Source organism: Methylobacterium sp. ap11 (assembly GCF_900110515.1).
GTDB lineage: Bacteria > Pseudomonadota > Alphaproteobacteria > Rhizobiales > Beijerinckiaceae > Methylobacterium > Methylobacterium ajmalii.
Genome location: NZ_FOEB01000001.1, coordinates 228,325 through 453,206 on the forward strand (window position 1 = coordinate 228,325; position 224,882 = coordinate 453,206).

A 224,882-nucleotide genomic window follows, 5' to 3' on the forward strand; every position below is an offset into this window, starting at 1 on the left:
TCGGCAAGACCAGCACGCTCGACGCGCTCCTGCGCATGCTCGACGCGGCGGGGGCCGGGGTGCTGCTCGCCGCCCCCACCGGCCGGGCGGCCAAGCGCATGACCGAGCAGACCGGGCGCGAGGCGAAGACCATCCACCGCCTGCTCGAGATCGATCCGCATCACGGCGGCTTCCAGAGGAACGAGCATTCCCCCCTCGCCTGCGACCTCCTGGTGCTGGACGAGGCGTCGATGATCGACGTGCCGCTGATGAACGCGCTGACCCGGGCCCTGCCGCGCCACGCCGCGCTCTGGCTCGTCGGCGACGTCGACCAGCTGCCCTCGGTCGGGCCGGGCCGGGTGCTCGCCGACGTGATCGATTCGGGCCGGGTCGCGGTGGCGCGCCTGACCGAGGTCTTCCGCCAGGCCGCCGAGAGCCGAATCGTCACGGGCGCCCACCGGATCAATGCCGGGCAGATGCCGGAGGGCGCCGATACACCCGACGGCGACTTCTTCGTCGTCAAGATCGACGATCCCGAGGCCGGGGCCGAGACGCTCGTCGAGATCGTCACCCGCCGCATCCCGCGCCGCTTCGGCCTCGATCCGGTCAAGGACGTGCAGGTGCTCTGCCCGATGACCCGCGGGGCGCTCGGGAGCCGCCACCTCAACCAGGCGCTCCAGCGGGTGCTGAACCCCGACCCCCCGGTCTCGGTCGAGCGCTTCGGCTGGGTCTTCGCCCCCGGCGACCGGGTGATGGTGGGCCAGAACGACTACGACCGCGAGGTCTTAAACGGCGATCTCGGGGTGGTGCTGCGGGTCGATCTCGAGGAGGAAATCCTGGTCGCGGGCTTCGAGGAGCGCGATGCGGCGTCGCGCGCCGTGGTTCTGCGCGAGGTGGCCTGGCCGTTCGGCGAGCTCGACGCCCTGAGCCCCGCCTACGCCGTCACGATCCACAAATCGCAGGGCTCGGAATACCCCGCCGTGGTGATCCCGGTGGCGATGCAGCACTACACGATGCTCGCCCGCAACCTGCTCTATACGGGCGTGACCCGGGGCAAGCGGCTGGTGGTGCTGGTGGCGCAACCGAAGGCCGTGGCGGTCGCGGTGCGGGGCGGGGTGAAGCCGCGGTTCACCAAGCTGGCGGAGTGGCTGCGCAAGCCGGCGAAGAAGAGAAAGTAAGGGCCTGTCTGCGATGAGATCCGACGAGATTGACACCCTCCATGTCATCCCGGGGCTCGTCGAAGACGAGAACCCGGGATCCATAACCGCCGACGCGGTCGAATGAGGCGGTCAGCGTTCCGTTTCATCCTGCACCATCAGCGGTCATGGATCCCGGGTTCCGCTGTGCGGCCCCAGGATGACATCGAGGGTTTCAAGCCGGTCGGCCAACTCAGGGCCTGTTTTTCTGATCGACATAATTTATCCCACCAGCAACCTCATCCTGAGGTGTCAGTCGATCTGTGATCGACTGACCTCGAAGGAGGGCTCCAGAAGCCTCCGAGATCACTGGATCTCTCCTTCGAGGCTCAGCGATCTTCGATCGCCCGCACCTCAGGATGAGGTGGAGAGCAGGATAGAAAATCCCCTCGCGATTGTGTCATCGCAAGTCAAACGGGCTCTCAAACTCTCAATATCCCTTCTTCACCTCGGCGAGCGCCCGCGTCAGCCCGTCGGCCACCACCTGGCGCTCGGTCGGGGAGGCGTCGCGGGCGACGAGCACCCGCTGGCCGCGCGAGACGAAGGCGAGCGACATGAGGCCGTACTCGTCGTCCTCGACCTTGTGCAGCCGGGTCCAGAGCGGGTTGAAGCGCCACTCGGCCCGCTCGCCGCGATGGCTGACCCGGGCGACCAGCACCTCGATCTGGCTGATCACCACCTCCTCGAAGGAGCGGCCGCGGCGGGCGTTGAGGGTGAGTGCCAGCCAGAGCGCCGCGATGTCGAGGCCGAAGAAGCCGGTGACCGGCCACATCCCCATCTGCAGGAACGCGATCCCCGTCACCAAGGCGACGCCGCCGCAAAAAATCATCACGACCCGGAAGCCGAGGCGCGACAAGGAGCAATGCGGCCGGATGGTGGCGGAATAGACCGGGCGCTCGATCGCGTCCGGGTCGCGCCCGTAGGGGTGCCGCGTCCTTGCGTCGTCGGGTGCCTTGCCGCTCGCCATGTGCCCCATATAAGGCACCCATGACTCGCCGAAAGCAGGCCGCCCCCGACCAAATCACCGCACCCGCCGGGGCGAGGCGCGCCGCGTCGGCAGGCGCCAAAGCAGCTCCCGCCAAAGGAGCCCCCGCGCAGGGAGCCTCCACGAAGGCGGCGCTCGTCAAACCGCTCACCGCCCGCGCGTCCACGCCGGAGCCGGTCGACGCGGCGACGCTCAGGGAGATCTTCGCCCGCTTGAGCGCCGCCAACCCCGAGCCGCGCTCCGACCTCGAATACCTCAACCCCTACACGCTGCTCGTCGCGGTGGTGCTCTCGGCCCAGGCGACCGACAAGAGCGTGAACATCGCCACCGCGCCGCTCTTCGCCCGCGCCGACAACCCGGCGGCGATGCTGGCGCTCGGCGAGGAGACGGTGCGCCACCACATCCGCACGATCGGCCTGTTCAACACCAAGGCCAAGAACGTCATCGCGCTCTCGCGCATCCTGATCGAGGAGCATGGCGGCGCGGTGCCGCGGGAGCGCGCGCACCTGGAGGTGCTGCCCGGCGTCGGCAAGAAGACCGCCAGCGTGGTGCTCAACGTCGCCTTCGGCGAACCGACCATCGCGGTCGACACCCACATCTTCCGGGTCTCGAACCGGGTGCCGCTCGCGCCCGGCTCCACCACCGACAAGGTGCAGGCCGGGCTGGAGGCGATCGTGCCCGAGCCCTACCGCCTCAACGCCCACCACTGGCTGATCCTGCACGGGCGCTACGTCTGCAAGGCCCGAAAGCCCGAATGCTGGCGCTGCCCGATCGCCGACCTGTGCCGTTATCCGGACAAGACGCCCGGGCCGGGCTGACAGACCAGAGCACTTCACGATCGCGTTGCAATCGCGAGGCTCTCTAGATCATTGATCTCGAAGCATTTTCTGCGACGAGCCGGCATCCAGGTCGTCGGAAAATGCTTCAGGCTTCGGCTTTCCAGCGCCCGGGAATCTGGTATCCTGGCGGCATGACCCTGTCCCGTCCCCTCGCGCGGCTGCTGGCCGCGGTGATCGTGATGATCGCCGCGTGCGTCAGCGCGTCCGTGGTCGGGGCGTCGGCGGCGCAGGCCCATCAGGGCCATGCGCATCAGGGTCACGCCCACCACGACAGGACCGTGGACGCGCCTGCCCCGACGGCGCTGACGCTCGCCGAGGCGCGCGTCGCCGCGCAGGGGCCGCGCCTGACCGCCGCCGACCCGGACGCGACGCCGGTCGCCCGGCCCTGCAACGGGCTGTGCTGCCTGATGGGCGCGTCCTGCTGCGTGCCGGGCCTGCTGCCCGACGCCCTGGCGGCCTTCCCGGCCCCCACCCCGGCCCGCCGGCTCACGGCCGCCGCGGAGGCGGTGCCGCCGGGCATCGTGCCGGATTCCCCCGCACGTCCCCCTCGATCCTTCGCCTGACGCCCGCGTCCCGCGCCGGCACGCCGCCCCGACGGGTGGATGCTCCCGCGGGCGCCTCTCGCCGTCCGTTCGCGAAGGTTCATCCCCCCATGGTTCCGTTCCGGTTGCCGGCCGCGCCGCGCGCGCTGGCCGCGGCGCTCGCCCTGCTGGCGCTGCCGTTCCTCCCCACCGTCGCCCATGCCCACGAGGGCCACGACCACGGCGCCCCGCAGGCGCCGGTCTCGAAGACCATCGCGCCGCGCGGCGAGGCGGCGTCCGCCGCCTTCGAGCTGGTGGCGATCCCCCGGGGCGACGCCCTGGTGCTCTGGCTCGACCGCTTCGCGACGGGCGAGCCGATCACCGACGCCACCCTGGAGGTCGAGACGCCGGCCGGCCCCGCCACGGCCGAGGCCGCCGCGGACGGCAGCTACCGCCTTCCCGCGCCCTGGCTGGCGACGCGCGACCCGGGCCGGGCCCATCTCGACCTCGTCGTCACGGTGACGGCCGGCGCCGATGTCGACGTGCTGTCGCTGGCGGTGGCCCTGGCCCCGGCCGAGGGCGGCAATGCCGCCGCGTCGGCGCAGGCCGGGCACCCTGCACAAGCCGGGCACCCGGCGCATGCCGGGCACGACGACGAGGGCTGGGTCCAGGTGCTCGGGGAGCGCCTGACCGAAAAACTCGCCGCCCGCGATCCGGGCGCCGGCCTCTTCGCGGCCGGCGGCTTCGTGCTCGGGCTCGCCGCCATGGCGCTGATGCGGGCCGGGCGCCGGGCGCCGGTCCTCGCCGTGCTGGTGCTGGCCGCCACCCTGGTGCTCGGCGCCACCGCCTTCGCGCATGACGGGGACCATCCCGAGACCCGGACGGCGCTCGTCCCGCCGCCCACCGACCTCGCCCAGCGCCTCGCCGACGGCGCGGTGTTCGTGCCGAAACCCACCCAGCGCCTGCTCTCCCTGCGCACCCAGGTCGCGGCCGAGGGCGCGTTCCGCCGCACCATCGCCCTCCCCGGCCGGATCATCCCGGACCCGAATGCCAGCGGCGTGGTGCAGTCCTCGGTCGGCGGGCGTCTGGCGCCGCCGCCATCGGGCACCTTCCCGCGGCTCGGCACCAGGGTCCGCGCGGGCGAGGTGCTGGCGCTGGTCACCCCGCCGGTGCAGCGGGTCGATTTGTCGGACATGCGCCAGCGCCAGGGCGAGCTCGACCAGCAGATCGCCATCGTGCAGCGCCGGGTCGACCGCTACCTCAAGCTCAGCCCGAGCGGCGCGGTCGCGCAGGTCCAGCTCGACGAGGCGCAGGACGAACTGAAGGGCCTCAAGGACCGCCGCACCGCCCTCGACCGCATCCGCCAGGAGCCCGAGGTGCTGGTCGCTCCCGTGGCCGGCGTGATCGCCGAGGCCGCGGCGGTCGCCGGACAGATGGCCGCGCCCGGCCAGATGGTGTTCCAGATCGTCGATCCGCAGAGGCTCTGGGTCGAGGCGCTCAGCTTCGATGCCTTGACGCCCGCGGCGGATGCCACCGCGCGGATGGCCGACGGGCGGACCCTGCCGCTCGCCTACCAGGGCGCGGGGCTCGCCGACCGCAACCAGGCGATCCCCGTGCAATTCGCGATCCAAGGCGGCTCGCAGGGCCTGCGGGTCGGCCAGTTCGTCACCGTGCTGGCCGCCACCGACGCCGAGCGGCACGGCCTCGCCCTGCCGCGGGCGAGCGTGGTGCGCACCGCCAACGGCCAGGACGTGGTCTACGCCCACAGTGGGGCCGAGCGCTACGAGGCGAAGCCGGTGCGCGTCGCGCCCCTCGACGGCACCCGGGTCCTGGTCGAGGCCGGAATCGTGCCCGGCACCCGCGTGGTGGTCCAGGGCGCCGAGCTCCTGGACCAGGTCCGGTAAGGGGAACGCGGCAGATGTTCTCGTTCCTCGTCACGCAGTCCCTGCGCAACCGCCTGCTCGTCCTGGCGCTGGCCCTCGTGCTGGTGCTCTACGGCGCGTTCAGCCTCACGCGTCTCCCGGTCGACGTCTTCCCCGACCTCAACCGGCCGACCGTCACCATCATGGTCGAGGCCGAGGGCTACGCGCCCCCGGAGGTCGAGCAGATGGTGACCTATCCCGTAGAGACCCGCCTCAACGGCCTGCCCGGGGTGACGCGGGTGCGCTCGGTCTCCGGCGTCGGCCTCGCGGTGGTCTACGTCGAGTTCGCCTGGGGCACCGACATCTACCGCAACCGCCAGCAAGTCGCCGAGCGCCTGGCCCTGGTCCAGGACCAGCTGCCCCGCGGGGTCACGCCCCAGATGGGCCCGGTCTCCTCGATCATGGGCCAGGTGCTCTTGATCGCGGTCACGGGCGAGTCGGTGAGCCCGATGGAGCTGCGCGAGACCGCCGATTTCGTGCTCCGGCCCCGCCTCCTCACCGTGCCGGGCGTGGCGCAGGTGATCCCGATCGGCGGCGAGGTGCGCCAGTTCCGCGTCGCCCCGAACCCGGCGGCGATGCGGGCGCTCGGGCTCACCAACGCCCAGCTCGACGCGGCGCTCCAGCAATTCGGCACCAATGCCGGCGGCGGCTTCACCGACCAGTATTCGCGCGAGTACCTGATCCGGAACATCGGCCGCACGATGAGCCTGGAGGACCTGGGCGACCTCGTGGTGGGGGCTGCCGGCAACGCCCCGGTGCGGCTGCGCCAGGTGGCGGACGTCTCCTTCGCGGCAAAAGCCAAGCGCGGCGAGGGCGGCTACCAGGGCAAGCCGGCGGTCATCGTCTCGGTCGAGAAGCAGCCCGACGTCGACACCGTGGCGCTGACCCGCTCGATCGAGGCGGCGCTCAAGGACCTCGCCCCCTCGCTGCCCGCCGGCATCTCCGCCGACAAGATCCTGTTTCGCCAGGCCGACTTCATCGAGACCTCGATCGGCAACGTCGAGCGGGTGCTGGTCGAGGCGATCGCCGTGGTGGCGCTGGTGCTGTTCGCCTTCCTGCTGAACGTCCGCACGACGCTCATCTCGCTCACCGCGATTCCCGTCTCGATCCTGACGACGGCGCTGGTGTTCCATCTGCTGGGTCTGTCGATCAACACGATGACGCTCGGCGGGCTCGCCATCGCGATCGGCGAGCTCGTCGACGACGCGGTGGTCGACGTCGAGAACATCTTCCGGAGACTTCGCGAGAACCGGGCCGCCGGCAACCCGCGCTCGGTCTTCGACGTGGTGGTGGCGGCCTCGAACGAGGTGCGGTCGGGCATCGTCTACGCCACGGCGATCATCGTGCTGGTCTTCGTGCCGCTCTTTGCCCTCTCGGGCATCGAGGGGCGGCTCTTCGCGCCGCTGGGACAGGCCTACATCGTGTCGATCCTGGCGAGCCTCGTCGTCTCGATCACCCTGACGCCGGTCCTCGCCTCCTGGCTGCTGCCGGGCCTCAAGAGCCTGGAGGAGCACGAGAGCCGGTTCATCCGGGCGCTCAAGCGCCTCAACGCGGCGGCCTTGGGGGTGGTGTTTCGCCACCAGCGGCTGCTCGTCGGCACGGTCGCAACCCTCGTCGTGGCGGCAGGGCTCGCCGCCTCGCAGCTGCCGCGGGCCTTCCTGCCGCCGTTCAACGAGGGCTCGTTCACCGTCACCATGGCGTTCACGCCGGGCATCTCGCTCACCGAGAGCAGCCGGGTCGGAGCGATCGCCGAGCGGCTGCTGATGGAGATCCCGGAGGTCGCGGCGGTCGGCCGGCGCACCGGCCGGGCCGAGCTCGACGAGCATGCCGAGGGCGTCCATTCCTCCGACTTGGAGGTGGCGCTCAAGGGCGGCGGCCGGCCGAAGGCCGAGCTGGTGGCGGAGATCCGCCGGCGGCTGGCGGTGCTGCCAGTCTCGGTCAATGTCGGCCAGCCGATCTCGCACCGGCTCGACCACATGCTGTCCGGCGTCCGGGCGGAGATCGCCCTGAAGATCTTCGGCGAGGACCTGGATTCCCTGCGGCGCGTCGCGGCCTCGCTGCAGGAGCGGATGCGGGCGATTCCCGCCCTCGCCGACCTGCAGATCGAGAAGCAGACCCGGATTCCGCAGCTCGAGATCCGGGTCGATTACGGCCGGGCGGCGCTCTACGGGGTGCAGCCGGCGGCGTTGGTCGAGCAGATCAGCCGGCTCTCCAACGGCCGCCTGGTCTCGACGGTGATCGACGGCTATCGCCGCTTCGACGTGGTGCTGCGCCTGGCGGACGCGCAGCGCACCACCGCGACCCTGAGCGACCTCCTGGTCGAGACGCCGTCCGGCTGGGTGCCGGCGCGCCAGGTCGCCGACATCCGCGAGACCGACGGCCCGAACCAGATCCTGCGCGAGAACGGCCGTCGGCGCCTCGTCGTGATGGCGAACACCGTGCCCGGGTCCGACATGGCCGACATCGTGCCGGCGATCCGCAAGGCCGTCGCCGCCGAGACCCTGCCGCCGGGCGCGTTCGCGAGCCTCGAGGGCACCTTTCAGGCGCAGGAAGAAGCGAGCCGCACCATCGGGGCCCTGTCGCTGGTCTCGCTGGGCCTGATCTTCGCGCTGCTCTACAGCCGCTACCGCTCGGCCGCGCTGGCGCTGATCATCCTCGGCAGCGTGCCGCTGGCGCTGGTCGGCTCGGTGGCGGCCCTGTGGCTCGCCGGCCAGCCGCTCTCGGTCGCCTCGATGATCGGCTTCATCACGCTCACCGGCATCGCGGCCCGCAACGGCATCCTCAAGGTCAGCCACACGCTGAACCTGGCGCTGCACGAGGGCGTGCCGTTCGGCCCCGGCCTCGTGGTGCGCGCGAGCCTGGAACGGCTGACCCCGGTGCTGATGACCGCGCTCTCGGCCGGCGTCGCCCTGGTGCCGCTCCTCTATGACGCGGCGAGCCCCGGCAAGGAGATCCTGCATCCGGTGGCGGTGACGATCTTCGGCGGGCTCGTCAGCGCCACCCTCCTCGACGCGCTGCTGACACCGGTGCTGATCCTGCGCTTCGGCCGCCGCCCCCTGGAGCGCCTGATGGCGGCGCGGGACGCCACGCCGGCGCATGCGCCGGCGGGCGCCGCGCCGGCCGACCTCTACTGATTCCCCCTCACCCGGAGAGAGACACGATGCTGATCCGCCGATTCCTCACCGCCGGCACCCTGGCCGTCGCCCTGCCCTTCTGCGCCCATCACGCCTGCGCCCACGAGGGCACCGGCCACAACGGCGGGCGCATCGCCGATGCGGGTCCCTATCACATCGAGCTCGTGACCAGGGACCGGCGGGTCGAGGTCACGATCTACGACGCGAAGGAGAAGGCCGTGGCCCCGGCCGGCTTCAAGGGCACGGCGATCCTGGTGGTCGGCGGCAAGCCCGCCCGCGTCGTCCTGGCCCCGTCCGGGGCCGGCCTCGCCGGAGAGGCCGAGGTGGCGCTCGGCGCAAACCCGAAGGGCGTCGTCCAGATCACTGGGCCGGACGGCGCGGCGGCGAGCGGCAAGTTCAACTGACGCGCCTGCTTCGCCCGGCGCGGGTTTCCCCCTCCCCCCGCGGGCGGGGAGAGGACTTCACCCCCCTTGTCGGGGGTGAAGTGAGCGCAGGCGAAAGCCGAAGCGAGGGTGAGGGGGTGTCACCGGAGGAGGCTCCCGCGGCACCACCCCCTCACCCTCGCGGCGAACCCGCGGTTCGCCGCTTCCCGGGCCCCTTCGGAGCTCGGGCCTCTCCCCGCTCGCGGGGAGAGGGGAAACCCGTACTAGTCTCGCCGCGAAAGCGGATCCCGGGGTCTTGAGCCGCGCAGGAGTGAGGAGATTATCGCCGAATGTCCGGCTTCCGGGCTCCGCGACGCGGCCCCTGAGTGACGGGGGCGTCGTGATCCGGCCGAGCCGGTCGAACAGGCTCTAAACGTAAGATCTTGTTCCGCGAGGCGAGTGCTGCCGCGGATGAAAGGGTGGCCGACGCAAGTCGACGCGAGATCACGCCGCCTTGCGCAGCACCTGCGACGACACAAGGTCCCGCAGCGAGCGGATCGTAGAGAAGACGTCGCGGTTCAGGAGGTCTTCCGGGAACTCGACTTCGAAATGCTCTTCCAGGTCCATCATCACCTGGACCGCCCCGAACGAGTCGAGGCCGTTGTCGAACAGGTCGTCGTCCTCGGAGAGACGGTCGAGGGTGATCCCGAGGGTGCCGTGGCGCGCCAGAATCGTCCGTATGTCCTGCGCAGAAACCATGACCCGTCCTCATCGACTGGTGTGGTAGACTAGAGCGTTACAGTCCGGAAATCAAATCCCTTATATCAATCTGGTTAAGCCGTTTCACCGGGCGGATGATCTCGCCGTCGGCACCGATCCTGCGGGTCCGGCGCGATGACCGTACCCGGATTCCCGGAATCGGTCGGGGTCGTGCGGAAACGGGACGGATGGCGGGCGATGCGCGGGCGTGACGGCTCAGATCGATTCGAGGCGCTGGATGGGGTACGGGGCGTCTGCGCGCTCGGCGTGGCGTTCTTCCACATGCCGCTCGCCCACCCGCTTCAGGGGCAGGCCTGGTTCCCGAACCTGCAGGTCTGCGTCGACATCTTCTTCGTGCTGTCGGGCTTCGTGCTGCTGCACGCCTACGGCGACCGTCTGGCGACGGGCCGCCAGGTGTGGCGCTTCGGGCTGATGCGCTTCGGCCGGCTCTGGCCGCTGCACGCCGCGACGCTCGCCCTGATGGTCGCGCTCGAGGGGGCGCGCCACGTCTACCTCTCGCACCATGCCGGCCTGCCGGTGGCGACGCCGCCCTTCGGGGCCGGGCACCGGCCGGTCGAGATCCTGACCCACCTGACCTTCCTGCACAACTTCCGCACCTTCGGCGATTACAGCTGGAACTTCCCGTCCTGGAGCATCGCGGTCGAGTTCTACGCCTCGCTGCTCCTCGCCCTGACGGTGCTGGCGGCCGGACCCCGGGCGCGTCTCGTCTTCGCGGCCCTGGCGGGCGCGAGCGCGCTGGCGCTGTGGTGGGTGAGCCCGCGCACGCTGTTCGTGATCCAGAACTGGGGCATCGTGCGCTGCCTGTTCGACATGTTCCTCGGCTGCCTCGCCTACACCCTGCGCGACGCCGTCCGGCTCCGCCGCCCCGCTGCGACGGCGGCCGAGGCGGGGGCCGTCCTCGCCGTGGCGCTCCTCGTGGCGACGATGCCGGCCGGCCCCCTCGCCTACGGGGTAAGCCTCGTCTTCGCCGCTTCCATCGCGCTGTTCTCGCACCAGCGCGGCGCGGTGTCGGGCCTCGCCCGCGCCGGGCTGCCCCAGCGCCTCGGCCTGTGGTCGTTCTCGGTCTACCTGCTGCACGTCCCGCTGATCCAGGTCTTCACCACCGCGATGCACGCCCTCGAGGCGCGCACCGGCCTGCCCCGGACGGTCGTCCTCGGGCACGACCGCTACCTCGATTTCGGCTCCGGGGCGGCGAACCTCGCGGTCGCGGCCGGCCTCGTCGCCGCCACGGTGCCGCTCGCGGCCCTGGCCCACCGCCTGATCGAGCGCCCGGCCCTCGCCTGGTTCCGGCGCAACGACGCGCGCCTCGCCGAGGCCGGGCCCGTCGGGCGCCTCGCGACGGGTGCGCCCGCGGCGCTGACGCCCTGACCGCCGGGATGTCTCAGATTGGCATGGTCCGGGCGCCGGAGCGGCGGCCGGATCGGTAACCGAACCGCGACTAAGTTGTCTGCCACACCCCACCGGGTGCGAAGCGGTCGAAGGAGGCCTCTTCGCCGGTGGACGGCCGGGGTGGGTCGGTGTTTGGCCGGTCAGGGGCAAGATATCGTCGATCCGGATACGCGCGGGATCGGGTCGCTCCGATCCGGCATCGGGATCGGACGAGGTCTCGACCGGTCCCGGAGTGATCGGGTCCGGCCTTTGATTCGGCGGGATCTCGGCAAGTGGGATCCCGGTAAGTGGGATCTCGGCAAGTCGGGGTCGGCGGCGATCGTCGCCCCGAGACGGAAACCGGTGTCGCGCGTCGCGGAGCCATCGATCGGACATCGCATGAGCCAGGGCTACGAGATGGCGACGGCAGAGCCCGCCGCGGCGCTCCCCCGCCGGACCGGCGGCACCCTCGCGGACCTGTGGGGCTCGGCGCGCCGGCGCGCGCTGTGGATCGTCGCGGGCGCCTGCGCGATGGGACTGCTCGGCGGCCTCTTCGCCCTGCGCCAGGTGCCGACCTACCGCGCCACCGTCGAGCTCCTGATCGACCCGCAGGCGCTGCAGATCGTCGGGCGCGGCCTGTCGCGCCAGGACGCTCCGGCCCAGCTCGATTTCGCCAACCTCGAGAGCCAGTCCCTGATCCTGCTCTCGACCAAGCTCCTCGACGCGGTCGTGGCGCAGCTCGGCCTCGACCACGATCCGGTCCTCACCCGCGGGGCGCCCCCCGGTGCCGATCCGGCGGTCGTGGCGCTGGAGGCGCTGCGCAAGCGCATCGTGGTGCGCCGGGTCGAGAACTCGTTCAACTTCCAGCTCACCGTCGGCTACCCGGATGCCCGGCGCGCCGCCGAGATCGCCAACACCATCGCGGCGCAGTTCTTCGAGATCGGCGCCCGCGACCGGGTCTCGGCGGTGCGCCGGGCCAACGAGGGGCTGCTGACCCAGGCCGCCGACCTGCGCGCCCAGCTCAACCGGGCCGACGTGGCGGTGGAGCGCTACCGGGCCGAGAAGGGCCTGATCGGCTCGGGCGATGCCGGCCTCCTGGTCTCGCAGCAGCTCAAGGACCTCTACACCCAGATCACCGCCGCCGAGACCAACCTCGCCCGGCTCTCGGCCCGGCGCGAGGTGGTGCGCCAGCTGCGCACCCCCGACGGGCAGGGCCAGGCGGTGCCGGAATCCGACACCTCCCAGGTGATGGTGTCCCTGCGCACCCAGTACGCCCAGACCCTCCAGGAGATCGCCCAGCTCTCCCGCAGCCTCGGGCCGAACCACCCGCAGATGATCGCGCTGTCGGCCCAGCGCGCCGCGACCGCCCGGCTGATCGCCGCCGAGGCCGACCGGATCCGCCGCACCATCGAGGAGGACCTGCGCCGCGGCGAGGAATCGCTGCGCCAGCTGCGCGCCCGGGCCGAGCGGCTGATCCAGACCCAGACCAGCAGCAACCAGGAGGGCATCCGCCTGCGCCAGCTCGAGAGCGAGGCGGAGGCGATCCGGCGCACCTACAACCTCGTCCTCGACCGGACGAAGGACCTCGAGCAGCAGCAATCGATCAACCCGAGCAACTCGCAGATCGTCTCGCGCGCCACCGTGCCGCTCAAGCCCTCGGACACGCCGGCGCCGATCGTCGTCGTGGCGGCCGGCCTGTTCGGGGCGGTCCTCGGGCTGATCCTCTGCTTCCTGTACGACCTGTGGCGCGGCAACATCACGACGGTCGCGGCCCTCGGCGCCGCCGGGGCGCCGGTCTGGGCCCGGCTGGCGCGGCCGGGCCGGGCCGGCCGGGGGGCCAGCGCCGAGGAGGCCCTCGTCACCGCCGCCCGCGAACTGCGCACGCGGCTGTCCGGCCGGGCCCAGGCGGTCGTCGTCACGGTGGTGTCCGAGGGGCTCGGCCCCGAGCGCCTGCACGCGGCCGAGGTGCTCACCGACCTCCTGCTCCGCCTCGGCGAGCCGGCCCTGCTGGTGCCCGAGCAGGCCCATGCCCGCCTCGGCTTCGGCGACGGCCCCTCCGGCGACGCGCCGGTGCGCGGCCGGCTAGCCGTGCTCGATCCCGCCCGCGGGGTCGAGCGGATGACCCGGCCGGAGATCATCGTGGCCGAGCGGGACGTCGGCCACGGCGACGGCTGGCTGTCGATCCCCGAGACCTCCGACGCGATCCTCCTCGTCGTCGCCCCCGGCCGGATGACGCGAAGCCGCCTCGAGCGCCTGCTCGCCACCCTCGACGGGGCCGGCCGCTTCCGGGCGCAGGGGCTCCTCGGCCTCGTGGCGGTCGAGGCGCGGCGGCGCCCCGCCGCGCGCCGCCGGGCGCCGGCGCTGCCCGGCCTCCAGCCCGGCCAGGGGCAAGGCCGGCCCGGCCGGGTCCGGGCGGCGTGAGCCGCATGGGACCCGCGCACCAGGGGGGCGCCGTCCTCGCGCTGCCCGCGGCGGACGGGCGGGCGCCCTACCAGGCCCGGGCCGCGCACGCCCTGCTGGTCGCCGCCCTCGTCTTCAACGCCGTCCTGTGCTTCCTCAACACCGCGGGCTTCCCGGTCTCCGGCGGCACGGTGATCGGCGCCGAGGTGGCGATCATCGCGCTCACCCTGGGCTTTGCCCTCGACGAGCGGGCCGGCCCGTGGCTGATCCTCGCCGGGCTCGTCACCTACGGGCTGCTGCTCCTGGCTTTGCGCGGCTCGACCGACGTGAAGGGCGTGCGCGACTTCCTGATCCCGGTCGTGTTCTACAATCTCGGGATGCGCAATCCCGACCTGCGCGACGCCGACCGGGCGGTGCTGACCTGCGGCGTGATCGTGGTGGCGATGGGCCTGTTCGAGTACGGCCTGTTCGACGTCTACCAGAAATACTTCAACATCGTGCGCTACTACGTGGCCCGCGGCAGCATGTCCCCGTCGGAGATCAACGAGCTGACCGGCTCGCTGTTCACCAGCGGCATCCGGCCGGATTCGCGCACCATCCTGCCCTTCCTCGGGCCGCACCGGGTCTCGTCGGTCTTCCTCGAGCCGGTCTCGGCCGGCAATTTCGGCGCCGTGCTGTTCGCCTGGGCGCTCTACCGCCGCACTATGCGGGGGCGGGCCTGGCTGTTCCTCTGCGCCGCCCTCACCGTCATCCTGGCCGATGCCCGCTTCGGCGCCTATGTCTGCGTCGCCATCACGGGAGCGATGTGGGTGGGCTGGCGCCTGCCGCGCCTGCTCTGGTTCGCCCTGCCCTTCGCCGTCCTGCTCGCGCTCGCCGTCTACGGCTTCGAGAGCATGCAGGTGACCTGGCAGAACGACATGGCCGGCCGCCTGCTCTGGGCCGCGCTGCTGATCACCTCCCTGCCGCCCGAGGGCGTGTTCGGCATCCTGCCCGACAAGCTCTTCCTGTCGGATTCCGGCTACGCCTACGCGCTGACCCAGGTCGGGGTGCCCGGCGCGCTCGTGGCCTGGGGCCTGTTCGTGCTGATGCCGGCGCGCAACCGGGATGCCTGGCGCCTGCGCTGCGCCATGGCGATCTATACCTGCCTGCTCCTGGTGATCAGCGACTCGCCGTTCTCGATCAAGACGGCGGCCGTGGTCTGGTTCATGCTCGGCGCCGCCGACGGCGCGCCGGAGGGGTCCCCCGGCGCACCGCGGTGAGCCGTGCCCTCACACGCTCTCGCCGCGCCGGCGCCGCTCGGCGTCGTCCCAGGCGGTGAGCGGCTGGTAGTCGGGCACGAAGCCGAGGCCCTTGCGGGCGTCCGACGACACCGCGACCTGCGAGGTCGTGACGTCGATGAGCGCCGGGGCGTTGGCGAGCGCCCGCGCGATCGCCGGGGCCAGGTCCTCCGGCCGCGTCACCCGCTCGCCGTGGGCGCCGAGCGCCCGGGCGAGCCCGGCATAGTCGGAATCGGCGAGCAGCGTGCCGACGACCCGGCCGCCGTAATTGAACTCCTGGTCGTAGCGCTCGATGTTCCAGGCGGCGTTGTTCGACACGATGATCACCGGCTTGGCGCCGTGGCGGACCGCGGTGTCGATCTCCATCGCGTTGATGCCGAACGCCCCGTCGCCGGTGACGCAGATCACCTGCCGGTCCGGATGGGCGAGCGAGGCCGCGGTGGCGTAGGGCACGCCGATCCCGAGGCAGCCGAAGGCGCCGGCATCGAGGTAGGTCCGCGCCTCGAGGCCGACCCGGGCGAAGCTCAGGAGGTCGCCGCCGTCGGCCACCGCGATGTAGTCGGGGCTTGCGACCTCGCGGATCGCCGCGAAGATCGCCGCCGGGTGGACGCGGCCGTCTCCCCCGGTCTGCGGGACCGCGGCGCCGGTCGAGCGCGCGACGTGGCGCGCGCGCAGCCCTTGCGCCCATTCCCTCTCAAGGGCGGGCGCCCGGTTGCCGGCGGCCTCGACGATCGCGGCCAGCGCCAGCGCGGGCGTCGCGAGCAGCTCCGGCTCGCCGCGGCGGTTGTCGACGAGCTCCCCGGCCGTGTCGGCGATGCGCACGAAGCGGGCGTTGGGAAACACCGCCGGCGAGCCGTAGCCGAGCTGGTAGTCGAGCTTGCGGCCGACCACCAGAACCACGTCGGCCTCGGTCATCGCCGCGGCCCGCATCGCGCCGACGGTCGCGGGATGGTCGGCCGGGACGAGGCCGCGGCTCTCCTGCGTGTCGAGGTAGACCGCGCCGAGCGCGTCGAGGAGGCGGATCAGCTCGGGCCCCGCCTGCTTGGCCCCGCGCCCGCTCACCACGAGCGGGCGCCGCGCCCCCCACAGCGCGTCGACGGCCTGCGCCACGCCCGCGGAATCCGGTGGCAGGACGCGCGGCGCCTTCGGCCGCATCCAGTCGTCGAGGACGAGCTGCGGCGGGACATTGGCGCGCAGCACGTCGGTGGGGATCTCGATGTAGACCGGGCCCGGCTCAGCCAGGTCGCCCATCGCGCGGGCCACCGCCTCGTCGAGCTCGCGGATCACCTGGTCGGCGACCCGGGCGGTGCGCGACTGGCGTGTCACGGGGCGCAGGATGTCGACGTGGGGGATGTCCTGGAGCGGGCCGAGATTGGCCTGGGCCCGCGAGGTGCAGCCGCCGATCAGCAGCACCGGCACGCGGGCGAGCGAGGCGTTGGCGATGCCGGTGACGCAGTTGGTGACGCCGGGCCCGGCGGTCGCCATGCAGACGCCGAGCTCCCCGGTCAGCTCGGCATGGGCGTGGGCCATGTGGACCGCGGCGCCCTCGTCGCGCACGTCGACGATGCGGATGCCGAGGCGGGCGCAATGGTCCCAGATCGGCTGGATGTGGCCGCCCTGGAGCCCGAACACCCGGTCGACGCCTCGCGCCTTCAGGAACCGGGCGATCCAGGCGGCGCAGGATTGCGCGTCGGCGTTGAGGTCCTGGACGGTGGCCTGCTGGCTCATGGTTTCCTCCCGTTACATCGTTGGTCGCGCCTTGGGCGCGTCGTGCTGGCCGAGGTATTCGTGCCGAATGAGGGGGCATCCTTGTAGAGCGGGTGCCGGAGCGACGGCCGAGAGCGTGACCCCTCCCCCGCAGAGGGGGGAGGGTTCATGCTCTCGGCCCTACCCCTCCCCCCGCACCAGCCGTTCCTTCAGCTTGCGGTGCAGGTTCTTGCCCGTCGCCGTGCGGGGCATCGCCGCGTCCTCCAGGAACGAGACCGTGCGCGGGCGCTTGAAGCCGGCGAGCCGATCCTTGCACCAGCCGAGGATCTCGGCCTCGGTCGCCAAGGCGCCGTCCCGCAGCACCACGACCGCGTGGACGCGCTCGCCCCAGGTCTCGTCGGGCAGTCCCACCACCGCGACGTCGTGCACCGCCGGGTGGCCGCCGAGCAGGGCCTCGACCTCGGAGGGATAGATGTTCTCGCCGCCCGAGATGATCATGTTGCTCTTGCGATCGACGAGATGGATGAAGCCGTCCGCGTCGCGCCGGGCCATGTCGCCGACGGTGCAGTACTCGCCGCGGAACGCTTCCCGGGTCTTCTCCGGCAGCTTCCAGTAGCCGTCGAACAGGTAGGGGTTGGAGCAGAACAGTTCGCCCGCCTCGCCGTCCGGCACCTCGCGGCCGGCCTCGTCGAGGAGCCTGATCGGCGCCGAGCCGACGCATTCGCGCCCGACCGAGCCGAGCTTGGTGAACTGCTCGGGCGGGTGCAGCATCGTCGCCCAGCCGACCTCGGTGGCGCCGTAGAGCTCGTAGAGCCCGGAATTGGGAAAGAACTCCATCACCGCCCGCTTGGTGTCGGGCCGGGCCGGCGCCGAGGAGATCATCAGGCGGGTGATGCGGGTGAGGTCGTAGCGCGCCTTGGCCTCCCGGCTCAGGCCCAGCATCATCGCGTAGTGGGTCGGCACCAGGGAGGTGAAGCTCGCACCCCCCTCGGCCAGCGCCCGCACGCAATGCTCCGGATCAAAGCTCTTGCGCGAGTAGACGCTGGTGACGCCGCCGCAATAGCTGAAGGCGCCGAAGAAGTAGAGCGAGTTGGCGTGGCAGAGCGGCATGACTAGCAGCGCCGAATCGCGCCGGTGGATGCCGAGCTCGATCTCGGTGATCAGCGACAGCATCGCGGCGCCGCGATGCGAGCGGATCGCCCCCTTCGGCTTGCCGGTGGTGCCCGAGGTGTACATCAGCATCCACGGATCGGCCGGATCGATGGCGATGCCGGGCTCGTCCTCGCGGGCCCGCGCGATCAGGTCCTCGTAAGCCGAGAAACCCGCCGGGCAGGGCGTGGCCCCGAACCACACCACGCGGGATTCCGCCACCGGCAGGTCGGCACGGATCTCCTCGATCGTGCCGGCGAGCTCGTCCTGCAGGATGAGGGCCGAGACCTCGGCATCCTCCAGGATGTAGCGCACCTCCTGCCCGACGAGCCGGAAGTTGATCGGCACCGCGACGAGGCCGGCCTTCGCCATCGCGGCGTAGATCTCCAGCCACTCGACGCAGTTGTAGGCCAGCACCGCTACCCGCTCGCCCTTCGCGAGGCCGAAGCCCAGGAGCGCGTTGGCCAGGCGGCAGGCGCGGGCGTTCCACTGCCGGAACGTCATCGCGCGCTCGAGGTCGCGCGCGCCGATCCGGTTGGGCTGCAGGCGCGCCTGGACGGCGAGCATCTGCCCGGGCGTGAGCACATCCCTCATCGTGGTCGTCCTCGTCTGGTCTCTCGGCGCGGGATGGGTTCGGTATTGTGGACGGCCGTGCCACCCTCCAGGTCATCCCGGGGCCGCGGAGCGGAACCCGGGATCCATAGCCACCGGCCTTTCAGAATTGGGCGGAGCGCCGGTCGCCTTGAGCAGGCATCGTCAGCGATGATGGATCCCGGGTTCTCGCCTACGGCGAGTCCCAGGATGACGCAGTGAAAATCAAGCCGGCGCATAGACTGCCGTAATCGTGCTCACCCGATGTCGCCGGCGTATTTCTGAACCAGTGCCCAGGCCTCGGGCCCGAACTTTTCCCGCCACTGGCCGTAGAACTTCGTCGCCTTGAGGGTGGACTGGAAGGCATTGGGGTCGGTGGTGTTGAACACGAGTCCCCGTCCCTCCAGCTCCTTCTGTACGTCCCGGTTGGCCTTCGCGATGTCGTCGCGCTCGCGCAAGGCCGCGGCGTTGAGGTGCTTCTCCATGATCGCCCGCACGTCGGCCGGCACGCCCTTCCAGATGCGGCCGCTCGCCATCATCCAGAACCCGTCCCAGGCGTGGTTGGTGAGCGAGCAGTATTTCTGCACCTCGTAGAACTTGGCGAAGTTGATCAGCGCCAGCGGGTTCTCCTGGCCGTCGGCGATCCGGGTCTGGAGCGCCGAATAGGCCTCGCTCAGCGGGATGCTCACCGGCGCGGCGCCGAGCGCGGAGAACATCGAGACCCAGAGCGGCACCACCGGCACGCGGATCTTGAAGTTCTTGAGGTCGTCGGGCGTGCGGATCGGCTTGGTGCTGGTGGTGATCTGGCGAAAGCCGTTGTCCCAGGTCGCCTCGAACGGCACCAGATTCGCCTTCTCGATCGCGCGGCGGATGTAGCCGCCGACCTCGCCGTCCATCGCCGCCCAGACCGTGTCGTAGCTCGTGAAGGCGAAGCCGATGCCGGTGAGCGAGGTCGCCGGCACCAGGGTCGAGACCACGGTGCCCGGGAAGGTCGCGAGTTCGAGCGCGCCAGAGCGGATCTGGGACAGCATGTCCGAGTCGCTCCCGAGCTGGTTCGATGGAAACAGGCTGATCTCGACCGCGCCGTTGGTCTCCTTGGCGATCGCCGCGATCGCCTCCTTGAGCCGGACGTTGACCGGATGCGGCACCGGCAGGTCGGTGCCGAGCTTGAAGGCGAGCGTCCGGCCTTGGGCCAGGGCGGGCCGGGGGAAACTGCCGGCCGCGAGGGCGACCGCTCCCAGCCCGGTGGCCAGCAGGCGGCGGCGGTGCAGGCCGGTCGGGTGCGGATCGGTCAGCCTCTTATTGGTCATGGCGTCTCTCCCTCGGGAATCCCGATGCTCGCGATGGCGTCGCGGCATTATTGAATTCGGAATTCGAATTTGGAATTCGGTATTGCACGGGCGCCCGGTTTGCGCAACACGGTTCGCGGAGCGTACCCGCGTGAGGAATCCGGCCATGGCCGTCGAGACGGATGCCCGCAGCCTGACGCGCCACCGGCTGGTCGAGCAGGTCTACGGGGCGATCTTCAGCGAGATCACCGAGGGGCGGCTGGCGCCCAACACCCGGCTGATCCAGGACGAGCTGGCGGAGGCCTACGGGGTGTCGCGCCAGCCGGTGCAGCAGGCGCTGCTGCTCCTGCGCAACCACGGCATCGTGCGCGACGCGCCGCGCCGCGGCCTCGTGGTGGCGCCCCTCGAGGCGTCGTTCGTGCAGAACCTCTACGAGGTCCGGGGTGTGCTGGAGGGTCTGACGGCCCGGCTCGCCGCCGAGCGCAATCCGGCCCGCGCCGCCCGGGAGGGCGCGCCGCTGGTCGCCGCCGGGCAGGCGGCGGCGAAGGGCGGCTCGGTCGCTGACCTCATCGCCGCCGACATCGCCTTCCACCGCTTCCTCGGCGAGATCGCCGAGAACCCGATCATCGTCGAGACGGCGGTGCCGCACTTCAACCACCTGAAGCGGATCATGGGCGAGGTGCTGCGCGAGGACGAGGCGATGCCGGCTCGCATCTGGGACGAGCACGCGGCGATCCTCTCCGCCATCGCGGCCGGCGACGGCGAGGCCGCCGACCGGCTCTCGCGCCAGCACATCGCCCGGGCCGCCACGGTCTTCGTCGACCGCCTGCGGGCGCAGGAGGTGGCGAGCGTCGAGGAGGCCCGCAACCGGCGGGTGGCGCGGTAGGCCCCGGTCCCGTCGGCTCGACCGTGCGAGGGGCCGCTTGCGGGCCGCAGCGTCGTCGGTGCGGCGTCCGGTGCGTGACGACGAGAGGGCGGCCGACGTGATCGAGACGCCTGTCCGGCGTTCGATGTCGCCGGCCGGGCGATCCAGGGTCCGGTCGGTCCGCGCCGCCACCGGCGCGCTCGGCGGCGGGAGCGGTGACCCGCGGGGCGGCCTTGGCCTTCACCGGCCGCGCAAGGCTTCGGGGCCGCCGCTCTGGACGGCACGGTATCACAGCCGCACCGTCTTCTCCGTCACCCCGAACGCGTCGGCGATCCGCGGGCTGCTCCGAGAGGATCAGCGCTGCTGGCGCTCGCTCATGCGGAAGCTGAAGCCGCGCATGCCGAGGCGGCGCCAGGATTCGGGAATCAGCGCGGCGCCCCGCGCCGCCGCGGCGAGCGCCGCCGGGAAGGCGATCACCGCCTCGTCGCGGGCGAGCCCCTTGGCGATGCGCCTGGCCGCGGCCTCGGCGCTCATCTCGAGCGGGCGCCAGCCCTCGTAATCGGCGCCCATCGCGGTCTTCACGTAGCCGGGGCAGACCACGTTCATCCGCACGCCCTGCGGCGCCAGCTTCTCGCGCAGGGCCAGGCCGTGGGCGAGCAGCGCCGCCTTGGTGCCGCTATAGGCCGGGGCGTCGGGAAGCGGCGCATAGGCGGCGAGCGAGGAGATGAGCGCGACCTGCCCCCTGCCCCGCTCCGCCATCCGGGCGACGGTGGGCAGCGCCACGTTGAGGGCGCCCATCAGGTTCACGTCGAGGACCAGGAAGGCGGTCTCCTCGGTCTCGAGGCCGCCCTGCGGATGGCCGCCATTGACCCCCGCATTGGCGATCACGAGATCGAGACCGCTGCGGGCGTCGACCTCGGCGATCCAGGTCCGCACGCCGTCCCGGTCGCGCACGTCGAGCGCCCGGGTCTCGACCGTCGCGCCCTTGCCCCGGCAGAGCGCCGCGACCGCCTCCAGCCGCTCGGCCCCGCGGGCGTTCAGGACCAGGGTGGTGCCGGGAGCGGCGTAATGCTGCGCCAGCGCCGCGCCGATGCCGCTCGAGGCGCCGGTGATCAGGATGACGGGCATGGCTTCTCTCCCGGACGATCGGAACGCGGCGGCATCGCGGCGCCCGCGGGCATAGTGCGCAGGCCCGCGGCGGCGTTGGGCACGGCCTGGGGGGCGCCTGTAGCATGCCGGCTTCGGCCGACGCGCGAAAAAATCCCCTGCGGCAAGGAAGAGGTCATCGGAATTCGTCTAAGGAGAGAGGGCGCGGGACCGCGGCCGCGGCGCCCGGCCCCGAGACGGCCGGCGCCGCCTCCGACGGGCGCGCCGTGCTTGACGGGGCCGGGGTGAGTGTGGAACGGCGCCTGCTCCGGGGCGCGAGCGCCTGGGCGGCACGGTCCGCAGTGAGTGAGAGGCGGATGGATCGCGGCAAGCTGAAGCGGTTGTGGCCCCGGATGCCGTCGGAGTCGGAAGGGCCCGGCCCGCGCCGCTCGCGGCGCCTGGGCAGCGAGCCGACCTCGCGGCGGGTACGCTTGAGCGACCGCTGGGACGAGGGCTTCCTGCGCCTCGGCGACGTCCGCGCCGAGCGCTCGCTGAGCTACATCATCGACGGGCTCGGCATCCACTACGACGCCACCGCGCCGAGCGAGCTCGAGGTCATGCTCGAGGAAGGCGGCTGGGAGGCGGACGAGCTCATGGCCCGGGCCCGCGCCGGCATCGCGCGCCTGCGCGAGCGGCGGCTCGGCCTCGACAACGATCCGCGCCGCCGCGACCTGCCGGAGCGGAAAGCGGGAGGCCGGCGCGTCGTGATCGTCGACCAGGCGGTCGGCGATCCGACGGTCGGCTTCGGTCTGGCCGGGGCGAGCGCCTTCCGGGCGATGCTGGAGGCGGCCGCCGCGGACGCGCCGGAGGCCGAGCGCCTGGTGGTGATGGATCCGGGGTCGGCGATCGGCCGGCGCGGCCACATCGACGAGGCCGCCGCGACCGCGGCCGGGGCGCGGCTGGTGCGCGATCCCGTTACCGCCTGGTCGGTCGCCGAGGAGTGCGACCGGGTCTACGTCGTCTCGGCCCATTCCGGCTTCGAGGCGGCGCTCGCCGGCACGCCGGTGACCTGCTTCGGCCTGCCGTTCTACGCCGGCTGGGGCTTCACCGACGACCGGCTGCACCTGCCCCGGCGCACCCGCCGGCGCAAGCCGGAGGAGGTCTTCGCCGCCGCCTACCTGGTCTGCTCGCGCTACTTCGACCCCTATACGGGCGCGCCGTCCCGGTTCGAGGATGCGGTGGAGGTGCTCGACCTCGTCGCGTCGCGCTGGCGCGAGAACGCGGTGCCGACTCTCTGCGTCGGCTTCTCGGCCTGGAAGCGGGACTGGATCACCAGGACCCTGTCGGCCCCCGGTCACCGCCCGGTGGTGCGCCGGGGCGACGCGCCGGTCGGCACCGGCGAGCTGGCGGGGATCGGCCGCGTCGTATCCTGGGCGAGCCGGATGCCGGCCGGTACCGAGGAGGCTTGTGCCCGGGCGGGCGTGCCGCTCCTGCGCATGGAGGACGGTTTCCTGCGCTCGATCGGCCTCGGGGTCGCCCTGCGGCCGGGCGCCTCGCACGTCCTCGACGCCACCGGCGTCTACTACGACGCTACGGGTCCGAGCGACCTTGAGCAGTTGCTCGAAACCGGCACCTTCCCGGACGACCTCCTCGCCCGGGCCGCCGCCTTGCGCGAGGCGGTGATCGCCGCGCGGGTGAGCAAGTACAATGTCGGCAGCGCCGCGATGCCGCCGATGCCGCGGCCGGGCCCGGTGGTGCTGGTCGCAGGCCAGGTCGAGAACGACGCCTCGATCCGCCTCGGCGGTGGGACGGTCTCGGGCAACGCCGCGCTCCTGCGGCTCGCCCGCGAGCGCAACCCCGACGCCGTGATCGCCTTCAAGCCGCATCCCGACGTCGAGGCCGGCCTGCGCCCGGGCTGGGTGCCGCCGGACGTGGTCGCGGCCCATGCCGACGTGGTGCTCCGCGACGTCTCGGCCATCGACGCCGTCGAGGCGGCGGACCGGGTCGAGACCGTGACCTCGCTCATCGGCTTCGAGGCGCTCCTGCGCGGCAAGGCCGTGACCACCCACGGCTTGCCGTTCTACGCCGGCTGGGGCCTGACCGACGATCCGGGCAGTCCGCGCCGCACCCGCCGCCTCACCCTCGACGAGCTGGTGGCCGGCGCGCTGATCCTCTACCCGCGCTACGTCGATCCGCGCACCGGCCTGCCCTGCCCGGCCGAGGTGCTGGTGCAGCGCCTCGCCGCCGGCGACCCGGAGCTGGCGCGGCGCGCCCGTACCCCCGAGGCGGTGCTCAAGCAGGTCTGGTCGGTGGTCTGGCGCCGCGTGCTGCGGCGGGGATGATCGGAGCTGGGTGGCCCTCGGGCATGAAAAAACGGGGCCGTTTCCGGCCCCGTCGGGTCTCTCGCTCGATGCGTGTCGGGGTCAGGCGTTCTGCAGCGCCTCGAGGCCCGGCATCTCGTCGCCGGCGTCGAGGGTGCGCGCCCGGGAGCGGGTCTCGAGCCAGGCGCCCTGGGTGAGGTCGAGGCGCGAGGCGGTGGCCTCGACCGCCGCCGCCATGCCCTCGCCCTTGTAGTAGACGCCGCGGATCTGGATGTTGGCGACGATCGCCTTGATGAAGGCGTCCCACAGCTCGCGCCGGGGCGGCTCGGCCTGCGTCCAGAACGTCTCCAGCGCGCCCTGGTAGGTCAGGCCCTGGATGTCGTAGATCGCCGCGCCCAGCGTCATGGTCGGCTTGGCCGCGCGCATCGACCACAGGCCGACGGTGCTGTTGACCGTGACGACGCCGCGGCAGCCGTCCAGCATCTTGCCGAGGTCGCCGCCGTCGGCGAAGTCGACCCGGTCGGTGACGCCCCACTTTTCCGCCGAGCGGCGCACGATGCGCGCCCAGTTGCGGATGCCGGGATCGAGCGGGTGGATCTTGACCAGCAGGCGCGATTCCGCGGGGGCATGCTCGGAGAACGAGCGGATGACCGCGTGGATCGGCGTCTTCAGGTCGAAGAACGGCGAGTAGGCGCGCAGCTGGAAGTCGTTCTCCATCTGCAGCGGCAGCACGTAGTAGGTCGTGCCGGCCTCGCGCAGGCGGCGCACCAGCGCGTCGACCCGCGGGCCGGTGCGCTTGGAGCGCAGCATGTGCAGGCCGGTGCCGAGATAGATCAGGGCGTTGTGGTGCACCTGATGCGACTTGTAGCCGGGATAGAGCCACCACAGCCAGTTGCTCATCAGGTGGTAGGCCATGTCCCAGACCGCCTGGAGCCAGAAGCTGTCGCGGTAGCGCGGCACCAGGTCGGGCTCGGGCGCCTTCGCGGCGAGCGCCATCACGGCCTCCGGATCCTTCGGGAAGCAGCTGTCGCCCGACATGCCGTCGCGCTCGAGCGTGATCCAGTCCGGCCGCAGATAGCCGAAATCCGTCACCGTGACGTTCAGGCCGCGGGCCTTGGCGGCGGCGACCGCGACCTTGTGGTAGTAGCGCTGCTCGCCGAGCAGCATCAGGTCGGTCACGCCCTCGCGGTCGATCAGGTCGGCGATGAAGGCCGGCCAGGTCTCGCGAGTGCCGCGGAAGTTCACCCCGCCGGCGCGGCGCCAGAACATCCAGTCGCCGAAGCAGAGGTTCACCCGCAGGCAGCGATGGCCCCGCGCCTCCAGGGCGTCGGCGACCCGGGCGAAGAACGGCGTGATCGGGCCCTGCAGGAACAGGAAGACCTGGCGCTGGCCCGGCTGCGGGGTGCGGGCGTCTTGAGAGTGGAAATCCTGAGAGCGGACGTCCTGGCGGGCCGGTTCGACGTTTCGCACGGGATCAGCACTCACGGGCACACCTCGGGTCTGGGCGGGGCCGGCGGCCGCAGACGACCTGCCGGCTGAGCCCTGGGACGGCGAAGGCCCGAGCGGGCCGCGGATGCAGCCTGCCCGGACGGACATTCGGGGCGCGCGAACCGCGCGCGAGCCGCTGACGAGGCGGACAGTACCGACGACCCCGGTGCGGACAATGGCCGGATTGCAACAGTCTCGAAAAATTCGCGGTGTTGCACGACGTCAATGCCCGGCGTCCCGGAGGGTCGGCCGTCCATCGGACGACGCCCGCCATTAGGCCTGTGATCTGGGCAGGAACATGGAGACGGCGGGCGTCATGCCCGTGATCCACACGGTTGGTGCATCCGCGTCACGGTCGGGCCGCCAACCGCCACGCTCGCGACGCATTTCCGGCCGACGGGCTCCCCGGCCGGGTCGCGGGCCGTGGGCGACGGGCCACACCGGCGAGACTTGTGCACACCGGGGGCCCCCGCAGCGGTCCGTCGATTCGATCGCAGCCGTTCGGAGTGCTAGAGGAAGGGTGGCGAAGCGTGGCCGCATGCGGCCGCGCCCGCCGGGAATTCGCGGGTCGGACCGGATGCCGGGCGGCTCGCGGCGGGCCCAGCGTCGAGCGAGAGAGACCGGAGCGGTCGTCGCGGACGGCCCCGCGTGGTTCGGAGGGTGATGCATGGTGCGCGTCGGAATGCCAGCGGTCCTGGCGGTTGCCTGCCTCATCGGGGGTTGCAGCGGCTTCCTGCCCGCTTCCGGCCCGACGGCGAGCGCGATCGCGGACGGGGCGGACGTCGCCACCGACCAGGGCCTGCTCGCCCGCTACGAGATCATCGACGTCGACGCCGCGGTGGTCGAGGCCCTGCGCGGCCGGCCCCTCGACAGCCTGCTCGCCTCCTTCGGCGACCGCCGCCCCTCGGTGCAGCCGGTGATCGGCGTCGGCGACGCCGTGACGGTGACGATCTGGGAGGCCGGCAGCGGCGGCCTGTTCTCCGCCCCGATGATGGGGGGCCTGTCCACCGGCTCGAAATCGTCCACCATCCCCGAGCAGATCGTGGCCCGCGACGGCACGATCTCGGTGCCGTATGCCGGCCGGATCAAGGTGGCGGGCAAGCGCGCCCCGGACGTGCAGGCCCAGATCGAGCAGGAACTCGCCGGCAAGGCGATCCAGCCGCAGGTGCTCCTGACGGTGAACTCGCCGCTCAGCACCAGCGTGACGGTGCTGGGCGAGGCGGCGGCGGCCGGTGGCGGCGGCGCCCGCCTGGCGGCGGCGAGCCGCGGCGGTCCGGTCTCCAACCTCGGCGGCGGCCGCGTGCCGCTGACCGAGAAGGGCGACCGCCTGCTCGACGTCATCGCCACGGCGGGCGGCGTCGCAGCGCCGGTGAACGAGACCTTCGTGCGGCTGTCGCGCGGCTCCACCACCGCGACGGTGCCGCTGACCGCCGTCGTCTCCAACCCGCGCGAGAACATCTTCCTGCGGCCGGGCGACACCCTCACCCTGGTGCGCGATCCCCAGACCTTCCTGGCGGTCGGCGCGACCGGGGCGAACTACGAGATCCCGTTCTCGGCCGAGGGCATCACGCTCGCCCAGGCGCTCGCCAAGTCCGGCGGCCTGCGCGACTTCCAGGCCGACCCGGCCGGCGTGTTCGTGTTCCGGTTCGAGCCGGCCTCGGTGGTGCGCCGCCTGCACCCGAACAGCCCGCTCGTCTCGTCGAACTTCGTGCCGGTGGTCTACCGGATCAACATGCGCGATCCCAACAGCCTGTTCGTCAGCCAGGCGTTCCGGATGCGCAACCGCGACCTCGTCTACGTCTCGAACGCCCCCTTCACCGAGGTCCAGAAGGTGCTCAGCGTCTTCTCCACTGTCACCTCGCCGATCGCCTCCGGCGCCTCGCTGTACTCGGCGGCGCGCTAGAGTATTCTTCGACGAAGCGGATAACGCTTCGTCGAAGAAAACGTGGCAAAATCGAAAATCTGGAGAGCTTCGCGATCGCGAAGCTCTCTCTATGCTGTGCCAGGCGGCATGGTCCAGCGTCACCACCGCCCGGCAGCGTCTGCCCGCTCCGACCTTGTTCGATCGGAACGGGCGTCAGCGCCCCGCCAGCACCGGCACCATCCGGCGCATCGCCTCGGTGAGATCCGCCGCCGAGCGGGCAAAGCACAGCCGCAGGAACCCCTCGCCGCCGGCGCCGAAGGCCGAGCCGGGGGCGAGGCCGACATTCGCCTGATCGACGATGCGCTTGGCGAAGCGGACGTCGTCCGGCTCGGCCGGCACCCGCGGAAAGGCGTAGAAGGCGCCGGGGGGCGCTGGCAGCTCGATACCCGGCACCGCCTGCAGCGCGTCGCAGACGATCGCCCGGCCGGCGCGGGCCTGGGCGACCTGCTCGGCCACCAGCGCCTCGCCGTCGCGGATCGCCGTGATCGCGGCGTGCTGCAGGAAGGTGGCGACGCCGGACGTGCCGTAGAGGACGAGGCCGTCGACGATCCGGCCGATCGAAGCCGGGCCTTCGAGCCAGCCGACGCGCCAGCCGGTCATCGCCCAGTTCTTGGAGAAGGTCTGGACGAACAGCACCCGGTCGCGGTCCTCCGGCTGCCAGACGTCGCGGATCGAGGGCGCCCGGCCAAGACCCTCGTGGGAATCGGCCTCGTGCGCCGGATCGAAGCAGAACCGGCCGTAGATCTCGTCGGCGACGATCCAGAGGTCGTGGCGGCGGGCGATCGCCAGCACCGCTTCGAGGTCGGCCCGGGTCGCGACCCAGCCGGTCGGGTTCGCCGGGGTGTTGAGGACGATGGCGCGGGTGCGGGGCGTGATCGCCGCGGCGATCCGGGCGATGTCGAGGCTCCAGCCCTCGTGCGCGTCGAACTGCATCGGCACTGGGACCGGCCGGGCGCCCTGCATCGCGATGGCGCCGAAGAAATTCGACCAGGTCGGGGTCGGCAGCACCACCTCGTCGCCGGGCTCGGCGGCGATGCGGATCGCGGTGTGGAAGGCGTGCATGCCGCCGACCGTCACGAAGAACCGCTCGGGTCCGACCGGATCGCCGTAGACCCGCGACACGTACTCGGCCAGGGCCTCGCGCAGCGGCGGAATGCCGAGCATGCGGGTGTAGAAGGTCGCGCCGTCACGCAGCGCCCGCTGGGCCGCCTCGGCGATGAAGGCCGGGGTCGGCCGGTCGCCCTCCCCGACCCAGAGCGGGATCAGGCCGGGCCGCTCGACGCCGTAGGCCACGAGTTCGCCGATGCCGCTCGGCCACACCCCGGCCGCCTCGCGGCTCACCGGCGGCATCGTGTCGGGCAGGGGCGTCACGGTCATGCTGGGACTCACCGGATGGGACGAGAGGCCCAGGCATCGCAAGCGGGACGCTCCGGCGCAAGCCGGGGCGCGAGCGCGTCAGATCCGCGTGGCGATGAAGAACCAGCGCGTGCCACCGAGCGAGCCGGTCTCGGCGAGCGGCAGGAACGGCCCCTCGTCCGAACGGCAGAAATGCCGCGCGAAGCGGTCGGCGGGGAAGAAGCCGAGCAGCCGCTCGACCAAGCCGCCGAACTTTTCCAGGCCCGCCCCGCCGTGGACCTCGATGAACCAGTTCGGAATCCGGTCGAGGGAGCCACCCGCGCCGTCGAGCACCGCGCATTCGAAGCCCTCGACGTCGACGTAGACGATGTCGGGGGTGCCGAATTCCCGGACCAGGCTGTCGATCGAGCGGCTCTCGACCCGGATCTTGCCGTGGGTGCCGGCGCCGCCGTCGACCTGGCCGTTCAGGCTCTCGTTGAACTCCAGCACGCCGTCCTCGCTCGCCGCGGCGGCGTGGAGGATCGTCAGGTTGCGGGCGCCGTTCTGCGCGACGTTCTCGCGGGCGACGCGGGCGTTGTGCGGGTTGGCCTCCAGCGCCACCACCCGGCCGGTCGGGCCGACATGGTGGGCGAGCTGCAGCGCCACCACCGCCTGATGCGCGCCGAGGTCGAACACCGTCGCCCCGTCCGTCAGTGCCCCGTTCTCCTTGAAGAACGCGATCTCGGCCAGCATTCCGGAATCGTGGTCGTACCATTCGGCGCCGACCGGATCGCACAGGCTGACCGTCAGATCGATCCCACCGAAGCGGTGCGTCACCACGCGCCGCTCGAAGGTTTTCAGCGAGCGCTCCAGCTTGGCCCGCCGCGCCATGGACTGCATCCATGGCGGCATCAATTGCTTCGACAATGCCGTCAACATGGAAGGAAGATCCCTCACCCCGATTGCTGCGACGGTCATAGCAGGTCGGGGTCGGGGGGCCGAAGCGGCTTCCGGTTTCTCGGTTAAGCGTCCCGGTGGCGGAGTGCCGAGATCCCGCCGACACTCGTCAATATTTGGGTGAGAGGTCGCCGTGTACCGCTCCGGGCCGGTCGTTCGGCCAGCCGAGATGCGCGGGGTCCCCGGTGGACGGGGACCCCGCGCGAGGCTTTACCGGGGGTTCCGCGTCCTCACCCCTGGCGCACCAGGATGACCGTCGCGAGCGGTGGCAGCGACAGGGTCAGCGAGTGGTCCTGGCCGTGCGAGGCCTCCGCCACCGCGTCGACACCGCCGTAATTGCCGACGTTGCTGCCACCATACTGCTCGGCGTCCGAGTTGAACGCCTCGCGGTAATGGCCGGCCGCCGGCACGCCGATGCGGTAGCCGTGGCGCACCACCGGGGTGAAGTTCGAGATCACGATCGCGATCTCGCCCTCCTTCCGGCCCTTGCGCGCCCAGGCGATGACGTTGTTCTCGGCGTCGTCCGAGATCAGCCACTGGAAGCCGGCGGCCTCGGTGTCGCGCGAGTAGAGCGCCGGGGTCGCCGCATAGAGGTGGTTGAGGTCGCGCACCACTGCCTTGACGCCGGCATGGAAGGGGTCTTCCAGCAGGTGCCAGTCCAGGCTCTGGTTGTGGTTCCACTCCTTCTCCTGGCCGAACTCGCCGCCCATGAACAGCAGCTTCTTGCCGGGATGGCCCCACATGAAACCGAAATAGGCGCGGAGGTTCGCGAACTTCTGCCAGCGGTCGCCCGGCATCTTGCCGAGCAGCGAGCCCTTCCCGTGCACCACCTCGTCGTGGGACAGCGGCAGGATGAAGTTCTCCGAGAAGGCGTAGAGCAGCCCGAAGGTCAGGTCGTGGTGGTGGTAGCGGCGGTGCACCGGCTCTTTCGATATGAACCGCAGGGTGTCGTGCATCCACCCCATGTTCCACTTGAAGCCGAAGCCGAGGCCCCCGGTATAGGTCGGGTGCGAGACGCCGGGCCAGGAGGTCGATTCCTCCGCCACCGTCATCGTGCCCGGCGCGTGGCTGTAGGTCGCCTCGTTGGTCTTGCGCAGGAAGTCGATGGCTTCCAGGTTCTCGTTGCCGCCGTACTGGTTCGGGATCCACTCCCCGGCCCGGCGCGAGTAGTCGAGGTAGAGCATCGACGCCACCGCATCGACCCGCAGGCCGTCGAGGTGGTAGTGCTCGAGCCAGAACCGGGCGTTGCAGGCGAGGAACGCCGAGACCTCGGTGCGCCCGAAATTGTAGATGTAGGTGCCCCAGTCCTGGTGGAAGCCCTGGCGCGGGTCGGCGTGCTCGTAGAGGTGGGTGCCGTCGAACTGGCCGAGGCCGTGGGCGTCGAGGGGGAAGTGGCCCGGCACCCAGTCGAGCAGGATGCCGATGCCGGCCTCGTGCGCCGCGTTGACGAACTCGGAGAAGTCGTCGGGCGAGCCGAAGCGGCTCGTCGGCGCGTAGAGCGAGACCGGCTGGTAGCCCCAGGACCCGTCGAACGGATGCTCGGTGATCGGCAACAGCTCGATGTGAGTGAAGCCCATCTCCTTGACATAGGGGATCAGGCGCGCGGCGAGCTCGCGGTAGGTGAGGTAGCGGTTGCCCTCCTCCGGTACCCGTGCCCACGAGCCCAGGTGGACCTCGTAGATCGAGATCGGGCTGTGGCGGTGGTCGATGGCGTTGCGGCTCTCCATCCAGGCGCCGTCGCGCCAGGCGAGCTTCGGCAGGCCTTCGAGCCGGGAGGCGGTCTCGGGCGGCTGCTGGGCCGCGAAGGCGACCGGGTCGGCCTTGAGCGGCAGGAGCGCGCCGTCGGGTCCGCGCATCTCGAACTTGTAGTGCCCGCCCCGCTTCAGTTCGGGGATGAACAATTCCCAGACGCCGCCATCCTGCCACAGCCGCATCGGGTGGCGGCGGCCGTCCCAGTCGTTGAAGTCGCCGACGACCGAGACGCGGCGGGCGTTCGGCGCCCAGACAGCGAAGCGGAAGCCCGGCGTGCCGCCGATCTCGACCTCCTGCGCGCCCAGCACCCGATGCACGGCGTCGTTGCCGACGTCGCGCAGGAGGCCGATCTCCTGCTGGTCCAGGGTGGCGCCGTACTCGTAGGGGTCGCGCCGCAGGCGCTCGGTGTTGTCCCAGCCCTCGACGGCGATCCGGTAATCCGGCCGCTGCGGATGCGTGACGCCGGCGACGAAGAAGCCGGCCGGGTGGCGGCGTTCCATCGGCACGCGGGTCTCGCCGATCACCACCGTGGCGGCGCGGGCCTCCGGCAGCACCGCGCGGATCTCCCACTGGCCCTCGGCCGTCTCGTGCGGGCCCAGCACCGAGAAGGGGTCGCCGTGCTCGGCCCGCATCATCGCCTCGACGGCGTCGGGAGGGACCGCGTAGGCGCGGCCGGGCACCGGGGGACGGGCGGGCCGGCCCGGGGCCGGGCCCGAGACGCGGGGCGAGGCCGCCGCCTGCATGGCGGCGACGCGCAGCGACACGGGCTTGCCGGAGGCCGCGCCCCGGCGCGTCGCCTCGGTGGTCTGGGCCTCTGCGGCCGTGTCGGTCGGTGCCGCGGGGGTCGTCACGGTCTCGGTCGCGCGCGGCTCAGGCGGGCGGGCGGTCGGGCGCCGGCGAGCGGCCGGCTTCCGGGCGCTGGTCTCGTCGTCCATGGGTCTCGCACCTCTCCAAGCGGGTTTTCGTCGACATGGTCGGGGGGCTCGCACCACCTCGCGACCACGGGAATCGACGCGGGCGACGCCTCGGCTGGGCGTCGCCCGCGCGGGGTCAGTCGGCCAGGATGGCCAGGACGCCGCGGGCCGGAATCTCGATCCAGTCCGGGCGGTTGTTGGCCTCGTAGTCGATCTCGTAGAGCGCCTTCTGCAGCAGGCAGAGCTGCAGCAGACGTTCCTGCGTCGCCGCATCGGTGACGGCCGCGCGGCTGCCCTGCACGGTGGCCGCGTAGGCGTCGAGGAACGCGCCGCTCACCATGCCGCGCCAGGCGTCGACGGCGGCCTTCGCCCGGTCGCCGGCCTCGGCGAAGCGCGAGGCGACCTCGCGGCTCACGGTCTCGCCGCCATAGGCGAACGAGCGCAGGATCCCGGCGACGTCGCGCAGGGGCGTCGACTTCGCCCGGCGCTCGTCCACCGGCCGCGACGGCTCGCCCTCGAAGTCGACGATGATGAGGTCGTCCTGCGAGGCCAGCACCTGGCCGAGATGGTAGTCGCCGTGGATGCGGGTCCGGTGGGCCCCGGCCGGGGCCTCGCGGCTCAGGGCCTCGATCAGCGCCTCGATCTTGCTCTTGGCGGACAGCACCGCTTCGGCCGCCTCGCGGGCGCCCTCCGAGGCCGCGGCACCCAGCCCGTTGCAGGCGCGCAGCGCCTTCTCGGCCTGGCGGCGCGTGTCGGCGGCCAGCATCGCGAGGTCGTCGGCCGTGAACGGCTCGGCGGCGAAGGCCGGGTCGTCGGTCTCGGTGGCGAGCGCCCGGTGCATCTCGGCGGTGCGCTGGCCGAGCAACGCGGCCCAGCGCAGATGCGTGGCGAAGGCGTCCTCGGGCGAGGGAGCCTCGCTCTCGGGCACCAGCACGAACGTGTCGAGGTCGCGCCGGAGATATTCGAGCATCAGGGTCCAGGCATCGCCCTGGTTGCGCACGAAGGCCTGGAGCAGGCCGAGCGCGGTGGCGGTGCCGTTGGGCCCGACATGCTCGACGACGCCGAGGAGCGCCGGGGTGTTCTTGAAGCCGGCCTGTTCGGTGAGGAAGCGGCCGACCTCGACCTCCGGGTGGTCGCCGGGCTGGAGCCGGCGCAGGAGCTTCAGCATCAGCCGCGAGCCGAAGGCGATCGAGGTGTTGCTCTGCTCCGCGGACAGACGGCGGATGTCCGCCGGGTCGAGTTCGACCTCCGGATCGAAGGCCGAGGTCGCCCGGAAGCGCAGGCTGCCCTTCTCCGAGGCGATGTCGCGGTTGTGGCGGATCGCGTCGACCATCGCGAGGGCGAAGTCGGTCGAGGAGGCCGCGCCGTAGAGGAGGCCCATCCGCGGGCCGCGGCGCACCCGGGCGACCGCGTGGTCCATCAGCGACTCGTCCTCGCGGCCCTCGTCGACCGCGAGCGGCACGAAGTAGTCCTGGGTGTCGCCGTTGCCGAGCGAGACGGCGATGCGCGGCAGCAGGAAGCCGCCGGTGCCGGTCGCGGAGGGCAGGATCGCGCTGTCGGCGACCTCGACCGAGCGGATGCGCGAGCCCTTGGCGCCGAACCAGCGCCGGGAGCCGATGAAGCGCGGCGCGACCGTGCGCTCGAAGGCCTGGCGCTCGCGGCCCCGCATCAGGGTCTCGACGCCGCCGGTGAGCACCAGGGTGAACAGCTCCGGCGCCTCGGGGCTCGGCCCCATCGTGCCGGCATTCGCCGTCGAGAGCGAGAACCAGTAGAAGCCGTAGGCCGGCATGGTGAGCAGGTACGGCAGGTCGCCGATCGGCGGGAACGAGGTGCCGCCGGTCAGCTCCACCGGCACCGCGGTGCGGAGATCCGACAGGTCGAGCTGCACCGCCTGCGGCGCCCGCGACAGGTTGGCGACGCACAGCACGCGCTCGTTGTCGTGCTCGCGAATCCAGGCCAGCACCTTGCGGTTGTCCGGGTAGAGGAACCGCAAGCCGCCGCGCCCGAGCGAGACGTGGTTGTTGCGGATCGCGATCATCCGCCGGGTCCAGTTGAGCAGGCTGGTCTGGGCACGGGCCTGCGCCTCGACGTTGACCGCGTCGAAGCCGTAGATCGGATCCTGGATCGTCGGCAGGAACAGCCGGGCCGGGTCGGAGCGGGAGAAGCCGCCGTTGCGGTCGGGCGACCATTGCATCGGCGTGCGCACACCGTCGCGGTCGCCGAGATAGATGTTGTCGCCCATGCCGATCTCGTCGCCGTAATACAGCACCGGGGTGCCGGGCATCGAGAGGACCAGGAACTTCATCAGCTCGATCTTGCGCCGGTCGTTCTCGAGCAGCGGCGCGAGGCGGCGGCGGATGCCGAGGTTGATGCGGGCGCGCCGGTCGGCGGCGTAGAAGCTCCAGAGGTAGTCGCGCTCCTTGTCGGTCACCATCTCGAGCGTCAGCTCGTCATGGTTGCGCAGGAAGATCGCCCATTGGCAGCCGTCCGGGATCTCCGGCGTCTGCCGCATGATGTCGGTGATCGGGTGCCGGTCCTCCTGCGCGATCGCCATGTACATCCGCGGCATCAGCGGGAAGTGGAACGCCATGTGGCATTCGTCGCCGTCGCCGAAATACTGCGCGGTCTCCTCCGGCCACTGGTTGGCCTCGGCGAGCAGCATCCGGTCGGGGTAGGATTCGTCCAGAGCGGCGCGGATCTTCTTGATGACCGTATGAGTCTCGGGCAGATTCTCGCAGTTGGTGCCGTCGCGCTCGATCAGGTAGGGGATCGCGTCGAGGCGCAACCCGTCCACCCCCATGTCGAGCCAGTAGCGCATCACCTCGATGACCGCGTCGAGAACCTTCGGGTTGTCGAAGTTCAGGTCGGGCTGGTGCGAGTAGAAACGGTGCCAGTAATACGCCTTGGCGACCGGGTCCCAGGTCCAGTTCGAGGCCTCGGTGTCGAGGAAGATGATGCGGGTGTCGGTGTACTTCTCGTCGGTGTCCGACCAGACGTAGAAGTTGCGCCACTCCGAATCCTTCGGGGCGTTGCGGGCCTGCTGGAACCACGGATGCTGGTCCGAGGTGTGGTTGATGACGAGCTCGGTGATGACCCGCAGGCCCCGGGCATGGGCCTCGTCCACGAAGGTCCGGAACTGGTCCATCGTGCCGTAGGACTGGTTGATGTCGCGGTAATCCGCGATGTCGTAGCCGTCGTCGCGCAGGGGCGAGGGGTAGAACGGCATCACCCAGATCGCGGTCACGCCGAGGTCGCGGATGTAGTCGAGCTTCGCGGTCAGGCCGTCGAAGTCGCCGATGCCGTCGTTGTTCGCGTCGAAGAAGGACTTGACGTGCACCTGGTAGATGATGGCGTCACGGTACCATTGCGGATCGGTACGATCGATCATCGCGTCAGAGCCTCATTCGATCGGGTCGTGGCGCCGGGCTGAGGGCCTTTGCGGCTGTCGCCATGCTCGGGCTCAACGCGGGGCGCCGGGGAGAGTTCGGAATGCCTGCCGGCGCGGACGGTCGCCCGCCCGCGCCTGATACGCACGTCGGCTAGGCCGAGCCGTGCTGCCACGCGCCGCCCGCCGCCGCAAGCCGCGCCGGGCGGCGCAGGCGCCAGATCACCACCGACCGCTCGGCCGGATCGAGGGCGATGCGGTGGGTCTTGCCGCGCAGCTCGAACTTGTAGCCGAGCAGCAGGTCCTCGACCTCGACGGCGCCGTCGTCGGGCAGCCCGAGCTGCCACAGCGGTACCTCGTAGGTGCATTCCTGGCGGTTGCGCGGGTCGAGGTTGACCATGCAGAACACCGCGTTGTCGCCCGACGGCGTCATCCGCAGGTAGGCAAGGATCTGCTCGTTCCAGGCCGGGGTGAAGACCACGTTGCGGAAGTCCCACAGCGCCGGGTTCTCGCGCCGGATGCGGTTCAATGCGATGATGTGGTCGCGGATGTTGCCGGGCTTGTAGTAGTCCCAGGCCCGCAGCTCGTACTTCTCGGAGTCGAGGTACTCTTCCTTGCCCGGTACCGGCGCGGCGTCGCAGAGCTCGAAGCCGTTGTAGATGCCGTAGACGCTCGACAGCGTCGCGGCGAGCGTGCCCCGGATGACGAAGCCCGGCCGGCCGCTGGTCTGGAGGAAGACCGGGTTGATGTCCGGCGTGTTGGCGAAGAAGTTCGGGCGGTAGTACTCGCCCATCTCGCCGGCGAGCTCGGTGGCGTAGGTCGCCAGCTCGTCCTTGGTGTTGCGCCAGGTGAAGTAGGTGTAGCTCTGCTGGAAGCCCGCCTTGGCGAGCTTCTTCATCATCTTGGGCCTAGTGAAGGCCTCGGCGAGAAAGAGCACGTCCGGGTAGCGGTCGTTGACGTCGCGGATCATCCATTCCCAGAACGGGATCGGCTTGGTGTGCGGGTTGTCGACCCGAAAGATCTTCACCCCCAGCTCGACCCAGCCGACGATGATGTCGCGCAGCTCGGTCCACAGCGACGGGAAGGCGCCGTCGCGGTAGAAATCGACGTTGACGATGTCCTCGTACTTCTTCGGCGGGTTCTCGGCGAACTTGATCGTGCCGTCGGGCCGCCAGTCGAACCATTCCGGGTGCTGCTTGATCCAGGGATGGTCCGGCGAGCACTGGATGGCTAAGTCGAGCGCCACCTCCATGCCGTGGGCATGGCTCGCCGCCACCAGGCGCCGGAAGTCGTCGAGGGTGCCGAGATCCGGGTGCACTGCCTCGTGGCCGCCCTCCAGTGCGCCGACGGCGTAGACCGAGCCGACGTCGCCCTCGCCCGCCTTCAGCGAGTTGTTCTTGCCCTTGCGGTTGGTGCGGCCGATCGGGTGGATCGGCGTGAAGTAGAGCACGTCGAAGCCGAGCTGGCGGATCTCCGGCAGCCGCGCAATCACGTCGTCGAAGGTGCCGTGGCGATTCGGGTCGCCGGATTGCGAGCGCGGAAAAATCTCGTACCAGGCCGAGAACCGGGCTGCCAGGCGGTCGGCGAAGACCTCCAGCACCACGGGATAGCGCGAGAGGTTCACGCGCTCGGAGTTGCGGTGGATCGGGGCCGTCTGCTCCAGCAGCCGGTGGAGCTGCGCCGCCGAGCCCGCCTCGTCGGCCTCGAGCGCCGCGACGAGGGCGCCGAGCGCCGCCGCGTCGCTGCCCTCGGCCAGGGCCGCCGCCCGCTTGACCAGGCCGACGCCCTCGATCGTCTCGAGCCGGACGTCGATGCCGGCCTTGCGCTTCTTCTCGAGGCCGCGCAGCCAGGACGAGAAGTCGTCGCGCCACGCCTCGACCGTGTACTCGTAGCGGGCGTTGCGGGTGAGCGGGAAGTGGCCGTGCCAGCGGTCGTTGTCGACGAACAGCATCGGGTCGCGGCGCCACTCGGTCTCGCCGGCCAGACGCGACAGGACCGCGGCGTTGATGACGTCGTGCCCGTCGGTGAAGATGTCGGCCTCGACGTGGACCTGGTCGCCGACGACCCGCTTGATCGCCGAGCGGCCGCCGTCGATCTCCGGGCTCACCGCCTCGATGATCACGCGCCCCTCCCCGTCCGGGGTGGTGCGGCGGGGCCGGCGCATCGCGCCGATGCGGCGGGCGGCCAGGATGCGCACCGCGCGGGGTTCGAGGCCGATCGACTGGTCGGCCCGGAAGGCGAGCGGTGCGGCCTCGGGCGTCAGGTCCTGGAACGGGCCGAACTCGCCGCCGGTGCCGGCGATGAGCGGCGCCGGATCGACGGCCACGGGGGCGTCGGTCGGGTTGTGCAGCACGATCACGGCGTTCTCGGCCGAGCCGGTATGGCCGGTATCGATCCGGATCAGCGCGACGTAGGGCGCGTCCGGCGCCGAGAGGCGCCATTGCGCGCCCTCGACATTGGCCGCCGGCAGGTCGGCGCGCAGGCGGTTCACCGCCGCGACGAAGCCCGAGATGTCGATGCCGGTGTGGTGCTCGCGGCTCTCCGGGGTGGTGTCCACGACGTGGAGCGGCTTGGCGTAGCCCCACTCGTAGCCGATCGGCATCAGCACGCCGGCCGAGAAGAAGGCGGCGAGCGCGTAGCGGCTCTTGAGCTCCGCCGCCACCGCCTCCGGCCCTCCCTCGAGCGAGGCGGCCAGCCGCGGCATGTCGTGGTTTTCCGGAAACGCGATCGAGGGCGCCAGGATGCGCAGGCGCTCGTACTGTTCCAGCGCCCAGGGCGCCTCGAGGTCCCACCAGGCGAAGGAGTTGAACAGGTAGTCGAACCCGGCTTCCGCCGTGGCCCGTGCCTCCTCGAAGGTGCAGCCCAGGGTCTCTGCGGCGAAGAGCGCGGCGTGGTCGCGCTGCTTGGCGGCGCCGATCAGGCTGCGCCAGACGTCCGGCGGCACCTTGTAGGCGGCGTCGCACCGGAAGCCGGCGACGCCGAGGGCCTGGAGCCGGGCGATGTAGCCGTCCCACAGCTCGGTCAGCGCGGTGCGGGGACCGGCCTCGACGTAGTCGAACTCGGCGAGGTCGCCCCAGACGGTGATCTTCGAGGGATCGTCGGGATCGACGGCGTGCGGGCTCACCGGCGCGCCGGATTCGTCGCGCACGAACAGGTCCGGGCGCTCGTGCGCCAGCCGGCCGTCGTTGGCGGCGTGGTTCACCACGAGGTCGGTCATGATCTTCAGGCCGTGCCCGGCGGCCGCCGCGCAGAAGCGGCGGACCTGCTCGTCGTCCGGCGTCCCGTCGAGGTCGCGCAGGCGCTCGTCGAGGCGGTCGGTGTCGGCCACGGCGTAGAGCGAGCGCGAGCCGCCGGCCTGATGGAACGGGTTGAGGTAGACCCAGTCGAAGCCGAGCGCGGCGATCCGGGGGAGTTCCGCGGTCCAGGCCGAGACCCGGCCGACCAGGAGGGGAAAGAGGTTGTAGATCCGCGGTCCGGCCGCCAGCGGCGCCAGGGTGGCCGGCAGCGGCGTCACCTCGCGGGTGCGCTTCGCCGGCTTGGTGCTGGTGCGGGGTACGTTCATCGGCCCGGTCCTGCCTGCTTCTCTCGAATCATCTCGGGCGGGCTCGCATGCCCCCTCGGGGCACGCGAGCCCGGGGTCTCAAGTGGCGGAGCGACGCAGAACCGCCAGGGGGAGACGCGCGAAGAGTCGGGCTACCGACAGATGCCCGCCCTCGGCCCGGACCTCGTCGCCGGTGACGAGGTCGCGCCAGGCGCTGCCCTCCGGCACCGGCAGGAGAACGTCCGCGAAGGCTCCGTCGAGGCGGGTGCCGTCCCCGTCCGGCGCCTCGCCGGCCGCGTCGTTCACCACCTGGCGCGGCACCGCGACCAAGAGGTCGCCGGCCTCCGCGCCCGCGGTCGCGTCCTGGCGCAGGAAGGCGACGACGCGCTCCGCCCCCTGCCCCTCGGCCGCGACCGGGGTGTAGTCGGCCTCGGCATAGAAGCCGGGATGCGCGGCGCGGTCGGCGAGCAGCCGGGCGAGCACCCGCTGCTTGATCCGCCCGTCCGGCCAGGCGGCGAGCAGATCCTCCAGGGCCGTCTCCTGCCCGAGCGCCGCCTCGCGCTCGGCGTAGTCGACCGGGCGGCGGTTGTCGGGATCGACGAAGGAGAAGTCCCAGAACTCCGTGCCCTGGTAGATGTCGGGCAGGCCCGGCAGGGTGCATTTGAGGACGGAGCGGGCGAGCCCCGACACCATCCCGACCCGGGCCAGCCGCTCGGCGAAGGGCCGGAACTCCCGCAGGAACTCCGAGCCCGGCGCCACCAGGGCGTCGAAGAGCTTCGCGACCGCGCCCTCGTAGGCCTCGTCGACGTTGACCCAGCTCGACCGGCGCTTGCCCTCGCGCATCGCCTTCTCGGCATAGGCGCCGAGCCGGGTGCGGAACGCCTCGACGTCCTTCGGGTCGGGGTTCTCGCCCAGCAGCTCCAGCGGCCAGGCGCCGAGGATCGCCTGCAGGAACATCCACTGGTCGTTGGCGTCGGGCGCCGGCTCGCCCTCGACCTCCGTGAGGTGCGGCTCGGCCAGCCGCCCCCACAGGTCCCAGGCCTGCGCCCACTCCCCCGGGATCTCGGAGAGCGCCAGCAGCCGCGTGCGGGCGTCCTCGCCGCGCTTGGTGTCGTGGGTGGCCGTGGTGATCATCGCGTTCGGCCAGTCGCGGGCCCGGGCGGCCTGGAGCCCGTGGAAATGCTCCGCGGTGAGGCCGTACTCGCCCGGATCGCCCCCGACCTCGTTGAGCGCCAGGAGCGCGACGAAGCGGTAGAACAGCGTGTCCTCCAGGCTCTTGGCCATCACCGGGCCGGTGAGCTGCTGGAAGCGGCGGCGGAAGCGCCGCACCACCTCGGGATCGGGTCGGCCCGGCCCCTCGGTATCGAGGCGTCCGAGCAGCACCCGTTCGGCGAAGTCGTGCACCGAGCGGTCGGGCAGCCTGGACCGGCGCTTGGCCTTGCGTACGGTGTCGCCGATGAGCTTCAGGTCCTCCGGCTCGATCTCGTTCTCGTCGAGCTCCTGGGGCAGGTAGCTGCGGTAGACCGGGAACCGGGCGACGATCTCGGAAAGCGCCTGGCGCAGGGCGTTGACCGAGAAGTCGCGGGTGCGACGGTCGGCGTCGGCCACCTGCTTGAGGTCCGAGGTGAGCACCTCCAGCTCGCTGGCGAAGCTGGTCTCCAGGATCTCGCCCTTCACGTTGCGCAGGAGCCAGGGATAGGGCTCGTCCATGCCGGTCGCCCCGGCATAGAGCCCGGCCACCGCCTCGCGCTTGCCCTGGTCGACGAACAGCCCGTCGATCTGGTTGAGCACGTCGTAGCCGGTGGTGCCGGCGATCGGCCACGGACGCAGCTTCTCGCCGGGCTCCAGGATCTTCTCCACGACGATGTAGAAGCCCGGGCCGAGCGCGGCCTGCAGCGCGCGGGCGTAGCCGGCCGGATCGGCCAGCCCATCGATGTGGTCGATGCGCAGCCCGTCGATCCGTCCCTCGCGGATCTGGCGGAACAGCATCGCGTGGGCGCCCTCGAACACCCGGCGATCCTCGACCTTGAGCCCGGCGAGCGAGTTCACGTCGAAGAAGCGGCGGTAGTTGATGTCGCTCGCCGCGACGCGCCAGTGGGCGAGCCGGTAGGCCTGCGCCTCCAGGATGCGGTGGAGCGCCCCGAAGCTGTCGGGATGGCCCTTGAAGCCGTTGACGAGCGTCACCGCCCGGTCGATCGCGGCCTTCAGATCGGGCGAAGACGCCACCGCGTGGGCGAGGCGCCGCTTCAGCCCCTCGGCCTCCTCCGGATAGCCGGCCTGACGCTCGACGTTGGCCTCGTCGGCCATCCGGCGCAGGCGCTCGGAGATCGACAGCACCTCGGCCGAGGCCTCGTCGCCGACCTCCGCCAGCGCGGCGAGCGTCCGGTCGAGAACGATCGGGTAGCTCAGCGGGTTGACCGGGAAGCGATGCTCGAAGTGCCAGACGCTGAGGGCGCCCTCCTCCGGGTCGAAGGCGAGCTTGAGGTCGCCCTTCTCCAGGGCTTCGCCGTAGCGGTCGCCGAGGAAGGGCACGACGAGCTTGTTGCGGGCGCCCAGCCGGCCCCAGTCGATGTCGAAGGCGTCCGCCGCCGGCGACAGCGCGCCCCATTCGAGCACCGAGAGCCACCACGGGTTGTCGGCCCCGCCGACGCCCATGTGGTTGGGCACGATGTCGAGCAGGAACTTGAGGCCGTGGCTCTTCAGCGTGTCGCTGAAGCGGACGAACGCCTCCTCGCCGCCGAGTTCCGGGTTGATCTCGCGGTGGTCGACGATGTCGTAGCCGTGCATCGAGCCGGGCCGCGCCTTGTGGATCGGCGAGGCGTAGACGTGGCTGATGCCGAGCTTGGCCAGGTACGGGACGATCCTGGCGGCGTGATCGAAGGTGAAGTCCTTGTGGAACTGCAGCCGGTAGGTCGCCCGCGGCGGCGGCGAGGCGAGGCGTGCGGCACCCGAGCGCGGACCCCGCGCCTCGGCCGAGAGCGAGGAGGCGAGCTTGGCGAGCGGCCCGCCGGGCGCTGCGATCGCGTCGAGGTCGCGGTCGAGCTTGCGGCGCCAGTTCGGGTAGCCCTCGGTGACGCCCGGCATGTTGGCCTGGCTCACCTCGCCCAAAATGTCCTCGTACTGCACTGCCGTCAGAACCGAAGGCGCGCGGGCAAGGAAGCGCACCGCCGCCTCGAAGGGCGGCTCGGTCGGCACCTCGCTCGTCGGGATCAGGCCCTCCTGGTTCAGCGCCTCGGCGAGGCGCCGGCGCTCGTGCACCCGCTCGTCGCGCTCGGCGCCCGCCCGATCGGCGTCGTAGAGGCCCAGCGACTGGCGCAGCTCCGTATCGACCCCGCGCCACCAGCCGACGAAGGTCGGCAGGTCGTGGGTGGTGATGGCGCAGAGCGCGTCGCGCGGGTACTCGGCCGGGCGCTTGAAGGTGCCGCCCTCCCCCCGCTCGAACGACAGGATGCGGTAGCTCAGGATGCCGGCCTGCATCAGCGCGTCGGAGAAGCCGGCCGGCGCGGTGCCGAGATCCTCCGCGATCACGAGGCATTTCGCCCGGTGGCTCTCGAGCCGCAGGACCGCCAGCATCGCCTCGAACGGCATCGCCACGTAGGCGCCGCCCTTGGCCCCGCCGCCGACCGGGATCAGGAACAGCCGGGCGAGCTGGAAGGCGTGGTCGATGCGGATCGCGCCGGCGTGGCGCATGTTGGCCTGCACGAGCGCCCGGAAGGCCGCGAGGCCGTCGCGTTCCAGCTCCAGCGGATCGAAGGGCGGCAGGCCCCAATCCTGGCCGTTCGGGGCGAGGATGTCCGGCGGCGCGCCGATCGACAGCCCGGCGGCGAAGCGCTCGGGATGCGACCAGACCTCCGAGCCGCCGCGGTCGGCGCCGACCGCGAGGTCGCGGTAGAGTCCGAGCCGCATGCCGGTGGCGAGGCCCCGCGCGGCGGCCTCGGCGAATTGCCGGTCGGCGAGGAACTGCAGCCAGGCGTGGTAGGCGACCCGCTCCTGGTGCTCGGCCGCGAAGGCCGCGACCTCCGGCGTACCGTTGCGGCGGTAGGCCTCCGGCCAGTCGCCGAGCCAGTGGGCGCCACCTTGCGCGAAATGCTCGGCCAGGGCCTCGAAGGTGGCGTGGGCCTCCAGGTTCTCGCCGCCCGCGGCGCGGAAGGCGAGGTACTCGGTGTCCCGCCCGGCCCGGGCCGGGGAATCCCGCCACAAAGCCTCCAGCACCGGGCCGAGCACCTGCCAGATGCCGGCATGGTCGACGAGCGAGGCGTCGCGCAGGCGCGCGATCTCGGAGTCGGACTGGCGCAGGAGCGCTTCCGCCCGGCTGCCGGGAAAGCCCGGCAGGGCGGCGGGGGCGATGAACAGCGTCTCGAGGAAGAGCCGCGACGACGGCGAGTAGGGCGAGACCTTCTGGCGGTCGGTCGAGAACAGGGCGTGGACCGGGCTGAGCCCCAGGAAGGCCGCGCCCTTCGCGCCGGCATCGGCGGCGGCCCGGCCGGCATCGGCGAAGGTGCCGATGCCGAGATTGTCGGCGGAGCGCAGGCCGTAGAGCTGGGCGGCGAGGCCCCAGTCCCGGGCGCCCTCCTCGGCCAGGGCCCGCGGGCGCCAGCAGCGCTGGGGCGCGGCGATCACGGTCGCCTCGGCGCGCCGCTCGCCGAGCGTCACGACGAGCCGGTGGTAGCCGGGGGTGAGCGGCGGCAGCTCGATCGCCTCGGTGCCGGGGGCGAGCACGACCCGCCCGTCGCGGGCGGTGCCGCGCTCGTCGACGACCCGCCAGCTCAGCGTGCCGGAGCCGCCCTCCGGCCGGACCGGCACCCGCGCGGCGCGCCTGGCCTCGACCGGCACCAGCGGCGGCACGAGGCCGTGGCGCAGGGCGCGGATGCGGCCGAGGCTCGCCCGCGCCTCCTCCTCGGTGCCCGCCGGCAGGCCGAGGGCGGCGAGCAGCCCCTGGCGCACGCCGAGCGGGGTCTCGACGCGCTGGCCGAAGGCGTCGGTGTAGTCGGCGGCGATGCCCGCCTCATCGGCGAGCCGCGCGACGACATCCTCGGTCACGGCCATCTCAACGCACCTCTTTCACGAACACGCCCGACCAGGCGGGCAGGACCAGGGAACCGCTCTCGTCCTGCGTCACGCCGGGCGAGCGCCAGACGACGCGCGCGGGCGCCTGCGGGAGGGCGAAGGGCTCGCCTCCGAACACCGCGACGAAGCGCAGATCGCCCCCGGCATAGGACCAGATGACGTCGACGACGTCGGGCCGCGGCAGGACGTAGCGCCCGCCCTGCCAGGCGGTCTTCGTCAGCGGCACGATCTCGCGCTGGCGCAGGGCCAGGAGCGCGGTCGTGTCGGCCAGAACCTCGCGGTGGGGCGAGCGGTCGCGCTCCGCCCAGTCGAGGGTCGAGCGCCGGAACGTCTCCTCCGCCGTGGGGTCGGGGATCGTCTTCGCCTTCTCCTCGTCGGCGAAGGCCGCGAAGCTCTTGAACTCGCGACGCCGGCCGTCGCGCACCGCCTTGTTCAACTCCTCGTCGGGGGCGAAATCGACGAAGAACAGGAACGGCGTCGAGGCCGACCATTCCTCGCCCATCCACAGCATCGGGATCTGCGGGCTGAGCAGCAGGCCGGCCCGGGCCAGCGCCAGCCTGTCGGGCTCGGCGAGATGGCTCAGGCGCTCGCCGAGCGCCCGGTTGCCGACCTGGTCGTGGTTCTGCAGGAAGGTGACGAACGCGGATGGCGGCAGGTGGCCGGAGGGCTCGCCGCGGGGGTGGCCGTCGAGGGTCTTGAACGGCTCGCCCTGGTAGGCGAAGCCCTCCGCCAGGCTGCGGGCGAGGTGGGCGGCCGGCTTGTCGGAGAAGCTCTCGTAGTAGCCGGCCTCCTCGCCGGTGAGCAGGATGTGCCAGCCGTGATGGGTGTCGTCGGCCCATTGCGCGCTGTGGAAGCGCGGCCGGCCGGCGGCCCCGCGTTCGAGCCAGGAGGCCTGGTTGGCCTCGTTCTCCAGCATCAGGTGGATCGGCCGGTCGGGGAACGCGGCCCGGATGCGCTCGGCGAGCTCACCGAGGAAGTGTTTCTCCGAATCGTCCTGGATCGCGTGGACGGCGTCGAAGCGCAGGCCGTCGACGTGGAACTCCTCCAGCCAGTACAGCGAGTTGTGGACGAAGTAGTCCCGAACCACCTGGCCGCTGGTCTTGCCGTCGAAGTTGATGCCCGCCCCCCAGGGCGTCTGGTGGCGCTCGGTGAAGAAGGTCTTGGCGTAGGCGTTGAGGTAGTTCCCGGCCGGACCGAAGTGGTTGTAGACCACGTCGAGGAAGACCATCAGGCCGAGGCCGTGCGCGCGGTCGACCAGGCGGCGCAGGTCGTCGGGCGTGCCGTATGCGGAATCCGGCGCGTAGGGCAGCACGCCGTCGTAGCCCCAGTTGCGGCTGCCCTTGAAGTCGGCGAGCGGCAGGAGCTCGATCGCGGTCACGCCGAGGTCGCGCAGGGCCTCGAGCCTGTCGGCGAGGGCCGCGTAGGTGCCCTGCGGCGTCGCGGTGCCGACATGGACCTCGTAGATCACCGTCTCCTCGAACGGACGGCTCTTCCAGGCGCCGTCGGTCCACGGGAAGGCGGCGGGGTCGATCACCTCGGACAGCCCCGAGACGTCCTCGGGCTGGAAGCGCGAGGCGGGGTCGGGCACGACGAGGTCGCCGTCGATCCGGTAGCCGTAGCGGGCCCCGGCGCGCACGCCCGGCACCGTCAGACGGCGCCAGCCCTCGCCCGCATCCGGCAGCGGATGCTCGCTCCCGTCGAGCACCAGGGCGACCTCCGTCGCGGTCGGCGCCCATAGGGCGAAACGCACACCCTCCGGTCCGATCTCCGCACCGAATGGCATGCTGTGGGCGCGCCGCATCGGGCCACCATCCTTCGAAAACGTGAGGGCAAAGAGCGAGGGCGAGCGGCGTGGGGTGCCGCCTCGCTCTGGGAAATTCAGCCGGCCTGCCCAGGTTCCGCACTGCGAAAGGCCAGGGCTGGAATGGCCGGGCTCGAATGGGTCGAGCCTGCCGCGGGAGCTAAGGCGGGCGATCCTCCCGGCAATGGCCGGCCGCCACGGACCCGAGGACTTTCGTCGAATCGCCGTGTGGGCGAGCCGAAGCGCGCCGGATCCGGTCGGGAGCGGCGTCCGGATCCCCGGAGATGGGAACGAGCGGCCCGACCCGCGGAGCGGGAAAACACGAAGACCCGCGGAACGGGCAAGCGTGAAGACCCGCGGCGTGGGCGAGCGCGAAGAGACGTGCGGGCGGCGGGCGCGCGCCGGCCTCAGAACGCCCAGGCCAGGGTCGCGGCGAGCGCGACCGCGAGGGCTGCCCCGGTCGCCGTCATCGCCATCCGGCCGAGGCCGACGGTCGCGGCGGCGACACCCTCCTCGGCGAAGCCGAAGGCCTGGCCGGCGGCCTGCTCGGCCCGGGCGAGGGTGAGGTGGCGGGTCCGGCTGTGGCGAACCTGGCGTCTGGCGGCTCTCATCGTCGGGTCGCTCCTGCGGCGCGGCCTGTCCGGCCGGCGATCGCGCGGCCGATTCGGCAACGGGCGGTCATGGCCGAGGTTCCGGCCGAGCCCGTGCGCGTCACCGGACCTTAAGGGAATTTGTTTACGTCTCGGTGACTCTGGTACGGGTTCTGCGGCGCGGCGGTCCCGGACCGGCCGCCCCACGCGACCATGCCACGCCCGAAGCCACCGGAAGCCCCTTTTTGTTCCGCGTTTGTTCCGGTATAGGGAGAGGATGACCTCGAATGCTGCCAGAGCCCTTCCCCCACCGCGAGGCCGTCGCGTGAGCGAGGCCGCGCGAGACCTGTTCGGCGCGGGCGGCAAGCCTCCCGAAGGAAAGCCGCCTGCGGATCCGCTGAAGGCGGACGCGCTCAAGCGCACGAAGCCGGTCGCCGTGCCCCCGCCCGCGGACGCCGCGGAGGCCGGCTACGACGCCTCGGCGATCGAGGTGCTGGAGGGGCTGGAGCCGGTGCGGCGCCGGCCCGGCATGTATATCGGCGGCACCGACGAGAAGGCCCTGCACCACCTCTTCGCCGAGGTGATCGACAACTCGATGGACGAGGCGGTGGCGGGGCATGCCAGCTTCATCGAGGTGGAGCTGCAGGAGGACGGCTGCCTCGTCGTGACCGACAACGGCCGCGGCATCCCGGTCGACCCGCACCCGAAATTCCCCGGCAAGTCGGCGCTCGAGGTCATCATGACCACGCTGCATGCCGGCGGCAAGTTCGACTCGAAGGTCTACGAGACCTCGGGCGGCCTGCACGGCGTCGGCATCTCGGTGGTGAACGCCCTCTCGGACGTGCTCGAGGTCGAGGTCGCCCGCAACCAGACGCTCTACCGCCAGACCTTCTCGCGCGGCCACGCGCAGGGGCCGATCGAGACGATCGGCCGGGTGCAGAACCGGCGCGGCACGAAGGTGCGCTTCCATCCCGACGCCGAGATCTTCGGCGAGCACAGGTTCGATCCGCGCCGCCTGTTCAAGATGGCGCGCTCGAAGGCCTACCTGTTCGGCGGGGTCGAGATCCGCTGGCGCTGCGCGCCCAGCCTGCTGGACGGCGTCGAGACCGTGCCGGCCGAGGCCGTGCACCGCTTCCCGGCCGGCCTGAAGGACTATCTCGCCCGCGAGATCGACGGCAAGGACCTGGTCGCCGACGGCGTCTTCGCCGGCAAGGTGACGAAGCCCGGCAGCCACGGCTCGCTCGAATGGGCGATGGTCTGGCTGTCGAACGACGACGGCTTCTCCTCGTCCTACTGCAACACCATCCCGACGCCGGAGGGCGGCACCCACGAGAGCGGGATGCGGGTGGCGCTGCTGCGGGGCCTGCGCGACCATGCCGAGCGGGTCGGCCAGGTCAAGCGGATGGCCTCGGTCACCGCCGACGACGTGATGGCGACCTGCGCGGCGATGCTGTCGGTCTTCATCCGCGAGCCCGAGTTCCAGGGCCAGACCAAGGACAAGCTCGCGACGCTGGAGGCCTCCCGCATCGTCGAGGCGGCGATCCGCGACGCCTTCGACCACTGGCTCGCCGCCTCCCCGGCCCAGGCCAACAAGCTCCTCGACTGGGTGATCGACCGGGCCGAGGAGCGCCTGCGCCGGCGCCAGGAGAAGGAGGTCGCCCGCAAGACCGCGACCCGCAAGCTGCGCCTGCCGGGCAAGCTCGCCGATTGCTCGAAGGCCGGGGCCGCCGGCTCCGAGATCTTCATCGTCGAGGGCGATTCGGCCGGCGGCTCGGCCAAGCAGGCGCGCGACCGCGCCACCCAGGCGATCCTGCCCCTGCGCGGCAAGATCCTCAACGTCGCCTCGGCGAGCCGGGACAAGCTCGGGGCCAACCAGCTCCTGTCCGACCTGACCCAGGCGCTGGGCTGCGGCCTCGGCAACCAGTACCGGCACGACGACCTTCGCTACGAGAAGGTCATCATCATGACCGACGCCGACGTCGACGGCGCCCACATCGCCTCGCTGCTCATCACCTTCTTCTACCGGCAGATGCCCAAGCTGATCGAGGGCGGGCACCTCTACCTCGCGGTCCCGCCCCTCTACCGGCTGACGCAGGGCGCGAAGAGCGCCTACGCCCGCGACGACCGCCACAAGGAGCAGCTGCTCAAGACCACCTTCAAGTCTGGCAAGGTCGAGATCGGGCGCTTCAAGGGCCTCGGCGAGATGATGCCCGGGCAGCTCAAGGAGACCACGATGGACCCCAAGAAGCGCACGCTCCTGCGGGTCGAGGTGGTGGAGGAGGCCCGCGAGGCCACCGGCGACACGGTCGAGCGGCTGATGGGCAACAAGCCCGAGGCCCGCTTCGCCTTCATCTCCGAGCGCGCGGTCTTCGCCGACGAGATCGAGCTCGACATCTGACACCCGGAGCGCCCGCGGGCCTGCCCGGCGTCGTCCGGCGCTCGCAGGCCCCGGCGAACCCGCGACCTGTCGGGGGCTTGCGCCCCCGTCTCCCTCGGCCTTACGCCGCGCCCGTTACGGCGCGCCGTCCCTCAGGCCGCCGGCCATCGCTTCGAGGCGGCCCAGGACGGCGGCGAGCACCGGCCGCAGCCGCGCGGCCTTGTCCGCGTCCAGGGCGAAGGGCGGCGCTTCCGTCGCCAGGTGCGAGACCTGCGCGAGCTCCATCTGGATCGCGTGGATCCCGGCCTCGGGGCGGGCGTAGTGGCGGGTCGTCCAGCCGCCGCGGAAACGGCCGTTGACGACGCTCGTGTAGCCGGCGGCGGCCGCGCAGGTCTCGGCCGCCGCGCGCTCGATCGCCGGGTCGCAGGTCCGCCCGCCATCGGTGCCGATGTTGAAATCCGGCAGCGTGCCGGGGAACAGGAACGGGATCCGCGAACGGATCGAGTGGCAATCGTACAGGATCGCGACCCCGTGCAGCGCCCGCACGCGCGCGACCTCGGCGGCGAGCGCGGCGTGGTAGGGCGCGTGGAACCGCGCGATCCGGTCGGCGACGTCGTCCTCGCCCGGGCCCGCGCCGTCCCGCCAGATCGGGGCACCGTCGAAATCGGTGGCCGGAACCAAGCCGGTGGTGTTCTGCCCCGGATAGAGGCTGGTGCCGGACGGGTCGCGGTTGGCGTCGACCACGTAGCGGTGGAACGTCGCCCGCACGGTCGTCGCGTCCGGGAGCAGCCCGTCGTAGAGCCGGTGGATGTGCCAGTCGGTGTCGCGCAGCCGGCGGCCCTCGTCGTTCAGCCGCGCGAGGATGTCGGGCGGAACGTCCGTGCCGGTATGGGGCAGGGCCAGGATGACCGGCGACGAGCCCCGGGCGACCTCGACCGGGCTTACGGAGACCGGGCTCATGCCGCCTCCAGGCCCGGCAGGATGCCGGGCGACGGGCTGGCGTCGATCGCGCCCTGCGCCACCAGGCCGGCGGCGATCCGCAGATCGTCCGCGAGGTAGCGGTCCTCGTCGAGCGGACGGATCGCGGCGCGGATCGCCGCGAGCGCCCGCTCCAGCTCCGGGCTCGTCCGCAGCGGGCCGCGCAGCTCGACGCCCTGGGCGCCCGCCAGGGCCTCGATGCCCAGGATGCCGAACAGGTTCTCGGTCATCGCCAGCAGGCGGCGGGCGCCGTGGCAGGCCATCGAGACGTGGTCCTCCTGGTTGGCGGAGGTGGGCGTCGAATCGACCGAGGCCGGGTGAGACCGCTGCTTGTTCTCGCTCATGAGCGCCGCCGAGGTCACCTCGGCGATCATCAGGCCGGAATTCAGGCCGGGCTTGCGCGCCAGGAACGCCGGCAGCCCGAAGGACAGGGCCGGGTCGACCAGGAGGGCGATCCGGCGCTGCGCGATCGAGCCGATCTCGCAGATTGCGAGCGCGATCTGGTCGGCCGCGAAGGCGACCGGCTCGGCATGGAAGTTCCCGCCCGACACGACCTCGCCGTCGGACAGGACCAGGGGGTTGTCGGTGACGGCGTTGGCCTCGATCTCGAGGGTGCGGCCGGCCTGGCGCAGGAGGTCGAGGCAGGCGCCCACGACCTGGGGCTGGCACCGGATGCAGTAGGGATCCTGGACCCGCTCGTCGCCCTCGACGTGGCTCTCGCGGATCGCCGAACCGTCGAGGAGCGCGCGCAGGGCCGCCCCGGCCTCGATCTGCCCTCGATGGCCCCGCAGCGCGTGGATCTCGGGGTGGAACGGGGCGGAGGAGCCCATCGCCGCATCGGTCGACAGCGCGCCGGTGACGAGGGCGGCCCGGAGCGCCCGGAAGGCGCGGAACAATCCGGCCAGCGCCAGCGCGGTCGAGACCTGCGTGCCGTTGATGAGCGCGAGCCCTTCCTTGGCGGCCAGCACCACCGGCTCGAGCCCGGCGCGCCGCAGCGCCTCGCCGCCCGGCATCCGTTCGCCCGCGACGAAGGCCTCGCCCTCGCCGATCATCACGGCGGCCAGGTGGGCGAGCGGCGCGAGGTCTCCGCTGGCGCCGACCGAGCCCTGGCCGGGAATCGCCGGGACGACGCCGCGGGCGAGCATCGCCTCGATGAGCCGCACGATCGCCAGCCGCACCCCCGACGCGCCGCGGCCGAGCGAGATCAGCTTCAGCGCCATCACGAGGCGCACCACGTCGGGCTCCAGGAGCTCGCCGAGGCCGCAGCAATGCGACAGGATCAGGTTGCGCTGGAGGGTGGCGAGGTCGCCGGGCGCGATCCGGATCGAGGCCAGTTTCCCGAACCCGGTATTGATCCCGTAGATCGGCGCCTCGCCCTCGGCGATCGCCGCGATCCGGGCCGCGCCCCGCTCGATGGCGGTATCGCAGCCCGCATCCAGCCGCGCCGCCACGCCGTCGCGATAGACGCGCTCGAGGTCCTGGAGCGACACGTGTCCCGGATGGAAGGTCAGGGTCATGGCGAGGTCCTCGTTCGGCTCGACGGCGCGCGCGGGGCGCAAGGAAGGACGACGCGGCCGCGCCGTCGCCGGCGGCCACCCGTGCCCCGCCCGATCGACGCAGGCGGGCGCGGCGATGCGCCGTTGGCTGTCCCAATATGTATAGACATGTAACGAGGCTTGGCAAGCGCGAGCCGGGGTCTGCGAGGGCCTTCGGCCTGGGGCTCGGTGCTGCCCCGCGTGTCATGTCTAGCGTTGAAAGGAGCCGGGTGGCGGCCGTGCGATCGGCCGGTCGCCAGCCCGTCGGCCGGCCTCATGCCTGCCATTCGTTGATCTCGCGGCCCCGGCGGCCTATTCATGCGCGCCATGGACCTCCGAGCTTCCGCCGAACGATCCGTGGCCCCCGGATCCCCGGCCCCCCACCTCCCGGCTACCGTGGCGCCGCTGACCTGCGCGTCGCCGCCCCGCGGACGGGCCGCGCCGTTCCTGCCGATGAGCCGCGCCGAGATGACGGCGCTCGGGTGGGACGCCTGCGACATCGTGCTGGTGACGGGCGACGCCTACGTCGACCATCCGAGCTTCGGCATGGCCATCATCGGCCGGCTGCTCGAATCGCAGGGGTTCCGGGTCGGCATCATCGCGCAGCCGGACTGGCAGTCGGCCGAGCCGTTCAAGGCCCTCGGCCGGCCGACGCTGTTCTTCGGCGTCACCGGCGGCAACCTGGATTCGATGGTCAACCGCTACACGGCGGACCGGCGCCTGCGCCACGACGACGCCTACACGGCCGGCGGCGAGGGCGGGAAGCGGCCGGACCGCTGCACCATCGTCTACACGCAGCGCTGCCGCGAGGCGTACAAGGACGTGCCGATCGTGCTCGGCGGCATCGAGGCGTCGCTGCGCCGGATCGCGCATTACGATTACTGGTCCGACAAGGTGCGCCGCTCGATCCTGGCGGACGCCAAGGCCGACCTCCTCCTCTACGGCAACGCCGAGCGCGCCGTGGTCGAGGTGGCCAACCGCCTCGCCGCCGGCGAGGCGCCGCACGAACTCGACTCGGTCCGGGGCGTCGCCCTGTTTCGCCGGGTGCCCGAGCACTGCACCGAGCTGCCCGCCGACGACCTCGATTCCGCCGACGAGGCCGCCTCCCGCAAGGCCGGCGAGACCGTGATCCGGCTCCCCGCCTACGACGTCGTCAAGGACGACAAGGAGGCCTATGCCCGCGCCTCGCGCGTGCTGCACCGGGAGGCCAACCCCGGCAACGCGCGCCCGCTCGTCCAGCGCCACGGCGACCGCGACCTGTGGCTGAACCCGCCGCCGATCCCGCTCACCAGCGCGGAGATGGATGCGGTCTACGACCTGCCCTACGCCCGCGCCCCCCACCCGTCCTACGGCGACGCCAAGATCCCCGCCTGGGACATGATCAAGTTCTCGGTGACGATCATGCGCGGCTGCTTCGGCGGCTGCACCTTCTGCTCGATCACCGAGCACGAGGGCCGCGTCATCCAGAACCGCTCGGAGGGCTCGATCCTGCGCGAGATCGAGCGGATCCGCGACAAGACCCCGGGCTTCACCGGCGTGATCTCGGATGTCGGCGGGCCGACCGCCAACATGTACCGGATGGCCTGCAAGGACCCGAAGATCGAGGCGGCGTGCCGGCTGCCGTCCTGCGTCTTCCCGGACATCTGCCCGAACCTCAACACCTCGCACGACGACCTGATCCGGCTCTACCGCAAGGTCCGGGAGGTGAAGGGCGTCAAGAAGGTGATGGTGGCCTCCGGCGTGCGCTACGACCTCGCGGTCCGCAGCCCCGAATACGTCAAGGAACTCGTCACCCACCACGTCGGCGGCCGCCTGAAGATCGCGCCCGAGCACACCGAGCGCGGTCCCCTCGACCTGATGATGAAGCCGGGAATCGGCACCTACGACCGATTCAAGGAGATGTTCGACGAGGCGGCCAAGCAGGCCGGCAAGAAGTACTACCTGATCCCGTACTTCATCGCGGCGCATCCCGGCACGACCGACGAGGACATGCTGCAGCTTGCGCTGTGGCTCAAGAAGAACGACTATCGCGCCGACCAGGTCCAGACCTTCCTGCCGTCGCCGATGGCGACCGCCACGGCGATGTACCACACCGAGGTCAACACGCTGAAGGGCGTGCGGCGCGGCGGCAGCGAGCCGGTCGAGGCGATCAAGGGCCTGCGCCAGCGCCGCCTCCACAAGGCGTTCCTGCGCTACCACGACCCCGAGAACTGGCCCCTGCTGCGTGAGGCGCTGCGGGAGATGGGCCGCACCGACCTCATCGGGCCGCGGCCCGACCAGCTCGTGCCGTTCTCGCAGCCGCCGGGGACGGGCCTGGGTGCGGGCAAGGCGGGCGCGGCCAAGTCGGGCGCGGGCAAGGGGCGCGGACCGCAGCGGCCGGCGCGCCAGCCGGCCGGCCAGCGATTCACCACGAAGGGCGTCCCGATCAGGAAGTGAGACGACTTCCGGAAGGACGACGTCCGGAAGTCGTATCGCAGGCCCGCGCGGAAACGCAGGCCTCACACGCGCGAGCGGAGCCGATTTGCGCATCGCGACGCGATCCCGCGGACGTCGTGTACCGGCCGCGCGGGCGGGTGCTCGCCCCCGGGCGGGATGCGCGGCCGCGTCCATGCCGCGTTGCGCGCGCATCGGCCGGAGGGTAACTCCGGCGTTTGCGTGACGAGGAACGGGAGACGGTGACCCGCGTGAGCAAGCTGGCGGTGACGAAACGCGGACCGGCCAAGGCGGCCTCCGCCCCCTTCGCCGAGATCGTGATGGTGTGCGCCAAATGCGCCAAGCGTCAGGGCGTCGGCGCCAAGGCGGTGCGGGGCGGGCTGAAGCGGGCCCTCAAGGCCGATCGTCGCGGCCGCAAGGTGCGGGTGGTCGAGACCGGCTGCCTCGGCCTGTGCCCCAAGCGCAGCCTCACGCTCGCCACCGCCGGCTCTCTCGGCGAGGGCCGTCTCCTGGTGCTCGATCCGACGCTCTCCGCGGAGGCGATGCTCGACGCCCTGCTGCCGACCCGGGACGAGGACCGATGACGGCGGGCGACGCGGCCCCGCACCCCGAGGCCCGTCGCCCGAGCCTCGGCCGGCGCCTGCTGCGGCGGGTGCCGCTCCTCGGCGCCGCGGTCGGCGTGGTCCTCGCGCTCTGGCTCGTCGCCGCCAACGACGTCGGGGCGGTGGCGGACGCCTTCGGGCGCGTCGGCGTGCTCGGCATCGTCGCGGTGGTGCTGGTGCGGCTCGTGATCGTCGGGCTGTGCGGTATCGCCTGGGCCCGGGTGCTCTCCGGCCTCGTCGGGCTCGCCTCCGGCCCGTTCGTGCTGCTGCGCTTCGTGCGCGAGGGCGTCAACGTGCTCTTGCCCGTCGCCTCGGTCGGCGGCGAGGTCCTGGGCGCGCGCCTCCTCACCTTCTGGGGCGTCACGGGCGCGGCGAGCGCCGCCGGCATCCTGGTCGACATGTTCTTCCAGGTCGTCACCCAGGCGCTGTTCGCCCTGACCGGCGTCGTCCTGCTCTCGCGGCTCGAGGGCGAGCAGGCGGCCACCCTCGCGGCCTGGTGCGCCAAGGGCCTGGCGCTCAGCGGCGTCGTGCTGGCCGCGTTCTTCGCCGTGCAGCGCTATGGCGGCGCCGCCTTCGTCGAGCGCCGGGTGAGCGCGCTCGCCCGGCGCTTCGCGGCCGAGGGCGGGCCTGCGCCGGTCGGCGGCGGCGTCCAGGCGGCGCTCGACGCGGTCTGGGACCGTCGGCGCGGGCTGCCGCTGGCGGAGGGCTTCCTCCTCCACCTCGCGGCCTGGTTCCTCGGTGCCCTCGAGATCTGGATCGCGCTGCGCTGCATCGGCATCGAGGGCGTGACGTTCGCCGAGGCGGTGGTCCTCGAATCCCTGAGCCAGGCGATCAAGTCGGCCGCCTTCCCGGTTCCGAGCGGGCTCGGCGTCCAGGAGGGCGGCTTCGTGCTCCTCGGCAGCCTGTTCGGCATCGATCCGCACACGGCGCTCGCCCTCTCCCTGGTCAAGCGCGTGCCCGACGTGGTGCTGGGCCTGCCGGCGCTCCTGGCTTGGCAGATGATCGAGGCCCGGCGCGGGCTGATGGTCCCGCCCACTGCCCCACCTGCGATCTAGAGCATTTTCCGACGAAGTGGGCACCGGGTCGTCGATAGAAAATGCGGCAAAATCAATGACCTAAAGCATTTTCCGACGAAGTGGAAACCGGTTCGTCGGAGAAAATGCGAAAAAACAAAGACCTAGAGAGCTTCGCGATTGCAACGCGATCGTGAAGCTCTCTAGAGCAGTGCCCGGTCGACCGGGTACTGCTCTAGCGCGCCGCCCGGGCCAGCACCTCCGGCGTGTCGGGGGCGCTCATCGCGCGGGCCGCGGCCTCGGCGGTGAGGCCGCCGGCGTCGCGGCGGGCCGGGTCGGCGCCGTGGGCGAGCAGGGTCTCCACCATCTCGACCCGGTTGAACATTGCCGCGACCATCAGGGCGGTGCGCCCGTCCGGCCCGGCCCCGTCGACCGCCGCGCCCCCGTCGAGGAGCGCGAGCACCACCGGCAGCGCACCCTTGAACGCCGCCGCGGCGAGCGGGGTCTGGCCGCGGTCGTTGGCGATCTCCGGGTCGGCCGCGTGCGCCATCAGCACGCCGACGGTCTCGACATGGCCGTGATAGGCCGCGAGCATCAGGAGCGTGTCGCCCTTGTCGTTGCGCAGGTTCGGCGGCATCCCCATGCCGAGAAGCTCGCCCAGCTCCGCGTGGTGACCGAGGCGCGCATAGCCGAAGACCCGGCCCGCGAAGGCGATCGTGTCCTCGTCCAGGGTCGGGCGCGCCGGGGCGCCGGGCTCGTCGTTCTGCATCGCTCTCATCCGTCGTGGTCGGCGCGGGATATCGGGCGGGGGCCCGTGCCGCCAAGTGGTGCCCCCTGCCGAGCGGATACCCCGCCGGGACGGTCGCTCCGCCTCGAGGCGGGCGGCCGCGATCCGCTCGCGCCGGGATTGATCGAGCCCATTAGGTCTGGATTCACTACACGCCCGGGAAACAGGCGGACTGACCATATGGCCGACTGTAAGTTCATCAACGGAGGCGTACGTCTCTCGCCACATAGATCTCCATAGAGAGACACCCGTTGTGACCGCCCTCTACGATTGCATCGCTCATAATCACGATCTCAAGCTCGTTTTGCTCGCTGCGGTTGTGTGCAATCTCGCTGCAGCAACTAGCCTGACCTTGCTCGACTACGCGCGCGGCCATGCCGGCCGGGCGCGCCGGCTGTGGCTGCTCACCGGGGCGCTCGCCGGCGGCACCGGGATCTGGGCGACTCATTTCATCGCCATGCTGGCCTTCTCGCCCGGCCTCGCCTCGGCCTACGACCTCGGGCTGACCGGGCTGTCGCTGATGATCGCGGTCTTCATGACGGCGGCCGGGTTCTGGATCGCGCTGCGGCCGGGCCTGCCGGCCGCCCCCTGGCTCGGCGGCGCGCAGATCGGCGTCGGCGTCGGCGCGATGCACTTCACCGGCATGGCGGCCTTCGAGGTCGCGGGCCGCGTCGCCTGGGATCCGGTCCTCGTCGTCACGGCGCTCGTCGCCGGCGCCGGGCTCGGCAGCCTGGCGCTCGCCACTACCCTGCGCGACGGCTCGGTGCGCACGAAGGTGCTCGGGGCCGTCCTGATGGTCGCGGGGATCTGCAGCCTGCACTTCACCGCGATGACCGCCGCGGTGATCGTGCCGGATCCGAGCCGGGCGCTCTCGGGCACCGCGGTGCCGGCGGAGATGATGGCGGTCGCGGTCGCGGTCGGCAGCATCACGATCCTCGTCCTCGCCTTCGCGGGCCTGTGGCTGCACCTGCGCGACGAGCGCCGCTCGGCGCTCGAGGGCGACCGGATGCGCGGGCTGGCCAACGCCGCCGTCGAGGGCCTGGTCGTCTGCGACGGCGACCGCATCGTCACCGTCAACGACAGCTTCGCCGACCTCGTCGGCGTGCCTCCGGACGCCCTCACCGGCCAGCCGCTCTCGGCCATCCTGGGCGAGGCGGCCGACCGGCTCCGGCCCGGGGCCGACGAGGACCTCGAGGTGCCGGAGGCGCAGCTGCGCCGCGCCGACGGCACGCTCGTCCCGGTCGAGGTGATCCGCCGCGTCATCGACTTCGCCGGCCGCCCGCACGCGGCGATGGCGGTGCGCGACCTGCGGGCGCGCAAGCGCGCCGAGGCGCGGATCGCCTACCTCGCCCATCACGACGCCCTCACCGGCGCGCCGAACCGGGCGAGTTTCAACGACCGGCTGGTGCAGGAGATCGCGCTCGCCCAGGCCGCCGGGCGTCCGCTGGCGGTGCTCTGCGCCGACCTCGACCGGTTCAAGGAGGTCAACGACCTGTTCGGCCACGCGGCCGGCGACGCCCTGCTGCGCTCGGTCTGCGCCGCCATCACGGGGGTGCTGGCGCCGGGCCAGATGCTGGCGCGGCTCGGCGGCGACGAGTTCGCCGTGCTGGCCCCGAACCTCGACGCGGCCGGTGCCGAGGCGCTGGGCGAGGCGATCCTGGCGGCCCTGCGCCAGGCCGAGACCGGGCCGGCCGGGGCGATCGCCGCCGCGAGCCTCGGCCTCGCCGTCTACCCGCATGACGGCGACGACGCCGAGACCCTGATGGTCCAGGCCGACACCGCCCTCTACCGCGCCAAGCAGGAGGGACGCGGGCGCCTGCGCTTCTACGAGGCGCGGATGGGCGTGCAGGTGCGCGAGCGGCGCCAGATCGAGCACGACCTGCGCCATGCCGTCGAGCGGGGCGAACTGCGGGTGGTCTACCAGCCGCAGACCCGCATCGACAGCGGCGAGGCGGTCGGCTTCGAGGCGCTGCTGCGCTGGCATCACCCCGAGCGCGGCACCGTCCCGCCGAACCTGTTCATCCCGATCGCCGAGGAGACCGGCAGCATCCTGGCCATCGGCGAGTGGGTGCTGCGCGAGACCTGCCGCGAGGCCGCCTCCTGGGACAAGCCGCTGCGCATCGCCGTCAACGTCTCGGCGGTCCAGCTCCACTCCCCGGGCTTCGCCGAACTCGTCCACGAGATCCTGTTCGCCACCGGCCTGTCGCCGGCCCGCCTCGAACTGGAGATCACCGAGACGGCGCTGATCCGCGACCTGCCCCGGGCGCTCGCCACCCTGCGGCGGATCAAGGCGCTCGGCGTGCGCATCGCCATGGACGATTTCGGCACCGGCTACTCGTCGCTGTCGAACCTGCGTGCCTTCCCGTTCGACAAGATCAAGATCGACGCCTCCTTCACCCGCTCGGTCGATTCGAGCGAGCAGGCCGCCACCATCGTGCGCACGGTGCTGGGGCTGGGCCGGGGCCTCGGCCTGCCGGTCCTGGCCGAGGGCGTCGAGACCTCGGCCGAGCTCGCCTTCCTGGGCGCCGAGGCCTGCCAGGAGGCGCAAGGATACCTGATCGGCCGTCCCGGCCCGATCGGCGGCTTCCAGCATCTGACGGCGGAGCCGGACGCCGCCGAGGACGCGGCGTGAGCGGCGCGCGGGCTGGCCGGCGCGGGCAAGAGGCGGCATAAGCCGGGCAGGCGGGGCCGTCCGGTCCCGCCGCCTCTTCCCGAGACGAGACTCCATGACCGTCAAGGCCGTCCCCACGCAGCCCTTTCCCGACCAGAAGCCCGGCACCTCGGGCCTGCGCAAGAAGGTGCCGGTCTTCCGCCAGCCGCGCTACGTCGAGAACTTCGTCCAGGCGATCTTCGACTGCCTGCCCGACCGGGCCGGCACGACGCTGGTGGTCGGCGGCGACGGGCGCTTCCTCAACCGCGAGGTGGTGCAGACGACCCTGAAGATCGCGGCGGCCAACGGCTTCTCGCGCATCCTGGTCGGCCGCGGCGGCCTGCTCTCGACGCCCGCCGCCTCCTGCGTGATCCGCCAATACGGCGCGATCGGCGGCGTGGTGCTCTCGGCGAGCCACAACCCGGGCGGCCCCGAGGGCGATTTCGGCATCAAGTTCAACGGCCGCAACGGCGGTCCCGCCCCCGAGCCGGTCACCGAGGCGATCTTCGCCCGCACCAAGGCGATCGGCGAGTACCGCATCGTCGAGGCCGCCGACATCGACCTCGACACCCCGGGCGACGTCGCGCTCGGTGAGGCCACCGTCACGGTGATCGATCCGGTGGCGGATTACGCCGCGCTGATGGAGACGCTGATCGACTTCCCGGCCATCGCGGCGCTCTTTCGCTCCGGCTTCCGGATGCGCTTCGACGCGATGAGCGCGGTGACCGGCCCCTACGCGGTAGAGATCCTGGAGCGGCGCCTCGGCGCGCCGGCCGGCACGGTGATCAACGCCGAGCCGCTGCCCGATTTCGGCGGCCACCACCCGGATCCGAACCCGGTCCACGCCCATGACCTGATGGTCGAGATGACCGGCCCGGCCGCGCCCGATTTCGGCGCGGCCTCCGACGGCGACGGCGACCGCAACATGATCGTGGCGCCCCACCTGTTCGTCACCCCGAGCGACAGCCTGGCGATCCTCGCCGCCCACGCGCATCTGGCGCCGGGCTACAAGGCGGGTCTCTCCGGCATCGCCCGCTCGATGCCGACGAGCCGCGCCGCCGACCGGGTCGCGGCCGCTCTCGGCGTCCCGGCCTTCGAGACCCCGACCGGCTGGAAGTTCTTCGGCAACCTGCTCGATGCCGGGCGGATCACGCTGTGCGGCGAGGAGAGCGCCGGCACCGGCTCGAACCACGTCCGCGAGAAGGACGGGCTCTGGGCGGTCCTGCTCTGGCTCAACCTGCTTGCCGCGACCGGCAAGCCCGCCGACCGGGTGGTGCGCGACCACTGGGCGACGTACGGCCGCGACTACTATGCCCGCCACGACTACGAGGAGGTGGAGAGCGCCGCCGCCGAGGGGCTGATGAGCGCGCTTCGCGACAAGCTCGCCGGGCTGCCGGGTCAGAGCTTCGGCGGGCTCACCGTCGAGGCCGCGGACGACTTCGCCTATACCGACCCGGTCGACGGCTCGGTGACCGCGCGCCAGGGCGTGCGGATCCTGTTTCGCGAGGATGCCCGGGTGGTCTTCCGCCTGTCGGGCACCGGCACGGTCGGGGCGACGCTCCGGGTCTATCTCGAGCGTTTCTCGAAGGACCGGCTCGACGCGCCGACCGCCGAGATGCTGGCGCCGGTCGTGGCGGCGGCGGAGGCCATCGCCGGGATCGTGCAGCATACGGGGCGGACCGAGCCGTCGGTCGTGACGTAGGGCGAATAGCGTGCCGCCCCGAACCCTTCCCCCTCTGCGGGGGAGGGTGGTCCCTGCGTCAGCAGGGGCCGGGCCGGGACGAAGTCCCGCAAGAGGGGCAGCGCGACGACTTTCCAGACGGCGCCCTTCAGGACGGTTCAGTCAAATCCGGAAGCGGCGTCCCCTCTCCCGGCCTACTTCGTAGGCCACCCTCCCCCGCAGAGGGGGGAGGGTTCAAGAGGCGGAGCTTCACACCGCCCCCTCCTCCCCGGGCGGCACGACCCGCGGGCGCTCGTGGTAGAGCAGGTACAGGCCGGAGGCCGCCACCACCGCGCCGCCGATCACCGTCCAGTGGTCGGGCAGATGACCGAAGACCAGGATGCCGAGGAGCACCGCCCAGAGCAGGTGGGCGTAGGCGAAGGGCGCGAGCGTCGAGGCCGGGGCCCGCCGGTGCGCCAGGATCAGCAGCCAGTGGCCGAGAGCGCCGAAGAAGCCGACGGAGGCGATGCCGATCCAGGTCGAGGCTTCGGTCGGGGTCTGCCACAGGAACGGCAGGGCCGGCGCGGTCAGCACCGAGCCGACGAGGCCGGTATAGAACATCGTGGTCTCGGGCGGGTCGTAGGCGGCGAGCATCCGCGTCACCACGATGTAGACCCCGTTGACGAGCGCGGTCACCACCGCGAGCAACGCCGCCGGGTGCATGCCCGAGAGCCCTGGCCGGCTCACCACCAGGACCCCGGAAAATCCGACCAGCACCGCCGCCACCCGGCGCCAGCCGATCCGCTCGCCGAGCAGCGGCCCGGCGATCAGCGCCACGACGAGGGGCGACGCGAAGGTGATCGAGGTGACCTGCGCCAGCGGCAGGTAGCGCAGGGCCACGAACGAGCACATCGTGGCGGTCACCAGGCACAGCGAGCGCAGGACCTGCAGGCCCGGCCGGCGCGTGCGCATCAGCCCGACGATGTCGCGCCGCCCGGCGAGGAAGCCCGCCACGATGACGAAGCTGACGAGGTAGCGCAGGGCCACGATCAGCATCGGGCTCATCGTCCCGCTGAGGAACTTCGCCGAGGCGTCGATGCTGGCAAAGCCCGCCACCGCGCTCACCATCAGGGCGATGCCGGTCAGGGTCTCGTGCTGGCCCGTGCCGCGCATGCCCGCTTCCTCCCTCGTTCGCTCCCTTGACTTAGAACGGAACTCCATTCAAATCCAGAACTGCGTTCCATATTTGAGAGCGCGGACTTAGAGCACGAGAGATGGCCGGCTCCCTGCTGCGGCGCGCCCTTGACCTGGTGGAACTCCTCGCGAACCATCCGCGCGGGCTGCCCCTCCAGACCATCGCCGAGACGCTGGATATTCCCAAGAGCGGCGCCCACCGGCTGCTGGCCGAGCTCGCCGAGCATCACTACGTGGTGCAGGACGGCGAGACCGGGCGCTACCTGCTGACCACCAAGTTCGCCACGCTCGGCCTCAAGCACCTCTCGCGCACCGGCGTCGTCGACATCGCCCAGTCGGTGCTCGACCGGCTAGCCGGTCTCAGCGGCGAGCTGGCGCGGCTCGCGGTGGTCGATTACCCGCGCCTGGTCTGGGTGGCGAAGGCGCAGGGCGCCCGCACGGGCCTGCGCTACGACGGCGACATGGGCACCGAGGCCCGGCTCTCGACCAGCTCGACCGGCATCGCGTGGCTCGCGAGCCTCACCGACGAGGAGGCGCTCAGCCTCGTGATGCGCCAGGGCCTCGGCGCGCCGGAGGAATGCGGCCCCAACGCGCCACGCACGGTCGCGGCGCTCATGGCCCTGGTCAACGAGGCCCGCGCCCGGGGTTACGCCTGGGTGCAGGACACCAACACGCCGGGCGCCGCCGCGATGGCGGCCAACATCGTGCATCCGCAGACCGGGCGCGCCATCGGCAACCTCAGCGTCGCCGGCCCGAGCCTGCGCCTCGGCGAGGCGCAGCGCGACGCGATCGCGCCGGACCTGCTCGCCGCCGCCGCCGACCTGTCCTCGGTCGGCGCCTTCTCCGAGTATCTCGGGGCGCTCGGCGGCCGGGCCCCCGTCACGTCCGGATGACGCCCTGAAATGGCTCGGGCCCCGGGACGGTGGTAAGTCCCGCGGGCGCGTCGAACGACCGGGCCGCCAAGAGCCACCGAGGGGTCTTCCCCTCGCACGACCCGTCACGGGCTCCGAAAGGCCCCCAGGAGGAAGCGATGACCCACGCCGACAGCGAGTTCCTGCAGAGGGACCGCTCGATCCACCCGCCGGCCTTCACGCCGGACTACAAGACCAGCGTGCTGCGCTCGCCGCGCCGGGCGATGATCTCGCTGCAATCCTCCCTGTCGGAGGTGACCGGCCCGGCCTTCGGGCATTCGGAACTCGGCGCGCTCGATAACGACCTGATCCTCAACTATGCCCGCGAGGGCGAGCCGATCGGCGAGCGGATCTTCGTCCACGGCCACGTCCGCGACGAGAACGGCCGGGGCATCCCCCACACCCTGGTCGAGTTCTGGCAGGCCAATGCGGGCGGGCGCTACCGCCACCGCAACGACCGCTACCTCGCCCCGATCGACCCGAACTTCGGCGGCTGCGGCCGGACGATCACCGACGAGAACGGCTTCTACTACTTCCGCACGATCAAGCCCGGGCCCTATCCCTGGCGCAACAACCTGAATTCCTGGCGCCCGGCGCATATCCACTTCTCGGTGTTCGGCTCCGGCTTCGCCCAGCGCCTGATCACCCAGATGTACTTCGAGGGCGACCCGCTGATCTGGCGCGACCCGATGGTGCTCGGCATCCCCGACCGCTCGGCCGCCGAGCGGTTGATCGCCCCCCTCGACCTCGGCGCCGCGGTGCCGCTCGACATGCTCGCCTACAAGTTCGACATCGTGCTGCGCGGCCGCCAGCAGACGCTGTTCGAGAACAAGCTTCAGGGGAACTGAGACGATGGTCCAGCCGCTTCCCGTCCGTCTCCAGGAGACGCCGTCCCAGACCGCGGGTCCCTACGTCCATATCGGGCTGATCCCGCACCAGGCCGGCTTCGACATCTTCGAGACCAATTTCACCAACGTGCTCGCCGGGCCCGAGACCAAGGGCGAGCGCATCCGGATCGAGGGCCGGGTCTTCGACGGCGCCGGCTCGCTGGTGCGCGACGCCTTCCTGGAGATCTGGCAGGCCAATTCCGCGGGCCGCTACAACCACCCGGCCGACCGCCAGGAGGGCAAGCCCCTCGACGAGACGTTTCGCGGCTGGGGCCGCACCGGCTCGGACTTCGACACGGGCGTGTGGTTCTTCGAGACGGTGAAGCCCGGCCCGGTCGAGGGCCGCAAGGGCCACCGCCCGATGGCGCCGCACGTCAACCTCTGGATCGCCGCCCGCGGCATCAATATCGGCCTCCAGACCCGGCTCTACTTCGCCGACGAGGCCGAGGCCAACGCCGCCGACCCGGTGCTGAACCTCGTCGAGCGCGGGCCCTTGCGCGACAGCCTCCTGGCGAAGCGCGAGGAGCGGGACGGAACGACGGTGTACGTGTTCGACATCTACTTGCAGGGGCCGAACGAGACCGTGTTCTTCGACGTGTGAACTTCGCCCCATCCCCCTGACACACGACTGCTCATCCCACCCACGACCTCATCCTGAGGTGCCGCGCAGCGGCCTCGAAGGAGGGCTCCAGAGATGGCTGAGACTTCTGGAGCCCTCCTTCGAGGTCAGTCGATCCTTGATCGACTAACACCTCAGGATGAGGTTGCGGGTGGGAAGGAGCGGAAGACCATCACTCAGTCGCGTCCTCACGTCTCATCGTGGCGACAGAGCCAAAAATAACCCCAGGAGACCCCCATGAACCCCGTCGTCATCGCCGTCGCGATCACCGGCTCGGTCCCGCGCAAGAAGGACAACCCGGCGGTGCCCACCACCGTCGCCGAGCAGATCGAATCCACGCACGCAGCCTTCGAGGCCGGCGCCACCCTCGTCCACATCCACGTCCGCAACGACGACGAGTCCCCCTCCTCCGACCCCGACAAGTTCGCGGCGGTGCAGGAGGGCGTGCGCAAGCACTGCCCCGGCATGATCGTGCAGTTCTCGACCGGCGGCCGCGGCCGCGATCCGAGCGCGCGCGGCCTCTCGCTGGTCCACCGGCCCGACATGGCCTCGCTCTCGACCGGCTCGGTCAACTTCCCGACCATCGTCTACGAGAACCACGCGACCCTGGTGAACGACCTCGCCGGATCGATGCGCGAGAACGGCATCCGGCCCGAGATCGAGATCTTCGACCTCTCCCACATCCACGGCGCCAAAAGGCTGATCGAGGAGGGGCTGATGGATGCCCATCCCCACGTCCAGTTCGTGATGGGCGTGAAGAACGCGATGCCGGCCGACGAGCACCTGCTCGACATCCTGCTCGCCGAGACCCGCCGGGTGATCCCGGGTGCGACCTGGACCGCCGCCGGTATCGGCCGCGAGCAGGCCCGCGTCATGGGCTGGGCGCTCTCCCGCGGGGCGGATGCGGTCCGCACCGGCCTCGAAGACAACGTCCGGGTGACCAAGGACCGGCTCGCCGCGAGCAACGCCGAGCTGGTCTCGCTCGCCGCCGAGATGGTGACCCGCCACAACCGCAAGGTCGCGACCCCGGCGGAGGCCCGCGCCCAGCTCCACCTGAAGCCCGTGGCCTGATCCGATGACGCTCTCGGCCCTCGACTCCGCCCTGCTCGGGCCCCTCTTCGCCACGGACGCCATGCGCGCCGTCTTCGCCGACGAGGCCCGGGTGGCGGCGATGCTGCGGGCCGAGGCGGCCCTGGCGCGGGCGCAAAGCCAGGCCGGCCTCGTGCCGGCCTCCCTCAGCCCCGCCATCGAGGCGATCGGCGCGGCGGCGCTCGACCCGGCCGCTCTCGGGCGGCGCACCGCCGTGTCCGGCGTGCCGGTGATCCCGTTCGTCAAGGCGGTGCAGGGCGCCCTGCCCCCGGAGCTGGAGCCCGCCTTCCACAAGGCGACCACCACCCAGGACATCGCCGACACCGCCCTGGTGCTCCAGATCCGCGACGCCTTCGACCTCGTCGCGGCGGACCTGAAGGCGATCCTCGACGGCCTGTCCGCCCTGGCGCGCCAGCACCGCGAGACCCCGTGCGTCGGGCGCACCTACGGCCAGCACGCGGCCCCGGTCACCTTCGGGTTCAAGGCCGCGATCTGGGCGCTCGGCATCGCCGAGGTGGCGGCCCTGCTGCCGGCCCTGCGCGACCGGGTCCTCACCGCCTCGCTGGGCGGTCCCGTCGGCACGCTCGCCGGCCTCGGCGAGAAGGCCGAGGCCGTCGGCGACGGATTTGCCGCCGCGCTCGGCCTGCATCCGGATCTCGCGCCCTGGCACACGCGCCGCGCCCGCATCGCCGAGACCGGCTCGTGGCTCGCCCTGCTGATGGGGGCGCTCGCCAAGTTCGCCACCGATGTCGCGCATCTCGCCACCACCGAGGTCGGCGAGGTGGCCGAGCCCTACGTGCCGGGCCGCGGCGGCTCCTCGGCGATGCCGCACAAGCGCAATCCCGTCTCCTCGACGGTGATCCTCTCCGCCTTCGGGGCCGCCAAGGGGACGAGCCTGACCCTGCTCGACGGGATGGCGGCGGCCCACGAGCGGCCGGCCGGCGCCTGGCACGCCGAGTGGCACGCCCTGCCGACTCTGTTCGGCCTTGCCTCGGGCGCGTTGCGCGAGGCCCGCGGCCTCGCCCAGGGGCTGGTCCCCGACCCTGGGCGGATGCGTCGCAACCTCGACGTGACGCGGGGCCTCCTCTTCGCCGACGCCGCGGCGAGCCGGCTGGCGCCCGTGATCGGCGCCAAGGCCGCCCATGCCCTGGTCGAGGAGGCCGCCGGCGCGGTCCGCGACGGGCAGGGCTCGCTCCAAGAGGTGCTGCGCGCCCGGCCCGAGGCGGCGGGCGCCGACATCGAGCCCGCCTTCGATCTCTCTCCCGCCATCCGGGCCGGGGCCCGCACCGCCGACCGGGCGCTGGCGGAAGTCTCGCGCCTCGCCGCCTTCCTGCACTCCGCGTAAACCGAGGTTCCCATGCCCCAGATCGAGGCCAACGGCACCCTTCTGAACTACGAGCTGTCCGGTCCGAGCGGCGCGCCGGTGGTGGTCTTCTCCAACTCGCTCGGCACGTCGCTGGCGATGTGGGACCCGCTGGTGCCCTACCTGCGGGGCCGCTACCGGGTGCTGCGCTACGACACCCGCGGCCACGGCGCTTCGCAGGTGCGCGACACCCAAATCGAGGTCGCGGATCTCGCCGAGGACCTGATCGGCCTCCTCGACGCGCTCAGCCTCCCCCGCGCCCACGTCGTCGGCCTGTCGCTCGGCGGCATGACCGGGCAGGCGGCGGCGAGCCGCCATCCCGACCGGGTGATCAGCCTGACCCTGATGGCGACCGCCGCCTTCATGCCGAGCGAGGCGTCCTGGAACGAGCGCGCTGCGCTCGTGCGCGAGAAGGGCACGGCGGCGATCGTCGAGGCGACGATGACCCGCTGGTTCACGCCCGATTTCCCCACAAGATCCCCCGACGCGGTGGCGCCGGTGCATGCCCAATTCACCGGCACCGATTCCGCCGGCTACGCCGTGTGCTGCAACGCCATCGGCCGCATGGACCTGCGCCCGGTGCTCGACCGCGTCACCGCCCCGACCCTGGTCATCGCCGGCCGCGACGACCCGGCGACGCCCCCCGCCATGGCGCAGGAGATCTGCGATCAGATCCGCCACGCCGAGCTGGTGGTGCTGCCGAACGTCGCCCACCTTCTCTCCGTCGAGCAGCCGGCCGCCACCGCCGCCCATCTCCTCGGCTTCCTCGACCGGCACCGCGGGGCGCCCGAGACGGCGACCGGCGCGGTGGCGTTCGAGACCGGTCTCACCAACCGCAAGAGCGTGCTCGGCGAGGCCCATGTCGAGCGCTCGCTGGCCGCGGCCGGCGACTTCGCCGGGCCCTGGCAGGACTTCATCACCCGCACCGCCTGGGGCGAGGTCTGGGGCGACCCGCGCATCCCGTGGAAGACCCGGTCCTTCGTGACGCTCGCCATGATGGTGGCGCTCGGCCGCGAGGAGGAGTTCAAGCTCCATGTCCGCCCGGCCCTGCGCAACGGCGTCACCGTGGCGGAGCTGCAGGCGCTGCTGATCCAGACCGCGATCTATGCCGGCGTGCCGGCGGCGAACGGCGCGTTCCGCTGGGCCCGGGACGTGCTGGGCGACGAACTCGCCTGACGGGGCGACGAACTCGCCTGACCGGATGCACCGCGGCGGGCGGGGTGGTAGAGCAGGCGGCATTCCGGCTGCCTCCTGCCGCCCCCCTGTCGCTCCTCGAACCCGCCGGACCATGGACGCCGTCACGCCCCGCCCTTCCCGCACCAAGGATCCCGAGCGGACCCGGGCCGACATCCTGGCGGTCGCGACGGAAGAGTTCTCCGCCTTCGGGCTCAGCGGTGCGCGGGTCGACGCCATCGCGGAGCGCACCCGCACGTCGAAGCGGATGATCTACTATTACTTCGGCGGCAAGGAAGGCCTGTACCTCGCGGTGCTGGAGAAGGCCTATGCCGACATCCGCCAGGTCGAGGCCGACCTCGACCTCGGCAACCTGGCGCCCGCCGAGGCGATCCGCCGGCTCGTCGAATTCACCTTCGAGTACGACGAGGCCCATCCGGACTTCATCCGCCTCGTCGCGATCGAGAACATCCACCGGGCCGAGCACCTGTCGGGCTCCGAGACGATCCGCGGCCTCAACCTCGGGGTGATCCAGACCATCACCGACATCATCGCCCGCGGGCAGGCCGACGGCGTGTTCCGCGCCGATGTCGATCCCCTCGACGTCCACCTGATGATCAGCGCGCTCTGCTTCTTCCGGGTCTCGAACCGCCACACCTTCGGGGCGATCTTCTCCGTCGACCTCGACGCGCCGGACCTCCGCGCCCGCCACAAGCGGATGGTCGGGGACGCGGTCGTCGGGATGCTGGCCCTGAGCTGACCGGCCGGGAACCGGATTCGCCGCCGGTCGATTGCTCCTCGTGAAGACCCATCACAGTCACGCAGGAGAGCCCGATGACCCGAGGCACCAGCCGTCTCGTCCTGCTCGCCGTCCTGGCCGCCTCGCCGGTGGTCGCGCAGGTCGTCGACAAGCCGCTCGCCGATAGCCCCCAGCGCAGCCGCGAGACGGCTCCCAACATGCCGCCCGCCCACGAGACGCTCCCCGAGCGGGTCCGCCCGGGCGACGCCGACACGACCGGCACCGTGCGGCCCTCCGCACCGGCCCCCGACCCGAAGACGACCGACGGGGTCCTGCGGCCGCAGCGGGGTTGAACGGGGGCGGCCGGCCGATGACGGCGCGTCCCGTGCCGTGAGTCCGGCCGCTTCGGCTTGCGAATCACCGGTCGGGCTGCTTCCCTCCCCGCGCAGGGAGGCAGCCCATGACCGACGAACTCGTCTTCTACACCCATCCGATGTCCCGCGGGCGGATCGTCCGCTGGATGCTGGAGGAGGTCGGGGCGACCTACCGCACCGAGATCCTCGGCTACGGCCCGACGATGAAGGACGCGTCCTACCGGGCCATCAACCCCCTCGCCAAGGTGCCGGCCCTGGTCCATCGCGGCATCGCCGTGACCGAGACGGCGGCGATCTGCGCCTACCTGGCCGATGCCTTCCCGCAGGCCGGCCTCGCCCCGGCCGTGGGGGATCCCGAGCGCGGCGCCTATTATCGCTGGCTGTTCTTCGCCGCCGGTCCGGTCGAGGCGGCGGTCACCGACAAGGCGCTCGGCGTCGTGGTGCCGGACGAGCCGCGGATGCGCGCCATGGTCGGCTACGGCAGCATGGCGGAAGTCCTCGACGCCCTCGAGGGCGCCGTCACGGGCCGCGAGTACCTCGCCGGCGGGCGCTTCTCGGCCGCGGACCTCTATGTCGGCTCCCATTTGATCTGGGGCATGCAGTTCGGCTCGATCGAGCGGCGCCCGGCCTACGAGGCCTATGTCGCCCGCCTCGTCGATCGTCCGGCGGCCGTGCGCGCCCGGGAGATCGACGACCGCATCCACGCCGAGATGCAACAAGGCTGACCCGACCTCGCGTTCGTCCGGGGAGAGGCGCGGGAGGGGCCACGTCGCCGGGAACGTCCGGCCTCCGCCCGCGTTCGCACCGCGACGCAGCGGAAATCCTCCGCGCCACAGCCACACGGAGCCCACCATGGCCAGCGACCTGATCCACGACGTCTTCAGCGGCGAGCGCAACCTGACCACCAAGGAGCGCACCATCTCGGTCGTGCTCGGCCTCGGCCTCGCCGCCGCGGCGGCCCAGCCCCGGCCGAACAAGTTCCTGAGTCTCGCGGCCCTGGTCGCCGGCTCGCTCCTGGCGATCCGCGGCGCCACCGGCCATTGCGCCGCCAAGTCGCTGATGAACGACGGCGGGCACAGCCCGGCCCGCATCTGATCCAACGATCCCGGGGCACCCGCGCGGGTGCCCCGGGGCCCCGTGGGATCGTTCCTCGCGACCGGCAAACGAAAGACCCGCACCAGGATCCCGGTGCGGGTCTTTCGTTTGCCGGTAAGGGAAAGGCCGGCGGGGAGATCCCGCCGGCCGTCGAGAACTCAGAGAACCGTGGTGCGGCGACGGCTCTGGATGAGGCCGAAGATCGCGAGCACGACGACCGCGCCGACGACCGAGGCGATCAGGCCGGCGCCCTCGTTCGGCGGATACCAGCCGGTGACCTGCCCGAGGAAGGTCGCCACGAAGGCGCCGACGATGCCGAGCAGCGTCGTCATGACGAAGCCGCTCGGCTCGTTGGCCGTGCCGGGCATGATGAACTTGGCGATGACACCGGCGACGAAGCCGATGATGATGGTCCACAGGATCGCAAGCATGGGGGCTGCCCTTCGGCTCCGCTTCTATGGTGGTGAAACGCGCGGACCGGGCCGAGGTTGCGCCGCGAGGCGGGACTGTCTGGCTTTTCCTGTCTCGCCCGGCCTGCCCGAAGGCAGAAAGGGCCGGCGCCCTCCACCCGGGATCCGCATGCCAAGCCCGGGACAAGCCGAACCAGGATATAACGCGCGCAGGCGGACGGGTCGGCCGTCGCGCCGTGCGGGCGCGCGGGTCCGTCGTGCCACGGTGTCGAGGAGCGGCGCGCCATGCGCGGGAGAACGGGTTATCGGGTCGGCGCGGCCGCGATCGTGGGCCTGCTGACGGCCGGCGCGGCGCACGCCGCGTCCTACGAATTCGTGCCGGCCCCCCAGGCCGACCTCAACCGGGTCTACCGGGTCGACAAGGCCACCGGCGAGGTCATCTCCTGCCAGTACGGCCTGCAGGAGAACACGATCGGCACTACCCTGTGCTTCGGCCCCGGCGAGGGCGCCGGTCCGCAGGCCCCGTCCGAGTACGGCCTCGTGGCGTCGCGCCACCTGCGCGAGGCCGGCGTCTTCCGGGTCAACCACCGCACCGGCGCGATGAGCATCTGCTACGTCCTCGACGACGCGGTGGTGTGCACGCCCCAGGGCAATGCCGGCAGCGAGGCCCCGCGGACCGGGGCGGCTCCGGCCCCGGCGACCAAGCCCTGAACGCGAAGTCGCCTCGGCCGGCCTCGCGCCGCAGCGCGGCAACGCCGCTTCCGCCTCCCCCGACCGCGTGCTAGGGGCCTCTCGATCGGCGGGGCCGGCCGTTCTCGGACCCGCCGACGCCAGACCACATGCGGCGGGATGCCATGCTGATTGCCTTCATCCGTTCGTCCTGCGGGGGCCGGCGTTGAGCCCCGCCGAGCTCAAGCGCGCCGCCGCCGCCCGGGCGGTCGGCCTGGTCGAGGACGGGATGCGCCTCGGCCTCGGCACGGGCTCGACGGCGGCGCTGTTCGTCGAGCTGCTCGGCGAGCGGGTGCGGGCGGGCCTCTCCGTCGTCGGCGTGCCGACCTCCGAGGCGACCCGCGTGGCGGCCGAGGCCGCCGGCATCCCGCTCACCACCCTCGACGCCACGCCCGACCTCGACCTGACGATCGACGGCGCCGACGAGATCGACCCGCAGCTCCGCCTGATCAAGGGCGGCGGCGGCGCGCTCCTGCGCGAGAAGATCGTCGCGGCGGCGAGCCGCCGCATGGTGGTGATCGTCGACGGGGCCAAGCGCGTCGAGACGCTGGGGCGCTTCCCCCTGCCGATCGAGGTGGTGCCCTTCGGCCTCGTCGCCACCACCCTGGCGGTCGCGGCGGCGCTCCGGTCCACCGGCTGCGCCGGGCCGCTCGCCGTGCGCAAGGGCGCCGACGGCGCGCCCTTCGTCACCGATGGCGGGCATTTCATCCTCGATGCCGGCCTGTCCCGCATCCCCGACCCGGAGGCGCTGGGACGCGCCCTCGTCGCGGTGCCGGGCGTGGTCGAGCACGGCCTGTTCCTCGGGCTGGCCACCGGCGCGATCGTCGCGGAGGCGGCCGACGGCCAGCCCCGCATCGTCACCCTCGGGGCGGCCTGACGCGCCCTCCCCATCCTCGTCACGGCCGCCCCCGCGCGGGCGCCGTCTTCCGGAGCAACACGATGTCCCCGCGCCGTTCCCGTATCCTCCTGGCGGGCCTGCTCGCCGCGACCCTGGCGACCCCGGTCCTCGCCCAGACGAAGCCGGCGGCCCCCGCCGCTCCCGCCGCCCCGCAGGCGGGCGCCATCACCCCGAGCCACCTGGCGCTCGCCAAGGAGGTCATGCTCTCCTCCGGCATCGCCCGCTCGTTCGATTCGATCCTCCCGGCCTTCGGCGAGCAGATCAAGCAGGCGGCGGTCACCCGGCCCGAGCTGAGCAAGGATCTCGGCGAGGTCCTCGAGAAGATGCAGCCCGAGCTCGAGATGCAGAAGCAGCGCATCATCGAGACCGCCTCGCGCATCTACGCCAGCAAGCTCACCGAGGCCGAGCTGCGCGACATCGCGGTCTTCTTCCGCTCGCCGTCGGGCAAGCGCTACGTCGAGACCCAGCCCCAGGTCCTCGACGACATGGTGCAGGCGATGCAGACCTGGACCCAGGAGGTCTCCGAATACATGATGGTCCGGGTCCGGGCCGAGATGGGCAAGCGCGGCCACCAGCTTCAGTGATCGGCGCGACACCCGCCTCGGCTGCCGGCGGGAGGGCCGCGACGCTCGATCGTCTCGGCGCCGTCGTGATCGCGGCCCTGCCGGCCTGCATGGCGCTCGCCAACCGGTCGAGCCCGGTCGTGGTCGGCCTCGCCGGGCTCCTGCTGCTCGCCGGTGCGGCCGCCTCCGGCCGCCCGCTGCGGGCGCTCCTCCTGGCGCCGCTGGCGACGCCGCTCGGCGTCGCCGCCCTGGCCTTCCTGGCCTGGTGCGGCCTCAGCCTCGCCTGGAGCCCGCTGCCCGGCCTGTCGCTGCGCACCCTGTCCGAGTTCCTGCCGGCCCTGCTCGGCGCCTACCTGGTGGCGCGCCTCGCGCCGCCGCATCTCGGCCGCGTCGCGGCGCCGGCGGCCTGGATCCTGATCGCGACCTGCCTCTACGTCATGGCCGATCTCGCCTCCGGCCTGGTGATCCGCGAGGCGCTCGGCCAGCGCGTCGCCGCCTTCGCGTTCAACCGGCCGCTCCTCACCATGATGCTGCTGGTCGGCCCGCTCGCCCTCGCGCTGGCGGCGACCGGCCGGCGGGTGCTCGCGGCCGCGGCGCTCGCGGTCTTCGCCGCGGCGGCCTGGCGCTCGGTCAGCGGCGCCACGGTGCTGGGGCTCGCCGCGGGCGCCCTCGCCTTCCTCGCCCTGCGCTGGCTGCCGGCGCGGCTCGGCCTCGGGCTGACCGGGGCCGCGCTCCTCGGCGCGCTGGTCCTCGCGCCGGTCGAGGGCGACCTCCTGGCCCGCACGATGCCCGAGGCCCTGCACCAGCGGCTCGCCGGCAGCAGCACCCGGGCCCGGGTCGCCATCGCCCGCAGCTTCGGCGCGGCGGTCGCTGCCGATCCCTGGCGCGGCGCCGGCTACGGCACCAGCGCGCGGTTCCAGGACGTGCCGGTCGCCGAGCGGGTCGAGCCCGAGATGCGCTTCATGCTGGCGGTCGGGCACCCGCATAACAGCTTCCTGCAGGTCTGGGCCGAGCTCGGGGTGGTCGGCGCGGCCTTGGCCGCCCTCGTCCTCCTGCTGACCCTGCGGGCGGTCGCGGGCTTGACCGCGACGGCCCGCACCATGGCGCTGGCCCTGCTCGCCGGCGCCGGGATCGTCGCCTTCGTCGAGCACGGCGCCTGGCAGGCCTGGTGGACCGCCGGCGTCGGCGCGGCCATCGCCTGGCTGCGCGCCCTGCCCTATCACTCGCAAGATCCAACGCACGAGCGGTGAGCGCCATGACCGAGACCCGCAACGACGCCTTCGACGTCGACCTGTTCGTGATCGGCGGCGGCTCCGGCGGCGTACGGGCGGCCCGCATCGCCGCCGGCTACGGCGCCCGGGTGCAGCTCGCCGAGGAGTACCGGGTCGGCGGCACCTGCGTGATCCGCGGCTGCGTGCCCAAGAAGCTGATGGTCTATGCCGGCCGCTTTGCCGACGAATTCGAGGACGCCGCCGGCTTCGGCTGGGAGGTCGGCACCCCGCGCTTCGACTGGGCGGTCCTCAAGGCCCGCCGCGACGCCGAGGTGACGCGGCTCGAGGGCATCTACGCCACCAACCTGATGCGGGCCGGCGTCGAGGTCGTGGCCGACCGGGCGGTGATCGAGGACCCGCACACGGTGCGCCTCGTCCGCTCCGGCACCCGGGTGCGGGCCCGCCACATCCTGGTCGCGGTCGGCGCGCATCCGGTGAAGGAGCCGCTGATCCCCGGCGCCGAACTCGCCATCACGTCGAACGAGGTGTTCGAGCTGGAAACCCGGCCCGAGCGGATCCTGGTGGTCGGCGGCGGCTACATCGCGGTCGAGTTCGCGGGCGTGTTCGCGGCCTTGGGCACCCGCACCACCCTGCTCCACCGCGGCGACCGGCTGCTGCGCGGCTTCGACGGCGAGATCCGCCAGGCGCTCGGCGAGGCCTACGCCAAGCGCATGGACCTGCGCCTCGACACCACCGTCCACCGCCTCGACCGGCGCGACGGCGCGATCCTCGCCACCTTGAGCGACGGCACCGAACTCCTCGTCGACCAGGTGCTGGTGGCGACCGGGCGGCGCCCCAACGTCGCCGGGCTCGGGCTGGAGAAGGCCGGCATCGAACTCGATGCCGCCGGGGCGATCCCGGTCGACCGCTTCTCGCAGACCGTCGCGCCCTCCATCTACGCCGTCGGCGACGTCACCAACCGCGCCGCGCTCACCCCGATCGCGATCCGCGAGGGCCACGCCTTCGCCGACACGGTGTTCGGGGGCAAGCCCTGGGCGGTCGACCACGACCTGATCCCGACCGCGGTGTTCTCGACCCCCGAGATCGGCGTCGTCGGCCACGGCGAGGAGGTGGCGCGCCGCCTGTACGGCGAGATCGACGTCTACGAGGCCCGCTTCCGGCCGATGAAGGCGACCCTGTCGGACCGCGACGAGCGCATCCTGATGAAGGTCATCGTCGATCGCGCGAGCGACCGGGTGGTCGGCGTCCACGTCCTCGGTCACGATGCCGGCGAGATCATCCAGGCCGTCGGCATCGCGGTGACGATGGGCGCCAAGAAGGCCGATTTCGACCGCACGATCGCGGTCCACCCGACGGCCGGCGAGGAACTGGTGACGATGCGCACGCCCTCGGTGGTCAAGCAGCCGGTGGCGGTGGGCTGAGCGGATTTCGCGGAAGCGGTCACCGGTTTTGCGACAAGAATCTGCGGCACGACAATGACCCGAGCGGACGACGCGTTGGCCTGCCAACGCAACTCTGCTGAGCGCGGCCGCTACCGGCAGGCATCGGCGTAGCGCCGCGGGGTCGTCCCGAAGGCGCGCCGGAAATGGCCGGTGAAGTGGCTCTGGTCGTAGAAACCGAAGCGGGCCCCCGCCTCCGCGGGCGCCGCGCCCGTCGCTTGCCGCGACCGCGACGCAGACGAGGTCCGACCTCGGTTTCGTGCCCGCCGCCATCATGGCGGCAATCGTCGCCGTCGATCGGCCTCCTCGGCCGCAGCCTGTTCTTCACGGTGCTGTCGGGATTGTGCGCCTTCGCACTGTTCAAGGCAGTCCTGGTTCAAGGCAGTCCTGCCGTAGCTCTAACGGGATCAGCCGTACGGCAGGGCTGCAATTCGCGAGGACCGCCCCCCCTCGCGTTGCGTCGCAAACCCCCCTATAAGCCCGGCTTCCGCCACCGACCTGACCGGTTATCGACGAGGTGCGCGAGGAGAGCACGATGAGCGAGCGTTGGACCCCCACGAGCTGGCGGCGCCTGCCGATCCAGCAGGTGCCGGATTATCCGGATTCCGCGGCCCTTTCGGCGGTGGAGCGGCAGCTCGCGAGCTTTCCTCCGCTGGTCTTTGCCGGCGAGGCGCGCAAGCTGAAGCAGAACCTGGCCAAGGTCGCGGCCGGCGAGGCGTTCCTGCTCCAGGGCGGCGACTGCGCCGAGAGCTTCGACGAGCATTCGGCCGACAACATTCGCGATTTCTTCCGCGTCTTCCTGCAGATGGCGCTGGTCCTGACCTTCGCGGGCGGCTCGCCGGTGGTGAAGGTCGGGCGCATCGCCGGGCAGTTCGCCAAGCCGCGCTCCTCGCCGGTCGAGACCGTCGACGGGGTGTCGCTGCCGAGCTACCGCGGCGACATCGTCAACGGCATCGGCTTCTCGGAGGCCGAGCGGGTGCCGAACCCGAACCGCCAGACCGAGGCCTACCGCCAGTCGGCAGCGACGCTGAACCTGCTGCGCGCCTTCGCGACCGGCGGCTACGCCAACCTCGAGAACGCGCATCGCTGGATGCTCGGCTTCGTCAAGGACTCGCCCCAGTCCTCGGCCTATGCCGACCTGGCCCAGCGCATGACCGAGACCCTCGACTTCATGCGGGCGATCGGCATCAACCCGGAGACGCACCAGGAGGTGCGCCAGACCGATTTCTTCACCAGCCACGAGGCCCTGCTGCTCGGCTACGAGGAGGCCCTGACCCGGGTCGATTCGACCAGCGGCGACTGGTACGCCACGTCGGGCCACATGCTGTGGATCGGCGATCGCACCCGCCAGGCCGACCACGCCCACATCGAGTTCGCCCGGGGCATCAAGAACCCGATCGGCCTCAAATGCGGCCCGTCGCTGAAGGCCGACGACCTGATCCGGCTCGTCGACCTGCTCAACCCGACCGATGAGGCCGGACGCTTGACCCTGATCTGCCGCTTCGGCGCCGACAAGGTCGGCGACCACCTCCCGGCGCTCGTCCGGGCGGTGGAGCGCGAGGGCCGCAAGGTCGTGTGGTCCTGCGATCCGATGCACGGCAACACCGTGACGGCGAGCGGCTACAAGACCCGGCCGTTCGAGCGGGTAATGAAGGAGATCCAGGGCTTCTTCGACATCCACCAGGCCGAAGGGACGCATGCGGGCGGCATCCACCTCGAGATGACGGGCAAGAACGTCACCGAGTGCACGGGCGGCGCCCGGGCGCTGACGGCGGACGACCTGCGCGACCGCTACCACACCTATTGCGACCCGCGCCTCAACGCCGACCAGGCGCTCGAGGTGGCGTTCCTGACCGCCGACCTTGTCAAGCGCGAGCGCAAGCAGCACGAGCATCCCCGGATCGAGGCCGCCGAGTAGGCACCTCGCCCGATCGGGACGGGCTCGGCCCGGGAGGGGCGCCGCCGCCCGGCGGCGCCCCTCCCGGGCATTTTTTATCCGGCGACGATCTTCGTTGCCGTGTCCGGGCCTCCGCCGCGGTTCCGGACGGCCGCGTCGCGGCGAGGGCGACCGTCGGCCTCGCTCACCCGAGACGCGACGCACGTCCGAGCGGCCGTTCGAACGCGATTCCGGCGAACGCGCCGCACCGCCAGACAAGCCGCGCCCGGCGGGTGATCTCGACGTGCCAGACGACGATCCAGAAGCGGCCCGGGAGCGCGTAGCGGGGGGACAGGCCGATCCTGGCGCCGCCATCCGAGAGATCGCGGATGACGCAGGGGATCCGGTCGTGGAACGACGGCAGGATCGTCGCCGGCATCGAGGTGGGGTAACGGGGATCGATCCTGGCATCCCGGTCGGTTGATGCCGTAACGTCCTGCAACACTCCCCTCGCCCCAGCCGCGTCGCCCGTCATTCATTCTGCGCCCCGTGTCCTGTCGGAGCGGCGACATATCACGGCCGGCGTGCCTTGTTACCCAGGGTATGACGTTGTTGTTGCTCGTAGAATATCGTATTTTTGCTGAAAGTTAAAATAGATTTACGAATATTGACGATGGCCGCACTGGATCTATCCGGCGCTTATGTCGAATGGCATAAGCAGACAGGCCTCGCGCCTGGATTTCCGAGCATCGGCGCGGATGGCGGGACGACCGGGACGGGCGGGCCCTTCGATCCGGCCGCCCGGCGGCCTGCCTCGATCCACCGAATGCGCCGCTCCCGGCGGCGCCGGAGCGGGAATGGCCCGATTTGCCGGCTCCGCGGCTTGCGCCCCGACCCGACCGTCGCTATACAGCGGCCATCCCGCCGGGACAGCTCCCATCGTCTAGCGGTCTAGGACGTCGCCCTCTCACGGCGAAAACAGGGGTTCGAGTCCCCTTGGGAGCGCCAACTCTTCGACGAGTTGTTTTTGGCCGCGGGCTCACCTTCGAGATCGTGAAACGGCTGCGCGAACCCCTATCGAGGGCGAACGCATATGCCGTGCGCGCGCCGCAGGCCGGCTCGCCGAGATCCCCCTGCCGCGCATCGAACGACGTCCCACCGGACCGCCGGTCGGATGCCCCGTCCCTCCGGCAGGCTGCGCCCGCCTGCCCCGGCGGCCGCGACGCGTCCATAGCTCACCGGTACTAATGGGCGCCGCCGACGCGGCAGGCTATTCGGTCGCGGTCCGAGGGATCGCTCCGGGTGCGGGGCGAAGCCGGATCGCGGGAGGGAGCCGGACATGATCTGCCAGCCGCGCCAGATGGCGATCGTCCTCGCGGCGGTGCTGCTTCTGTCCGGACCGTTGCGGGCCCAGGTCATCGACCCTCGGGACGACGAGGCCGTCGTCACGGCGAGCGGCCGGTCCACCGCCATCGCGATGGCCTGCGGCAGGAACGATCACGCGGCCGCGGCCTTGCGGCGGGCCGATCTGCAGAAGCGCTTCGCGTCGAAGGGGATGGCGGCAGCGACCTTCGCGCGCCTCTACGACACAGCCGTCGACGGCATGACCGCGACCGCGACAGCGGATCCGGCCGCGACCAAGGCGGGCTGCGAGCGGCTCGGCAGGCTCGGCGCCGGGCCGTAGCGGTTGCGCAACCCTGTCCGACTGCCGGCGGCTCGGACGCGCTTCACACGATGCAGGAGGGATCAGGATCACATGCGCCGCTCAGCTCTTCTCGCGTTCCTGGTGCTGTCCACGGCCGCGCTGGCCGAGGGCCAGCCTTCCCTGATCTGGCTCGACATGCCGCGCGGCAGGGTGTCGATCGAGATCAACGGCGTCGAGGGCAACGAGGACGGCCACGGCCTCGTCGTCAACGCCCCCGGCGGCAAGGACGCCCTGATCGACAGCGAATCCCTGCCCGAGGTCGTGACGAAATCGGGCGACAGCGTCCTGTTGCGGGTGTTCACCGGCGGCAATGCCTGCCCGGCCATGTATGCGTGGCTGACCTACGACCGCGAGGGCCTGCGCGCGACGCCGACGTTCGGGACCTGCGCGGAGGACGGCGAACTCGTTCCGGGCACGGGCCACCCGGCCTTCGTCCTCGACAAGCTCGGCAACGGGCCGGGCAAGATCCGCTACGACTTCGACGGCAGAACCGTTCGCGAGAACGCGATCCGGGCCTGCCCGTAGTCGCCGGGATCTTCGAATGCCGGCCGGCGTCGCGCCCGGCGCGGGCCTCAATACTCCACGAATTCGCCGAGCCGGCCGGCTAGGCGATAGGCGCGCTCGCGGGTGAGGCCGCGCAGGATCACCCGGGTGTCGCTGTAGAGCGTGAAGGTGCCGTCCGCGTCGGCCTGGATGCGAATGCCCTCGTGCATGGTCGGCACTCCCTGGGGTGAGGCTTGGCACCCGTCGGGATGCGGGGGGAAACGCGCGAGGGCCCGGGCGGATACGGACCCGGCAACGCTTTTTTAAATCCCGCCTCCGGGAAAAAAGAGACGGTTCGCCGGAACCTTCACCGTTGGAAGATTCTTTTAAGGGACCCGCTCAACGGGCCGGCGCCGCCGCAGGGCGGGGCCGTGCAGAGGAGACACCAAGATGAAGAAGATGACCCTGGGCCTCGCGGCCGCGGCCGTTCTCGGCAGCCTCACCTTCGGCATCGGCGCGGCCTCCGCCGCCCCGGCGAGCCCGGCCGGCATCCAGGCCGCCCCCATGGTGGAGACGGTGCAGATGACCCGCGGCGAGCGCCGGATGATGCGCCACCACCGCATGCACCGTCACATGATGCATCGTCGTCATATGATGCACCGCCGGCACATGATGCGTCACCGCATGATGCACCGCATGTAAGGGATTCCGCTCCGCCCGGCCCTCGCGCCGGGCGGCGCTTTTTTGTGGGCCTCAGTACGGCCGGTTGGCGAAGGCCGGCTTGCCGGCCAGGATCCGCTCGTCGACCTGGCGCACGTCGCGCAGACCGCACATCGCCATCGTGACGTCGAGCTCCTTGCGGATGATGTCGAGGCACTGGGTCACGCCCGCCTCGCCGCCGGCCCCGAGCCCGTACAGGAAGGCGCGGCCGATGAAGACGCCGTGCGCCCCGAGCGCCAGCGCCTTGATGACGTCCTGGCCCGAGCGGATGCCGCCATCCATCAGCACCTCGATCCGGTCGCCCACCGTCTCGACGATCCCCGGCAGGGCCTCGATCGACGACAGGGCGCCGTCGAGCTGACGGCCGCCGTGGTTGGAGACGATCATCGCCTCGGCGCCGCTCTGGGCGGCCAGCTCCGCGTCCTCGGGATCGAGGATCCCCTTCAGGATCAGCTTGCCGCCCCAGCGGTCGCGGATGCGCTTGACGTCGTCCCAGTTGAGGCGCGGATCGAACTGCTCGGCGGTCCAGGACGACAGAGAGCGCAGGTCGCCCACGCCCTGCGCGTGCCCGACGATGTTGCGGAAGGTGCGGCGCTGGGTGCGCAGCATGTTGAGGCACCAGCGCGGCTTCGTCGCCAGGTTGACGATGTTGGGGATCGTCATCCGGGGCGGGGTCGAGAGCCCGTTCTTCACGTCCTTGTGGCGCTGGCCGAGGATCTGGAGGTCGAGGGTGAGCACGAGCGCCGAGCATTGCGCGGCCTTGGCGCGGTCGATCAGCCGGTCGATGAAGTCGCGGTCGCGCATCACGTAGAGCTGGAACCAGAACGGGGCGTCGGTATTCTCGGCCACGTCCTCGATCGAGCAGATGCTCATGGTCGAGAGCGTGAACGGCACGCCGGCCTTGGCGGCGGCCCGCGCCGCGAGGATCTCGCCGTCGGCGTGCTGCATGCCGGTCAGGCCCGTCGGCGCCAACGCCACCGGCATGCTCACCGGCTGGCCCGCCATGGTGCTGGCGAGCGACCGGTTCGTCATGTCGACGGCGACGCGCTGGCGCAGCTTGATCCTGGAGAAGTCGTCCTCGTTCGCCCGGTAGGTGCCCTCGGTGTACGAACCGGAATCGGCGTAGTCGTAGAACATCCGCGGCACCCGCCGCTCGGCGAGCACCCGCAGGTCCTCGATGCAGGTGACGGGGCCGCCCGTGAAGAACCGCGACGTCCAGGACGGCGGCCGCGACGAGGGCATTCGGGTGGCTTGCATGGCGTCTCGCTCGTGCGTCTGTTCTGGCGCGCGGATCATCCTCCGCGCGCGGGCTTATTGAGCCTCGCGCCTCCGAAATACCCTCAACCGCTCCGGTCTGACCATCGTTTTCGCCCTGCATCCGGCGCGGCCTGGCCGCGCGGGATTCACGGGATCACCTCCTCCCGCGGGGTCGCGCTCAGCTCGGTCCAGTCGAGCTCCTCCTCGAGGCGGAAGAAGGCGTCGTCGCCGATCTCGCCGCGGTCGCGCAGGTCCAGGATGACGCCGCGGGCGGCCTCGACGGCGCGTCGGCGCAGGCCGTCGGCGGGCAGGCTCTCCGGCGCCAGGCCCTCGTCGTGCGATTCGGCCTCGCTGAGCGCGGCGTCGAATTCCCGTCGCAGGGCCTCGGCGTGGGGCGAGTCGTCGCCCTCGAGGCTGTCGCGGGCCGCCCGGTAGGCGGCGGCCCGGGCGCGGCCGATCTCGAGGCCGACCGGGTCCTCGTCCCCGAGGGAGAACCACCCGAGCAGCGGCCGCAGGGTCAGGCCCTGGATCACCAGGGTGCCGAGCACGACGCAGAACGCGGTCAGCACCACGAGGTCGCGATGCGGGAAGTCGCCCGGCAGCGCGAGCGCCAGCGCGACGGTGATGAGGCCGCGCATGCCGCACCACGCCACGATGGTGGCCGAGCGCAGGCCGATCGGCGGCGGTCCGCTCGGCCCGAGGAACCGGTGCCACAGCCGTGCCGCGATCCGCGCGCCGAGCACCCAGGCGAGGCGGACCGCCACGGTGGTGCCGAACACCGCGGCGGCCACGAAGGCGTAGTGGTGCCGTTCGGCCGGGCTCAGGCCTTCGAGGATCGGGCCGATCTGCAGGCCGATCAGCACGAAGGCCAGCACGTTGAGCACGAACACCGCCGTCTCCCAGACGGTGTTGGAGGTGATCCGCAGATGCGCCGGCATCGTCTGGGGCGAGAGCCGCGACACGGTGAGGCCGAAGCTGACCACGGTCAGCACGCCCGAGACCTCGACCCGCTCGGCGGCGAGCCAGAGCCCGAAGGTGGCGATGAACTGCAGCACCACGGCGCTCGGCGGATCGGTGACGCGGCGCATCAGCCGGACGTAGAGCATCGCGAGGAGCGGACCGGCGATGATCCCGCCGACGACGCCGATCAGGAAGGTCGGGGCGACCTCCGCGGCCGAGAACGAGCCGCTCGCCACCGCTCCCAGGGCCAGGCGGTAGATCAGCAGCGACGAGGCGTCGTTGAACAGGCTCTCGCCCTTGAGGATGGTGACGAGGCGATGGGGCAGCCGGACATGGGCCAGCACCGAGAGCGCCGCCACGGCATCGGGTGGGGCCACGATGGCGCCGAGCACGATGCAGGCGGCGAGCGGCATGTCGGGCACCAGCGCGCGCGCCACGAGCGCCACCGCCAGCGTGGTGACGCCGACCGCCCCGACGACGAGGCCGGCGATCGGCCGCCAGTTGCGCCGCAGGTCGCGTAGGCTGGTGTCGTAGGAGGCGTCGAGCAGGACCGGGGCGAGGAAGAGCGCCAGCGCCAGGTCGGGGTCGAGCCCCGGGCGGGGCACCTGCGGCACGAAGGCCAGCACCACGCCGCCGACGGCCAGGAAGGCCGGGAACGGCGCCCCGAGGCGCCGCGCCACCCCGGCGAGCAGGACCGCGACGACGAGCACGCCCGCGATCCATTCGAAGATCAGCATCACCCCTCCGGTTGCAGGGGTGGGCAACGCGCGAGAACTCCCGATGGTTTGGCGGGCGTGCGAATCCCGCCGAGCCCCGTCAGGACGGCGGCAGGGCGGCCTGGAGCTCGGCGATCCGGGCCGGGCGCAGGATGTGCCCGTCGGCGAGGACGATCCAGACGGTTCCGGCCTCCACGCTGCGGGCGGCGGCCACCGCCTCGCGCAGGGTGGTGGTCGGGCGCTCGCCGGCCTCGTCGCCGGGCCAGACGACGAGCTGCGCGGGCGCGCTCCAGTCGATGCGGGTCGGATCGGTCATGCGTCGTGAACACCATCCGATTGCGGCCGCGGCGGGGCCTTGCCGTCGCAGGGACGGTACGGAAGGCCGGGGCGCGCGCCCCGGCGCCGCCGTCTCACGCGATCGCCGCCATCCCCTCCGGCCGCTTCACCTCGATCTCCACGAAGGCGATCGGGTGGTCGGAGCCGTTCTGGACGTCGTGGCGGATGCCGGCCGGGCGGCGATAGGACTGGCCGTGGGCGAGCGGCACCTCGGTGACGGCCGTGCCGTCGTGGATCCGCAGGGTGCCCTCGGTGATCATCACCACGAAGTAGGGCCAGCCGTGCTCGTGCCAGCCGGTGACGGCGCCGGGCGGGAAATCCCAGCGGGTGATGCGGACCGTCTCGTCGTCGACCTGGACGGTCGGGACCGCGGGAATCGTGCAGGCGAAGGCCATCGGGGTCTCCTATCGGGCGGATTCGAAGCCGGCGAGCACGGCGGTGAGGTTCGTAGCCAGCAGGTCGGAGAGGTAGCCGCCCTCCTGCACCAGCACCGTCGGCAGGCCGAGCCGCCCGAGCGCCGCGCCGATGCGCGAGAAGCCCTCGGTGGTGATGGCGAGCCCGGCGAGCGGATCGTGCTCCGAGGCGTCGAGGCCGAGCGCCACCACCAGCGCGGTCGGGGCGAAGGCTTTCACGGTGCGGCTCGCCACGCCCTCCAGCACGTCGAGATAGGCGTCGTCGCCGGTGCCGAGCGCCAGCGGCAGGTTCAGGTTGGCGCCGATCCCCTCCCCCTCGCCGCGCTCGTGGGCGTAGCCCCAGACGAAGGGGTAGAAGCCGCGCGGGTCGGCGTGGAGCGAGACGGTGAGCACCGAGGGGTCGCGGTAGAAGATCCCCTGCGTGCCGTTGCCGTGGTGCACGTCGACGTCGAGCACCGCGACCCGGGCGTGGCGCTGGCGCAAGGCAGCGGCGGCGACCGCGCTGTTGTTGAAGTAGCAATGGCCCCCGGCCCGGTCGCGATAGGCGTGGTGGCCGGGCGGGCGGCAGAGCGCGTAGGCCGCGTCCTCGCCGTCGAGCACGAGTTGCGCCGCGCTCGCCGCGACGTCGGTCGCCGCGGCGGCCGCCGCGTAGGTGCCCGGCCCGATCGGGCAGGCGGTGTCGACCGTGTGCCACCCGAGCCGGCCGACGATGTGGGTCGGGTAGGTCGCGGCCTCGCGCACCGGATGGATGTTGGCGATCATCTCGGACCCATGGTCCGGCAGCGCCTCCCATTCCTCCCAGGCCTCGGCCATGAAGGCGAGGTAGTCGGGGCTGTGGACCCGCGCCCTCGCGCCGGTGCCGTGGGCTTGCGGTGCCACCACCGCGTGGTTCCCGGCCGCGAGGCCGGCGAGCAGCCGGTCGGCCCGCTCGGGCTGGTCCGCGGCCGGCTTCACCTGGCCGCGGACCAGGAAGAACTTCGGGTCGTGGCTGCGGTGGTCCTCGGAATGGACGGCCTTCATGGGGACTCCGGTGTCTGGCGGTGGGATGCGGGGCTCTGGGGGGCGAGGCCCTCGAGTAGCCGGACCACCTCCCGGCGGGCGACGCCGATATGATGGTCGACATGGGCGACGATCCGCTCCGGGTGGCCGGCCTCGATGGCCGCCAGCACCGGCTCGTGGGTGCGGGCGATCTCGTCGGGATCGTCGTAGAGATGGCCGATCAGCCCGATGACGATCCGCAATTCCGAGGCCAGCCCGTCGAACAGGCGCAGCAGCCGGGCATTGCCGGCGGCCTCGCAGATCAGGCGGTGGAACTGGTAGTCGGCCTCGACGATGGTGGCGGGGTCGTCGTTCCGGGCCAGATCGCGCATCAGGTCGAGCTGGCGGCGCAGGGCGTCCCGGGCCTCCGGGGTCAGGCGCCGTGCCGCCTCGACCGCCGCGTGGCGCTCGACGCACAGGCGCAGGGCGTAGAGCTCGTCGACGTCCCGCGCCGACAATTCGCGCACGAAGAAGCCGCGCCGCGGCGAGGCCGCGAGCAGGCCCTGGCTCTCGAGGAGGCGCGCGGCCTCCCGCACCGGTGCCCGGCTGATGCCGAGCTCGCGGGCCACCGCGGCTTCCGCCACCTTGGCGCCGGGCGGCAACCGTCCCTGCACGATCGCGTCGGTGAGCCGGCGCGCGACCTGGCGCACGAGATCGCTCTCGGCCAGCACCGGCAATCCGACGGGTCGGGACATCGTACGCATCGCACCTCCGTGGCAGGATTGTGCAATGCGTAGGCGTCGATTGTCGACACTTTTGGCTTGATCGTGGTGCAAGGCCGGGTCAGTCTAGGCTCATGCCGGGTGATGTCGTGATCCGTCCGGCCCTGCATGCGGTTGTCGGCGCGAGGGTTTTCGCGCCGCTTCGTCCGTACACGTGAAGATGTCGTGGCGCCCAGGGCCGCCGCGAACCTTTCCGCGAGGAGGTCCGATGTCGTCATCCGCTCATCCGCATGCCGACGAGGTGCAGCGCATCCGCGTCGACCTCGCGGCGGCCTACCGGCTGATCCATCGGCTGGGCCTCGACGACAGCATCTACACCCACATCTCGGCCCGCCTGCCCGGACCGGAGCACCGCTTCCTGATCAATCCCTACGGGTTGCGGTTCGAGGAGGTGACCGCCGGCAACCTCGTCACCGTCGACCTCGAGGGCCGGGTGGTCGACGATCCCTGCGGGCTCGGCATCAACCCGGCGGGCTTCACCATCCACAGCGCGGTCCACGCCGCCCGGGAGGACGCGCTGTGCGTGCTCCACACCCACACGGTCGCGGGCGTGGCCGTGTCGTGCCAGGAAGAGGGGCTGCTGCCGCTCAACCAATGGTCGATGCAGTTCGCCGGGCGGCTGGCCTACCACGATTACGAGGGCATCGCGCTCGACCTCGACGAGCGCCAGCGCCTGGTGGCCGATCTCGGCGACAAGCCCGTGATGGTGCTGCGCAACCACGGCATGCTGACCTGCGGGCGCTCGGTGGCCGAGGCGTTCAAGCTGATGCACAACATCGAGCGTTCGTGCCGGGCGCAGCTCGCGCTCCAGGCCGCCGGCGCCCCGCTGATCCGTCCCTCGGCGGCGGTCGCGACGAAGACCGCCGGCCAGTACGCCTCGTTCTACGACAAGATGGAGACGGGCCAGCTGCCCGACACCGAGTGGGACGCGTTCAAGCGCATGCTGGAGCGCAGCGACCCGGATTACAAGCAGTAGAGCCCAAGAAGAACTTACCCGCTGCCGAGTAGCGCGCGGGATCCCCTCTCCCACTCGGGAGAGGGGGAGTGCTTGCATTTTCACCGCCGCGACAGGGACCAGGGGACCAACCGATGCTCAAGACGATTCTGGCCGGCACCGTCTTCTCCCTGGCGCTCGCCGGCGCGGCCTTCGCACAAACGCCGAAGCCCGGCGGCACCGCCAACGCGGTGATCCAGCCCGAGCCGCCCGGCCTGATGCTGGCGATGGTGCAGAACGGCCCGACCCAGATGGTGGCCGGCAACATCTACGAGGGCCTGCTGCGCTACGATTCCGCCCTCAAGCCCCTGCCCGGCCTCGCCGAGAGCTGGAGCGCGTCCGAGGACGGCAAGACCTACACCTTCAAGCTGGTCAAGAACGCCACCTGGCACGATGGCAAGCCGTTCACCGCCGACGACGTGGTGTTCTCGGTCGAGCTCTTGCGCCAGACCCATGCCCGCGCCCGCGGCAACCTCGCGCGCGTCGCCAGCGTGACGGCGCCCGACCCGTACACGGTGGTGTTCACCCTCTCCGAGCCGTTCGGCCCGTTCCTCGGCATCTTCGAGGTCGGCTCGCTGCCGATGGTGCCCAAGCACATCTATGCCGGCACCGATTACAAGACCAACCCGGCCAACAACACGCCGATCGGCACCGGCCCCTACATGTTCAAGGAGTGGAAGAAGGGCTCGTACATCCGGCTCACGAAGAACCCGAACTACCACGTCGCGGGAAAACCCTATCTCGACGAGATCTACTGGCACGTGATCCCCGACGCCGCCGCTCGCGCCGTGGCGTTCGAGACCGGCAAAGTCGACATCCTGCCCGGCGGCTCGGTCGAGAACTTCGACGTGCAGCGCCTGTCCTCGCTCAAGGGCGCCTGCTCGACCACCAAGGGCTGGGAGTTCTTCAGCCCGCATTCCTGGCTGTGGCTCAACAACCGCAAGGGCCCGACCGCCAACAAGGCCTTCCGCCAGGCGGTGTCCTACGCGCTCGACCGCGACTTCGCCCGCGACGTGGTGTGGAACGGGCTCGGCAAGCCGGCGACCGGCCCGTTCTCCTCCACCGTCCGCTACCACGACCCGAAGGCCGCGAAGTATTCCTACGACACCGCCAAGGCCAAGGCGCTCCTGAAGGAGGCGGGCTACAAGGGCGAAACCGTGCGCCTGCTGCCGCTGCCCTACGGCGAGACCTGGCAACGCTGGGCCGAGGCCGTGAAGCAGAACCTGGAGGATGCCGGCATCAAGGTCGAGCTCGTCGCGACCGACGTCGCCGGCTGGAACCAGAAGACGTCGGACTGGGACTACGACATCGCCTTCACCTACCTCTATCAATATGGTGACCCCGCATTGGGGGTCGGCCGCAACTACGTCACCTCGCAGATCGCCAAGGGCTCGCCGTTCAACAACGTCGAGGGCTATTCCAACCCGGGCGTCGACGCCGCCTTCGCCGAGGGCGCCTCGGCGGTCGGCGACGACAAGCGCCGGCCGATCTACGAGGCGGTGCAGAAGACGCTGGTCGAGGACGCGCCGGTGGCCTGGCTCCTGGAGCTGCAATTCCCCACCATCACCCGCTGCAAGGTCCACGACCTCGTCACCACCGGGATCGGGGTCAACGACGGCTTCCGGGACGCGTGGATCGAGCGCTGAAGCTTCTTATCGGGCGCTGAGGACTGACGGCATGCTGGGTTTCGTCGCGCAGCGGATCGCGAAGGGAGTCGTGGTGCTCCTCGCCATCGTGGTCCTGAACTTCTTCCTGATCCGCCTCGCGCCGGGCGACCCGGCCCTGGTGATGGCCGGCGAAGCGGGGGCGGGCGACGAGGCCTTCATCGCCCAGCTTCGGGAAAAGTTCGCCCTCGACCAGCCGCTGCCGAGCCAGCTCGCCGCCTATCTCGGCAGCATGGCCAAGCTCGATCTCGGCTATTCGGTGCGCCAGCAGTTGCCGGTGGCGACGCTGATCGGCGAGCGGCTGCCGGCGACCCTGCTGCTGACCGGCAGCGCCTTCGCGGTCTCGCTCTCGCTCGGTGTCCTGCTCGGCGCGCTCGCCGCGCGGCGGGCCGGCACCCTGGCCGACACCGCGATCACCGGGCTCGCGCTCCTGTTCTACGCCACGCCGCTGTTCTGGGTGTCGCTGATGGCGATCCTGCTGTTCTCGGTCCGGCTCGACTGGCTGCCGAGCTTCGGCTTCGAGACCGTGGGGGCCGGCCATGCCGGGCTCGCCCGCGCCCTCGACATCGCCCACCACCTGGTGCTGCCGGCCATGACGCTGGGGCTGTTCTTCATGGCGGTCTACGTGCGGATGACCCGCTCCTCGATGCTGGAGGTCTCGCGCCTCGACTTCGTGAAGACGGCGCGGGCCAAGGGCCTGACCGAGGGGGTGGTGCAGCGCCGGCACATCCTGCGCAACGCGCTCCTGCCGGTGGTGACGCTCGCCGGCCTCCAGGCCGGGACGCTGGTCGGCGGCGCGGTGCTCACCGAGACGGTCTTCGCCTGGCCGGGCATCGGGCGCCTCATGTACGAGGCCCTGCTCCAGCGCGACTACAACCTGCTGCTGGGCGTCTTCGTGGTCTCCTCCGCGATGGTGCTGGTCTTCAACCTCGTCACCGACGTGGTCTACCGCGCGGTCGATCCCCGCATCGAGGTGGCGTGATGAGCGGCGCCCTCCCGTTGAGCGCCCCGGCGCCGGCCCGCCGCCGCCGCGGGCCCCTCGCCGCCTTCCTGCGCCATCCGGGCGCGGTGTTCGGTCTGGTGATCCTTACCGTCGTCGTCGCCGCGGCCCTGCTGGCGCCGGTGCTCTACCCGACCTCGCCCTGGCGCATGGTGCAGCGCCCCTTCGTGCCGCCCTTCACCCTGGAGCGGGTGCCGCTCGGCACCGACGCGCTCGGGCGCGACATCGCCGCCGGGCTGATGCACGGGGCCGGCGTCTCGCTGATCGTCGGGCTGGTCTCGACGCTCGCCGCCCTCCTCATCGGCGTGCCGCTCGGCGCGCTCGCCGGCTATCTCGGCGGCCGGGTCGACGACGCCCTGATGCGCTTCACCGAGCTGTTCCAGACCGTGCCGAGCTTCGCGCTCGCCATCGTGCTGGTGGCGATCCTGCAGCCCTCGCTGTCCTCGATGATCCTCGCCATCGCGCTCGTCAGCTGGCCGCCGGTGACCCGGCTGGTGCGCGGCGAGGTGCTGTCCTTGCGCTCGCGCGAATACGTGCAGGCGGCGATCGTGACGGGGCAGACCACCTTCACCATCCTGCGCCGGGAGGTCCTGCCCAACACCCTGTCGCCGATCGTGGTGCTGGCCTCCCTGATGGTCGCGACCGCGATCCTGCTCGAATCCTCGCTCTCGTTCCTCGGGCTCGGCGATCCCAACCGGATGTCCTGGGGCTTCATGGTCGGGGCCGGCCGCACGGTGATCCGGCAGGCCTGGTGGATCACCGCCTTCCCGGGCGTGCTGATCCTGCTCACCGTGCTCGCCCTCAACCTGATCGGCGAGGGGCTGAACGACGCCCTCAACCCGCGCCTGTCCCGGGAGCGCTGAGATGGATGCCGACGTGACCCGCGCCGCCGTCTCGGTCCGCAATCTGAGCCTCGCCCTCCCCGAGGGCGGCGACCGGCCGAACGCCGTCGACGGCGTGTCGTTCGACCTCGTGGCCGGCGAGATCCTGTGCCTCGTCGGCGAATCGGGCTCGGGCAAGTCGATGTGCGCCCACGCCCTGATGGGCCTGCTGCCGAAGGCGGTGCGGCCGGTCTCCGGCAGCGTTCGCCTCGGCGAGACCGACCTGCTTGCCCAGGACGAAGCCGGCTGGCGGGATACCCGCGGCCGGCGCATCGCCATGATCTTCCAGGAGCCGATGACGGCGTTGAACCCGCTGATGCGGATCGGCGACCAGATGGCCGAGATGTTCGAGGCTCACGGCCAGCTGACGCCCAAGGAACGCCGCGCCCGCGCGGTGGCGCTGGCTGGCGAGGTCGGGCTGCCCAACCCCGGGCAGATCGTCCGATCCTATCCCCACCAGCTCTCCGGCGGGCAGCGCCAGCGGGCGATGATCGCCATGGCGCTGGCGCTCGAACCCGCCGTGCTGGTGGCCGACGAGCCGACGACGGCGCTGGACGTGACCACGCAAGCCCAGATCCTCAAGCTGATCCGCGACCTCCAGCAGCGCCGCAACATGGCGGTCCTGTTCATCACCCACGATTTCGGCGTCGTCGCCGAGATCGCCGACCGTGTGCTGGTGCTGCGCCACGGCCGGGTGGTGGAGGAGGGACCGGCGAGCGCCGTGCTCGGCCGGCCGCAGGCCGCCTACACGAAGACCCTGCTCGCCGCCGTGCCGACCATGGACCCGCCGAGCCGGCCTCCCCTCTCAGGCCCGAAGGCGGTCGAGGTGACGGGACTGCAGAAGACCTACGTCACCGGCGGCGGCCTGTTTCGCGCCAAGCGCCGCACGGCCGCGGCCCGGGACGTCGCCTTCACGCTCCATCGCGGCGAGACGCTCGGCCTCGTCGGCGAATCGGGCTCGGGCAAGTCCTCGGTCGCCCGCCTTGTGATGCGCCTGATCGAGCCCGATGCCGGCCGGGTGCGGCTGGGCGAGACCGACCTGACGGGGTTGAAGGGCGAGGCCCTGCGCCAGGCCCGCAGCCGCATCCAGATGGTGTTTCAGGACCCCTTCGCCTCGCTCAACCCGCGCCGCAGCGTCGGGCGCATCATCGCCGACGGGCCGGTGGCGCACGGGCTGCCGCTCGCCGAGGCGATGGAGCGGGCGCGCCGCCTCCTCGGCCTGGTCGGCCTCGACGAGAGGGCGCTCGATCGCTTCCCCCACGAATTCTCCGGCGGCCAGCGCCAGCGCATCGGCATCGCCCGGGCGCTCGCACTCGAACCCGAGGTGCTGGTCGCCGACGAGGCGGTTTCGGCCCTCGACGTCTCGGTCCAGGCCCAGGTGCTGGCGCTGCTCGAGGACCTGAAGGCGAGGCTCGGCCTGTCGATGCTGTTCATCACCCACGACCTGCGGGTGGCGGCCCAGATCTGCGACCGGATCGCGGTGATGCGCCAGGGCGAGATCGTCGAGCTGAAGACCGCGAGCGCGCTCTTTTCCAACCCCGAGCATCCCTATACCCGCGCACTCCTCGACGCCGTGCCGGGCCGGGTGCGGCAGGCAGCGTGAGGGGCCCGCGATCCCGCTTTTCCCATCCACGACCTCATCCTGAGGCGTTGGCGATCGCAGATCGCCCGCACCTCAGGATGAGGTCGTGGATGGCACATTCCACTCACTCCCCGAATTCGATCACACCTCTGCCTGAACAGATCCGACGATGGACCGCCTTCCCTGCGTGCTGCTCAGCACCACCACCGATCTGCGCGGCCTGTTCGGTCCGGCGCTCGCCGAGATCGCCGATCATGTCGAGATCCTGGACGATCCGGCGCCGCACCCCGAGCGGGTGCGCCTGGCCCTGGCCTGGCGCCCGCCCGCCGACGCGATGGCGCGCTACCCCAACCTCGCGGCCCTTTGCTCGATCGCGGCCGGCGTCGACAACCTGATCGCCTGTCCCGGGCGGCCGCCCGACCTGCCGGTGGTGCGGGTGGTCGATCCCGATCAGGCGCGGGCGATGTCGGGTTTCGTGCTCTGGCACGTCATCGGCCACCAGCGGCGCTTTCAGGCGTATGCCGAAAACCAGCGCGACCGGCTCTGGCACCGGCTCTATCCGCGCGACGCGGGCGCGGTGCCGGTCGGCATCCTCGGCTACGGCAAGATCGGCCGGCGGGTCGCCGCCGATCTCGCCGCCCTCGGCTTTCCGGTCCGGGCGTGGAGCCGCAGCCGGCAAGACGCCGATCCCGGCGTCGTCCACCACCACGGGCCCGACGGGCTCTCGGCGATGCTCGGCGAGACGGAAATCCTGGTGAACCTGCTGCCGCTGACGCCGGAGACGCGCGGCATCCTCGATGCGCGCCTCTTCTCCCGCCTGCGCCCCGGGGGCCTCCTGATCCAGGTCGGCCGCGGCGAGCACCTGGTCGAGGCCGATCTCCTGGCGGCGCTCGATTCCGGTCACCTCGCGGGTGCGGCCCTCGACGTGTTCGCCACCGAGCCGCTGCCCACTGCCCATCCGTTCTGGGACCACCCGGCGATCCGCATCACCCCGCACGAGGCCTGCGAGGCGAGCCCCCGGGCCGTCGCCCGCACCCTGCTCGCCGCGGCCGAAGCGGTGCGGGCGGGACGGGTGCCGCCGGACACGGTGAATCCGGCGCGGGGCTATTGACGGCTCTGGCGAGCCTGGACGCCCTGCGGATTGCGACGCCGCTTCCGTTACGGTAGTATCGAGACGTGGACCGGGATTGGACCCGGCCGGAGGGCGAGCCATGGAATCCATCCATGCCCGCCCCGTCCTCTGACGGGGCAACGACGCGAGGATCCCCGCATGGGCGGCGGACCGGCGTTCTGACGCGGCGAGGCGGTTCGTCCGCTCGCTGAAGCTCGTCTTCGGCTGCCTTGCGCAGCCCCGGAATCCACATCCCTCATGGGCAATTCCATCATCGCCACGCGCGCCCCCGGCGTTCGCGTGGTCGCCTCCGCCTCGACCTGGATCGAGGGCGAGGCCCTGCGCCAGCTCGACGAGACCGGCGCCCTTCCCGGCATGCGCGAGACCGTCGGCATGCCGGACCTCCACCCCGGCAAGAACGGCCCGGTCGGAGCGGCCTTCCTGTCGGAGGGGCTGATCCGGCCGGTCTTGGTCGGCTCCGACATCGGCTGCGGCATGGCCCTGTGGCAGACCGACCTCGCCGCGCGCCGGGCCGATCCGCACCGGATCGCCGCCCGGCTCGACGGCCTCGACGGGCCCTGGGACGGCGACGTCGCCGGCTGGCTCGCCGGGCGCGGCGTCTCGCCCACGGCCTATGACGCCTCCCTCGGCACGGTCGGGCACGGCAACCACTTCCTGGAGGTGCAGACGGTCGCGGAGATCCGCGATCCCGCCGCGGCGGCGCGGATCGGGCTCGACCCGGCCCGCCTCGCCCTGCTGGTCCATACCGGCAGCCGGGGCTTCGGCGAATCGATCCTGCGGGCCCATGCCGAGCGGCACGGGGCCTCGCCGCTGCGGGCCGATACGCCGGAGGCGGAGACCTACCTGGCGGCGCACGACGCGGCCGTGGGCTGGGCCCGGGCCAACCGCGACCTCGTCGCCCACCGGGCGCTGACGGGGCTGGGGGCCGAGGGGCGCTGCCTCCTCGACCTCTGCCACAACGGCGTCTCGCCGGTGGAGGTCGGCGGCTGCCGCTGCCACCTCCACCGCAAGGGCGCCGCGCCGGCCGATCGCGGGCCGGTGGTGGTGCCCGGTTCGCGCGGCGACGTCAGCCTCCTGGTCGAGCCGGTCCCGGACCGGGCCGACGCCCTGTGGTCGCTCGCTCACGGCGCCGGGCGCAAGCTCGGGCGGCACGAGGCGAAGGCCAAGCTGAAGGGCCGACTGCGCCGCGAGGACCTCGCCCGCAACCCCTATGGCGGCGTGGTGGTCTGCGGCGACGAGCGCCTGCTGTGGGAGGAGGCGGCACCGGCCTACAAGCCGGCCGCCTCCGTCGTCGGCGACCTGGGGGCGGCCGGGCTGGTGCGGACCGTCGCCGTGCTGCACCCGCTCGTCACCTTCAAGTGCTCGCTCGATCCCGACGGCCCGGCCCGGGCCGACAAGCAGGCCCGCCTGCGCGAGCGCCGCAGCGCCCGCGCCGCCAAGCACGGAGAGCGCTGAGATGGCGCTGCTGCTGCAACTCAGCGCCGGACGCGGGCCCGGCGAATGCCGGCTCGCGGTCGCGGGCCTGTGCGACGTGCTGGTGCGCGAGGCGGGGGAAGCCGGCCTCGTCGCCACGATCCTGGAGACGGTGCCGGGGAAACCCGGCCTGCTCTCCGCCCTCCTGCGCCTCGACGGCCGGGAGGTCGAGGCCGGTAAGATCGATCTCTGGGCCCGGTCCTGGGAAGGCACCGTGCAGTGGACCTGCCCGAGCCCGCTCCGGCCGGGTCACGGGCGTAAGAACTGGTTCGTCTCGGTCGCCCGGGTCACGCCGCCGCGGATCGAGGATCTCGGCATCCGGGAGGCGGACCTGCACTGGGACACGTTTCGAGCCTCCGGGGCCGGCGGCCAGCACGTCAACACCACGGACAGCGCCGTGCGCCTGCGCCACCGGCCGAGCGGGCTGACCGTCACCTGCGACACCGAGCGCAGCCAGCACCGCAACCGAACCCTGGCGCTCGCCCGGCTCGGGCTCGCGCTGCGCGCCCGGGCGGAGGACGGGGTTCGGGCCGGGATGCGGGAGCGCTGGGCCCTGACCGTCGCGGTGACCGACCGCGGCGGACGCGCGGTGCGCGCCTATGCGGGGCCGGGCTTCGCCCGGGTCCGGTGAGGCGGCGACGGGGCGATTACCGCCCGTTAACCATTCCGCGCGCAAGGTTGCTGTGGTCGGCAAGACGCACCGGTTCGATTTCGCGACGGCGTGGCTTCGTTTCGCCGTGTTGCGGGGATAACCTCCGCCACGGTGCATCGGCCGTTAAGGGGGATGGGCATGTTCGGGACTATGACGGCCTTCCTGGCGATCCTGATGGTTCTCGCCCTTCGCAACCTCGCCAAGGCGGCCTTGATGCCGGTCTACGCGGTGCGCGACATCCACCGCGGCCGCTACGTCCGCGGGCTGGTGCTGCTCTCGTGCTCGGGCCTCGCGGCCTGGTCGATCTGGGCCATGACCCATACGACGCGGAATGCGGCCGCCCCGGTGGCGGCGGTGATGCATATCGGCTGAGCGCCGGACCGCTCCCCGCGACGCAATCCGCTCTGCGGCATCGGCGCCATGCGCTTCGCGCTGGCGCTTTTCGGCGTTCGGGCCCATATCGTGGCTGGCGCCCCGCGCCGGCCGGTCCTGCCGGCGGGCCCCTCGGATCGGGCGCGTAGGACCCCCATCGTCCGATCGATCCTCCCCCCGCGGTGCGGGCCCGGTACGGCGCGGCACCCAGCCGCGCCTTTCGCCGTGCGCTCCGCCGCCAAGAAGAGACCACCACCATGCTGCGTTCGAAGCAGAAGCCGAAGGTGCAGGACACCGGTCACGTCCTGTTCGACGTCTATTACGAGGACGGATCGCGCCGCTCCAACCGCCGGGTGCCCCGGGCCGCCACCCTCGAGATGGACGCCGATGCCGCCATCCGTCAGGTGATCGAGGAGCAGGACCGCGACATCGCCGAGAAGTCCGGCCGCCCGCCGCTCGCCATCACCAAGATCCTGCGCTCGGACGTCTGAGTCCGAGATCGGCGCCGGCAGCCCTTCCGCTGCCGGCCCGTCGTCAGCGTCGCGGCCCGGCGAGGCCGTGCGACAGGCGGTGCCGCAGCCGCTTCAGCGCCGCATCGTCCCGCGCGCAGAGGTCGTGACGGGTCATCGCGTCGAGCTGGCGCTGGATCCGCGCCTCGGCCGCCGGCGTGCCGGCCCGAGCCTCGGCGCAAAGGAGGCCGACCGCGACCGCCACCGCGCATGCCCCGATTCGCCCCACCATGTCGCGTTCTCTCCCGATGCCGTCGGACCCTCGCCCGCAGAGGTGAAGGCTTCCCCATCGGGCGTCGCCTCAGGCCGCCATCACCGCGTAGACATCCCCGGAATTCGCCTCCGCCGGAACGCCGATGAGATACTCCGCCATCGCCTCGCGCCCGACCGGATGGCCGAACTGCAGGGACTGGCTCTCGCCGAGCGCAACGTCGAAGCCGTAGGGCCCGAGCGCCGCCAGCCGGTCGAGGCAGCGTAGCGCCACCGCCCGGGCGATGGTGGTGAATTCGAACGACAAAGCCGGCAGAGGCTGCGAGAGCCCGGCGAGCACCCGGTCCTCGAACCCCTCGACGTCGACCTTCGCGAAGGCCGGACGCCCGTGCTCCGCCACCAGCCGGTCGAGGGTGGTGGCTGGCACCGTGATCCGGTCGTCCCAGACCTGCCCCTCCCAGCCGGATGCGCCCGCGGCCTCGGCGATGAAGTCCGGCGAGGCCGTCGACACGGTCGGGTTGGCGCAGTTGAGGTGGAGCACGACTTCGCCCGGCGCGTCGCCTGCCGCCGCCGCGACCAGCACCACGCCGGAATCGCGGCCGTGGAGCAGGCGCAGGGCCCGCATCGGCCCCGGCTGCGGCTCGAGGGCGATGACCCGGGCGCCAAGGCGCCGGAACGCCGCCACGCGGTCGCCGACATGGGCGCCGACATCGAACACCAGGTCGCCCGGCCGCACGAAGCGGCCATAGAGCGCGTCCATCGCCGCGCGGGGCGCGCCCGCGCCGCGATAGAGCCGCAGCGAGCGGCCGACGGCGGCGGCAGTCCCCCGCGGACGGGCGCCTACGAGACGGGTCATCGACACTCCGGGACGGCGGTGGTTGCCGCGATGCCTAGCACGGTTCCGGTCCCCGCTAGTGCTGCGGCACCGTGCACCGCAGGGCCCATGGGACTTTCGCAACCACCGGACGTTGTGGGCCGACACGACCCCGCCCCGCTGCAGGGTCCCCCCTTCTTGCGAGAGACCCGACCCGATGGCTGCCGAGACCACCGACCTGTCCGACCGCGCCCTGTCGATCTTCACCTTCGCGGCCTACCACCACCTGATCAGCGGCCAGCCGATCAGCTCCGTGGTGCGCCGGGACGGCAGCGGCCACCAGGCCGACCCGGAGGGCGCTGCCGAGGTGGAGACGCGCGGCCTCGCGACCCTGAGCGAGGACGAGATCACCTTCACCGAGCCGGGCGTCGCCTTCGTCGAGACGGTGGTGGCGGCGATCCGCGGGGCCTCTTCGCGCTGACGCGCCGCTTGACGGCCCGCGCGCGGCGGTGGGAATCCCTTCGGAGGCGAGCGGGCGGATCCGCGGTCGCCACCGGGGGGATTTTTACGTGGATGCGTCCGCACTGGCCGGCCTGATCGATCACACGCTCCTGCGCGCCGACGCGACCGCCGCCGAGGTGCGGCGCCTGTGCGAGGAGGCGCTGGCGCACCGCTTCAAGGCGGTCTGCGTCAACCCGGTCCATGTCGGGCTGGTGGCCGAGATTCTGTCCGGCAGCGGCGTCGCGCCCTGCTCGGTCGTCGGCTTTCCTCTCGGCGCCGCGATGCCGCAGGACAAGGCGGCGGAGGCCGCGGGCGCCGTCGCCCGCGGCGCGGCCGAGATCGACATGGTGATCGCGCTCGGCGCCCTGAAGGCCGGGGACCACGCCGCGGTCCGGGCCGACATCGCGGCGGTCCGGGCCGCCTGCCGGGGCCGGGTGCTGAAGGTGATCATCGAGACCTGCCTCCTCGACGACGCGCAGAAGCGGCTCGCCTGCACGCTGGCGGTCGAGGCCGGGGCGGATTTCGTCAAGACCTCGACCGGCTTCTCGACCGGCGGCGCCACCGTGGCGGACGTCGCCCTGATGCGGGCGACCGTCGGCGACGGCATCGGCGTCAAGGCGTCCGGCGGCGTGCGCAGCCTGGAGGCCGCCCGCGCCATGGTCGCCGCCGGGGCGACGCGGCTGGGCACGAGTTCGGGCGTGGCCCTGGTCACCGCCGGCACGGCCGGCGACGGCTACTGAGGCGAGGCGTCGTCCGGCCGGTAGCGCGCCGGCCGGCTGCCGTCCTCGTCGGTGAAGCCGTAGGCGGCCGCGAGATCGGCGACGTGCACGACCTGTCCGGTCCGCTCGGCCACGGCCGGATCGCCGGCGAGCGCCGCCAGCGCCCGCCCGGCATAGAGCGGGCTCTCGCCGGCCTCGCCGCCCATGCCGGCCTCCACCACCCGCTCGGTCCGCACCAGGCCCGGCGCCAGGGCGAGCGCGGTGACGCCGTGGGGCTTGAGCTCTGCCGCCATCGCCAGGGCGAGGCGGTTGGTGGCGGATTTCGCGAGGTCGTAGAACAGGTCGCCGAGATAGACCTCGGTGCCGAACGAGACCAGCGCCAGGAGCCCGCCCCTGGCCGAGACCATGGCGGGGGCGACGGCACGGGCCAGCAGCAGGCCGGCGAGCGGCCCGGTCTCCATGCCGTGGCGAAGCGGCGCGAGGCCGCGGCGCCAGAAGGCAGTGCCCCAGGCGGCGCCGTCGGGGTAGCGCACGCCGTCATAGCCCTCGTTGCCACCCCAGACGCTCGACACCGCGACGTCGATGCGGCCGAAGCGGCGCAGCACCCAGCGCACCATCGCGTCGACCTCGCCCTCGCGGGTGTGGTCGCACAGGTAGTGGTGGCCGCGCCCGCCCGCGAGGTCGACCTCCCGGGCGGTGTCCTCCAGGGCCTCCGAGCGCTGGTCGGTGCGGGCACCGGTCTCGCTGGAACGCGCCGTGACGACCACCGTGGCGCCGGCCTCGCCGAGCGCCCGGGCGATGCCCCGGCCGACCCCGCGCGAGGCGCCGGCGACGAGGCAGACCTTTCCGGACAGGTCCGGGACGCCCGCGGGCCTCACCGGGGGGCGCGGGACAGGAAGCGCTGGAACGCGGCCTGCGCCTCGGGCGAGCGGAGCGCCGCGTCGAACGCCTCGGCCTCCGCCGCCATGGCGGATTGCATCGCCGCATGGTCGCCGCGGATCAGCCGGCGGGCGGCGGCGAGCGCCTGGCGGGGCTTGGCCGCGAGCTTGGCGCCCTGCGCCAGCGCGTGTTCCAGCAGGCCGTCCGCCGGCACGACCGCGTTGGCGAGGCCGAGCCGCACCGCCTCGTCGGCCCCGTAGGCCTCGCCCAGCAGCAGCAGTTCGGTGGCCTTCGCCAGGCCGACCCGGCGCGGCAGCAGGTAGCTGGAGGCCGCCTCCGGCACCAGGCCGAGATCGACGAAGGGCATGCGGAAGGTCGCGGCGGGGGCGACGTAGACGAGGTCGCAGTGATAGGTCAGCGTGGTGCCGACCCCGACCGCGAGCCCGTCCACCGCCGCCACCATCGGGGTGCGGGTCGCGGCGAGCTGGCGGATGAAGCGCAGCGACGGCGCCTCGCCGAAGGAGGCTTCCGCCCTGGCGACGAAGTCGACGATGTCGTTGCCGGCGGTGAACACGCCCTCCGACCCGGCAAACACCACCGCGCCGACGCCCGACCCCTCGCGGTCGGCGCCCTCCAGCGCCTCCCGCATGGCGTCGTACATCGTGCCGGTGAGGGCGTTCTTCTTCTCGGGGCGAACGAGCTGGACGAGGCGGACGCCGCCGGGTTCATCGGTGATGCGGACGTGGTCGGTCATGGGGGCTCCGGAAATGAGGCGCGGATCACTGAGGAAGATTTCCAGCGTCGGCTGAGGAAACATCCACTCTTCCCATCCACGACCTCATCCTGAGGTGCTGGGCGATCGAAGATCGCACAGCCTCGAAGGAGGGCTCCAGAGAGCGCCGAGGCTTCTGGAGCCCTCCTTCGAGGTCAGTCCATCGTTGATGGACTGACACCTCAGGATGAGGTTGCGGGTGGGAGAGCCAGGTTCGTCTTGCGGTGTGCGCCTCACCCCGCCAGCGCCAATGCCCCATCCTGCAGGAATCCCGCTCCCCCCGTCACCGTCTCCTCCAGTCCCCGGCTCGCCGTGGCGAGGTTCTCGGCGAAGAAGCGCGCCAGGGCGATGCGGGCCGGATGCGCCGGATCGCCTTCCCCGGCTCCCAGGGCCGCATGGGCCGCGAGCGCAGCCTGCGCCAGGCAGGTGCCGCCCTGCGCCAGGCCGAACAGGCGCAGGTAGGGGGTGGCGCCGGCCAGGGCCTCGTCGGGCCGGTTGGAGCCCAGCGCCTTCAGGAGGTAGCCCGTTGCCCGGTCGAGCGCCTCGATCGTCTCGCGCAGGCGCGGGGCGGTGTGGCCGAAGCCCGGGCCGCCCTCCTTGAGCACCCGCTCGGCGACGCGGCGCATCGCGGCGATCTGGCCGCGCACCACCGCGCCGTTCTCCAGCGGCAGCTTGCGGGTGACGAGGTCGATCGCCTGGATGCCGTTGGTGCCCTCGTAGATCGCCGCGATGCGGGCGTCGCGCAGGTGCTGGGCGGCGCCGGTCTCCTCGACGAAGCCCATGCCGCCATGGACCTGGATGCCGAGCGAGGCGACCTCGATGCCGATATCGGTCGAGAACGCCTTGGCGACGGGGGTCAGCAGCGAGGCCCGGGCCTGCGCCGCCTTGCGGGACGCCTCGTCCGGGGCCCGGTGGGCGCCGTCGAGGGCTTCCGCCGTCAGGTAGCAGATCCCGCGGGAGGCGCCGGTCAGCGCCTTCATGGTCAAGAGCATCCGCTGCACGTCGGGATGCTCGATGATCGCGCTCGCGCCCTCGGTGGCCGAGGCGGCCCGGCCCTGGCGGCGGTCGCGGGCGTAGGACAGGGCCTGCTGGTAGGCGCGCTCGGCGATGGCCACGCCCTGGAGGCCGACGCCGAGGCGGGCGTTGTTCATCATCGTGAACATGCAGGCGAGCCCGCGGTTGGCCTCGCCGACGAGCCAGCCGGTGGCGCCGTCATACACCATGGTGCAGGTCGGCGAGCCGTGGATGCCGAGCTTGTGCTCGATGCCCGCGCATTTGAGCGCGTTGCGCGAGCCGTCCGGCAGCACCTTCGGCACCAGGAACAGCGAGATGCCGCGGGTGCCGGGAGGCGCGTCGGGCAGGCGCGCCAGCACCAGATGCACGATGTTGTCGGTGAGGTCGTGCTCGCCCCAGGTGATGTAGATCTTCTCGCCCGAGATCCGGAAGCTGCCGTCGCCGACCGGCTCGGCCCGGGTGCGCATCACCGACAGGTCCGAGCCGGCCTGCGGCTCGGTCAGGTTCATGGTGGCGGTCCACTCGCCCGAGACCAGCTTCTCGAGGTAGCGCGAGCGCAAGTCCTCGCTGCCGTGGCGGCTCAGCGCCTCGACGCCGCCGGCGGTGAGCAGCGGCCCGAGGCCGAAGGCCATCGCGGCGGAGTTCCACATCTCGATGCAGGCGGCGTTGAGCAGGATCGGCAGCCCCTGGCCGCCATACTCGACCGGGCCCGGGAGCGCGTTCCAGCCGCCCTCGGTCCAGGCCCGGTAGGCCTCGCGGTAGCCCGGCGGCATGGTGACGACGCCGTCCTTGAGCGGGGTGCCGTGGCGGTCGCCGACCTTGTTGAGGGGCGCCACCACGTCGTTGGCGAAGCGGCCGGCCTCGTCCAGGATGGTGTCGACGAGGTCGTCGGAGAGGTCGCCGTGCAGGCCCTCCGCGATGGCGCGGTCGAGCCCGGCGACGTGCCGGAGGGTGAAGGCCATCTCGGCCACGGGCGCGCGATAGGTCATCGAGGGCTCCTCCCCGGGGAGCGGATCGGGCGGTCGGCCTCGGGAGTGCCCGCCGCACGGGACCCCCGGGTGCCGCCCTTTGGATTTGACGTGCGGCCGCCCCCGACGCTACGGCCGGCGGCATGGTGACAGACAGTTTAGACGTGAACGATGATCGCGGGTCAATGGCGACCCGCCGCCTCGCCGCCGATGCCGCGGGCATCGCCGAGGCCGGCGCCCTGCTGCGGGCGGGCGGGCTCGTCGCGATCCCGACCGAGACCGTCTACGGGCTGGGCGCCGATGCCGGCGACCCCAAGGCGGTGGCGGCGATCTACGCCGCCAAGGAGCGGCCGCGGTTCAACCCGCTGATCGCCCACCTGCCCGACCTCGCGGCGGCGCGGCGCGAGGGCGCGTTCGGCCCCGACGCCCTGCGCCTCGCACAGGCGTTCTGGCCCGGGCCGCTGACCCTGGTGGTCCCGGCGGCCGCGGGTGGACGCGTCTGCGACCTCGCCCGGGCGGGGCTGCCCAGCGTAGCTCTGCGGGTGCCGGGAAGCGCGCTCGCTCGCGCCGTGCTGGCGGCGGCGGGCTGCCCGGTGGCGGCGCCCTCGGCCAACCGCTCGGGACGGGTGAGCCCGACCGAGGCCGACCACGTGCTCGGCGACCTCGACGGCCGGATCGCCGCGATCCTCGACGGCGGCGCCTGCCCGGTCGGGGTCGAATCGACCATCGTCGCCTGCCTCGACGGCCCGCCGGTGCTGCTGCGCCCGGGCGGCGTGCCGCGCGCGAGCATCGAAGCCGTGGTCGGCCGGCCCCTCGCCCTGCCGTCGGCGCCGGCCGGCTCGGCGCCGGTCTCGCCCGGGCTCCTCGCGTCGCACTACGCCCCGCGGGCGGCGATGCGCCTCGACGCGACGCAGATCGCGTCCGGCGAGGCCGCGCTGCTGTTCGGGCCCGCGGTGCCGGACGGGCTCGACCGGGCGCTCCTGGCGCTCAACCTCAGCCCGGCCGGCGACCTCGCGGAGGCGGCCTCCCACCTCTTTGGCTACCTGCGCCGGCTCGACGCCGCCGGTCCCGCGGTGATCGCGGTGGCGCCGATCCCCGCGGACGGTCTCGGCGAGGCGATCCGCGACCGCCTCGGCCGCGCCGCGGCGCCGCGCTGACGGCGCCTCGAAAAAAGTCGCATCGGCCGCGGAACCGATCCCCCGGCCGATGCGTTGAAGGGGTCTAGAAGGTCACTCAAGCCCCCATCGACCTTCCGCCTCGAAGCCCGGACCCGTCCGGGCTTTTTCTTTGGCCGGACCGGTGCTCAGCCAGCCAGCTTCGCGGCGATGCCGGCGACGTGGCGGCCCTGGAAGCGGGCGCCCTCCAGCTCGACCGCGCTCGGCTGGCGGCTGCCGTCGCCGCCCGCGATGGTGGAGGCGCCGTAGGGCGAGTTGCCCATCACCTCGTCGGTGCCGAGCTGGCCCTGGAAGCTGTAGGGCAGGCCGACCACCACCATGCCCTGGTGCAGGAGCACGGTGTGGACGCTGAGGATCGTCGATTCCTGGCCGCCATGCTGCGAGGCCGTCGAGGTGAAGACCGACCCGACCTTGCCGATCAGCGCCCCCTTGGCCCACAGGCCGCCGGTCTGATCGATGAAGTTCTTCATCTGCGAGGCCATGTTGCCGAAGCGGGTCGGCGTGCCGATGACGATCGCGTCGTAGCCCGGCAGCTCGTCCACGGTGGCGATCGGCGCCGCCTGGTCGAGCTTGAAGTGCGCGTTGCGGGCGACCTCCTCCGGGACCAACTCGGGCACCCGCTTGACCGCCACCTCGGCGCCCGCCTCCCGGGCGCCCTCGGCCACCGCCTGCGCCATCTGCTCGATATGGCCGTAGGTCGAGTAGTAGAGGACCAGAACCTTCGCCATCGCGTGATCTCCCAGAATTGCCTTGAACGTCGGTGGACCATCGCGGATCGCGGGCGCGGACGAAATGCCCTATGCTGCAAGCCCGCGCTTGCAGGCGCGCAAGGTCGGGAGATTTTCGTGACCGCTCCCCTCGCCTGGGACGACTTTCGGCTGGTGAAGGCCATCTCCGACCAGCGCGGCCTGACCCAGGCCGCCGAGCGCCTCGGCATCAACCATTCCACCGCCTTCCGGCGCCTCGGCCAGATCGAGGCGTCGCTGCGCACGCCGCTGTTCGAGCGCCACCGCACCGGGTACGTGCCGACCCCGGCGGCCGAGGAGATGGTGCGGATCGCCGCCCGGATGGAGGAGGACGTGCTCGCCTTCACCCGGCGGATCGAGAGCTGCGGCCTCACGCCGGCCGGCGAGCTGCGGGTCACCACCGCGGCCTCGCTGCTGACCGGGCTCCTGACGCCGATCCTCGCGGCGTTCTGCGCCCGTTGCCCGGAGGTGCGCCTCGACGTGGTGGTGTCCGAGCAGGCACTCAACCTCGCCAAGCGCGACGCCGACGTGGCGTTGCGCGCCACCAACGACCCCCCCGACACCCTGGTGGGCCGGCGCCTCGCCACCATCGCCTGGGCGCTCTACGGCCGGACCGACCTCGACAGGGCCGTGCCGCTCCACGCGCAGCGCTGGGTCTCGCCGGCACCCCGCCTGGGAGCCGCGGCGGCCGCCCGCTACGTCCAGGAGCGCACGGCGCCCGAGCGGGTGATCCTGCGTCTCGATACGGTGCAGGGGCTGGCCGACGCGGTCGAATCCGGCATCGGGATCGGCCCCCTGCCCTGCGTCATCGGCGATCCCCGGCCCGGCCTCGTGCGGCTCTCCGCGCCCGAGCCGGAACTGGCGGCCGGCCTGTGGCTCCTCACCCATCCCGACCTGCGGCGCGCCGCGCGGGTGCGCGCCTTCCTGGACTTCGTCGGCGATGCCCTCACCCGGCAGCGCGACCTGATCGAGGGCGGCCGGCCGGGCGGGTGACCGGGCTCGGTCTTCGGTGGATCAGAAGAAGGTCGGGCGCGCGCTCGCGGTGTGCTCCTTCAGCACCGCGCCGGTCGCGGTGTCGACCTCCTTCAGCAGCACGTCGTAGCCCCAGAGGTCGGCGAGGTGCTGCAGCACCCGGTTCGCGTCGTCCTTGTTGAGCAGCACGCGGTTGAGCACCTTGTGGTGCAGGATCAGCTTGCGGTCGCCCTCCAGGTCGACGTCGACCACCTCGATGTCGGGATCGAGCCAGGCGACGTCGTATTGCCGCGCGAAGGACCGCCGCAACTTGCGGTAGCCGCGCTCGTCGTGAATCGCCTCGACGCGGAGTTCCGGCTTGTCGGGATCGTCGGTGACGTGGAACAGGCGCAACTGGCGCATCAGCCGCGGGCTGAGGAACTGCGCGATGAAGCTCTCGTCGCGGTAGTTCGCCCAGACGTCGCGCAGGACCCCCATCGCATCGCCGCTGCCGGCGATGTCGGGGAACCAGGCCCGGTCCTCCTCGGTCGGCTCGGTGCAGATGCGGGCGATGTCCGTCATCATGGCAAAGCCGATGGCGTAGGGGTTGTGGCCGCCGTAGCTCCGGTCGTCGTAGTTCGGCTGGCGGATGACGTTGGTGTGCGACTGCAGGAACTCGAGGTAGGCCGCCTCGTCGATCTGCCCGGTCTCGGACAGCCGGGTCATGATCCGGTAGTGGTTGTAGGTGGCGCAGCCCTCGTTCATCACCTTGGTCTGGCGCTGGGGATAGAAATACTGCGCCACGTGGCGGACGATGCGCAGGATCTCGCGCTGCCAGGGCTGGAGCCGCGGCGCCGCCTTCTCCAGGAAGTACAGGATGTTCTCCTGCGGCAATTCCAGGAGCGCCCGGCGCCGCTCGGCGTTCGGGTCCGGCTTGCCGGTCGGGCTCTTGGCCGGCAGGGTGCGCCAGAGGTCGTTGTACATCCGCTCCTGGTGCTCCTGCCGCTCGCGCTCGCGGCGCTGCTCGGAGGAGAGGTCGGGGCGCTTCTTGCGCGGGTAGCGATGGACGCCCTGGTTCATCAGGGCGTGGGCGGCGTCCAGCACCGACTCGACGGCGGCGTGGCCGTAGCGCTCCTCGCACCGGGTGATGAAGGTCTTGGCGAAGTCCAGGTAGTCGAGGATGCCCTCGGCGTCGGTCCACTGCCGGAAGAGGTAGTTGTTCTTGAAGAAATGGTTGTGGCCGAAGGCGGCATGCGCGATGACCAGCGTCTGCATCGTCGCCGTGTTCTCCTCCATGATGTAGGAGATGCACGGATCGGAGTTGATGACGATCTCGTAGGCCAGCCCCATCAGGCCGCGGCGATAGCCGGCCTCGTGCTGGGCGAAGTGCTTTCCGAACGACCAGTGCTTGTAGAACAGGGGCATGCCGATCGACGCGTAGGCGTCGAGCATCTGCTCGGCGGTGATGATCTCGATCTGGTTGGGGTACCAGCTCAGGCCCAGCTCCGGCCCGGCGATCGCCTCGCAGGCGTCGTGGATGCGCCGGATGGTGTCGAAGTCCCAGTCGTTGCCGGTGAAGAGCGGGGCGGTCCTGGCGATGACGGCCGGGCTCGCGGGCCGCGTGCCGAAGGTGGCGGAACTCATCGGGCGTCGAACCTCCCGGTACCTGAAACCATCCCGCGGCGGGATGCGGATCGTCGTTCAAGCGGGCGCGGCCCGGGGCTGGGCCGCGCCGTCGTCACGGCCGTCAGGGCGCCGCAGCCTCCTGGCCGGCCTTGTTGCGCGAAAAGAGCTCGCGGAAGACCGGGTAGATGTCGCGGCGGTGGTTGACCTTGCGCATCGCCAGCACCGAGTTGGTCTTCGCCACCGGCTCGTAGGTGCGCCACAACGTGGTGCGGTGCTCGACGAAGCCCGCCCGCGGCCCGCCCTCGTCGCCGACCTCCAGGTAGGCGAAGTACTGGCAGGCCGGCAGGATCGCCGAGCGCAGGAGGTCCTGCGAGGTGGCGCCGTCGCTCGACACGTTGTCGCCGTCCGACGCCTGGGCGGCGTAGATGTTCCAGTCGTCCGGGCTGTAGCGCTCGGCGATGATCCGCTTCATCTCGACCAGCGCCGAGGAGACCAGCGTGCCGCCGGTCTCGCGCGAGCCGAAGAACGTCTCCTCGTCGACCTCCTTGGCGTGGTCGGTGTGGCGGATGAAGACGATCTCGACGTGCTTGTAGCGCCGGGTCAGGAAGATGTGCAGCAGGATGTAGAACCGCTTCGCGAGGTCCTTCATGTGCTCGGTCATCGAGCCCGAGACGTCCATCAGGCAGAACATCACCGCCTGGGCGACGGGCCGCGGATACGGCTCGAAGCGTCGGTAGCGCAGGTCGATCGGGTCGACGTAGGGGATGCGCTGCGAGCGGGTGCGCAGGCGCTCCAGCTCCGCCCGCAGTTCGTCGAGGACCGCGGCGTCGGGCTCGCTCTCCTCGAGCGCGCGGATCTCCTCCTCCAGGGTCGCCGTCTCGGCCGCCTTCGGCCGCTTGAGGGCGATGCGCCGCGACAGCGAGTTGCGCAGGGTCCGGCCGATCGAGAGGTTGGCGGGCGAGCCGGACACGGTGTAGCCGGCCCGCCGCAGGGTCGCGGTCTCGACCACTGCGAGGCGGCGCTTGGCGAGGTCGGGCAGTTCGAGGTCCTCGAGGAAGAGCTCCAGGAACTCCTCGCGGGTCAGGACGAAGCGGAACGAATCCTCGCCGTCCGCCCCGCCGTCGCCGGCCTCGCCGCTGCCGCCTCCTCCCCCGCCGCCGCCCGGCGGGCGCTCGATCAGGTCGCCCTCGATGTAGGTCTTGTTGCCGGGCAGGATGTGGTCCTGCACCCCGGTCGAGGGGTTGCGGGTGAATTTCGGCTCCCGCACGCCGTCCACCGGAACGGTGACGTGACCGTCCTTGCCGAGATCCTTGATGTCCTTCTCCCGGGCCGCCTCGCGCACGGCGCGCTGGGCCACGTCGCGGACCCGGCGCAGGAAGCGCTGCCGGTTCGCCAGGCTCTTGCCGCCGGGATTGAGGCGTCGATCGATGATGTGCATCCGCTTCGCGCTCTCCGATCACGCCATCCTGTCGTTTCCGGCTCGGTCCCGCTACGGCGAGCGGGTGATCCGAGGGAGTGGGATCCGCGGGCCCGATGCCGCCCGCGGATCCGTCCGGGCTCAGCCCGCCTGCTTGACGCGCATGTACCACTCGACGAGGCGCCGGACCTGGCGCTCGGTATAGCCGCGGTCCTTCATCCGCTCGACGAACTCGCCGTGCTTCTTCTCGGTCTCGCTGTCCTTCTTCGAGCCGAAGGAGATCACCGGCAAGAGCTCCTCGACCTGGCTGAACATCCGCCGCTCGATCACCTCGCGGATCTTCTCGTAGGAGGTCCAGGACGGGTTGCGCCCGCCGTGCTGGGCCCGCGAGCGCAGGGCGAACTTCACCACCTCGTTGCGGAAGTCCTTCGGGTTGGCGATGCCCGCCGGCTTCTCGATCTTGGTGAGCTCCTGGTTCAGCAGCTCGCGGTTGAGCAACTGCCCGGTCTCCGGGTCCTTGAAGTCCTGGTCCTCGATCCAGGCGTCGGCGTAGTCGATGTAGCGGTCGAACAGGTTCTGGCCGTAATCGTGGTACGATTCGAGATAGGCCTTCTGGATCTCGTGGCCGATGAACTCGGCGTAGCGCGGCGCCAGCTCGCCCTTGATGAACTCGAGGTAGCGCTTCTCGGTCTCGGGCGGCAGCTGCTCACGACGCAGCGACTGCTCGAGGACGTACATCAGGTGGACCGGGTCGGCCGAGACCTCGGTGGTGTCGTGGTTGAAGGTGGCGGCCATCACCTTGAAGGCGAAGCGGGTCGAGATCCCGTCCATGCCCTCGTCGACGCCAGCGGTGTCCTTGTATTCCTGCATCGAGCGGGCGCGGGGATCGACCTCGCGCAGGGACTCGCCGTCATAGACCCGCATCTTGGAGAAGACGTTCGAGTTCGCGTGCTCGCGCAGGCGCGAGAGCACCGAGAACCGGGCCAGCATCTCCAGGGTGCCGGGCGCGCAGCGGGCGGCGGCGAGTTCGGAGCCCGAGACCAGCTTCTCGTAGATCCGCTGCTCCTCTGTCACCCGCAGGCAGTACGGCACCTTGATGACGTAGATGCGGTCGATGAAGGCTTCGTTGTTCTTGTTGGTCTTGAAGCTCTGCCACTCGGCCTCGTTCGAGTGGGCGAGGATGATGCCGGTGAAGGGAATCGCGCCGATGTTCTCGGTGCCGACGTAGTTGCCCTCCTGCGTCGCGGTGAGCAGGGGGTGCAGCATCTTGATCGGCGCCTTGAACATCTCGACGAATTCGAGGATGCCCTGGTTCGCCCGGTTGAGGCCGCCCGAATAGGAATAGGCGTCGGGATCGGCCTGGCTCAGGGTCTCGAGCTTGCGGATGTCGACCTTGCCGACGAGGGACGAGATGTCCTGGTTGTTCTCGTCGCCCGGCTCGGTCTTGGCGATGCCGATCTGGCGCAGGCGCGACGGGTTGACCTTGACGACCCGGAACTTCGAGAGGTCGCCGCCGAACTCGTCGAGGCGCTTGAGGCACCACGGGCTCATCAGCCCGGTCAGGCGCCGGCGGGGCACGCCGTAGCGTTCCTCCAGCATCGGCCCCATCGTCTCGGGGTCGAACAGCACCAGCGGGCTCTCGAAGACCGGGCTCATCTCGTTGCCGGCCTTGAGCACGTAGATCGGGTGCACCTCCATCAGGGCCTTGAGCCGCTCGGCCAGCGACGACTTGCCGCCGCCCACGGGACCCAGCAGGTAGAGGATCTGCTTGCGCTCCTCCAACCCCTGCGCGGCATGGCGGAAGAACGAGACGATGCGCTCGATCGTCTCCTCCATGCCGTAGAATTCGGAGAAGGCAGGATAGGTACGGATGGTCCGGTTCATGAAGATCCGGCCCAGGCGCTGGTCGCGCGCAGTGTCGATGAACTCGGGTTTGCCGATCGCATCGAGGATACGCTCGGGCGCACTCGCGTACATCAAGGGGTTGTCACGGCAGGCTTCGAGATACTCGGAGAGCGTCATCTCGGAGTCCCGGCGGGACTCGTAGCTGCGTGCGAAAGTTTGAAAGAGGTCGCTCGCTGACGGCATTGGCATTCCGGACCCTCACGACATCGCCAGGATCATCCTGTCCCGCCTCGGATGCAATCGATATCCCCATGTTTGTCGCAGCGCGGCGACGCAGGGAGGGGTGCGGAGGCGGCGGGAACGCTGTATGCAGGCCGGCTGCGGGCAAGGCGCCGGCCCTGACGAACGGGAAAGTCGCAAGCCTGCCAATGCGAAAGCCGGGCATCGACCGGGCCTGTGCCGTAAAGGACACGCCTGTTCCAGTTTTTCCACACCCCCCAGGGCGCCGTCAGGCGCTCCGCGGGACGTGAGGGGAACGCCGCCCGCGAGGGCGGCGTTCCGGATTCGTTTCGGTCCTTCGGCGCGGAGCCGGCCGTCAGAGGTCGGTGGTGTCCTTCTTGGCGCCGTCCTTGGCCCCGTCCTTCGGCGCATCCTTGCCGCCTACCGTCAGCTTGATCGTCTGGGTGCTGACGTTGCCGTCCGTGCCCTTGATCTCGACCGTGACCTCGTCGGTGCCGGTGAAGCCGGCCTTGCTCTCGTAGAACAGGGCCTGGACGTTGGCGTCGGCGTTCGGGCAGCGGTAGGTGGCGGGGGTCTTCACCTTGCCGGCGCGCTGGATCAGGGCGCCGTTCTTCGGCGGGCTCGTCACCTTCAGCTCGGGCTGGGGCCCGAGCGAGCAATCCTTCTTCAGGTTGGGCACCATCACGAGCCGGACCTGCTTGCCGGAGGCGACGGAGTGCTCGCGGACCTTGGCGGCTTGCGCCAATGCGGGGCCGGCAGCCAGCACGGGCCCGGCGGCCATCAGGACGGCAAGGGCCAGGGTCGGGCGGAAGGGGCTGGTCATGGGCTCTCAAGCTCTCCGAGGGATATGCCGGCCGCATGTGGGGAGCGGGCCGGTCGCCGTCGAGGCCCGCCGGGCGGGTTCCGCGGAGGAAACCGCCCTCCGGACGGAAACACGCCCGAAACCTGCGCCGCCAGGGCCGGAGCCTCAGTGCAGGACCAGCATCACGAACAGATTGAACAGCCCGAGCAGGGCGACGCCGCCGAGCCAGATCCAGTATCCCCGTCCCTCGACCGGATAGTCGCCGATCATCCCGTCCCCTCCTCGGATCCGTCGCCCGTCGCGGCCTGGAGCACCGCCAGGGTCGCGCCGGTCACCCGGGCGATCTGCGCCGGGGTGAACTCGCCGGCAAGGGCCGAGGCGAGGCCGCGCTCGATTCTTGCGCGTTCGCCGGCATCGCCGATCGGGTCTGACGGGATATCGCTCTCGCGCAGGCGGCAGGCGTCGCGGATCGTGTCGGAGGCCTGTTTCAGCACCCGGCGCTGGTCCGGCGTCATGTCCCAGAGCGGGTTGCGCAGCCGCGCGATCACCCGCTTGGCGTCGCGATAGTCGCGGTCGACCACCGGGATCGCCTCGATCTGGCTCACCAGCAGGACGAGTTCGAGGATGTCCGCCGTCGCCTCCGGGCAGGTGCGCACGACGCGCATCAGCCGGGTGATCAGCTCGGTGGTCGGGGAAGCCTGGCGGCGAGGGTCGGCCATGGCCGCGTAACGCGGCGCCGGCCGATCGGTTCTGTCACGAACGAGAAAAAGACCGGGGGCCGCCCGCATGGGGGCAACCGGGCGGGCGCCGGGATGCCCGCCGGCTGCGCCCCGCCCCGCCCCGCCCGGTCCGGAGCGTCAGCCCTTCGCGACCGTGAACCCGGCCCGCGGGAAGTGCAGGTGCAGCGCCCCCACCCGGGCCTCGTCGCGGCGGATGACGATGCGGCCCGCATCGACGGCCACGAGCCGGCCCTCGACCGGCACGCGGGCGAAGTCGTCCGGCGTGACCGTCACGGTGTCGCCGGGGGCGGCGGCGATCAGCTCCGGCACCGCGTTCACCGGCTCGACCGGGGCGGGCTCGGCGTCGCGCGCGGCATCGAGCGCCGCCTCGGCGCTCATCGGCGTCGGGCGGCCGTGTCCGAGGGCCCCGACCCGCGCGATCCAGCCGTGGAGCGGCGCGAGGCCGAGGAGTCGGTCGACCGCCTCCGCCCGCTCGCCACCGCGCATCAGCCAGAGCAGGTGGTAATGCGCGAGGTCCACGACGCCGGCCCGGTCGCCGCCGAGGAAGCGGCGCCCGTCCGACAGGGCCTCGGCGAGCCACCCGGTCCAGGCCGCGACCCGCTGGGCGTTGCGGGGGAAATCCGGCTCCATCGCCGCGTGGCCGATGTCGACGTAGAGGTAATCGTCCTTCCGGTCGCGCAGGAAGGGCGCGGGCAGGTCGCCGGCGAAATGCACCGTGACGCCGATCGCCGCGAGCCAGAGGTCGCGCTCCAGGCCGAAGGTCAGGCCCTCGGCGAGCGCCGGGGCGAGGCCCGGATACAGGCTCGGCTCCGGATGAAGCCGTTCGAGGGCGGGCAGGATCGCGTGGGTGTCGCAGTAGACGTCGGCCCCGACCTGCAGCACCGGCACGCGCCGGTAGCCGCCGGTGAGCGGGTCGAGCAGCGGACGCGGCGGCATCATCGCGATGTCGACGGAGCCCCAGTCGAGGCCCTTCAGGCCGAGGGCGAGGCGGATTTTCTCCGCGTAGGGCGAGAAGGCGTAGTGGTGCAGGACGATCTGCGGCGCGGACATGCGGAAGCTCCCGGCGGGCGGTGTGGAGAGGATCAGGCCGGGAGGGCGCCGACCTGCTTCAGGAGGCCGAGATTGTCGAGCAGCGCCCAATGCTCGACCAGGCGTCCGTCGACGATGCGAAACAGGTCCATCACGGCGATGTCGATCGCGTGGCCGCTGGGAGCCAGCCCCATCAGGCCGCCGGTATGGCGACCCTGGAAGCGCAGCCGCACCAGCACCTTGTCGCCCTCGGCGATCACCTCGTCGATCGGCAGGGCCATCCCGGTGACGCCGCCATGCAGCACCTCGCCGAGCCGGCGCACGCCCTCGGGGCCGCGCACCGCGAAATCGAGGCCGGGATCGTGGCGGACAAAGTCGGGGGCGATGTGGCGCTGCCACCAGGCCTCGTCGCGGGCGAGGAAGGCGGCGAAATAGGCGCGCGCCAGATCCTTGTTGGCGTCGGTCGACATCGAATCCCTCCCTCGAGGCGCGCGGCTTCGCGGATCTGCCGCTTCGCTCTTCATCGAAAATAGGAAGACCCCCGGCTTTGCCAGCGTGGCGGCGGCAGTTTGACGTTTCCCGGAGGGTCCATCGAACGAGCTTCATTGCCCAGCGGGTGTCGGCCTGCTCGCTGGTGGGCTCAGGCGGCGGTGCGGTCGCTCCGCCTCATGCCGAAACGAGGGCCGCCCGGTGGTCGCGCGGCACCGGCGCCTGTGCGCGACCTGCCCGGCTTGCCGGCTCGGGGTCGCCGCCCCACCGGCAACGGGCGCGGCCGCGACGCCGTTCGGGCCGCGGCTGCACCCGGTGGCGATGTCTCCCGAGACCTTCCAGGCACTCTCCCCGCGACCATCACGGCCGGATCGCCCCCTGCCATCCCGGATGTGCCGCGCCGATGAACGCGCGTGCCCAAAGACACCCCGTGGGCAATGACGTCCCGAGCCGGCCCGCCCCGACCGGATGAGGAAAGCCCGGTGCGTTCAAGTCTTCCATCCGTCTCGACGGGGCCGGCGCGGTCGCGCCGACCAAGGTCCAGGCTGACATCGGCGGGATCATCGTCACATTCGCTCATCGGTCGAGCGCGACATCGATCCCGTCCGGGATCGATAGCCTCCGGGAGAGACGCGAATGCATGTAACGATCGAGCAGGCCGAGACCGCCATCCGTGCCGCCCGGGAGAAGGCGGTCGCGCTCGGCACGCAGATGTGCATCGCCGTCGTCGATTCGGGCGGCAACCTGAAGGCGTTCCACCGGATGGACGGCGCCTGGGTGGGCTCGATCGACATCGCGCAGAAGAAGGCGAGGACCGCGGTGTTCTTCGGCATGAAGACCGGGGCGATCGGCGGCCTCTCGCAGCCCGGCGGGCCGCTCTACGGCATCGAGCACTCGAACGACGGGCTCATCACCTTTCCGGGCGGCATCCCGATCGTCGACGGGAGCGGCGAGATGTCCGGCGCCATCGGCGTCTCGGGCTCGTCGGTCGAGAACGACGACGCGGTGGCGCTCGCCGGCGCCCGGGCGATCGGCGACACCGAGCTGCCGGAGCATCCCTGGCGCACCTGAGCGCCGCTCCCGGCGCAGCCCGAGCGAGGGCGGCCGGGCTTCGCGCCGCGCGGCCCTCTCCCAGGACGGGTCACTCGGCCCGCCGGACCACGGCGCGGTCGCCGTTGACGCGCTGCGCCCAGTCCCGGGCGCGATCCTGGCCCTTGAGGTCGACGAGCCGCGCCCCGCCGACATCGGCGCTGCGGAAGTCGGCCCCCGCCACGGTCGCGCCGGTGAGGTCGGCGCCCGACAGATCAGCGCCGGTCAGCGCCACGTCGGTGAGGTCGGCCCCCGTCAGGTTCGCGAAGTCGAGGCGGGCGCGGCCGAGATCGGCCCCGGTCAGGTTCGCGCCGGCGAGGTTCACCGAGACGAACACCGCCCGCATCAGGCCCATGGACTGGTTGCGCAGATCCGCCCCGCCGCGCAGGCCGACGAGGGACGCCCCCCGCATGGTCGCGCCGCGAAAGTCGCCGATCGGGATGGCGCGGCTGAGGTCGGCCCCGGTCAGGTTCGCCCCCCGGGCGGTGACCCCGAACATCCGGGCGCCGGCGAGCTTCGCGCCGGTGAGGTCGGCCTTGATGATCCAGGCCTGCTCCAGGTTGGCGCCGGTGAGGTCGGTGCCGCGCAGGTCGGCCGCGTTGAGCCGGGCGGTCCGGAGGTTCGCCCCCCGCAGGTCGAGGCCCGAGAGGTCGAGGCCCGACAGCGCCCGGTCGGAGAGGTCGACGGGCCGGCCGGCGGCGCGGGCGATCAGCGCCTCGACGTCGGCGCGGCTCATCTCCGCCTTCGTCATCGCCGGGGAGGCCATGTCGGCGCCCAGCAGCATGTCCTGCTCGGCGGGGGCCGGGCCGGCGGCGAGGACCGCCAGGACGGCGGCGGGAATCGCCATCGGGGCGAGGCGTCGCATGGTTCCCTCCCTGGGCCGGCCCGGATCGCCCGGCGGCCGATCGTTGGCGGGCGTCGTCGATCGCGCCCGGGGGACACGATACCGCGCCCGCAGCCACCGGGAGGGCCGGCGCGCCCGCGTCACTTCGACCACCCGGGGGCACGCCCCGGGGCGCGGTCAGGCGGCCTTGCGGCCGGCATGGCGGCCGATCGCGTCCTCGGCCTCCCGGGCCGGGACCGGGCGACCGAAGAGGTAGCCCTGCATCTCGGCGCAGGCGAGGAGCCGCACGGCCTCGCGCTGGGCTTGCGTCTCGACGCCCTCGGCGGTGACGGTCGCGCCGAAATGCGCCGCCATCCCGACGACCGCGCCGACGATCGCCGCGGTGTCGGGGTCGGCGATGTCGCGGATGAACGAGCGGTCGATCTTGATGCGGTCGAAGGGAAACCGCCGCAGGTAGCTCAGCGACGAGTAGCCGGTGCCGAAATCGTCGAGCGCGATGCGCACGCCGAGCGCCTTCAGGCGCTGCAGGCAGGAGAGCGAGACGGGATCGTCCTCGACGAGGATGCTCTCGGTGATCTCGATCTCGAGGCGCGCCGCCGGCAGCCGCGCCCCGGCGAGCGCCGCCAGCACCGTCTGCTCGAGGCCGGGCTGGCGCAGCTGCAGCGCCGAGACGTTGACGGCGACCCGCAGTCCCTCGGGCCAGCGCGCCGCCGCGCGGCAGGCCTCGTGGAGCGCGAAGGCGCCGAGCGCCACGATCCGGCCGGACTCCTCGGCCAGCGGGATGAACTCCGAGGGCGGGACGAGCCCGAACTCGGGATGGTGCCAGCGCATCAGCGCCTCGAACCCGCACAGGGTGCCGTCCGCGCTGCGCAGGATCGGCTGGTAGTGCATCGTCAGCCCGCCGGTTCCCCCGAGCGCCGCATGCAGGTCGCGCTCGAGGCGGGCGCGGCGGGTGAGCGCCTCGTCCATCCCCTGCACGTAGTGGCGGAACGTGTTGCGACCGTCCGCCTTGGCCCGGTAGAGCGCGATGTCGGCCTTCTTGAACAGGTCGTCGGCATCGGTCTCGCCGTTCGCCAGCGCGATGCCGATGCTGATCCCGACCCCGGCCACCACGCCGCCGAGCGGGACCGGCCGCTCCACCGCGTCGATCAGGCGGCGGGCGATACCCTCGACGCAGCGCCGGTCGTCGATCCCGTCGAGGATGATGGCGAACTCGTCGCCGCCGAGCCGCGCGATGGTGTCGGCGCCGCGCACGACGCCGCGCAACCGGTCGGCGACGACCTTGAGGAGCGCGTCGCCCGCCGGGTGGCCGTAGGTGTCGTTGACGGCCTTGAAGCGGTCGAGGTCGCAGGCCAGCACCGCGACGCCGCCGCGCCGGTCCCGGGTGCCGGCGAGCCGCCCGCCCAGGCGCTCGCGGAACAGCACGCGGTTCGGCAGCCCGGTCAGGGCGTCGTGCAGGGCCATGTGGGCGATGCGCCGCTCGGCCTCGCGCCGCAGCGTGGTGTCGACCTGGAGACCGACCATGCGGACCGGCCGGCCGCCCTCCCCGGGGCCGTCGCGGCTCACCACCTTGCCGCGGGCGAGCACCCAGCACCAGCCGCCGTCGCGCCGGCGCAGGCGGTGCTCGCACTCGAAGACCGCGCTGCGCCCCGTCAGGTGCTCGTCGAGGAGCCGCCCCAGCGTCGCGGCCTCCTCCGGGTGGACGAGGGACTGCCAGGTCTCGATCCGGCCGGGAAGCTCGCCGGGGGCGTAGCCGAGCATCGTCTGCCAGCGGTCGGACAGCCACATCGCTCCCGTGGTCAGGGTGAGGTCCCACAGCCCGTCGGTATCGACCGCGAGCGCCAGCCGCTCCTCGCTGACGCGCAACGCCGTCTGGCTCGCCCGCAGGGCCGCGTTGGCCCGCAGGGTGCGGTCGGCGAACAGCGCCAGGACGCCGAAGCCCAGGATGCTGAGCATCACCGTGGTGATGCCGGCGGCGAGCACGAGGCGGGGCAGGATCGCCCCGGTCTCGACCGGCATCAGGTCGGGCACGATCTCCAGGGCGGCCATCGCGGTGAAGTGCATGGCGGCGACCGAGGCGGTGAGCACGCTCGCCACGACGAGGCGGGTATGGGGCCGGGCGCGACCGCCGTGGATCGCGAATCCGGCGGCGGCGAGGGCGCAGCCGACCACGACGGCGGCGAGCGCCAGCGGCCGGTCGAAGGCGAGCGTGCCGGGCACCTGGAGGCTCAGCGTGCCGACGCCGTGCATCGCCGCGACGCCGAGGCCGAGGATCAGCCCGGCGCCGAGCGAGCCCGCCATCCGGTCGCGGGCCCGGCTCGCCCCGAAGGCGGCGAGCACCGAGAGGACGGAGGCCGCGAGCGACAGGAGCGTGCCGTCGAGGCGGTAGCCGATGGTGAAGCCGGGATCGTAGCCGAGCATCCCGATGAAGTGCGTGCACCAGATCCCCGCCCCGGCCGCGAAGCTCGCGACGACGAGCCAGACCCAGCGCCCCATCCCGACCGTGTCGAGGCTGTGCCGGTTGAGGCGCAGGGCCGTGTGAAGCGAGACCCAGCAGATCAGGCCGGCGAGCGGGACGACCCAGGCGGCGTGCTGGTCGACCAGGCAGGCGATCGGGCGATACATCGGACGACCTCCGGGTGAGACGGGCGTGCCCCGGCGCACGCGCGGGCGATCGGCCCGGCGCGGCGAAGGGGGGAAGAAGGGGAAAAGAGCGGCAGCGAGGGACCGTCGGGGCGGGAGGCGACCGGCCGGTGGAAGCGGGGTCCCGGCCTCACTGCACCAGGACGGCGCCGCCGCACCGGGTGCCGGTGACCGCCACGTCGGCTGCGCCGAGCTTCACGCCCGCGAGGCCGAGGATCGAGAACAGCAGGCTGTCGATCGGCCCCGCTGCGGCGCCGAGGATCCCGGTGACGAGACCCTTCGGATCGATGACGCCCGGGAGGGAGAGGCCGTTGACCTGGAGGTCGAGGTTGGCGAGCAGCGAGGCGGTCGCCGAGCTGACGAGCGTCGTCGTCGACACGGTCCGGACGCGCCCGGTCCGGATGTCGTCGTCGGCGAAGGTCAGGGACCGGGTCGAGGCGCCGAGCTGCACCGACGACACGCCGGTGACGGAGAGGAGCGGCGCCCTGAGGATCGTCGCGGGGATGGGGGCGCCGCGCGGGCTGCCGAGATCGAGGGCGTTGGCCGGGACGGCGCCGATCGACAGGGCGGCGATGCCGGTCGAGACGTCGAGCGTCGCGGTCCGCTCGCCGGAGGCGTTCCATGGGCAGACGACCGAGCGCAGCACGGCGCGGGCCGGCGCCAGCTCGATCATGATCGGCAAGGAGAGGTCGACGAGGCCGACCGGCCCGGGGATCGACAGCTCGACGAGGATGCGCTGCTGGGCCGTGCTCAGGCTGCCGCCGATTCCGGTGAAGCCCGAGGTGCGCCAGGCGTCGCCGGTGCGCAGCGAGACCGTCGCACGCAGGAGGCCCGGGATCGCCGTGCCGAGGTCGAGCCCGACCTGGCGCCCGCCATTGGCCAGGAAGGCCGCCCCGCCGATCATGTCGAGTGCGTTGACCCACAAGGCCTCGCCGGTCTGCGCCATCGGCGTCGATCCGACCTCGCCCGCATTCAGCAGCCCGGCGAGGCGGACCGAGGTCCCGGTGCCGCTCAGGGCGGCCGTCAGGGCGTTGAGGGCGGGGCGGGCGCCCGAGCCGCCGGCGGGGTCGGCGGCCTGCCCGAGGAGGGCGACGAAGTCCGACAGGCGCAGGCTGCCGGCCAGCACGTCGTCGAAGGTCACGGCCTGGAGGCTGAGCCGGGGGGCGGCGCCGCGCAGGAAGCCCAGGGCATCGACCCGCAGGCCGGCGAGGGCGCGGTAATCCATCAGCGAGAGCGACACGGTCGTGCCGAGCAGGCGCGACAGCAGCGCGTTGGCGATGCCCGCGTCCAGGCCGACGAGGCGCGAGCCGATGCCGAACGAGGCGAGCTCGGCCCGCCGGGCCGTCGCGTCGCCGGAGACGACGAAGCTCGTGGGACCGCCGACGATCCGCGTGAAGGCAGTCCTGACCGTGTTGGCGAGGTGGATGCGCACGGCGTTGGGGGTGCTCGATCCCGGGGTGAAGCGGCGCGCGGGCGGGATCGTGCGGTCGGCGACGTAGGTGCCGGGGACGACCGTGACGTCGTCGGGGATGCGGTAGCCGTTGTCGACGAGGGCCCGCGTCGCCGCCGCGGCGCCGTCGCTCGCCCGGGCCGCCGCGAGGGCGGCGAGGTCGACCGCCGACTGGATGCGGCGCTTCTCGAGGTAGACGAGGCCGAGATCGACCCCCAGGCCGGCAAAGCCGCACAGCATCGCCAGCACCAGGGCGACGAGCGGCAGGATCGCCCCCGCCTCGTCGGCGCGCAGCCGTCCGAGCCGCGCCCTCACAGGCCGCCCCGGCGGATGCTCGCGGAGCGCGAGAGGGTCTGGGGCAGCGGCACCGACCGGGGGAAGACGTTGAGAAGCGTCGTCTTCAGGTCGTAGCGCAGGGTGACGGTGAAGAGGTTGGGATCGCCGTCGTCGGGCTTCGCCTCGATGGTGACCGCGTCGGCCCGCAGGACCGAGCCGACGACAACACTACGTTGTGCCGCCGAGGTCGCGAGGGCGATCCGCTCGGCCGGATCGAGCCCCGCCACGGCCGCCCGCGCGGATTCGCTGGCCGCGGTCTGCAGGGAGTGGGCGACGCCGAGATAGCTCCCGAACGCGATGATTCCCAAGAGCATGGCGAGGAGGGCGGGCGCCACGATCGCGAATTCGACCGCCGCCGAGCCCGATTTCTGCCGCGCGAACGCGGCCACGAGCGTGCGTGATGTCGGCATGAGCAACTCCCGGTTGATCAACCTGGAATTGATTTGACGACACGGAGGTTTCACATAAGTTAATACCCTCAATAAAGACGCGATCCTTTCAAGATCGGCGCAGAGCCGCGATGCTTTCGCGTCCTGTCGGACGGCAAGCGGCAGCCCTCGGGCGGTAGACCGCCGGTTTGTCTGCAATCGGACGGCGTGCTCCCGGCGCCAGTGACCCAATTAGATTGTCTGACCGGTCGAAAAAGCGGCATCAAGCACTTAATTGATCAAAATTTGTATTTTCAAAGACAAATATCAAGATTATAAATATCGCAGCGTAGTCTGACTGGACGGCATGATCGCAGTTTAACCTCAGATAACTGTTCCGTGGCGGTATCGGTATCGCCGCCGTGCCAGTGTATCGCGATCGATAATCCTTTCCCGCGATCCTTCTCGGCGATCTCGCCCGATGACCTTGCGCGTGCGGTTCGGCGCAGGTCTCTCGCCGTCTCCCGGTCCTGGACAGAGAGGAATGGATCCGTGGACCTGTGGTCCGACGACCTGGGTGCCGCGTGTTGGCCAATAGAAGGCACCGATCGTGAAGATCCGGAGCAGCGTTCGATTGCGACACCACGGTATCGGACACCGACGAACGGGCCTGCCGACGGGCTGGCGTTCCGTGACACCCCCGTCCCGGGTCTTCCTCCGCTGATGCCCCGGTCGGCCGTGAAACGGATCGGCCTACGACGGTCCGGAGAGCATGGGAGCTCGTTTGCTTGGTGGGATCGAGATCGAGAGGAAATGTCTCGTTCGAATTGCGACCCCATCCCGATGATCGAGTCGAGTGCGGGATAAGAGTTTCACCTCAATTCGATCGGGTTCTGCCGGCCCGACCCCGCGCCGGCGCCGTGTTCCGCGTCGCGACCGGCGCCGTCCTAAGCAGACTTGCGTTGGCGGGCCAACGCTTCGCCCGCTTAGGTTCTTGTTTTGTCGCAGATTTTCGGCGCCGAACCGGTAACCACTTCGGCGAAATCTGCTTAGAGCGCTTCATGATCGCGCTGCAATCACGGCACGCGACACGGGCGTGAAGCCTTTCTGTGTCGAGGCTTTCCCACACACAACCTCATCCTGAGGTGCGGGCGATCGAAGATCGCTGAGCCTCGAAGGAGGGCTCCAGAGATCGCAGCGACATCTGGAGTCCTCCTTCAAGGTCAGTCGATCTTCGATCGACTAACGCCTCAGGATGAGGTCGCGGGTGGGAGACATAATCATCGCGGATCCACGTCACTGTCGTGTACCGTGCGCTGCAATCGCGAAGCGCTCCAGGTATTTGATTTTGCCGCATTTTCTTCGACGAACCGGCATCCGCTTCGTCGAAAAATGCTCTAGCTCAGCAGCGCCGCGACCGGCAGGTCGATCGTGATGACGAGGCCCGTCGCCGCCCAGTCGTACGCGATGGCGCCGCCGAGCTGGTCGCGGGCGCTGCGGGCCGCCAGCACCGTGCCGAAACCCTGCCGGTCCGGCGCCCGCTCGATCGGAGGACCGCCCTCCTCCCGCCAGCGCAGGCGGTAGGTGTCGCCGTCGCGCGTGCCGTCGATCCGCACCACTCCCTCGGGCGCGGCGAGCGCGCCGTACTTCACGGCGTTGGTCGCCTGCTCGTGGACGATCAGGGCGAGCGCCGTCGCCGACCGCTCGCCGATCGCGGCCTCGGCGCAGCGGATCCGGATGCGGTCGGGCCCGGTCGCCCGGTAGGGGGCCAGCAACTCGTCGAGCAAGCCCTGGACGGTCGTCGTCGCCCCGCCGCCCGCGCCGTCCTCGGTGACGTGGGGCCGCACGTAGTCGTGGGCGCGCGACAGGGCGTCGATCCGCTCGCGTAGCTCCCGGGCGTAGGGCTTGGCCTCCGGGTAGTCCCGGGCGCTCAGCGACACCATGCTGGTGACGACCGCGAAGATGTTCTTGATGCGGTGGCTCAACTCGCGCGTGAGAAGCGCGCGCGCCTCCTCGTCCTGCCGGGCGGCGGTGATGTCGCGGAAGGTGCCGACGAGCTGGAGGCCGCGTCGCGCCGCCCCTTCCCCGGCGAACTCGACTTGGCCCATGGCGGCGATCCAGACCACCTGCCCGTCCGGCCGCAGCAGCCGGTAGGCCGTGCGGTAGCCCCCGTCGCCGGCCGGATCGAACGCCGCCTGGACCAGGCGGTGGTTCTCGTCGCGGTCGTCCGGGTGCAGCATGCCGAGCCACTGCCGGTAGCGCAGCGGCGCCTCGCTCGGGAAGCCGATGATGCGCCGGCAGCGCGGCGAGCCCTTGAGCGTGTCGGCGTCCAGGCTCAGCCACCACAGGCCGAGATCCGCGGCCTCGACGGCGAGCTCGAGCAGGTGGGCGCTCTCCTCGAGCTGCGCGCTCAGAGCGGCGGGGTCGGTGGCGTGTGGCGGCACGGGCAGGATCACGGATGGCGTCACGGCGGCACCGGTCTACAGGCGTGGCCGGCGCGAGGCGAGACGCCGCGGCGTCGCGCCTCGCGCCGGCTCACGGTCGGGTGCGGACGGCCGCGGACGACCCCGCGGCGGCGGCCCGGGCCCGGTGCAACCGGAGCGCGCCCTTTCGCAGCGGAGTTGTCCTGTCCCAATTGACGGACAGCAACCTGTCTGCATAATCGGACAGGTCAGGGCGTGACGGATCCGATGGCGGTCCGCTTCGCGAGACTGGCATGCAAGCCACGAGCCAGGGATGGCCCCGTGACCTCCGCGATCGAACCCCACAAGGCGCGCCGGCTCTACCTGCTGCTGCGCGACCAGATCACCAGCGGCCGGCTGGCGAACGGCGCCCGCCTGCCGGGCGAGCCGGTGCTCGCCGCCGAGCACGGCTTGGCGCGGGTCACCGTGCGGCGCGCCCTCGACCTCCTGGCCGGCGAAGGGCTGGTGCGCCGGCGTCCGGGCTCGGGCACCTTCGTGCAGGCGCCGGCCGGTCCCCGGCCGGTGGTGGCCGATCTGCCGAACCTGCTCTCGGGGCTGATCGCCATGGGCCGGGCCACCGGCGTGCGGCTCCTTTCGTTCGAGTACGTGGCGGCGCCAGCCGCCATCGCCGAGGCCCTGCTGCTGGAGCCCGGCGAGCGGGTGCAGCGCTCGCTGCGGGTGCGCCTGATCGACGGCCAGCCCTTCTCGTACCTCACCACCCACGTCCCCGAGCGGGTCGGCCTGTCCTACTCGGAGGCCGATCTCGCGGCGACGCCGCTCCTCTCGCTGATGGAGCGCTCCGGCGTCGTCGCCGACCGGGCGACCCAGGCGATCGGCGCGACGCTCGCCGGCCCCGAGGTGGCGGGCGCCCTCGACCTCGAGGTCGGCTCGGCGCTGATCGAGCTGACGCGCGTGGTGTTCGACCCCTCAGGCCGCGGCGTCGAGCACCTGCACGCGCTCTACCGGCCCGACCGCTACGCCTTCCAGATGGATCTCGTGCGCACGGGCGACGCCGGCGAGCGGCGCTGGACGCCCGCGGTGCCGCGCCCGGTCAAATCCGAATCCCCCCGCCGTCCCACCCACAGGAGGCCCGCCCCGTGACCTCGATCCTCGCCCCCTCCCGCCGCGCCGTCCTGCGCACCGGCCTCGCCGCGACCTCGCTGGTGGCGATGCCCGCGATCCTTCGGGCGCAAGGGGCGTCCGTGAAGCTCGGCATCATCCAGCCGGTGACGGGCGCGCTCGCCAATGACGGCGACCTGGGCAAGCTCGGCGCCGAGCTGGCGGTCCAGGACATCAACGCGGCCGGCGGCCTCAAGGCCCTCGGCGGCGCCAAGCTGGAGATCGTCTTCGCCGACAGCCGCTCGAACCCCGAGACGGCGGCGCAGGAGACCGAGCGCCTGAACGGCGAGGGCGTGGCGGCGATCGTCGGCGGCTTCGGGAGCGGCCTCTGCGCCACCGCGAGCCAGGCGGCCTCGCGCTACGATCTGCCCTACCTGATCGATGTCGGCGTCGCCGACCAGCTGACGAAGCGCGGCCTCAAGAACACGTTCCGGTTCTCGCCGAGCTTCGGCATGGTGACGAAGAACGCGCTCGACCGCCTCGTCGCCCTCAACGACGCCGCCGGCAAGCCGGCCCGCACCGTCGTGATCGTGCACGAGGACGGCCTGTTCGGCTCCGGCCTCGCCAAGCTCCTCCAGGCCGAGCTGCCGAAGCTCGGCTTCGAGATCCTCGAGACCGTCTCGCATCCGAGCCCGGCCCGCGACATGGCGAACGTCGTGCTGCGCATCCGCTCGCTCCAGCCCGACCTCGTGATCCCGTCGAACTATTACGGCGAGTTCGTGCTGCTCGCCCGCACCATGCTCCAGCAGCGGGTCCGCCCGAAGGGCATCTACGCGATCCTCGGCGGCGGCGCCTCGTCCCTGCGCTTCGTCAAGGAGTTCCCGCAGGCGGCCGAGGGCGTGATGGATTGCAACCACTGGCCCGATCCGAAGAACCCGCTGACGGCCGACTTGCGCAAGCGCACCGAGGCCGCGGGCCGGGCCTTCGCCTACAACGTGCCGATGAACTACTCGGCGGTGCGCCTGATGGCCGAGGCGATCGAGAAGGCCGGCGCGCCCGACCGCCTCAAGATCATCGAGGCGCTCTCGACCCAGAGCTTCTCGAGCGGCGTGATGCCGTACGGCCAGTCGAAGTTCGACACCGGCCAGAACACCGCGGCGCTCCCGCTCAACACCCAGGTCCAAGGCGGCGACGTCAAGGTGATCGCGCCCGAGGCCTTCGCGGAGGCCAAGGCCAACTTCCCGCTCAAGGCGTGACGATGTACGCGCCCCAGATCCTGATCGAGGCGGCCCTCAACGGCCTGATGACGGGGGCGGTCTACGCCCTCATCGCCCTCGGGCTGACCCTGGTCTACGGGGTGCTGCACATCATCAACTTCGCGCATGGAGCGCTCCTCACCGTCGCGATGTTCGCGGTCTGGGGCGCCTTCGCGCTGGTCCACGTCGATCCCTATTGGGCGATGGTCGGGATCGTGCCCCTGATGTTCGGCCTCGGCTACGGCCTGCAGCGCTTCGTCATCGGCCCGGCGAGCCACGGCAACGACAACAACGTGCTGCTCGTCACGCTGGGCCTGTCGATCGTGCTGGAGAACGGGTTGCTGGCGCTCTTCCGCTCCGACACCCGCGCCCTCGATTCCGACGCCGCGCTCCAGGTGATCGAGCTCGGGCCGCTCCTCCTCTCGACGCCGCGGGTGATCGGCTTTGCCGCCTCGCTCGCCGTCACGGCCCTCCTCTGGCTCGTCCTCAACCGCACCGACACCGGCCGGGCGATCCGGGCGGTGGCGCGGGAGAAGCTCGGCGCGCGCCTCGTCGGCATCGAGGTCGACCACGTCTACGCCGTCACCTTCGGCATCGGCTGCGCGTGCCTGGCCGTCGCCGCCTGCCTGTTGATGCCGACCTACTACGTCAACCCGCGCTCGGGCGCCGCCTTCGTGCTCGTCGCCTTCACCATCGTGGTTTTGGGCGGCATGGGGTCGATCGCCGGCGCCCTCGTCGGCGGCCTGATCATCGGCGTCGTCGAGAGCTTTTCCGGGCTGCTGCTCGGCGACAGCCTCGGCCAGATCGGCATCTTCCTGATCTTCATCCTGGTGCTGCTGGTGCGCCCGACCGGCCTGTTCGGAGCCCGCGCATGAGCGCCCGCGACCTCCTACCCGCGATCCTCGCCCTGGCCTTGCTCGCCGCCCTGCCCTTCCTCGGGCTGTCGGGCAGCGTCCTCAACTTCCTCGTCACGACGCTGATCATCGCGCTCGCGGGCCTCGGCTGGAACGTGCTCGGCGGCTTCGGCGGCCAGTATTCCTTCGGCCACGCCGCCTTCTTCGGCACCGGCGCCTACGCCACCGCGATCCTGCAGATGAAGCTCGGCTGGAACGCCTGGGGGGCGCTCGGGGCGGGAATCGGGCTCGGCGCCCTCGTCGGCCTCGCCATCGGCTACCTGAGTTTCCGTGCGGGGCTTCGCGGCTCCTACTTCGCCCTCGTCACGCTCGCCTTCGCGGAGGTCTTCCGCATCCTGGCGAACGCCGCCGACGTCACCGGGGGGGCGGCCGGCCTGCTCCTGCCCCTGCGGCCGGGCCTCGCGACCCTGCAATTTGCCGACCGCAAGCTGTTCTACCTCCTCGTCCTCGCCTTCGTGGGCGTGGCGCTCCTGATCTCGCGCTGGCTCGAGCGCTCGCGCTTCGGCGCCCACCTCATCGCCGTGCGCGAGAACGAGGAGGCGGCCCGGGCGCTCGGGGTCGACGCCCTCGCGGTCAAGCTGCGCGCCATCGCGCTCTCGGCGGCGATCACCGGGGCGGCGGGCGGGCTCTACGTCCAGTCCTTCCTCTACCTCGATGCGGGCGTCGCCTACGGCACCTGGATCTCCGTCGAGGCGCTCTTGGCGCCGATCGTCGGCGGCATCGGCACCGCCTTCGGCCCGCTCGTGGGGGCACTCGCCCTGCAGGGCCTCGGCGAGGTCACCAAGCACCTCGCCGGCGGCATCCCGGGGGTCGACCTCGTGGTGTTCGGCGCCTGCCTGATCGCCGTCATCGCCTTCGCGCCGCAGGGGCTGCTCGGCCTGCGTCCCTTCCGCCGCCGGTGCAAGGCGCGCGGCGAGCGCACCGTCCCGGTGGGAGCCTGACCCGATGCTCGCCGTCGATTCCCTCACCAAGCGCTTCCAGGGCCTCGTCGCGGTCGATCACGCCTCGCTCGCCGTGCCGGCCGGCTCGATCACCGGGCTGATCGGCCCGAACGGGGCCGGCAAGACCACCCTGTTCGGGATGATCTCGGGCTTCCTCACCCCGAGCGAGGGCCGGGTGCTGTTCGATGGCGCCGACATCACCGGCGAGGCGCCGCACCTGCGGGCGCGCCGCGGCATCGCCCGCACCTTCCAGATCGTCCAGCCCTTCGCCGGGCTGACGGTGGCCGAGAACATCGCGGTCGGCGCCTATCTGCGCCACCCCAGGCGCGCCGACGCCGTCGCCAAGGCCCGCGAGGTCGGCGCCCGGGTGGGTCTCGGCGACCAGCTCGACAAGCCGGCCTCCGACCTCACGGTCGCCGGGCGCAAGCGCCTGGAGGTCGCCCGCGCGCTCGCCACCGAGCCGCGCCTCCTCCTCCTCGACGAGGTGCTGGCGGGCCTCAACCCCTCCGAGATCCGCGACATCCTGCCGGTGGTGCGCTCGATCCGCGACGGCGGCGTCACCATCTTGATGATCGAGCACATCATGCAGGCGGTGATGACCCTGTGCGAGGAGGTCTTCGTCCTGGCGCAGGGCCGGATGATCGCGTCCGGGCCGCCGCGGCAGGTCTGCGCCGATCCGCAGGTGATCGAGGCCTATCTCGGCAAGGGCGCGGCCGCCCGCATGAAAGCCGAGGAGGCCGTCGATGCTTGAGGTCTCCGGGCTCCGCGCCGGCTACGGCGCCACCGAGGTCCTGCGCGGCCTCGACCTCTCCGTGCAGCCGGGCGAGATCGTCGCGGTGCTCGGCGCCAACGGCGTCGGCAAGACGACGCTCAACAAGGTCCTGTCCGGGGTCGTCTCGGCGCGGTCCGGCACGATCCGCTTCGACGGCCAAACCATCACCAACGCCTCGGCCTCTGCCATCGTCGAGGCCGGGCTGATCCACGTCCCGGAAGGCCGCAAGATCTTCCCGAACCTGAGCGTGCGCGAGAACCTGATGCTCGGCAGCTACCGCCGCGGCCGGGCGCGGCGCGCTGAGAATGTCGAGCGGGTCTTCGCCACCTTCCCGCGCCTGCGCGAGCGAGCGGCCCAGGCCGCCGGCACCCTCTCGGGCGGCGAGCAGCAGATGCTCGCCATCGGCCGCGGCCTGATGGCGGAACCCCGCCTCCTCATCCTCGACGAGCCCTCGCTCGGACTCTCGCCGCTCCTCGTCGAGGAGATGTTCACGCTCGTCCGGACCCTCAACCAGGAAGGACTGCCGATCATGCTGGTGGAACAGAACGTGGTGCAGTCGCTCGATCTCGCGACCCGTGCCTACATCCTGGAGAACGGCACCGTCGCGCTCGAAGGCGACGCCGCGACGCTCGCCGCCGACCCGGCCCTGCGCCGCGCCTATCTGGGGCTCTGAGCGATGGGCATCGTCACCCCCGGCATCGTGCCGGCCACCACGTTGATGGCCGAGCCTGTCCCCGCCTGGCTCGGGCGCTGGACCGCCTTCGCGGCCGACCTCCGATTCTCCGACCTGCCCGAGGCGGCTCTCGACCGCGCCCGCCTCGTCCTCCTCGATTCGCTCGGCGTCATCGCCGCCGGGATGCGCGAGCCGGAGTGCCGGGCGCTCGCCGAGCGGCTGGCCGCCCGCCGCACGGGCGCGGCCCCGGCGATCGGCAGCGGCCTGTCGCTCGATCCCCGGGACGCGGCCTTGGTCAACGGCGCGGCGGGCACGACGCTGGAGCTCGACGAGGGCAACCAGTACGCCCGCGGCCACCCGGCGATCCACGTCGTCCCGGCCGTCCTCGCGGTCGCCCAGGAGATCAAGGCCTCGGGCGCCGACCTGATCGCGGCGCTGGTCCTCGGCTACGAGATCGGCGCGCGGATCGGCATCGCCTCGAAACTGCGGGTGACGATGCACCCGCACGGCACCTGGGGCACCGTCGGCGCCGCGCTCGCGGTGGCGAAGCTGCACGGCGCCGATGCCGCGATGATCGGCCGGGCGATCGGGCTCGCCTCGTCGCTGGGTCTGAGCACCAGCCGGCGCACGATGCTGGAGGGGGCGACCGTCCGCAACACCTATGCGGGCTTCTCCAACCAGCTCGGGCTCACCGCCTGGGACCTCGCCGAGAGCGGCTTCCTGCCCGAGCGCGACGGGATCGGCACGGTCTATGGCGGCATCCTCGCCGACGATTTCTCCGCCGACGCGATGGTGGAGGAGCTGGGCGCGCGCTGGGAGATCGCCCGCAACTACTTCAAGCGCCACGCCGCCTGCCGCTACACCCACGGCGCCCTCGACGCCCTGGCGCAGATCCGCGCCGAGTCCGGTCCGCTCGACCCGGATTCCGTGCGATCGGTCGAGGTCGCGACCTACGTCTGGGCGGCGCAGCTCGACCACCCGGCGCCCGAGACGATGCTGGCGGCGAAGTTCTCCCTGCCCTTCGCCCTCGCGGCGGCGCTCGTGCGGGGCGAGGCGAACACCGACGCCTTCCGGGACGAGGCGCGGGCCGACCGGCGCATCCTCGCGCTCGCCCGTCGGGTGATGGTGCGGGAGGATCCGGCGATGACGGCGCAGCTGCCGTCCCTGCGGCCCGCCACCGTCACCCTGACGCTGGCCGACGGCCGCAAGCTCTCGGCGAAGGCGCTCACCAACCGCGGCGACACCGAGGACCCGTACTCGGCCGACGACGTGCGGGACAAGTTCCGGGCGCTCGCCGGGCCGGTCTGGGGGGCGGAGCGGAGCGAAGAGGTGATCCGCGCGGTGGCGGGGATCGAGCGGGCGGACGGGATCGGGGAATTGCTGGCTTTGGTGGCGTGAGCCCAAGGTGCAGGCGGTCCAGATTCGTGCTGCGCCACTGACAAAAGCAGATCGAAACTGCCTTATTTGTATCAGCAAAATATATAAATGAACACATCACAGACAAGATGAGGCGCGGGATCCCCTCTCCCGTGTGGGAGAGGGGTAGGGGTGAGGGTGGAGACGGTACCGATAAAGGCTCCGAACGTTCCGCCGCCAGCACGATGGTCTGAGATTTACTGCGGAAGCGTGCCACCCTCACCCCTGTCCCCTCTCCCACACGGGAGAGGGGGACCCGCGCCTGTCCCTTTCCCCGATGGCGCTGCGGCAATGGGGAAAGCGGACAACCACCCACGAACGCGATGAAACCGAACGAGGAACACCCCGCGTCATGTCCCTGAAGTCCCGCCTCGCCGAGGACCGCGTCCTCGTCGCTCCGGGCGTCTACGACGCCCTCACGGCCTCGCTCGCCACGGATGCGGGATTCGAGGCCCTGTACCTCTCGGGCGCGGCCATCGCCTATACGCGGCTGGGCCGGCCCGATATCGGCCTCGTCGCGATGACCGAGGTCGCCGAGACGATCACGCTGGTGCGCGACCGGGTGGCGACGCCCCTCGTGGTCGATGCCGACAACGGCTACGGCAACGCGCTCAACGTCGAGCGCACCGTGCGGCTGTTCGAGCGGGCCGGCGCCAGCGCGATCCAGCTCGAGGACCAGAGCTACCCCAAGCGCTGCGGCCACCTCCAGGACAAGACCCTGATCGGCCAGGGCGACATGGTCGGCAAGATCAAGGCGGCGCTCGACGCCCGCGTGAGCGCCGAGACCCTGATCGTCGCCCGCACCGACGCGGTGGCGGTCGAGGGCTTCGAGCGCGCCATCGAGCGGGCGCAAGCCTATGCGGAGGCCGGTGCCGACGTGCTGTTCGTCGAGGCGCCGCGCTCGGCCAACCAGCTCGCCGAGGTGACGAAGGCGCTCGGGCACACCCGCCCGCTGCTCGCCAACATGGTCGAGGGCGGCGACACGCCGCTGGCCTCCGCCGCCGATCTCGGGGCGCTCGGCTTTCGCCTGGTGATCTTCCCCGGCGGCATCGTGCGGGCGTTGGCCCGCACCGCCCAGGCCTATTACGGCTCGCTCGCCAAGGCCGGCACCAACACGCCGTTCGCCGACCGGATGTTCGATTTCGGCGAGCTCAACGCGCTCATCGGCACGCCCGAGATGCTGGCGCGCGGCCGCGCTTACGAAGGAAGCGCCCAATGACCCCGATCGATCCCGTCACCCTGGCGGTGCTGAAGGGCCGCCTCGAGCAGATCGCCGACGAGATGGACGCGACGCTCTACCGCTCGGCGTTCAACCCGATCATCGCGGAAGCCCGCGACGCCTGCCACGGCCTCTACCACGCCACCACCGGCGACACCCTGGTCCAGGGCACCAAGGGCCTGCCGATCTTCGTCGGCGCCATGGCGTTCGCGGTGAAGGCCGTCATCGCCAAGGTCGAGCGCGAGGGCGGCCTGGAGCCCGGCGACACCTTCCTGTTCAACGACCCCTATAGCGGCGGCACCCACCTCAACGACTTCCGCCTCGTCCGCCCGGTCTTTCGCGAGGGGCAGCTCTTCTGCTGGCTCGCCTCGGTCGGCCACTGGCTCGATATCGGCGGCAACGTGCCGGGCGGCTACAACCCGAAGGCGACCGAGAGCTTCCAGGAGGGCGTGCGCTTCCCGCCCGTCAAGCTCTTCTCCGCCGGGCGCCTGAACCAGGACATCGTCGACATCCTGGCCGCCAATACCCGCGTCCCGACCTCGAACTGGGGCGACCTCAACGGCCAGCTCAACGCCCTCGACCTCGGCGAGCGCCGCTTCACCGCGCTCCTCGACGAGTACGGCGATGCCACGGTGGACGCCGCCTTCGCGGCCTTCTCCGACCGGGCCGAGGCCCTGATGCGCGCCGCGATCCGGGCGCTCCCGGACGGCCATTACGGCTTCTCGGACGTGCTCGACAACGACGGCATCGTCGACGAGCCCCTGACCATCGCCCTCGACCTCACCATCGAGGGCGACCGCATGGTGCTGGACTTCTCGCGTTCCTCGGCGCCGGCGCAGGGGCCGATCAACATCTCGCACGCGACGACCGTGGCAGCCTGCTACGTCGCCCTCAAGCACGTCTTCACCGAGGTTCCGGCCAATGCCGGCTGCCTGCGGCCGATCACCTTCACGGTGCCGGAGACGACCCTGCTGGGGGCCGGCGCCCCGAAGCCCATGGCGGGCTACACCGAGACGATCCTGCGGCTGATCGGCGTGGTGCTGGGCGCGCTGGCCGCCGCCGATCCGGACCGCGCCACCGCCGCCCCCTTCGGCACCATCAACGCGCTCTCGCTCGCCGGCCACCGGGCCGACGGCTCGCGCTGGGTGATGTTCTCGTTCTTCGGCGGGGGCCTGGGCGGCAACCCCGAGACCGACGGGCTCAGCCACGCCAACAACCCGATCTCGACCGCGACCATACCCCCGGTCGAGATCCTGGAGGCCGCCTACCCGGTGGTCTTCACGCAATGGGCCCTGCGGCCGGACAGCGCCGGGGCGGGCGCGCATCGCGGCGGGCTCGGGGCCGTCTACGAGATCGAGACCCTGACCGACGCCGACGTCTTTCTGCTGGGCGAGCGCGGCAAGGTGGCGCCGTTCGGCGTCAAGGGCGGGCATTCCGCGGCGCTCAACCGCTTCGGCTGGCAGACGCAAGACGGCTGGGCGAACCCGCCGATGGTCTCGAAGGTGACGGATGTCCGCATCAAGGCCGGCGAGCGGGTGCGGCTCGAGACCCCCGGCGGCGGCGGCTTCGGCCACCCGGCCGAGCGGAACCGCGACGCCCTGCAGCGCGACCTGCGCCTCGGCTACGTGAGCCCGGAGGCCGCCGCCCGCGACTACGCCCTGACGACCGGAGACGAGCAATGACCCCCCGTGCCATCGTCGGCGTCGATGTCGGCGGCACCTTCACCGACCTGTTCTACTACGACGAGGCCGCCGGCCGCTTCCAGACCGGCAAGGTCCCGTCGAACCGCGGCGACGAGGCGGTGGGTTTCCTCGCCGGCCTGAAAGGCTTCGGCCCGGTCGCCGGCCTCGCCTCGATCGTCCACGGCACCACGGTCGGCACCAACGCGCTGCTGGAGCGCAAAGGCGCCCGGATCGGCCTCATCACCACCCGCGGCTTCCGCGACGTGCTGGAGATGCGCCGGCGCGACCGGCGCCACACCTGGGGCCTGTGGGGCGATTTCGTGCCCGTGGTCGACCGCGACCTGCGGCTCGAAGTCGACGAGCGCACGCTCGCCGACGGCACGATCCGGGAGTCGGTGAACCCGGATCAGGTGGCGGAGGCTGCCCGCGCGCTGATCGCCAACGGCGCCGAGGCCCTGGCGATCTGCTTCGTCAACGCCTACGCCAACCCGGAGAACGAGCGGGTCGCGATGGAAGCGGCCGCCGCCGTGTGGCCGAACGCCAACGTGGAGCGCTCGTCCGGCATCCTGCCGGAGATCCGCGAATTCGAGCGCACCTCGACGACGGTGCTCAACGCCTACCTCCAGCCGGTGGTCGGCAGCTATCTCGGCAAGCTCGACCGGGCGCTGGAATCGGAGGGGTTCGAGGGCCGCTTCCACATCGTCCAGTCGAACGGCGGCGTGATGTCGACCGCCACCGCCCGGCGGCTCCCCGTGCGCACCGCCCTGTCGGGGCCGGCGGCCGGGGTGATCGCGGCCGCCGCCATCGCCAAGGAGGCCGGTTTCCCGAACGTGATCACGGGCGACCTCGGCGGCACCTCCTTCGACGTGTCGCTGGTGGTCGAGGGCGAGACCGCCTTGGCCGCACAGACCACGATCGATTTCGGTCTCGTCATCCGCACGCCGATGATCGAGATCAGCACGATCGGCGCCGGCGGCGGCTCGATCGCCCATGTCGATGCCGGCGGCCTGCTCCAGGTCGGGCCGGAGAGCGCCGGCTCGCGGCCGGGCCCGGTCTGCTACGGCCAGGGCAACACCCGCCCGACGCTCACCGACGCCAACGTGGTCCTGGGCCGCATCAATGCCGAGCGGCCGATCGGCGGGGCGCTGAAGCGCCTCGACGTGGACGCCGCGAAGGCCGCGATCCAGGAGCACGTCGCAGGTCCCCTCGGCCTCGACGTGATGGCGGCGGCGGAAGCCATCGTGCGGGTGGCCGACGGCAAGATGGCCGGGGCGATCCGCCTGGTCTCGATCGAGCGCGGCCACGATCCGCAAAAGTTCGCCGCGGTGCCGTTCGGCGGCGGCGGGGCGCTGCATGTCGGCGCGCTCATCAAGGATGTGGGCCTGCGTGGCGCGCTGGTGCCGCGCTATCCCGGCGTCACCTCGGCGCTCGGCTGCGTCATCGCCGATATCCGGCATGATCAGGTCCAGACCCTCAACCTGTCGCTGGCCGGCCTCGACGCCGCCGCCCTCGACCGGCGAATGGTGGCGGAGGCGCAAGCCGCCCGGGAGGTCGTCGAGGCGGCCGGTCTCACGGTGTCGCGCATCGACACGGTGTTCGAGCTCGACATGCACTATGTCGGCCAGACCCACACCGTGGCGGTGTCCCTCCCCGTCACGGTCGAGAACGGCACCACCGGCGTCACGGTGGCGATCATCCAGCAGGCGTTCGAGGCGGCCTACCGGACCTCGTTCAGCCGCCTGCTGCCGGGGCTGGGCACCCGGATCGTCAACCTGCGCACCGCGGCGATCGGCCGGCGCCCGCATTTCGACCTCGCGGCGCTCGCGCCGGGGGCGGATGCGTCGCTCGAGTCCGCCCGCACCGGCACCCGGCCGGTCTGGTTTGCCGGCGCCTGGCACGAGGCGGCGGTCTACGCCCGCCTGTCGTTGCCGGTCGGCGCCGAGATCCCCGGCCCGGCGATCCTGGAGCAGCCGGACGCCACCACGGTGGTCGATCCCGACCTGACGGCCCGGGTCGACCGGCTCGGCAACGTCGTGGTCACCCGCACGGGAGAGCCCGCATGAGCCATCCTGCCATCCCGATCGACCGCACCGCGCTGCTGATCTGCGACCTGCAGAACGACTTCCTGCACCCGGACGGCGCCTATGGCCGGGCCGGGCAGTCCGCGCCCGAGATCGCGGCCGTTCCGGCGACGGTGCGCCCGCTCGCCGAGCTGATCCGGGCGCGCGGCGGGTTCATCGTCTCGACCCACTTCACGCTGGTGCCGGGCAAGGGCGGCGAGCCGATGATCTCGCCCCATCTGCGCGAGCTGCGACCGTTCCTGCGCAAGGGCGATTTTTTGCCCGGCGCCTGGGGCCACGCGCTGGTGGACGAGCTCCAGCCCGCCGACCTCACGGTCGAGAAGGTCGCCTACTCGGCCTTCTACATGACCCGGCTCGAATGGGTGTTGCGCAAGGCGGGAATCGAGCGGCTTCTGGTGTCGGGCATCGTCACCAATGGCGGCGTCGCCTCGACGGTGCGCGACGCCCATGTCCGCGACTTCTCCGTGACCGTGCTGTCGGATGCCTGCGCGGCCTTCTCGCCCTCCGTGCACCGGACCGCGATCGACGCGCTCAAACCCGTCTGCCGGGTGGCGGAGGTCGCCGAGATCCTGGCGGAGCTGTCAGCATGACGATCGCCTCCGCCGCGGGAATCGCCTTCGACATCGAGGTCCCGGTCGCGGTGATTGGCGCCGGCGCCGCCGGGCTGGTGGCGGCGCTCGCCGCGCACGAGGCCGGGGCCGAGGTGCTGGTGATCGAGCGCGATCCCGTGCCCCGCGGCTCGACCGCCCTCTCGGCCGGGCTGGTCCCGGCCCCCGGCACCCGCTGGCAGCGGGAGGCCGGCCTGGAGGACAGCCCGGCCTTGTTCTCCGCCGACATCATGGCGAAGGCCAAGGACGAGCCCGATCCGGCCCTCGTCGCGCGGCTCGCCGGCAGCGTCGGCCCGGCCCTCGAATGGCTCAGCGATCGCCACGGCCTCCCCTTCTCGGTCATCACCGACTTCCGCTACCCGGGCCATTCGGCGAACCGCATGCACGGCCTGCCGAGTCGGTCGGGCGAGGAACTGGTCGACCGCCTCGCCCGCGCCGTCGAGGAGGCCGGAATCCCGATCCTGTGCGAGGCCGCGGTCGACACGCTCTATGCCGAGGACGGCGCCATCCGGGGCCTCGGCCTCGTGCGGCCCGACGGCTCGCGCGAGCGCGTTGCCTGCCGGGCGCTGGTGCTCGCCTGCAACGGCTATGGCGGCAACAAGGCCCTGGTGGCGAAGCATGTCCCGGACCTGTCGGGCGCGCTGTATTTCGGCCACGAGGGCAACCAGGGCGACGCGCTGCGCTGGGGCGAGGCGCTCGGCGCCGCCACACGCCACCTCTCGGGCCACCAGGGCCACGGCTCGGTGGCGCACCCGCACGGCATCCTGATCACCTGGGCGACCGTCACCGAGGGCGGGTTCCAGGTGAACGCGGAGGGGCGACGGTTCTCGAACGAGAGCAAGGGCTATTCCGAGCAGGCGGCGGAAGTGCTGCGCCAGCCCGGGGGGAGCGTCGTCACGGTGTTCGACGCGCGTATCGCCGGGATCGCCCGCCAGTTCGAGGATTTTCGGAAAGCCGAGAGCGCCGGGGCGATCGTCGAGGCGGAGACGATCGCCGAACTCGCCGCGCGCCTGCACCTGCCGGAGGACGGCCTGGCGGCGACCCTGGCCGAGGTCGAGGCGCTCAAGCGCGACGGGGGGCGGGACGCGTTCGGGCGCTCCTTCGCGGGCGTGCCGGCGCTCACGGCCCCTTACCGGGCGGTGCGGGTGACGGGCGCGCTGTTCCACACCCAGGGCGGCCTCGTGGTCGATGACGACGCGCGGGTTCTCACGCAGAACGGCACCGCGATCCCGAACCTGTTCGCGGCGGGCGGCGCGGCCTGCGGCGTCTCCGGGACCGGGCCGGGCGGGTATCTCTCGGGCAACGGGCTGCTCGCCGCGGTGGCGCTCGGGCGCATCGCGGGCCAAGCGGCGGGGGCGATGGGGGTTTGTTAGTTCTTAAATCCTCACCATCTCTTTAGTCCCGCGTCATGACACCCTCCCCTTTCCCGGACGAAGGCAGCGAAGCGCAAGGAGATCCGGGATCCGCGAAAGAAGTGCCGCGTAGCGGCTCTGCCTGCTGCACCGTTGCAGACAAGAGGACGCTTCGCGACTTTTCGTGCTGGATCCCGGATCTCCTTCCGCTGACGCTTCAGTCGTCCGGGAAAGGGGCGGCGTTCGATGATCCAATCCCCCTTGAACACGGCGGAGGACGCCCGATGACCCCGCAACCCCGCACCCTCCTCGACAAGGTCTGGGACGCCCACGTCATGGCGACCCGCCCCGACGGCCAGGCGCTCCTCGCCATCGACCGGCACCTGCTGCACGAGGGCTCGTTCCACGCCTTCGGCATGCTCGACCATGCCGGCCGCCGGATCCGCCGGCCGGAGCTGACCTTCGCGGTGGCCGACCACTACGTCCCCTCCCGCGACCGCGACGGGCCGATCCCCGATCCCGAGATCGCCAACATGGTCTCGACGCTCGCCGACAACGCCGGCCGGCACCGCATCCGGCATTTCGGCCTCGACGACCGGGCGCAAGGGATCGTCCACGTGCTGGCGCCCGAGCAGGGCCTGACGCTGCCGGGCCTCACGGTCGTCTGCGGCGATTCCCACACCTCGACCCACGGCGCCTTCGGGGCGCTGGGCTTCGGCATCGGCGCCACGGAAGTCGCGCACGTGCTGGCGACGCAGGCCCTGTGGCAGCGCCGGCCCAAGACCCTGCGGGTCACCATCGACGGGGTGCTCGGGCCCCACGTCACCGCCAAGGACGTGATCCTGGCGATCATCGCACGGATAGGGGCCGGCGGCGCGGTCGGGCACGTGCTCGAATATGCCGGCAGCGCGATAAGCGGCCTGTCGATGGAGGGGCGGCTCACCATCTGCAACATGTCGATCGAGGCCGGCGCCCGGGCCGGGATGATCGCGCCGGACGACACCACCTTCGCGTTCCTGGAGGGACGGCCCTACGCCCCGAAGGGCCCGCTGTTCGATCAGGCGGTGGCGGCCTGGCGGCTGCTGCCGAGCGACGCGGGCGCCCGGTTCGACCGCGAGGTGACGCTCGATGCGGGCGCCATCGCCCCGACCGTGACCTGGGGCACTAGCCCCGAGACCGCCCTTCCCGTCACCGCCGCGGTGCCGGATCCGGGCGCGGAAACCGATCCCACCAAGGCCGGGCAGATGCGGGCGATGCTCGACTACATGGGCCTCACCCCGGGCATGCCGCTCGAAGAGGTCGCGATCGACCGGGTGTTCATCGGCTCCTGCACCAATTCGCGCATCGAGGACCTGCGCGCCGCGGCCGGCGTGCTGCGCGGCCACAAGGCCGCGGTGCCGGGCCTCGTCGTGCCGGGCTCCGGCCCGGTGCGGCGCCAGGCCGAATCTGAGGGGCTCGACCGGGTGTTTCGCGACGCCGGCCTCGAATGGGGCGAGCCTGGCTGCTCGATGTGCGTCGGCATCAACGGCGACCTCGTGCCGGCGGGGGAGCGCTGCGCCTCGACCACCAACCGCAACTTTCCGGGCCGCCAGGGCCCGAATGCCCGCACCCACCTGATGAGCCCGGCCATGGCGGCCGCCGCCGCCGTCACCGGCCGCCTCACCGACATCCGCCGCCTCGGGAGCCGCTGAGATGCAGCCTTTCACGACCCTCCGGGCCGTCGCGGTGCCCCTCGACGTCGCCAACGTCGACACCGACCAGATCCTGCCGGCCCGCTTCCTCAAGAAGCCGAGGAGCGCCGGCTACGGCAACTTCCTGTTCCACGACGAGCGCCGCCGCAGCGAGGCCTACCCCCTCGACGCGCCCGCCTATGCGGGTGCGGGGATCCTGGTCGCCGACCGCAATTTCGGCTGCGGCTCGTCGCGGGAAGGCGCGGTCTACGCGCTGGTCGATGGCGGCATCCGCTGCGTGATCGCCCCGAGCTTCGGCGACATCTTCGCGTCGAACGCGGCCAAGAACGGCCTCCTGACCGTGACCCTGCCCGAGGCGGCGGTCGCGGCCTTGCGCGCGCGCCTCGCGACGGCGCCGGGCGCCGCGCTCACGGTCGACCTGCCGGCCCAGACCGTCACCGATCCGGACGGCCAAGCCGTCCCGTTCGAGATCGACCCGTTCAAGAAGCGCTGCCTGGTCGAAGGGCTCGACGACGTGGCGCTGACGCTGGAGCATGCCGAGGCGATCGCGGCCTTCGAGGCCCGGGTGGCGGCCGAGCAGCCCTGGCGGGTGCCTGCGGCCGGGGCGTGACCGGAAAATCCCGGGCCCCCAAACCCGAAACCCTTGATGGGGGTTAAGGCAGCCCCAGACCAGCGGTCGTAGTCAGTCAGGACAGCCACCTCATGGAGGAGCGGGATGTCCTGCTACTACTTTCACTTTCAGGTGGGCAGCCGCCTCATCCGCGACACGCGCGGCGTCGAGCTCGCCGAACCGGGCGAGATCATCCACTGCTCGGAGCATATCGCGGTCCTGCTGCGGCGGCGGGCCTGCCGCGAGCCGGAGTGGAAGGAGGCGATCGTCCACGTCGAGGATAAGGAGCGCCGATTCAGCCTGTTCCTGCCGATCGCGCGGTTCGCCGGGGCGATCCCGCGCCTGCAGGCCTGAGCGGCCGCTCGCGCCCGGCCGGGGAAGCGGCCCCTACGCCGCCTTGATCTCGGCCACGAACCCCCCGATCTCGCGCTCCAGCGTCGCGGCCTGATGCGCGAGGCTCTGAGCGGCCTGCAGCACCTGGCCGGCCGTGACACCGGTATGCGCCGCACCGTGCTGGACCGCGTCGATGTGGTCGGACACGACCTGCGTGCTGTGGGCGGCGTGCTGGACGTTGCGGGCGATCTCGCCGGTGGCGGCCCCCTGGTGCTCCATCGCGGTCGCGACGCCGGTGGCGATGGCGCTCATGTCGCGGATCGTGCCGCCGATCGCCTCGATCGCCTGAACCGCCTGTGCGGTCTGGGCCTGGATCCCGCCGATCTGCCCGGCGATCGATTCCGTCGCCTGCGCCGTGCGGGTGGCGAGGTCGCGGACCTCGGCGGCCACCACCGCGAAGCCGCGTCCCGCCTCGCCGGCCCGCGCCGCCTCGATGGTGGCGTTGAGCGCCAGCAGGTTGGTCTGGCCGGCGATGCCGGAGATGAGCTGGACCACGTCGCCGATCTGCCGCGTGCCGAGGGAGAGCGCCCGGATCGCCGCCTCGGTGCGCGACGCCTCGGCGTCGGCCCGGCCGGCGATGACCGACGAGCGGGCGACCTGCTGCACGATCTGGCCGATGCTGGCCGACAATTCCTCCGTCGCGGTCGCCACGCCGCCGACATTGGCGGAGGTCCGGCCGGCCGCCTCGGCGACGCCGGCCGACAGGCTCGAGGCCTCGGCGGCGGAGGTCGAGAGGTGGCGCGCCGCCCCCTCCATCTCGCCCGCGGAGGCGGTCAGCGTCCCGATCAGCGCCGAGACCTTGCCCTCGAAGCCGCGGGTCAGCGCCTCGAGGTGGCGCGCCCGCTCCATCTTGGCGTCGGTCTCGCGGCGCTGGAGCGCGTCGCGGCGCTCCGACTCGACGAGCCCGTCGCGGAAGAGCGCCACGGTGCGGGCCATCGCGCCGATCTCGTCGGCCCGCCCGGTATCGGGCACGGACACCGACCGCTCGCCGCGCCCGAGCGCCGCCATGGCGTCCGACAGGCGCCGGAGCGGGCGGGTGATCGAGCCGGCGAGCCTGAGCGAGATCAGGATCCCCAGGAGGACGATGCCGGCCGCCTTGGCGAGGAACATCGTGGTCCCGCGCGCGACACTGCGGGCGAAATCCTCCTCGTGTGCCAGCGCGTCGCGGTTCACCGCCGTCAGCAGCGTCCCGGACGCCGTCATCGAGCGGTCCCGGGCCTCGCGGGAGACCGTCAGGTGCCGGCCCCATTCCGCTGAGAGGGCGGTGGCGCGCTCGATCGCCGTGCGCCAGGCGGCGAGCGCCGCCGCGAGGTCGCCGTTCGCCTGGAGCTTGCCCTGGGCGCTCGCCGCGGACTGGTTCGCCGCCGCGGCGGACTTCGCGTCGCCCGTCGCCTTGAACTTCGCCGCCTGCTCGCGGGCGGCCTGGAACGCGTCGGCGGCGGCGTTCAGCATCCGGGCCCGGTCGAGGTCGTCGGCCTCGAAGGCGTCGGTGCGCTGCTGCGACAGGGCCTGGGCGATCCGGTCGCCGGCCTCATCGATCTCCCGGCCCGCCAGCGCCGTCTCCTCGTCCTTGATCCGGGCGAGGGTGGCGTACTCGTCGCCGTAGACCTTCAGGGCGGCCGCGATCTCCTGGCTGAGCGCCAGTTCGTCGGGCGACAGCCCGAGGGCGCCGCCCCGCTCGATCAGGCCGAGGGACGTGTCGAGGTGGCCGCGCGCGACCTTGAGGACCGCCGGCTCGAAGCGCTGGAGCCAGCGGCTGAGCTCGAAGCGCGTCTGCATCATCGCCATGTCGACGGCGCGGACGTGCTCGGTCTTGGTCCGGTTGTGCCGGTACTCGGCGAAGCTCCCGTTGACCTCCGTCACCAGCATGGTGCCCGAGAGCGCCACGCCGACGGTCGTCGCCAGCACCACGGCGAAGCCCGCGATGATCCGGGTCCTGATCGACAAGCGCGCCAGCCGCCCGGCCTTGATGTCCACTCGCATCGCTCTCCGCCGCCTCGCTCCGATCGATCGTACGGGCGAAGGTGGGCGAGCCCTGCTAAGCCATGCTTAAAGCGATGATGGAATGTCGGGTGCTTTCAGATAACGAAGGTCCAAAGCTCGATCGTCCGAGTCTTCACGGCACCTCGAAAAATCTGCGATGCGTCTCGAGGAATGCAACTCCAGATCGTTCCTGTGGCTTCCCCGAACCGTCACCTTTCCGGCCTATCGTGGTAACGCTACGGAAAGCGTGATGTCCCGGCCCGGTCAGCCGTAGGCCGCCAGCATCCGGGTCTGGCCCGGCTCGGCCACCGTGATGCCCGCACCCGTATACTCGTTGAGCTTGTTGCGCAGGGTGCGGATCGAGATGCCGAGGATCTTGGCGGCGTGGGTGCGGTTGCCGAGGCAGTGGTCGAGGGTGTCGAGGATCAGGTCGCGCTCGACGTCGGCCAGCGAGCGGCCGACGAAGCCCCGCGTCACCGCCTCGGCGGCCTGGACCGCCCGCGCGGCGGCGCCCGCCCCGGTCGCGCCGGTCGCGAGGGCGTCGCCCTCGGGCGAGCGGATCGCGTCGGCGTCAATCTCGGGGCCGCTCGCCAGCAGCACCGCCCGGTGCAGGGTGTTTTCCAGCTCGCGGACGTTGCCGGGCCAGGGGCTCTGGGTGACGAGCCGGCGCGCCTCCGCGGAGAGCGGCCGGTCGGCGAGGCCGTTGGCCTCGGCGTACTTGCGCGCGAAGTGGTCGGCGAGCGCCAGGATGTCCGCCGGACGGTCGCGCAGGGGCGGCAGGCGCAGGTTCACCACGTTGAGGCGGTAGAGCAGGTCCTCCCGGAAGGTGCCCTTGCGCGCCTCCTCGGCGAGGTTGCGGTTCGAGGTCGCGAGCACCCGGATGTCGACCTTCACCGGCTGGGTGCCGCCGACCCGGTCGATCACCCGCTCCTGCAGCGCCCGCAGGAGCTTGGCCTGGAGCCGGACGTCCATCTCGGAGATCTCGTCGAGGAGCAGCGTGCCGCCGCTCGCCTCCTCGAAACGGCCGATGCGCCGGGCCACCGCGCCGGTGAAGGCGCCCTTCTCGTGCCCGAAGAGCTCGGATTCGAGCAGCGCGTCGGGAATCGCCGCGCAGTTCACGCTGACGAAGGGCTTGTTGGCCCGGTTGGAGCGGGCGTGGACGTGGCGCGCCAGCACCTCCTTGCCGGTGCCGCTCTCGCCGGTGATCAGCACCGAGGCGTCTGAGCGCGCCACCTGCTCGGCGAGCTTGACCACGCGCTCCATCGACGGGTCGCCCCACACGAAGGAGCGGGCGTCCGAGGCCACCGCCTCGAGCACCGCGGCGATCAGCTCGGGGTCGGGCGGCAGCGGGATGTATTCCTTGGCGCCGGCCCGGATCGCCGCCACCGCGGCGTTGGCGTCGGTGCCGGTGCCGCAGGCCACCACCGGGGTGCGGATGCGCTCGTCGGCGAGCGCCGTCACCAGCACCCGGACCGGCAGCGACACGTCGACCATGACGAGGTCGGCGCCCTTGGCGCGCAGCGCGTTGAGCCCCTGCTCGATCCCGTCGGCCTGGGTCACGGCGGCGCCGCGGCTCATGGCGATCCGGGAGGCGGTGATGAGTTCGCCGTTCAGGCGTCCGATGATCAGCAGCCGCATGGCGGGCACTCCGTGGCGTCTCGTGTCGGGCAGGATGGGGACGGCGTCCTGCCTCAGCCGTCGACCTTGACGATCTCGGTCATCGTCACGCCGAGGCGCTCCTCGACCAGCACCACCTCGCCGCGGGCGACGAGGCGGTTGTTGACGAAGATGTCGATCGCCTCGCCGACCTTGCGGTCGAGCTCCAGCACCGTGCCGGGGCCCAGCCGCAGGAGGTCGCCGATCGGCATCCGCGACGAGCCGAGCACCGCCGAGACCATCACCGGCACGTCGAAGACCTGCTCGAGGTCGGCCGCCGACTTCGCCGCCACCGGCGCGTCGCGCATCGTGCTGGCCGCCGCGGTGTCGAAGGCGAGGTCGGCCTCGTTGAGCTGGGGCAGTCCGAGATCGTTGTCGGAGGACATCGGGGTTACCTTTGGGGCGAAACCAGAATGGGAAGAGGTCCGGAAAGTGTAAGCAGGCGCCGGCGTCAGGCCGGCGCGAGGGCGGAGAGCACGGCCGCCTCGATGGCGGCGCGGTCGCGCACCACGCCGCCGTCGGCCCACTCGATGCGGGCGTCGCCCGACGCGAGGCCCGGATCGCCGAGCACGATCAGGCGGCCCTCGTAGCCGCGCTCGCGGGCGAGCCGCGCGACCTGCCGCTCGGTCTCCTCGACGAGGTCGTCGTGGACCCGGATCGCCAGGTGGGGCACGCCGCGCAGGTGCTGGAGCGCGCGTCCCGCGGCCTCGGCGATCGCCGCCACCGGCTGGCTGTCGAGGGCGGCCCCGGCGATCTTGCGCCCGAGCGCCACGGCGAAGTCGAGGGCCTGGGCCTCGCAGGCCGCATCGCGTTCGTCCGCCGCGGCGATCATGCCGGCTGCCGCGGCCGCGACCCGGTTGAGGGCGTCGGCGAGGCGGGCCTGGACCTGCGCCTCGGCCTGGGCACGGCCCTCCTGCAGGCCGCGGGTAAAGGCGGAGGCTTCCGCCTCGGCGCGGGCGGAAGCCTCCGCTTCGGCTGCCGCCTGGGCCGCCGCGGCGCCCGGCGCGCCGGGATCCTCCCGCTGCGGCTTGCCGCCGGGGGGGCTGAAATCGGTGTCGAACAGGAAGCGCCTGATCTGTGCCATCAGTAGACCAGCTCCTCTTCGGCGCTGTTCTTGGCGATCATGATCTCGCCCTTCTCGGCCAGGTCCTTGGCGAGGTCGGTCATCTTCGACTGGGCCTCGTCGACGTCCTTGAGGCGGATCGGCCCGAGCGAGCCCATCTCGTCCTGCATGTTCTTGGCCGCGCGGCTCGACATGTTGGCGAAGAAGAAGTTGCGCACCGGGTCCGACGCGCCCTTGAGCGCGCGGGCCAGCACGTCGCGGTCGACGCTGCGCATCAGGGTCTGGACGCTGCCGGCATCGAGCTTCATCAGGTCGTCGAAGGTGAACATCAGCTGGCGGATCTTCTTCGCCGAGCCGCGGTTCGCCTGGTCGAGGGCGGTGAGGAACCGGATCTCGGTCTGGCGGTCGAAGGCGTTGAACACGTCGGCGAGGAGCTCGTGCGCGTCGCGCCGGGTGGTCTGGGCGATGGTCGAGACGAACTCGACCCGCAGGATCTCCTCGATGTGGCGCAGGGCCTCCTTCTGCACCGTCTCCATCCGCAGCATCCGGTTGAGGACGTCGATGGCGAAGTCCTCCGGCAGGATGGTCAGCACCCGGGCGGCGTAGTCGGAGCGCACCCGCGACAGGATCACCGCGACGGTCTGCGGGTATTCGTTGCGCAGGAACGAGGCCAGGATCTCGGGGTCGATCTGGGTCAGGCTGGCCCAGACCCGGCGGCCCGACGCGCCCTTCACCTCCGCCATGATCACCGAGACCTGCTCGGGCGGGAAGATCTTCAGGAGCAGCGACTCGGTGCGCTCGAAGCTCGAGGTGATGCCGCCGCTCGCCGAGAGCCGCGACACGAAGTCGATGATCAGGTGCTCGACCACGTCCGCCTCGAGCGAGCCGAGCTGGACCATGGCGTGCGAGACCTTCTTGATCTCGTCCTCTTCCAGCATGCGCCAGATCGGCGCGCCGTCCTCGTCGCCGAGCAGCAGCAGCAGCGCGGCGGCGCGCTGGGTGCCGGGCATCTCGGCGTAGCCCGCGGCCCCGGCGGTCGGGAGGGTGATCGGCATCGGGGTCGCGGCCATGACGTCGTGTCGTCCTCGGTCGAATCGGGGTGGCGAAGGCGGCCCTCGCGGGGCGGGTCAGCGGTCGTCGATCCGGTCCGCGTCAGCGGTCGTTGATCCAGGTGCGCAGCACCTCGACGGTCTCGGTCGGGTTGGACTTCACCACGTCGACCACGCGCTCGACGGTCTGGGCCTGGATCTTGCCGTTGATCTTGGCGAACTCGACGAGGCGGCCGGCCTGGCTCTCGGGGATCGCGATCTCGGCCGGCATGGCGGCCTTGGCGGTTCCGCCCTCCACCGCCATCACGCGGCCGCTGGCATCGGTGAGCACCGTCACTTGGCCCATGGCGAGCGCCGGGGTCTCGGCGGCGACGACCTTCGCCACCAGCGGGCGGACCACGGTCATCACCACGACGAGGCCGAGGAGGAGGAGCACCGTCATCTCGGCCACCCGCAGCACGTCCTCCTTGGTCGGCTGCAGCAGCGAGGCGAGGAGGCCCGCCTCCTGCAGCTCGGGCACCGCCGGGGTGTCGGCGAAGCGCAGGTTCACCACCTCGACCTGGTCGCCGCGGGCCTTGTCGTAGCCCACCGCGGTGCGCACCAGCGCGGTCAGGCGCTCGAGCTCGGGGGCCGGCCGCGGGGTGTAGGCCGCCTTGCCGTCCGGACCCGCCGCGTAGGTGCCGTCGACCAGCACCGCCACCGACAGGCGCTTGACCCGGCCGCCCTCGTTCACCTCGGTGCGGGTGACCCGGGAGATCTCGTAGTTCGTGGTCTCCTCGTTCTTGTTCGAGGCCTCGCGCGGGCCCTGGTTCTGCTGGCCCTGGTTGGCGCCCGGCAATTCGTTGCCGACGGTGACGCCGTTCTCGTTGCTCTGCGTCTGCTGGGTCTCGGTGCGGGTCTGGGTCGAGCGCACGACGCGGCTCTCGGGGTCGAAGGTCTCCGAGCGGCTCTCGATCCGGTTGGCGTCGAGCTCGGCGGTGACCTGGACCCGGGCGCGGCCCGAACCGACGATGCCGGCGACGATCTCCTCGACCTGGTTGCGTAGGCGCCGCTCGAGGCCGGTCTGGCGCTCCTCGAGGCCGATCCCCGCCTGGTCCTCGGCGCCCCGGGCGCCGTCGGCGAGGAGCCGCCCGCGCTCGTCGACGATCGAGATGCGCTCGGGCTTCAGGCCCTCGACCGCCGAGGCGACGAGGTGGCGCACCGCCCGGACCTGGCCCGGATCGAGGTCGCCGGCGAGCCGCACCACGATCGCGGCGCTCGGCGCCTCCCGGTCGCGGGAGAACAGCCGCTTCTCGGGCAGGACGAGGTGGACGCGCGCCGCCTGGACCCGGCCGATCGCCCGGATCGAGCGGGCGAGCTCGCCCTCGAGCGCCCGCAGGTGGTTGACGTTCTGGACGAAGCTCGTCGACGAGAAGGCGTCGCCCTTGTCGAAGATCTCGTAGCCGACGCCGCCGGCGCTCGGCAGGCCCTTGGCGGCGAGGTCCATGCGCAGGCGGGCGAGGTCGGCGCGGGGCGCCATCACGGTCTGGCCGGTATCGCCCCGGGTCTCGTAGCGGATGCCCCGGGCTTCGAGGTCGCGCACCACGGCGCCGGCATCCTGCACCGAGAGCTCGGTGTAGAGCACGCCCATCTCGGGGCGCGAGACCCGCAGGATGACGAAGGCGAAGAAGCCGACGAGCGCGAGGGTCACCGCCCCCATCGCGGCGAGGCGCGAGGGCCCCAGCTTCGCTACCAGATCGAAGACCGGCTTCACGACGTCACGCACCCGCCATCCGGAGCCGGAAGCGGCCCCAGGGCAAAATTTGCCGGGTCGTGGTTATGACTTGGTTAACGCGGCAGCAATTGACGTGCGCAGACCCGGGACGCCCGTGGCTTCGAGGCGAAGCCGGGCGTCCCGGGCGGGCCGATCGAATCGGGCCGGAGGCGCGGCCCGGAACCCGGGCCGCGACGGCATCGCGCGCCGGACCCCGGCGAACCGGGGGGCGGCGGACGATCCGGTCCTACTGGCGGTAATGCTGGATCCGGGTCGTGCGCAGGCCGGCGAGGCCGTGCTGCTCGATCGAAAACTGCCAGCTCAGGAATTCCTCGGTCGTCAGCGTGTAACGCTGGCAGGCCTCCTCGAGGCTCAGGAGACCGCCGCGGACGGCGGCCACCACCTCGGCCTTGCGCCGGATCACCCATCGGCGGGTATCGGTCGGGGGGAGGTCCGCGATGGTTAGCGGGCTTCCGTCCGGGCCGATGACGTACTTCGCCCTCGGGCGATGCGGTTCGGTCATGATACGCTCTACACTCGACTGACCTGTCGAGACCGAAGCTAGGGACCCGCGCTTAAGATTGGTTGAATCATTTCCCTCGCATGTGATTCGTAATCCACAGCAATCCACCGAATCAGTTGCTTGCGGTCCCACCGATCGCCTCGACGCTGCTGAGGGCCACGGTGCGGTCGCCGATGGTCAGGACCGGTTCGGCGCCGGAGACGTCCACGCTCGAGATCGTCCCGGAGATCTTGGTGTCGACGGCGACGGTCGCCCCGGTGGCGTCGAGGGCCTGGATCTTCAGGGTGTACTTGCCGTCCGGGGCGAGCTGCCCGGTCGAGCTGCGCCCGTCCCAGGCGAAGCTCTGGCTGCCGGCGGCGAGCGCCTTGGTCTGCGTCGCCACCACGTTGCCCTTCGGGTCCGTGATCGTCAGGACCGCCTTGGCGGCGGCCCGCGCCGGGTCGAGGGTCCAGGTCGCCTTGCCCTCGGCGAGCGACGCGGTGGCGCCGTCCGCCGTCACGGTCTTGCCGATGAGGCCCGAGGCGGTCGCGGCCGCCGACGCCTTGCTGGCGGTGATCAGGTTGCCGAGCTGGTCGTTGGTCTTGAGCTGCTGCTCGACCGAGGCGAACTGCACCAGCTGCTGGGTGAACTGGTTGGTGTCGAGGGGGTCGAGCGGGTTCTGGTTCTGCAGCTGGGTCGTCAGCAGGGTCAGGAACTGGTTGAAGTTCCCGGCGATCGTGCTGGCGTCGCTCGCGGTCTTGCCGGCGCTGGCGCCGGAGAGGCTGGTCAGGCTGCTGATGCCGGCGGTCATCGGGACCTCTCTCTGTCACGCGTCATCGGGATGGTCTTCTTCAGATTCTCAGGTCGAGGGGCCGGGCGAGGCTGCGCAGCGGCGCGAGCGCGGCCTGCCGCTCCTCGGGCGCCTCGACGCCGGGGCGCTCGGACCCCGCCGGCCGCTCCGCCCGCTCGCGCTGCGGGTTCCGGCCGCCGTCGTCGCGCAGGGAGAAGCTGAGGGCGCCGTCGCCCGGGTTGAGCCCGGCCTGGGCCAGCGCCTGCTGCAGGCTGCCGGCGTCGCGCTGGAGCAGCGCCAGGGTCTCGGGCCGCTCCACCACCAGATGCGCCTTCACGCCGTGCTCGCGGTCGATGTCGAGGCGCACGTCGATGCGCCCGAGCTCGATCGGGTCGAGGCGGATCTCGAACCGGTTGGTGCCGGACAAGGCCCGCATCCCGACCGTCATCGGCACGGCGCTCAGCGGCGCCTGCACCGAGACCGCAGGCCGGCCCTGGGGCGCGTCCGCGGCGCCGGCGCCAGTTCCGGCCTGGGCATCGTTGGCCTTGGCGTCGACGGCTCTGGAGTCGATGCTCCAGGCGCCGATCCCGTCGGCGCCCGTCCCGGCGATCCTCGCGCCGGCCTGCGCCGCCGTCGGGTCGGGGACCGGCTGCCCGGCCGCCGACCCGGCGCCTTCCCCGGCCTCGGCCCGGCGCTCCGTCGCCGGATCGGCGGCGACCGGGACGGCCGGCTTTCCCGCCGCCGCGATCCCGGCGCCGCTCGCCGCCGCGCCGGCCGCCGACGCTCCCGGAGCCGCACCGGTGGCCGGGTTCGTCGGAGCCGGCACGGCCAGAAGCGCCATCAGCGATCCGGGCGGGGCATCGCCCGCCGCGTCCTCGCCGTCCTCCTCCGCCTCGTCGTCGGGATCGACCTCGGCGCCCGCATCCCCGGCCGCCCCGGCCGCATGCGCCGCCTCGGCCTGCGCCGCGGCCGTGGCCTGGGCGGGTGGACCGGAGGCGCCCTTGAGGGCCTGCGCCTGCTCGGTGCGGTCGTCCTCGCGCCGCCCGGCGGGATCCGCCGCGCCGCCCCGGGCGGACGCCCTGCGGGCACGGGTCTCGTCTGTGCGGGCCTCCTGGGAGCGGGACTCCTGGGCGCGGGACTCCTGGGCTCTGGCCTCCTGGGCGCGGGCCTCGTCGCGAGCATCCTGGGCGCGGGAGCGGGCCGCCCCGTCGGCGGTCCGTGCCCGCTCGGCCCGGGCCTGCGCCGCGGAGGCCTCGGTCCGCGAACGGTCGGGGGCATGGGATTCGTCGCGATCCTGCTCGGCGCGGGCTCGCGATGCGGCGTCGGCCCGGTCGAGGCGCGACGCGCGGGCGGACCGGGCGGCCTCGTCGGTCGCCGGGCGGAACGGCTCGTGCGCGGCGGCCCGCACCGGACGGGCCGGCTCGCGGCCCGCCACCCGTCCCCCCTCACTGGCTGCGCTGATCTGCATCGCCGACCTCAATGCCGGCCCGGTGGGCCGACCTCCTGGGACGGGACCGGAGCAAGCCGCCTGCCAGTCCGGCCGGAAGTTCAAGCCATTGATATGTTGGGATGATTTTTGCAGCCGGACCCGGCGGCGGCAGGCACCCGGTCGAAATCTGCCGGGCCCCCGGCAAGAACTGCCGCCCCGCAATCCCGGTGGGGCCTTACCCAGCCGCCCTGGCAGAACCCGGGCCGGATCGCTATAGACTCCCTCGCGCGCCGTGGACTGCTTCCCGGAGCGCCGTCCGAAACCCCGCGCATGGTCATGAACTCGCTCGATCTGCTGAAGGCCCCGGAAGAGACCCGCGTCGTCGTGGCGATGTCCGGGGGCGTCGATTCCTCCGTCGTCGCCGCGCTGCTGAAGCGCGAGGGCTACGACGTGGTCGGGATCACGCTGCAGCTCTACGACCACGGCGCGGCGACCCACCGCCGCGGCGCCTGCTGCGCCGGCCAGGACATCCACGACGCCCGCCGCGCCGCCGAGACGATCGGGATCCCGCACTACGTCCTCGACTACGAGGACCGCTTCCGCGAGGCGGTGATCGACCGCTTCGCCGACAGCTACCTCCAGGGCGAGACGCCGATCCCCTGCGTCGAGTGCAACCGCTCGATCAAGTTCCGCGACCTGCTCTCGACCGCCCGGGACCTGGGCGCCGACGTGCTGGCGACCGGCCACTACGTGGCGAGCCGGGCGCTGCCGGGCGGCGGCCGGGCGCTCCACCGCGCCCTCGACCCGGCCCGGGACCAGAGCTACTTCCTCTACGCCACCACGCCCGAGCAGCTCGACATCCTGCGCTTCCCGCTGGGCGAGCGGCCGAAGGACGAGACGCGGGCGCTCGCCAAGGAGTTCGGCCTGTCGGTGGCCGACAAGCCCGACAGCCAGGACATCTGCTTCGTGCCCCAGGGGCGCTACCAGGACGTGATCGCCCGCCTGCGCCCCGACGCGGTGCGTCCGGGCGAGATCGTCCACCTCGACGGGCGGCGGCTCGGCCGCCACGACGGCATCATCGGCTTCACCGTCGGCCAGCGCCGCGGCCTCAACGTCGCGGCGGGCGAGCCGCTCTACGTCGTGCGCCTGGAGCCCGGCGAGGCCCGGGTGGTGGTCGGCCCGCGCGAGGCGCTCGCCACCTCGGTCGTGCGCCTCGCCGACCCGAACTGGCTCGGCGACGCGGCCCTCGAGACCGCCCGCGACCTGCCCGTCGCGGTGCGGGTCCGCTCCACCCGCGAGCCCCGGCCCGCCACCCTGACCTGGAACCCCGACACGTCCTGCGCCGAGATCGCGCTGGCGACCCCCGAGGACGGGGTGTCGCCCGGCCAGGCCTGCGTCATCTACGCGGATGACGGCCCGCGGGCCCGGGTGCTGGGCGGCGGCACCATCCGGCGGGTCGAGGCCGAGAGCCTCGCCGCCGCCTAGAGCAGCGCCCGATCACGTTGCAACCGGACGCTGCTCTAGGTCATTGATTTTGCCGCATTTTCTCACGTCGAACCGGTTCCGTTTCGTCGGAAAATGCTCTGGGGCGGTGCCCCAGGCCGTTGATTTTGCCGCATTTTCCGCGACGAGGCGGTACCCGCTTCCTCGGAAGATGCTCCAGGACGATTTCCGAAGATTTCCTCGGGAAACCGTAGCACAAGCGCGCGCGTCACAGCCCGCGAGACGATCGACCTCGGAGACGATACCGACATGCTGAGCGAGCCGCGAGAGGCGGGGCCCACCACCGCCTTGATGCGCAAGGCCTATGCGCGCTGGGCGCCGGTCTACGACGTGGTCTACGACAAGCTCACCGAGCCGGCGGCGCGGGACGCGGTCCAGGCGGCGCTCGTCGGCGGGCGGCGCATCCTGGAGGCCGGCGTCGGCACCGGCCTGTCCCTGGGCTACTACCCGAAGGACGCGGAGGTCTACGGCGTCGACCTGTCGGAGGACATGCTCCGCCGCGCGAACCGCAAGGTGGCGCGGCGCGGCCTCACCCACGTCAAGGGCCTCCAGGTGATGGACGTCTGTCGCCTCGGCTACGCCGACGCGAGCTTCGACGCGGTGGTGGCGCAGTTCCTCATCACCCTGGTGCCGGACCCCGAGGGCGCCCTCGACGAGTTCCTGCGGGTGGTCCGCCCCGGCGGCATGATCGTGCTCGCCAACCATTTCGGCCAGGACAGCGGCACCATCGCCAAGGTCGAGGAGATCGTCGCGCCGCTCTGCGAGAAGATCGGCTGGAGCTCGGCCTTCAAGGCCGCCCGGATCGAGGCCTGGGCGAAGAGCCGCGGCGTGACCTTCCTCGGCGTGCGGCCGACCTTCCCGGGCGGGTTCTTCAAGATCCTGCGCATGCAGAAGGCCGGGTGAGCACGCCCCCCCGGCCCGACCGGGACCCGCCGCCCGCCGCCCGGGAGGAGGCCGGCCCAGAGGCGGTGGCGGCCCCGGCCTGGCGCGGCTGGCTGCGGGTGCTGCCGCTCGTCGCGCTGGTGGCGGTCTCGATCGGGCTCCTCGTCGGCGGGTTCACCCGCTGGTTCAGCCTCGACCAGCTGCTGGCCTCCCGGGCCTATGCCAAGGCCTGGGTCGCGGAGGGGTTCTGGCGCGCCTATGCCTGCGCCTACCTGGCCTACGTCGCCACGGTGGTCGTGTCGCTGCCGGTCTCGGTGGTGATGACGACCCTGTGCGGGTTCCTGTTCGGCCCGGTCGCCGGCGCCCTGGTCTCGATCTCGGCCGCGACGACCGGCGCCGTCGTGGTGTTTTCCATCGGCCGCACCGCCGCCGGCGAGGTCCTGCTGCGCCGTGCCGGCTCGCGGCTCGGGCGCCTCGCCGAGGGGTTTCGCCGCGACGCGTTCTCGTACGTCATGGTCCTGCGGCTGCTACCGGTCTTCCCGTTCTGGATGACCAACCTAGCGCCGGCGATCTTCGGGGTCAGGCTGCGCACCTTCGCGCTCGCCACGCTCATCGGCATCAGCCCCGGCGCCTTCATCTACGCCTCGGCGGGTGCGGGGGTGGAAACCGTGGTGGCGGCCCACCAGGCGGCGAAGGAGGCCTGCCTCGTCGCCGGCGGCATCGCCTGCGACGCCGCCCTGTCGCTCCGGGCCATCGTCACGCCCCAGCTCGTCGCCACCCTGCTGGGCCTCGGCGCCCTGGCGCTCATGCCGGTCGCCTGGCGGCGCTGGCGCCGCAAAACCACGTGAACCAGGCGCTGGCGCCGCAAAACCACGTGAACCAGGCGCCGGCGCCTCAAGACCGTTTGAACCGGGCGCTGTCTCGCCCCCGATTCGTTGGGCGACGACTGGATTTTCGGCAATCCGGGGATAGCTTCCGCCTGGCCCCGCCCCTCCGGCGACCGGGGCCCGGTCGGTGTGTTAGGCTCAAGCGCGCCCGGGACGGAACGGCGCCGGGTGAGCGGGAGGCGTCGGGACGGTGAGGGATGACGCGGCGAGGCAGGGTGGCATCCGGCGCCTCGCCGGCCGCATCGGGCTGTCCGGCCGTCTGCTGCTGCTCACGGTGGTGTTCGTCCTCATCGCCGAGGTGCTGATCTACGTCCCCAGCGTCGCGAGCTACCGGCGCGCCTGGCTCTCCGACCGGGTCGCCGCCGCCCAGGTCGCCGCCCTGGTGCTCGACGCCGCCCCCCAGCAACGGGTTTCCGACGACCTCGCCCGGCGCCTGCTGATGGGCGTGGGCGCCCAGGCGATCGCGCTCAAGGCCGGCGGGGCGCGGCGCCTCCTCAACCTCACCCCGATGCCGCCGGAGGTGGGCGAGACCGTCGACCTGCGCGGGGCCGGCTGGTTCGAGGGCATCGGCGGCGCCTGGCGCACCCTGACGCGGGCGAGCCCCCTGCCCCTGCGGGTGATCGGCCACGGCATGGAGGGCGTCGATTTCGTCGAGCTCGTCCTCGATCCCGCGCCCCTGCGGCACGCGATGATCGCCTTCTCGGGCCGCATCCTCGCCGCCTCGCTGGTGATCTCCGGCATCACCGCCGGCCTCGTCTTCCTGGTGCTCCAGCTCTCGATCGTGCGGCCGGTGCGGCGGCTCGCCCGCAACATCGCGTCCTTCGCGGAGGATCCCGAGGATCTGTCGCGGCGCATCAGCCCGTCCTGGCGCAGCGACGAGATCGGCGCCGCCGAGACGGCGCTCGCCCGGATGGAGACGATCCTGTCGGGCGAGCTGCGCCAGAAACGCCGGCTCGCCGATCTCGGCCTGTCGGTGAGCAAGATCAACCACGAGCTGCGCAACCTCCTGACCACCGCGCAGCTGCTGGTCGACCGGCTCGAGCACGTCGCCGATCCCGGCGTGCAGCGGGTGGCGCCGCGCCTGGTCGCGACCCTCGGCCGGGCGATCCGCTACTGCGAGGGCACGCTGGCCTACGGCCGCGCCGCCGAGCCCCCGGCAGAGCGGCGTCCGACGCCGCTGCGGCCGATCCTGCGCGATGCCCTCGACCTCGCCGGGCTGGCGCCGGGCGCCGCCATCACCATCGCCGACCGGACTCCCGAGGGGCTGACCGTCGACGCCGATCCCGACCAGCTGTCGCGGGTGCTAGTCAACCTCGTGCGCAACGCCGTCCAGGCGATCGGGCTCGCCGGCAGCGGCGACGGCCCTCCCGTGGTGGCGATCGAGGCCGAGCGCACGGGTGCCAACGTCACGATCCTCGTCTCCGACAACGGTCCCGGCCTGCCGGAGCGGGCGCGCGCCCACCTGTTCGAGGCGTTCCAGGGCTCCGGCCGCTCCGGCGGCACGGGGCTCGGCCTCGCCATCGCGGCCGAGCTGGTGCGGCTCAACGGGGGTACGTTGAGCCTCGACGAGACCCGCAGCGGGGCGCGCTTCCGGATCGTCCTGGCCGACCGGGAGGCGTGAGCGCGGCGGTTGCCAGCCCGCGCGCGCCGACGCATCGTCACGTCATGTCCCTGCGCGTCCCCCTCTCCGCCGTCCGCTCCTTCGAGGCCGCGGCGCGCCGCCGCTCGTTCAAGGACGCGGCGGCGGAGCTGAACCTGACCGCGAGCGCCGTCAGCCACGCTATCCGCAAGATGGAGGCGTCCCTCGGCGTGACCCTGTTCGAGCGCCAGGGCCAGGGCGTGGTGCCGACCGCCGCCGGCGAGGCCCTGCTCGAGCATGTCGGCCGCGCCTTCGACGAGCTGCATCGCGGCCTCGACCTCGTGGCGGCGCGCGGGCCCCAGCTCCTGCGCCTGCACTGCGCGCCGAGCCTCGCGGCGCAGTGGCTGACCCCGCGCCTCGCCCGGTTCCTGGCCGCCAATCCCGGTTTCGAGGTCCGGCTCGCCGCCGGCATGGACTATGCCCGCTTCGTCGGCGACGAGTTCGACGCCGACATCGTCTACGGCCCGCCCCGGGGCGAGGGCCTGGTGACCGTGCCGCTCTGCGCCGAGACGGTGATGCCGCTCTGCGACCCCGAGCGGGCGGCCAGAATCCGCCGGCCGGAGGACCTCCTCGACCAGGTGCTGATCCAGAGCGACAACAAGCAGGTGCGCTGGCCGCTCTGGTTCGCCCGCAACGGCCTGCCGGCGCCCCGGCCGCTGGGGGTGCGCTTCGATCGCAGCTTTCTCGCCATCGCGGCCGCCGCCGACGGGCTCGGCGTGGCCCTCGAATCAGCCCTGCTCGCCGAGCGCGAGATCGCCAGCGGCCGCCTCGTCGCGCCCCTGCGCGGCCTTTCGCGGGACGTGACCTACGTCGGTCACCACCTCGTCTATCCGGCGACCACCCGGCGACGCGCCCCGCTGCGGGTCTTCGCCCGCTGGCTCGGGCAGGAGATGGGGATCGCGCTGCCGGACGATCTCGCGTGATCCGCGCGACGTCGTCCCGTCACCGCCGCGCCGTCGAGCCCCGGGCGATCAGCCGGCCGCTCAGCACCACCTTGCGCACCGGCTGGTCCGGATGCTTCAGCCGGTCGAACAGCAGGTCCATCGCCTGGGCGCCGATCTCGGTCACCGGCTGCTCGATCACCGTCAGGCCGGGCTCGACCAGCTCGGTCCAGGGCTCGTTGTCGAAGCCGGCGAGCGCGATTCCGCCGGGCCAGGGGATGCCGGCGGCGCGGGCGGCCCGCACCGCGCCCATCAGGATCAGGCCGTTCGAGAGTACCAGGGCCTCGGGCCGGTCCGCCTCGGCGAGCCAGCGCGCCACCTCGCCTTCCGCCGGCTCGGCATCCGGGAGCACGGTGCGGACCCGCGGCGCGAGGCCGTGCCGGCGCATCGCCGAGAGGTAGCCGTCGCGCCGCTCCTCGGCGGTCGAGCTCGTCGAGCCGAACAGGCCGCCGATGCGGGAAAACCCCTGCTCGACCAGATGGTCGACCAGCAGGGCACCGGCCGCGACGTTGTCGAGCACCACGCCGTCATGGCCGCCGGGCGGGCCGGTCCGGTCGATCAGCACCAGCGGGAACGGAAAATCCTCCGGCCGCAGCCGCTCGGCGGTGCGCCGCGTCGGCGCGAAGACGACGCCGGTGACCCGCTCCTCCTGCATCAGGCGCAGGTACAGCGCCTCGCGCTCGGCATCCTCGCCGGTGTTGCACAGGATCAGCCGCATCCCGGCCCGGTAGGCCGCATCCTCGACCGCCCGGCTCACCGCGGTGAAGAACGGGTTGCGGATGTCGGCGACGATGAGCCCGATCGTCTGCGCCGATTGCGAGCGCAAGCGGCGGGCCGAGAGGTTCGGCCGGTAGCCGGTCGCCCGCACCGCCGCCTCGACCTGCTCGCGCAGGGCGTCGCTGACCGGGCCCTTGCCCAGGGCCCGCGACACGGTCGCGGTGGAAACCCCCGCCGCGCGGGCGACGTCACGGATGCCGACGGCCATGCTCTCGTAAACGTTTTCACACCGATCCGTCGATCGTGCCAGCCCCCGGCGCGGCAGGCAAGTCCTTACGGGTCTGAAAGACCTCCAAGACAGGCGCATCGGTTGACAAGAGGTATGAAAACGTTTTCATGAGCAGCAAGCAAAACCGCCTCTCGGGAGGAAGCCTGCCATGCTCGCGCCGAACGCGCCGCGCGTCCTGATCCGCACCGCCGCCACCCCTGCCGACAAGGACGCGGCGATCCGCGAGGCGGCCCAGCTCCTCGTCGCGGCCGGCTGCATCGACCCGGCCTACGAGGGCAGCATGCTGCGCCGGGAAGGCGTGGCGAACACCTATCTCGGCCACGGCGTCGTGATCCCGCACGGCATGGTCGACGATCGCGCCCTGGTCCGCGAGAGCGGGCTCGCCGTGCTGCAGGTCCCCGGCGGCGTCGCCTGGCACGACGGGCAGGACGCCCACCTGGTGGTGGCGATCGCCGCCCAGTCCGACACCCACATCACCATCCTGCGCCGCCTCACCCGCCTGATCCAGGACGAGGCGCGGCTGGCGCGACTGCGCACCACACAGGATCCCGCCGAGATCGCCGCGGCACTGTCCGAGGACGCGCCCGCCCCCGGCACCGCCGGTCCGGCCGCCGACCTGCCCCACGCCTTCACCTGGACCGTCGACTACCCGACCGGCCTGCATGCGCGGCCGGCTTCCGCCTGGGTCGAGGCGGCGCGCGGCGGGAGCGCCCGGATCCAGGTCCGCCACGGCGCCGAGGTGGCGGACGTCAAGAACCTGATCGCCCTGCTCCAGCTCGGCCTGCGCACCGGCGACGAGGCGGTGATCTCCGCCGAGGGCGAGGATGCCCCGGCGGCGCTCGCCCGGCTGAAGGCCGTCGTCACCGGCCTCTCGGCCGGCGAGAAGGCCGCCGCCGCCCGCGCGGCCGAGGCCGCCGCGAAGGCCGCCGCCCCGGTGGCCGGCTGGAACCCGGCCGATCCGTGCCGGATCGTGTCCGGCATCGGCGCCAGCCCCGGCCTCGCCATCGGGCCGGTCCACGTGCTCGGCCCGACCGAGGTCGTGGTGCCGGACGAGCCCGAGCCGCTGACGAGCGGCGGCGACCGGCTGCATGCGGCCCTGGAGAGGACGGCGGCGCAGCTCAAGGCGCTGGCCGACGATACCGGCCGGCGCCTCGGCCAGGCCGATGCCGGGATCTTCAGGGCGCAGAGCGACCTCATCGCCGACACCGACCTCATCACGCTCGCCTGCCAGCTGATGGTCGAGGGCCACGGCGTGGCCTATGCCTGGCACCAGGCGGTGGACCGGATGGCCGGCCGGCTGTCCGCCCTCGGCAACCCGGTGCTGGCCGCCCGGGCGGCGGATCTGCGCGACGTCGGCCGTCGGGTGCTCGCCCAGATCGACCCGGCGCTCCAGTCCGGCCACGCCCTGCCGGACCGGCCCTGCATCCTGCTGGCCCCCGACCTCGCGCCTTCGGATACCGCCGGCCTCGATCCGGCCCGGGTGCTCGGGCTCGCCACCGCGCAAGGCGGCCCGACCTCCCACACCGCGATCCTCGCCCGCACCCTCGGCATTCCGTCGGTGGTGGCGGCCGGCGGCACCCTGCTGGCCCTCCCGGCCGGCGCGACCGCGATCCTCGACGGCACGACCGGGCGGCTTTACCTCGACCCGAGCGAGCGCGACCTCGTCGCGGCGCGGACCTGGCGCGACGCCCTGCGGGCGACGCAGGAGGAGGAGGCGCGCGAGCGCGGCCTGCCGGCCCGCACCCGCGACGGCCACGCCGTGGCGATCGGCGCCAACGTCAATACGCCCGACCAGGTGCCCTTCGCCCTCGCGCAGGGCGCCGAGGGCGTGGGCCTGATGCGCACCGAGTTCCTGTTCCTGGAGCGCGGCGACACCCCGGGCGAGGACGACCAGTACGCCACCTACCGGGCGATGCTGGAGGCGCTCGACGGCCGCCCACTGATCGTGCGCGCCCTCGACATCGGCGGCGACAAGCAGGTGCCCCACCTCGCCCTGCCGAAGGAGGAGAACCCCTTCCTCGGCGTGCGCGGCGCCCGCCTGCTCCTGCGCCGGCCCGACCTGATGGAGCCGCAGCTGCGCGCCCTCTACCGCGCCGCGAAGGAGTGCGTGCCGGCGGACGCCCCTGCGGCCAAGGACGCGCCCCTCTCGATCATGTTCCCGATGATCACCTCGGTGCCCGAGGTGCTGGCTCTGCGCCAGGCCTGCGAGCGGATCCGCACCGAGATCGGCGCGCCGCAGGTGCCGCTGGGCATCATGATCGAGGTGCCGGCCGCGGCGATCCAGGCCGACGCGCTGGCCGCCCATTGCGACTTCTTCTCGATCGGTACCAACGACCTGACGCAGTACGCGCTGGCCATCGACCGCCAGAACACCGAGCTGGCGCCGGAGGCCGATTCGCTGCACCCGGCGGTGCTGCGCCTGGTGCGGATGACCTGCGAGGGCGCCGCCCGCCACGGCCGCTTCGTCGGGGTCTGCGGCGGCATCGCGGGCGATCCGTTCGGGGCGGGGCTGCTCGCGGGCCTCGGCGTCCACGAGCTCTCGATGACGCCCCGCGACCTGCCGGCCGTGAAGGCGCGCCTGCGCGCCGCCTCCCTCGCCGACCTGAAGGCGCTGGCCGAACGGGCCTGCGCGCAGCCCGACGCCGCCGCGGTGCGGGCCCTCGACCGGGCGTCCCCCGGAACCGCGGAGGCGCGGCCGTGACCCGGATCCTCACCCTCACCCTCAACCCGGCGATCGACCGGACCGTCACCCTCGACCGGCTGGTGCCCGGCGCCGTCCACCGCGCCCGCGCGGTGCGGGACGATGCCGGCGGCAAGGGCATCAACGTGGCGAGCTGCCTCGCCGATTGGGGCTTGCCCGTCACCGTGGCCGGGGTGCTCGGCGCCGGCAATGCCGGGGCCTTCGAGGCCCTGTTCTCCGCCAAGGGCATCGAGGATCGCTGCGTCTGCGTGGCCGGCGAGACCCGCATCAACCTGAAGCTCGTCGATCCCGCCGGCACCACCGACGTGAACCTGCCGGGCCTCGCTCTCGGCCCCGCGACCCTGCGGGCGGTCCGCGCCGTGCTGGCCGAGGCCACCGGCCCGGACGTCCTGGCGGTGCTCGCCGGCAGCCTGCCGGCGGGGGCCGAGACCGGCCTCTACGCCGAGCTGACCGCGGAACTGAAAGGGCGCGGCACCCGGGTGCTGCTCGACGCCTCCGGGCCGCCGCTCGCCGCGGCGCTGGCGGCCGAAACGCTACCCGACGTGGTCAAGCCGAACCGGCACGAGCTGGAGGAATGGGCCGGCCGGCCGCTTCCCGCCCTCGCCGACGTGGTGGGCGCGGCCGCGGACCTCGTGCGGCGCGGCGTTCCCCTGGTGGCGGTCTCGCTCGGGGCCGAGGGCGCGGTGTTCGTGCGCGAGAATGAGGCCCTGCACGCGCTGGCTCCGGCGATCGAGGTGGCGAGCACCGTCGGGGCCGGCGACGCCCTGGTGGCCGGGCTGGTGGCCGGGCTCGCGGCCGATCTCAGGCTCGCCGACACCGCCCGCGTGGCCCTCGCCTTCGCGGCCGGCAAGCTGACCCGGGCCGGGGCCAACCTGCCTGGGCGCGAGCAAGTCGAGGCGATCGCCAGGACGGTCGAGGTTCGCGCCCTGACGGTGTGAAGCAAACAAAGTCCATCCCACCCTCGACCTCATCCTGAGGTGTCGGTCCATCGGAGATGGACCGACCTCGAAGGAGGGCTCCGGAAGCCTCGATGATCTCTGGAGCCCTCCTTCGAGGCCTCCGCTTCGCTCCGGCGCCTCAGGATGAGGTCGCGGGTGGGATGGTCTCGATACTTTGTCGCCAACTGAAGAACCGATCACCCGAAAATCATAGCAACCCCCAGGAGAAACTCCTCATGACCCACTTGGTGGCCGTCGTCGGAGGCGGCGATCTCAGCACCCATGCGGTGCTGGCGGCCGAGGCCCTTCGCCGGGCGGCGGGGCGGCGCAACCAGCGCCTCGACCTCGAACTGCGCGGCCGCGGCGCGACCGGCGCACCCTTGAGCGAAGGCGCGATCCGGGACGCCGACGCGGTGCTTCTCGTCGGCACCGGCGATCTCGGCGAGGGTCGCTTCGGCGCCTTGCACCGTGCCAAGGCCGCGATCGAGGACGTGCTCGCCGATGTCGATGCGGTGATCGACCGGGCGCTCTCCGGCAAGAGCCTCGGCGAGACGAGCCGGGGCGCCGCCCCCGAGGCGAGCAGACCCAAGCGCATCGTCGCCATCACCTCCTGCCCGACCGGCATCGCCCACACCTTCATGGCGGCGGAAGGGATCCAGGCCGCCGCCCAGGCGCTCGGCCACCGGGTCCGGGTCGAGACGCAAGGGTCGGTCGGCGCCCGCGACGCGCTGACGCAGGAGGAGATCGCGGCGGCCGACATCGTGCTGATCGCCGCCGATACCGGGGTCGACCGCGGACGCTTTTCCGGCAAGCGGGTCTACGCCACCACCACCAAGGCGGCGATCCGCGACGGCAAGGGGCTGATCGCCACCGCGCTGAAGGACGCCGAGCTGCAGGGCGCGGATGCCGCGGAATCCGGCCCGGCCCGGCCGGCGGCCGAGACGAAGGCCGGCGCCTACAAGCACCTGATGACCGGCGTGTCGTTCATGCTGCCCTTCGTGGTGGCGGGCGGCCTGCTGATCGCGCTCGCCTTCGCGTTCGGCGGCATCGACGCGATGTCGGCGGCCAACAAGGGCAGCTTGGGCTTCGCGCTGGGCGAGATCGGCGCCAAGGCGGCCTTCGCGCTGATCGTGCCGGCGCTCGCCGGCTACATCGCCTTCTCGATCGCCGACCGGCCCGGCATCGCGCCCGGCATGATCGGCGGGATGCTGGCGGCCAACCTCAATGCCGGCTTCCTCGGCGGCATCGCGGCGGGCTTCATCGCCGGCTACACGGTCGCGTTCCTCAGCCGGTCGATCCGCCTGCCGAAGAACCTGGAGGGGCTGAAGCCCGTCCTGATCCTGCCGCTCGTCGGCACCCTCGTGACCGGCCTCCTGATGGTCTACGTCGTCGGCGTGCCGGTGGCGGCCCTGCTCGCCGCCCTCACCGGCTGGCTCAAGGGCATGCAGGGCGCGAGCGCCCTGGTGCTGGGGCTCATCCTCGGCGGCATGATGGCGGTCGACATGGGCGGGCCGATCAACAAGGCGGCCTACGCCTCCTCGGCCGCGCTGATCTCCTCGGGCATCTACACCCCGATGGCGGCCGTGATGCTCGCCGGCATGACCCCGCCGCTCGGCATCGCGCTCGCCACCCGGCTGTTCCCGGGCCGCTTCACCGCCCAGGAGCGCGAGGCCGGGACCGCCGCGGCGGTGCTGGGCGCCGCCTTCATCACCGAGGGCGCGATCCCCTTCGCGGCCGCCGATCCCCTGCGGGTGATCCCGGCCCTCGTCGCCGGTTCGGCGGCGGCGGGCGCGGTCTCGATGACCTTCGGGGTGGCCCTGCGGGTGCCCCATGGCGGGCTGTTCGTGCTGCCGATCCCCAACGCCATCACGCCGGTGCTCGGCGCGGTCGCGGCCCTGGTCGTCGGCACGCTGATCACCGCCGTCCTGGTCGGGGTGCTCAAGAAGCGGGCGGCCTGAGCCGCGGCGGTCCGGTGCAGTCCGGCCGCTCGGCCGGCACGAGAAGAATGCGATCCGGGCAGCTGAGGCCGCCCGGCGCACTTCGGCATCCGGGAGAGCTGTTTTACCCCCGGCTTCTCGCAACGGCCTGCATTTCCTGATAGTCGATGCGCATCCGCCCCTCGTCTGGCGGGTTGTCGGTCGAGAACTGTCGGAAACGGACGGCGCTGCGCGATGGCGGTGATCGGTCAGGTCACGCTGGACCTCGTCCAGACGGTGAAGGCGGCGCGCAGCGCCGCCGAGATCACGGCGGTGCTGGTGCGGGCCGGCGGGATCTTCGGCTACGAGCGCTTCGCCATCGCGGGCGTGCCGCAGAGCGCCGGCGAGAACCTGCCCGACCGGCTGCTGCTGATGCACTGGCCCGAGGAATGGGCCGCCCGCTACGTGTCGCGCGGCTACGTGCAGCACGACCCGGTGATGGCGCAGGTCCGGCGCACCACGGCGCCGTTCCTGTGGTCGGAGGTCGAGGTCGACCGCGACGCCGCCCTGGCGCGGCGGGTCATGGACGAGGCCCCGGCCTTCGGCCTCGGCAACGGACTCTGCGTGCCGATCCACGACATCGACGGCACCGAGACCGCGGCCTCGTTCGGCGGCGCCCGCATCGACCTCTCGGACGAGGCCCGGGCCGGGCTGCACCTGCTCGCCATCTACGCCCACCTCGCCTCGCGGGGCCTGGGTCCCGCCCTGCCCTCCCGGATCGCGCGGCCGGAGGGCGCCCCGCGCTGCACCCGGCGCGAGATCGAGTGCATCAAGTGGGCCGCCGCCGGCAAGACCGGCTGGGAGACCTCCGAGATCCTGTCGCTGTCCCAGCGTACGGTCGAGGATTACCTGAGCAACGCAGCCCGCAAGCTCGGCGCGGTCAACCGGGTGCAGCTCGTCGCCCTGGCGATGCGCGCGGGGTTGATCGACTAGATCGGTCTTCGCCGGCCTGCGGACCATGCCCCGCCGCCGGGGTCGTCAGCCCTTGCCGGTACGGCACGAGGGCACGCACGAAGACGATGGGACCCGTCGCGCCGGCATGACGCAAGGAACGTCGCGAGGTTCCGATCACGGCTCGCGTCAGCGACATCATTCCTAACCCTTGATATCTTGGGTCTGCCTGCGTCGATCGCACCTTGAGTTGCAAAATAGCCTGGGTGCTTGAGAAAAATATTCCTCCCTACAATCCAAAATAGCTACTATTTCTCTCCAAAGCGCCTCGATTGCAATCGGCCGCAAGACAACGACAAGCTCCCCGTAAATTTACGGTCTATCTCATTCTAGGTTCAAAGATCATGAAGTGCTCCAGAGCAAGGAGCCCTGATCTTGATCACGATCATCGATCGCGCAAACTACCGCGAGCATGCGGCGCTTCTCGACCGGATATACTGTTTCCGCCATCGCCTCTTCGTCGAGACGATGCGGTGGGAAGCATGCCGCAAGCCCGACGGGCGCGAGCGCGACCAGTTCGACGGACCGGACTGCATCCACGTCGCCGGGATCGACGACGGCGAGGTGGTGTCGTATTCGCGCCTGCTGCCGACGACCCGGCCGCACCTGCAGACCGACGTCTACCCGCAGATCCTCCAGGGCGCGACGGCCCCGAGGGGCCCGCGCGTCTTCGAGTGGACGCGCTGCGGCGCAGCGCCCTGGCGGCGCGCCTCCGCCACCGCCAAGGACCCGATCGCCGGGCGCCAGTTCGTGGCGGTGGCCGAGCTGACCGGGATGCTCGGCCTCGACGGCTACCTGATCCAGGCCCACCCGATCATGATCACCCACCTGGCGACGATGGGGTGGGACACCGAGCCCCTGGCGCTGCCGATGATGTACGACGGCAACCCGCTGGTGCCGTTCTTCGCCCGCTGGACGCCGGCCACCGCCGACACCACCCGGGCGGTCTTCGGGCTGGAGGGCACCGCCTACGACGTGCCGCGCGGGCTCGGCCGGGACGAGCGCGACCGGGTGCGGCCGGACCTGCGGTTCGCTTGAGAGAGGCGCCGGATCGCGGGAGCCGGCGCCGGCTCGCCAGAGCCGGCGTTATTCCACGCCGGCCGGGGGCTTGAGGGTCGCGCCGATCCGCGAGGAGACGATCACGGCCTGGGTGCGGCTCTCGACGCCGAGCTTCTGCAGGATCGCCGAGACGTGGGCCTTCACGGTCGCCTCCGAGACCCCGAGCTCGTAGGCGATCTGCTTGTTGAGCAGGCCCTCGGACAGCATCATCAGCACCCGCACCTGCTGCGGCGTCAGGGTGGCCAGCCGACGCATCAGGTCCGCCGTCTCCTTGTCCTCGGAGGCCGACAGCTCGATGTCGGGCGGCGACCAGTTACCGCCGGCCAGGACCTCGCCGATCGCCTCGCCGATGCGGTCGACCTCGAGGGATTTCGGGATGAAGCCGGCGGCGCCGAAATCGAGGGCGCGGCGGATCACCACCGGGTCCTCGTTGGCCGAGACGATCACCACGGGGATCGCCGGGTGCTGCGCCCGCAGGTAGATCAGGCCGGAGAAGCCCTGGACCCCCGGCATGGTGAGGTCGAGGAGCACGAGGTCGATCTCGTCCTCAGCATCGAGGACCTTGGTCAGCGGCTCGAGCCCGCTCGCCTCGATGATCCGGGCACCGGGCAGGATCGCCGTCACCGCGCCCCTGAGGGCGCCGCGAAAGAGCGGGTGGTCGTCCGCGACGACGATGGTGGTCCCGGAACCCAACTCACTCCCCACCACGGCACCTGCGCTCCCGGCGCTCGTCTTCCGGCGCTCTTCGGCCTGCTTCTAATGTCTCTATAGCTTTTTCCGGCGGGCTTGAAACCTGAGGCGATGCGCTATCCACGCCGGCCCGTCGTCCGGTGGACTGCGCAGATCAGGTCGCGACGATGCGAACGCCGTCAAATCCCGTGAGATCCCGCCGGGGATCGGGTCGCGGGCCGGACGCGATGGCCGGGCCACCCCGGTTTGCCGATCGCCCGTGGCGCGCGGCGCGCGGCGCGCGGGGCGCGGCGGCTTTCGTCTTGCGAGAATGCGGGACCGTCCCGGAAAATCCCTTCTGGGATCAGAGCGCGAGATCCCCTCTCCGGCGTGGGAAGGGGGAGATGCGTCCTGTGCTTTTCGCCGCCGAGGGGAAAGGGGGAACGCGTGCCCTCCTCTACCGGGCGGTCCTCCGACGAACGACGATCGGGCGGGCAGGGCAGCGCCCTCCCCGCCCGTTGGGCATAGTCGGGGGTGTTGCCGGGACGGGAACCGCCCCGGCGCAGCAGCCCTCACGCGCCGAACGGCGCGGTACGGGCGAGTCTTTAGTCGAGCGAGCCGGTACGGGCCGCGGCGACGGGCTCGACGTAGCGCTGCGCCACCAGGTCGGGCTGGGCGGGACGGCGGGCGGCCGGAACCGGCTGCGGCGTCGTGGTCAGGTCGGCCCAGGACCGCACGGCCGTGGTCTCGCGGGCCATCTCGCGCATGATCGGCGGGAAGACGGTGACGGAGGATGCACGATCCTGCGCAGCCGCCGGGCAGGCCGACAAGACGAACAGAGACAGTGCACAATATTTCAGGGCCGACATCGCAATTCCCCATCGATTGATCGAATTTGATTTAAAAGAACATAGCTTTTTGTGCAGCGCAATATGCCGGTCGAATATTTCTTCGGGATGAGATTTTGCGAATCATAACTCACACGAGCGCGCGGAACGGCAATAAAATGCCACGGCACAGGAGGCCGGCGATCTGCGGGAAAACCGAGACCCGCAATTCGATCCGCTCAGACACGTCGATGGCGCCTCGGCACGCGAGGCCCGACGCGACGGCGGATCGGGCGGGGACGGCCGATTCTGTGCCTTGCTCGACCGTCCGTGCCGCCCGCGAAACTCGCGGCGGGCGCCGCCCCCGGGACATGCAGGCGCGCGCCGATCCCCGCGCGAGCCGCTCACGCCCCGGCGAGGTGCAGCACGATCTCGCGCCGGTGCGGCCGGTCGCGGTGCTCGATCAGGTAGATCCCCTGCCAGGTGCCGAGCGCGAGCCGCCCCTCGACCAGCGGGATCGTCAGCGCGGCGTCGGTCAGGAGGGTGCGGATATGCGCCGGCATGTCGTCCGGCCCCTCGTAGCCAGATTGATTCACATACCAAATCATCCTTCAAGAGATTGATTCTGCTCGCTGATCTAGATTGACGCTGACCGCTACCGCGTGATGCCGTGCCTCGTTGCGCCTGCCTGGGCGCGTCGAGGAGCAAGCAAAGCGAAACCCCCCACCGTGGTTCAGACGGTAGGGGGTCCGGTCGAAACGAAGAATGTAGGGTGTCAGTACCCCCAACATTAATGATCGGACAGCGCCCGTCAAGGGCGACGGCGAAGCTTTGTCTGCTCACCACGAGGTGAGCTTATGGATATTCCGGTGATGCTGGCCGCGTCGGCCTGCGGTAATGGTGTGCGGCGACTCAATACGCCCGCCGCTACAACTCTTAGTGCGCTCTGGGCGATGACGTTGGCGCCGGTGGTGGCGCTCCTGCTGCGCACCGCCTGGGTCGAGGGGGTCGATCGCTTCGGGACATTGTTCCGCGATCGCCCGCCGACGCTCTTCGCGTCGTTCGTCGAGCGGGTTGCGACGGCGAAGGGCTGGTGGGACCCGAAGGCCAGCACGGCGATGAGCTACGCCTGGTTCGTGTGGGTGCGTGGGCGCGATCCGCTGCCGGTGTTCTGGATCCCGCCGGGATGCCGGCAGGGCCCCAACCATACCAGCGATGTCGCGCGCTTCGGTGCACGGACGGCCGCGCCTCTCTTCTCGGCGGCGGAGTAGCGCGATGGCCCTGTCGAATGAGGAATGGCGGGAGCGCGAGGCGCTGAAGGAGCGTCGCTCCATCGTGGTGTTCGAGACGCTGGACGCGCTCGCCCGGCGCCTCGACGGCTATGCGGAGGCGGGCCGCCTCACGGCCGCGGCCCTCGCGAAGATGCCTCACGGCGACCCGGGCACGCGGGAGCGAGAGGCGGCGGACCTCGCCTTCGCTGGTGAACTCGTCGCCGCGCTCGCTGGCCTGCCCGAACTGTTCGACCAGCTTCCGGACGAGCTGCGCCGCAGCGTGCCCAGGATTCCCGGCTCTCGACGGGGGCGCGAGCAGATCCGCGCGGTGCAGCCATGAACACCAGGGACGCTGCCTCCCCGTTGCCGATCGGGCCGAATCGTGTGGCCCGCACCTTCAGGCCTTCGCCCGTGCGCCGAGTCGACCCGGAGCGGGAGCAGGCGCGCGGTGCCGCCCTGCGCCGGTCCGACTTCGCCCGATTCCGCCACATGGGCCTCGAGGGCGCGCACCTCGCATGCGGCCGCTACGGCGCCGACATCCTGTTGCGAGATGTTGTGGTGTTCGAGAAGCGGCAGCGGTTCCGCTTCGCACGCGATGACAACGGACCCGGCACGGGCGCCGAGCCGGCCTACACGATCCCGGCTCGCGACATCGACGGCGAGGTGGTCGACGTTGTGGCGTGGCACCCGCCCACGGGCCGCCTCTCCTCCTGGCTCGGCCGGGTCGGGCTTCTCGGCGAGGACAGCCTGTGGCGCCCGCTCGGGTCCGATGAGCCGCTACTCGTCCACCGCGACCCGTTCGCGTGGCTCAAGGCGAGCTGGCGAGGCGTGGTGGTGGTGCACCCGGGGCTCGCCAGGGCCGCCCTGCTCGAGGCCGGCACGCTGCTCACCACCGACCTCGCGCACGCAGAGACCATCAACGCGCTCCTGCGCCGGCAACGCCTCCCCAGAATCCTCGTCAAGACCCCCGCCGTCGGAGTCGCCGCATGAACATGCCGATCGATCTCGCTGCGGCGCGACGCGCGAAGCGGCGGCAGGACCGGGCGGTGCGCGTGAGCGGATCCGTCCCCGGCGGCCCCGGCAAACCGCGCTCGCAGCTCCCCATTATCAAGGTAGTGGCGAGCGAGATGCCGCGCGTCGTCGACGAGGCCGAGGAGATCTTGATCGAGAGTGGGACGCCGGTTTTCTCACGCGCCGGCGGCCTGGTGCAGCCGGTCACGGAGATGATTCCGGCGGCCGAGGGCCGGCTCACCCTGATCGCCCGCCTCAAGGCACTCGGTCCCGATGCGCTCACCGACCTGCTCGCCCGGGTCGTGAAATTCCAGCGCTACGACGAGCGGCGGCGGGGCTGGGTGAACATCGACCCGCCCGCGAAGGTCGCCGCGACGCTGCTCGCGCGCGAGGGACACTGGCGGCTGCCGCCAGTCGCCGGGATCATCACCACGCCGACGCTGCGGCCCGACGGCTCGCTCCTGTCCGAGGCAGGGTATGACGCCGCTACGCGCCTCTACCTCATGTCCGATGGCGCCATGGTGCTGCCGGAGATCCCGGAGACGCCGTCGCGCGCCGAGGCGGAGGCGGCGCTCGCCCTGCTGCTCGGGACGCTCGCCGAGTTCCCGTTCGTCGGGCCGGTCGACCGGGCGGTGGCGCTATCGGGAATCCTCACGGCGGTGATCCGCCCAGCTCTGCCTGTCGCGCCACTCCACGGCATCCGCGCCTCGACGGCCGGCACGGGGAAGTCGCTCCTCGTCGACCTGTTCGCCGCGATCGCGACGGGGCGCCCCTGCTCCGTCATGGCGGTGGGGAAGTCGGAGGAGGAGACCGACAAGCGTCTGGGCGCCCTGCTGCTCGATGGCGCGCCGGTCCTCTCGCTCGACAATGTCACCGGTGAACTCGGCGGCGACATGCTGTGCCAGGTCACCGAGCGGCCGCTGGTGCGGGTCCGGATTCTCGGGGAATCGAAGGCGCCGGAGATCGAGTGCCGGGCCACCATCTTCGCCACCGGCAACAACCTGACGCTGGTGGGGGACATGACCCGACGCGCGGTGCTGTGCACGCTCGACGCCGGCGTGGAGCGGCCCGAGCAGCGGGAGTTCGCCACGAATCCGCTGGAGGTCATCATGGCGGACCGTGGGGCGTACGTCGCAGCCGCCATCACCATCGTGCGCGCCTACCGCGCCGCCGGGTCGCCGCGCGTCTGCGGCCCGATCGGCAGCTACGGGGTGTGGTCCGACATGGTGCGCTCGGCCCTGATCTGGCTCGACGAGGCTGACCCAGTCTCGAGCATGGACGTGATGCGGGATGAGGATCCCGATCGTGCTCAACTCAGCGAGCTGATCGCGGTATGGGCCGAACATCTCGCAGAGGGATCGTTCTTTACCGCGACCGAGATAGACCAAGTATCGCGCGAGACGGACGAGATGTCGACCGAGCCCACGCATGTGTCGCTGCGAGAATTCCTGATGCGGTACTTCGCAAAGGGGCCGGTAGTTTCAACGAAAAGCTTCGGCCGTTACCTCGCGAGCGTGCGTGGCCGCGTGATCAACGGTCGGAGGCTGGAAATGCTGGCCGACAACAAGAGAGGTAACCGGTACGCCCTGACGCGCGTCGACCCGCTCGGGCGTGGGGTTTAGGAGGTTTCTGGGGTTTTTCCGTGCCCGCACGCGCGAAGTCTCAGACACTTCGCGCGGAGTAAGCAGAAAAACCCCCAGAAACCCCAGAAACCCCAAGGCCCACTACCCACCATGAAGGCCGCCGCCGTCCTGGATCACCGGAGCGGAGAGCACCATGCCGAACGAGAACACCGCCTCACCGACCAGCATCACGCCCGACCTCGCGGCCGACTACGCCATCGGCATCGTCCGCAATGCGGTGAGCAATGGCCGGATCCAGATGCACGACATCGGGCACGTCCTGCCGCAGGTTTACGATGCCGTGCTGAAGCTCGGTCAGTCGGCCGCGCTGGCGGAGCACGAGAACACCACGACGCGAACGCTCATCGGGTTCCGGAGCCCGCAGGACAGCTTCGCGTTTCGAATGGCGTGGGGCGGCAGCTAGTGCACTGGCGCCAACGAATGAGCCACGTAGCCGCCCGTTAAGCATCTGCAATCATGCAGGAATTTACATCGCGCGGTGTACCTTTTGAAGGCGTCAGTGCACTAGAGCGTCCCGTCCGGCTTGCGCGACCGCTTGACCGGCGACGGCTGAAAGAAACCCGGTGCCATCTCCCGGGCCGCCCCGTAGGTCAGAGCAATCAACTGGTCGGCGTTGCCGCGCCCGTACCCGGCCGGCAGTGGCACCAGCAGATCCACGGTAGGAGCGGTGGCCCCTTCCAGTGCCTCTCTGCCCTTACGGTACAGCAGACGCTCGCGGCTGAGGAAGTCGACCTGGGCAGTTAAGTCCGCGACCTGGGTCTCAAGAGACGCGAGGTGGGCAGCAATCGCCGCCCACTCGTCGTTGTCGATCAGAGGCATCGATTATTAAATCCGTGATCAGAGTACCGCGGGCTTATGGCCGAGCAACCCATAGTGAGACGCACCCAGCCCCACTTCCCAGGCGTCGAACTCCGCCTCGGTCGCGATGTTGAGCATCGGCTGGATCTCAGTCATCATCGCCGTGCGGTCGTGGCTGATGAACACGTAGGGATGCAATTCGTACTCCTGAAGCGAGATGGCGAAACGCTGCGCCTCGTTGTTGAGGCGGGCGACCTTCGCGGCATCCCCGAATGCACCGTCGAGGGCGTAGACGGTCTCGACCAGTTCGCACGCCGTGACGAACGCGATGTCGCGCTCCGCCTCAAAGAAGTGCCGGCCCATTATGAGGCGGCGGGTGTGATGGGCCACCTTCTTGGCACGGGACCGCAAGATCGACGGGGTGCGCACCACAAAGGCACGCGGGCCGATCGCGACGACGACGGCGCCGGCCGGCACCTTGAGGCTTTTGAAGGTGCTCACGCCAGCACCTCGTGCTCTTCAACCTTCGCGGTGTGGCCGTGGTCGTCCTCGACGAGTTCTTGGATCTCGTCCGCGTCCAACTCGGCCAGATCCTCTTCGTCGTAGCCCATCTCTCTCTCGGCCATCTTGCGCAGAGCCTGGGTCGCACCTTCGAGCGTGGCGTGGACCGACACCTCGATCATACCGCAGCCCTCGCCATCCTCGATGGCGGCGATGAAAACCTTCGTCATAATAAGTCCTAAATCAGATTCAGGGCCCCGATAAAAGCACCGGCTGGCGATAAACGACCTCTTACAGGGTTTTGACCGCATATATCAAATACATTCTGATATAGACAGCCGGATTCATCGTGATGCACATTGACTCCGTTGTTTAAAGGATATGAAATTGTCAACGAATCTACAATCCATGCTGAGCCTGATTCAGGCCGACGGTACCTTAGCTATTGCGAATCAGCCCCAGGCGCCCGCTACCGGTCCGTGGAAGGCCGCGTACTTCGAGTCCATGCGCATCCACTGGAAGCCGGTCTTCGAGGCCGGCACCGATGGGAAGCTGCACGACCACACGCCGATGCCGCCCTTCGACCTAATCACCAGCCTTCAGATCGGCTTTATCGCGAAGAAGCCCAGCAAGGCACCGAAGCGGAGACCCCTCACCCCGCCGTACTCGCACAAGCTTTGCGTTGAAGCCTGGACCGTTCCCGTCGCCGAGATCGTCCGACACAAGAAGTCCACTCAGTGGAGGAAGTTTGCTCAGCTTCGCACCGAGGCGGGATTCGAGAAGACCATCCGCGACGCCACGGTCAAGGGCCACATCATGGCCGAGTTCCGCGATTGGGCTCTGGCCCTCGCCCATGAGCGGAAGCCTAACACGGGCATGAACGACCTGTGGGGGCTGATTCACGATAACAACAACGGATGGCACTACTACGATGAGCACCTGATCAAGGTCGAGATGGACAAGCCGGATCGGCCAGTCGTCAGCATCTGGCGCGATCGGGTCTGCCTAGGGCAAGTCGCGCTCGGTACGGACTTCGCCGGCCACTCCTTCCCCGATGGCGCCACCCAGACCCACACCATCCGCCTGGACATCGAGCATTGATCACCACCGAACAGATCCTCGCTCTGTTCCAGGCAAATGCCGACGACCTAGCGGCCATCAACACTCGCCTCGACAAGATCGATGCGCGAGTTAATCATCTCGTCGTCCAGCTCGATAACCACTTCGAAATTGAATGGGCAACTAAACGCGAACTCGAAGCACTGAGAGTCGAGATCTGGCGAGTTCGTCAGTCATTAGCTCGAACTGAGGATTGAGTTTTCAAAAGACATAGTACTACGTAGTACTACCTGAAAGGTAACTATGTAGTACTATGTCTTTCGGCTTCGCCACTCAACTACATTGAGACTACGCACGCGCTCGCCTCAAGGCTCGCACGTATAAGGAGATCGCCGCCGTCAACGGCCGTCGAACTCAAGTGAGCGAGATGTGCTCAGGCCAAGCCTTCGCTGATACGAAATTTTTTTTGGATCTAATCTCAGGGCTCAAGGTAAAGAGCGGTGGTCAGGGCTCAGGGCAGAGATTGGCCTCGGAGCTGGAGCCACGAGCCGCCAAGAAACTACCGGTTAGATATTGGACAAAGATCGGTGTTTTGCCACGGCGTTAGCTCACTCGGCCAGGACGTAAGGGTTCGCAGGAACTGCGCCTCTTCGCGATCACTGACCGCGATGGACAGCAGCCAGAGATTTTCGTCGATTCGTGTTTCACGATAGACGTGACCGTCACGAGTTCGCTCGTTCAAAGTCTGCACAAGATCGGAGATATCGTTGGTCGAAGCGACCAATGTAATTCGGAACATGCTCATCTGACTGATCGCCTTCCGAGTAGATCGGCGACGTACACGTGCTGTACGATGGCTGCGTCGATGTCACGGACCTGCGCCGCCAAATCGTCCGGCAGCAACGTGGCGGCTTCAGCCAGTCGCTGGCGCAGACGCGCCACCACGCGCGGATTGATCCTACCGTTACCGAGCCCGCGACGATCATGGTCGCGCAGCAAATCCTCACCCATCTGGCACCATCTCGTTGAGAACGCTGTGCGAGATTCTGTGAGGCCGAGCGCATGAAGGCGCTCAAATATGTTCACAAGTTGATGTCCGTACATTGAAAGGTCCTTTATGAATGACAGAAAATATGATCGGGATTTCGACCGGGAAAAGTATTTATCGGAGATAGGCGGTCGGCGAGGCTGACGTCGAAATTGAAGCCCTAACCGAAACTTGTTGCAAGATCGAGCCCGTCCTTTGACGAGCGACCATCAATTGCAATGTAGACCCGAATTTGAATTTTGACTTGCAGTGCGGCGGCCAGCTACAAGGCGATTGTCGGTTGCACGACGAGGGCGAGCTCCGATTTTGGAGCGCCCATGAGAACGAGATTTTGAATTTATGTCATTGATCAAGAGCAGGCGCCGCCGCCTCTTCTCCGTCGAGAAGATTCACACGAACGAAACGATCGAATCCACTTGGGTCGAAAACACAGCGTTCACTCACACGATGTCGGCGCCAATCTGCTGGCGCGGCAAGCCCGCCGAGCTTCACTTCGCAAACTATAATAAGCGCACAGTCAGCATCAACGATTGTGCAACAAATCTCTTCGGTCGAGCCGGGTTCACCATCTGCGGCCCCGTATTGATCCTGACCGACAGCGAGATGTTCTACGCGCAGGAAGCAGAGGGGTCCATCGAGCGGATCAAGCGTGACCCCGAACACGTCGGCTTGAATGAACCTCCCATCATCCTGCCAATGCGCGGCTACATGCCCCGCCACAAAGTGTATTCCCGCAACCAGGACGATGCGTTCGCCATCCGCGTGGCGCTGCCCTGAACCGTAAATCGCCGCACTCCCAACCAGCGGCTGATCGCGGCTTACTGCGACGGCCCCGCAAGAGAGCCGTCGTTGATTCTGCGACCTTCGCCTGAGACCTTCTCTCTCAAGGCGGTGTTCGGCCCGGTCGCTCCGCTCCTGCCCGCGGCACCGGTCCAGCTGGTTCCTTCTGTTCTCGCCCGCTGATTGCCTCGGCACCGAGGGATTGATCGTTGATAACGCAGCAAACTGTCCAAGAAACAATACATTCGCTTGATCATTATGGACGAACCTGCTAGAGCTCGAACATCAACGACGGGGAGATTCCCGAGTGTATAGATTCGATTTCATCCATGTGGCCACACGTCGAGGGTTTTCCCCCTCGTTGTGCGTCGCGACAGCGGAGGGAAATCATGTCTATCTTTTCGGAGAACGTGCAGTCGGCTGAGGGTAACTCGGCTTCGGAGTGCAGCACCAACCCTGGTGCTCCGGCTACTACGCAGATCAACCCCGGTGATGGGGTTCCCGGTTCTGTGGGCAATCCGCGCATGGAGCGGCCCGAGGTCCACGTTGTCGAGCGCGACGAGGAGCCCGGTGGGACTATCAGTTTGCCTTCGGTCCCGCCCCCCAGCGTTGTCATGACAACGCTGCCGGTCAATCGCGAGGCCAGAGTGAAAGCTGCAAACGCAGTGGTGAAGCAGTATATTATCCTCGATGAGGAAGGGGATAAAGCGACGGACGCGAAGGGGCGGGAAGCGATCCATCACATGCTCCTCGTCGGGGAAAGCTTCGAAGTGAACGGTAAATTCGATTGGGAAGCCTTCAGCACGTACGCCGACAAAAAGTGTGGGCGACTGAGGACGCCACCGAAGAATCCGTTGCAGCGCCTCGCTCGGGTGTGCTGCCCCAAGGGCACGAAGGCCCCGCAGGTCACCAAATTCGGGTATATTCTGGCCGCCCTCCGTCAGCGCGGGATCACGTCCACGAATGTGATGGCAGAGTTCGCGAAGCGTGAGCCCGTCAAGGACGGTGGCCCCAACTACACCGGCATGGACCGGTTCGTCAGGCTGCACAAGCGCGACGTGAAGGAGGAGGCGGGCGAGGACGAGGCCGCCCCGGAAAATCCCTTCAAGGGCTTCACCGACAAGCGGCTCGCCAAGAACGCCAAGCTCCTCACCGACGAGCTCCGGTCCCGTAAGATGCTGCGTGACGGCATCGTCGATTTTGAGGGTGTTCTCAACGATCAGGCTGTGGCGAAGCTCGGCTGACACCTCCCCCGGCGCGAAGTCGAGGCCCTTTGAAGGACGATTTGCCGGCCGGGCGCCGCTCGGCCGGCGGCTTCTGCCAACGGCCATCGCTCCCGTCTTGGAAGCGAGTCTGCGCCTCAGGCTTGTCCTGATACCGATCTGCCTGCTTCGGTGACGGCGAAACGGGCGGGCGCAGTCCGTCCGTTTCGGATTCAATGATTTCTTTGTATCTCATCTACTATTTAATCGTACAAGATCACACGCAAACCATCTTTTTCTGGAACGGTTTTCTGGCCCTGACCCCCCTGCCTTGTGCGCACGCACCAAGTGCGTCAGCTTGGGCTATTAGCAAAGGTGTCAATTTTTAGGTCGTTTTTCTTACGTGAGGCAGCGTGCAGCAGAGCACCGCTCGGGATGGGGAGCGGCTACTCCTGATTTCATTGTTCACTGTCGGCTGTGCGCCATTTCCAGACCTTCGCCACTGGCTGTTCGAATGGTCGCTCGCCGTCCGACAGCGGACTTCAGAGGGCCGTGATTGCTTAGCAGGTGCCCGAGCATATTAGGGGGTATATTTTGGGCTGTTCCTGGGCGAGCGGCTGGCCGCCCCGAACTGGCTCGGCATCGCGCTCATCGCCGCCGGCGCCGTGCTGGTCGCCTACCGGGCGTGAGGATGGCCCCCCGAAACGGAAGGGGGCGATCCGACGACCGCCCCCTCGGCACCGTTACTGCACGGCTTGGACCTGGACCGTCGCGCCGGTCTCGCCGGGCTTGCCCTCGACGATCACGAGGATGCGCCGCGCCGCGGCGTTCGGGTTCTGCGTCACCTGGCGGATCGGTCCGACTGCGTTGACGATGGCGGCGCCCGCAGGGTTCGTCATGAAGGCGGCGAGCGGCTCCAGCGTTCCGGTGCCCTTCGGGTCGGTGGAGAGAGCGAGCAGGTAGGGTCTCTTCGGCGTTAGCCCGGTGACCGCGGCCTGCAGCGTCTGCAGCACGCCCTGGTCGAACAGCGTCACCTGCGTCGCCGGCTTGCCGTCCGGCCCGTCGAGGGTCAGCCGGCTTGACTGGCCGGCCGCGCCGAGGGGCTGCAGGTTCGGGGCGCCCGCACCCTCCGGGACCGCCTCGGGCAGGTAGGCGACGCCCTGCGGGCCCTGGCCGATCGGGATCGTCGCGGCGACGGCGTTGGTGCCGGTGTCGATTACCGCGACCGCATCGGCATTCTCCAGGCCGACATAGACTCGCGACCCGTCGCCCGAGGGCCAGAGGCCGTGCGGGAGCGCGCCGGTCGGGATCGTCGCGACCTGGGAGAAGTCGTCGGTGCGGAACACCTTGACCTGGTTGAGCCCGCCCACCGTCACGTAGGCGAACTGGCCGGCCCTGGTGCGGGCGATGTTGACGTGATTGGTGATCGGCCCCGTCTCGAGGGTCTTGAGCGGCTTGAACGGCGGCGAGGCCTCGAAGACCTGGACCCGGCCGACATCCTTCAGGGTGAACCAGACCTGGCTGCCGTCGGGCGTCGCCGCGATGTCGGGGCAGAACGGGCTCTCCTGCTTGATCCGCCCGACGATCTGCCGGCTCTTGACCTCGATCGCGACCGTCTCGGGGCTGAAGCTGGAGCAGACGTAGCCGTACCGGCCGTCGGGCGAGAAGATCGTCATGCCGGGCCCGTTCGGCACCGTGATCCGGCCCGTCTCCTTGCCCGTCGCCGCGTCGAGGATCGCCACGTAATCCTCTCCGCGCACGCTGACCCAGACCTCGCGCCCGTCCGGCGTGAAGAACGCCTCGTGCGGCGAGCGGCCGACATAGGTCGTGTGCCGCACGGTATTGGTGGCGGTGTCGATGAAGCTGACCGAGTTCGAGCCGATCGAGACCGCGAGCAGGGTCTTGCGATCGGGCGAGAAACCCATGCCGTGCACGAGGAGCTGGCCGCGATAGAGCGGGCTCAGGTTCGCGGGCGTGGTGTCGCCGAGGCGGATGACGCCGAGGAGCGTGTTGGCGGCGGGGTCGATCACCGAGACCGTGTTGGAGAACTGGTCCGAGGTATAGAAGCGGTCGCGGGGGCCGACCGGCACGTCGGGCGCCGAGGCGGGGCCAGGCGCCTGGCCCGCGAGCGCGGTTCCGCCGAGAAGGGCGAGCACGAGGGCCGCCGGAATGAGGTGTCGCATCGGATGTCGTCTCGCTGGGTGTGTGGGTCGGCCGGCTCAGTGATGGTGCGGGGCCGGAGCTTTCGGCGTGGCGGAAGCGGCGGGAGGGCGCTCGGCGAGCGCGCGCCGCATGACCTCGATCTCCTGGGCCTGCTCGACGATGATGCCCTGGGCGAGCCGGCGCAGGACGGGGTCGCGCCCATAGGCGAGTTCGGCTTTCGCCATATCGATCGCGCCCTGGTGGTGCGGGATCATCATGGCGGCGAAGTCCCGGTCCGGATCGCCGGAGGGCGGCACGGCCATGTCGGCGTGCATCCGGGTCATCGACTGGGCCATCAGCGCGTCGAAGCCGTCCGGGGCGCTCTCGGCATGCCCGGTCCGCATCATCATCATGCCGCCGCCCGCCAGGCCGCCGGCCATCAGGGTGGCGATCAGGATCGCCGTTGGTGCGCCGCGCATCGTCTCTCCCGGTTCTCGAAGGTCACGCCGGGAGAGATGCCGGGGAGCGGCGGATATTCCCCGACCGGGCGAAACGCACCGATCACGGCTGCGTGATGCGATTTTCCGACCGGACGGGGGAATACCGCGGCCTCATCCGGCATCTTTCGTCGCGAGCCGCGGCATCCATCCGCCACCGCCCGCCCCGAAAAGCGCCCTTGTGGAGAACGCCTTGGACGACCTCGCCGCCCTGATCGAGCCGCAGATCCCGGCGTTGCGGCGCTACGCCGTCGCGCTCCTGCGCGAGCGCGAGGCGGCCGACGACCTCGTCCAGGACGCCCTCGAACGCGCGATCCGGGCCTGGCCGCAGCGCCGCCGGGACGGCGACCTGCGCGCCTGGCTGTTCGCGATCCTGCGCAACCGCTACCTCGAAGGGGGGCGCGGCCGCCGCGGCGTCGAGGTCGGCCCGGAGCTGCTCGACGACGTCGCGGATGCCTCCGCCGATCCCGGGGCCGCCCTCGGCGTCCGGGACGTGCTCGACGGGCTCGCCGGCCTGCCCGAGGATCAACGCTCGGTCCTGCTCCTCGTCGCGGTCGAGGACATGTCCTATGCCGAGGCCGCCGCGGTGCTCGCCGTGCCGATCGGCACGGTGATGTCGCGCTTGAGCCGGGCGCGGGGCCGGATGCGCGCTTTCCTGGACCTCGCACCGACCGTCGTCACCGGACACCTGCGGAGGGTGAAATGACCGCGTCCGACCCCCGGCCCGTCGGCGAGGACGATCTTCACGCCTTCGTGGACGGCCAGCTCGATCCCGGCCGCCGCGCCACCGTCGAGGCCTGGCTCGCCGAGCACCCGGACGCGGCGGCCCGGGTCGCCGCCGACGGGCAGGCCCGCGCCCGCCTGCGCGCCCGCCTCGCCCCGATCGCCGACGAGCCGATCCCGGCCCGGCTGCGGGTCGCCCATCTGGCGCGCCCGCGTCCCGCCCGAAGCAGCCGCTGGCTGCCGGGCGCCGCGGCGGCGATGGTCTGCCTCGCCTTCGGCGGGGCGGTGGGTTGGGTCGGGCGCGGGGCGGTACCGCCCGCGGCGGCGCCGGTCGAGCCGATGACGCAGGCGGCGGTTTCGGCCTTTCGCACCTACGTGGTCGAGGCCGTCCATCCGGTCGAGGTCCGCGCCGACGGGACGCCGCATCTGGAGCAGTGGCTCTCGCGGCGCGTCGGCCGGCCGGTCAGGGCGCCGGATTTGCAGTCCCAAGGGTTCCGCCTGATGGGCGGGCGCCTGCTGCCGGCCGGCGACGAGCCGGCGGCGATGCTGATGTATGACGACGACCGCGGCACCCGCCTGACGCTCTACAGCCGCGCCGGCGCGGCCGGGGGACGCGGCGTCTTCCGCTACGCCCGCGAGGGCGACGTCGCCGCTTTCTCGTGGATCGATGCCGGGATGGCCTACGTGGTGACCGCGCGCACGGACGAAGCGCGGCTGCTGCGGGTCGCCGAGGCGGTCGACGCCCAGGCGAGCGGACGAGAAAGCGGGCCGCGGTGACGCCGGGCCAAGCTCGGTCGAGAAGATGGGCAGGGGGAGCGAGCATGACGGAACGCGTGCCGGGGCCGTCCGGACGGCCATGACCCTCGACCAGCTGCGCATCTTCGTGGCGGTGGCCGAGCGCCAGCACGTCACCCGGGCCGCCGAGGCGCTCAACCTCGTCCAGTCGGCGGTCAGCGCGGCCATCGCCGCCCTGGAGGGCCGGCACGCCGTCAAGCTGTTCCACCGGGTCGGGCGGGGCATCGAGCTGACCGAGGCCGGCCGCCTGTTCCTCGCGGAGGCACGCGCGGTGCTCGCCCGCGCCGAGGCGGCCGAGCAGGTGCTCGCCGACCTGAGCGGCCTGCGCCGCGGCACCCTCGCCATCCGCGCGAGCCAGACCATCGCCGGTCATTGGCTGCCTCGCCACCTCGTCGCGTTCCGGGCGGCCTATCCGGACATCATCCTGCGGCTCGGCATCGGCAATACCGCGCAGGCAGCCGAAGCGGTCCGCTCGGGAATGGCGGAGCTCGGCTTCGTGGAGGGCGCCGTCGAGGATGACGGCCTCGCGAGCCTTCCGGTCGCGGAGGATCGGCTCGTCCTCGTGGTCCGCCCCGGGCACGAACTGGCCGGCTGCTCGCAGCCGGGCCCCTCGGACCTCGCCGCAATCGCCTGGGTGCTGCGCGAACCCGGATCCGGGACGCGCTCGGCTCTCGAATCCGCCGTCGCGGCCGCCGGCCTCGCACCCGACGCGCTCACCGTGGCGCTGGAACTGCCCTCGAACGAGGCGGTGCTCGCCGCCGTCGCGGCGGGGGCCGGCGCGAGCGTCCTGTCGGAGGCGGTGGTCGCCCCCTCCCTGCGGAACGGGACACTCGTCGCCGTGCCGCTCGGTCTGCCGGCACGCACCTTCCGGGTCCTACGCCACAAGGAGCGATACCGCAGCCGGGCCGCGGATGCCCTGCTCGACCTGATCCGGGGGGCCGAGCCGTGAGCAACGTCGAACCCGACGATCCGCGCGTGCGGCTGGCAGAAGACCGGACGGTGCTCGCCGCGGAACGCACCTACGCCGCGTGGCTGCGCACCGGGCTCGCGTTCCTGAGCGTCGGTTTGGCCGCGCAACGCTTCCTGTCGGAGGTGCTGCCCGGCTGGCCGCTGCGGATCATGGCCCTGGCGCTCGTCGCCTGCGCATTCGGATGTTTTTGTGCGGCGGCCTGGCGCGATCACGCCGTGAGGCGGTCCCTCGCGTCGGCACCGATGCGGATGATGCCCCGCGCCCTGACCCTCGGCATCGCGCTCCTGCTCTCCGCCGTCGCGAGCCTCGCGGCCGTGACGCTGTGGCAGGTCTGAGTACCTCCCGGCGCTCACTCCACGGTCACGCGCACGCGGTGCCACGCGGCGCTGAGGTAGCCCTTGTAGTTCCAGGTGTCGTCCGGCAGCGCAGGCTGGGTCTGCCCGGCCTCGTCCCAGGCGCGCACCGCCAACTCATGCTCGCCCGGGGGAAGATCGAGGTCGATCGTCCAGAACGTCCAGGCGAAGCGCGCCCGCGCATCATGCTCGAGCGCCGCCTGCGCCCAGGTCCGCCCGCCATTGCCGGAGACGTCGACGCGGACGACGGTGCGGTCGCCCGACACCGCGTAGCCGCGGATTGTGTTCGCCCCGGCCGCCAGCCGTGCCCCGCGTGCGGGCTCGCAGATCGCCGCGTTCAGCGGCATCGTGTTGATGGTGTGACCCTGGGCGGGGTCGGCCGTCTCCGCCGTTACGTCCGACGGGAACAGCTTGTAGTCCTCGGCCTGGATCGGGTTGTCCGACGGGTGGTCCTGCACCGTGATGCGCTTTAGCCATTTCGGGCTGCGCACCCCGGCGAAGCCCGGCACGACGACGCGCAGCGGGAAGCCGTGCTCCGGCAGCAGCGGCGCGCCGTTCATCGCGAAGGCCAGCAGGGTCTCGGGCGCGAGCGCCTTGGCCAGCGGAATCGAGGCTCCGTAGGGCCGACCCTCGACGAGGTCGTGGCTCTCGAAGGCGACGTGCAGGTCTGCACTCTCGGCGATCCCGGCCTCGCGCAGCACGTCGCCCAAGCGGACACCGGTCCAGTCGGCCGTGCCGATCGCGCCGCCGTCCCACGGGTCACCGGAGACCGGCGCCACCGCCCGCATGTCCGCGCGGCGGTTGCCCGCGCACTGCATCGTCGCCGTGACGGTGGCCTCGGCATAGCGCGACCGCATGTCGTCCAGCGACAACTCCAGCGCCGTCGGGATCGCGCCATCGAGGCGGAGGCGGTAGCCGTCCGCATCGATCTCCGGCAGGTCGCCGTGCGAGCGCACGTAGAAGTCGTCGGCTGCCGTACGATAGTAGGCGCGCAGCCGCGCGAGGGGCGGCTCGGCATTGTACGGCGCCTCCCCGTGGACGATCAGGCGCGCCTTGCGCTCGGCCAAGCTCGACATGCGGGTCTCCGGGCTGATGGATCGCGGGACAACGTGCCGGGACCGGATCGGTCCCGGCGTGCTTCCCCGGCTTTGCCGTCGCGACGGCGGGCCGGGCACGTCGCCGTCAGGGCTGCGGCTTCATTGCCGCGAGGTAGTCGACGATGGCCTTCACGTCGGCCTCGTCGATCGGTGCCTTGTAGACGTGGACCATCTTGTTGACGGTCTCGGTCCACTGCGCCTTCGACAACTTGGGCTGGGTCAGCACCATTCCGGCCGAATGGCAGGCAAGGCAGTTGTTGTTGGCGGCCTCCGCCCCGGGGCCCTCCGGGAAGAAGCGGTCGGAGGTGGGCAGCTCGACCTGCTGCGAGGTGAAGCGCATCGGCTCGGCCGCCTCGGCGGCGAATGTCGGGGCGGAGGCCAGCGCGAGCGCGGCGAGCAAGAACGCGGTGCGGGATGTGACCATGGCTCTCTCCCTCAGGCGACGTGAAGCGACACGGTCTCGACGCCGTTCTGCATGAACCCGGCCCCGTTCCAGACCCGCTCCATCGGCTGGGCCAGCCCGTTCGTGTTGGTGCAGCGGACCTTGATCGCGTGGGTGCCGGCCGCGAGAGCCGGCAGGTCGCCCTCGAACCGCCGGAAGCTGTAGGGGCCCTCGTCGGCTCCGAGCTTGCCCAAGGACCACGTCGCGCCACCGTCGGCGGAGATCTCCACCGTCCTGACCCCGCAATCGCCCCCGAAGGCGATGCCGCGGACCGCCACCGGCGAACCGGCCGTCGCCTGTGCGCCGTCGCGCAGGTTGGTGACAAAGGAGCGCGGGACCATGCGGTTGATCGGCACCGTCTTGAACCCGGTCTGACCGGGCTTGATGTTTGCCCCCGGCACGTCCGGGATGCGGTAGGCGGTCTTCATCCAGTACTGGTCGTCGGGCTTGTCCAGCACCTCGATGTCGGACAGCATCTTGACCCAGTAGGTCGAGTACCAGCCCGGCACCACCAGGCGCAGCGGGAAGCCGTTGAGCAGCGGCAGCTGCTCGCCGTTCATCGCGTAGGCCAGCATGACCTCGCCGTCGCGGGCATGGTCGAGGTCGAGCGACTTCTTGAAGTCGGGCGCTTCGTCCACGACCGGTTCATCGAGGCCGCTGAAGCGGACCTGCACGGCCCCGGCCTTCACCCCGGCACGGTCGAGCACGTCTTTCAGGCGCACGCCCGTCCAGCGCGCGTTGCCCATCGAGCCGTTGGCCCACTGCGCCCCCGGCACCCGCGGCTCGAACAGGCCGCGGGAATTCCCCGAGCATTGGTTGACGGCGGCGATCTCGAAGCGCGGCAGCCGGGCGAGCTCGTCGAGCGACAGCGACAGCTCCCGGTCGACATGGCCACGCACCGTCAGCCGATAGGCGTTCGCGTCGACCTCGGTGGGGATCGAGGCCCAGTGCCAGCGCACGTAGAAGCGGTCATTGGGGGTGAATACGCCCTGGTCGAACACCTCGAACGGAGTCTCCAGGAGCGGCGGGCGCGTCCGCTGCAGGATCATCGGCCCCTTGCCGGGGAAGGCTGTGGTCAGGTCGCGCAGGTCGGGGCCGCCGGGCAGCGGGAGCTTGATCGTGCCCGCAGCCCAGGCCGGCAGCGCGGCCGCGAGGCCGCCGAGGCCGAGACCGGCAAGCATCGCGCGGCGGGGAATGGCAGGATGGCTCAAGGGTGTTCCTCCGGGTCCGGGCCGAGCGTCTCGCGCTCTCCCTTGGGTGATGGAAAGTATCTTCCATGAGACAGGGCTTCCAACGGAAAGTCCTGCTCGTTCCGATCGATTGGAGAGATCGTTTCCCTCCGGCGCGCCGGGAAACGGTCGTCCGAGGACGCTCGGTCAGGCGATGCCGAGGATATGGATCAGGCAGAGGCTGACCGCGGTGAGGGCGAGCAGGGAGGCGACCACCGCCAGCGTGACCCGCAGCCCCGCGCCGGCGACGCTGCGCACGTCGACCCCGAGCCCGAGCGCGGCCATCGACACGATGGTGAGCACGTTGGCGGTCGCGGCGATCGGCGGCAGGGCGGCTTGCGGGATCAGACCGCCCGAGCGCAGGCCGGCCATCGCCAGGAACGCCAGGATGAACCACGGCACGAGGCGGTGGATCGCGACGCGGCCGGGCTTCGGACGCTCTCCCGCAGTGACGTGCGGGGCCAGCTCGTCCGTCTCCTCGCGCAGCCGGCTCGCGCCGAGGGAGAGCGCCAGCACCACCGGGCCGAGCATCAGCACCCGGACCAGCTTGACCAGGGTACCGACCTGGACGCTCAGCGCCGCCACCGGCGCCGTCGCGGCGAGCACCTGCGGCACGGCGTAGACGGTGAGGCCGGCGAGCACGCCGTACTGCATCGGCGACAGGCCGAGGAGCGGCACGAGCAAGGGCAGGCCGAGCACGACCAGCACCCCGAGCACCGCCGTGAAGGCGATGGAGGAGGCGACGTCCTCGCCGTCCGCACCGATCACCGGGGCGGTCGCGGCGATCGCCGAGTTGCCGCAGATCGAGTTGCCGCAGGCGACGAGGATCGCGAGCCGGGGGTGCAGACCTAGGGCGCGGCCGATGCCGTAGCTCGCCGCGATCGCCGCCATCACCACCACGGCGATGCCGACGAGAAGGCCGGGTCCGGCCGCCAGCAGGGTTGCGAGGCTGAGCGAAGCGCCGAGCAGGACGACGGCGACTTCGAGGACCGTCTTGGCGCCGAAGGCGATGCCGGGGAAGAAGCGCGCGCCCGGGTTCCACGCGGTGCGGAGGGCTGTGCCGAGCACGATCGCGAGCACCAAAGCCTCAAGCCAGGCGCGGCCGAACAGGTGCTCCTCGGCCGATTCGAGCGCGAGGGCGGCGCCGGTCACCGCGAGGCACAGGAGGAGGCCGGGCAGGATGCGGCGCAGGGGTGCGAGGAGGGATGCGATGAGGGTCGCGGTGATCATAACGGTCTCGCGGGGTCGCTTGGATCTGTTCCCACCGTGCCGATTCGCGAGCATTCGATCCAACAGAACGTTGCGATAATTTTGTTCGTCATTGTCGATGATTGCGACTGTGCCGATGACGATGCCGGTCGTCGGATGGACAGGTTCGCCGGCCCTTGAAACTCCGAGCCCATGACCAAACTTGCCGGTGAACGGTCACGCCCGGCAGACGGGCATGATCCTGCGACCGGAGCAGGTGCGAGCCAGCCTCATGATCCTCGATCGGCCGATCGTGCGCCTGCTGGCGGCGGTGATCCTCGTGATCCTCGCCTCCCTCGTGCCGTCGGCAGGCCAGGCCCATGAGGGACACGCGCAGCACGCCGGCAACGGGCCCGCGACGCACATGCGGACCGCCTCGGTGGCAGCGGTTCCGGCCGTGAATCCTGCCGGGCATGTCGCCCGGGGCGAGCCTCCGGCCTACCTGGAGACCGCGCTCCGGATCACTGCTGTCGGGCCTGTCCGGGACGATGGTTGCTGCCCCGGCCCCTGCCGGGTCCGCTGCTGTGGAACGATGGCCTGCTGTGCCGCCGGCATTCTGCCCGGCCCGCCCGCCCTGGCGCCGATCCCGTTCCGGGCCGTCAGGCTGGTCCCGCGCGATGCTCCCGTTCGCACCGGCGCCGGACCCGAAGCCCTGCCCAGGCCTCCCCGAGCCCGCGCGTGAGATGAGGCGCGCCTGAAGGCGCGCAACGCCCGAGTTGTGCCCGCATCGACGGTGCACCTCCGGCCCTACCGGCACGGGGAGATCCCGTGGCTGCCGATCCCGCCTCTCGCCGCCCTGGGTGCGGCCGACCCGCCTCCTAGGCGAAGTCCGCGCACGCCCCGGCCTCACCCGGGGCCGTCCCGGGCGGCCGTTCGATTTGATTCCCATTCGAAACAGAGACCGATCCATGACCTCCCCTCGCACCTTCGCCGCCATCGTCCTCATCTCGGCCGGCCTCGCCGGTCCCGCCCTCGCGCAGGCGTCGCACGACCATCGCTCCATGCCCGGGCACGGGATGGGCAAGACGAAGCCGGACCCGAAGGACACCGTCTCTACCGTCGCGTTCAAGGCCGCCGACGCGGCGATGATGAAGGAGATGGACGTCGCCTATACGGGCGACCCGGACGTCGACTTCCGCACGCACATGATCCCGCACCACAGGGGTGCTGTCGCCATGGCGAAGGTCGCGCTGACGCACGCCAAAGACCCCGAGACCCGGGCGATGGCGCAGACGATCATCGACGATCAGGAAAAGGAGATCGCCGACATGGAGGCGTGGCTGAAGCGGCACGGCCGGTAGGCACCGCACGGGCCGGGCTCATCCCGGTCCGCTTCCCCCGATATCGACAGACTGCTTGAGGAAATTCGCATGCCAGCCACCGCCCAGAAGGCCGTCCTCTACCGCATGGTGATGGAGAAGCACCTCTGCCCGTATGGGCTGAAGGCCAAGGACCTGCTCGAACGCCAGGGTTTCGCGGTTGAGGATCACTGGCTCACCACGCGCGAGGAGACCGACCGCTTCAAGGCCGAGCACGACGTCAAGTCGACACCCCAGACCTTCATCGACGGCGCGCGCGTCGGGGGGTACGACGACCTGCGCCGTCGCTTCGGCACAACGGCGAACGACCCAAACGCGACGACCTACACGCCGGTCGTTGCGGTGTTCTCCATGACGGCGCTGATGGCGCTGGCGGCCAGCTACGCCGTCACCGGCACGCCGTTCACGATGCGCGCGGCCGAGTGGTTCATCGCCTTCAGCATGTGTGTGCTCGCCCTCCTCAAGCTGCAGGACGTCGAGAGCTTCTCGTCGATGTTTCTGGGCTACGACCTGCTCGGCCAACGCTGGGTCCGCTACGCCTACGCCTATCCGTTCCTGGAAGGCCTCGCCGGCATCCTCATGGTCGCGGGAGCCCTGAACTGGCTGTCGATCCCAGTTGCCTTGTTCATCGGGACGATCGGGGCCGTCTCGGTGTTCAAGGCGGTCTATGTCGACAAGCGCGAGATCAAGTGCGCCTGCGTCGGCGGGTCAAGCAAGGTGCCGCTCGGCTTCGTGTCGCTGACCGAGAACCTGATGATGGTCGCCATGTCGGTCTGGATGCTGGCGATGCACGCATGAGCGCCGCGGCCGGCCGACGTCGCACATCAGGCGGCATCCAGTCTGCCCGGGTTCGGACGGGGCAGAGATCTGCTTTGAGTCCAAGGCCCAAGCACCCCCGGGACCGTGCCGGTCCGGGCCCGTTGCACTGTTTGCTCGACGCGTCGAGCGGCTCTCGAAGCGGCGAAGCTGCTCGGCTCTAGAAACGACCGTGCGGGCATCGGAGAACCCGATGCCCGCACGGTCACGCGCCTCGAACCTCGATGCTACGCCGCCCGGCGGGCGTGCCCCTTGCCGCGGCGCGACACGCCGAGGCCCTTGCGGGCATCGCACTTGAGGCCGTGGCTGTGCCAACCCTCCGCGGGGGCCTGCTGCCAGCCATGATGGCAGCCATGCGCCGCGGCAGGGCCGATCCAAAGAGCCGTCAGCAATCCGATCGAGACAGCGAGGGTGCGCATGCGAAAATCCTTATCAGGTAGGGAAATCGGGTCTCAGAACCGGCCGGCGAGGGTCAGCCGCACGGCTGTCGGCTCGACCGGGTGGAAGTGGCGATCGGCGACGCCGGCCGCGTCTTCGCCCGGCAGGCGTGACACGTAGTAGTAGGTGATCTGATCCGCCTTGGCATTGGTCAAGTTCAGCACGTCGAGGGAGAGGCTGACCCCGTTGTCGAAGTTGTACCCGACCCGGCCGTTGAGAAGCGCGGTCGGCTTCGAGCGCACCGAGTTGTCCTCGATCAGAGGGCGCGGCCCGAAATAGCGGAAGCGGAGGGAGCCGAACCAGCCCTGGCCTTCGCCGAAGGTGATGCCCGCCGACGCGATCGTGGTCGGCGCCTCGGGCACCCGCCGGCCGACCGGGTCGCGGTCGGCGAAGCGGGCGTTGGTGATCGTCAGGTCGCCCTCCAGGGCCAGCCAGGGCGTGACGGCGTAATGGTTGCTCCACTCGATACCGAACCGCCGTGTCGGCCGGCTCGGCTCGGTGGTGCCGGTGTCGCCCTGGAACAGGTTCTCGGACGCGAAATCGAGCCGGAACAGCGCCAGGGAGGTTTCCAGCCCGGCGATCGAGCGGTTGCGGATGCCGACCTCGTAGCCGGTCGAGGGCACCAGGAACGGCGAGCGGGACACGTTGAACAGCGGACTGACCGGATCGACGGTGGCCGTGACGCCGCGAGCATCGTTCGAATGGAAACCGCCGCCGTAGTTCACGTACAGCTCGGTATCCAGCCACGGCCCGAGCACCGCCCCGAGCTTCGGATTGACGATGCCGTCGCGGGCGCGGCCCGAATTCGCCGGGGTGTCGGAGCGGACATCGGCATAGTAGCCGTCTGCCCGGAAGCCGACGCTGGTGCGCAGCCAGTCGGTCCAGCGCACCCGGTTCTCGTAGTAGAACGCCGCGCTGGCCTCCAGCACCCGGTCGTCCAGCACCGTCGAGCGGTACTGCCGCGCCGTCGTGTTGAACAGGCCGACCCGGATGTCGTCGGTGCGGGTCTGCACGCCGATCTCGTTCTCCATGGCGAGCCCGAACAGGTCACCCTGGAACACGCGCGAGATTTCGCCGCCGCCGAGCACGCGGCTGTCGCGCTGGCGGAACTGGTCGCCGTTGACCGGATCGTTGAGAAAATACGTGAAGTTGTTCCAGAGGTTCATCTGGTAGCGGATCACGTAGGCCGACGCCCGGGTGATGCCACCGGCATCCGACTGGCTCCAGCGCCCCGACAGCGAGAAGCGGCCGGTATCGCCGCCATCGCTCGGGTCGAGGGTGCCGTAGCGGCCGATGATCCCCTCCGCCACCGCCCGCTCGGGAATCTGATTGGTGGCATTCCACTTGGCCCAGTAGGCCATGCCGGTGACCGCAAAGCCGTCGAGCGGCGTGCCCTGGCTGTAGCGCACCACGCCGTTGAACTTGCGGAGGGTATCGGGCACCACCCACGGGCCGTCATAGGTCTGCGCCTCGCCCGCCACGAGCAGGTTGCCCGCGCCGAGCGGTGCCGAGGCGGCCGAGAGGGCTCGCTTGAGACCGAAGCTGCCCAGCGTCGTCAGCGCGATGTTGCGGTTGAGCTTGTCGAGATAGTCGATCCGCACCGAGCCGGCCGCGGCGAAGTCGCCGTCGCGCACGAAGTACGGGCCCTTGTGGAACTCGACCGCGCCGACGAGCTCGGGGATCAGGAAGTTGAGATCGGCGTAGCCCTGGCCGTGGGCATGGGTGCGCATGTTCACCGGCATGCCGTCGACGGTGATGGCGATGTCGGTGCCGTGGTCGAGGTTGAAGCCACGCAGGAAGTACTGGTTGGCTTTGCCCTCACCCGAGTGCTGCGTGATGATGAGGCCCGGCACTTCCTCCAGCACCTCGCCGGGTCGGGTCACCGGGCGGCTGTTGATCTGCGCCCCCGTGATGATGCCGGCACTTGCAGCATCAACCGGTCGAAGTGCACCGCCGATGCCGGTAACGCCGCCGACATAGCCGGCGCTGGCGTTAGGTGTGCCCGAAGTCGTGGCGGCCGGTGCTTCCGGTGCGACCGTGATCTCCGAGAGCGCGATGGTATCGGCGGTCTCGGTCACCGGCGGCGCGGCCCAGGCGTGGGAGGCGACCAGCAGGACGGTGGCGGAGCTGAGCAGGCTGTATCGACGCACCCGGAGGGCAGACGACAAGGTAGAGCGGGCCAACGGCATTCCAGAAGCGGCATCGAGGCGTGCCCCTCGCACGTCCCGCGTATGAGAAATCTACGCAAAGTTCACACCGCCGGCTGTGGCCGGCGGTCCTCAGTGGTCAGCGTTGTCATCGTGCGGGTGCGGGTGGTTGGCCGGCTCGGCGCTGTTCTCGGGAATGAGGTGCAGGTGGCCGTAGCGCACACCCCGCTGGGTGATGATGCGATCGGCGTAAGCCTGCATGGCCGGCACAGATCCATGCAGCACCGCAACTTCCAGGCAATCGTCTCTGGTCAGATGCACATGCATGCTGGCGATGGACACCTCGTGGTGGTGTCCTTCATCGGTGAGACGGCGCGCCAGGTCGCGGGTACCATGATTGTAGACGTAGCTCAGCGTCCCGTAGTAGGGCGCAGCACCCGCCTGATCTCCTTGGGATGGGGCGACCGCATCGCGGACGAGGTCACGCACGGCCTCCGAGCGGCTACCATAGCCGCGTTCGGTGCAGAGACGATCCATCGCCGCCAGCAGCTCGTCGTCAATGGTGATCGTGATGCGCTGCATGCCCGCTCCGTCAACTGCTTGATGGCTTTGGTAGGAGCATGGCGAGCGCGTGAACAGCTAGGGGAATGGCGGGCCTTCGCACGGCTCATGCCTCCAGCGTCCATCCATCACATGAACTGGCATGTAAGAAAATCGACCCGTTCCTGACAGCCAGAAGATCCTTCGGCGGTGCCGCACTTGACGCGAGAGCCCGGCGACGCAGCGAATGTCAGGAAGCCGTGTCATGAAATCAAATGTCTGGAAAATCCTCGCGACCGGACATTCCCGACAGAGCTTGCGAGGAGCCGCTTCGGGTCAACAGCGTGGATTGCAGGCATGAAGTCTGGATGTTCGAGAGGGGTCGATTACCGTTGTTCGGGGTGTATCCGGCGTACATCGTTTCATGTGTCTCGCTTATGCGAGGGGTAGTGAGATCCGGAGAACGGCGTGATGCCAGGCGCCGGCCCATCGATTAGCAGCCTTGGCCATAGGCCGCATGGTGCCGCCTCAGTCGACTATTACCCGGAGGGCGAATACCGCGCAGCGGGTTCGGGGAGCAGCCTCGGGCGGCGAGTTGGGGGCAGACCGCAAGGAGACGCTCCTCAGCGATACAGCCCATCCGCCTGCAGGCAGGTCAGCAGCTGTTGGGCCTGCTCCTGGGCCATCGCGTCCCGCTTCTGCTCGTCGAAGCCGTGCGCGAACATCGGCAGGAACCGGCTCGTCGCTCATTCCATTGCAGAGCCCTCCCACAGGATCAGCACCTAGCGGTCGGTTAGATCCTTCAGGAAGTGCCAGATCGTCAGCATCACGTTCAGCGCCGGCCGGTTCCCCCATCCGGTGATCACGCCCTTCCCGATACGTTCCACCCGGCGCAGGAGGGCGTGCTGCTTCTTCGCGATGAGGTCGCTGAAGGGCTCGAGGCAGGCGTCCTGCAGATCAGCGCGTAGAGCGGCGATGTCGGCCTCGGCTCTCGCTTCCAGGTCCGGGTCGGCCGGGACGAACACCCCTGGTACGGCAGTCAGCGCGCAGAGGAGGTAGGCCGGGATCGCGAGCTCGACACGCTGGCGATCGGATAAAGCAGGCATCACGGCATCATTGGGCTGTTGGGTAAGGGCAAGCGGCGCCGGTCAAGCGCTCTTCGTGTAGCCCTCCTATGCGAGTGCACCAAGATCCGCAGGATCAAGGTGTGGATTCCCTGGCAACCACAGGGCAGCAGGGAGGGATTCTAGGCACAGGGTGTTCAGCGCCCCGACCTCCTCGTCAGAACACCATGAGGAAGGCGCGACCGGGTGCGGTTCGCCTACAGCAGGCTCGATCGCGGGTGGAAGCTCAAGGCGGAGTTTCATTCGCCCGGGTACACGACACGGTGGAAAGAGCTTCTGAGCATATAATTCGGCTATATGCGCGGAGGATCGAGTACGTTGCGTGTTGAGCATATTACAAGAGATGTGGACCCTCTTGTCATCGCAACATACAAATTTTTTCGATCTAAATCATCTGCATCAAGTATAACTGCACCATCTGCTTCTAACCCTTTTAACAACAAAGTGCTTCCAACAGATCTCTTAGGTAGAGGACGACCAACCAACCGATTTTGTTCTCTGATTTTTATGGCGGCCTCTTTGAAATCAACAGCATTTGGTCCAATAGTTAATCTAAGCGCACCAATACATGATCGGAGAACAGCAGGACGATAAACAGTGACACCAGCTTCTTTATTCATTTCGACAAGTAGATCTATTACGGATTGATGCGATCGCGTGTCATAAAGTTTGATGGCCGCCTTTTCAACGTCCGATGGCTCAGTTTTATTTCTACCCTGTTTTATAGAGTTGATCCGCGAGATAAGATCAGCAGGATTAATTGATGTCATCACCATTTGCGCGAAAGAAGCAATCTGTTCTACACAATGATTATTTTCGAGATCCAGGTTGTTTGAAAAATTGATAAGATCTTTTAGATCGACGGCTTCAATAGTTACTGCACCCGGGGTCTGACTAGCAAATCTGCGCTGGCTGGCAGGGCTTTTGCTATCTGCAATAATAATAACCCGGCTGTCTTCACCTTTAACGATAGTTCGAGCTGCTGCGAGTTTCTTCGCATGATCACTTGTTCCATCTAGATTGATCCAAGTAACGTTACTTGGAGAAGTGCGCAAATCGATTGCTTCTCCTTCAATAAGCTTGCGTCTGACATCAAGTAACCAATTACCAAAAGCGGCTTGCCCTGCATTCACCCATCTCCACGGAGTATTAAGTTCTCCAACAATAGGAAAATGAATGCAAACATGTTTATTCCAGTCAGCGAGTTGGTCCTTCCCAAATCCAAATATGGCTTGCAATGGATCTCCGAGGACACACGTGGGGAGAGATTGAGAAGCAAACCAAACTATTGCATGTTGAAATATCGAACAGTCTTGATATTCATCGACAATGATTCTGGAATACGTTGATGATATTATATCTGAAATATGTCCGTTTTTCAGAAGTCTTACGGCTGCCGCTCGGATAGCGGGATAATCGTTAGTCGGATTACTTAGTCTAAGTATATCATCTTTGCACTCGCTTCTGCGAGGGAATAATGAGGCCAGCTTCATAGCCCATCCATCTATTGTAGAGAGACGGTAGTGTTTCGGAGAAACACCAGCTAAATCAAGCCGACTTCTTAATGCTGCTACACCAGCATTTGTATGCGTAAGAACAAGTATCGGCTTCATTTCGCAATGCCGAGACAATGCATCTGCAATTAGATGCGTTTTTCCACATCCAGCCGGCGCTGTGATAGTTCCTTTATCTACGCCCAGCAAATCAATATTACGGTTGAACATTGCTAGACCAATCGAAAAGAGAGGTTAGAGATTGGATGAAATCGGCATCGCATCCTTGGTTGACATCGGGTCCAACGATTTCTCGCCCAATCTCCTCCATCTGACCAACGGTTTTAAACCAAGACGACTTCTTTGCAGCGTTTCCAAGGCACTCGCGGATCTGTGGAGTTACAGCACACATACAAGTTGATAGATCAAGAGAGTTGTTTGAATGCGTTTTTATTTGATCATTAATTGCCTTGGGCGCGTGGTCTGATGCTGCTTTTTCGAGCAATTTATGGATCGCGTGATCTGTAACACTAAAAAATATTTCCTGCTCAAGTGCTCGACCTGCCCGCCATTTGAAAACAACTCCGCCAGAAGAAATAAATTTCTGCTCGATAGCTACATCAGGTGAAGCGTCATCGTCGCGTAAAACTGCGCAGCGATAACGAAGACCGAGAAAAGATGGCGCGCGATTGTATATTTTATTGACGCCGCCTGCATCTACAAGCGCTAATCCACACGCAAAAATAGACGGATATCCAATAGATACCCTATATTGATCTAGGCCACGAATAAGACCTACTTCACTGGCTCCTTCGCATACCAGTACAGAACCAGCCAAAAAGGCGTCTGGAGCAACTCGAATTGTTCCTTGAGCCTCGTTACTATCCCCTACCCAATAGATATAATGGCTGTCTTCCAGCCGCCGTACAATAACTAGCTGATTTCCCGATAACTCTCTTAGGACAATGGGAGAATGAGTCGTGGCAAATAGCTGCAATGGAGCTTGTGCTTCTTTCGCGCCCAATGATCCAAGAAATCTTATTATTCTATGGGGCTCTAAACCATGCTCAAGTTCGTCAACGAGTATAATAGACGACTTATGAGCAGCTACTCTCTGCAACCCAGCAATGAGAAGACGTGTAGAGCCTATACCAAGTCCTTTAAGCGGTACGCCAACGTGATCATGCAATGATATGGTGCCGCCAACAAACGATACAGAATGCGCATCAAGTAACGCTCGAACATTGTCCCCTATGGGTATACCAAGTTTATGCGCTGTCTCAGAAACAATTTTGAGAGCTGAGCCTAGCTCTTCGGCCGCGCGGTCACCAAAGGCCCCTCGTGCATCTCTGGCTGCTTTTGCAAGGGTGGCAGATGTATCTGCTCGCTCATCTGAAATTTGATTAAGTACAGATCCTCGTTGCCATCCTAGGTTATGACTAGCTGTTGCTCCAATGCGAGTAGGCGAAATTTTTGCGCGATCTGACCACTGCAGAGGCTTCGCTTGCCCTTGGCCGATTGCACGATCAGAAACGAGTTGCCAAGAAGGTTCTAGATCACTTCTTACTTCAAGCTTTAAAGTTATTACTGTTTCTAGATCAGCTTCAGGTTCGTCATGTAATTCTTTTGTTTTTAAGTCAAAACCACGGAGATATAATCCGTAATTATCAAGATTTTTTAGACTATCACTTAGTTCTCCGAGGGTAATAAATATTTCGATTGGGCAATCAACCTCCAATTTATAAAAATCACTGTCGCAAAATTGCACGTTGCGACGGGCTACAAGGCATAAATCAATTGCATCTAGTATGGTTGATTTGCCACTATCTCCAGGCCCAATGAAGCAGTTAATGCCTTCCGATGGAGCGAAATCCAATTGCTTGATAGATCGGAAGTTTTTTATCTGTATAAATCTAATTCTAGACATTTATGTAAGCCGCTCCCCCTTCTTCGGGCCAACCATAGCGCGGCAAGCGAACGAGGGGAAGAGACACGACTGTGTGCACTAGGCAGGGGAAATGGTTTTAAGATCCATAGCACGAACGTCAGTGCGGATCTTCGCCGCTCATAACTCACAAGTTATGAGCATCGTGGGCCATCGAACGTGCAGTGGTCGGAGTGGTCAGACTGTCGGACGTCCAAGCAGCTTCATTCCGTCTGGTCGAAGCTGACCGTTGGCATCAACGTGGCGGTAGAGCGTCTGACGGGTAACCCCGAGCTCAGCGCAGAGGGCGCTTACCTTCGTCTCTGATTGACCCATGGCTACCTGAGCCAGTCGCAGCTTCGCAGGTGTCATCTTCGGCTTGCGCCCACCCTTGCGCCCCCTCGCCCGTGCTGAAGCCAAGCCTGCCTTCGTGCGCTCCACGATCAACTCGCGCTCGAACTCGGCCAGCGCCGCGAAGATGCCGAACACCAGCCTGCCGTTGGCGGTAGTGGTATCGATGTTGGCGCCCTGCCCCGCTAGAACCTTCAGCCCGATACCGCGCGCCGTCAGATCGTGGACGGTGTTGACGAGGTGGCGCAAGTCGCGCCCGAGCCGATCGAGCTTGTAGATCACCAGGGTGTCGTTCTGGCGCAGGGCTTTGAGGCAGGCATCGAGCCCAGGTCGGTCGTCGCGCTTGCCGGAGGCGTGATCCTCATAGAGGTGCTCAGGCCCGACCCCGGCCTCGAGCAGTGCGTCACGCTGCAAATCAGTGACCTGCGACCCGTCCGCCTTCGATACTCGCATGTAGCCGAGCAGCATCGTTCCTTCCCCCTGCCGCGCCCGGCGCCAGCGCCGACCGGTTCGTCACGCAAACGGACGTTAAAGTGACAAACCGAGCGCGGCCGTTCGCAACACCCTCGACGTGTCACAAAACCAGTCATCCTGTCTATGATCCGTAAACGGTTATGAGATGTCATTTAGTGACATAGCAGTTGGGATGAGTCTGGCGTGAGTGACTTTGTCTGCGCCTCTGCCGGATTGTTGGACCGACGAGCCCCAACCTCGACAGGCACTTCACCATGCACGCTCCGCGTTCCCCATGATCTACGAGCGTCAAGGTACTGACGGGCGGGCACGGGCGCCCGTGGGCAATCCGGTTAACGGCCGCGGGTTGGGAGTTCCAGCGTCCGGCTAATTCGCCATCGCCGCGAGTTGATTCACGAGGTCTGGTTCTTCTGAATCAGTTACATCTGATTCTTTACTTTTAAGATAATCGCAGAATCAGTTAGTTTAATGGATTCCCCCATGATATGCCCGAGATCGACATTGCATCTTGAAATTATTTTGACGAAAAAGTCGGGATCCCGTAGACCGATGTTCGCCGCCGGACGGATTGGTGCCGGCGTTATTTTATTTCATTTACGGATTTCTGATGACCGATACGATCTACATCGCCGTCTACCGGCACCGCCACGGCGAGGACATCTACGCCTACGCCACCGAAGCCGCCGCTCTTAAAGCTCGCGACGACCTCGCCAACGAGCAGTGGAAGTGCGAGATCGAGGGTAAGCGCGAGCCCAAGCAGAAGATCGGAGAGCGCTACTTCGGCTTGGTTGAGGACGAGAAGTTCGAGATCCCGAAGCGCGTGGTGCTGGCATGAGCGCGCGTCTTAACCGCGGCCTGTTCTCGTATTACCTTTACGGTGCCGAGAACGCCCTCGTTACGCTGGCCGTCCCGTTCGACGACAACGGTGATGGCGCCGAGCTTGCCGATCTGGTGCGCGGAAACTCGACGTCGTCGGCCGAGGCCATCACACGCATGATCGCTACGGTCATCCGTGTACACGCTTACACGCAACTGCACCCGACCGCGGTCAAGCGGAAGCAGATGCTGGACACGTGGCTGTGTGTTCTCTCGGAACTTGTTAAGTGCAACCACATGTTGGCCGTAGCCGGCAGCATCGAGCACGGTCCGTACTATATGGCGACGAGCGCACAGCCCCGCACGGAGACCACCGACGAACAGTTCGAGGCCGATCTGCCCGAGATGATTTCGTGGTTGAACGAGCAGTACGAGAGCCGTTGCGGAGGCGCCCGGTGACGACCGTCTCGATTTGCCAGCTGCAGAGCAAGCACTCGTGGTTTGGCTCGACCGTGGTCCACTCTACCTGCGAGTCGGCCCGGCGGTTTCTGCGCCAGGAGAAGATCAACGACCTCGTGAACTACGAGCATTCCCGCGACGAGGTGGAAGCGTTAGACGACGACGCCCTCCACGCGCTATGGGACGGTAATTACCCAGGGGGTGCCGGGACGGGCGGCTCCATCGCGGCTTAGGCGTCAGGTCGCCCCCCCCCTTGCCGTCTGACGGTTTGGCTGATTCCCTGTCGGGATGAGCCGCAGTGACCTGGAGCGCCTGAGCAAGGAGGAGCTGATCGAGCTGGTGCTGAAGCTGCACCGGCCGGAGAAGACCTCGCGCACCTCGTCCAAGCCGCCGGCCATGGATCGCAAGGAACGGCGGGAGAAGTCCCGCCCTGGCGGGGCCAAGCCCGGGCATGAGGGCCACAAGCGGGCGCTGACGCCGGATCCGGATCAGGTCGTGGAGCATCGGCCCTGCGCCTGCTCCTCGTGCGGCGAACCACTGCCGGCCGATCTTCCGGCCGAGGTGGTCAGCGTGCATGAGCGGATCGACCTGCCGCTGGTTCGTCCGGTCGTGGAGCAGCACCGGCGCCTGTGCGTGACCTGCCCGGCCTGCCGGACCCGGGTCGCCGCCCCGCGTCCGGCGGGGGCCGACGCGACGCCGTTCGGGCTGCGGCTGCACGCGGTGGCGACGTACCTGAAGACCTTCCAGGCGCTGTCCTACGAGCGGTTGCAGGCGGCCCTGTCGGACCTGTTCGGGCTGAAGCTGAGCCAGGGCGGGCTGATGAACCTGCTACGCCGCGCCCAAGGCTGCTTTGCCGAAGGCCGGGACGCGGCGCTGGCGCGTCTGCGGCAAGCGCGCGTGGTGGCCTCGGACGAGACCGGGGTGCGGATCGAGGGCGCCAACAGCTTCCACTGGGTGTTCCGCTGCGAGGAGGCGGTGGTGCATCACGCCGCCCCGAACCGGGCGGCGGCCGTGGTCGATGAGGTGATGGCCGGGCACCGGCCCTTGGTGTGGATCTCCGATCGCTACTCGGCTCAGCAAGGGCATGGCGAGCGTCAGCAAACCTGCCTGGCGCACCTCGCCCGCGACGTGACCTATGCCGTCGAGGCGAGCGACGACCTGATCGCCCTGCGGTTCCAGTGGTGGCTCGACAATGCCTTTGGGCTTGCCCGTCGGGTGACCGCGTTGGCGGCCTCGACCCTGGCGCGCAAACGGCGCGAACTGGAGCAGGATCTCGACGACATCCTGAAGGCGCCCGCCACCTGCGACCTCACCCGAGCGCTCCAGACCCGGATGCAGCGGGCGCGCGACCAACTCCTGACCTTCGTGGCCTTCCCCGGCCAGGTCGACGTGACCAACAACGCCTGCGAGCGCGACCTGCGGCCGGCCGTGATCCAGCGCAAGATGACGAACGGCTACCGGGCGATGTGGGCCGCCCAGGGCGAGGCGGACATCCGCACCGTCGTCGCCACCGCCGCCCTCAGGACCAAGGCGACACCCTTCGCTACCCTGCTCACCACCATCACAACCTGATCAAAACCCCAACTCCAACTACAGAGGGGGGCTGGGAAAACGCGCGTACCAAAAAATACCCCCTGGGTAATTACATGGGACGCAGAGACCGAACAGATGGTTCTCTGCGAGGAGATCGAAGTTCTCGGCTCCTAGATTGGGCTTGTGCTCCATACCAAAACGGTTTGTTGGCGACCTCTGCCGCGACGCTATCCCTTTGTATTATTTTGGATTTTATTAATGTCTTATATCGCGAATAATTTCGACACGACCTTGGATCGCATGATCAGCGGTGACATCATGGTGCTCGAAAGTGACCAGCCGGGCGAGACGATTGTTCTCACGGCCCTCGATCCCAATAACCCGCGGATTCCCGACCTGGATGAGTTGCCCCGGCCTCACGAGAAGCTGGGTGAGCCGGGTGTCACGAGCTGGGGCTTCAAGATTAATCCCGAGGATTACGAGTACCGGACCCACGTGGTTCGGCCGTCCGAGCGCCGACACATCAAGGCGCGCAATCGGGCGATCATCGAGACGCTGGTTCTCAACATGCGTCCGGACCTCGTGGATGTGAGGAACAGCAAGGGCGAGAGCCTCAATGATCTGTGCGACTGGCAGGTGGCATTCCTGCACCGGCACTCAAAGAAGTTCGGGCCGCATCACACGCGCTCGTTCGTCTTCAGACAGTCCGCCGAGAGCGTCATCGGGATGCTGACGGACCAGCTGGACTGATCCGCATCCCTGCCGCAGATCTTCGAGAGAGGGCGCGGCGCATCAGCACCGTGGCTCTCTCGTGCTGGCGCCTGCTGAAGCACGAGTTACTCAATGAGGCGGCGGCTGGATTCCTGGCTTCGGCTCGTGCCGACCGGAATGGGGGGATGGCGCGGCAGGCCGACAACTCCGGCGACCGCGTGGACCACGGGCGCACCATTAAACGTGCGGCCTGAACGGTCCTTTAGGCCACGCCACGAAGACACGAGCCAAATAGCACATCGCGAACACGACGCCACCAAGCACCAAAATCGCTATCATTTTGTAAGAGATATTATTATGTACTATTATAAAATTTATTTGTCCGAGTTTGATATCGAAGATCGCGCTTTCGAATACAGCTTCCAAGCGGCTGATCTCTGCAGCATATTGGCCGATTCTAGCCAATGCGGATGCGCTCTGAACGCCGCGATCGAAAAGATTGATTTCGAAGAGGTTGCCATTACCGCGATGCTCAAACCGTTCGAACAGCTCATCGACGAGCTGCAGATTGGTGAATGCGATTATAGTTGCGAGTCAGGAGACGGCGACTGCCTGGATGTGACGTTCTCGTTCGACGATTCCAGCCATGCCGCCATGTTCGGGGCCGCTGTCCGCTCGCGCGGTCTGGGGTAGGATGGAGCGAACCCTGATGACCTGCTCGACGAATCCCTCGATCTGCGCCTTCCGCGATCTCGACTCGGCGTACCGCGAGCATCTCGACGCCGTCTTGCGATAGTGGGTGAAGCTGTGATCGACGCCTTGCTCCCGGTAGTGATCCCGCGGCCAGTTGATCACCGCCGGGTCGATCCACGAGTCGGCGGACCTAACGTGGCAGGCTCCCGCCGATGAGACGCCGCGGCTTGTCGCGATGGTCCAGTCTCCGGCCACCCTCCCCGCTGTCTCCGCGAGTCGGCCTCTGAGTTGTAGGAGGGCCCCGAAGGGGCCTCACCAGAACATGATCTTGAAGGCGGAAACGAAGGTATCGTCCTGCGGCCCGTTGATCCCCCACGTCTGCTCACCACCCTGCGCGAGGATGTCGACCAGCCGGTGGCCGTAGCCCTGCTCCCGTATCCAGCCGATGATCTCACCCCGTTTGATGGTGCGGGGTGGGGGGAACTCATCCGAGTCGCCCACGTCACCGAATTCGTTGACCTCACTGACCCAGAGCACTTGGCGCCCGGTCTCGACGTCGGTGTAGATCATCATCTCTGAGCTGGCCGCCACCACTCCCTCTCAGCCCCGGTGACCACCGCCCCGTCTCGCAGAGCCTGTAGCAGGGTTGTCGAGGCCGTTCTCGACCATGACGTCATAGCAGGACTAGTCGCCCTCGTGCGCGTCGAACTCGCCTTGCTGCTCCTGCTCCTTGAGCAGTTTGGTGCCTTCGCGCTCGCGTCGCTTCCTCGGCAGATAGTCCTCAAGGTCCATCTGTCGGTCGTCGGGCGTCGGGCGCCACGGGCTTCGCTTTCGGCTTGGGCGCCGCCGCCGAGTACAGGTGCAGCACCGCGACGACCGAGGTCGGATTGTACTCGACCCGGTCCAGCACCGCGCCCTCGACCTTCAGGCAGCCGACGCGAACCGCCCACTTGACCACGTCCACCACGTATAGTGGGCGCGCTCATGCTCGGGCAGCGAGAACATCCCCCCACCGCCGAGCAGCCTGCGCCGATGTAGTGCCGCAGCGCCGCCTCGACGATGTCGCGCTTGCTGCGGTTCTCCTTGATCGACTCGCACTCCACCTCAGCAACCAGCTTTCGGTCTAGGGGGAGGTTGAACTGGCGGTACGGGCGATCTTCGCGAGGGGCCTCGGTCATGGCTGTCTTCTTGCTAGCAAGATCACTAGCAAAGCAACAGATCTAGTCTTACTAGCAAACTTCATAGTAAGTCTAATCCCAGCCTTGCGAGGCGGTGATCCGCCCCCATGATGTGGGTGACCTGGGAGATGCCCCAGAACACGTCGAGCGGGACGGTCATGGGCTCGGCGTGGTGTGGACTACGGGTTGTCAGTGATTGCCCCAGGGGTCTTGACTATCCCCTCAGCGGCGCGGGCGAAAGATTCGTGGTCCGGGACGATCTGCTCCGGCAGCGGCACGCGGCGGGGCTCGGGCATCGGCTCGGCCGTCGCAAGAGAATTCAGGTCGCACCGCACCCGGCGCCGGACCGTCGCGATCTGACCGCAACCAACCTCCCGTCCGAGTGCTTCATCGTGATTTCTTCAGTTGACCTTGGACTTCGACATCTCGACACCTGGGCACCCGACCAGCAGCGTCGCCAGGGATCGGCAGAGGCGGAGATCGCCTTCGGCCTGTGCGGCGCTGGCTGCCTTGATTAGGACCAGGATCGCGGCGCACACCGCCGCCGTCATGCGGCCTGCTCATGTTGTATCGGTCGATTCAGTATTCGACGGCCTTCCCGTCGATTTAGAAGTTCGCGCCTTGATAAACCGTGTTGTTCCAGATCTCGATGAACATCAGGCCGCCGCGGTTATTCGAATAGGTGCGGCGCTGGCGGCTTTTTTCGACCCGCCGAACGACTAGGTAAGCCTTGCGGCGCAGACGATCGACTTCGAATTTTGCCAGCTCCATCATTGCCTTCATTTTCGGATGGCAATCTGGCTTTAGCGTCGACCGAGGTCAATGCGTAATATTGCAATTCGTTAAAGGTTCGACTTAATATTTAATAAACGTGCCGGATCGGCGCAGACTGTTACGGAGTAAATAATTGCGGTATTGCTGTTTCACAATAGAGTTTGGGACTCGCAGGCGCCGGACCTGAGGCGGTCATTCCGCCTGCATTCTTAGCACCCCGCCGAAGCGCAGCCTGTAGTGAACCGCGTGCGCGACGGAGGGCAGCACGACGCGGTCGCCCACGATCGAGATCCCGCAATCGTTGAAAGCGGCCCACTCCAGCAATTCTTCGTCCGGCTCACCGAAGCGCAGCATCTGCACAGCGAGCACCGCGCCCTCGCCCGAGAAGATGTAGATCACGTCACGCACCGCCACGCGGACCTCGAACCCGTCCGGGTCGCAATCGATTCGCGTGATGGCCTTGCCGAGCACCAGGGCGAGCTTCGAGCGCAGGGCGTAACGTTCTTCGTCGTTCGCCTTCGCGAGCTTCCTCTTTAGCGTCGTGAGGCCCCGCACCAGATCCTTGGGCGTCGCCCGCAGCCGCGCCAGTTCGGCACCGAGGGTTGCAATTTCCTCGTCCAACGCCTCGATCTGGGTCGCCCGCGCGTTGATCTCGTTCATCAGGTGCTGCATCGCCGCTGGCTTGGCCTGGGCCAGCGCGAGGGTAAAGGTATCAAGCTGACGCTTGGCCTCGCCGCGGTCGTACTCAGCGCCGCCCACACGCCGCTCGATCTCCTGGGTCTTCGCCGCCGCGGCCTCGTCGCGACCCATGCGCCCGAGGTCGATGTGGATCTCGCTCAGCACCGCGTCTTCGACCACGTCGCAGCGGAAGTTCCGTTTGGCCTTGCACGCCTTGAGCCGGGACTTCTGAGTGCAGACGAGGTAGCCTGCCTTCTTACCACCCTTGTGGACCGCGTTGAGCGCCATCGGCCAGCCGCACAGGGTGCAGAAGCACTTGCCTGAGAACAGATTGCTGCGGTGCTTGCCCTTCTGGCCGGGCGAGTTGCGGGGCAAGATCTCGCGCTGGACCTTGAGCCAGTCGGCCTTCTCGATGATCGAGGGGAAGTGCCCCTCAATCCGCTCGCCGGTCGGTTGCTCCTTGCCATCGACCAGCCGGTGTGGCTTCCACACCCCAAGCACCGCCTCGTTGCGCAGGATCTTGGAGACGTAGCTGGACTGCCAAGTGGCGGCGCCGCCGAAGGTCGGGACGGCATCGCGGTTGAGGGCGAGGGCGATTCGGTACGAGCCGAGCCCATCGAGGGCTAGTGTGAAGATCTTCTTGATCACCTGGACTCGCTCGTCGTGCTCGAGCCAGCCGGTTGAGCTCCATACCAGCCACGCCGGACCATGCTTTGAGAATGGAATACCGGTCACCGCCATGCGACGTTTTGACTCAGCCTTACTCAAGGAGCGGTGGCTCTTAGTCCGGCTCTCATCGTGCGCCCGCTGCATCATCGAAATCACCGCCTGGAGGCGCCACGATTCCGCGTTGAGCACCTGCGCGGTGAGTTCCCACCCTGGGCCGAGATCGAGTAGCACCACCGTCACGCCAGCGTGGATCAGGGACTGGAAGGTGCCGAAGGCCGTCATCACCGGTTCGCGGCTCAACCGATCGACGTTCTCGACCAAGAGCGGCCCCGGCTCGATCTCGCCGGACTGGACCCCCTCCAAGAACCCGGCGAGCGCTCCCCTCTTACGGTTCGCACCGCGAAAGGACGACACGCCGATGTCGCTCAAGCTCTCATCGAGGCGGTAGCCGTGCGACTCTGCCCAGCTTCTTGCTGTGGCCAGTTGTCGCAGTATGCCCTCACCTTTGGCCTGCTCCCTGGTCGAGATCCGGGTGTAGCTGTAGGCGACCTTGACAGTCTGATTTTGGGTCATCTCATTGATCCAGCGAGAGATTTCCTACCAGCTTAGCAGTATGTGAATGCGTCGGATAGCTCGATGCCGTGGACATAAGGCACGTCGCGGGGCGCCAGCCGGTCGAGGGCGGTCATCAGGTCGGTCCGCACGTCCGGGTCGGCATTCTCCTGGATCGTCAGCGAGGCCGAGGTGTGGCGGCAGAACACCGTGAGCAGGCCGTGGCGCAGGCCCGCCTCGCGCACGAAGCCCGCGATCTCCGCGGTGATCTCGGTGAAGCCCTGGCCGCGCGTCTCGACCACGAGGCGCCCGCTCGCCTGGCGGGTGACCGGGCCGCTCGCCAGCATCTCGACGCGTCTCATTCGGTGATCTCCCGTCCCGGATGCACTTCCGTCTCGCCGCGGGCGAGGATGCGCTCGAGCGCCTCGATCCGGTCGGCCTCGGCGGTCGGCTTGTCCCAGCGGATGCGGCTGACGCGGGGAAACCGCATCGCGACGCCGGACTTGTGCCGGGTCGAGCGCTGCACGCCCTCGAAGGCGATCTCCAGCACCAGCCCTTTGCCCAAGCCGTACTCCACCTCCCGCACCGGGCCGAAGCGCTTGGTGGTGTGGTTGCGGACGTAGCGGTCGAGCTTGGCCAGCTCCTCGTCGGTGAAGCCGTGATAGGCCTTGCCGACCGGCACCAGCTCCTCGGCCCCGTCCGGCGCCTCGCGCCAGACCCCGAACGTGTAGTCGGAGTAGAACGACGAGCGCTTCCCGTGTCCGCGCTGGGCGTACATCATCACGGCATCGACGCGGTAGGGCTCGCGCTTCCACTTCCACCACGGGCCCTTCGGCCGGCCGGGCTGGTAGGGGCTGACGAGGCGCTTGAGCATCACGCCCTCGATCGCGTCGGCATCCGGCCCCGCCCCGACCGAGGCCGGGTCGGCGCGGGCCGCAGCAAGCGCCGCCCAGTCGGCGAACGGCACCAGGGGCGAGAGGTCGATGCGCGCGTGGTCGAGCCCACCGACGAAGCGCTCCAGCCGCGCCCGGCGCTCGCTGAACGGCAGCGGCCGCAGGTCCTCGCCGTTCTCGGCCAGGAGGTCGTAGGCCCGGACATGGGCGGGGAAATCCTGCAAGAGCTTGCCCGTCACCGCCTTCCGGTTGAGGCGCTGCTGCAGCACGTTGAAGCTCTGCACCCGCGCGTCGCGCAGGATCAGCAACTCGCCGTCGAGGGCACCCGAGAAGGTGATCGCCTCGGCGAGGTCGGGAAAGGCGCCGGAGATGTCCTCGCCGGTGCGCGAATAGATTTTCTGGACCTGGCGCCCCTCGCCGTCGCGCCCGCCGGCGAGCTGGACCCGGATGCCGTCCCACTTCCACTCGGCCGAGAAGTCGTCCGCGTCGAGCTTGTCGAGGTCGGCCTCCTCCTCGATCGGGTGCGACAGCATGGCGGGGCGGAACGGCGCCGGATTGACCGATTCCGGCGGCCCGGCCCGGCCCTCGACCCAGGCGAAGAGTTCCGGGTACGGCGCCTGCAGCCCGTGCCAGACCTCCTCGACCGCGTCGGCCTCGTGGCCGCCGAGGCTCGCCACCGCGGTCTTGGCGAGCCGTGCCGAGACGCCGACCCGCAATTCCCCGGTGATGAGCTTGAGGAGCGCCCAGCGCCCGGTCTCGTCGAGGGCGTCGAGCCAGGCGGCGAGCCGGGCCGGCAGCTCGCTCTTGCCGATGGTGGCGAGGCTCTCGACCACCTCCGACAGGGTCGGGACCGGCGGGTTGTTGTGGCCGGGGCCCGGGCCGCCGTCGCGCTTCGGCCAGATCAGGGCCGTCGTCTCGGCGAGGTCGCCGACGTAGTTGTAGGACAGGCGAAACAGCACCGGATCGACCCGGGCCTCGACGAGGCCGCGGATCAGGCCGGGCTTGGCCTCGCGGAAGCTGAGCGAGCCGGTCATGGCGGCGAGTGCGTAGCCGCGGTCCGGATCGGGGGTGTGCCGGAAGAAGTCCTGGAGCAGGCGCAGCTTGGCGTTGCGGCGCGGCTCGTAGGCGAGGCGGTCGAGGAGGTGGGCGAAGTCGTTCACGCCGCACTCTCCTCGGCCTTGGTCTTCCGGGCGCGGCCTCGCGCGGGCTTCGCGGCGTCGGGCTTGCTCGCTTCGGGCTCGGCACCCTCGGGCTTGGTTTCGTCCGCCTTGCCCTCCTCGGACCTCTTCTCCTGGGACTTGTTTTCCTCGGACTTGCCCTCCGGCTCCGCCTCGCCCTCGTCGCCGTAGCCCAGCATGTGCAGGGGCTTGGCCCGGATCCCTTGCGTTTCGCACCAGTGGACCAGGGCGTCCTCCTGGCCGTGGGTGACCCAGACCTCGCCGGCCCCGGTGTCCTCGATGGTGCGGCAGAGGTCGTCCCAGTCCGAATGGTCGGAGACGATGAGCGGCAGCTCGACGCCCTTCTGGCGGGCGCGGGCCCGAACCTGCATCCAGCCCGACGCGAAGGCGGTGACGGGATCGGGAAACTTTCGCGACCACAGGTCCTGGATCGCCGAGGGCGGGCAGAGCACGATCCTGCCGCCGAGCTTCGGCCGCTCCGCGGCCACGACCTTGATCGTCTCGCCGACGCGGATCCCCTCGCGGCGATAGAGGTCGGTCAGCTTCTCCATGGCGCCGTGCAGGTAGATCGGGTCGGAGAATCCTTCCTCGCGCAGGAGCGCCATCACCCGCTGCGCCTTGCCGAGCGCGTAGGCGCCGACGATGTGGGTGCGCTCGGGAAACAGCCGGACCGAATCGAGCAGGCGGCGTACCTCGTCGCGGGCCGCCGGGTGGCGGAAGACCGGCAGGCCGAAGGTCGCCTCGGTGATGAACACGTCGCAGGGCACGACCTCGAAGGGCCGGCAGGTCGGATCCCGCGCCCGCTTGTAGTCGCCCGAATTGACGATCCGGCAGCCGCCCTGCTCGATCGCGATCTGGGCCGAGCCGAGCACGTGGCCGGCCGGGTGGAAGCGCACGGTGACGTCGCCGAGCCGGATCTCCTCGCCGAGCCGGGCCTCCTGGCGGGTGCGGCAGAACTCCTCGCCGTAGCGCACCGCCATGATCCGCAGGGTCTCGGGCGTCGCCAGCACGGCGCCGTGGCCGGCCCGGGCGTGGTCGGCATGGCCGTGGGTGATGAGGGCGCGCGGCACCGGGCGGACCGGATCGATGTGGAAATTCCCCGGCGGGCAGTAGAGCCCCTCGCGGGTCAGGGTGAGGAGGTCGGTGGGGCGCGGCGCCATTGACCCTCGTTTCGGAGGACAGAGCCTCTTCTCGGCTGCGGAGCCGGGTATATAGGCGGTCCTTCCCGTCCGTCCCGCGATCCCGAGACCCTCGCCGCGATGCCCGCCCCCACCCGCTCCTCCGGCGACCTCCTCGCCGACCGCCGCTACGCCTGGGCGGAGGCGGCCCTCGGCGAGGGCGACGCGGAGGCCGCGGCCGACCTCGCCGCCCAGGTGCTGGAGATCGCCCCCGGCTACGCCCCGGCCTGGCTGCTGCTGGGCCGCGCCCGCATGCCCGATCCGGCGCAGCGCGGGGCGGCCGCGGCGGCGTTCCGGGCGGCGCTCGCCCTCGATCCCGACGACCCGCTCGGCGCCCGGCTGCACCTCGCCGAGCTCGGCGAGGCCGATGGCGAGGCCGGCGCGGAGGCGATCTCGCCGGCCTACGTGCGCGCCCTGTTCGACGGCTATGCCGGGCGCTTCGAGCGCCACCTCGTCGAGGGCCTGGGCTATTGCGGTCCGGCCCTGATCCGGGCGGCCCTGGAGCGGCTGCGGGGGCCCGACGCCCGCTTCGCCACCGTGCTCGACCTCGGCTGCGGCACCGGCCTGATGGCCGGCGCGCTCGACGGCCTCGCCGGGACCCTCGTCGGCGTCGACCTCTCGCCCGGCATGCTGGCTGAGGCGCGCCGCACCGGCCGCTACGCCCGCCTGCACGAGGGCGACCTGCGGGGCTTCCTCGCCGCCGAGCCGGCGGCGAGCGCCGAGCTCGTGGTCGCCGTCGACGTGTTCATCTACCTGCGCGAGATCGGCCCGGTGCTGCGCGAGGCGGCCCGGGTGCTCGCCCCCGGCGGCCTGTTCGCCTTCACGGTCCAGGGCCATCCGGGCGCGCACGGCGCCGTGCTCGGCCCCGACGGGCGCTACGCCCACGGCGTCGAGACGGTGCGGGAGGACGTGGCCGAGGCGGGGCTGACGGTCGCCGCGCTGGAGCCGGCCGAGATCCGGCGCCAGAACGGGGTCGGGGTGCCGGGGTGGCTGGTGGTGCTGGGGCGGTAGGTCCTCGCCTTTTCGCCACTCCACTTCCGTGCCGGCGAAGCCCGGACGGATGATCGCGAGCTTTCGGGACGGTGGATACGCCCCCTACCCGACCCTGCCGCCGCCCGCCTCCCCGCCGATCCGCTCCGCCGCGAAGCGGTCGCGCAGCCAGGCGGCGGCGGGGCCGCAGGGGCGCTGCTTGTGCCAGACGAGTTCCAGCGCGACCGGCCAGTCGCCCTCGTCGAATCGCAGGTCCGGCGTGACGAGGTAGGGCGCGGTGAGCGAGGCCGCGATGACGTGATCGGTGACGAAGGCCCAGCCGATCCCGTGCTTGACCATCTCCAAAATCACCCAGTGGCTCTCGACCCACCACACCTCGGCGGCGACCCGCAGGCGGCGCTTCTCCGGCCCGTCGCTGCGGGCGGCGACCAGGATCTGGCGGTGGCGCTTCAGCTCCTCCCACTCCACCCGCGCCTTGGCGAGCGGGTGGTCTCGGCCGCAGACGAGCTTGAGCGGCACCCAGCCGATGGTCTGGAAGCCGAGTTCCGTCGGCAAAACCTCCTGGCGCCACATCACCCCGAGGTCGGCGGCGCCCGATTGCACCATGCGGCTGACATCCTCCATCAGCGGGAAGAGCAGTTCGAGCTCCACATGCGGGAAGGTTTTGGCGAACTCGGCGAACAGGGCCCCGAGCGCGTGCTCGGGATAGAGTTCGTCGATGGCGACGACGAGCCGGTTCTCGATCCCCTGCTCCAGGCTGCTCGCCACGCCGATCAGGTGCTCGCGCCGGTCGAGCACGACCCGCGCCTCCTGGAGCAGCCGCTCGCCGGCCGGGGTGAGCACCGGGTTGCGGCCGGCCCGGCTGAACAGCGCCAGGCCCAGATCCGCCTCGAGATTCGCGACCTGCGTGCTGACGGCCGATTGCGCCTTCCTCAACGTCCTCGCCGCACCGGAGAACGAGCCGGCCTCGGCCGCCGCCACGAAAGCCTGGAGCTGATCGAGCGAGACGGCCATCTATCCGATTTCCCGATATGTCCCAACTTGCGATCGGGAGCATCGCAGATAGAACGCGGCACATCCACCACCGCTTCGGGGCCGACATCATGCGCAGCACGGGCGACCGCATCCGCCACGCCATCCTGTTCGAGGTCATCGGCCTCGCGCTCATCATCCCGCTCGGAACGCTGGCGTTCGGCCTGCACGCCTCCGCGATGGGGGTGATCGGGATCGGCAGCGCCGTGACGGCGACGGCGTGGAACTACGTCTACAACCTGGGCTTCGACCACGCGATGCAGCGGCTCAAGGGCCATACGCGCAAGAGCCTGCCGCTGCGCGTGGGGCACGCGGTGCTGTTCGAGGCCGGGCTGCTGGTGATCCTGCTGCCGCCGATCGCCTGGTATCTCGGCATCGGCCTGCTCGAGGCCCTGGTCATGGATCTGGCGATCGCGGCCTTCTACGTGGCCTACGCGTTCCTGTTCAACCTCGCCTACGACCGGGCCTTTCCGGTGCCGGGCTGGGCCGAGGCCGCCCCGGCGCGCTGAAGACGCGCCTCATCCAGGGCATCATGGGCGCTGAAGACGCGCCTCATCCAGGGCATCATGGGCGCTGAAGACGCGCCTCATCCAGGGCATCATGGGCGCTGACGGGCGCCCCCGGCGATCAGCGCCGCTTCCCCTCCCCGGCGGCCTCGGACATCAGCCGGCCGAGGCCGCGCTGGTCGTAGGCCTTGTCGGCGCGGCGCGGCGCGATGGCGCCGGTCGTCGCCGGATCAACCACGGAGGCGAGGGCCGGGCCGGGCGCCCGGTCCTGCTCGCGCAACGCGATCCAGTTCGCCGCCGTGGTCAGCGCCGCGATCGCGATGATGACTTTGATTCCACCCAGGAGGAGGCGCCACATGGCTGGTCGAGACCCACGATCTTTGTGCGGCCGGCAATCCGGCCCGTCCCGACATCCTTGAGCCACAGGACTTAACGGGCGGCCTTCACGGTCCCGGGGCGGGCCGTCCCACATCGGGAGAGTGGGCGAGGCCGACGGGACAAGTCTGGTGGGCCTTGCGCCAGGATCGCGGTTCCTGTTCCCCGGAACCCTGACGCTCCGGCGACTGCTCGGCCCACTGAGCCTCACAGGAATGAGTTGCAGAGAACTGGTCCGCCCCACCCCGTCATCGCCGACCTCTTTGCCGCACAGCCCGGACGGGTTCCGGAAGCCACCGGGCGCGCCGGCATCGAGGACGGTCCGTGTAGGACAGACCGGGCCGGAGGGGCAACCGGAATGCGGGCGGCGGCCTTGCGTCGAAACGCGCCGGCTCCGTGCGCTTGACCGGCGGGCGCCGAGAATCCGGGGGCCAAGAACCCGAGGGCCAAGGACCCGGGGGTGAAAAAAGACCCGGCGGGGATTTGGCCCGCCGGGTCGATTCATCCCGACATCCTGCAGCGCGGCGCGCTCAGCGCAGCGAGCCGCAGAAGCGCTGGATGCGGCGGCAGGCCTCTTCCAGCAGCTGGTTCGAGGTCGCGTAGGAGATGCGCAGGTTGGGGCCGAGGCCGAAGGCCGAGCCGTGCACCGAGGCGACGCCCTCGGCCATCAGGAGCTCGGTGACGAAATCCTCGTCGGTCTCGATCACCTTGCCGGATTCGGTGCGCTTGCCGATCAGCTCGGAGCAGGACGGGTAGACGTAGAACGCCCCCTCCGGCGTCGGGCAGCGCAGGCCGTTGGTCTGGTTGAGCATCGAGACCACGAGGTCGCGCCGGACCTGGAACGCCGCCCGGAACTCGGCGAGGTGGTCCTGCGGCCCGTCGAGGGCGGCAACGGCAGCCCATTGCGAGATCGTCGCCGCGCCCGAGGTCTGCTGTCCCTGGACGAAGTCCATCGCCTTGATCAGCGGCTCGGGGCCGGCGGCGTAGCCGATGCGCCAGCCGGTCATGGCGTAGGACTTCGAGACGCCGTTCATGGTCAGCGTGCGCTCGTAGAGCGCCGGCTCGACCTGGGCCGGGGTGACGAAGGTGAAGTCGCCGTAGACCAGGTGCTCGTACATGTCGTCGGTGAGCACCCAGACGTGCGGGTGGCGCACCAGCACGTCGGTCAGCGCCTTCATCTCGGCGTGGCTGTAGGCGGCGCCCGACGGGTTCGAGGGCGAGTTCAGGATCACCCACTTGGTCTTCGGGGTGATGGCGCGCTCCAGCTCCTCGGGCTGGAGCTTGAAGTTCGTCTCCATCGTGGTGTCGGCGAAGACCGGGGTGCCGCCGCACAAGCCGACCATCTCCGGGTAGGACACCCAGTAGGGCCGCGGGATCACAACCTCGTCGCCCGGGTTCAGGGTGGCGAGCAGCGCGTTGTAGATCACCTGCTTGCCGCCGGTGCCGACGATGGTCTGGCTCGGCTTGTAGTCGAGGCCGTTCTCGCGCTTGAACTTCTTGGCGATGGCCTCGCGCAGCGGGACGATGCCGGAGACCGGCGGGTACTTGGTCTCGCCGCGGGCGATGGCCTCGACCGCCGCCTGCTTGATGTGCTGGGGCGTATCGAAATCCGGCTCGCCGACCGACAGGCTGATGACGTCGCGCCCCTGGGCCTTCAGGTCCCGCGCCTTCTGGGTCATCACGATGGTGGCGGAGGGTTTCACGCGCGAGAGGGCGTCGGCCAGAAAGCCCATGATGATCGACTCCAGAACCTGTGAAAGACGCCCGGTCGGGCAGGGTCCTGGCCGTCCGGGTCTTCGAGCGGGCCGGACCCTAGTCGTGCGCGCCAGCGCGAGCAAGCCGCGCCTTGCGCGAAGAACGGGCGCCGGAGCCCGCCATGCATCGGTAGCCTGGACAATTGCCGCGCCCGCGTGAGACGGTTTCCGCGCCCCGGGACGACGGCCCCGGGCGGACGGGGTCGGCGGCGATGGGCGAGGCGGAGCGCCTGCGGGCGACGAGCGAGGAAATCGGCCTCGCGATCGACCACGCCGCCTGCGACCCCGCGGCCTGGGACGGGGTGATGGCCACGATCGGCCGGCTCATGCCCGGCATCTGGCCGGTGCTCCAGGTCGTCGACGCCGCCGCCGGGACCGGGCTGCCCCTCGTGCACTGGGGCTGGGACCCGGCCGACGTCGCCGCCTACGAGGCGCATTACGGCGCGGTGAACCCGTGGATCTCGGTGATCCTGTCGACGCCCGAGATGGTGTCGATGCATTCCGAGGAGCGGATGCCGGCCGCCACCCTGCATCACACCGAGTTCTACACCGACTGGCTGTCGCGGCTCGGCGGCATGACGGCCTCGAGCGGGATCAAGCTCTTCGACGCTGACGGCCGCCTGGCGGTGCTGAACCTGCAGCACGAGCAGGCGCGGGCGGCGCGCGAGCAGGGGCGGCTCGGCGAGGTCATGGCGCGGATCGGGCCGCGGATGCGCCGGGCGATCGAGACCAACCGGGCCTGCTTCTCCCCGGGTGCCGCCCGCGGGCCCGGGGAGACGCTGCTCGAGCGGGTGGCCGACCCGGCCTTCGTGGTGACCCGCGACCTGCGCCTCGTCGAGGCGAGCCGGGCCGGCCACGACCTTCTCGCGGAAGGAACGGTCCTGCGGGTCGGCGCCCTCGACCGGGTGCAGGTGCGGGACCCGCGGCTGGCCGAGACCGTGGCCCGGGAGGTGGCGCTCGCCTGCGGCGGCGTGCCGGAGCCCGCCGTTCTCCCGGCGAGCCAGGGGCCGGTCCGGATCGGGGCGACGCGCTGGCAGGTCACCGCGATCGGGCTGCGCCAGGACCTGCGCGGGGTCGTCGGGATGGCGCGGCTGTTGGTGCCGGACCAGCTCGCCCTGGTGGTGCTGCGCGGCAGCGCCGCGGACGAGGCGCGGGAGCGCGACCGCCTCGCCGCCCTCGGGCTGTCCCCGGCGGAGACCCGCCTCGCCCTGCTGATGGACGGGTCGCGCTCCCTGGTGCAGGCGGCCGAGGCGCTGGGCATCCGCCACGAGACCGCCCGCTCGCAGCTGCGCCAGGTCTTCGCCAAGCTCGGGGTGTCGCGGCAATCCGAGCTCGCGGTGTTCGTGCTCCGGCTCAGGCAGCGCGCCTGAACCGGAGCGGCCGGCCTCAGGCCGGGATCACGTCCACGATCTCGTAGGTGTCGGGATCGATGATGACGATGTCGTCGCCGACCAGCACGTACTGGAAGCCGCGATAGGCCGGGACCAGGGTGAGGATCGCCGGCGGCAGGGCGTGCAGCGTCACCGAGCGCGGCACCGCGACGCCGGCGCGCAAGGCGAAGTTGACCCCCGTCAGCGGCCGCACGCCGGAGCGCACGATGGTCTGGCGGAACTCGGTGCGCCGGGTGGTGTCGAGGCGGGACACGGCGCCCCGGGCCTCGGAGCGACCGCCACCGCGCTCGCCGCGTTCGGCCCCACGCTCGCCACGCTCGCCGCCGCGGTCTCCACGTTCGCCACGTTCCGCGCCGCGGTCACCCCGCTCGCCGCCACGCTCGCCTCTCTCGGCGCCCCGCTCACCGCGTTCGCCGCGCTCCGCGCCGCGCTCGCCACCCGGTTCGGCCCCGCGTCCGCCCCGCTCGCCCTGTTCGGCCCCGCGTCCGGCGGCACCCGGCTGAGCGCCCTCGCCCCCGGCCCGGCCGCCCGCCGGCCCGGCACCGCCACCCGGTTGGGCCGCGCCCGCACCGCCGCGAGGAGCACCGCCATTGCCGACGCCCCCCGCGCCGCCCGGACCGCCAGCACCGCCGCCGACGCCCGCACCCGGTGCGCCACCGGCACCACCGGCGCCGCCACCACCAGCGCCTGCAGCCCCGGCTGCGCCACCACCCGCAGCGCCGCCGCCGGCGCCACCGCCCGCTCCCCCACCGCCGCCACCGCCTGGGCCACCCTGCGCGAAGGCGGTGGCCGCACCGAGCACCAGCACGGCGGCCGTCATCGTCCCGCGCAGCATCTTGCCGCGATCCAGCTTGGTCATGACACGACTCCCGAGACTGCACCCGCGCGGCCCGTGGCGCAGGGTCGTTGCAGTGCCGGGCCGCAACGGAGAGGTGCGGGAGATGGTTCCGCAATCGGGTGCGATCCCCGCCCCCGATCTCGCTTTGTCCTGCGGGCGCCCGGCTCGTCCCGGGCGCCCTCCCCGGTTCAGCCGATCGCCTCGGCGACGGCCGTGCCGCAGGCGGTGGTGTCGGCGTTGCCGCCGAGGTCGCGGGTGCGCAGCGTCCGCTCGGCGAGCACGCGCTCGATTCCGGCGACGATCTCGGCCGCGGCCTCCTTCTCCCCGAGATGCTCGAGCATCATCGCGCCGGACCAGATCTGGCCGATCGGGTTGGCGATGCCCTGGCCGGCGATGTCCGGCGCCGAGCCGTGGACCGGCTCGAACAGCGACGGGAAATCCCGCTCCGGGTTGATGTTGCCGGACGGCGCGATGCCGATCGTGCCGGTGCAGGCGGGACCGAGATCCGACAGGATGTCGCCGAAGAGGTTCGAGGCCACCACCACGTCGAACCAGTCCGGGTGCAGCACGAAGTGGGCCGTCAGGATATCGATGTGGTACTTGTCCCAGGCGACGTCGGGGTAGTGGCGCGCCATCTCCTGCACCCGCTCGTCCCAGTACGGCATCGTGATCGAGATGCCGTTCGACTTGGTGGCCGAGGTCAGGTGCTTCTTCGGCCGGGCGCTCGCCAGCTCGAAGGCGAATTTCAGCACCCGGTCGGTGCCGCGGCGGGTGAAGACCGATTCCTGCACGGCGAATTCGCGGTCGGTGCCCTGGAACATCCGGCCGCCGACGGACGAGTACTCGCCCTCGGTGTTCTCGCGCACGACCCAGAAGTCGATGTCGCCGGGCTTGCGGCCGGCGAGCGGGCTCGGCACGCCGGGCATCAGCCGGACGGGCCGCAGGTTGATGTACTGGTCGAACTCGCGACGGAACAGGATCAGCGAGTTCCACAGGGAGACGTGGTCGGGGATCTTCTCGGGCCAGCCGACGGCGCCGAAGAAGATCGCGTCGTGCCCGCCGATCTGCGCCTTCCAGTCCTCCGGCATCATCCGGCCGTGCTTGGCGTAGTAGTCGTAGGACGAGAAGTCGAACCAGTCCTGCTGCAGGGTGAAGCCGTGGCGCTTGGCCGCCTGCTCCAGCACGCGCACGCCCTCCGGCACCGTCTCCTTGCCGATCCCGTCCCCCGGGATGACGGCGATGCGGTAATGGCGCTTGGCTGACGGCATGGGTGTCTCCTCCTTGTTATGGGTCCTGCCGTCGCGCATCGGGCGGGATCGGTCAATCGCCGATCACGCCACATCCCCGACGCTCGCCCTGCGCTGGCGGTCGAGCTCGTCGCTGTAGCGCTTGAGGGTGTGCTTCTCGGTCAGGATCCCGATCACCCGGGCGGCCTCGCGGCTCTCGACCACCGCCAGCGCCTCGCTCTCGGCCTTGTCGAACAGGACGACCGCCTCCTTGGCGTTCATCTGCGGCAGGAGCACCTCGTCGCGGTAGCGCAGCAGGTCGACGACCTTCGTCTCGGCGGCCTTGTCGTCGATCGGGGCGGCATGGGCCTCGGCCACCAGCACGATGCCGGCATAGTGCCCGGCCTCGTCGACGGCGACGACCTGGGTGCCCGAGCCGAGGGGAAAGGCGCGCCGGAACGCCGCCAGCGTGGTGTCGGCGCGCACGGTGCGGACCTCCCGGCGCATCAGCTGGCCGACCGTGAGGGTGCGGATCCAGCCGACGTCGTGGGCACTGCGGATCGATTCGCCGCGCAGGTGGAAGCGCCAGGTCGCGAAGGAGTAGCCGAAGGTCTTGCGCACGGTGAGCGAGGAGGCGATCACCGCCACCAGCACCAGGCCGGCGATGGGGAAGTCGCCGGTGACCTCCAGGGCCAGGAAGGTCATCGTCATCGGCCCGCCGATCACCGCGACGGCGAGCGCGCTCATCCCCACCACCGCGTAGGTGACGGGCGGCAGCACCATGGCGACGAGGGGCGGGGCCAGCATCACGAAGATCTTGCCGGCGAGCGCCCCGAGGAACAGCGAGGCGAAGAACAGCCCGCCGCGGAACCCGCTGCCGATCGAGATCGCCGAGGCGAGCGCCTTGGCGAGAAACAGGAAGATCAGCCCGGCCGCCCCGATCGCCGCGCCGTCCTCCGTCAGGTTGAGGTGGAGCGCCCCGTGCCCGGCCGACAGCACCTGGGGCGTCGCCACCAGCGCCAGCAGCCCGACCGCCAGCCCCCCGAGGGCGGGGCGGGCCGGCGGCGGCAGCCGGGTGCGGCGCACCCCCTCCTCCACCAGGGTGACGCCCTGCATGATCAGGATGCCGAGCCCGGCGCAGATCAGCCCGAGGCCCAGCGTCGGCAGGTAGTCGGCCGGGCCGACCGGCGGGGTCGGCCCCAGCATGATCACCGTCTGGTGGCCGAGGATCGCCCGCGACACGAAGGCCCCGGCGAGCGCCGCGGTGACCACCGGCGTGAGCGAGGCGATGGCGTAGGTGCCGATGATCAGCTCGAAGGCGTAGAAGGCGCCGGTGAGCGGCGCCCCGAACGCCGCCGCGATGGCGGCGGCGGCCGCGCAGCCGACGAGGATGCGCATGTCGGCGCGGCGCAGCTCGAAGCTCAGGCCCAGGCGCGAGGCGACGCCGGCGGAGATCTGGGTGTAGCCCGCCTCGAGCCCGACCGAGGCGCCGCAGCCGTTCGAGATCAGGTTCTGCACCGCCAACAGCACGGAATCCCGCAGGGACAGGCGCCCGCCATGCAGGGCGTTGGCCTCGATCGGATCGATCACCGGCCGGCCGGGCGCCCGCCGCCAGCGCCCGCCGAGCCAGATCACCAGACCCAGCACCACGCCGCCCAGCGTCGGCACCCCGACGGCGACGAGGGGCGGCACGTGCGGCGTCGCGCTCAGCCGCTCGTCGAGGCCGAGGCCGTAGAGCCGCTCGTGCGCGGCCTGGGCCGCCCAGCCCATGAGGCTGACGAGCCCCCCCGACAGGCAGCCGACGAGGGCCGCGAGAAGGATCAGGCCGATCTCGCCGCTGCGCACCCAGGCGCGCAGCGATCCGGGGGCCAGCACGAGGGCGCTCTCCGTCAGGGCGCGGCGGACCGTCTCGGACTTCGGCGTCATCGAACCGTCGGGGCGGGAATGGGGAATGCCCGCGGTGTACGGTGCCGGAGGCGGCGGGTCGACCGGCTTCGCGTCCGCAGCCGGCGCACTTTCCCACGCTTTCCGGTCCGATGACCGCAGATCGGCGCTTGCCACGGCGCCCGGGCCCGACTACACACCCCCTCGTCGCGAGCCGCCATAGCTCAGTTGGTTAGAGCGCTAGATTGTGGATCTAGAGGTCCCCCGTTCGAGCCGGGGTGGCGGTACCACGATATCGATGGACCGGAGACCGGGCTGGCGAGAGCGCCCCCGGCGAGCGACCCGGCCGGACAGACCTTCCGAAGAACTCGCGCGTGGTTTACCGGACCGGCCGATCCCCGTCGGCCTCACGGCGGGAACGATCGGCGTTGCGGTGCGATACCCGACGAGATCCGGAGGCGCCCGATGACCGATATCCCCGACACGCCCCGCGCCGCCCCGGCCGGCGCGCCCGAGGCCGCCGGCGACGAGGAGGCGTTCCACATCCCGGACGAGATCGCGGCGGCGTTGATCGAGTTCGCCGCGGTGGAGCAGCTCTCCCGCGGCGACGCGATCTGCCTCATTCTACGGGAGTACCTGCGGGCAAAGGGCTACCTGAAGGGCATGCCCGCCGCCTGATCGCGGCGACCGCCTACAAGGCGCCGCGCAGCTGGATCTCCAGGCGGCCGACATCCTCCGTCAGCCGCTCGACCTGCGCTGCACCTCCGGGTCCTCGGGCGCTTCCCTGAGGGCCAGGGCGGCGGCGGCGAGGGAATCGCGCTTGGCCTGGAGCGCGTAGGCGATCTGGGCGCGGGCCATCTCGGGTGTCCTGTCGGCCATGGGCTCTCCTCCGTCCTCGTCTCTCGGCCTGTCGTGCCCGGGCGCCGCGAAGGCGCCGGCGGCCATCCAACGCGCCAAGCCAACGCGCCAAGCCAACGCGCCAAGCCGCCCGAAGATCGCACCGCCCCGAGGTGACATCGTCCAACGTCGCGTCGGCCGGCGATCGCGAGGCCCCGACGCGCGACGACGACGCGGGTGCATCCCCCGCGCCGTCGTCAGGATGTCGTCCGGGTGCTTCGGCTCAGCAGTCGTTGGCCTGCTGCGCGGCGGTCTTCTCGCCCTTCGACTGGCGGGAGACATCCGACGGCGAGGTGGCCGTCTGCGAGCCGACATTCTGCATCGCCCCGACCGTGCCGGGCGATTCCGCCTTCGCGCCGGGCGAGACCGAGGCGGTGGCCGAGGGGTCGACGTTCGAGGTCTTGTCCATCTTCTGCGCGGTCTGGCCCGGGGCGCAGGGTCCGGCGGCGGCTCCGAGCGTACCGGCGAGCAGGAACAGGCCGGCGCCGATGGCGGCGAGACGCGTCATGGTGTTTCCTCCACTGGTTGTCGTGCCGCCTCAACCGACACCGGGGAGTCGCGGTTCCCTGGCCATTGGGCTGCGGCATACTGGCTGCCCCTATGGTCGTGCTTTCGCGAAAGCACGACCCGAAAGCCAGCTCGCGTTTCGGGGACGGAGGCGGCGGTTCGATCGAACCCGATCCGAAAAAAATCGCTTGCGTTTTGTGCGCCGCACGCTAATTTGTGCATCGCACGGTCGCGATGGCGTCGCGGCCTTGCTGCCCTCTTTGGGCGTTTCCTCCCTAGACTTCGGGCCACCCGCAAGGGTGGCCTTTTTTCTTTGGGGCAAGATGAAATTCGGAGCGCGTGCCCGGACGTTCCGGTGGGCCGCGAGGCGTGCTCCCAGGCTCGCCCGTGCCTCGGACGAAGCGAAGGGGCCGCGCATGGCGCAGCCCCGGCAGTCGGCGAGAACGAGATCTGGAATCGTGAGAGGCAGGCCGGGAGCGGCGCCCGGCCGGACACCATCAGCTCGGCAGCATCCCGGCCGGGCGCGACTGGGCGTAGAGGCTCGCCCCCGCATCCGCGCCGACCACCCGCGCCAGGGCGGCCTCGTCGCAGGTGCCGGCGATGCGCAGTCCGAGCCGGTGCAGGTGATCCTTGTCGGTGCAGTAGGCCGCCAGCCGGGCGCGTCCGGTCTCGGGCATCCGTGCGACCAGGGCGTCCACGTCGTCCTCGCTGGCGCGGTGCAGGACCGCCAGCAGCTCGAGCGGGATCGGGTAGCGCGCGAACGCCGTGGGCAGCGGGCGGGTCTGAGCTTGCGGCATGGATCACCTCGTGCGGTCGGTTTCGGCCGATCCTCGGCCGGGTATGGTTAGCGACCGGTTAAGGATCCAAGATCTCCGCACGAGCGCTCTTGCAGCGCACCATGCCGGATTGCGACAATCCGTCCGTCAGCGCCAGTCAATGATCTGAATCAATCCGAAAGACGTCGCGGCGCCGCACCATGTCACCGCATGCGCATAACGTAGGGAGCCACCTTTTGAATGGATGATTGTAGTGGGGGACTGGTCTCCATGCGAGGCCCGGACGAGGTGAGATGAGCGAGCAGACCAGCGTGGAAACCGTCTCGGTCGATGCCGTGCGGCGCAGCCTCGACGGCTGCCTGCGCATGCCGGTGTTCCGGCGCTCCCCGAAGCTCGCCGCCTTCCTGGGCTATATCGTGGAGGAGGAACTGGCCGGCCGGGGCGAGGCCATCAAGGCCTATACGATCGCCACCCAGGCCCTCGGCCGGGCCGACAGCTTCGATCCCAGCAACGACCCGAGCGTGCGCGTGGAGGCCGGCCGCCTGCGCCGCGTCCTCGACGAGGTCTATGCCGAGGAGGGCCGCACCCTGCCGGTGCGCATCCTGGTGCCGGTGGGGGCCTACAGGCCGTTCTTCGAGACCCAGCCGGGCGAGGCGCGTCCCCGGGACATTCCACCGCGGCTCGTGACCGCCGACGAGGCGTTTCGCGTCGAGCCGGCCCGCCAGGTCCCGGCGGCGCCCGCCATCCCTGCCGCCATCCCCGCCGCCATCCCCGCGCGGGGGCCGGCGCCGGTGCTGCAGGGCAGTTCGTCTCCGACGTCGACCTTGTTCGAGAGCCGCGGCCAGGCCGTGCTGGCCGTCCTCCTCATGCTGATCGTGGTTCTGCTCACGATCCAGATCGCGCTGCAGATCTACCTGATCGCCCGCACCTGACGCCGGGGCCCGCCGTCGCGTGCCGCCACGGAACCAAGGCCGGACGTCGGCTGTTCTGTGCCGTCATTGGACGTGACGTACGGGAGATCACCATGCGCAAGACGATGTCCGCTGCCGTGCTCGCCATGGGCCTGGTCGGCTTCACCGGGGCCGCCGAGGCCAAGGGCTGCATCAAGGGCGCGGTCGTGGGCGGCATTGCCGGCCACGCCGTCGGCCACACCTTCGCCGGCGCCGCCGCCGGCTGCGCGCTCGGCCGGCACCAGGCCAACAAGCGCCAGCGCACCCGCGACGAGGCCGTCCAGCCCGCCGCCCGCTGACGCGACCGGCCCCTCGCTGCGCCGCAGCATCCCCGGCGACAATCGCCGGGGCCGCCCCGTAGGTCGAGCTTGGCCGTAAGACGGGACGAATGCTCGGACCGCGATACGGCGAAGCTTGCACGGGATCGTGCTGACCTGCGCGAGCGTCGCCGTCATATCGCCACATCTCGCCGGCTTCTTGCGCCGTACAGGCAGGGAAACCGGGGCGATACATCAGATGCAACGTCGAGTGGACGGACCGGCGCAGCGAGGCTCCTTGCGGATGGCGGGAGCCCACGGGGACGTCCTCTCGTTCGGCAACCGCGCCGCCCATGGCGGCGTACCGGTGATGGCCCGGACCATCCTGGCGGCCGGGTGCCTGGCCGCCGGCCTCTCGGCGCTGCTGCACCAGTACGGCGCCGAGCTGGTGACCGCCCGCCCGGCGGTGACCATGATGGCCGACCTCCTGGTGATGCCGACCCCCAGGATCCAGGTCCAGATGGGGCAGGCCCGGGCGGCTCAGCCCGCCGCACCGGCGATCGCCCCCCTGCGCGAGCCGATTCACGACCTCGACACCGCGCTCGGCTCGTCCGGCGTCGACCGGGTCTCCTACGACGATCTGCTCGCCGCCAGCACCGGGGGCGACCCCAACGAGGTGCTGACCTTCGGGCCAATGCGGATCCGCCGCCACCTCGTCCAGACCATCGTGCGGGCCGCCGCGACGGTGCGCACCGATCCGGTGCTGCTGATGGCGGTCGCCGACAAGGAATCGAGCTTCCTGACCGAGGTCCAGGCCCGCACCTCCTCGGCCACCGGCCTCTACCAGTTCATCGAGCGGACCTGGCTGCAGGTCATGCGCGAGTTCGGCCCCCGGCACGGCTATGCCCGCGAGGCCGGGCTGATCGGCGACGACAACGGCGTCGCGGATCCCGCCGAGCGCGCCCGCATCCTCGACCTGCGCCGCGACCCCTCGCTCTCGGCGGTGATGGCCGGCGAGATGCTGAAGCGCGATTCGGCCCGCATCGCCGCCCGGATCGGCCGCGACCTCACCCTCGGCGAGACCTACCTCGCCCACTTCCTCGGGCCGGACGACGCCGAGCGCTTCATGGCCAAGGTGGTCGAGGAGCCGAAGGCCGAGGCCGCCGCCCTGCTGCCGAAGCCCGCCAAGGCCAACCGGCCGATCTTCTACGAGCGCGTCGGGCGCCGGAAGGCCCGCAGCCTGACGGTGGCGCAGGTCCACGACAAGTTCGAGGCGATGATGAGCACCCGCGGCGCCCGCTACCGCGACGTCGGCGCCCTGATGGGCGTGATGGCCTACGCCGCCGAGACGCCCTGACGCGGACGCTCCGAGCGGGCGCGCCCGCGCCTCGCGCGGGACAGAGGCCGCTCCCTTAGAAAAGCCGTTCCCCGAAAAAGACTTGCGGCCTAGCCTCCAGCTGCGGAAACCACCTCCCCGGATCGCGGTTTATCCCTCCGACGATCCACGCGGACCAGGAGGTGACGATGGGCGCGGCAGGCGCCGGACGCCGGACGGGCGGTACGCAACTCACCCCGATCCTCTCTCTCGACGCCCTCGGCGCGGGCCTCGCCGCGGCCTATGACGGCCTGATCGCCGAGGCGGTGCCGGAGCGGCTCGGTGCCCTGCTGCGCCAGATCGAAGCGAGCGAGGCGCCGGGCTCCGAAGCCCCCGGGGCGACGCGGCCCGGGCACGACGCGCCCGCGGCCGGCACGGCCTGCCGGCTCGCCCTGCTCGTCGGCGACGTGCCCGGGGCGGAGGAGGCCGGCGCGCTCCTCGCCCGGGCCGGGCTCGACACGGTGCGCTGCCGCGACCCGCAGGACGGCCTCGACATCCTGCGCCTGCATGGCGGCGAGGTCGCCCTGGTGCTGATCGGCCTGCCGACCGAGCGGGCCGGCACCCTCGACGGGGCCGGGCTCGCCCGGGCGGTCGCGACGCTCTGGCCCACCATCCACCTCGTCGTGGCGCAGCCGCCCCACGCCGCGGCCCGGCTCCCGGACGCGCACCTGCCGCCGCAGGCGGTGTCCCTCGACCGCGAGCCCGACCTCCTGGCCTTCGCCGAGCACGCGGCGCTCAACCCCCGTCCTCCGGTCGCCTGAGGACGCTTCGGAACCCGGACGGCAGACCGCCTGCCCCCGGGCATCCCCCCGGCGGGGGGCTGGGTTGATTTGATCGGTACGGCCCTCCTGTCCTAGATTTTGGATCGAGGGCCGCGCCGATCGACGCCGCGCGCCCGGAAGGAGGCCGGAGCGACCGGCGAATCGGATCGGGGGATCCTTGCCCATGACGACCCTGCCCATGACGACCCTGCACATGATGACCAACGAGCGCGACGGCCAGGCCCGGCAGGGCCGCGGCGAGTATGCCGTCGAGTACGCGCAGACCGCCGGGCAGCAGGCGGCCTTCTTCCGCGAGCAGGCCGAGCACCACCGTCGCCAGGCCGAGCAGGCGCGGGTCTTCGCCGACCTGAGCCCGGGCGACGACGGTGCCGAGCAGAACCGCCGGGCCGAGCGGCTCGAGACCCTCGGCCGCCACGGCGACACCATGGCGGCCGCCTTCGAGGCCCGCGCCCGGCGCCTCTGAGCCTTCCCTCCCTCGTCCGGGCCCTCGGCCGCTCCCCTCCGTCGGAGCGGATCGGCCGCGGCCCGTCTCCTCCCGGCCGAGCCCGAACCCGTCGATGCCCGCGCGTCGACGCGCGGACCATCTTTGCGAAGCCCGAACGATCTTGCCGATCCTCTCCGTCGACCACGTCACTACCTACCGCTACCGTCGGGCCGTCGGCTTCGGCGAGCACCGGATCCTGTTTCGGCCCCGCGACAGCTACGACCAGCGCCTGCTCGCGGCCTCGCTCACGGTCACGCCGGAACCGGAGAGCCTGCGCTGGATCCACGACGTGTTCGGCAACTGCGTCGCGGTGGCCCGCTTCCGCGGCCGGGCGCAGGAGCTTCGCTTCGTCGCCCGCATCACCCTCGAGCACACGCCCGAGCCGCCGCTCTCCTTCGCCCTGGCGCCGCACGCCGCGCGCTTCCCGTTCGCGTACGAGCCCGACGAGATGCCCGATCTCGCCCGCTGCATCGAGCGGCAGCGGCCGGATCCGGGCGATGCCGTCCTGGCCTGGGCCCGCGGCTTCCTGGAGCCCGACGGCACCGCCGAGACCCGCGCCCTGCTGGCCGCGATGACGGCGGGGATCCGCCGCGACTTCGCCTACGAGGCCCGGACCGAGAAGGGGGTGCAGGACCCCACCGAGACCCTGCGCCTGCGCCGCGGCAGCTGCCGCGACTTCGCCCTGCTGATGATCGAGGCGGTCCGGTCGCTCGGCATGGCCGCCCGGTTCGTCTCGGGCTACATCTACGTGCCGGAGCGGGACGGGGCCGCGCTCCATGTCGGCGGCGGCTCCACCCATGCCTGGGTCCAGGTCTACCTGCCGGGGGCGGGCTGGGTCGAGTTCGACCCGACCAACGGCATCGTCGGCAACCGCGACCTGATCCGTGTGGCGGTGGCCCGCCATCCCGGTCAGGCCGTGCCGCTGCACGGCAGCTGGATCGGCCGGCCCGAGGACTTCCTCGACATGGCTGTGACGGTCCGGGTGACCGAGCGCGACGAGGCGGCGCCTCCCGCTCCCTCCCCGGCCCCGGTTGCCTCCGTCCGCCTCGTCGCCGCCGATTGACGGCGGATTGATCCGGACGGCGCATCTTCGCCCAGGGGCTGCCGCTTCTTCATGCAACTCGCGGACGCAAGACGGCCTTACCCTGTGTCGTCGCGAGAGCGATCGCGCGTCGACGGCATCGAGGAGCCAGCATCGCCATGAAGATCAGGACCGGGTACGCGATCACCTTCGACTCCCCGGCCCCGACGCCGATGCTGCTGATGCTCGGCATCCACCCCTCCCGGCTCGGCGATTGCCTCACCTCCCCGGCCTTGCGGTTCGATCCGCCGATCCCGGCGCGCGACTATCCCGACCGCTACGGCAATACCTGCACCCGCATCCTCGCCCCGCAGGGCCGGCTCACGGTCTCGGCCGACTTCCTGGTCCAGGACAGCGGGCTGGCCGACGACTACGCGCCCGATGCCGTGCAGCACCCGGTGCAGGATCTGCCCGACGACGTGATGGTCTACCTGCTGGGCAGCCGCTACTGCGACACCGACAAGCTCTCGAACATCGCCTGGCAGCTCTTCGGCAACACCCCGCTCGGCTGGGCCCGGGTCCAGGCGATCGTCGACTACGTCCACAACCACATCCGGTTCGACTACCAGCGCGCCGACGCCACCCGCAGCGCGTTCGACGGGTTCAACCAGCGCGAGGGCGTCTGCCGCGACTTCGCGCACCTCGCCGTCACGTTCTGCCGCTGCATGAACATCCCGGCGCGCTACTGCACCGGCTATCTCGGCGATATCGGCGTGCCGGCCGCCCCCGACCCGATGGACTTCTCGGCCTGGTTCGAGGCCTATCTCGGCGGCCGCTGGTACACGTTCGACGCCCGCCACAACCGGCCCCGCATCGGCCGCATCCTGATGGGCCGCGGGCGCGACGCCACCGACGTGGCGATCTCGACGATCTTCGGCCCCTCGGTCCTCGCCGGCTTCCAGGTCCATACCGACGAGGTCGCCTGAGGCGGCATCGCTCGGATGCCGCCGATCCCGTCAACCTCCCGTGAAGGCTCTCACAGGCCTCAGTACTCCGCCGTCGAAACAAGCGTCACGGGAGCCGGGAACCACTGCGCCGAGACAGCATTGTACAGCAAAGGTAATTGCTGAGGTAAGGCTCCGGCCATGAAGATCTTCGCTACCGCCCTGGCGGGCGTTCTGAGCGTGTGCGTGCTTGCCTCCGCGCCGGCCAAGGCGGCGCCCTACGACCCCTTCGACGCCAACCCCGGCGAGGACTACTACGCCGGCCAGCCCTACGACTCGCCGAGCTACCGGGCCACCCAGGGCTACTATGGCCAGGGCCAGGTCGGCCAGGGTCAGGCCGCCGGCAGCACCGAGCAGGCCCAGGTCGCCCCGATCCCGCGGGAGCTGGTGCCGTTCAACGGCGGCTACGCCCCCGGCACCCTGGTGGTCTCGACCGCCGAGCGCCGCCTCTACCTCGTGCTGGGCGACGGCATGGCCCTGCGCTACGGCGTCGGCGTCGGCCGCCCGGGCTTCACCTGGTCGGGCACCAAGACGATCACCGCCAAGCGCGAGTGGCCGTCCTGGACCCCGCCGAAGGAGATGCTGGCCCGCCGCCCCGACCTGCCGCGCTACATGGCCGGCGGCATCGACAACCCGCTCGGCGCCCGCGCGATGTATATCGGCGGCACCCTCTACCGCATCCACGGCTCGAACGAACCGGACACGATCGGCCAGGCGGTGTCCTCGGGCTGCATCCGCATGACCAACGACGACGTCACCGACCTGTACTCGCGGGTCAAGGTCGGCGCCAAGGTGGTGGTGCTGAACTGACGCGAGACCGGACGCGACGTCCCTCCGGACGCCACGTCCGCCGGGCCGCAACCGGAAAGGGCCGCCCTCGGGCGGCCCTTTTTCGTTGTCCGGGGCAGGGACCGCCCGGGGGCGGCCCGCCTCGATCAGGGGGCGACGCGGCCCGGGGCGGGCGGCTGCGGCGCGCTGAAGCTCGCGATCGGCACGTCGCAGAAGCAGCGGGCGCCGAGCGGCCGCGGGCCGGGCAGCGGGCAGGAATAGGGCTGCGGGCCGGTGAAGCCGCGCTGCACCGCATCGCAATTGTAGCCGACGGCGCGGCGCGGCGGCACACGCTCGTACCCGTAGCCCGGCGCCACGTCTTCGCGGTAGTATTGCGCCGAGGCCGAGCCGGTCATGGCAGCGACCAGAACCGCGGCCGAGGCCAGGCCGGCGCGAACGAACCCTCGCATCATCGCGTTCCTCTCTGGCAGGGTGACGACCCTGCGGGACGCCGCATCGGTAGCCGAACCGCCCCGGCCCGGCAAATCCCGGCCGTGG

At 70.6% G+C, this 224,882-nt stretch carries 204 protein-coding genes, 2 tRNA genes and 4 pseudogenes (1 of these 210 running past the window's edge); 114 read left to right on the plus strand and 96 right to left on the minus strand.

Annotation, left to right across the window (positions count from 1 at the left end; genetic code table 11):
• On the plus strand, positions 1-1,157 hold the 3' portion of the coding sequence (locus BMX97_RS00980; RefSeq protein ID WP_091744515.1) for an SF1B family DNA helicase RecD2. 1,069 nt of this gene lie to the left of the window's left edge; the window shows 1,157 of its 2,226 coding nt (coding positions 1,070-2,226); its start codon lies off the left edge, out of view; the stop codon is at positions 1,155-1,157.
• Between the two features lie 448 nt (positions 1,158-1,605).
• On the opposite strand, the gene BMX97_RS00985 is transcribed toward BMX97_RS00980, so the two are convergent.
• On the minus strand, positions 1,606-2,151 hold the full coding sequence (locus BMX97_RS00985) for a DUF2244 domain-containing protein (protein WP_244538240.1): 546 nt from the start codon (positions 2,149-2,151) through the stop codon (positions 1,606-1,608).
• 11 nt (positions 2,152-2,162) lie between these two features.
• On the opposite strand from BMX97_RS00985, the gene nth reads away from it, so the two are divergent.
• From nth to BMX97_RS01010, 5 genes are all read left to right on the plus strand, one after another.
• Complete coding sequence (gene nth, locus BMX97_RS00990; RefSeq protein WP_091744519.1) at positions 2,163-2,978, plus strand: endonuclease III; 816 nt, start codon at positions 2,163-2,165, stop codon at positions 2,976-2,978.
• 152 nt (positions 2,979-3,130) lie between these two features.
• Entirely contained in the window at positions 3,131-3,562 is a 432-nt protein-coding gene (locus BMX97_RS00995) for a hypothetical protein (RefSeq protein ID WP_091744521.1), read from the plus strand.
• A gap of 89 nt (positions 3,563-3,651) precedes the next feature.
• Positions 3,652-5,424, plus strand: a complete 1,773-nt coding sequence (locus BMX97_RS01000; protein WP_091744524.1) for an RND family efflux transporter — start codon at positions 3,652-3,654, stop codon at positions 5,422-5,424.
• A 14-nt stretch (positions 5,425-5,438) separates the two neighbouring features.
• Complete coding sequence (locus BMX97_RS01005) at positions 5,439-8,576, plus strand: efflux RND transporter permease subunit (RefSeq protein WP_091744526.1); 3,138 nt, start codon at positions 5,439-5,441, stop codon at positions 8,574-8,576.
• A 26-nt stretch (positions 8,577-8,602) separates the two neighbouring features.
• The gene (locus tag BMX97_RS01010; RefSeq protein ID WP_244538215.1) at positions 8,603-8,980 is read left to right on the plus strand and encodes a hypothetical protein; all 378 of its coding nucleotides are present in this window, start codon (positions 8,603-8,605) and stop codon (positions 8,978-8,980) included.
• 462 nt (positions 8,981-9,442) lie between these two features.
• On the opposite strand, the gene BMX97_RS01015 is transcribed toward BMX97_RS01010, so the two are convergent.
• Positions 9,443-9,697 (minus strand): acyl carrier protein, encoded by a 255-nt coding sequence (locus BMX97_RS01015; protein ID WP_091744528.1) that lies wholly within the window; start codon positions 9,695-9,697, stop codon positions 9,443-9,445.
• Positions 9,698-9,895: 198 nt separating this feature from the next.
• Between BMX97_RS01015 and BMX97_RS01020 the strand changes: the two genes are divergently transcribed.
• From BMX97_RS01020 to BMX97_RS01030, 3 genes are all read left to right on the plus strand, one after another.
• Complete coding sequence (locus BMX97_RS01020; RefSeq protein WP_177202083.1) at positions 9,896-11,086, plus strand: acyltransferase family protein; 1,191 nt, start codon at positions 9,896-9,898, stop codon at positions 11,084-11,086.
• A gap of 399 nt (positions 11,087-11,485) precedes the next feature.
• The gene (locus BMX97_RS01025; protein ID WP_091744532.1) at positions 11,486-13,507 is read left to right on the plus strand and encodes a GumC family protein; all 2,022 of its coding nucleotides are present in this window, start codon (positions 11,486-11,488) and stop codon (positions 13,505-13,507) included.
• Positions 13,508-13,512: 5 nt separating this feature from the next.
• Positions 13,513-14,745: a hypothetical protein gene (locus tag BMX97_RS01030; RefSeq protein ID WP_091744534.1), complete on the plus strand. Its 1,233-nt coding sequence runs from the start codon at positions 13,513-13,515 to the stop codon at positions 14,743-14,745.
• Positions 14,746-14,754: 9 nt separating this feature from the next.
• Here BMX97_RS01030 and BMX97_RS01035 read toward each other — a convergent pair whose 3' ends face one another.
• The 3 genes from BMX97_RS01035 to BMX97_RS01045 form a co-directional block, all read right to left on the minus strand.
• Positions 14,755-16,491 (minus strand): thiamine pyrophosphate-binding protein, encoded by a 1,737-nt coding sequence (locus BMX97_RS01035; protein ID WP_091744536.1) that lies wholly within the window; start codon positions 16,489-16,491, stop codon positions 14,755-14,757.
• 159 nt (positions 16,492-16,650) lie between these two features.
• Positions 16,651-18,213: a class I adenylate-forming enzyme family protein gene (locus tag BMX97_RS01040; RefSeq protein ID WP_091744538.1), complete on the minus strand. Its 1,563-nt coding sequence runs from the start codon at positions 18,211-18,213 to the stop codon at positions 16,651-16,653.
• Positions 18,214-18,467: 254 nt separating this feature from the next.
• On the minus strand, positions 18,468-19,520 hold the full coding sequence (locus tag BMX97_RS01045) for a TRAP transporter substrate-binding protein (protein ID WP_091744540.1): 1,053 nt from the start codon (positions 19,518-19,520) through the stop codon (positions 18,468-18,470).
• A 145-nt stretch (positions 19,521-19,665) separates the two neighbouring features.
• On the opposite strand from BMX97_RS01045, the gene BMX97_RS01050 reads away from it, so the two are divergent.
• Positions 19,666-20,385, plus strand: a complete 720-nt coding sequence (locus tag BMX97_RS01050; RefSeq protein WP_091744542.1) for a GntR family transcriptional regulator — start codon at positions 19,666-19,668, stop codon at positions 20,383-20,385.
• A 333-nt stretch (positions 20,386-20,718) separates the two neighbouring features.
• Here BMX97_RS01050 and BMX97_RS01055 read toward each other — a convergent pair whose 3' ends face one another.
• Positions 20,719-21,492, minus strand: coding sequence for an SDR family NAD(P)-dependent oxidoreductase (locus BMX97_RS01055; RefSeq protein ID WP_091744544.1), 774 nt, complete (start codon positions 21,490-21,492; stop codon positions 20,719-20,721).
• Between the two features lie 335 nt (positions 21,493-21,827).
• On the opposite strand from BMX97_RS01055, the gene BMX97_RS01060 reads away from it, so the two are divergent.
• A complete protein-coding gene (locus BMX97_RS01060; protein ID WP_091744546.1) occupies positions 21,828-23,792 on the plus strand; it encodes a capsular polysaccharide biosynthesis protein in 1,965 nt (654 codons plus the stop codon).
• A gap of 81 nt (positions 23,793-23,873) precedes the next feature.
• On the opposite strand, the gene BMX97_RS01065 is transcribed toward BMX97_RS01060, so the two are convergent.
• A complete protein-coding gene (locus BMX97_RS01065) occupies positions 23,874-25,256 on the minus strand; it encodes a capsule biosynthesis protein (RefSeq protein ID WP_244538216.1) in 1,383 nt (460 codons plus the stop codon).
• 670 nt (positions 25,257-25,926) lie between these two features.
• Between BMX97_RS01065 and BMX97_RS01070 the strand changes: the two genes are divergently transcribed.
• Positions 25,927-27,162, plus strand: a complete 1,236-nt coding sequence (locus BMX97_RS01070; protein ID WP_091744551.1) for a polysaccharide biosynthesis/export family protein — start codon at positions 25,927-25,929, stop codon at positions 27,160-27,162.
• A 174-nt stretch (positions 27,163-27,336) separates the two neighbouring features.
• Here BMX97_RS01070 and BMX97_RS01075 read toward each other — a convergent pair whose 3' ends face one another.
• From BMX97_RS01075 to BMX97_RS01110, 8 genes are all read right to left on the minus strand, one after another.
• A complete protein-coding gene (locus BMX97_RS01075) occupies positions 27,337-28,560 on the minus strand; it encodes a pyridoxal phosphate-dependent aminotransferase (protein ID WP_091744553.1) in 1,224 nt (407 codons plus the stop codon).
• Positions 28,561-28,638: 78 nt separating this feature from the next.
• On the minus strand, positions 28,639-29,430 hold the full coding sequence (locus BMX97_RS01080) for an FkbM family methyltransferase (RefSeq protein WP_210187612.1): 792 nt from the start codon (positions 29,428-29,430) through the stop codon (positions 28,639-28,641).
• 275 nt (positions 29,431-29,705) lie between these two features.
• Positions 29,706-31,862, minus strand: a complete 2,157-nt coding sequence (glgB, locus tag BMX97_RS01085; protein ID WP_244538241.1) for a 1,4-alpha-glucan branching protein GlgB — start codon at positions 31,860-31,862, stop codon at positions 29,706-29,708.
• A gap of 415 nt (positions 31,863-32,277) precedes the next feature.
• Positions 32,278-35,529, minus strand: coding sequence for a maltose alpha-D-glucosyltransferase (treS, locus tag BMX97_RS01090; RefSeq protein WP_091744556.1), 3,252 nt, complete (start codon positions 35,527-35,529; stop codon positions 32,278-32,280).
• A gap of 151 nt (positions 35,530-35,680) precedes the next feature.
• Positions 35,681-39,088, minus strand: a complete 3,408-nt coding sequence (locus BMX97_RS01095) for a maltotransferase domain-containing protein (protein ID WP_091744558.1) — start codon at positions 39,086-39,088, stop codon at positions 35,681-35,683.
• A 78-nt stretch (positions 39,089-39,166) separates the two neighbouring features.
• Positions 39,167-44,113 (minus strand): malto-oligosyltrehalose synthase, encoded by a 4,947-nt coding sequence (locus tag BMX97_RS01100; RefSeq protein WP_091744560.1) that lies wholly within the window; start codon positions 44,111-44,113, stop codon positions 39,167-39,169.
• Position 44,114: 1 nt separating this feature from the next.
• Positions 44,115-45,935, minus strand: coding sequence for a malto-oligosyltrehalose trehalohydrolase (treZ, locus tag BMX97_RS01105; RefSeq protein WP_091744562.1), 1,821 nt, complete (start codon positions 45,933-45,935; stop codon positions 44,115-44,117).
• A gap of 407 nt (positions 45,936-46,342) precedes the next feature.
• Positions 46,343-46,546 carry a hypothetical protein gene (locus BMX97_RS01110; protein WP_091744564.1) on the minus strand — a complete coding sequence of 68 codons (204 nt, stop codon included), beginning with the start codon at positions 46,544-46,546 and terminating at the stop codon, positions 46,343-46,345.
• 304 nt (positions 46,547-46,850) lie between these two features.
• On the opposite strand from BMX97_RS01110, the gene parE reads away from it, so the two are divergent.
• Entirely contained in the window at positions 46,851-48,923 is a 2,073-nt protein-coding gene (gene parE / locus BMX97_RS01115; RefSeq protein WP_091744566.1) for a DNA topoisomerase IV subunit B, read from the plus strand.
• Between the two features lie 114 nt (positions 48,924-49,037).
• Here parE and hutG read toward each other — a convergent pair whose 3' ends face one another.
• Together hutG and hutH are read right to left on the minus strand one after the other, a co-directional pair.
• Positions 49,038-49,862, minus strand: coding sequence for an N-formylglutamate deformylase (gene hutG / locus BMX97_RS01120; RefSeq protein WP_091744568.1), 825 nt, complete (start codon positions 49,860-49,862; stop codon positions 49,038-49,040).
• Positions 49,859-51,397, minus strand: a complete 1,539-nt coding sequence (hutH, locus tag BMX97_RS01125) for a histidine ammonia-lyase (protein ID WP_091745084.1) — start codon at positions 51,395-51,397, stop codon at positions 49,859-49,861. Before hutH ends, hutG begins: the two co-directional genes overlap by 4 nt.
• Before the next feature lie 471 nt (positions 51,398-51,868).
• Here hutH and BMX97_RS01130 point away from each other — a divergent pair, with 471 nt between their 5' ends.
• The 3 genes from BMX97_RS01130 to BMX97_RS01140 all read left to right on the plus strand — a co-directional run bounded on the left by BMX97_RS01130 (position 51,869) and on the right by BMX97_RS01140 (position 55,505).
• A complete protein-coding gene (locus BMX97_RS01130) occupies positions 51,869-53,851 on the plus strand; it encodes a YgiQ family radical SAM protein (protein WP_244538242.1) in 1,983 nt (660 codons plus the stop codon).
• Positions 53,852-54,090: 239 nt separating this feature from the next.
• A complete protein-coding gene (locus BMX97_RS01135; RefSeq protein WP_244538217.1) occupies positions 54,091-54,432 on the plus strand; it encodes a (2Fe-2S) ferredoxin domain-containing protein in 342 nt (113 codons plus the stop codon).
• Positions 54,429-55,505, plus strand: a complete 1,077-nt coding sequence (locus tag BMX97_RS01140; RefSeq protein ID WP_091744572.1) for a lysylphosphatidylglycerol synthase domain-containing protein — start codon at positions 54,429-54,431, stop codon at positions 55,503-55,505. The genes BMX97_RS01135 and BMX97_RS01140 overlap by 4 nt, the downstream gene beginning before the upstream one ends.
• A 193-nt stretch (positions 55,506-55,698) precedes the next feature.
• Here BMX97_RS01140 and BMX97_RS01145 read toward each other — a convergent pair whose 3' ends face one another.
• The gene (locus BMX97_RS01145) at positions 55,699-56,232 is read right to left on the minus strand and encodes an ankyrin repeat domain-containing protein (RefSeq protein ID WP_091744574.1); all 534 of its coding nucleotides are present in this window, start codon (positions 56,230-56,232) and stop codon (positions 55,699-55,701) included.
• Positions 56,233-56,602: 370 nt separating this feature from the next.
• On the opposite strand from BMX97_RS01145, the gene BMX97_RS01150 reads away from it, so the two are divergent.
• Positions 56,603-58,882: a bifunctional diguanylate cyclase/phosphodiesterase gene (locus BMX97_RS01150; RefSeq protein WP_348273104.1), complete on the plus strand. Its 2,280-nt coding sequence runs from the start codon at positions 56,603-56,605 to the stop codon at positions 58,880-58,882.
• Positions 58,883-58,976: 94 nt separating this feature from the next.
• On the plus strand, positions 58,977-60,602 hold the full coding sequence (locus BMX97_RS01155) for an alpha-D-glucose phosphate-specific phosphoglucomutase (RefSeq protein ID WP_091744577.1): 1,626 nt from the start codon (positions 58,977-58,979) through the stop codon (positions 60,600-60,602).
• Between the two features lie 228 nt (positions 60,603-60,830).
• Here BMX97_RS01155 and BMX97_RS01160 read toward each other — a convergent pair whose 3' ends face one another.
• Positions 60,831-61,733 carry a DMT family transporter gene (locus BMX97_RS01160; protein ID WP_060845768.1) on the minus strand — a complete coding sequence of 301 codons (903 nt, stop codon included), beginning with the start codon at positions 61,731-61,733 and terminating at the stop codon, positions 60,831-60,833.
• Positions 61,734-61,834: 101 nt separating this feature from the next.
• Between BMX97_RS01160 and BMX97_RS01165 the strand changes: the two genes are divergently transcribed.
• The 10 genes from BMX97_RS01165 (at position 61,835) to BMX97_RS01210 (ending at position 70,004) form a co-directional block, all read left to right on the plus strand.
• On the plus strand, positions 61,835-62,647 hold the full coding sequence (locus BMX97_RS01165) for an IclR family transcriptional regulator (protein WP_091744579.1): 813 nt from the start codon (positions 61,835-61,837) through the stop codon (positions 62,645-62,647).
• Positions 62,648-62,784: 137 nt separating this feature from the next.
• The gene (pcaH, locus tag BMX97_RS01170; protein WP_091744581.1) at positions 62,785-63,513 is read left to right on the plus strand and encodes a protocatechuate 3,4-dioxygenase subunit beta; all 729 of its coding nucleotides are present in this window, start codon (positions 62,785-62,787) and stop codon (positions 63,511-63,513) included.
• Positions 63,514-63,517: 4 nt separating this feature from the next.
• Positions 63,518-64,153 carry a protocatechuate 3,4-dioxygenase subunit alpha gene (gene pcaG / locus BMX97_RS01175; protein ID WP_091744583.1) on the plus strand — a complete coding sequence of 212 codons (636 nt, stop codon included), beginning with the start codon at positions 63,518-63,520 and terminating at the stop codon, positions 64,151-64,153.
• 255 nt (positions 64,154-64,408) lie between these two features.
• Positions 64,409-65,242: a 3-oxoadipate:acetyl-CoA acetyltransferase gene (locus BMX97_RS01180; protein WP_091744585.1), complete on the plus strand. Its 834-nt coding sequence runs from the start codon at positions 64,409-64,411 to the stop codon at positions 65,240-65,242.
• Positions 65,243-65,246: 4 nt separating this feature from the next.
• A complete protein-coding gene (locus BMX97_RS01185) occupies positions 65,247-66,605 on the plus strand; it encodes a class-II fumarase/aspartase family protein (RefSeq protein WP_091744587.1) in 1,359 nt (452 codons plus the stop codon).
• Between the two features lie 12 nt (positions 66,606-66,617).
• The gene (gene pcaD / locus BMX97_RS01190) at positions 66,618-67,799 is read left to right on the plus strand and encodes a bifunctional 3-oxoadipate enol-lactonase/4-carboxymuconolactone decarboxylase PcaDC (protein WP_091744588.1); all 1,182 of its coding nucleotides are present in this window, start codon (positions 66,618-66,620) and stop codon (positions 67,797-67,799) included.
• Between the two features lie 112 nt (positions 67,800-67,911).
• On the plus strand, positions 67,912-68,556 hold the full coding sequence (locus BMX97_RS01195; protein ID WP_091744591.1) for a TetR/AcrR family transcriptional regulator: 645 nt from the start codon (positions 67,912-67,914) through the stop codon (positions 68,554-68,556).
• Between the two features lie 74 nt (positions 68,557-68,630).
• Positions 68,631-68,888, plus strand: a complete 258-nt coding sequence (locus BMX97_RS01200) for a hypothetical protein (protein ID WP_091744593.1) — start codon at positions 68,631-68,633, stop codon at positions 68,886-68,888.
• Between the two features lie 107 nt (positions 68,889-68,995).
• Complete coding sequence (locus BMX97_RS01205; RefSeq protein ID WP_091744595.1) at positions 68,996-69,634, plus strand: glutathione S-transferase family protein; 639 nt, start codon at positions 68,996-68,998, stop codon at positions 69,632-69,634.
• A 127-nt stretch (positions 69,635-69,761) separates the two neighbouring features.
• On the plus strand, positions 69,762-70,004 hold the full coding sequence (locus BMX97_RS01210; RefSeq protein WP_091744597.1) for a YgaP-like transmembrane domain: 243 nt from the start codon (positions 69,762-69,764) through the stop codon (positions 70,002-70,004).
• A 158-nt stretch (positions 70,005-70,162) separates the two neighbouring features.
• Here BMX97_RS01210 and BMX97_RS01215 read toward each other — a convergent pair whose 3' ends face one another.
• Complete coding sequence (locus BMX97_RS01215; protein WP_091744599.1) at positions 70,163-70,435, minus strand: GlsB/YeaQ/YmgE family stress response membrane protein; 273 nt, start codon at positions 70,433-70,435, stop codon at positions 70,163-70,165.
• A 264-nt stretch (positions 70,436-70,699) separates the two neighbouring features.
• Here BMX97_RS01215 and BMX97_RS01220 point away from each other — a divergent pair, with 264 nt between their 5' ends.
• The 5 genes from BMX97_RS01220 to gor all read left to right on the plus strand — a co-directional run bounded on the left by BMX97_RS01220 (position 70,700) and on the right by gor (position 75,257).
• Entirely contained in the window at positions 70,700-71,125 is a 426-nt protein-coding gene (locus BMX97_RS01220) for a hypothetical protein (protein WP_091744601.1), read from the plus strand.
• A 184-nt stretch (positions 71,126-71,309) separates the two neighbouring features.
• On the plus strand, positions 71,310-72,020 hold the full coding sequence (gene rpiA / locus BMX97_RS01225) for a ribose-5-phosphate isomerase RpiA (protein WP_091744603.1): 711 nt from the start codon (positions 71,310-71,312) through the stop codon (positions 72,018-72,020).
• Between the two features lie 62 nt (positions 72,021-72,082).
• Positions 72,083-72,625 carry a DUF2059 domain-containing protein gene (locus BMX97_RS01230; RefSeq protein WP_091744605.1) on the plus strand — a complete coding sequence of 181 codons (543 nt, stop codon included), beginning with the start codon at positions 72,083-72,085 and terminating at the stop codon, positions 72,623-72,625.
• A gap of 89 nt (positions 72,626-72,714) precedes the next feature.
• Positions 72,715-73,854 (plus strand): O-antigen ligase family protein, encoded by a 1,140-nt coding sequence (locus BMX97_RS01235; RefSeq protein ID WP_091745088.1) that lies wholly within the window; start codon positions 72,715-72,717, stop codon positions 73,852-73,854.
• Between the two features lie 5 nt (positions 73,855-73,859).
• Positions 73,860-75,257 (plus strand): glutathione-disulfide reductase, encoded by a 1,398-nt coding sequence (gene gor, locus BMX97_RS01240; RefSeq protein ID WP_091744607.1) that lies wholly within the window; start codon positions 73,860-73,862, stop codon positions 75,255-75,257.
• Positions 75,258-75,367: 110 nt separating this feature from the next.
• Here gor and BMX97_RS34305 read toward each other — a convergent pair.
• A pseudogene (locus tag BMX97_RS34305) lies at positions 75,368-75,517 on the minus strand (AraC family transcriptional regulator); the annotation flags it as partial.
• A gap of 293 nt (positions 75,518-75,810) precedes the next feature.
• Between BMX97_RS34305 and BMX97_RS01245 the strand changes: the two are divergent.
• Complete coding sequence (locus BMX97_RS01245; protein ID WP_091744609.1) at positions 75,811-77,193, plus strand: class II 3-deoxy-7-phosphoheptulonate synthase; 1,383 nt, start codon at positions 75,811-75,813, stop codon at positions 77,191-77,193.
• 163 nt (positions 77,194-77,356) lie between these two features.
• Here the strand turns inward: BMX97_RS01245 and BMX97_RS01250 are convergent, their stop codons facing one another.
• Complete coding sequence (locus BMX97_RS01250; protein WP_091744611.1) at positions 77,357-77,686, minus strand: PilZ domain-containing protein; 330 nt, start codon at positions 77,684-77,686, stop codon at positions 77,357-77,359.
• A 397-nt stretch (positions 77,687-78,083) separates the two neighbouring features.
• Here BMX97_RS01250 and BMX97_RS01255 point away from each other — a divergent pair.
• The 3 genes from BMX97_RS01255 (at position 78,084) to BMX97_RS01265 (ending at position 79,381) form a co-directional block, all read left to right on the plus strand.
• Positions 78,084-78,159 (plus strand) — tRNA-Glu (locus BMX97_RS01255).
• 352 nt (positions 78,160-78,511) lie between these two features.
• Positions 78,512-78,835 (plus strand): hypothetical protein, encoded by a 324-nt coding sequence (locus BMX97_RS01260; protein WP_143074533.1) that lies wholly within the window; start codon positions 78,512-78,514, stop codon positions 78,833-78,835.
• A 72-nt stretch (positions 78,836-78,907) separates the two neighbouring features.
• Positions 78,908-79,381, plus strand: coding sequence for a hypothetical protein (locus BMX97_RS01265; RefSeq protein ID WP_091744615.1), 474 nt, complete (start codon positions 78,908-78,910; stop codon positions 79,379-79,381).
• Positions 79,382-79,428: 47 nt separating this feature from the next.
• On the opposite strand, the gene BMX97_RS32640 is transcribed toward BMX97_RS01265, so the two are convergent.
• Complete coding sequence (locus BMX97_RS32640) at positions 79,429-79,569, minus strand: hypothetical protein (protein WP_177202085.1); 141 nt, start codon at positions 79,567-79,569, stop codon at positions 79,429-79,431.
• A gap of 220 nt (positions 79,570-79,789) precedes the next feature.
• On the opposite strand from BMX97_RS32640, the gene BMX97_RS01270 reads away from it, so the two are divergent.
• Complete coding sequence (locus BMX97_RS01270) at positions 79,790-80,041, plus strand: hypothetical protein (protein WP_091744617.1); 252 nt, start codon at positions 79,790-79,792, stop codon at positions 80,039-80,041.
• A 51-nt stretch (positions 80,042-80,092) separates the two neighbouring features.
• Here the strand turns inward: BMX97_RS01270 and BMX97_RS01275 are convergent, their stop codons facing one another.
• The 6 genes from BMX97_RS01275 to BMX97_RS01300 all read right to left on the minus strand — a co-directional run bounded on the left by BMX97_RS01275 (position 80,093) and on the right by BMX97_RS01300 (position 85,474).
• Entirely contained in the window at positions 80,093-81,301 is a 1,209-nt protein-coding gene (locus BMX97_RS01275) for an alpha-hydroxy acid oxidase (RefSeq protein ID WP_091744619.1), read from the minus strand.
• Positions 81,302-81,462: 161 nt separating this feature from the next.
• Complete coding sequence (locus BMX97_RS01280) at positions 81,463-83,013, minus strand: cation:proton antiporter (protein WP_091744621.1); 1,551 nt, start codon at positions 83,011-83,013, stop codon at positions 81,463-81,465.
• A gap of 79 nt (positions 83,014-83,092) precedes the next feature.
• Positions 83,093-83,308, minus strand: a complete 216-nt coding sequence (locus tag BMX97_RS01285; protein WP_091744623.1) for a hypothetical protein — start codon at positions 83,306-83,308, stop codon at positions 83,093-83,095.
• 94 nt (positions 83,309-83,402) lie between these two features.
• A complete protein-coding gene (locus BMX97_RS01290) occupies positions 83,403-83,723 on the minus strand; it encodes a cupin domain-containing protein (protein ID WP_091744625.1) in 321 nt (106 codons plus the stop codon).
• A 9-nt stretch (positions 83,724-83,732) separates the two neighbouring features.
• Positions 83,733-84,761, minus strand: coding sequence for a histone deacetylase family protein (locus BMX97_RS01295; protein ID WP_091744627.1), 1,029 nt, complete (start codon positions 84,759-84,761; stop codon positions 83,733-83,735).
• Entirely contained in the window at positions 84,758-85,474 is a 717-nt protein-coding gene (locus tag BMX97_RS01300) for a GntR family transcriptional regulator (protein WP_244538218.1), read from the minus strand. Before BMX97_RS01300 ends, BMX97_RS01295 begins: the two co-directional genes overlap by 4 nt.
• A gap of 235 nt (positions 85,475-85,709) precedes the next feature.
• Here BMX97_RS01300 and BMX97_RS01305 point away from each other — a divergent pair, with 235 nt between their 5' ends.
• The 10 genes from BMX97_RS01305 (at position 85,710) to BMX97_RS01350 (ending at position 95,742) form a co-directional block, all read left to right on the plus strand.
• Positions 85,710-86,477, plus strand: a complete 768-nt coding sequence (locus BMX97_RS01305) for a class II aldolase/adducin family protein (protein WP_091744631.1) — start codon at positions 85,710-85,712, stop codon at positions 86,475-86,477.
• A gap of 113 nt (positions 86,478-86,590) precedes the next feature.
• Positions 86,591-88,141, plus strand: a complete 1,551-nt coding sequence (locus BMX97_RS01310) for an ABC transporter substrate-binding protein (RefSeq protein WP_091744633.1) — start codon at positions 86,591-86,593, stop codon at positions 88,139-88,141.
• A gap of 31 nt (positions 88,142-88,172) precedes the next feature.
• The gene (locus tag BMX97_RS01315) at positions 88,173-89,141 is read left to right on the plus strand and encodes an ABC transporter permease (RefSeq protein ID WP_091744635.1); all 969 of its coding nucleotides are present in this window, start codon (positions 88,173-88,175) and stop codon (positions 89,139-89,141) included.
• Entirely contained in the window at positions 89,141-90,022 is an 882-nt protein-coding gene (locus tag BMX97_RS01320; RefSeq protein ID WP_244538219.1) for an ABC transporter permease, read from the plus strand. The genes BMX97_RS01315 and BMX97_RS01320 overlap by 1 nt, the downstream gene beginning before the upstream one ends.
• A 1-nt stretch (position 90,023) precedes the next feature.
• A complete protein-coding gene (locus BMX97_RS01325; protein ID WP_091744636.1) occupies positions 90,024-91,643 on the plus strand; it encodes an ABC transporter ATP-binding protein in 1,620 nt (539 codons plus the stop codon).
• Between the two features lie 148 nt (positions 91,644-91,791).
• The gene (locus BMX97_RS01330; protein WP_091744638.1) at positions 91,792-92,733 is read left to right on the plus strand and encodes a 2-hydroxyacid dehydrogenase; all 942 of its coding nucleotides are present in this window, start codon (positions 91,792-91,794) and stop codon (positions 92,731-92,733) included.
• Between the two features lie 258 nt (positions 92,734-92,991).
• Positions 92,992-94,209: an RNA ligase RtcB family protein gene (locus BMX97_RS01335; protein WP_091744641.1), complete on the plus strand. Its 1,218-nt coding sequence runs from the start codon at positions 92,992-92,994 to the stop codon at positions 94,207-94,209.
• Between the two features lies 1 nt (position 94,210).
• Positions 94,211-94,858: a peptide chain release factor H gene (gene prfH, locus BMX97_RS01340; RefSeq protein ID WP_091744643.1), complete on the plus strand. Its 648-nt coding sequence runs from the start codon at positions 94,211-94,213 to the stop codon at positions 94,856-94,858.
• Positions 94,859-95,017: 159 nt separating this feature from the next.
• Complete coding sequence (locus tag BMX97_RS01345) at positions 95,018-95,251, plus strand: hypothetical protein (protein ID WP_091745093.1); 234 nt, start codon at positions 95,018-95,020, stop codon at positions 95,249-95,251.
• Positions 95,252-95,508: 257 nt separating this feature from the next.
• Positions 95,509-95,742: a hypothetical protein gene (locus tag BMX97_RS01350; protein ID WP_091744645.1), complete on the plus strand. Its 234-nt coding sequence runs from the start codon at positions 95,509-95,511 to the stop codon at positions 95,740-95,742.
• 43 nt (positions 95,743-95,785) lie between these two features.
• Here BMX97_RS01350 and BMX97_RS01355 read toward each other — a convergent pair whose 3' ends face one another.
• Together BMX97_RS01355 and BMX97_RS01360 are read right to left on the minus strand one after the other, a co-directional pair.
• Positions 95,786-95,992: a hypothetical protein gene (locus tag BMX97_RS01355; RefSeq protein ID WP_091744647.1), complete on the minus strand. Its 207-nt coding sequence runs from the start codon at positions 95,990-95,992 to the stop codon at positions 95,786-95,788.
• Positions 95,993-96,061: 69 nt separating this feature from the next.
• Positions 96,062-96,826 (minus strand): FkbM family methyltransferase, encoded by a 765-nt coding sequence (locus BMX97_RS01360; RefSeq protein WP_091744649.1) that lies wholly within the window; start codon positions 96,824-96,826, stop codon positions 96,062-96,064.
• Between the two features lie 175 nt (positions 96,827-97,001).
• Between BMX97_RS01360 and BMX97_RS01365 the strand changes: the two genes are divergently transcribed.
• On the plus strand, positions 97,002-97,265 hold the full coding sequence (locus BMX97_RS01365) for a hypothetical protein (protein WP_091744651.1): 264 nt from the start codon (positions 97,002-97,004) through the stop codon (positions 97,263-97,265).
• A gap of 88 nt (positions 97,266-97,353) precedes the next feature.
• A complete protein-coding gene (gene deoC, locus BMX97_RS01370; RefSeq protein ID WP_091744653.1) occupies positions 97,354-98,025 on the plus strand; it encodes a deoxyribose-phosphate aldolase in 672 nt (223 codons plus the stop codon).
• Here deoC and BMX97_RS01375 read toward each other — a convergent pair.
• The 3 genes from BMX97_RS01375 to BMX97_RS01385 form a co-directional block, all read right to left on the minus strand.
• Positions 98,019-98,882, minus strand: coding sequence for an SDR family NAD(P)-dependent oxidoreductase (locus BMX97_RS01375; protein ID WP_091744655.1), 864 nt, complete (start codon positions 98,880-98,882; stop codon positions 98,019-98,021). The two genes, deoC and BMX97_RS01375, sit on opposite strands and share 7 nt — an antisense overlap.
• Positions 98,879-99,637 carry an enoyl-CoA hydratase-related protein gene (locus BMX97_RS01380; RefSeq protein ID WP_091744657.1) on the minus strand — a complete coding sequence of 253 codons (759 nt, stop codon included), beginning with the start codon at positions 99,635-99,637 and terminating at the stop codon, positions 98,879-98,881. The genes BMX97_RS01375 and BMX97_RS01380 overlap by 4 nt, the downstream gene beginning before the upstream one ends.
• A 251-nt stretch (positions 99,638-99,888) precedes the next feature.
• Complete coding sequence (locus tag BMX97_RS01385; RefSeq protein WP_091744659.1) at positions 99,889-101,658, minus strand: acyl-CoA dehydrogenase family protein; 1,770 nt, start codon at positions 101,656-101,658, stop codon at positions 99,889-99,891.
• A gap of 122 nt (positions 101,659-101,780) precedes the next feature.
• On the opposite strand from BMX97_RS01385, the gene BMX97_RS01390 reads away from it, so the two are divergent.
• The gene (locus BMX97_RS01390) at positions 101,781-102,794 is read left to right on the plus strand and encodes an L-threonylcarbamoyladenylate synthase (RefSeq protein ID WP_091744661.1); all 1,014 of its coding nucleotides are present in this window, start codon (positions 101,781-101,783) and stop codon (positions 102,792-102,794) included.
• Between the two features lie 146 nt (positions 102,795-102,940).
• Here BMX97_RS01390 and wrbA read toward each other — a convergent pair whose 3' ends face one another.
• Entirely contained in the window at positions 102,941-103,540 is a 600-nt protein-coding gene (gene wrbA / locus BMX97_RS01395; protein ID WP_091745095.1) for an NAD(P)H:quinone oxidoreductase, read from the minus strand.
• 117 nt (positions 103,541-103,657) lie between these two features.
• On the opposite strand from wrbA, the gene BMX97_RS01400 reads away from it, so the two are divergent.
• The gene (locus BMX97_RS01400; RefSeq protein WP_244538220.1) at positions 103,658-104,551 is read left to right on the plus strand and encodes a LysR family transcriptional regulator; all 894 of its coding nucleotides are present in this window, start codon (positions 103,658-103,660) and stop codon (positions 104,549-104,551) included.
• 21 nt (positions 104,552-104,572) lie between these two features.
• On the opposite strand, the gene BMX97_RS01405 is transcribed toward BMX97_RS01400, so the two are convergent.
• The 7 genes from BMX97_RS01405 to BMX97_RS01435 all read right to left on the minus strand — a co-directional run bounded on the left by BMX97_RS01405 (position 104,573) and on the right by BMX97_RS01435 (position 112,678).
• Positions 104,573-106,153 carry a SpoVR family protein gene (locus BMX97_RS01405; RefSeq protein WP_091744663.1) on the minus strand — a complete coding sequence of 527 codons (1,581 nt, stop codon included), beginning with the start codon at positions 106,151-106,153 and terminating at the stop codon, positions 104,573-104,575.
• Positions 106,154-106,256: 103 nt separating this feature from the next.
• The gene (locus BMX97_RS01410) at positions 106,257-107,573 is read right to left on the minus strand and encodes a YeaH/YhbH family protein (protein ID WP_091744665.1); all 1,317 of its coding nucleotides are present in this window, start codon (positions 107,571-107,573) and stop codon (positions 106,257-106,259) included.
• Between the two features lie 120 nt (positions 107,574-107,693).
• Positions 107,694-109,646: a PrkA family serine protein kinase gene (locus tag BMX97_RS01415; protein ID WP_091744667.1), complete on the minus strand. Its 1,953-nt coding sequence runs from the start codon at positions 109,644-109,646 to the stop codon at positions 107,694-107,696.
• A gap of 346 nt (positions 109,647-109,992) precedes the next feature.
• Complete coding sequence (locus BMX97_RS01420; protein ID WP_091744669.1) at positions 109,993-110,460, minus strand: 4-aminobutyrate aminotransferase; 468 nt, start codon at positions 110,458-110,460, stop codon at positions 109,993-109,995.
• Positions 110,461-110,705: 245 nt separating this feature from the next.
• Positions 110,706-111,158, minus strand: a complete 453-nt coding sequence (locus BMX97_RS01425) for a hypothetical protein (protein WP_060846377.1) — start codon at positions 111,156-111,158, stop codon at positions 110,706-110,708.
• A gap of 138 nt (positions 111,159-111,296) precedes the next feature.
• Positions 111,297-112,229, minus strand: coding sequence for a glutathione S-transferase family protein (locus BMX97_RS01430; RefSeq protein ID WP_091744671.1), 933 nt, complete (start codon positions 112,227-112,229; stop codon positions 111,297-111,299).
• 32 nt (positions 112,230-112,261) lie between these two features.
• Positions 112,262-112,678, minus strand: coding sequence for an ester cyclase (locus BMX97_RS01435; RefSeq protein WP_091744673.1), 417 nt, complete (start codon positions 112,676-112,678; stop codon positions 112,262-112,264).
• A 655-nt stretch (positions 112,679-113,333) separates the two neighbouring features.
• Here BMX97_RS01435 and BMX97_RS01440 point away from each other — a divergent pair.
• Complete coding sequence (locus BMX97_RS01440; protein WP_091744674.1) at positions 113,334-113,768, plus strand: GlcG/HbpS family heme-binding protein; 435 nt, start codon at positions 113,334-113,336, stop codon at positions 113,766-113,768.
• A 70-nt stretch (positions 113,769-113,838) separates the two neighbouring features.
• On the opposite strand, the gene BMX97_RS01445 is transcribed toward BMX97_RS01440, so the two are convergent.
• The 5 genes from BMX97_RS01445 to BMX97_RS01465 all read right to left on the minus strand — a co-directional run bounded on the left by BMX97_RS01445 (position 113,839) and on the right by BMX97_RS01465 (position 121,895).
• Positions 113,839-114,651 (minus strand): pentapeptide repeat-containing protein, encoded by an 813-nt coding sequence (locus BMX97_RS01445; RefSeq protein WP_091744676.1) that lies wholly within the window; start codon positions 114,649-114,651, stop codon positions 113,839-113,841.
• A gap of 156 nt (positions 114,652-114,807) precedes the next feature.
• Positions 114,808-117,255, minus strand: coding sequence for a bifunctional diguanylate cyclase/phosphodiesterase (locus BMX97_RS01450; protein ID WP_091744679.1), 2,448 nt, complete (start codon positions 117,253-117,255; stop codon positions 114,808-114,810).
• Positions 117,256-117,403: 148 nt separating this feature from the next.
• Positions 117,404-119,038, minus strand: a complete 1,635-nt coding sequence (locus BMX97_RS01455) for a pilus assembly protein TadG-related protein (RefSeq protein ID WP_091744681.1) — start codon at positions 119,036-119,038, stop codon at positions 117,404-117,406.
• Positions 119,035-119,469, minus strand: coding sequence for a TadE/TadG family type IV pilus assembly protein (locus tag BMX97_RS01460; protein ID WP_091744682.1), 435 nt, complete (start codon positions 119,467-119,469; stop codon positions 119,035-119,037). Before BMX97_RS01460 ends, BMX97_RS01455 begins: the two co-directional genes overlap by 4 nt.
• A gap of 1,355 nt (positions 119,470-120,824) precedes the next feature.
• Entirely contained in the window at positions 120,825-121,895 is a 1,071-nt protein-coding gene (locus BMX97_RS01465; RefSeq protein ID WP_091744683.1) for a sensor histidine kinase, read from the minus strand.
• Positions 121,896-122,171: 276 nt separating this feature from the next.
• Here BMX97_RS01465 and BMX97_RS01470 point away from each other — a divergent pair, with 276 nt between their 5' ends.
• The 15 genes from BMX97_RS01470 (at position 122,172) to BMX97_RS01540 (ending at position 138,517) form a co-directional block, all read left to right on the plus strand.
• Positions 122,172-122,990, plus strand: a complete 819-nt coding sequence (locus tag BMX97_RS01470; protein ID WP_091744685.1) for a GntR family transcriptional regulator — start codon at positions 122,172-122,174, stop codon at positions 122,988-122,990.
• Between the two features lie 5 nt (positions 122,991-122,995).
• Entirely contained in the window at positions 122,996-124,204 is a 1,209-nt protein-coding gene (locus BMX97_RS01475) for an ABC transporter substrate-binding protein (RefSeq protein WP_244538243.1), read from the plus strand.
• A 2-nt stretch (positions 124,205-124,206) separates the two neighbouring features.
• On the plus strand, positions 124,207-125,079 hold the full coding sequence (locus tag BMX97_RS01480) for a branched-chain amino acid ABC transporter permease (protein WP_091744687.1): 873 nt from the start codon (positions 124,207-124,209) through the stop codon (positions 125,077-125,079).
• Positions 125,076-126,059 carry a branched-chain amino acid ABC transporter permease gene (locus BMX97_RS01485; RefSeq protein ID WP_091744689.1) on the plus strand — a complete coding sequence of 328 codons (984 nt, stop codon included), beginning with the start codon at positions 125,076-125,078 and terminating at the stop codon, positions 126,057-126,059. The genes BMX97_RS01480 and BMX97_RS01485 overlap by 4 nt, the downstream gene beginning before the upstream one ends.
• A 4-nt stretch (positions 126,060-126,063) precedes the next feature.
• Positions 126,064-126,810: an ABC transporter ATP-binding protein gene (locus BMX97_RS01490; protein ID WP_091744691.1), complete on the plus strand. Its 747-nt coding sequence runs from the start codon at positions 126,064-126,066 to the stop codon at positions 126,808-126,810.
• Positions 126,803-127,504 (plus strand): ABC transporter ATP-binding protein, encoded by a 702-nt coding sequence (locus BMX97_RS01495; protein WP_091744693.1) that lies wholly within the window; start codon positions 126,803-126,805, stop codon positions 127,502-127,504. Before BMX97_RS01490 ends, BMX97_RS01495 begins: the two co-directional genes overlap by 8 nt.
• A 3-nt stretch (positions 127,505-127,507) precedes the next feature.
• Positions 127,508-128,902: an MmgE/PrpD family protein gene (locus tag BMX97_RS01500; protein ID WP_091744695.1), complete on the plus strand. Its 1,395-nt coding sequence runs from the start codon at positions 127,508-127,510 to the stop codon at positions 128,900-128,902.
• Between the two features lie 370 nt (positions 128,903-129,272).
• Positions 129,273-130,139, plus strand: a complete 867-nt coding sequence (locus BMX97_RS01505; protein WP_091744697.1) for an isocitrate lyase/PEP mutase family protein — start codon at positions 129,273-129,275, stop codon at positions 130,137-130,139.
• On the plus strand, positions 130,136-131,821 hold the full coding sequence (locus BMX97_RS01510; protein ID WP_091744699.1) for a hydantoinase B/oxoprolinase family protein: 1,686 nt from the start codon (positions 130,136-130,138) through the stop codon (positions 131,819-131,821). Before BMX97_RS01505 ends, BMX97_RS01510 begins: the two co-directional genes overlap by 4 nt.
• Positions 131,818-133,884 (plus strand): hydantoinase/oxoprolinase family protein, encoded by a 2,067-nt coding sequence (locus BMX97_RS01515; protein ID WP_091744701.1) that lies wholly within the window; start codon positions 131,818-131,820, stop codon positions 133,882-133,884. Before BMX97_RS01510 ends, BMX97_RS01515 begins: the two co-directional genes overlap by 4 nt.
• Complete coding sequence (locus BMX97_RS01520) at positions 133,881-134,492, plus strand: cysteine hydrolase family protein (protein ID WP_091744703.1); 612 nt, start codon at positions 133,881-133,883, stop codon at positions 134,490-134,492. The genes BMX97_RS01515 and BMX97_RS01520 overlap by 4 nt, the downstream gene beginning before the upstream one ends.
• Positions 134,489-135,883, plus strand: a complete 1,395-nt coding sequence (locus BMX97_RS01525; protein WP_091744706.1) for an FAD-dependent oxidoreductase — start codon at positions 134,489-134,491, stop codon at positions 135,881-135,883. Before BMX97_RS01520 ends, BMX97_RS01525 begins: the two co-directional genes overlap by 4 nt.
• A 263-nt stretch (positions 135,884-136,146) precedes the next feature.
• Complete coding sequence (gene leuC / locus BMX97_RS01530) at positions 136,147-137,553, plus strand: 3-isopropylmalate dehydratase large subunit (protein WP_091744708.1); 1,407 nt, start codon at positions 136,147-136,149, stop codon at positions 137,551-137,553.
• Position 137,554: 1 nt separating this feature from the next.
• Complete coding sequence (leuD, locus tag BMX97_RS01535; RefSeq protein WP_091744710.1) at positions 137,555-138,163, plus strand: 3-isopropylmalate dehydratase small subunit; 609 nt, start codon at positions 137,555-137,557, stop codon at positions 138,161-138,163.
• A 105-nt stretch (positions 138,164-138,268) separates the two neighbouring features.
• Entirely contained in the window at positions 138,269-138,517 is a 249-nt protein-coding gene (locus tag BMX97_RS01540; RefSeq protein WP_091744712.1) for a DUF6894 family protein, read from the plus strand.
• A gap of 33 nt (positions 138,518-138,550) precedes the next feature.
• Here the strand turns inward: BMX97_RS01540 and BMX97_RS01545 are convergent, their stop codons facing one another.
• From BMX97_RS01545 to BMX97_RS33470, 9 genes are all read right to left on the minus strand, one after another.
• Positions 138,551-140,533 (minus strand): methyl-accepting chemotaxis protein, encoded by a 1,983-nt coding sequence (locus BMX97_RS01545; RefSeq protein WP_091744714.1) that lies wholly within the window; start codon positions 140,531-140,533, stop codon positions 138,551-138,553.
• Between the two features lie 270 nt (positions 140,534-140,803).
• On the minus strand, positions 140,804-142,177 hold the full coding sequence (locus tag BMX97_RS01550) for a sigma-54-dependent transcriptional regulator FlbD (protein WP_091744716.1): 1,374 nt from the start codon (positions 142,175-142,177) through the stop codon (positions 140,804-140,806).
• A gap of 53 nt (positions 142,178-142,230) precedes the next feature.
• Positions 142,231-142,581, minus strand: coding sequence for a flagellar motor switch protein FliN (gene fliN, locus BMX97_RS01555; protein ID WP_048425912.1), 351 nt, complete (start codon positions 142,579-142,581; stop codon positions 142,231-142,233).
• A gap of 65 nt (positions 142,582-142,646) precedes the next feature.
• A complete protein-coding gene (locus tag BMX97_RS01560; protein WP_091744718.1) occupies positions 142,647-143,279 on the minus strand; it encodes a FliH/SctL family protein in 633 nt (210 codons plus the stop codon).
• Positions 143,279-144,328 carry a flagellar motor switch protein FliG gene (gene fliG, locus BMX97_RS01565; RefSeq protein ID WP_048425914.1) on the minus strand — a complete coding sequence of 350 codons (1,050 nt, stop codon included), beginning with the start codon at positions 144,326-144,328 and terminating at the stop codon, positions 143,279-143,281. The genes BMX97_RS01560 and fliG overlap by 1 nt, the downstream gene beginning before the upstream one ends.
• Positions 144,329-144,410: 82 nt before the next feature.
• Positions 144,411-146,060 carry a flagellar basal-body MS-ring/collar protein FliF gene (gene fliF / locus BMX97_RS01570; RefSeq protein ID WP_091745101.1) on the minus strand — a complete coding sequence of 550 codons (1,650 nt, stop codon included), beginning with the start codon at positions 146,058-146,060 and terminating at the stop codon, positions 144,411-144,413.
• Positions 146,061-146,307: 247 nt separating this feature from the next.
• Positions 146,308-146,583 carry a CtrA inhibitor SciP gene (locus tag BMX97_RS01575; RefSeq protein ID WP_048425916.1) on the minus strand — a complete coding sequence of 92 codons (276 nt, stop codon included), beginning with the start codon at positions 146,581-146,583 and terminating at the stop codon, positions 146,308-146,310.
• A 112-nt stretch (positions 146,584-146,695) separates the two neighbouring features.
• Entirely contained in the window at positions 146,696-147,373 is a 678-nt protein-coding gene (locus tag BMX97_RS01580; protein ID WP_091744720.1) for a flagellar hook assembly protein FlgD, read from the minus strand.
• Positions 147,374-147,413: 40 nt separating this feature from the next.
• On the minus strand, positions 147,414-148,820 hold the full coding sequence (locus BMX97_RS33470; RefSeq protein WP_244538221.1) for a flagellar hook-length control protein FliK: 1,407 nt from the start codon (positions 148,818-148,820) through the stop codon (positions 147,414-147,416).
• A gap of 297 nt (positions 148,821-149,117) precedes the next feature.
• Between BMX97_RS33470 and mnmA the strand changes: the two genes are divergently transcribed.
• The 5 genes from mnmA (at position 149,118) to BMX97_RS01610 (ending at position 154,615) form a co-directional block, all read left to right on the plus strand.
• On the plus strand, positions 149,118-150,266 hold the full coding sequence (mnmA, locus tag BMX97_RS01590; RefSeq protein WP_091745104.1) for a tRNA 2-thiouridine(34) synthase MnmA: 1,149 nt from the start codon (positions 149,118-149,120) through the stop codon (positions 150,264-150,266).
• Positions 150,267-150,533: 267 nt separating this feature from the next.
• Entirely contained in the window at positions 150,534-151,187 is a 654-nt protein-coding gene (locus tag BMX97_RS01595) for a class I SAM-dependent methyltransferase (RefSeq protein WP_091744724.1), read from the plus strand.
• Complete coding sequence (locus tag BMX97_RS01600; protein WP_091744726.1) at positions 151,184-152,014, plus strand: TVP38/TMEM64 family protein; 831 nt, start codon at positions 151,184-151,186, stop codon at positions 152,012-152,014. Before BMX97_RS01595 ends, BMX97_RS01600 begins: the two co-directional genes overlap by 4 nt.
• A 229-nt stretch (positions 152,015-152,243) precedes the next feature.
• Positions 152,244-153,674 carry a sensor histidine kinase gene (locus tag BMX97_RS01605; protein ID WP_091744728.1) on the plus strand — a complete coding sequence of 477 codons (1,431 nt, stop codon included), beginning with the start codon at positions 152,244-152,246 and terminating at the stop codon, positions 153,672-153,674.
• Between the two features lie 44 nt (positions 153,675-153,718).
• Complete coding sequence (locus tag BMX97_RS01610; RefSeq protein WP_091744732.1) at positions 153,719-154,615, plus strand: LysR substrate-binding domain-containing protein; 897 nt, start codon at positions 153,719-153,721, stop codon at positions 154,613-154,615.
• A gap of 19 nt (positions 154,616-154,634) precedes the next feature.
• Here BMX97_RS01610 and BMX97_RS01615 read toward each other — a convergent pair whose 3' ends face one another.
• Positions 154,635-155,618, minus strand: coding sequence for a LacI family DNA-binding transcriptional regulator (locus tag BMX97_RS01615; protein ID WP_091744736.1), 984 nt, complete (start codon positions 155,616-155,618; stop codon positions 154,635-154,637).
• A 169-nt stretch (positions 155,619-155,787) separates the two neighbouring features.
• Here BMX97_RS01615 and ptsP point away from each other — a divergent pair, with 169 nt between their 5' ends.
• The 5 genes from ptsP (at position 155,788) to BMX97_RS01640 (ending at position 163,243) form a co-directional block, all read left to right on the plus strand.
• A complete protein-coding gene (gene ptsP, locus BMX97_RS01620) occupies positions 155,788-158,340 on the plus strand; it encodes a phosphoenolpyruvate--protein phosphotransferase (protein ID WP_091744739.1) in 2,553 nt (850 codons plus the stop codon).
• The gene (pfkB, locus tag BMX97_RS01625) at positions 158,337-159,278 is read left to right on the plus strand and encodes a 1-phosphofructokinase (protein ID WP_091744744.1); all 942 of its coding nucleotides are present in this window, start codon (positions 158,337-158,339) and stop codon (positions 159,276-159,278) included. The genes ptsP and pfkB overlap by 4 nt, the downstream gene beginning before the upstream one ends.
• Before the next feature lie 236 nt (positions 159,279-159,514).
• A complete protein-coding gene (locus BMX97_RS01630; RefSeq protein ID WP_091744748.1) occupies positions 159,515-161,236 on the plus strand; it encodes a PTS fructose transporter subunit IIC in 1,722 nt (573 codons plus the stop codon).
• 213 nt (positions 161,237-161,449) lie between these two features.
• Positions 161,450-162,187 (plus strand): LuxR family transcriptional regulator, encoded by a 738-nt coding sequence (locus BMX97_RS01635; protein ID WP_091744752.1) that lies wholly within the window; start codon positions 161,450-161,452, stop codon positions 162,185-162,187.
• Between the two features lie 393 nt (positions 162,188-162,580).
• Entirely contained in the window at positions 162,581-163,243 is a 663-nt protein-coding gene (locus tag BMX97_RS01640; protein ID WP_177202086.1) for an acyl-homoserine-lactone synthase, read from the plus strand.
• A gap of 48 nt (positions 163,244-163,291) precedes the next feature.
• Here BMX97_RS01640 and BMX97_RS01645 read toward each other — a convergent pair whose 3' ends face one another.
• The 3 genes and pseudogenes from BMX97_RS01645 to BMX97_RS01655 all read right to left on the minus strand — a co-directional run.
• Positions 163,292-163,957, minus strand: coding sequence for a response regulator (locus BMX97_RS01645; protein WP_060845703.1), 666 nt, complete (start codon positions 163,955-163,957; stop codon positions 163,292-163,294).
• Positions 163,958-164,538: 581 nt separating this feature from the next.
• A complete protein-coding gene (locus BMX97_RS32645) occupies positions 164,539-164,691 on the minus strand; it encodes a hypothetical protein (protein ID WP_177202087.1) in 153 nt (50 codons plus the stop codon).
• A gap of 473 nt (positions 164,692-165,164) precedes the next feature.
• A pseudogene (locus tag BMX97_RS01655) lies at positions 165,165-165,359 on the minus strand (YjbQ family protein); the annotation flags it as partial.
• Positions 165,360-165,617: 258 nt separating this feature from the next.
• On the opposite strand from BMX97_RS01655, the gene BMX97_RS01660 reads away from it, so the two are divergent.
• The 5 genes from BMX97_RS01660 to BMX97_RS01680 all read left to right on the plus strand — a co-directional run bounded on the left by BMX97_RS01660 (position 165,618) and on the right by BMX97_RS01680 (position 169,088).
• Positions 165,618-166,031, plus strand: coding sequence for a hypothetical protein (locus BMX97_RS01660; RefSeq protein ID WP_143074535.1), 414 nt, complete (start codon positions 165,618-165,620; stop codon positions 166,029-166,031).
• A 4-nt stretch (positions 166,032-166,035) separates the two neighbouring features.
• Entirely contained in the window at positions 166,036-166,371 is a 336-nt protein-coding gene (locus BMX97_RS01665) for a hypothetical protein (RefSeq protein WP_091744762.1), read from the plus strand.
• Entirely contained in the window at positions 166,368-167,021 is a 654-nt protein-coding gene (locus BMX97_RS01670) for a hypothetical protein (RefSeq protein WP_244538222.1), read from the plus strand. Before BMX97_RS01665 ends, BMX97_RS01670 begins: the two co-directional genes overlap by 4 nt.
• On the plus strand, positions 167,018-168,664 hold the full coding sequence (locus BMX97_RS01675; RefSeq protein WP_091744765.1) for a hypothetical protein: 1,647 nt from the start codon (positions 167,018-167,020) through the stop codon (positions 168,662-168,664). Before BMX97_RS01670 ends, BMX97_RS01675 begins: the two co-directional genes overlap by 4 nt.
• Positions 168,665-168,818: 154 nt before the next feature.
• Positions 168,819-169,088 carry a hypothetical protein gene (locus tag BMX97_RS01680; RefSeq protein WP_091744768.1) on the plus strand — a complete coding sequence of 90 codons (270 nt, stop codon included), beginning with the start codon at positions 168,819-168,821 and terminating at the stop codon, positions 169,086-169,088.
• A gap of 101 nt (positions 169,089-169,189) precedes the next feature.
• On the opposite strand, the gene BMX97_RS01685 is transcribed toward BMX97_RS01680, so the two are convergent.
• From BMX97_RS01685 to BMX97_RS01695, 3 genes are read right to left on the minus strand one after another with little or no spacing between them, the layout of a single operon-like run.
• On the minus strand, positions 169,190-169,504 hold the full coding sequence (locus tag BMX97_RS01685) for a hypothetical protein (RefSeq protein WP_091744771.1): 315 nt from the start codon (positions 169,502-169,504) through the stop codon (positions 169,190-169,192).
• A gap of 18 nt (positions 169,505-169,522) precedes the next feature.
• Entirely contained in the window at positions 169,523-169,984 is a 462-nt protein-coding gene (locus BMX97_RS01690) for a hypothetical protein (protein WP_091744773.1), read from the minus strand.
• Entirely contained in the window at positions 169,981-170,214 is a 234-nt protein-coding gene (locus BMX97_RS01695; RefSeq protein WP_091744776.1) for a hypothetical protein, read from the minus strand. The genes BMX97_RS01690 and BMX97_RS01695 overlap by 4 nt, the downstream gene beginning before the upstream one ends.
• Positions 170,215-170,392: 178 nt before the next feature.
• On the opposite strand from BMX97_RS01695, the gene BMX97_RS01700 reads away from it, so the two are divergent.
• Together BMX97_RS01700 and BMX97_RS31880 are read left to right on the plus strand one after the other, a co-directional pair.
• Entirely contained in the window at positions 170,393-171,085 is a 693-nt protein-coding gene (locus tag BMX97_RS01700; protein WP_091744778.1) for a hypothetical protein, read from the plus strand.
• Entirely contained in the window at positions 171,082-171,300 is a 219-nt protein-coding gene (locus tag BMX97_RS31880; RefSeq protein WP_143074536.1) for a hypothetical protein, read from the plus strand. Before BMX97_RS01700 ends, BMX97_RS31880 begins: the two co-directional genes overlap by 4 nt.
• A gap of 544 nt (positions 171,301-171,844) precedes the next feature.
• Here BMX97_RS31880 and BMX97_RS31885 read toward each other — a convergent pair.
• On the minus strand, positions 171,845-172,054 hold the full coding sequence (locus tag BMX97_RS31885) for a hypothetical protein (RefSeq protein WP_143074537.1): 210 nt from the start codon (positions 172,052-172,054) through the stop codon (positions 171,845-171,847).
• A gap of 376 nt (positions 172,055-172,430) precedes the next feature.
• Between BMX97_RS31885 and BMX97_RS01710 the strand changes: the two genes are divergently transcribed.
• From BMX97_RS01710 to BMX97_RS33475, 3 genes and pseudogenes are all read left to right on the plus strand, one after another.
• Complete coding sequence (locus BMX97_RS01710) at positions 172,431-172,868, plus strand: hypothetical protein (RefSeq protein WP_091744782.1); 438 nt, start codon at positions 172,431-172,433, stop codon at positions 172,866-172,868.
• A 392-nt stretch (positions 172,869-173,260) separates the two neighbouring features.
• Complete coding sequence (locus BMX97_RS01715; RefSeq protein ID WP_143074538.1) at positions 173,261-174,115, plus strand: hypothetical protein; 855 nt, start codon at positions 173,261-173,263, stop codon at positions 174,113-174,115.
• A gap of 545 nt (positions 174,116-174,660) precedes the next feature.
• Positions 174,661-174,762 (plus strand): annotated as a pseudogene (locus BMX97_RS33475) (transporter); the annotation flags it as partial.
• Between the two features lie 54 nt (positions 174,763-174,816).
• On the opposite strand, the gene BMX97_RS01725 reads toward BMX97_RS33475, so the two are convergent.
• Positions 174,817-176,256 (minus strand): YncE family protein, encoded by a 1,440-nt coding sequence (locus tag BMX97_RS01725; RefSeq protein WP_091744786.1) that lies wholly within the window; start codon positions 176,254-176,256, stop codon positions 174,817-174,819.
• 36 nt (positions 176,257-176,292) lie between these two features.
• Positions 176,293-176,694 carry a CopM family metallochaperone gene (locus BMX97_RS01730; protein WP_048427048.1) on the minus strand — a complete coding sequence of 134 codons (402 nt, stop codon included), beginning with the start codon at positions 176,692-176,694 and terminating at the stop codon, positions 176,293-176,295.
• A 211-nt stretch (positions 176,695-176,905) separates the two neighbouring features.
• Between BMX97_RS01730 and BMX97_RS01735 the strand changes: the two genes are divergently transcribed.
• From BMX97_RS01735 to BMX97_RS01750, 4 genes are all read left to right on the plus strand, one after another.
• Positions 176,906-177,418 carry a sigma-70 family RNA polymerase sigma factor gene (locus BMX97_RS01735; RefSeq protein ID WP_048427049.1) on the plus strand — a complete coding sequence of 171 codons (513 nt, stop codon included), beginning with the start codon at positions 176,906-176,908 and terminating at the stop codon, positions 177,416-177,418.
• Entirely contained in the window at positions 177,415-178,212 is a 798-nt protein-coding gene (locus BMX97_RS01740; protein WP_048427050.1) for an anti-sigma factor family protein, read from the plus strand. Before BMX97_RS01735 ends, BMX97_RS01740 begins: the two co-directional genes overlap by 4 nt.
• A gap of 79 nt (positions 178,213-178,291) precedes the next feature.
• Positions 178,292-179,179 (plus strand): LysR family transcriptional regulator, encoded by an 888-nt coding sequence (locus BMX97_RS01745; protein ID WP_091744788.1) that lies wholly within the window; start codon positions 178,292-178,294, stop codon positions 179,177-179,179.
• A complete protein-coding gene (locus tag BMX97_RS01750; protein ID WP_091744790.1) occupies positions 179,176-179,535 on the plus strand; it encodes a YidH family protein in 360 nt (119 codons plus the stop codon). Before BMX97_RS01745 ends, BMX97_RS01750 begins: the two co-directional genes overlap by 4 nt.
• A 14-nt stretch (positions 179,536-179,549) precedes the next feature.
• Here BMX97_RS01750 and BMX97_RS01755 read toward each other — a convergent pair whose 3' ends face one another.
• From BMX97_RS01755 to BMX97_RS01770, 4 genes are all read right to left on the minus strand, one after another.
• The gene (locus BMX97_RS01755; protein ID WP_091744794.1) at positions 179,550-180,629 is read right to left on the minus strand and encodes a molybdopterin-dependent oxidoreductase; all 1,080 of its coding nucleotides are present in this window, start codon (positions 180,627-180,629) and stop codon (positions 179,550-179,552) included.
• A gap of 106 nt (positions 180,630-180,735) precedes the next feature.
• Positions 180,736-181,074 (minus strand): c-type cytochrome, encoded by a 339-nt coding sequence (locus BMX97_RS01760; protein WP_058617457.1) that lies wholly within the window; start codon positions 181,072-181,074, stop codon positions 180,736-180,738.
• Between the two features lie 11 nt (positions 181,075-181,085).
• The gene (locus tag BMX97_RS01765) at positions 181,086-182,273 is read right to left on the minus strand and encodes a molybdopterin-dependent oxidoreductase (protein WP_091744797.1); all 1,188 of its coding nucleotides are present in this window, start codon (positions 182,271-182,273) and stop codon (positions 181,086-181,088) included.
• A gap of 195 nt (positions 182,274-182,468) precedes the next feature.
• Positions 182,469-183,551, minus strand: a complete 1,083-nt coding sequence (locus BMX97_RS01770) for a YeiH family protein (RefSeq protein ID WP_091744799.1) — start codon at positions 183,549-183,551, stop codon at positions 182,469-182,471.
• Positions 183,552-183,765: 214 nt separating this feature from the next.
• Here BMX97_RS01770 and BMX97_RS01775 point away from each other — a divergent pair, with 214 nt between their 5' ends.
• The 3 genes from BMX97_RS01775 (at position 183,766) to BMX97_RS01785 (ending at position 185,686) form a co-directional block, all read left to right on the plus strand.
• A complete protein-coding gene (locus tag BMX97_RS01775) occupies positions 183,766-184,251 on the plus strand; it encodes a hypothetical protein (protein ID WP_244538223.1) in 486 nt (161 codons plus the stop codon).
• Between the two features lie 226 nt (positions 184,252-184,477).
• Positions 184,478-184,870 (plus strand): CopM family metallochaperone, encoded by a 393-nt coding sequence (locus BMX97_RS01780; protein ID WP_091744802.1) that lies wholly within the window; start codon positions 184,478-184,480, stop codon positions 184,868-184,870.
• Between the two features lie 69 nt (positions 184,871-184,939).
• Positions 184,940-185,686 (plus strand): MauE/DoxX family redox-associated membrane protein, encoded by a 747-nt coding sequence (locus tag BMX97_RS01785; RefSeq protein ID WP_091744804.1) that lies wholly within the window; start codon positions 184,940-184,942, stop codon positions 185,684-185,686.
• Positions 185,687-185,931: 245 nt separating this feature from the next.
• Here BMX97_RS01785 and BMX97_RS01790 read toward each other — a convergent pair whose 3' ends face one another.
• The 7 genes from BMX97_RS01790 to BMX97_RS01825 all read right to left on the minus strand — a co-directional run bounded on the left by BMX97_RS01790 (position 185,932) and on the right by BMX97_RS01825 (position 194,189).
• Positions 185,932-186,123: a hypothetical protein gene (locus tag BMX97_RS01790; protein ID WP_048427058.1), complete on the minus strand. Its 192-nt coding sequence runs from the start codon at positions 186,121-186,123 to the stop codon at positions 185,932-185,934.
• A gap of 33 nt (positions 186,124-186,156) precedes the next feature.
• Positions 186,157-188,184: a TonB-dependent receptor gene (locus BMX97_RS01795; RefSeq protein ID WP_091745109.1), complete on the minus strand. Its 2,028-nt coding sequence runs from the start codon at positions 188,182-188,184 to the stop codon at positions 186,157-186,159.
• Between the two features lie 237 nt (positions 188,185-188,421).
• Complete coding sequence (nikR, locus tag BMX97_RS01800) at positions 188,422-188,871, minus strand: nickel-responsive transcriptional regulator NikR (RefSeq protein ID WP_091744806.1); 450 nt, start codon at positions 188,869-188,871, stop codon at positions 188,422-188,424.
• Positions 188,872-189,611: 740 nt separating this feature from the next.
• A complete protein-coding gene (locus tag BMX97_RS01805; protein ID WP_244538224.1) occupies positions 189,612-189,935 on the minus strand; it encodes a hypothetical protein in 324 nt (107 codons plus the stop codon).
• A gap of 311 nt (positions 189,936-190,246) precedes the next feature.
• Entirely contained in the window at positions 190,247-191,677 is a 1,431-nt protein-coding gene (locus BMX97_RS01815; protein WP_091745111.1) for a UvrD-helicase domain-containing protein, read from the minus strand.
• Positions 191,664-193,373, minus strand: a complete 1,710-nt coding sequence (locus BMX97_RS01820; protein WP_091745113.1) for an ATP-dependent nuclease — start codon at positions 193,371-193,373, stop codon at positions 191,664-191,666. Before BMX97_RS01820 ends, BMX97_RS01815 begins: the two co-directional genes overlap by 14 nt.
• A gap of 195 nt (positions 193,374-193,568) precedes the next feature.
• A complete protein-coding gene (locus BMX97_RS01825; protein ID WP_091744811.1) occupies positions 193,569-194,189 on the minus strand; it encodes a recombinase family protein in 621 nt (206 codons plus the stop codon).
• A 613-nt stretch (positions 194,190-194,802) separates the two neighbouring features.
• Between BMX97_RS01825 and BMX97_RS01830 the strand changes: the two genes are divergently transcribed.
• The 6 genes from BMX97_RS01830 (at position 194,803) to BMX97_RS31890 (ending at position 198,407) form a co-directional block, all read left to right on the plus strand.
• Positions 194,803-195,030 carry a hypothetical protein gene (locus tag BMX97_RS01830; RefSeq protein ID WP_091744813.1) on the plus strand — a complete coding sequence of 76 codons (228 nt, stop codon included), beginning with the start codon at positions 194,803-194,805 and terminating at the stop codon, positions 195,028-195,030.
• Entirely contained in the window at positions 195,027-195,470 is a 444-nt protein-coding gene (locus BMX97_RS01835) for a hypothetical protein (protein WP_091744815.1), read from the plus strand. The genes BMX97_RS01830 and BMX97_RS01835 overlap by 4 nt, the downstream gene beginning before the upstream one ends.
• Positions 195,467-195,703 (plus strand): hypothetical protein, encoded by a 237-nt coding sequence (locus BMX97_RS01840; RefSeq protein ID WP_143074539.1) that lies wholly within the window; start codon positions 195,467-195,469, stop codon positions 195,701-195,703. Before BMX97_RS01835 ends, BMX97_RS01840 begins: the two co-directional genes overlap by 4 nt.
• 55 nt (positions 195,704-195,758) lie before the next feature.
• Positions 195,759-197,042 (plus strand): IS66 family transposase, encoded by a 1,284-nt coding sequence (locus BMX97_RS01845; protein ID WP_091744819.1) that lies wholly within the window; start codon positions 195,759-195,761, stop codon positions 197,040-197,042.
• Between the two features lie 261 nt (positions 197,043-197,303).
• Positions 197,304-197,753, plus strand: a complete 450-nt coding sequence (locus BMX97_RS01850) for a hypothetical protein (protein ID WP_143074540.1) — start codon at positions 197,304-197,306, stop codon at positions 197,751-197,753.
• Positions 197,754-197,846: 93 nt separating this feature from the next.
• Entirely contained in the window at positions 197,847-198,407 is a 561-nt protein-coding gene (locus BMX97_RS31890) for a hypothetical protein (RefSeq protein WP_143074541.1), read from the plus strand.
• A 312-nt stretch (positions 198,408-198,719) separates the two neighbouring features.
• On the opposite strand, the gene BMX97_RS01860 is transcribed toward BMX97_RS31890, so the two are convergent.
• The 8 genes and pseudogenes from BMX97_RS01860 to BMX97_RS01885 form a co-directional block, all read right to left on the minus strand.
• Positions 198,720-198,980, minus strand: a complete 261-nt coding sequence (locus tag BMX97_RS01860; protein WP_143074542.1) for a hypothetical protein — start codon at positions 198,978-198,980, stop codon at positions 198,720-198,722.
• 208 nt (positions 198,981-199,188) lie between these two features.
• Positions 199,189-199,374: a hypothetical protein gene (locus tag BMX97_RS01865; RefSeq protein WP_091744827.1), complete on the minus strand. Its 186-nt coding sequence runs from the start codon at positions 199,372-199,374 to the stop codon at positions 199,189-199,191.
• Between the two features lie 612 nt (positions 199,375-199,986).
• Positions 199,987-200,136: a hypothetical protein gene (locus tag BMX97_RS32650; protein WP_177202088.1), complete on the minus strand. Its 150-nt coding sequence runs from the start codon at positions 200,134-200,136 to the stop codon at positions 199,987-199,989.
• Between the two features lie 55 nt (positions 200,137-200,191).
• Positions 200,192-200,359: a hypothetical protein gene (locus BMX97_RS32655; RefSeq protein ID WP_177202089.1), complete on the minus strand. Its 168-nt coding sequence runs from the start codon at positions 200,357-200,359 to the stop codon at positions 200,192-200,194.
• Between the two features lie 192 nt (positions 200,360-200,551).
• Complete coding sequence (locus BMX97_RS01870; RefSeq protein ID WP_091744829.1) at positions 200,552-202,279, minus strand: recombinase family protein; 1,728 nt, start codon at positions 202,277-202,279, stop codon at positions 200,552-200,554.
• A 59-nt stretch (positions 202,280-202,338) separates the two neighbouring features.
• Positions 202,339-202,620: pseudogene (locus tag BMX97_RS01875) on the minus strand (secondary thiamine-phosphate synthase enzyme YjbQ); the annotation flags it as partial.
• Positions 202,617-204,311: a cisplatin damage response ATP-dependent DNA ligase gene (locus BMX97_RS01880; protein WP_091744833.1), complete on the minus strand. Its 1,695-nt coding sequence runs from the start codon at positions 204,309-204,311 to the stop codon at positions 202,617-202,619. The pseudogene BMX97_RS01875 and the gene BMX97_RS01880, both read right to left, overlap by 4 nt.
• Entirely contained in the window at positions 204,308-205,489 is a 1,182-nt protein-coding gene (locus BMX97_RS01885; RefSeq protein ID WP_091744835.1) for a ligase-associated DNA damage response exonuclease, read from the minus strand. Before BMX97_RS01885 ends, BMX97_RS01880 begins: the two co-directional genes overlap by 4 nt.
• Positions 205,490-205,588: 99 nt before the next feature.
• Here BMX97_RS01885 and BMX97_RS01890 point away from each other — a divergent pair, with 99 nt between their 5' ends.
• Positions 205,589-206,518 (plus strand): class I SAM-dependent DNA methyltransferase, encoded by a 930-nt coding sequence (locus BMX97_RS01890; protein WP_091744837.1) that lies wholly within the window; start codon positions 205,589-205,591, stop codon positions 206,516-206,518.
• 84 nt (positions 206,519-206,602) lie between these two features.
• On the opposite strand, the gene BMX97_RS01895 is transcribed toward BMX97_RS01890, so the two are convergent.
• Positions 206,603-207,511, minus strand: coding sequence for a LysR family transcriptional regulator (locus BMX97_RS01895; RefSeq protein ID WP_091744839.1), 909 nt, complete (start codon positions 207,509-207,511; stop codon positions 206,603-206,605).
• An 89-nt stretch (positions 207,512-207,600) separates the two neighbouring features.
• On the opposite strand from BMX97_RS01895, the gene BMX97_RS01900 reads away from it, so the two are divergent.
• Positions 207,601-208,038, plus strand: coding sequence for a PACE efflux transporter (locus BMX97_RS01900; protein ID WP_091745115.1), 438 nt, complete (start codon positions 207,601-207,603; stop codon positions 208,036-208,038).
• 118 nt (positions 208,039-208,156) lie between these two features.
• Here BMX97_RS01900 and BMX97_RS01905 read toward each other — a convergent pair whose 3' ends face one another.
• Together BMX97_RS01905 and BMX97_RS01910 are read right to left on the minus strand one after the other, a co-directional pair.
• The gene (locus tag BMX97_RS01905) at positions 208,157-208,393 is read right to left on the minus strand and encodes a hypothetical protein (RefSeq protein WP_091744841.1); all 237 of its coding nucleotides are present in this window, start codon (positions 208,391-208,393) and stop codon (positions 208,157-208,159) included.
• 547 nt (positions 208,394-208,940) lie between these two features.
• The gene (locus BMX97_RS01910; RefSeq protein WP_091744843.1) at positions 208,941-210,143 is read right to left on the minus strand and encodes a pyridoxal phosphate-dependent aminotransferase; all 1,203 of its coding nucleotides are present in this window, start codon (positions 210,141-210,143) and stop codon (positions 208,941-208,943) included.
• 233 nt (positions 210,144-210,376) lie between these two features.
• Here BMX97_RS01910 and BMX97_RS01915 point away from each other — a divergent pair, with 233 nt between their 5' ends.
• Positions 210,377-211,534, plus strand: a complete 1,158-nt coding sequence (locus BMX97_RS01915; protein WP_091744845.1) for a helix-turn-helix transcriptional regulator — start codon at positions 210,377-210,379, stop codon at positions 211,532-211,534.
• Positions 211,535-211,550: 16 nt separating this feature from the next.
• Here the strand turns inward: BMX97_RS01915 and BMX97_RS34310 are convergent, their stop codons facing one another.
• The 4 genes from BMX97_RS34310 to BMX97_RS01930 all read right to left on the minus strand — a co-directional run bounded on the left by BMX97_RS34310 (position 211,551) and on the right by BMX97_RS01930 (position 215,545).
• Positions 211,551-211,808: a DUF1236 domain-containing protein gene (locus tag BMX97_RS34310; RefSeq protein WP_348273105.1), complete on the minus strand. Its 258-nt coding sequence runs from the start codon at positions 211,806-211,808 to the stop codon at positions 211,551-211,553.
• Complete coding sequence (locus BMX97_RS01920) at positions 211,736-212,350, minus strand: hypothetical protein (protein WP_348273106.1); 615 nt, start codon at positions 212,348-212,350, stop codon at positions 211,736-211,738. Before BMX97_RS01920 ends, BMX97_RS34310 begins: the two co-directional genes overlap by 73 nt.
• A 231-nt stretch (positions 212,351-212,581) precedes the next feature.
• Positions 212,582-213,661 carry a tartrate dehydrogenase gene (locus tag BMX97_RS01925; protein WP_091744849.1) on the minus strand — a complete coding sequence of 360 codons (1,080 nt, stop codon included), beginning with the start codon at positions 213,659-213,661 and terminating at the stop codon, positions 212,582-212,584.
• A gap of 63 nt (positions 213,662-213,724) precedes the next feature.
• Entirely contained in the window at positions 213,725-215,545 is a 1,821-nt protein-coding gene (locus BMX97_RS01930; RefSeq protein ID WP_091744851.1) for a chloride channel protein, read from the minus strand.
• Between the two features lie 171 nt (positions 215,546-215,716).
• Here BMX97_RS01930 and BMX97_RS01935 point away from each other — a divergent pair.
• Positions 215,717-215,793 (plus strand) — tRNA-His (locus BMX97_RS01935).
• A gap of 175 nt (positions 215,794-215,968) precedes the next feature.
• A complete protein-coding gene (locus BMX97_RS01940; protein WP_244538225.1) occupies positions 215,969-216,181 on the plus strand; it encodes a hypothetical protein in 213 nt (70 codons plus the stop codon).
• Positions 216,182-216,241: 60 nt separating this feature from the next.
• On the opposite strand, the gene BMX97_RS32660 is transcribed toward BMX97_RS01940, so the two are convergent.
• The 3 genes from BMX97_RS32660 to BMX97_RS01955 all read right to left on the minus strand — a co-directional run bounded on the left by BMX97_RS32660 (position 216,242) and on the right by BMX97_RS01955 (position 217,704).
• Complete coding sequence (locus BMX97_RS32660; protein WP_244538226.1) at positions 216,242-216,382, minus strand: hypothetical protein; 141 nt, start codon at positions 216,380-216,382, stop codon at positions 216,242-216,244.
• 241 nt (positions 216,383-216,623) lie between these two features.
• Positions 216,624-216,908, minus strand: coding sequence for a hypothetical protein (locus BMX97_RS01950; RefSeq protein WP_060845688.1), 285 nt, complete (start codon positions 216,906-216,908; stop codon positions 216,624-216,626).
• 496 nt (positions 216,909-217,404) lie between these two features.
• On the minus strand, positions 217,405-217,704 hold the full coding sequence (locus BMX97_RS01955; RefSeq protein WP_060845687.1) for a hypothetical protein: 300 nt from the start codon (positions 217,702-217,704) through the stop codon (positions 217,405-217,407).
• 272 nt (positions 217,705-217,976) lie between these two features.
• Between BMX97_RS01955 and BMX97_RS01960 the strand changes: the two genes are divergently transcribed.
• From BMX97_RS01960 to BMX97_RS01995, 8 genes are all read left to right on the plus strand, one after another.
• A complete protein-coding gene (locus BMX97_RS01960; protein ID WP_091744855.1) occupies positions 217,977-218,615 on the plus strand; it encodes a hypothetical protein in 639 nt (212 codons plus the stop codon).
• A 92-nt stretch (positions 218,616-218,707) separates the two neighbouring features.
• Complete coding sequence (locus tag BMX97_RS01965) at positions 218,708-218,932, plus strand: hypothetical protein (protein WP_091744857.1); 225 nt, start codon at positions 218,708-218,710, stop codon at positions 218,930-218,932.
• A 262-nt stretch (positions 218,933-219,194) separates the two neighbouring features.
• Positions 219,195-220,247: a transglycosylase SLT domain-containing protein gene (locus BMX97_RS01970; RefSeq protein WP_244538227.1), complete on the plus strand. Its 1,053-nt coding sequence runs from the start codon at positions 219,195-219,197 to the stop codon at positions 220,245-220,247.
• 167 nt (positions 220,248-220,414) lie between these two features.
• Positions 220,415-221,026, plus strand: coding sequence for a hypothetical protein (locus BMX97_RS01975; RefSeq protein ID WP_091744861.1), 612 nt, complete (start codon positions 220,415-220,417; stop codon positions 221,024-221,026).
• Positions 221,027-221,210: 184 nt separating this feature from the next.
• Positions 221,211-221,510: a hypothetical protein gene (locus BMX97_RS01980; protein ID WP_244538228.1), complete on the plus strand. Its 300-nt coding sequence runs from the start codon at positions 221,211-221,213 to the stop codon at positions 221,508-221,510.
• A gap of 142 nt (positions 221,511-221,652) precedes the next feature.
• Positions 221,653-222,594 (plus strand): transglutaminase family protein, encoded by a 942-nt coding sequence (locus BMX97_RS01985; protein ID WP_091744863.1) that lies wholly within the window; start codon positions 221,653-221,655, stop codon positions 222,592-222,594.
• 137 nt (positions 222,595-222,731) lie between these two features.
• Positions 222,732-223,538 carry a transglutaminase-like domain-containing protein gene (locus BMX97_RS01990; protein ID WP_091744865.1) on the plus strand — a complete coding sequence of 269 codons (807 nt, stop codon included), beginning with the start codon at positions 222,732-222,734 and terminating at the stop codon, positions 223,536-223,538.
• Positions 223,539-223,697: 159 nt separating this feature from the next.
• Complete coding sequence (locus BMX97_RS01995; RefSeq protein ID WP_091744867.1) at positions 223,698-224,366, plus strand: L,D-transpeptidase; 669 nt, start codon at positions 223,698-223,700, stop codon at positions 224,364-224,366.
• Positions 224,367-224,491: 125 nt separating this feature from the next.
• Here BMX97_RS01995 and BMX97_RS02000 read toward each other — a convergent pair whose 3' ends face one another.
• Entirely contained in the window at positions 224,492-224,794 is a 303-nt protein-coding gene (locus BMX97_RS02000) for a hypothetical protein (protein ID WP_091745121.1), read from the minus strand.
• Positions 224,795-224,882 lie beyond the last annotated feature (88 nt).

What these genes read in the sequence shown, in the direction of transcription:
- BMX97_RS00985 (WP_244538240.1), bottom strand. Translation starts at nt 2,151, where the DNA reads ATGGGGCACATGGCGAGCGGCAAGGCACCCGACGACGCAAGGACGCGG.
- nth (WP_091744519.1), top strand. Translation starts at nt 2,163, where the DNA reads ATGACTCGCCGAAAGCAGGCCGCCCCCGACCAAATCACCGCACCCGCC.
- BMX97_RS00995 (WP_091744521.1), top strand. Translation starts at nt 3,131, where the DNA reads ATGACCCTGTCCCGTCCCCTCGCGCGGCTGCTGGCCGCGGTGATCGTG.
- BMX97_RS01000 (WP_091744524.1), top strand. Translation starts at nt 3,652, where the DNA reads ATGGTTCCGTTCCGGTTGCCGGCCGCGCCGCGCGCGCTGGCCGCGGCG.
- BMX97_RS01005 (WP_091744526.1), top strand. Translation starts at nt 5,439, where the DNA reads ATGTTCTCGTTCCTCGTCACGCAGTCCCTGCGCAACCGCCTGCTCGTC.
- BMX97_RS01010 (WP_244538215.1), top strand. Translation starts at nt 8,603, where the DNA reads ATGCTGATCCGCCGATTCCTCACCGCCGGCACCCTGGCCGTCGCCCTG.
- BMX97_RS01015 (WP_091744528.1), bottom strand. Translation starts at nt 9,697, where the DNA reads ATGGTTTCTGCGCAGGACATACGGACGATTCTGGCGCGCCACGGCACC.
- BMX97_RS01020 (WP_177202083.1), top strand. Translation starts at nt 9,896, where the DNA reads ATGCGCGGGCGTGACGGCTCAGATCGATTCGAGGCGCTGGATGGGGTA.
- BMX97_RS01025 (WP_091744532.1), top strand. Translation starts at nt 11,486, where the DNA reads ATGAGCCAGGGCTACGAGATGGCGACGGCAGAGCCCGCCGCGGCGCTC.
- BMX97_RS01030 (WP_091744534.1), top strand. Translation starts at nt 13,513, where the DNA reads ATGGGACCCGCGCACCAGGGGGGCGCCGTCCTCGCGCTGCCCGCGGCG.
- BMX97_RS01035 (WP_091744536.1), bottom strand. Translation starts at nt 16,491, where the DNA reads ATGAGCCAGCAGGCCACCGTCCAGGACCTCAACGCCGACGCGCAATCC.
- BMX97_RS01040 (WP_091744538.1), bottom strand. Translation starts at nt 18,213, where the DNA reads ATGAGGGATGTGCTCACGCCCGGGCAGATGCTCGCCGTCCAGGCGCGC.
- BMX97_RS01045 (WP_091744540.1), bottom strand. Translation starts at nt 19,520, where the DNA reads ATGACCAATAAGAGGCTGACCGATCCGCACCCGACCGGCCTGCACCGC.
- BMX97_RS01050 (WP_091744542.1), top strand. Translation starts at nt 19,666, where the DNA reads ATGGCCGTCGAGACGGATGCCCGCAGCCTGACGCGCCACCGGCTGGTC.
- BMX97_RS01055 (WP_091744544.1), bottom strand. Translation starts at nt 21,492, where the DNA reads ATGCCCGTCATCCTGATCACCGGCGCCTCGAGCGGCATCGGCGCGGCG.
- BMX97_RS01060 (WP_091744546.1), top strand. Translation starts at nt 21,828, where the DNA reads ATGGATCGCGGCAAGCTGAAGCGGTTGTGGCCCCGGATGCCGTCGGAG.
- BMX97_RS01070 (WP_091744551.1), top strand. Translation starts at nt 25,927, where the DNA reads ATGGTGCGCGTCGGAATGCCAGCGGTCCTGGCGGTTGCCTGCCTCATC.
- BMX97_RS01075 (WP_091744553.1), bottom strand. Translation starts at nt 28,560, where the DNA reads ATGACCGTGACGCCCCTGCCCGACACGATGCCGCCGGTGAGCCGCGAG.
- BMX97_RS01080 (WP_210187612.1), bottom strand. Translation starts at nt 29,430, where the DNA reads ATGCCGCCATGGATGCAGTCCATGGCGCGGCGGGCCAAGCTGGAGCGC.
- glgB (WP_244538241.1), bottom strand. Translation starts at nt 31,862, where the DNA reads ATGATGCGGGCCGAGCACGGCGACCCCTTCTCGGTGCTGGGCCCGCAC.
- treS (WP_091744556.1), bottom strand. Translation starts at nt 35,529, where the DNA reads ATGATCGATCGTACCGATCCGCAATGGTACCGTGACGCCATCATCTAC.
- BMX97_RS01095 (WP_091744558.1), bottom strand. Translation starts at nt 39,088, where the DNA reads ATGAACGTACCCCGCACCAGCACCAAGCCGGCGAAGCGCACCCGCGAG.
- BMX97_RS01100 (WP_091744560.1), bottom strand. Translation starts at nt 44,113, where the DNA reads ATGGCCGTGACCGAGGATGTCGTCGCGCGGCTCGCCGATGAGGCGGGC.
- treZ (WP_091744562.1), bottom strand. Translation starts at nt 45,935, where the DNA reads ATGCGGCGCGCCCACAGCATGCCATTCGGTGCGGAGATCGGACCGGAG.
- BMX97_RS01110 (WP_091744564.1), bottom strand. Translation starts at nt 46,546, where the DNA reads ATGAGAGCCGCCAGACGCCAGGTTCGCCACAGCCGGACCCGCCACCTC.
- hutG (WP_091744568.1), bottom strand. Translation starts at nt 49,862, where the DNA reads ATGAGCCCGGTCTCCGTAAGCCCGGTCGAGGTCGCCCGGGGCTCGTCG.
- hutH (WP_091745084.1), bottom strand. Translation starts at nt 51,397, where the DNA reads ATGACCCTGACCTTCCATCCGGGACACGTGTCGCTCCAGGACCTCGAG.
- BMX97_RS01130 (WP_244538242.1), top strand. Translation starts at nt 51,869, where the DNA reads ATGAGCCGCGCCGAGATGACGGCGCTCGGGTGGGACGCCTGCGACATC.
- BMX97_RS01140 (WP_091744572.1), top strand. Translation starts at nt 54,429, where the DNA reads ATGACGGCGGGCGACGCGGCCCCGCACCCCGAGGCCCGTCGCCCGAGC.
- BMX97_RS01145 (WP_091744574.1), bottom strand. Translation starts at nt 56,232, where the DNA reads ATGCAGAACGACGAGCCCGGCGCCCCGGCGCGCCCGACCCTGGACGAG.
- BMX97_RS01155 (WP_091744577.1), top strand. Translation starts at nt 58,977, where the DNA reads ATGACCGTCAAGGCCGTCCCCACGCAGCCCTTTCCCGACCAGAAGCCC.
- BMX97_RS01160 (WP_060845768.1), bottom strand. Translation starts at nt 61,733, where the DNA reads ATGCGCGGCACGGGCCAGCACGAGACCCTGACCGGCATCGCCCTGATG.
- BMX97_RS01165 (WP_091744579.1), top strand. Translation starts at nt 61,835, where the DNA reads ATGGCCGGCTCCCTGCTGCGGCGCGCCCTTGACCTGGTGGAACTCCTC.
- pcaH (WP_091744581.1), top strand. Translation starts at nt 62,785, where the DNA reads ATGACCCACGCCGACAGCGAGTTCCTGCAGAGGGACCGCTCGATCCAC.
- pcaG (WP_091744583.1), top strand. Translation starts at nt 63,518, where the DNA reads ATGGTCCAGCCGCTTCCCGTCCGTCTCCAGGAGACGCCGTCCCAGACC.
- BMX97_RS01180 (WP_091744585.1), top strand. Translation starts at nt 64,409, where the DNA reads ATGAACCCCGTCGTCATCGCCGTCGCGATCACCGGCTCGGTCCCGCGC.
- BMX97_RS01185 (WP_091744587.1), top strand. Translation starts at nt 65,247, where the DNA reads ATGACGCTCTCGGCCCTCGACTCCGCCCTGCTCGGGCCCCTCTTCGCC.
- pcaD (WP_091744588.1), top strand. Translation starts at nt 66,618, where the DNA reads ATGCCCCAGATCGAGGCCAACGGCACCCTTCTGAACTACGAGCTGTCC.
- BMX97_RS01195 (WP_091744591.1), top strand. Translation starts at nt 67,912, where the DNA reads ATGGACGCCGTCACGCCCCGCCCTTCCCGCACCAAGGATCCCGAGCGG.
- BMX97_RS01200 (WP_091744593.1), top strand. Translation starts at nt 68,631, where the DNA reads ATGACCCGAGGCACCAGCCGTCTCGTCCTGCTCGCCGTCCTGGCCGCC.
- BMX97_RS01205 (WP_091744595.1), top strand. Translation starts at nt 68,996, where the DNA reads ATGACCGACGAACTCGTCTTCTACACCCATCCGATGTCCCGCGGGCGG.
- BMX97_RS01210 (WP_091744597.1), top strand. Translation starts at nt 69,762, where the DNA reads ATGGCCAGCGACCTGATCCACGACGTCTTCAGCGGCGAGCGCAACCTG.
- BMX97_RS01215 (WP_091744599.1), bottom strand. Translation starts at nt 70,435, where the DNA reads ATGCTTGCGATCCTGTGGACCATCATCATCGGCTTCGTCGCCGGTGTC.
- BMX97_RS01220 (WP_091744601.1), top strand. Translation starts at nt 70,700, where the DNA reads ATGCGCGGGAGAACGGGTTATCGGGTCGGCGCGGCCGCGATCGTGGGC.
- BMX97_RS01230 (WP_091744605.1), top strand. Translation starts at nt 72,083, where the DNA reads ATGTCCCCGCGCCGTTCCCGTATCCTCCTGGCGGGCCTGCTCGCCGCG.
- BMX97_RS01235 (WP_091745088.1), top strand. Translation starts at nt 72,715, where the DNA reads ATGGCGCTCGCCAACCGGTCGAGCCCGGTCGTGGTCGGCCTCGCCGGG.
- gor (WP_091744607.1), top strand. Translation starts at nt 73,860, where the DNA reads ATGACCGAGACCCGCAACGACGCCTTCGACGTCGACCTGTTCGTGATC.
- BMX97_RS01245 (WP_091744609.1), top strand. Translation starts at nt 75,811, where the DNA reads ATGAGCGAGCGTTGGACCCCCACGAGCTGGCGGCGCCTGCCGATCCAG.
- BMX97_RS01250 (WP_091744611.1), bottom strand. Translation starts at nt 77,686, where the DNA reads ATGACGGGCGACGCGGCTGGGGCGAGGGGAGTGTTGCAGGACGTTACG.
- BMX97_RS01260 (WP_143074533.1), top strand. Translation starts at nt 78,512, where the DNA reads ATGGCGATCGTCCTCGCGGCGGTGCTGCTTCTGTCCGGACCGTTGCGG.
- BMX97_RS01265 (WP_091744615.1), top strand. Translation starts at nt 78,908, where the DNA reads ATGCGCCGCTCAGCTCTTCTCGCGTTCCTGGTGCTGTCCACGGCCGCG.
- BMX97_RS32640 (WP_177202085.1), bottom strand. Translation starts at nt 79,569, where the DNA reads ATGCACGAGGGCATTCGCATCCAGGCCGACGCGGACGGCACCTTCACG.
- BMX97_RS01270 (WP_091744617.1), top strand. Translation starts at nt 79,790, where the DNA reads ATGAAGAAGATGACCCTGGGCCTCGCGGCCGCGGCCGTTCTCGGCAGC.
- BMX97_RS01275 (WP_091744619.1), bottom strand. Translation starts at nt 81,301, where the DNA reads ATGCCCTCGTCGCGGCCGCCGTCCTGGACGTCGCGGTTCTTCACGGGC.
- BMX97_RS01280 (WP_091744621.1), bottom strand. Translation starts at nt 83,013, where the DNA reads ATGCTGATCTTCGAATGGATCGCGGGCGTGCTCGTCGTCGCGGTCCTG.
- BMX97_RS01285 (WP_091744623.1), bottom strand. Translation starts at nt 83,308, where the DNA reads ATGACCGATCCGACCCGCATCGACTGGAGCGCGCCCGCGCAGCTCGTC.
- BMX97_RS01290 (WP_091744625.1), bottom strand. Translation starts at nt 83,723, where the DNA reads ATGGCCTTCGCCTGCACGATTCCCGCGGTCCCGACCGTCCAGGTCGAC.
- BMX97_RS01295 (WP_091744627.1), bottom strand. Translation starts at nt 84,761, where the DNA reads ATGAAGGCCGTCCATTCCGAGGACCACCGCAGCCACGACCCGAAGTTC.
- BMX97_RS01300 (WP_244538218.1), bottom strand. Translation starts at nt 85,474, where the DNA reads ATGTCCCGACCCGTCGGATTGCCGGTGCTGGCCGAGAGCGATCTCGTG.
- BMX97_RS01305 (WP_091744631.1), top strand. Translation starts at nt 85,710, where the DNA reads ATGTCGTCATCCGCTCATCCGCATGCCGACGAGGTGCAGCGCATCCGC.
- BMX97_RS01310 (WP_091744633.1), top strand. Translation starts at nt 86,591, where the DNA reads ATGCTCAAGACGATTCTGGCCGGCACCGTCTTCTCCCTGGCGCTCGCC.
- BMX97_RS01315 (WP_091744635.1), top strand. Translation starts at nt 88,173, where the DNA reads ATGCTGGGTTTCGTCGCGCAGCGGATCGCGAAGGGAGTCGTGGTGCTC.
- BMX97_RS01320 (WP_244538219.1), top strand. Translation starts at nt 89,141, where the DNA reads ATGAGCGGCGCCCTCCCGTTGAGCGCCCCGGCGCCGGCCCGCCGCCGC.
- BMX97_RS01325 (WP_091744636.1), top strand. Translation starts at nt 90,024, where the DNA reads ATGGATGCCGACGTGACCCGCGCCGCCGTCTCGGTCCGCAATCTGAGC.
- BMX97_RS01330 (WP_091744638.1), top strand. Translation starts at nt 91,792, where the DNA reads ATGGACCGCCTTCCCTGCGTGCTGCTCAGCACCACCACCGATCTGCGC.
- BMX97_RS01335 (WP_091744641.1), top strand. Translation starts at nt 92,992, where the DNA reads ATGGGCAATTCCATCATCGCCACGCGCGCCCCCGGCGTTCGCGTGGTC.
- prfH (WP_091744643.1), top strand. Translation starts at nt 94,211, where the DNA reads ATGGCGCTGCTGCTGCAACTCAGCGCCGGACGCGGGCCCGGCGAATGC.
- BMX97_RS01345 (WP_091745093.1), top strand. Translation starts at nt 95,018, where the DNA reads ATGTTCGGGACTATGACGGCCTTCCTGGCGATCCTGATGGTTCTCGCC.
- BMX97_RS01350 (WP_091744645.1), top strand. Translation starts at nt 95,509, where the DNA reads ATGCTGCGTTCGAAGCAGAAGCCGAAGGTGCAGGACACCGGTCACGTC.
- BMX97_RS01355 (WP_091744647.1), bottom strand. Translation starts at nt 95,992, where the DNA reads ATGGTGGGGCGAATCGGGGCATGCGCGGTGGCGGTCGCGGTCGGCCTC.
- BMX97_RS01360 (WP_091744649.1), bottom strand. Translation starts at nt 96,826, where the DNA reads ATGACCCGTCTCGTAGGCGCCCGTCCGCGGGGGACTGCCGCCGCCGTC.
- BMX97_RS01365 (WP_091744651.1), top strand. Translation starts at nt 97,002, where the DNA reads ATGGCTGCCGAGACCACCGACCTGTCCGACCGCGCCCTGTCGATCTTC.
- BMX97_RS01380 (WP_091744657.1), bottom strand. Translation starts at nt 99,637, where the DNA reads ATGACCGACCACGTCCGCATCACCGATGAACCCGGCGGCGTCCGCCTC.
- BMX97_RS01385 (WP_091744659.1), bottom strand. Translation starts at nt 101,658, where the DNA reads ATGACCTATCGCGCGCCCGTGGCCGAGATGGCCTTCACCCTCCGGCAC.
- BMX97_RS01390 (WP_091744661.1), top strand. Translation starts at nt 101,781, where the DNA reads ATGGTGACAGACAGTTTAGACGTGAACGATGATCGCGGGTCAATGGCG.
- wrbA (WP_091745095.1), bottom strand. Translation starts at nt 103,540, where the DNA reads ATGGCGAAGGTTCTGGTCCTCTACTACTCGACCTACGGCCATATCGAG.
- BMX97_RS01405 (WP_091744663.1), bottom strand. Translation starts at nt 106,153, where the DNA reads ATGAGTTCCGCCACCTTCGGCACGCGGCCCGCGAGCCCGGCCGTCATC.
- BMX97_RS01410 (WP_091744665.1), bottom strand. Translation starts at nt 107,573, where the DNA reads ATGCACATCATCGATCGACGCCTCAATCCCGGCGGCAAGAGCCTGGCG.
- BMX97_RS01415 (WP_091744667.1), bottom strand. Translation starts at nt 109,646, where the DNA reads ATGCCAATGCCGTCAGCGAGCGACCTCTTTCAAACTTTCGCACGCAGC.
- BMX97_RS01420 (WP_091744669.1), bottom strand. Translation starts at nt 110,460, where the DNA reads ATGACCAGCCCCTTCCGCCCGACCCTGGCCCTTGCCGTCCTGATGGCC.
- BMX97_RS01425 (WP_060846377.1), bottom strand. Translation starts at nt 111,158, where the DNA reads ATGGCCGACCCTCGCCGCCAGGCTTCCCCGACCACCGAGCTGATCACC.
- BMX97_RS01430 (WP_091744671.1), bottom strand. Translation starts at nt 112,229, where the DNA reads ATGTCCGCGCCGCAGATCGTCCTGCACCACTACGCCTTCTCGCCCTAC.
- BMX97_RS01435 (WP_091744673.1), bottom strand. Translation starts at nt 112,678, where the DNA reads ATGTCGACCGACGCCAACAAGGATCTGGCGCGCGCCTATTTCGCCGCC.
- BMX97_RS01440 (WP_091744674.1), top strand. Translation starts at nt 113,334, where the DNA reads ATGCATGTAACGATCGAGCAGGCCGAGACCGCCATCCGTGCCGCCCGG.
- BMX97_RS01445 (WP_091744676.1), bottom strand. Translation starts at nt 114,651, where the DNA reads ATGCGACGCCTCGCCCCGATGGCGATTCCCGCCGCCGTCCTGGCGGTC.
- BMX97_RS01450 (WP_091744679.1), bottom strand. Translation starts at nt 117,255, where the DNA reads ATGTATCGCCCGATCGCCTGCCTGGTCGACCAGCACGCCGCCTGGGTC.
- BMX97_RS01460 (WP_091744682.1), bottom strand. Translation starts at nt 119,469, where the DNA reads ATGCCGACATCACGCACGCTCGTGGCCGCGTTCGCGCGGCAGAAATCG.
- BMX97_RS01480 (WP_091744687.1), top strand. Translation starts at nt 124,207, where the DNA reads ATGTACGCGCCCCAGATCCTGATCGAGGCGGCCCTCAACGGCCTGATG.
- BMX97_RS01485 (WP_091744689.1), top strand. Translation starts at nt 125,076, where the DNA reads ATGAGCGCCCGCGACCTCCTACCCGCGATCCTCGCCCTGGCCTTGCTC.
- BMX97_RS01490 (WP_091744691.1), top strand. Translation starts at nt 126,064, where the DNA reads ATGCTCGCCGTCGATTCCCTCACCAAGCGCTTCCAGGGCCTCGTCGCG.
- BMX97_RS01495 (WP_091744693.1), top strand. Translation starts at nt 126,803, where the DNA reads ATGCTTGAGGTCTCCGGGCTCCGCGCCGGCTACGGCGCCACCGAGGTC.
- BMX97_RS01500 (WP_091744695.1), top strand. Translation starts at nt 127,508, where the DNA reads ATGGGCATCGTCACCCCCGGCATCGTGCCGGCCACCACGTTGATGGCC.
- BMX97_RS01505 (WP_091744697.1), top strand. Translation starts at nt 129,273, where the DNA reads ATGTCCCTGAAGTCCCGCCTCGCCGAGGACCGCGTCCTCGTCGCTCCG.
- BMX97_RS01510 (WP_091744699.1), top strand. Translation starts at nt 130,136, where the DNA reads ATGACCCCGATCGATCCCGTCACCCTGGCGGTGCTGAAGGGCCGCCTC.
- BMX97_RS01515 (WP_091744701.1), top strand. Translation starts at nt 131,818, where the DNA reads ATGACCCCCCGTGCCATCGTCGGCGTCGATGTCGGCGGCACCTTCACC.
- BMX97_RS01520 (WP_091744703.1), top strand. Translation starts at nt 133,881, where the DNA reads ATGAGCCATCCTGCCATCCCGATCGACCGCACCGCGCTGCTGATCTGC.
- BMX97_RS01525 (WP_091744706.1), top strand. Translation starts at nt 134,489, where the DNA reads ATGACGATCGCCTCCGCCGCGGGAATCGCCTTCGACATCGAGGTCCCG.
- leuC (WP_091744708.1), top strand. Translation starts at nt 136,147, where the DNA reads ATGACCCCGCAACCCCGCACCCTCCTCGACAAGGTCTGGGACGCCCAC.
- leuD (WP_091744710.1), top strand. Translation starts at nt 137,555, where the DNA reads ATGCAGCCTTTCACGACCCTCCGGGCCGTCGCGGTGCCCCTCGACGTC.
- BMX97_RS01540 (WP_091744712.1), top strand. Translation starts at nt 138,269, where the DNA reads ATGTCCTGCTACTACTTTCACTTTCAGGTGGGCAGCCGCCTCATCCGC.
- BMX97_RS01550 (WP_091744716.1), bottom strand. Translation starts at nt 142,177, where the DNA reads ATGCGGCTGCTGATCATCGGACGCCTGAACGGCGAACTCATCACCGCC.
- fliN (WP_048425912.1), bottom strand. Translation starts at nt 142,581, where the DNA reads ATGTCCTCCGACAACGATCTCGGACTGCCCCAGCTCAACGAGGCCGAC.
- BMX97_RS01560 (WP_091744718.1), bottom strand. Translation starts at nt 143,279, where the DNA reads ATGGCACAGATCAGGCGCTTCCTGTTCGACACCGATTTCAGCCCCCCC.
- fliG (WP_048425914.1), bottom strand. Translation starts at nt 144,328, where the DNA reads ATGGCCGCGACCCCGATGCCGATCACCCTCCCGACCGCCGGGGCCGCG.
- BMX97_RS01575 (WP_048425916.1), bottom strand. Translation starts at nt 146,583, where the DNA reads ATGACCGAACCGCATCGCCCGAGGGCGAAGTACGTCATCGGCCCGGAC.
- BMX97_RS01580 (WP_091744720.1), bottom strand. Translation starts at nt 147,373, where the DNA reads ATGACCGCCGGCATCAGCAGCCTGACCAGCCTCTCCGGCGCCAGCGCC.
- BMX97_RS33470 (WP_244538221.1), bottom strand. Translation starts at nt 148,820, where the DNA reads ATGCAGATCAGCGCAGCCAGTGAGGGGGGACGGGTGGCGGGCCGCGAG.
- mnmA (WP_091745104.1), top strand. Translation starts at nt 149,118, where the DNA reads ATGAACTCGCTCGATCTGCTGAAGGCCCCGGAAGAGACCCGCGTCGTC.
- BMX97_RS01595 (WP_091744724.1), top strand. Translation starts at nt 150,534, where the DNA reads ATGCTGAGCGAGCCGCGAGAGGCGGGGCCCACCACCGCCTTGATGCGC.
- BMX97_RS01610 (WP_091744732.1), top strand. Translation starts at nt 153,719, where the DNA reads ATGTCCCTGCGCGTCCCCCTCTCCGCCGTCCGCTCCTTCGAGGCCGCG.
- BMX97_RS01615 (WP_091744736.1), bottom strand. Translation starts at nt 155,618, where the DNA reads ATGGCCGTCGGCATCCGTGACGTCGCCCGCGCGGCGGGGGTTTCCACC.
- ptsP (WP_091744739.1), top strand. Translation starts at nt 155,788, where the DNA reads ATGCTCGCGCCGAACGCGCCGCGCGTCCTGATCCGCACCGCCGCCACC.
- BMX97_RS01630 (WP_091744748.1), top strand. Translation starts at nt 159,515, where the DNA reads ATGACCCACTTGGTGGCCGTCGTCGGAGGCGGCGATCTCAGCACCCAT.
- BMX97_RS01635 (WP_091744752.1), top strand. Translation starts at nt 161,450, where the DNA reads ATGGCGGTGATCGGTCAGGTCACGCTGGACCTCGTCCAGACGGTGAAG.
- BMX97_RS32645 (WP_177202087.1), bottom strand. Translation starts at nt 164,691, where the DNA reads ATGGCCCGCGAGACCACGGCCGTGCGGTCCTGGGCCGACCTGACCACG.
- BMX97_RS01660 (WP_143074535.1), top strand. Translation starts at nt 165,618, where the DNA reads ATGGATATTCCGGTGATGCTGGCCGCGTCGGCCTGCGGTAATGGTGTG.
- BMX97_RS01665 (WP_091744762.1), top strand. Translation starts at nt 166,036, where the DNA reads ATGGCCCTGTCGAATGAGGAATGGCGGGAGCGCGAGGCGCTGAAGGAG.
- BMX97_RS01670 (WP_244538222.1), top strand. Translation starts at nt 166,368, where the DNA reads ATGAACACCAGGGACGCTGCCTCCCCGTTGCCGATCGGGCCGAATCGT.
- BMX97_RS01675 (WP_091744765.1), top strand. Translation starts at nt 167,018, where the DNA reads ATGAACATGCCGATCGATCTCGCTGCGGCGCGACGCGCGAAGCGGCGG.
- BMX97_RS01680 (WP_091744768.1), top strand. Translation starts at nt 168,819, where the DNA reads ATGCCGAACGAGAACACCGCCTCACCGACCAGCATCACGCCCGACCTC.
- BMX97_RS01685 (WP_091744771.1), bottom strand. Translation starts at nt 169,504, where the DNA reads ATGCCTCTGATCGACAACGACGAGTGGGCGGCGATTGCTGCCCACCTC.
- BMX97_RS01695 (WP_091744776.1), bottom strand. Translation starts at nt 170,214, where the DNA reads ATGACGAAGGTTTTCATCGCCGCCATCGAGGATGGCGAGGGCTGCGGT.
- BMX97_RS01700 (WP_091744778.1), top strand. Translation starts at nt 170,393, where the DNA reads ATGCTGAGCCTGATTCAGGCCGACGGTACCTTAGCTATTGCGAATCAG.
- BMX97_RS31885 (WP_143074537.1), bottom strand. Translation starts at nt 172,054, where the DNA reads ATGGGTGAGGATTTGCTGCGCGACCATGATCGTCGCGGGCTCGGTAAC.
- BMX97_RS01710 (WP_091744782.1), top strand. Translation starts at nt 172,431, where the DNA reads ATGTCATTGATCAAGAGCAGGCGCCGCCGCCTCTTCTCCGTCGAGAAG.
- BMX97_RS01715 (WP_143074538.1), top strand. Translation starts at nt 173,261, where the DNA reads ATGTCTATCTTTTCGGAGAACGTGCAGTCGGCTGAGGGTAACTCGGCT.
- BMX97_RS01725 (WP_091744786.1), bottom strand. Translation starts at nt 176,256, where the DNA reads ATGCGACACCTCATTCCGGCGGCCCTCGTGCTCGCCCTTCTCGGCGGA.
- BMX97_RS01730 (WP_048427048.1), bottom strand. Translation starts at nt 176,694, where the DNA reads ATGCGCGGCGCACCAACGGCGATCCTGATCGCCACCCTGATGGCCGGC.
- BMX97_RS01740 (WP_048427050.1), top strand. Translation starts at nt 177,415, where the DNA reads ATGACCGCGTCCGACCCCCGGCCCGTCGGCGAGGACGATCTTCACGCC.
- BMX97_RS01745 (WP_091744788.1), top strand. Translation starts at nt 178,292, where the DNA reads ATGACCCTCGACCAGCTGCGCATCTTCGTGGCGGTGGCCGAGCGCCAG.
- BMX97_RS01755 (WP_091744794.1), bottom strand. Translation starts at nt 180,629, where the DNA reads ATGTCGAGCTTGGCCGAGCGCAAGGCGCGCCTGATCGTCCACGGGGAG.
- BMX97_RS01760 (WP_058617457.1), bottom strand. Translation starts at nt 181,074, where the DNA reads ATGGTCACATCCCGCACCGCGTTCTTGCTCGCCGCGCTCGCGCTGGCC.
- BMX97_RS01765 (WP_091744797.1), bottom strand. Translation starts at nt 182,273, where the DNA reads ATGCTTGCCGGTCTCGGCCTCGGCGGCCTCGCGGCCGCGCTGCCGGCC.
- BMX97_RS01770 (WP_091744799.1), bottom strand. Translation starts at nt 183,551, where the DNA reads ATGATCACCGCGACCCTCATCGCATCCCTCCTCGCACCCCTGCGCCGC.
- BMX97_RS01775 (WP_244538223.1), top strand. Translation starts at nt 183,766, where the DNA reads ATGATCCTGCGACCGGAGCAGGTGCGAGCCAGCCTCATGATCCTCGAT.
- BMX97_RS01780 (WP_091744802.1), top strand. Translation starts at nt 184,478, where the DNA reads ATGACCTCCCCTCGCACCTTCGCCGCCATCGTCCTCATCTCGGCCGGC.
- BMX97_RS01785 (WP_091744804.1), top strand. Translation starts at nt 184,940, where the DNA reads ATGCCAGCCACCGCCCAGAAGGCCGTCCTCTACCGCATGGTGATGGAG.
- BMX97_RS01790 (WP_048427058.1), bottom strand. Translation starts at nt 186,123, where the DNA reads ATGCGCACCCTCGCTGTCTCGATCGGATTGCTGACGGCTCTTTGGATC.
- nikR (WP_091744806.1), bottom strand. Translation starts at nt 188,871, where the DNA reads ATGCAGCGCATCACGATCACCATTGACGACGAGCTGCTGGCGGCGATG.
- BMX97_RS01805 (WP_244538224.1), bottom strand. Translation starts at nt 189,935, where the DNA reads ATGCCTGCTTTATCCGATCGCCAGCGTGTCGAGCTCGCGATCCCGGCC.
- BMX97_RS01815 (WP_091745111.1), bottom strand. Translation starts at nt 191,677, where the DNA reads ATGTTCAACCGTAATATTGATTTGCTGGGCGTAGATAAAGGAACTATC.
- BMX97_RS01820 (WP_091745113.1), bottom strand. Translation starts at nt 193,373, where the DNA reads ATGTCTAGAATTAGATTTATACAGATAAAAAACTTCCGATCTATCAAG.
- BMX97_RS01825 (WP_091744811.1), bottom strand. Translation starts at nt 194,189, where the DNA reads ATGCTGCTCGGCTACATGCGAGTATCGAAGGCGGACGGGTCGCAGGTC.
- BMX97_RS01830 (WP_091744813.1), top strand. Translation starts at nt 194,803, where the DNA reads ATGACCGATACGATCTACATCGCCGTCTACCGGCACCGCCACGGCGAG.
- BMX97_RS01835 (WP_091744815.1), top strand. Translation starts at nt 195,027, where the DNA reads ATGAGCGCGCGTCTTAACCGCGGCCTGTTCTCGTATTACCTTTACGGT.
- BMX97_RS01845 (WP_091744819.1), top strand. Translation starts at nt 195,759, where the DNA reads ATGAGCCGCAGTGACCTGGAGCGCCTGAGCAAGGAGGAGCTGATCGAG.
- BMX97_RS01850 (WP_143074540.1), top strand. Translation starts at nt 197,304, where the DNA reads ATGATCAGCGGTGACATCATGGTGCTCGAAAGTGACCAGCCGGGCGAG.
- BMX97_RS31890 (WP_143074541.1), top strand. Translation starts at nt 197,847, where the DNA reads ATGAGGCGGCGGCTGGATTCCTGGCTTCGGCTCGTGCCGACCGGAATG.
- BMX97_RS01860 (WP_143074542.1), bottom strand. Translation starts at nt 198,980, where the DNA reads ATGATGATCTACACCGACGTCGAGACCGGGCGCCAAGTGCTCTGGGTC.
- BMX97_RS32650 (WP_177202088.1), bottom strand. Translation starts at nt 200,136, where the DNA reads ATGACGGCGGCGGTGTGCGCCGCGATCCTGGTCCTAATCAAGGCAGCC.
- BMX97_RS32655 (WP_177202089.1), bottom strand. Translation starts at nt 200,359, where the DNA reads ATGATGGAGCTGGCAAAATTCGAAGTCGATCGTCTGCGCCGCAAGGCT.
- BMX97_RS01870 (WP_091744829.1), bottom strand. Translation starts at nt 202,279, where the DNA reads ATGACCCAAAATCAGACTGTCAAGGTCGCCTACAGCTACACCCGGATC.
- BMX97_RS01885 (WP_091744835.1), bottom strand. Translation starts at nt 205,489, where the DNA reads ATGGCGCCGCGCCCCACCGACCTCCTCACCCTGACCCGCGAGGGGCTC.
- BMX97_RS01890 (WP_091744837.1), top strand. Translation starts at nt 205,589, where the DNA reads ATGCCCGCCCCCACCCGCTCCTCCGGCGACCTCCTCGCCGACCGCCGC.
- BMX97_RS01895 (WP_091744839.1), bottom strand. Translation starts at nt 207,511, where the DNA reads ATGGCCGTCTCGCTCGATCAGCTCCAGGCTTTCGTGGCGGCGGCCGAG.
- BMX97_RS01900 (WP_091745115.1), top strand. Translation starts at nt 207,601, where the DNA reads ATGCGCAGCACGGGCGACCGCATCCGCCACGCCATCCTGTTCGAGGTC.
- BMX97_RS01905 (WP_091744841.1), bottom strand. Translation starts at nt 208,393, where the DNA reads ATGTGGCGCCTCCTCCTGGGTGGAATCAAAGTCATCATCGCGATCGCG.
- BMX97_RS01910 (WP_091744843.1), bottom strand. Translation starts at nt 210,143, where the DNA reads ATGGGCTTTCTGGCCGACGCCCTCTCGCGCGTGAAACCCTCCGCCACC.
- BMX97_RS01915 (WP_091744845.1), top strand. Translation starts at nt 210,377, where the DNA reads ATGGGCGAGGCGGAGCGCCTGCGGGCGACGAGCGAGGAAATCGGCCTC.
- BMX97_RS01925 (WP_091744849.1), bottom strand. Translation starts at nt 213,661, where the DNA reads ATGCCGTCAGCCAAGCGCCATTACCGCATCGCCGTCATCCCGGGGGAC.
- BMX97_RS01930 (WP_091744851.1), bottom strand. Translation starts at nt 215,545, where the DNA reads ATGACGCCGAAGTCCGAGACGGTCCGCCGCGCCCTGACGGAGAGCGCC.
- BMX97_RS01940 (WP_244538225.1), top strand. Translation starts at nt 215,969, where the DNA reads ATGACCGATATCCCCGACACGCCCCGCGCCGCCCCGGCCGGCGCGCCC.
- BMX97_RS32660 (WP_244538226.1), bottom strand. Translation starts at nt 216,382, where the DNA reads ATGGCCGACAGGACACCCGAGATGGCCCGCGCCCAGATCGCCTACGCG.
- BMX97_RS01950 (WP_060845688.1), bottom strand. Translation starts at nt 216,908, where the DNA reads ATGACGCGTCTCGCCGCCATCGGCGCCGGCCTGTTCCTGCTCGCCGGT.
- BMX97_RS01955 (WP_060845687.1), bottom strand. Translation starts at nt 217,704, where the DNA reads ATGCCGCAAGCTCAGACCCGCCCGCTGCCCACGGCGTTCGCGCGCTAC.
- BMX97_RS01960 (WP_091744855.1), top strand. Translation starts at nt 217,977, where the DNA reads ATGAGCGAGCAGACCAGCGTGGAAACCGTCTCGGTCGATGCCGTGCGG.
- BMX97_RS01965 (WP_091744857.1), top strand. Translation starts at nt 218,708, where the DNA reads ATGCGCAAGACGATGTCCGCTGCCGTGCTCGCCATGGGCCTGGTCGGC.
- BMX97_RS01970 (WP_244538227.1), top strand. Translation starts at nt 219,195, where the DNA reads ATGGCGGGAGCCCACGGGGACGTCCTCTCGTTCGGCAACCGCGCCGCC.
- BMX97_RS01975 (WP_091744861.1), top strand. Translation starts at nt 220,415, where the DNA reads ATGGGCGCGGCAGGCGCCGGACGCCGGACGGGCGGTACGCAACTCACC.
- BMX97_RS01980 (WP_244538228.1), top strand. Translation starts at nt 221,211, where the DNA reads ATGACGACCCTGCCCATGACGACCCTGCACATGATGACCAACGAGCGC.
- BMX97_RS01990 (WP_091744865.1), top strand. Translation starts at nt 222,732, where the DNA reads ATGAAGATCAGGACCGGGTACGCGATCACCTTCGACTCCCCGGCCCCG.
- BMX97_RS01995 (WP_091744867.1), top strand. Translation starts at nt 223,698, where the DNA reads ATGAAGATCTTCGCTACCGCCCTGGCGGGCGTTCTGAGCGTGTGCGTG.
- BMX97_RS02000 (WP_091745121.1), bottom strand. Translation starts at nt 224,794, where the DNA reads ATGCGAGGGTTCGTTCGCGCCGGCCTGGCCTCGGCCGCGGTTCTGGTC.